The 166395-nt window shown below is 30.0% G+C and carries 158 protein-coding genes and 2 tRNA genes; 80 read left to right on the top strand and 80 right to left on the bottom strand.

The features are described 5' to 3' along the window. Positions 1-196 precede the first annotated feature (196 nt). The 3 genes from Q0762_RS09725 to Q0762_RS09715 all read right to left on the bottom strand — a co-directional run bounded on the left by Q0762_RS09725 (position 197) and on the right by Q0762_RS09715 (position 3069). Positions 197-1405 carry a glycosyltransferase gene (locus Q0762_RS09725; RefSeq protein ID WP_298766419.1) on the bottom strand — a complete coding sequence of 403 codons (1209 nt, stop codon included), beginning with the start codon at positions 1403-1405 and terminating at the stop codon, positions 197-199. 103 nt (positions 1406-1508) lie between these two features. Continuing rightward, on the bottom strand, positions 1509-2768 hold the full coding sequence (locus Q0762_RS09720; RefSeq protein ID WP_298766417.1) for a sugar isomerase: 1260 nt from the start codon (positions 2766-2768) through the stop codon (positions 1509-1511). Between the two features lie 22 nt (positions 2769-2790). Next, complete coding sequence (locus tag Q0762_RS09715) at positions 2791-3069, bottom strand: STAS domain-containing protein (RefSeq protein WP_298766416.1); 279 nt, start codon at positions 3067-3069, stop codon at positions 2791-2793. A 187-nt stretch (positions 3070-3256) separates the two neighbouring features. Between Q0762_RS09715 and Q0762_RS09710 the strand changes: the two genes are divergently transcribed. After that, the gene (locus Q0762_RS09710; RefSeq protein WP_298766415.1) at positions 3257-5320 is read left to right on the top strand and encodes a tetratricopeptide repeat protein; all 2064 of its coding nucleotides are present in this window, start codon (positions 3257-3259) and stop codon (positions 5318-5320) included. A gap of 57 nt (positions 5321-5377) precedes the next feature. On the opposite strand, the gene Q0762_RS09705 is transcribed toward Q0762_RS09710, so the two are convergent. The 9 genes from Q0762_RS09705 to Q0762_RS09665 form a co-directional block, all read right to left on the bottom strand. Further along, positions 5378-6871 carry a T9SS type A sorting domain-containing protein gene (locus Q0762_RS09705; RefSeq protein WP_298766413.1) on the bottom strand — a complete coding sequence of 498 codons (1494 nt, stop codon included), beginning with the start codon at positions 6869-6871 and terminating at the stop codon, positions 5378-5380. 50 nt (positions 6872-6921) lie between these two features. Then, on the bottom strand, positions 6922-7332 hold the full coding sequence (locus Q0762_RS09700; protein WP_298766411.1) for a hypothetical protein: 411 nt from the start codon (positions 7330-7332) through the stop codon (positions 6922-6924). 107 nt (positions 7333-7439) lie between these two features. Next, the gene (locus Q0762_RS09695) at positions 7440-8156 is read right to left on the bottom strand and encodes a LytTR family DNA-binding domain-containing protein (protein ID WP_298766409.1); all 717 of its coding nucleotides are present in this window, start codon (positions 8154-8156) and stop codon (positions 7440-7442) included. A gap of 4 nt (positions 8157-8160) precedes the next feature. Further along, positions 8161-8478, bottom strand: a complete 318-nt coding sequence (locus Q0762_RS09690) for an Hpt domain-containing protein (RefSeq protein WP_298766407.1) — start codon at positions 8476-8478, stop codon at positions 8161-8163. A gap of 2 nt (positions 8479-8480) precedes the next feature. Next, the gene (locus Q0762_RS09685) at positions 8481-9632 is read right to left on the bottom strand and encodes an ATP-binding protein (RefSeq protein ID WP_298766405.1); all 1152 of its coding nucleotides are present in this window, start codon (positions 9630-9632) and stop codon (positions 8481-8483) included. Next, on the bottom strand, positions 9629-10729 hold the full coding sequence (locus tag Q0762_RS09680) for an FIST N-terminal domain-containing protein (protein ID WP_298766404.1): 1101 nt from the start codon (positions 10727-10729) through the stop codon (positions 9629-9631). Before Q0762_RS09680 ends, Q0762_RS09685 begins: the two co-directional genes overlap by 4 nt. A gap of 1 nt (position 10730) precedes the next feature. Further along, positions 10731-12710, bottom strand: coding sequence for a PAS domain S-box protein (locus Q0762_RS09675; RefSeq protein ID WP_298766402.1), 1980 nt, complete (start codon positions 12708-12710; stop codon positions 10731-10733). Next, the gene (locus tag Q0762_RS09670) at positions 12710-13249 is read right to left on the bottom strand and encodes a heme NO-binding domain-containing protein (protein WP_298766400.1); all 540 of its coding nucleotides are present in this window, start codon (positions 13247-13249) and stop codon (positions 12710-12712) included. Before Q0762_RS09670 ends, Q0762_RS09675 begins: the two co-directional genes overlap by 1 nt. A gap of 1 nt (position 13250) precedes the next feature. After that, positions 13251-13664 (bottom strand): response regulator, encoded by a 414-nt coding sequence (locus Q0762_RS09665; protein ID WP_298766398.1) that lies wholly within the window; start codon positions 13662-13664, stop codon positions 13251-13253. Positions 13665-13925: 261 nt separating this feature from the next. On the opposite strand from Q0762_RS09665, the gene Q0762_RS09660 reads away from it, so the two are divergent. Further along, entirely contained in the window at positions 13926-14516 is a 591-nt protein-coding gene (locus Q0762_RS09660; protein WP_298766396.1) for an alkylphosphonate utilization protein, read from the top strand. 138 nt (positions 14517-14654) lie between these two features. On the opposite strand, the gene Q0762_RS09655 is transcribed toward Q0762_RS09660, so the two are convergent. After that, positions 14655-15755: a DUF4407 domain-containing protein gene (locus Q0762_RS09655; RefSeq protein ID WP_298766394.1), complete on the bottom strand. Its 1101-nt coding sequence runs from the start codon at positions 15753-15755 to the stop codon at positions 14655-14657. Between the two features lie 283 nt (positions 15756-16038). Further along, positions 16039-16431 carry a BlaI/MecI/CopY family transcriptional regulator gene (locus Q0762_RS09650; RefSeq protein WP_298766392.1) on the bottom strand — a complete coding sequence of 131 codons (393 nt, stop codon included), beginning with the start codon at positions 16429-16431 and terminating at the stop codon, positions 16039-16041. Positions 16432-16551: 120 nt separating this feature from the next. Between Q0762_RS09650 and Q0762_RS09645 the strand changes: the two genes are divergently transcribed. From Q0762_RS09645 to Q0762_RS09635, 3 genes are all read left to right on the top strand, one after another. Continuing rightward, the gene (locus Q0762_RS09645) at positions 16552-17178 is read left to right on the top strand and encodes a peptidylprolyl isomerase (RefSeq protein ID WP_298766390.1); all 627 of its coding nucleotides are present in this window, start codon (positions 16552-16554) and stop codon (positions 17176-17178) included. A 125-nt stretch (positions 17179-17303) separates the two neighbouring features. Next, positions 17304-17879: a hypothetical protein gene (locus tag Q0762_RS09640; protein ID WP_298766388.1), complete on the top strand. Its 576-nt coding sequence runs from the start codon at positions 17304-17306 to the stop codon at positions 17877-17879. Then, positions 17880-18539, top strand: a complete 660-nt coding sequence (locus Q0762_RS09635; RefSeq protein WP_298766386.1) for a DUF2490 domain-containing protein — start codon at positions 17880-17882, stop codon at positions 18537-18539. It abuts the gene before it with no gap. A 21-nt stretch (positions 18540-18560) separates the two neighbouring features. Here the strand turns inward: Q0762_RS09635 and Q0762_RS09630 are convergent, their stop codons facing one another. Then, positions 18561-19949 carry a dipeptidase gene (locus Q0762_RS09630; protein WP_298766385.1) on the bottom strand — a complete coding sequence of 463 codons (1389 nt, stop codon included), beginning with the start codon at positions 19947-19949 and terminating at the stop codon, positions 18561-18563. Positions 19950-20052: 103 nt separating this feature from the next. On the opposite strand from Q0762_RS09630, the gene Q0762_RS09625 reads away from it, so the two are divergent. After that, positions 20053-20134 (top strand) — tRNA-Leu (locus tag Q0762_RS09625). A 62-nt stretch (positions 20135-20196) separates the two neighbouring features. Next, positions 20197-21174, top strand: coding sequence for a type I phosphomannose isomerase catalytic subunit (locus Q0762_RS09620; protein ID WP_298766383.1), 978 nt, complete (start codon positions 20197-20199; stop codon positions 21172-21174). Positions 21175-21275: 101 nt separating this feature from the next. Here the strand turns inward: Q0762_RS09620 and Q0762_RS09615 are convergent, their stop codons facing one another. Together Q0762_RS09615 and Q0762_RS09610 are read right to left on the bottom strand one after the other, a co-directional pair. Then, positions 21276-21719 (bottom strand): thioesterase family protein, encoded by a 444-nt coding sequence (locus tag Q0762_RS09615; RefSeq protein WP_298766381.1) that lies wholly within the window; start codon positions 21717-21719, stop codon positions 21276-21278. 67 nt (positions 21720-21786) lie between these two features. Next, the gene (locus tag Q0762_RS09610) at positions 21787-23919 is read right to left on the bottom strand and encodes a carboxy terminal-processing peptidase (protein WP_298766379.1); all 2133 of its coding nucleotides are present in this window, start codon (positions 23917-23919) and stop codon (positions 21787-21789) included. A gap of 221 nt (positions 23920-24140) precedes the next feature. Between Q0762_RS09610 and surE the strand changes: the two genes are divergently transcribed. The 5 genes from surE to Q0762_RS09585 are packed head-to-tail and all read left to right on the top strand — an operon-like array spanning position 24141 to position 28830. Continuing rightward, positions 24141-24911, top strand: coding sequence for a 5'/3'-nucleotidase SurE (surE, locus tag Q0762_RS09605; RefSeq protein ID WP_298766377.1), 771 nt, complete (start codon positions 24141-24143; stop codon positions 24909-24911). Further along, on the top strand, positions 24899-25186 hold the full coding sequence (locus tag Q0762_RS09600) for a hypothetical protein (protein WP_298766375.1): 288 nt from the start codon (positions 24899-24901) through the stop codon (positions 25184-25186). Before surE ends, Q0762_RS09600 begins: the two co-directional genes overlap by 13 nt. A gap of 3 nt (positions 25187-25189) precedes the next feature. Continuing rightward, positions 25190-26299: a lipid-A-disaccharide synthase gene (gene lpxB / locus Q0762_RS09595; protein ID WP_298766374.1), complete on the top strand. Its 1110-nt coding sequence runs from the start codon at positions 25190-25192 to the stop codon at positions 26297-26299. Positions 26300-26307: 8 nt separating this feature from the next. Further along, positions 26308-26787, top strand: a complete 480-nt coding sequence (locus Q0762_RS09590; protein ID WP_298766373.1) for a C40 family peptidase — start codon at positions 26308-26310, stop codon at positions 26785-26787. A 27-nt stretch (positions 26788-26814) separates the two neighbouring features. Continuing rightward, on the top strand, positions 26815-28830 hold the full coding sequence (locus Q0762_RS09585; protein ID WP_298766371.1) for a ComEC/Rec2 family competence protein: 2016 nt from the start codon (positions 26815-26817) through the stop codon (positions 28828-28830). On the opposite strand, the gene Q0762_RS09580 is transcribed toward Q0762_RS09585, so the two are convergent. From Q0762_RS09580 to Q0762_RS09565, 4 genes are all read right to left on the bottom strand, one after another. Continuing rightward, positions 28827-29351: a DUF255 domain-containing protein gene (locus Q0762_RS09580; protein WP_298766369.1), complete on the bottom strand. Its 525-nt coding sequence runs from the start codon at positions 29349-29351 to the stop codon at positions 28827-28829. The two genes, Q0762_RS09585 and Q0762_RS09580, sit on opposite strands and share 4 nt — an antisense overlap. 94 nt (positions 29352-29445) lie before the next feature. Beyond that, positions 29446-30990, bottom strand: coding sequence for an oligopeptide:H+ symporter (locus Q0762_RS09575; RefSeq protein WP_298766367.1), 1545 nt, complete (start codon positions 30988-30990; stop codon positions 29446-29448). A 2-nt stretch (positions 30991-30992) separates the two neighbouring features. Further along, entirely contained in the window at positions 30993-33212 is a 2220-nt protein-coding gene (locus Q0762_RS09570) for a S9 family peptidase (protein ID WP_298766365.1), read from the bottom strand. Between the two features lie 169 nt (positions 33213-33381). After that, complete coding sequence (locus Q0762_RS09565) at positions 33382-34167, bottom strand: prohibitin family protein (RefSeq protein ID WP_298766363.1); 786 nt, start codon at positions 34165-34167, stop codon at positions 33382-33384. Positions 34168-34397: 230 nt separating this feature from the next. Between Q0762_RS09565 and Q0762_RS09560 the strand changes: the two genes are divergently transcribed. The 4 genes from Q0762_RS09560 (at position 34398) to Q0762_RS09540 (ending at position 38948) form a co-directional block, all read left to right on the top strand. Next, complete coding sequence (locus tag Q0762_RS09560) at positions 34398-36149, top strand: hydroxymethylglutaryl-CoA reductase, degradative (RefSeq protein ID WP_366941001.1); 1752 nt, start codon at positions 34398-34400, stop codon at positions 36147-36149. Beyond that, on the top strand, positions 36149-37078 hold the full coding sequence (locus Q0762_RS09550; RefSeq protein WP_298766361.1) for a GYDIA family GHMP kinase: 930 nt from the start codon (positions 36149-36151) through the stop codon (positions 37076-37078). Before Q0762_RS09560 ends, Q0762_RS09550 begins: the two co-directional genes overlap by 1 nt. Then, positions 37075-38313: an NAD(P)/FAD-dependent oxidoreductase gene (locus tag Q0762_RS09545; RefSeq protein ID WP_298766359.1), complete on the top strand. Its 1239-nt coding sequence runs from the start codon at positions 37075-37077 to the stop codon at positions 38311-38313. Before Q0762_RS09550 ends, Q0762_RS09545 begins: the two co-directional genes overlap by 4 nt. A gap of 80 nt (positions 38314-38393) precedes the next feature. After that, positions 38394-38948: a thioredoxin family protein gene (locus Q0762_RS09540; protein ID WP_298766425.1), complete on the top strand. Its 555-nt coding sequence runs from the start codon at positions 38394-38396 to the stop codon at positions 38946-38948. A gap of 151 nt (positions 38949-39099) precedes the next feature. On the opposite strand, the gene Q0762_RS09535 is transcribed toward Q0762_RS09540, so the two are convergent. The 3 genes from Q0762_RS09535 to Q0762_RS09525 are packed head-to-tail and all read right to left on the bottom strand — an operon-like array spanning position 39100 to position 42001. Then, on the bottom strand, positions 39100-40851 hold the full coding sequence (locus Q0762_RS09535) for a DUF2326 domain-containing protein (RefSeq protein ID WP_298766357.1): 1752 nt from the start codon (positions 40849-40851) through the stop codon (positions 39100-39102). Further along, positions 40841-41092, bottom strand: coding sequence for an ABC-three component system middle component 8 (locus tag Q0762_RS09530; protein ID WP_298766355.1), 252 nt, complete (start codon positions 41090-41092; stop codon positions 40841-40843). Before Q0762_RS09530 ends, Q0762_RS09535 begins: the two co-directional genes overlap by 11 nt. A gap of 3 nt (positions 41093-41095) precedes the next feature. Beyond that, positions 41096-42001 carry an ABC-three component system protein gene (locus Q0762_RS09525; RefSeq protein ID WP_298766353.1) on the bottom strand — a complete coding sequence of 302 codons (906 nt, stop codon included), beginning with the start codon at positions 41999-42001 and terminating at the stop codon, positions 41096-41098. Between the two features lie 211 nt (positions 42002-42212). Here Q0762_RS09525 and Q0762_RS09520 point away from each other — a divergent pair, with 211 nt between their 5' ends. Both Q0762_RS09520 and Q0762_RS09515 read left to right on the top strand, forming a co-directional pair. Beyond that, positions 42213-42539: a nucleotide pyrophosphohydrolase gene (locus tag Q0762_RS09520; RefSeq protein WP_298766352.1), complete on the top strand. Its 327-nt coding sequence runs from the start codon at positions 42213-42215 to the stop codon at positions 42537-42539. Positions 42540-42541: 2 nt separating this feature from the next. Further along, entirely contained in the window at positions 42542-42790 is a 249-nt protein-coding gene (locus Q0762_RS09515) for a hypothetical protein (RefSeq protein ID WP_298766350.1), read from the top strand. Between the two features lie 243 nt (positions 42791-43033). Here the strand turns inward: Q0762_RS09515 and Q0762_RS14020 are convergent, their stop codons facing one another. Beyond that, the gene (locus tag Q0762_RS14020) at positions 43034-43276 is read right to left on the bottom strand and encodes a hypothetical protein (RefSeq protein ID WP_366941000.1); all 243 of its coding nucleotides are present in this window, start codon (positions 43274-43276) and stop codon (positions 43034-43036) included. 111 nt (positions 43277-43387) lie between these two features. Next, positions 43388-43585: a hypothetical protein gene (locus tag Q0762_RS14015; RefSeq protein ID WP_366940999.1), complete on the bottom strand. Its 198-nt coding sequence runs from the start codon at positions 43583-43585 to the stop codon at positions 43388-43390. A 71-nt stretch (positions 43586-43656) separates the two neighbouring features. Between Q0762_RS14015 and Q0762_RS09505 the strand changes: the two genes are divergently transcribed. The 3 genes from Q0762_RS09505 (at position 43657) to rlmN (ending at position 47365) form a co-directional block, all read left to right on the top strand. After that, positions 43657-44886 (top strand): 3-phosphoshikimate 1-carboxyvinyltransferase, encoded by a 1230-nt coding sequence (locus Q0762_RS09505; protein ID WP_298766349.1) that lies wholly within the window; start codon positions 43657-43659, stop codon positions 44884-44886. 74 nt (positions 44887-44960) lie between these two features. Next, positions 44961-46010, top strand: a complete 1050-nt coding sequence (gene queA / locus Q0762_RS09500) for a tRNA preQ1(34) S-adenosylmethionine ribosyltransferase-isomerase QueA (RefSeq protein WP_298766348.1) — start codon at positions 44961-44963, stop codon at positions 46008-46010. 317 nt (positions 46011-46327) lie between these two features. Then, positions 46328-47365 carry a 23S rRNA (adenine(2503)-C(2))-methyltransferase RlmN gene (gene rlmN / locus Q0762_RS09495; protein ID WP_298766346.1) on the top strand — a complete coding sequence of 346 codons (1038 nt, stop codon included), beginning with the start codon at positions 46328-46330 and terminating at the stop codon, positions 47363-47365. 1 nt (position 47366) lies between these two features. Here rlmN and Q0762_RS09490 read toward each other — a convergent pair whose 3' ends face one another. Beyond that, positions 47367-47882, bottom strand: a complete 516-nt coding sequence (locus Q0762_RS09490; RefSeq protein WP_298766344.1) for a hypothetical protein — start codon at positions 47880-47882, stop codon at positions 47367-47369. A gap of 59 nt (positions 47883-47941) precedes the next feature. On the opposite strand from Q0762_RS09490, the gene Q0762_RS09485 reads away from it, so the two are divergent. Beyond that, positions 47942-48919: a polyprenyl synthetase family protein gene (locus Q0762_RS09485; protein ID WP_298766343.1), complete on the top strand. Its 978-nt coding sequence runs from the start codon at positions 47942-47944 to the stop codon at positions 48917-48919. A 15-nt stretch (positions 48920-48934) separates the two neighbouring features. Here Q0762_RS09485 and Q0762_RS09480 read toward each other — a convergent pair whose 3' ends face one another. The 5 genes from Q0762_RS09480 to Q0762_RS09460 all read right to left on the bottom strand — a co-directional run bounded on the left by Q0762_RS09480 (position 48935) and on the right by Q0762_RS09460 (position 52628). Continuing rightward, positions 48935-49270, bottom strand: a complete 336-nt coding sequence (locus Q0762_RS09480) for a DUF3024 domain-containing protein (RefSeq protein ID WP_298766342.1) — start codon at positions 49268-49270, stop codon at positions 48935-48937. Positions 49271-49340: 70 nt separating this feature from the next. Continuing rightward, the gene (locus tag Q0762_RS09475; RefSeq protein ID WP_298766340.1) at positions 49341-49919 is read right to left on the bottom strand and encodes an NAD(P)H-dependent oxidoreductase; all 579 of its coding nucleotides are present in this window, start codon (positions 49917-49919) and stop codon (positions 49341-49343) included. Next, positions 49916-50449, bottom strand: coding sequence for a hypothetical protein (locus tag Q0762_RS09470; protein WP_298766339.1), 534 nt, complete (start codon positions 50447-50449; stop codon positions 49916-49918). Before Q0762_RS09470 ends, Q0762_RS09475 begins: the two co-directional genes overlap by 4 nt. Positions 50450-50516: 67 nt before the next feature. Beyond that, entirely contained in the window at positions 50517-51074 is a 558-nt protein-coding gene (locus tag Q0762_RS09465) for a Crp/Fnr family transcriptional regulator (protein ID WP_298766337.1), read from the bottom strand. Positions 51075-51110: 36 nt separating this feature from the next. Further along, complete coding sequence (locus Q0762_RS09460) at positions 51111-52628, bottom strand: GH3 auxin-responsive promoter family protein (RefSeq protein WP_298766336.1); 1518 nt, start codon at positions 52626-52628, stop codon at positions 51111-51113. Between the two features lie 134 nt (positions 52629-52762). Here Q0762_RS09460 and Q0762_RS09455 point away from each other — a divergent pair, with 134 nt between their 5' ends. From Q0762_RS09455 to Q0762_RS09445, 3 genes are all read left to right on the top strand, one after another. Beyond that, the gene (locus Q0762_RS09455) at positions 52763-53554 is read left to right on the top strand and encodes a DUF2797 domain-containing protein (protein ID WP_298766334.1); all 792 of its coding nucleotides are present in this window, start codon (positions 52763-52765) and stop codon (positions 53552-53554) included. Positions 53555-53641: 87 nt separating this feature from the next. Beyond that, positions 53642-54598, top strand: coding sequence for a carbon-nitrogen hydrolase family protein (locus Q0762_RS09450; protein ID WP_298766332.1), 957 nt, complete (start codon positions 53642-53644; stop codon positions 54596-54598). A 78-nt stretch (positions 54599-54676) separates the two neighbouring features. Next, a complete protein-coding gene (locus tag Q0762_RS09445) occupies positions 54677-55099 on the top strand; it encodes a secondary thiamine-phosphate synthase enzyme YjbQ (protein ID WP_298766330.1) in 423 nt (140 codons plus the stop codon). Positions 55100-55202: 103 nt separating this feature from the next. Here the strand turns inward: Q0762_RS09445 and Q0762_RS09440 are convergent, their stop codons facing one another. The 8 genes from Q0762_RS09440 to Q0762_RS09405 form a co-directional block, all read right to left on the bottom strand. After that, positions 55203-56000: an HAD family hydrolase gene (locus tag Q0762_RS09440; RefSeq protein ID WP_298766328.1), complete on the bottom strand. Its 798-nt coding sequence runs from the start codon at positions 55998-56000 to the stop codon at positions 55203-55205. Beyond that, positions 56001-57032: a LacI family DNA-binding transcriptional regulator gene (locus Q0762_RS09435; RefSeq protein WP_298766326.1), complete on the bottom strand. Its 1032-nt coding sequence runs from the start codon at positions 57030-57032 to the stop codon at positions 56001-56003. 57 nt (positions 57033-57089) lie between these two features. Further along, a complete protein-coding gene (locus tag Q0762_RS09430; RefSeq protein WP_298766324.1) occupies positions 57090-58469 on the bottom strand; it encodes a mannosyltransferase in 1380 nt (459 codons plus the stop codon). Beyond that, positions 58469-59959, bottom strand: a complete 1491-nt coding sequence (locus tag Q0762_RS09425) for a cellulose synthase family protein (protein ID WP_298766323.1) — start codon at positions 59957-59959, stop codon at positions 58469-58471. Before Q0762_RS09425 ends, Q0762_RS09430 begins: the two co-directional genes overlap by 1 nt. Next, positions 59959-60651, bottom strand: a complete 693-nt coding sequence (locus Q0762_RS09420; protein WP_298766321.1) for a glycosyltransferase family 2 protein — start codon at positions 60649-60651, stop codon at positions 59959-59961. The genes Q0762_RS09425 and Q0762_RS09420 overlap by 1 nt, the downstream gene beginning before the upstream one ends. Further along, on the bottom strand, positions 60652-61140 hold the full coding sequence (locus Q0762_RS09415; RefSeq protein WP_298766319.1) for a hypothetical protein: 489 nt from the start codon (positions 61138-61140) through the stop codon (positions 60652-60654). It lies immediately after the preceding gene. Positions 61141-61228: 88 nt separating this feature from the next. Beyond that, on the bottom strand, positions 61229-62851 hold the full coding sequence (locus Q0762_RS09410) for a 4Fe-4S dicluster domain-containing protein (protein WP_298766317.1): 1623 nt from the start codon (positions 62849-62851) through the stop codon (positions 61229-61231). 38 nt (positions 62852-62889) lie between these two features. Further along, positions 62890-64239 (bottom strand): FAD/NAD(P)-binding oxidoreductase, encoded by a 1350-nt coding sequence (locus Q0762_RS09405; RefSeq protein WP_298766315.1) that lies wholly within the window; start codon positions 64237-64239, stop codon positions 62890-62892. Between the two features lie 172 nt (positions 64240-64411). Between Q0762_RS09405 and Q0762_RS09400 the strand changes: the two genes are divergently transcribed. The 6 genes from Q0762_RS09400 (at position 64412) to Q0762_RS09375 (ending at position 70848) form a co-directional block, all read left to right on the top strand. Continuing rightward, on the top strand, positions 64412-65314 hold the full coding sequence (locus tag Q0762_RS09400) for a hypothetical protein (RefSeq protein WP_298766313.1): 903 nt from the start codon (positions 64412-64414) through the stop codon (positions 65312-65314). A 24-nt stretch (positions 65315-65338) separates the two neighbouring features. Next, the gene (locus Q0762_RS09395) at positions 65339-66340 is read left to right on the top strand and encodes a glycoside hydrolase (RefSeq protein ID WP_298766311.1); all 1002 of its coding nucleotides are present in this window, start codon (positions 65339-65341) and stop codon (positions 66338-66340) included. 76 nt (positions 66341-66416) lie between these two features. Next, positions 66417-67250, top strand: coding sequence for a universal stress protein (locus Q0762_RS09390; RefSeq protein ID WP_298766309.1), 834 nt, complete (start codon positions 66417-66419; stop codon positions 67248-67250). Between the two features lie 8 nt (positions 67251-67258). Next, a complete protein-coding gene (locus Q0762_RS09385) occupies positions 67259-68659 on the top strand; it encodes a hypothetical protein (RefSeq protein ID WP_298766307.1) in 1401 nt (466 codons plus the stop codon). Positions 68660-68668: 9 nt separating this feature from the next. Next, positions 68669-69937, top strand: coding sequence for an outer membrane protein assembly factor (locus tag Q0762_RS09380; RefSeq protein ID WP_298766306.1), 1269 nt, complete (start codon positions 68669-68671; stop codon positions 69935-69937). 182 nt (positions 69938-70119) lie between these two features. Further along, positions 70120-70848, top strand: a complete 729-nt coding sequence (locus Q0762_RS09375; RefSeq protein ID WP_298766304.1) for a metallophosphoesterase family protein — start codon at positions 70120-70122, stop codon at positions 70846-70848. Positions 70849-70957: 109 nt separating this feature from the next. Here the strand turns inward: Q0762_RS09375 and Q0762_RS09370 are convergent, their stop codons facing one another. From Q0762_RS09370 to Q0762_RS09310, 13 genes are all read right to left on the bottom strand, one after another. Next, positions 70958-71845 carry a sterol desaturase family protein gene (locus tag Q0762_RS09370; protein WP_298766302.1) on the bottom strand — a complete coding sequence of 296 codons (888 nt, stop codon included), beginning with the start codon at positions 71843-71845 and terminating at the stop codon, positions 70958-70960. Between the two features lie 4 nt (positions 71846-71849). Continuing rightward, a complete protein-coding gene (locus Q0762_RS09365; protein WP_298766300.1) occupies positions 71850-72665 on the bottom strand; it encodes a purine-nucleoside phosphorylase in 816 nt (271 codons plus the stop codon). Positions 72666-72740: 75 nt separating this feature from the next. Further along, positions 72741-73442, bottom strand: a complete 702-nt coding sequence (locus Q0762_RS09360) for a DM13 domain-containing protein (RefSeq protein ID WP_298766299.1) — start codon at positions 73440-73442, stop codon at positions 72741-72743. Between the two features lie 6 nt (positions 73443-73448). Beyond that, entirely contained in the window at positions 73449-74075 is a 627-nt protein-coding gene (locus Q0762_RS09355) for a TIGR04282 family arsenosugar biosynthesis glycosyltransferase (RefSeq protein ID WP_298766423.1), read from the bottom strand. Positions 74076-74102: 27 nt separating this feature from the next. After that, a complete protein-coding gene (locus Q0762_RS09350) occupies positions 74103-74594 on the bottom strand; it encodes a rhodanese-like domain-containing protein (RefSeq protein ID WP_298766297.1) in 492 nt (163 codons plus the stop codon). Positions 74595-74615: 21 nt separating this feature from the next. Next, positions 74616-75443 (bottom strand): metallophosphoesterase family protein, encoded by an 828-nt coding sequence (locus Q0762_RS09345; protein WP_298766295.1) that lies wholly within the window; start codon positions 75441-75443, stop codon positions 74616-74618. After that, positions 75428-76810 (bottom strand): sodium:solute symporter, encoded by a 1383-nt coding sequence (locus tag Q0762_RS09340; RefSeq protein WP_298766293.1) that lies wholly within the window; start codon positions 76808-76810, stop codon positions 75428-75430. Before Q0762_RS09340 ends, Q0762_RS09345 begins: the two co-directional genes overlap by 16 nt. 359 nt (positions 76811-77169) lie before the next feature. Then, positions 77170-78609 (bottom strand): SusD/RagB family nutrient-binding outer membrane lipoprotein, encoded by a 1440-nt coding sequence (locus Q0762_RS09335; RefSeq protein ID WP_298766291.1) that lies wholly within the window; start codon positions 78607-78609, stop codon positions 77170-77172. A 93-nt stretch (positions 78610-78702) separates the two neighbouring features. After that, positions 78703-81897: a SusC/RagA family TonB-linked outer membrane protein gene (locus tag Q0762_RS09330; RefSeq protein WP_298766289.1), complete on the bottom strand. Its 3195-nt coding sequence runs from the start codon at positions 81895-81897 to the stop codon at positions 78703-78705. A gap of 103 nt (positions 81898-82000) precedes the next feature. Continuing rightward, positions 82001-82678 (bottom strand): DUF2064 domain-containing protein, encoded by a 678-nt coding sequence (locus Q0762_RS09325; RefSeq protein ID WP_298766287.1) that lies wholly within the window; start codon positions 82676-82678, stop codon positions 82001-82003. Positions 82679-82779: 101 nt separating this feature from the next. Then, on the bottom strand, positions 82780-83835 hold the full coding sequence (gene arsS / locus Q0762_RS09320) for an arsenosugar biosynthesis radical SAM (seleno)protein ArsS (protein ID WP_298766285.1): 1056 nt from the start codon (positions 83833-83835) through the stop codon (positions 82780-82782). A 232-nt stretch (positions 83836-84067) separates the two neighbouring features. Further along, positions 84068-84403: an arsenosugar biosynthesis-associated peroxidase-like protein gene (locus Q0762_RS09315; protein WP_298766283.1), complete on the bottom strand. Its 336-nt coding sequence runs from the start codon at positions 84401-84403 to the stop codon at positions 84068-84070. Positions 84404-84440: 37 nt separating this feature from the next. Beyond that, positions 84441-85151 carry a DUF547 domain-containing protein gene (locus tag Q0762_RS09310; RefSeq protein ID WP_298766281.1) on the bottom strand — a complete coding sequence of 237 codons (711 nt, stop codon included), beginning with the start codon at positions 85149-85151 and terminating at the stop codon, positions 84441-84443. A 270-nt stretch (positions 85152-85421) separates the two neighbouring features. Here Q0762_RS09310 and fabD point away from each other — a divergent pair, with 270 nt between their 5' ends. Both fabD and Q0762_RS09300 read left to right on the top strand, forming a co-directional pair. Then, a complete protein-coding gene (gene fabD / locus Q0762_RS09305) occupies positions 85422-86306 on the top strand; it encodes an ACP S-malonyltransferase (RefSeq protein ID WP_298766280.1) in 885 nt (294 codons plus the stop codon). 259 nt (positions 86307-86565) lie between these two features. After that, complete coding sequence (locus tag Q0762_RS09300; RefSeq protein WP_298766278.1) at positions 86566-90045, top strand: leucine-rich repeat domain-containing protein; 3480 nt, start codon at positions 86566-86568, stop codon at positions 90043-90045. Between the two features lie 215 nt (positions 90046-90260). Here the strand turns inward: Q0762_RS09300 and Q0762_RS09295 are convergent, their stop codons facing one another. The 3 genes from Q0762_RS09295 to Q0762_RS09285 all read right to left on the bottom strand — a co-directional run bounded on the left by Q0762_RS09295 (position 90261) and on the right by Q0762_RS09285 (position 95395). Beyond that, positions 90261-93095, bottom strand: a complete 2835-nt coding sequence (locus tag Q0762_RS09295; RefSeq protein ID WP_298766274.1) for a pitrilysin family protein — start codon at positions 93093-93095, stop codon at positions 90261-90263. 127 nt (positions 93096-93222) lie between these two features. Beyond that, the gene (galE, locus tag Q0762_RS09290; protein WP_298766253.1) at positions 93223-94230 is read right to left on the bottom strand and encodes a UDP-glucose 4-epimerase GalE; all 1008 of its coding nucleotides are present in this window, start codon (positions 94228-94230) and stop codon (positions 93223-93225) included. Position 94231: 1 nt separating this feature from the next. Continuing rightward, entirely contained in the window at positions 94232-95395 is a 1164-nt protein-coding gene (locus tag Q0762_RS09285) for a DegT/DnrJ/EryC1/StrS aminotransferase family protein (RefSeq protein ID WP_298766251.1), read from the bottom strand. Positions 95396-95580: 185 nt separating this feature from the next. On the opposite strand from Q0762_RS09285, the gene Q0762_RS09280 reads away from it, so the two are divergent. Then, positions 95581-96003, top strand: a complete 423-nt coding sequence (locus Q0762_RS09280; protein ID WP_298766249.1) for a penicillin acylase family protein — start codon at positions 95581-95583, stop codon at positions 96001-96003. Positions 96004-96013: 10 nt separating this feature from the next. Here Q0762_RS09280 and Q0762_RS09275 read toward each other — a convergent pair whose 3' ends face one another. From Q0762_RS09275 to Q0762_RS09265, 3 genes are read right to left on the bottom strand one after another with little or no spacing between them, the layout of a single operon-like run. Beyond that, positions 96014-96700 carry an RluA family pseudouridine synthase gene (locus Q0762_RS09275; RefSeq protein WP_298766247.1) on the bottom strand — a complete coding sequence of 229 codons (687 nt, stop codon included), beginning with the start codon at positions 96698-96700 and terminating at the stop codon, positions 96014-96016. Positions 96701-96744: 44 nt separating this feature from the next. After that, a complete protein-coding gene (gene yihA, locus Q0762_RS09270) occupies positions 96745-97356 on the bottom strand; it encodes a ribosome biogenesis GTP-binding protein YihA/YsxC (RefSeq protein WP_298766246.1) in 612 nt (203 codons plus the stop codon). Positions 97357-97359: 3 nt separating this feature from the next. After that, on the bottom strand, positions 97360-98124 hold the full coding sequence (locus tag Q0762_RS09265; protein WP_298766244.1) for an alpha/beta hydrolase: 765 nt from the start codon (positions 98122-98124) through the stop codon (positions 97360-97362). Positions 98125-98331: 207 nt separating this feature from the next. Here Q0762_RS09265 and mraZ point away from each other — a divergent pair, with 207 nt between their 5' ends. The 13 genes from mraZ to ftsZ all read left to right on the top strand — a co-directional run bounded on the left by mraZ (position 98332) and on the right by ftsZ (position 114222). Then, on the top strand, positions 98332-98799 hold the full coding sequence (gene mraZ, locus Q0762_RS09260; RefSeq protein WP_298766242.1) for a division/cell wall cluster transcriptional repressor MraZ: 468 nt from the start codon (positions 98332-98334) through the stop codon (positions 98797-98799). Further along, positions 98786-99703, top strand: a complete 918-nt coding sequence (gene rsmH / locus Q0762_RS09255) for a 16S rRNA (cytosine(1402)-N(4))-methyltransferase RsmH (protein ID WP_298766240.1) — start codon at positions 98786-98788, stop codon at positions 99701-99703. Before mraZ ends, rsmH begins: the two co-directional genes overlap by 14 nt. Positions 99704-99729: 26 nt before the next feature. Further along, positions 99730-100059, top strand: coding sequence for an FtsL-like putative cell division protein (locus Q0762_RS09250; protein WP_298766238.1), 330 nt, complete (start codon positions 99730-99732; stop codon positions 100057-100059). A 56-nt stretch (positions 100060-100115) separates the two neighbouring features. Beyond that, positions 100116-102083, top strand: coding sequence for a penicillin-binding protein (locus Q0762_RS09245; RefSeq protein ID WP_298766421.1), 1968 nt, complete (start codon positions 100116-100118; stop codon positions 102081-102083). A gap of 3 nt (positions 102084-102086) precedes the next feature. Then, entirely contained in the window at positions 102087-103550 is a 1464-nt protein-coding gene (locus Q0762_RS09240; RefSeq protein WP_298766236.1) for a UDP-N-acetylmuramoyl-L-alanyl-D-glutamate--2,6-diaminopimelate ligase, read from the top strand. Positions 103551-103557: 7 nt separating this feature from the next. Continuing rightward, positions 103558-104784, top strand: coding sequence for a phospho-N-acetylmuramoyl-pentapeptide-transferase (gene mraY, locus Q0762_RS09235; protein WP_298766234.1), 1227 nt, complete (start codon positions 103558-103560; stop codon positions 104782-104784). 1 nt (position 104785) lies between these two features. Further along, positions 104786-106120 (top strand): UDP-N-acetylmuramoyl-L-alanine--D-glutamate ligase, encoded by a 1335-nt coding sequence (gene murD / locus Q0762_RS09230; protein ID WP_298766232.1) that lies wholly within the window; start codon positions 104786-104788, stop codon positions 106118-106120. Positions 106121-106250: 130 nt separating this feature from the next. Then, positions 106251-107435, top strand: coding sequence for an FtsW/RodA/SpoVE family cell cycle protein (locus Q0762_RS09225; RefSeq protein ID WP_298766230.1), 1185 nt, complete (start codon positions 106251-106253; stop codon positions 107433-107435). 71 nt (positions 107436-107506) lie between these two features. Next, positions 107507-108601 (top strand): undecaprenyldiphospho-muramoylpentapeptide beta-N-acetylglucosaminyltransferase, encoded by a 1095-nt coding sequence (gene murG, locus Q0762_RS09220; RefSeq protein ID WP_298766228.1) that lies wholly within the window; start codon positions 107507-107509, stop codon positions 108599-108601. A 205-nt stretch (positions 108602-108806) separates the two neighbouring features. After that, entirely contained in the window at positions 108807-110150 is a 1344-nt protein-coding gene (gene murC, locus Q0762_RS09215; protein ID WP_298766226.1) for a UDP-N-acetylmuramate--L-alanine ligase, read from the top strand. Further along, the gene (locus tag Q0762_RS09210) at positions 110140-110865 is read left to right on the top strand and encodes a cell division protein FtsQ (RefSeq protein WP_298766224.1); all 726 of its coding nucleotides are present in this window, start codon (positions 110140-110142) and stop codon (positions 110863-110865) included. The genes murC and Q0762_RS09210 overlap by 11 nt, the downstream gene beginning before the upstream one ends. 6 nt (positions 110866-110871) lie before the next feature. Next, positions 110872-112218 carry a cell division protein FtsA gene (gene ftsA / locus Q0762_RS09205; RefSeq protein ID WP_298766222.1) on the top strand — a complete coding sequence of 449 codons (1347 nt, stop codon included), beginning with the start codon at positions 110872-110874 and terminating at the stop codon, positions 112216-112218. A gap of 90 nt (positions 112219-112308) precedes the next feature. After that, positions 112309-114222, top strand: coding sequence for a cell division protein FtsZ (gene ftsZ / locus Q0762_RS09200; protein WP_298766221.1), 1914 nt, complete (start codon positions 112309-112311; stop codon positions 114220-114222). A 125-nt stretch (positions 114223-114347) separates the two neighbouring features. Here ftsZ and mscL read toward each other — a convergent pair whose 3' ends face one another. From mscL to Q0762_RS09185, 3 genes are read right to left on the bottom strand one after another with little or no spacing between them, the layout of a single operon-like run. Continuing rightward, positions 114348-114758, bottom strand: coding sequence for a large conductance mechanosensitive channel protein MscL (mscL, locus tag Q0762_RS09195; protein WP_298766219.1), 411 nt, complete (start codon positions 114756-114758; stop codon positions 114348-114350). A gap of 52 nt (positions 114759-114810) precedes the next feature. Further along, positions 114811-115908 carry an alanine racemase gene (alr, locus tag Q0762_RS09190; protein ID WP_298766217.1) on the bottom strand — a complete coding sequence of 366 codons (1098 nt, stop codon included), beginning with the start codon at positions 115906-115908 and terminating at the stop codon, positions 114811-114813. A gap of 10 nt (positions 115909-115918) precedes the next feature. After that, positions 115919-116548 (bottom strand): thymidine kinase, encoded by a 630-nt coding sequence (locus tag Q0762_RS09185; protein WP_298766215.1) that lies wholly within the window; start codon positions 116546-116548, stop codon positions 115919-115921. A 101-nt stretch (positions 116549-116649) separates the two neighbouring features. On the opposite strand from Q0762_RS09185, the gene Q0762_RS09180 reads away from it, so the two are divergent. Both Q0762_RS09180 and Q0762_RS09175 read left to right on the top strand, forming a co-directional pair. Next, positions 116650-117417 (top strand): hypothetical protein, encoded by a 768-nt coding sequence (locus Q0762_RS09180; RefSeq protein WP_298766213.1) that lies wholly within the window; start codon positions 116650-116652, stop codon positions 117415-117417. Positions 117418-117530: 113 nt separating this feature from the next. Next, entirely contained in the window at positions 117531-118523 is a 993-nt protein-coding gene (locus Q0762_RS09175; RefSeq protein WP_298766212.1) for a glycosyltransferase family 4 protein, read from the top strand. 5 nt (positions 118524-118528) lie between these two features. Here the strand turns inward: Q0762_RS09175 and Q0762_RS09170 are convergent, their stop codons facing one another. Continuing rightward, complete coding sequence (locus Q0762_RS09170; RefSeq protein ID WP_298766210.1) at positions 118529-118876, bottom strand: ArsC/Spx/MgsR family protein; 348 nt, start codon at positions 118874-118876, stop codon at positions 118529-118531. 43 nt (positions 118877-118919) lie between these two features. Between Q0762_RS09170 and Q0762_RS09165 the strand changes: the two genes are divergently transcribed. Continuing rightward, positions 118920-119375: a DinB family protein gene (locus Q0762_RS09165; protein WP_298766208.1), complete on the top strand. Its 456-nt coding sequence runs from the start codon at positions 118920-118922 to the stop codon at positions 119373-119375. 139 nt (positions 119376-119514) lie between these two features. Further along, complete coding sequence (locus Q0762_RS09160) at positions 119515-120663, top strand: cystathionine gamma-synthase (RefSeq protein WP_298766206.1); 1149 nt, start codon at positions 119515-119517, stop codon at positions 120661-120663. Between the two features lie 421 nt (positions 120664-121084). Here Q0762_RS09160 and Q0762_RS09155 read toward each other — a convergent pair whose 3' ends face one another. From Q0762_RS09155 to Q0762_RS09145, 3 genes are all read right to left on the bottom strand, one after another. After that, positions 121085-121699, bottom strand: a complete 615-nt coding sequence (locus tag Q0762_RS09155; protein WP_298766205.1) for a deoxynucleoside kinase — start codon at positions 121697-121699, stop codon at positions 121085-121087. Positions 121700-121763: 64 nt separating this feature from the next. Next, positions 121764-122441 (bottom strand): response regulator transcription factor, encoded by a 678-nt coding sequence (locus Q0762_RS09150; protein ID WP_298766204.1) that lies wholly within the window; start codon positions 122439-122441, stop codon positions 121764-121766. Then, on the bottom strand, positions 122434-124032 hold the full coding sequence (locus tag Q0762_RS09145) for a HAMP domain-containing sensor histidine kinase (RefSeq protein WP_298766203.1): 1599 nt from the start codon (positions 124030-124032) through the stop codon (positions 122434-122436). The genes Q0762_RS09150 and Q0762_RS09145 overlap by 8 nt, the downstream gene beginning before the upstream one ends. Before the next feature lie 122 nt (positions 124033-124154). Between Q0762_RS09145 and Q0762_RS09140 the strand changes: the two genes are divergently transcribed. The 6 genes from Q0762_RS09140 (at position 124155) to gldA (ending at position 130957) form a co-directional block, all read left to right on the top strand. Beyond that, positions 124155-124511, top strand: coding sequence for a hypothetical protein (locus tag Q0762_RS09140; RefSeq protein WP_298766201.1), 357 nt, complete (start codon positions 124155-124157; stop codon positions 124509-124511). Positions 124512-124523: 12 nt separating this feature from the next. Continuing rightward, positions 124524-125369, top strand: coding sequence for a GLPGLI family protein (locus tag Q0762_RS09135; protein ID WP_298766199.1), 846 nt, complete (start codon positions 124524-124526; stop codon positions 125367-125369). Between the two features lie 122 nt (positions 125370-125491). Next, positions 125492-126358: a GLPGLI family protein gene (locus Q0762_RS09130; protein ID WP_298766198.1), complete on the top strand. Its 867-nt coding sequence runs from the start codon at positions 125492-125494 to the stop codon at positions 126356-126358. A 34-nt stretch (positions 126359-126392) separates the two neighbouring features. Beyond that, positions 126393-129143, top strand: coding sequence for a TonB-dependent receptor (locus tag Q0762_RS09125; protein WP_298766197.1), 2751 nt, complete (start codon positions 126393-126395; stop codon positions 129141-129143). Positions 129144-129220: 77 nt separating this feature from the next. Beyond that, entirely contained in the window at positions 129221-129973 is a 753-nt protein-coding gene (locus Q0762_RS09120; RefSeq protein ID WP_298766195.1) for a hypothetical protein, read from the top strand. 87 nt (positions 129974-130060) lie between these two features. Continuing rightward, positions 130061-130957: a gliding motility-associated ABC transporter ATP-binding subunit GldA gene (gene gldA / locus Q0762_RS09115; RefSeq protein ID WP_298766193.1), complete on the top strand. Its 897-nt coding sequence runs from the start codon at positions 130061-130063 to the stop codon at positions 130955-130957. Positions 130958-131155: 198 nt separating this feature from the next. Here the strand turns inward: gldA and Q0762_RS09110 are convergent, their stop codons facing one another. The 4 genes from Q0762_RS09110 to dnaE all read right to left on the bottom strand — a co-directional run bounded on the left by Q0762_RS09110 (position 131156) and on the right by dnaE (position 138464). Beyond that, a complete protein-coding gene (locus Q0762_RS09110) occupies positions 131156-131818 on the bottom strand; it encodes an HAD family phosphatase (RefSeq protein WP_298766192.1) in 663 nt (220 codons plus the stop codon). Then, positions 131796-133130: a D-arabinono-1,4-lactone oxidase gene (locus Q0762_RS09105; RefSeq protein ID WP_298766190.1), complete on the bottom strand. Its 1335-nt coding sequence runs from the start codon at positions 133128-133130 to the stop codon at positions 131796-131798. The genes Q0762_RS09110 and Q0762_RS09105 overlap by 23 nt, the downstream gene beginning before the upstream one ends. Before the next feature lie 362 nt (positions 133131-133492). Continuing rightward, positions 133493-134116 (bottom strand): hypothetical protein, encoded by a 624-nt coding sequence (locus Q0762_RS09100; protein ID WP_298766189.1) that lies wholly within the window; start codon positions 134114-134116, stop codon positions 133493-133495. 7 nt (positions 134117-134123) lie between these two features. Next, on the bottom strand, positions 134124-138464 hold the full coding sequence (dnaE, locus tag Q0762_RS09095; protein ID WP_298766187.1) for a DNA polymerase III subunit alpha: 4341 nt from the start codon (positions 138462-138464) through the stop codon (positions 134124-134126). A gap of 412 nt (positions 138465-138876) precedes the next feature. On the opposite strand from dnaE, the gene Q0762_RS09090 reads away from it, so the two are divergent. The 13 genes from Q0762_RS09090 to Q0762_RS09030 all read left to right on the top strand — a co-directional run bounded on the left by Q0762_RS09090 (position 138877) and on the right by Q0762_RS09030 (position 147693). Beyond that, a complete protein-coding gene (locus Q0762_RS09090) occupies positions 138877-139422 on the top strand; it encodes a 30S ribosomal protein S16 (protein ID WP_298766186.1) in 546 nt (181 codons plus the stop codon). 18 nt (positions 139423-139440) lie between these two features. Further along, complete coding sequence (gene rimM / locus Q0762_RS09085) at positions 139441-139965, top strand: ribosome maturation factor RimM (protein ID WP_298766185.1); 525 nt, start codon at positions 139441-139443, stop codon at positions 139963-139965. Further along, positions 139964-140050: transfer RNA gene (locus Q0762_RS09080), tRNA-Ser, on the top strand. The genes rimM and Q0762_RS09080 overlap by 2 nt, the downstream gene beginning before the upstream one ends. Before the next feature lie 85 nt (positions 140051-140135). After that, complete coding sequence (locus Q0762_RS09075) at positions 140136-140858, top strand: methyltransferase (protein ID WP_298766184.1); 723 nt, start codon at positions 140136-140138, stop codon at positions 140856-140858. Between the two features lie 44 nt (positions 140859-140902). Next, positions 140903-141283 carry a DUF423 domain-containing protein gene (locus tag Q0762_RS09070; protein WP_298766183.1) on the top strand — a complete coding sequence of 127 codons (381 nt, stop codon included), beginning with the start codon at positions 140903-140905 and terminating at the stop codon, positions 141281-141283. Between the two features lie 92 nt (positions 141284-141375). After that, positions 141376-142986: a phosphoenolpyruvate carboxykinase (ATP) gene (pckA, locus tag Q0762_RS09065; protein ID WP_298766182.1), complete on the top strand. Its 1611-nt coding sequence runs from the start codon at positions 141376-141378 to the stop codon at positions 142984-142986. Positions 142987-143121: 135 nt separating this feature from the next. Beyond that, complete coding sequence (locus Q0762_RS09060; RefSeq protein WP_298766181.1) at positions 143122-144348, top strand: Nramp family divalent metal transporter; 1227 nt, start codon at positions 143122-143124, stop codon at positions 144346-144348. Beyond that, positions 144349-145083, top strand: coding sequence for a 5-oxoprolinase subunit PxpA (gene pxpA / locus Q0762_RS09055; protein ID WP_298766179.1), 735 nt, complete (start codon positions 144349-144351; stop codon positions 145081-145083). Then, positions 145073-145804 carry a 5-oxoprolinase subunit PxpB gene (pxpB, locus tag Q0762_RS09050; protein ID WP_298766177.1) on the top strand — a complete coding sequence of 244 codons (732 nt, stop codon included), beginning with the start codon at positions 145073-145075 and terminating at the stop codon, positions 145802-145804. The genes pxpA and pxpB overlap by 11 nt, the downstream gene beginning before the upstream one ends. Then, complete coding sequence (locus tag Q0762_RS09045; RefSeq protein ID WP_298766175.1) at positions 145761-146642, top strand: biotin-dependent carboxyltransferase family protein; 882 nt, start codon at positions 145761-145763, stop codon at positions 146640-146642. Before pxpB ends, Q0762_RS09045 begins: the two co-directional genes overlap by 44 nt. A gap of 93 nt (positions 146643-146735) precedes the next feature. Further along, positions 146736-147092, top strand: a complete 357-nt coding sequence (locus Q0762_RS09040) for a YtxH domain-containing protein (RefSeq protein WP_298766174.1) — start codon at positions 146736-146738, stop codon at positions 147090-147092. 42 nt (positions 147093-147134) lie between these two features. Beyond that, positions 147135-147488 carry a hypothetical protein gene (locus tag Q0762_RS09035; protein WP_298766172.1) on the top strand — a complete coding sequence of 118 codons (354 nt, stop codon included), beginning with the start codon at positions 147135-147137 and terminating at the stop codon, positions 147486-147488. A gap of 4 nt (positions 147489-147492) precedes the next feature. Further along, entirely contained in the window at positions 147493-147693 is a 201-nt protein-coding gene (locus Q0762_RS09030; protein WP_298766171.1) for a hypothetical protein, read from the top strand. Between the two features lie 111 nt (positions 147694-147804). Here the strand turns inward: Q0762_RS09030 and Q0762_RS09025 are convergent, their stop codons facing one another. From Q0762_RS09025 to Q0762_RS09015, 3 genes are all read right to left on the bottom strand, one after another. Continuing rightward, positions 147805-150114 (bottom strand): sodium-translocating pyrophosphatase, encoded by a 2310-nt coding sequence (locus Q0762_RS09025; RefSeq protein ID WP_298766170.1) that lies wholly within the window; start codon positions 150112-150114, stop codon positions 147805-147807. A 117-nt stretch (positions 150115-150231) separates the two neighbouring features. Next, the gene (locus Q0762_RS09020) at positions 150232-150765 is read right to left on the bottom strand and encodes an inorganic diphosphatase (protein WP_298766168.1); all 534 of its coding nucleotides are present in this window, start codon (positions 150763-150765) and stop codon (positions 150232-150234) included. Positions 150766-150948: 183 nt separating this feature from the next. Then, complete coding sequence (locus Q0762_RS09015; RefSeq protein WP_298766166.1) at positions 150949-151929, bottom strand: pyruvate dehydrogenase complex E1 component subunit beta; 981 nt, start codon at positions 151927-151929, stop codon at positions 150949-150951. A 210-nt stretch (positions 151930-152139) separates the two neighbouring features. On the opposite strand from Q0762_RS09015, the gene Q0762_RS09010 reads away from it, so the two are divergent. The 6 genes from Q0762_RS09010 (at position 152140) to Q0762_RS08985 (ending at position 158882) form a co-directional block, all read left to right on the top strand. Further along, complete coding sequence (locus tag Q0762_RS09010) at positions 152140-153249, top strand: hypothetical protein (RefSeq protein WP_298766164.1); 1110 nt, start codon at positions 152140-152142, stop codon at positions 153247-153249. A gap of 98 nt (positions 153250-153347) precedes the next feature. Continuing rightward, complete coding sequence (locus Q0762_RS09005; protein ID WP_298766162.1) at positions 153348-154094, top strand: electron transfer flavoprotein subunit beta/FixA family protein; 747 nt, start codon at positions 153348-153350, stop codon at positions 154092-154094. Between the two features lie 103 nt (positions 154095-154197). Further along, a complete protein-coding gene (locus tag Q0762_RS09000; RefSeq protein WP_298766160.1) occupies positions 154198-155154 on the top strand; it encodes an electron transfer flavoprotein subunit alpha/FixB family protein in 957 nt (318 codons plus the stop codon). Positions 155155-155465: 311 nt separating this feature from the next. Continuing rightward, positions 155466-156083, top strand: coding sequence for a bifunctional nuclease family protein (locus Q0762_RS08995; protein ID WP_298766159.1), 618 nt, complete (start codon positions 155466-155468; stop codon positions 156081-156083). 9 nt (positions 156084-156092) lie between these two features. Further along, positions 156093-157865: a nucleoside transporter C-terminal domain-containing protein gene (locus Q0762_RS08990; RefSeq protein ID WP_298766157.1), complete on the top strand. Its 1773-nt coding sequence runs from the start codon at positions 156093-156095 to the stop codon at positions 157863-157865. A 192-nt stretch (positions 157866-158057) separates the two neighbouring features. After that, entirely contained in the window at positions 158058-158882 is an 825-nt protein-coding gene (locus Q0762_RS08985; protein WP_298766155.1) for a thymidylate synthase, read from the top strand. A gap of 75 nt (positions 158883-158957) precedes the next feature. Here the strand turns inward: Q0762_RS08985 and Q0762_RS08980 are convergent, their stop codons facing one another. Beyond that, positions 158958-159254, bottom strand: a complete 297-nt coding sequence (locus Q0762_RS08980; protein ID WP_298766153.1) for an isoamylase early set domain-containing protein — start codon at positions 159252-159254, stop codon at positions 158958-158960. Between the two features lie 310 nt (positions 159255-159564). Here Q0762_RS08980 and Q0762_RS08975 point away from each other — a divergent pair, with 310 nt between their 5' ends. After that, positions 159565-160053, top strand: coding sequence for a dihydrofolate reductase (locus tag Q0762_RS08975; protein ID WP_298766150.1), 489 nt, complete (start codon positions 159565-159567; stop codon positions 160051-160053). On the opposite strand, the gene Q0762_RS08970 is transcribed toward Q0762_RS08975, so the two are convergent. Then, positions 160050-160484 (bottom strand): DUF6146 family protein, encoded by a 435-nt coding sequence (locus tag Q0762_RS08970; RefSeq protein WP_298766148.1) that lies wholly within the window; start codon positions 160482-160484, stop codon positions 160050-160052. The genes Q0762_RS08975 and Q0762_RS08970 overlap by 4 nt on opposite strands. A 226-nt stretch (positions 160485-160710) precedes the next feature. Between Q0762_RS08970 and Q0762_RS08965 the strand changes: the two genes are divergently transcribed. Together Q0762_RS08965 and Q0762_RS08960 are read left to right on the top strand one after the other, a co-directional pair. After that, positions 160711-161280, top strand: coding sequence for a DNA-3-methyladenine glycosylase I (locus tag Q0762_RS08965; RefSeq protein WP_298766147.1), 570 nt, complete (start codon positions 160711-160713; stop codon positions 161278-161280). Next, positions 161267-162028, top strand: coding sequence for a hypothetical protein (locus Q0762_RS08960; protein ID WP_298766146.1), 762 nt, complete (start codon positions 161267-161269; stop codon positions 162026-162028). The genes Q0762_RS08965 and Q0762_RS08960 overlap by 14 nt, the downstream gene beginning before the upstream one ends. A 34-nt stretch (positions 162029-162062) precedes the next feature. Here Q0762_RS08960 and Q0762_RS08955 read toward each other — a convergent pair whose 3' ends face one another. After that, a complete protein-coding gene (locus tag Q0762_RS08955; RefSeq protein ID WP_298766144.1) occupies positions 162063-162266 on the bottom strand; it encodes a hypothetical protein in 204 nt (67 codons plus the stop codon). Between the two features lie 145 nt (positions 162267-162411). On the opposite strand from Q0762_RS08955, the gene Q0762_RS08950 reads away from it, so the two are divergent. Continuing rightward, complete coding sequence (locus Q0762_RS08950) at positions 162412-162798, top strand: nucleoside triphosphate pyrophosphohydrolase family protein (RefSeq protein ID WP_298766142.1); 387 nt, start codon at positions 162412-162414, stop codon at positions 162796-162798. Positions 162799-162871: 73 nt separating this feature from the next. Here the strand turns inward: Q0762_RS08950 and Q0762_RS08945 are convergent, their stop codons facing one another. Genes Q0762_RS08945 through Q0762_RS08930 form a run of 4 tightly spaced genes read right to left on the bottom strand, consistent with a single transcriptional unit; the run spans position 162872 to position 165869 of the window. Continuing rightward, a complete protein-coding gene (locus tag Q0762_RS08945; RefSeq protein ID WP_298766139.1) occupies positions 162872-163333 on the bottom strand; it encodes a DMP19 family protein in 462 nt (153 codons plus the stop codon). After that, complete coding sequence (locus Q0762_RS08940; protein ID WP_298766137.1) at positions 163330-163740, bottom strand: DUF4174 domain-containing protein; 411 nt, start codon at positions 163738-163740, stop codon at positions 163330-163332. The genes Q0762_RS08945 and Q0762_RS08940 overlap by 4 nt, the downstream gene beginning before the upstream one ends. After that, complete coding sequence (locus Q0762_RS08935; protein ID WP_298766136.1) at positions 163741-163938, bottom strand: DUF4177 domain-containing protein; 198 nt, start codon at positions 163936-163938, stop codon at positions 163741-163743. A 20-nt stretch (positions 163939-163958) separates the two neighbouring features. After that, positions 163959-165869 (bottom strand): CocE/NonD family hydrolase, encoded by a 1911-nt coding sequence (locus tag Q0762_RS08930; protein WP_298766135.1) that lies wholly within the window; start codon positions 165867-165869, stop codon positions 163959-163961. Positions 165870-166395: the final 526 nt, after the last annotated feature.

Below are 166395 nucleotides of genomic sequence, written 5' to 3'. Positions count from 1 at the left end.
TTTTTGAGTGTACGGCTCGTTTTCGGGGTTTATTTTTATCTAAAATACAACTTATTTAGCTGATAAACAAGTTTTTATCTACTTCTGAAAGCGCCTATTAAGAAACATTTCTTTCTTTTCTAAAAACCCAAAAGTCCCATCAAATTAGATAGAACTTTTGTTAACTAAAAAAACAAAAAAATAGTTTTGAAAAACTTTATGCTTGTGCCACTTTAATGGTATTCATACTTTTAGAATCTATTATTTTAGAAAACTCTTCTAAATAAATAGCTGTAATTCTTTCCATAGGAAAAGCAGTTGCAGCTTTGTAGTTGGTTTCTCCCAATTCAATTCTATAAGTTTCATTGGTTACAATGGTTTTAATTGCATTTGCCAAACTGCTTACATTTTCAGGTTCAAAAAACTCACCTCTATAACCTTCATCTTCAATTAAGGTTGCTAAATCTCCTAAATTTGGCATTACTACTGCTTTTCCATAACTACCTGCTTGGTGTAAAACTCCAGAGCTTCCTGTTGTAGAAGTATAAGGAAAAACAACAACAGCGCTTTCATTAAACAGTTTTTCTACTTGGTTTTCTTCTACATAGCCCGTAAAAGTTATTTGTGGTATGTGTTTGTAGGTTTCTTTTACATTTTCTAAATATCCTGGTACATTTGGGTTATCTGTGCCTGCAATTACAATTTCTAAATCTAGTTTGGTTTCTTGTCTAACAAGTTGCACAGCTTCTATCATAGATTCTACTTTTTTGTAGGTACCAAATTTGCCAAAAGTCATAATTTTTAAAGGTCCTTTTGGTAATTCTTGAGAAGGGTTTTCTGGAATTTCAAATGTTCCGTGTGGTATCATTTTTACATTAGCTACTTTGTATTTGTTTTGTAAAGTGTCTACATATTTATTCATAGTAACAGCAACTAAATCTGCTTTTAAAATGATTTTTGTTAAGCTTGTTCCAATAAAATTATATACTTTTTGTGCAATTTTGTTTGTTGTAAATCCTGCACTTTCCAAATCTACTTGTTCTAAAATATTATGCAATAAAACAATGGTTGGTATTCTCTTGATTTTACAAATTAAAGGCAATACTAAACCTAGTGCTGCTGCAATTTTGTTATCGCCAAACTTCATAAACTGTAAGTTGAATAATACAGCATTGGGTTGGGTTTTGTTAATTGCTTTGGTAACTGTAATAATGTTTTTAAAACTATTAAATTTCCAACATTCTTTTACTGTAATTTTGCATCCATTTTCTGTAAAATTAATGTCTTTACCTTCTGGTGTTTGGTCTGTTAGTAAAACCAATTCAGTTACTTTTTTGTTTTGTCTAAAACTTTTTACAAGGTGGTATGCGTATTCATTTAAAGTTACTTTACTTGGCGGATATGCGGTTACAATTGCTAATTTCATTTTATTTATTTTTTAGTTACACTGCAAATTTCGTTCTAAATAAAGGGTTAAAATGAGCAATGTGGTTCAAATGCATTTATCTATAGATTAACAGAAAATAGGTTTAGATAAATTTGTTTTTTACTTCTTTTAGATTCGATAAAAAGAAGAAAAGTAATTGTACAAATAATAATACAAACATGGCAATAATTTGTACATGAACTACTTGTGTTAAGGAGTTGTGAAAAAGCACAACCAATACAATTTGTAACATGCCAAATATTCCGGAAAAAATTACGGGTATATATTTGTCTAAAGACAGGTAGTAATAGGCAAAAATATTAGAGATTGCAAAAATGCCAGTTGCCAATGCATATTTCCATAGTAAAGATGCAATTTCTAAATAACCATCACCAAAAAGAATTTGAATAATTTGATTAGGAAAAAGAGCACATCCTACAACAATAGTAATTGCAATAGCACCAATGTAACCCACATATTTTAATAAAATGGGTAAGGTAGCTTTTCCATCTTTTTTAAGTTGTACAACTTCTGGTAGCAGCAGCATTACAAACATCCAAGCAACAAAATACACCACTCTGCCAATTAGTGCTAAGGATGCGTATAAGCCTGCATCATAAGCATTAAAGTAATGTTTTACTAAAAGGATATCGCTATTGTTTATAATGATTTGGGTAAGTTCGTAAAAGGCAGTGATTATAAAAAAATTACGTACCAATTTAGCGTGTACATTTTCTAGTTTTATAAATTTAGAGAAAGAGATTTTAGGTTTTTTAAAAGGAATTAACCCGAATAAAAAAGAGCCTAAAATTCCTATTGCAATTAATATTGAAGATTCTATTTGAAAAAAATAAAGCAAACTAAAAGTAATTAAAAGTCTGCTAATCATTTCTAATTGATAGGTAATAGATAAAGAAATTAATTCTTTTTTACCTTGAAAAAGACCTCTATTAACACTCACGATAAAGTAAAAAGGAACCCCAATACCAAATACAACAAATAGATATGAAGAACTGGTTTTAAAGAAAATTTGCAATTCAATAGAAAATAAAATTACTAATGCACCTAATAGTATGCCAACAATAGCTGCTGTTTTATAGGTATTTGCTATAAAAGTTTTAAATATTGCTTTTTCAAATAATACAGAAAATTTTGCAGTAACCAATTGAAAGGTCATCGCTACAAAAGATAAAACTAACAAGAGAGTAATAAGAATTGCAGCGTCCGCAAACTTTTCTGGTCCTAAAAATCTACCTAAAACTAAATTATATAAATAGTTGCCTCCGTTTACAAGTAAACTACTAATCATAAATACTTTTTCTGGAGCTATTTTTTTTGTGAAGGACAAAGTAAGTGCAGACATCTTTTTTATATTTTTAAATGAATTATGCTACGTTAACAGTATTAAAATGATCGTAAATTTCTTTGCAGCCATAACCTGTAATAGAAAAGTGTTTTTGAGAATTATTTGCAATTTTCATAAAATGGTGTAGCATAGCCAAACCGCTTTTGTTAATTTCTGCTACTTGCTCTATATTTATAATTATTTTTTCTGTTTGCGCTAAATTGTGTTTAAAATAGGTTTTAAAAAACGCTATTGTAGCATTGTTAATTCTTCCGTTTAAATGAAAAACTCCATTTTTTTCTGTAATTTGTAAAGACATAATTATTGGTTTTAGTGGTTATTTATACTACAAATATCCAATCATAACTTTAAAAAAAGAGGTAACTATCGTTCAAAAACAATTTACTTTAGACCAATGTTTGGTATCTTTTGATAAGGTTAAAACATTGGTGTTTTTTATAAAGATTAAAAGCTATTGCTTAACTTGCAAGTGTTTAAAAAATGTTATGAAATTAAAAATTAAGCTATTATTTATCTTCAGTTGTATTGGTTTTTTTGCGTTTTCCCAAGATATGCAAGAAGGTTTTACTTATTTAGAAACCGGTAAATACAAACAAGCAGAAACTTTTTTTAGTACGGTGCTAAAAAAATATCCTGCTAATAAAACAGCAAGACTTTGTTATGGTAGAGCAGTTGGTTTGCATGGAAATGCAACAAAAGCAGTGTCTTTATTTACCAATCTATTGCAAGACTATCCAAAAGATTTTGAGGTTAAATTAAATTATGCAGAAGCACTTTTGTGGAGCAAACAGTATACAAAGGCTAAAACTTATTATGCTGCACTTTTACAAGAAAACGATAAAAGTTTTCCTGCGTTATTAGGGTATGCAAATACACTTTCTAATTTAAAAGAATACCAAAATGCATTGGTTTTTGTAGATAAAGCGCTTGCTGTGTTACCAGGTAATGCAAATGCATTGGTTTCTAAAAAGTATATGAGATTAGGTTTGGCCAATTTAAAAATACAAACTAGAGCATATGAATCTTCAGAAGAATTGTTAAAAGAGAACTTACAAACTTTTGAAAACGATAAAGAAACCTTACAAAATTTGGCCAATTTGTATTTAATTTCTGAACAATTTGATAAAGCGAAAATGGTTTTTGAACAACTTGGAGAAAACCCAGTGCATAAATTACTTTCTTTAAATGGTATTGCTTTGGTTTATCACCTAAAAGGTGATGAAAAAACGGCTATATTAACAAGTAAAAAAGCGCTAAATACTATTACTACAAATACTCTAAAAAGTTTGCAAAACCAAACAAAAGAACGTTACATACAAGCTTTAATTTGGAACAAAAAATTTAGCTTAGCACAAACGGAAATTGAAACGCTTTTAAAAGAAAATGCTAATCCAGAAAGTTGGATGCTTTCTCTCAGAGCAACTCTTAACATTTACAAAAGCGATTTTAAAAAGAGTTTAGAAGATTACAACCTAATTTTACAAAAAGACAGCGCTTCTTTTGATGGTAATTTAGGAAAAGCAAATGCTTTAAAAGCAGCTGGTTTTATAAATAAAGCTTACCAAAGTGCTGGGAACACGTTAAAGTTTTACAAGAATCAAAAAGATGCTACAAATTTTATTAAGCAATTAGATCTTAGTTTTACCCCATTTGTAGAGGTTAAAGCTGCTTATTCTTTTGATAATGGAGATAATGTTGCCTACGCTTATACAGCTAATTCTGAATTGGCCTTGTCAACTAAGTTTAAATTATTAGCAAATTATAATTACAGAATAACATCTAATAGTACAACAGATTTAGAGGCTACTGCTAATAATTTATTATTCGGCGCATCTTATCAACTTAAAAACAACATTACCTTAAGAGGAAGTCTTGGAGTTACCAATTCTAATTCTAAAATCAATAATTTTAATCAGTTTATTACAGATATTGCTTTGCAAATAAAGCCATTTAAATTACAAAATTTAGAGTTGGGCTATAAAAGAGATATTCAAAATTTTAATGCAGAGTTGTTGAATAGAGAAATTATACAGAATAATTTAATTGTAAATTATAGTTTAAATACCAATTTTAATTTGGGTTGGTTTACGCAATATTATTATACTTTTCAGAGTGATGATAATGCGCGTAATTTGTTGTTTACCTCTTTGTATTATAACATTTTACCAAAACCATCTTTAAAAGCAGGTATCAATTATCAATATATATCTTTTAAAAATCAAGTACCAACAATTTACTTTAGTCCTAATAGATTTAATGCTGTAGAAGTTTTTATAAATATTATAAAAGATGAAGCAATTGCAAAACCTAAAGAATGGTTTTATGGCTTAACAGTTGCCACAGGATATCAATTTATAGAAGAAGATAAAAGACAAGCAGCCTATAGAGTACAAGGCCAGTTTGGGTATAAGTTTTCTAACAGCGCTTTACTAAATGTTTATGGTACAAGAAGTAATATTGCGTCTGCAACTGCAGCCGGTTTTACATTTAATGAAATAGGTTTGCGTTTTAAATGGCTCTATTTAACAAAACCTATTTTTAAAAAATAGGGCAAAAGAGAAGTCTTTTGCCCATTTACATAATCAGTTATTAAATTTTGGGAGGTTTTATTGAACTATAAAAGTTCCAGAATGTATTTTGTTAAGATCATCCTTTACTTGGTATTTATAAATACCTGTTTTTAAATGAGGTGCTTTGTATATTACTTTTTCTCTAGAATTATCTGTTTTTATATTTTGTAGATCCACAACTCTTCCCATTAAATCAAATACTTTTATTTGTATAGATTTAGTTTTAGATACCAGTTTTATAGTAGTATTATGTGCAAATGAATTTGGATAGTTTACCAATTTTTTAGTTGAAATTTCAGTAAAATTATTCAAAGATAACCTGCTATTAGATGTAAATGCTACATCATTTATCTGCATAGAAAAAGGAGCGGAATTGGTGTAATCTCCAATAATAGAAAAAACTAATGTTTTAATATTTGTAATTGTTGCAGAGTTGCCACTGGCATCTTTAAAATCATTAAAATTAATAAATAATTCCCTGCTATTTTTATTGGCCGTAATTGTATAACGTAGCCTGTTTTCCCAAGTTCTATTATCATCTTGCATAATTACCAATTCTATTGGTTTTGTATTTGTTGCCGTAAATTTTAGGACATTAAAATTAGGCGTTTCTAAAGTTTGGTCTCCAGGTAAAAGATGTCTAAAAAGATTAATATTCCCTTTTACTTCACCAGAAACAATAACATTTCTATCTACATCATAAGCAAAATCTGTGTATTCTTTTTCTGCCGTGTACACTTCAAAATTTGAAACGGTTGCATATTCTTTAAGATAATCTAAACCCCAAGGTCCGTCTGCTAAGTACAATACATCTTTTTGGGTTGATGTTTGGGTTTCTAATGAAAAACCAATGTCAAATAACACCCCAGTTTCTATAGATAAAACTTCGTTATATGCACCAGTTAAGGCATAACTGTTTTTTACTTCTATGTGTTTAGAAACTTCTGTGGTAGCAATATTTCCAACAAAGTTTATTGAAGTTTCTTTGGTTTTGTTCACTAAATTTAAGTGGATGATTCCATTGGCATATTTTCCAGATTTTACAAAAACGTTTGGTAAAACATTTTGAACCAATTTACTAGATAAGCCATTTAAATTTGTATGTTGGTCTATGATATAATTTGCAATGGCAAATACTTGAGAAAATGAACTACCCCAAATTTGATAATTTTGATAATTGCCAGTTGGATATTGTGCAATATTCCAAAAGCTAAATAGTTTATCTTCAGCATCCATTTTTACGGAGAAACTTAGTGTATATTCAATTTCACCAGATGCTCTTTTAATTTTAGAACTTATTATTTGGTGGCCTCTTGTTTGCACTGTTCTAACATTTTCTAAACTAGAATTATTTAATCTATCACAGATTACTTTAGAATGGTCGTAAATAGTGCCTTCTGTTTTTGTAGCCAAAACAGCTACAACTCTTTTGTCTTGTTGATAATAATCAACAGAAAAAATTTCTTTAGCATTGGTAATGCCTAATAAATCTTTAGGACTAGAAACTTTAGCTATTTCTGTTTTATACATGCCTGTTTCTGGCAAAAAGTCTATTAAATTAGAAGTTTTAGCTGTAGTTTTTAAGCTTCTCTTGCGAAATGTGTTTTGATACTCTTTTTTAAATTTTTGACTGTTTTTTTTTCTCTTTTAAAATTTCTTTTGGCTATTAAGTTGGCCAAATCTCCATTGCTTTCTAAACCACCATCATAGGCAGAGGTTATATTGTTAGCCTCTGTTACATCTGCATCTTTTATAATTTTTATATCAGTATCATCACCCGCTTTAATGTATTGTGGGTTGTAATCTGGCACAGGATAAGATTCTGGCAAAGAATTGCTAATCATTTCTCTAGTTTCTAAAGAAATGTTTTCTCCGGGAGTTTCAAGATACTTTGGTGTGCCGTCTGTGTTAAAATCTCCTAAGTACGTATAGTTTTGTGCCTGTAAAGAGGTTATGGCTGTGGTAAGTAAAATAAGTAGTGTTTTTTTCATGATATTTTTTATATCACAAAAATAGCAGTTACTTTAGGGGTAATAATTCAGGTTCGTTATTTACAATTTAACTATAGACCAAATGTCTTATAAGTGTAGATGAAGTATTACAACAGATCTAATCTTTTCATTAATTCTGGTCTTTTAGACCTACTTACAGGAATAACGTCTCTTTTAATTAAAACGCTATTGTCTTCAATATCAATAATTTTTTTAATGTTTATGATGTATGAACGGTGCACTTTTAAAAATAAAGAAGCGGGTAATTTTTCTTCAATTTTTTTTAAGGTAGAATGTACTGTATATTCTTTTTCTTCCGTTTTTATTTTGATATAATCTCCTTTGGCTTCAACCAAATAAATGCTAGGCAAATCTATTTTAATTAGTCTTCTATCTATATTTACATAAAAGTCATTTTCTATGTCTTTAGTTGTCGTTTTTTCTGACGGAAGACTCGTAACATTTTTAGAGACTGTCATTTTCTCTGCTTTTGCTATTGCTTTTTCAAAGCGCGATGAGGTAATTGGTTTTAGAAGATAATCTACAATAAAATCGTATTCAAAAGCTTTTATTGCAAATTTAGGGTCTGATGTAGTTAAAATAATTTTAGGAGGGTTTTTTAAGCTTCTAATAAAATCTAAACCATTAAAATCTGGCATATGAATGTCTAAAAATATAAGGTCTACCTTAGTATTATTTAAAAATTTCATTGCTTGTATAGCACTAGAAAATTCTTCTATAAGTTGTAACGATTTTACTTCATTACAGAGTGTTTTTAAAATGGTTCTCGCCATTTTTTCATCATCAATAATAATACAATTCATGAATTTATATAGTTTCTATATAATTTGTAATTGCTATTAAAATTTTCTCAAAATCTTGTTGTCCTTTTAAACTGTTTTCGCGAAGATTGTGTTCAAATTCATTAGCTTTTTTATAACTTTTTTCAAGTCCTAAAATACTAATTTTATGTTTAAGTCTATGAACATTTTCTTCAATTTTTTTAAAATCCTTAACAGCCAAACTATGGTAATAGTCCTTTTGCTCTTCTGGAAATTCTGTTTTTATAACGCTAATTAATTCCTTTTCAATAGCTTTATCTCCTCTAGCTAATTGATTTATATAGGTTAAATTTGGTTTTTCCATACTTATTTTTTTAGTTTAAAATGAAAAGTAGTACCTTTAGCAACTATAGATTCTACCCAAATTTCTCCACTATAAATTTCTATAATTTTTTTCACAATAGATAAGCCTATTCCTGTGGCTTTGTAATTGTCTTCTAGTTTTTGAAATGCCACAAAAATCTTATCAAAAAAGCGTTCTTCAATTCCATTACCATTATCTTTTACATAAAATTGCCAAAAGGTATCATTTTCTGTAAATCCAATTGCTATTTTAATTGTTTCTTTGGTGTTAAATTGAATTGCATTTTGTAGTAAATGAAAAAATAATAGCTTAAGTCTAGATTGGTTTCCTCTTAAATTAGGCAAATTTTTAGGTACACTAAGATTTATTTTTTTAGGTGTATCTATTTTTTCAATAATATCTTCAATTAACACATTTAGGTTTACGTTTTGGTTCTTTTCCTCTGTTTTGTCTATTGTAGAATACGCCAAAATACCTTTAACCAAAGTGTCTATTTTCTCAACATTTTCTTTTATTAATTTTAAATTTTCTTTACCATCTGTGTTTAAAACTTCTTTATGATCTTCTAAAACCCATGTGGTTAAGGCTTCTATACTTTGTATTGGCGATTTTAAATCATGAGAAATTAATTGTGCATAATCATTTAATTCTTGATTTTGTCTTTGAAGGTCTTTGAGTAATTTTTCTTGTTTTTCAAAAGTTCTACAGGCTTCTAAATTTACCGAAAATTTATCGATAATTGGTTTAAGCTTAGATAAATCTTTGGCAGATAAATTATTCTTATTGGTATATAATACTAAAAACGAATTGTTTTGGAGATTAAAAATGGCAACGCTACCTTTCTTCATAGGTATTGTTATTATTTCAGAAAATACAGCAGTGTTATTTAATAACACACTACTTTTAATTTCGTTTAATCTATGCTTAATTTTAGCGGTTAAAGGTATATTTATGTCTTTGCCTAGTGGTATGGAATATGTTGATTTTATAAACGCATTGTTATGCTCTAAAACATAAGCAGCATTTAAATTTTTACGTTTAAGAAGTAGTTTTAAGAACGAATCGCAAGATTTCTTGTAGTCTAAAGTTCTACCAATATTCATCCCAAACTCATAGAGTTGTAAAATATCCTGAATATGATTTTCTATTTTCATGATTCAAATAAGCTAACTACGGTGGTTTTATTATACAGTTCTAAAAAACCTTCGCCATAAGATGAAATTTCTCCTAAAGTTAATGCACCACTAATATGTATATTTGGATACGCGTTTTTTAATGTTTTTGTAATTTCTTTTAATTCCGTTTCAAACTCTTCTTCTAAAAACAAAACTCTAGAAATACAATCTATAAGTATTGCTTTATTTGGGTTTACAGCTTGTTTTATACTTTCTAAAGCAGCATTTTTAGCAGCATCTATTAGTGTTTTTGTATTTCCATTTAAAATATCTACTAGAGAGTTTTCTTCAATTTCGCCAACACAAACCAATTCTCCATTATCATTTACAGCTATGGGATCTCTTACAATACACTCAGCATCATCTTTTAAAATACCAAAAGGATAGCCTTTAGCTAAATCAAAAAAATTATGATCTGTAAATTGTTTTTTAGCGTGTTTTTCTACAACGTTTTTGTAAATTTCAAAAGGAGTTTCCCAATTTATTTCTTGTATAATGTTACCTTCAGATTTGGTAATTATAAATGGGCCATCAACTTTTTTCCAGCCATGTTTTACACCAATTCTAGAAGTTACTTTACTAATACTTAATACAGCCGCGTCTTCAAAAAAACCATCTTTATTAAATACACATGGTTTTTGTTGTAACGTTAAACTACCAGCTCCTCCGCCAAAATAATTGGTTTTCATACCATAATTTTCATACAGTTTTTCTAGATAATGAGATATGTTAGCAGTAAGACCATCTACATAAGTAATTAAACTATAATTTTCTGATTCATTAAAAACAACAGGCGGAATTTTATGGTTTTTTTTACTTATGTTTTCTATGAGAAATAAGTTTTCTAAATTATTTAGCGTATTCAAAACAATACCTTTTTCTAAGATAGTGTTGTTATGCACTACTTTAGGAAAAACGGCTCCCATAAAGGTAATATTTGCTTTGTTTAAAGCAAGTATTAAATCGTTAATTTCTATTGCAGTATTTTCTGCTATAGCTATAGAAACGGCATTGTTTTTTGCATGATTTTTTATATCCATTACTATTGTAGCAATGTTTGTGATGTCTATTTTCATATTATTTTTTTAGGGTAAAGTAAAATGTAGTGCCTTGGTTAACTTCACTTTCTAACCAAATATCTCCTTCATATAAGTTTATTATTTTTTTTACAATAGACAAACCTATTCCTGTGGAATCTGCTCTTTTGTTTAAAGAGTGAAATACTTGAAAAATTTTATCATGGTATTTCTTTTCAATTCCCATACCATTGTCTTTTACAGAAAATTGATAATAGGTTGGGTGCTCTATACAATCTATGGTAATAATACCCTGTGCTTTGTCGCAAAATTTAATGGAATTACTAATAAAGTTTTGAAAAAGCTGTTGAAACTTTGTGCTATCTCCTTGAATTATAGGGAGCTTGTTAGTTATGTTTAAAGTTATATGTTTTGGAATGTATAAAACTTCTTTAAGATTTTTTAAGAGTGCTTGTAAATCTACATTCTCAGATTTGTCAGATTTTGACCCAGCACTAGAATATTCCAAAACATTAGAAATTAAATTTTCCATGGTTTCTAGCGTAGTTTCAATTAAATTAAAGTTTTGCAAAGTTACGTCATCTAATTTGCCCTGATTATCTGCTTTTACCCAAGAAACTAAAGCATCTATACTTCTTAATGGGCTTTTTAAATCGTGCGATACAATGTGCGCATATTCTTGTAAATCTTTATTACTACTCTCTAATTCTTTTAAAATTTTGGCTTTTTGGGCTTCTAATTCTTTTAGATGTGTAATGTCTAAATGCACACCTATAGAGCCAATTAATTCTCCATTATCATTATAATTAGGAGCGCCACTTATAAGCCAATTTCTTTTTTTACCAAGTTTATTTATAATGGTTATTTCGTAAGATGTAGAGACGCCTTTTGCTCTTTTATTGTTTTCGGTTTGTATTGTTTTTTTATCTTTATCGGCAAGAAATAATTCACTACCAACTTTACCTAGCAACTCTTTTTCTGTGTAGCCAGACATTTTACAAAAGCTGTTGTTTGCCATGGTAATTTGGTCTTGTTTATTTACTTCTAAAAGCCCAAGATTCATATTGGTTATAATGTTGCTATACTTTTCTTTTTGAGCTTTTATAATTTTATGATATTGGCTTTGTAAGGTAACATCTTTGTAGGTCCATAAATGTCCTTTGTATTCGTTTTCTATAGTAATTGGTATAAAATCTCTTTCTAAGATTGTACCGTTTTCCATTAAAAGCTCTTCACCTAAAACTTGTTTTTTATTTGCTAAGATTACCTTTATGCGTTTAACAAATGTATCTGGGTTTTTAAATAAACTTTTACTTTGTTCTGCAGCATTTGTACAATCTTCTCCTTTTAACAAATCTGGTGCAACCGGAATTTTAAAGAGTTCACAAAATTTATTATTGGTAAGTACAATTTTTCTATTTTCATCTTCTAATAAAACAGCACTTTTTAAGTTTAGCAGCAAAGAGGATAGTCTGTTTTCAGATTCTTTAATTAAATTTTGAGATTTAATATCTTCTGTAATGTCTCTAATAATACCTTGCGCTGCAATTGGTTTATTTTCTTTATTAAAAACAAGCGTACCATTTACTTGCACCCATTTAACTTCTTTATTTTTTGTAAAAATTCTAATTGTAAAATTATTAAAAAAACCTTTTTCTTTAAGTTCTTCAAAGGCGCTTAAGGCATATGCTACATCATCTTTATAGATTATTTTACTTAAATTGAAATTGCCATCTTCTATGTTGTAACCAAAAACTTTTTGTGCAACATCATTCATTTCTATAACATTAGCAGATAAATCAATTATTAAATAAGCATCATTAATGTTTTCAAAAACTCTTTTTAACTTAGAAGACTTTTCATCTAAAATATCATTTAATTTGGTGTTGGTTTTTTTTAATTTTTCAGATATAGAAAATAATTCTTTAGATTTATCTTCTAAAATTTTTTCAGCAGCTTTTCTGGCAGCTTTTTCTCTTTTTAAGGCTCTTTCTAATATTTCAATTTTTTTTTCACTCATTAATTCTTGTTAATCAAAAATTTAACTTCAGTGCCATCTTCTTTAATTTTTTCTAAAACTATTGAGGCAGTTGCATTAAAATGCTCAAAGGTTTTGTTCATTAAACCTAAACCAAAATGATGCATTGCTCTGCTAGATTTGTAAATTAAAGTTAAACTATTGGTTGTTTTTTCTTCTACAATAAAAGTAGGTAATTCTGCATCTGGATAAATTTTTCTAACCTCTACATGTATGTGATCTTCTATAGAAGAAATCATTTCTATAGGATCTTTATAGTTAGCCAAAAGACCAGGATAACTATTTTCTATAACACTAAAAAAATGCTCTGCATAAACTAGCAGTAAATTGTCTATAGAAATGGCTGTTTTTTTGCTTAAGTTTTGCAATAATTGCAACATTTCAGAAAAACTATACGTACCAATAGAAGTATAAACACCTTCAGATGGTAAATTAGAATTTTCAATAATTTCATCTACTGTTTCTAAGCCAAATTTATCTTCAACTAAATCTAAAAACTCTGTAAAAATAATTCCTTTCATATTAATATTTTATCAATTCGTTTATACTCCAATATGCCAAAACCGCTTCAATTTTTTTTACGTAATCGTCATATTTTAAAGGCTTTAAAATATAACCAGAAACGCCAATTTTAAAACACTCTTCTAAATCTTTTTGATGGTCTGATGTGGTTAAAATTACAGTAGGAATATGTTTTATAGCATCGCTATTTTTTAAAATTGTTAGAAATTCTATACCACTAACCTTTGGCATGTTTAAATCTAATAAAATTAAATCAGGTAAATTGGTTTTTTCCTCTAAAATGTTTAGAGCAATTTCACCATTTTTGGCTTCCACCAAATTGTGAGGCAAATCTAAAAACGAAAGGGTTCTTTTCATTTTCATGATTTCTATTAAATTATCTTCAATTAATAATATATTTAGGCTATTTTTCAAAATGTTTCGTATAAATTATAATTATAAAATTACACTAAATCCAATAGTTTATGCCACTAGTGTTGTTTAAAGTTTGTTTATCTATAGACCAAATGCAATAAAGTGTAGACAAACGTTTAAAAAACCATAAAACTATAATTCAAAAAAAACACGATTTTCTAGAAAAGTAAAATATAAAATTTAGACGAATTTACACAACAGCAAAGGCTATTAAAGGTAAAATTAAAAATGTACTTTTGCCACAATCAACCAAAAATAATTATGAGTTTACAGCAAGATTTAGAAAACAGAAGTAGCAATGCGTGCGAGTTATGCACAGCCACAAATAATTTAGTAATTTACGAAGTAAAACCAACCTCTACAGGTGGTGTAGATGGTAGTTTGTTGGCTTGCGAAACTTGTGTAGACCAAATTGAAAACCCAGAAAACACAGAACCAAATCATTGGCGTTGTTTAAATGACGCAATGTGGAGCGAATTTAGAGCTGTAAAAGTAGTTTCTTGGAGAATGTTAAATCGTTTAAGAAATGAAGGTTGGCCAAAAGATTTGTTAGACATGCTATATCTAGAAGATGACGATTTACGCTTTGCAAAAGAAACGGGAGATCATTTAGACGAAAGCGAAAAAATAATTCACAGAGACGCAAATGGCGCAATTTTACAAGCTGGAGATACTGTAGTTTTAATTAAAGACTTAAAGGTAAAAGGCTCTAGTATGGTTGCCAAACAAGGCACTGCAGTTCGTAGAATTTCTTTAGACCACGAAAATGCCAAGTATATAGAAGGTAAAGTTGGCCCCACACAAATTGTAATCATTACAGATTATGTTAAAAAAATGGCAGATAAAGAATAAATTGTTTTGAGCAGTAAAGTTTAAAAGTTGGGCGTTCCCTTTCAGGTCGCGCTTTTCGCACTCGCTTCACGCCCAAAAGCGTGAGAGCTCAAACAAATGCTACAATCGCTAACGCACTTGTTTGCCAGCAAATTGCTTTTACAGCATACTTTGTTGTTTTTTATAAAAAGAATCGGCTTGAGATTTCATTAAATCGCGAGCCAATTTTTGTTTATAATCATACAACTCTTTTTCTTTTGTCATCTCCTCATAAACCTTTTTACTAATTTCAATATCTGTTTTTAGCATTTTTTCGCTTTGTTGCACTTGTTGTTTTACCCAAGTTTTTACAGCACTTTCATTTGCTTCTAATTTATAATCATATTCGCTTTTTTGTGCAATTAGTTTTGCAAAAATGGGCGAAGTTTCTATAGCCAAAAACAATAAAAAAATAAAGAAAGAAGGCAACCAAGGCAATTTGTTTAACGCATTTATTCTTGCCATTAAACCATCAAAATTTGCAATAATAGGTTGTGTTTTTGTTTCTGTTAGTTTTTGATTTTCTAACAAACTCGCAATTGCCAATTCTTTAGTTTTAATTTTTTCAACGTTGTCTTTTTTTAGTTTGTTTAATTCCGCCAAAGCAACATCGTGTTTTGCTCTTTTTTCTTTATAAACTGGTCCTTTTCCTAATAATTTGGTTCCTTTTCTACCTTCTGCTTCTGCAATAAAGGTTTCATACAAAGCATTTGTAGTAGTTTCTTTTGTGTTAATTTCTTGCTTTAAAACCTCAATTTCAGCATTAATTTTTGCAATTTCTGGTGTAAATTGTTGTGCAATTTGGGTTTTGTTATCCAAAGTCATCTGATTTTTCTCAGTTAACAAAACCTGATTAATTTCTTTCTCGAACAACTTTAATTCTAACGGTTTAGAAATTACAATGGCAATAATTACAGCCAATACAATTCTTGGAGAAGCTTGTAAAAACTCTTTCCATTTAACATCTTGTTTTTTTAAGGTAGCAACTATAAATCTGTCTAAATTAAAAATGAGCAATCCCCAAATAGTTCCGAAAAAAATGGCAGCATATAAATTATCAAAAACCGTAAATAAAGCATAACTGCCAGCAATAGTTGCCATAACTGCTGTAAAAAATACAGTGGCACCAATACCAACATATTTGTTTTGCTCGCCATTAGAGCAGTTTTCTAAAATGTTTTTATCTACACCAGCACAAGTAATAAAGAATTTTTTAAGCATGATTGTTGTTTTATGCTGTCAGTTTTAAAGTCGATATTTAAAAAGACTTCTCGATACAATTTCTCCCAAAAGAGAAATCACCCAAAGTGACATTGTGAATACTTAAAACGTATTAAAAGAAAAATTGTTACATAAAAAAACCTCGAATTTTCGAGGTTTTTTAGTTTTCAAAATACAATTACAGCTTTTAGGTTACATAAAAATTAATTTCGTTTTTATTTACATCACTGGTAGAAATTAATTCAATATTATTTTTATCGAGTTTTTCTTTGGTTAATTTTTTTTAACTCCTTAGACTTAATTTTGTTTCTTTTTGCTTTTTAATTTGTGTATCAATCACTTTTTTCAAAGCTTCTAATTCTTCAGTAGAAAGGTTGGTTTCTTTGGTAAAAAAAGAAGCAAATTGGCTTGCAGAATCATTAAAAAAGTTTTTAATCAAACCATTTACATGTTTAGAAAAATAATCTGTCTTTTTAATAATCGGGTAATATTCTCTAGATTTTCCAAACAATTTGTAAGTAATAAAACCTTTATCTGTAATTCTTTTAAGCAAAGTAGCCACAGTAGTTGTAGCCGGTTTTGGTTCTGGAAAATCTTCTAATAAATCTTTTAAAAACGCTTTTTTACGTTTCCATAAATACTGCATTAGTTGCTCTTCTGTTTTAGATAATTGCATGGGTTTTTATTTTTACTCTACAAACATAGAAAAAAAAATGAATTCTACAAACGTAGAGTTAAATTCTAAAGCTACTTTTAGGTATCTTTGTGTAAAATCGATCGTAAAATCAACATAAAAATGAAAAGAAAACTATTTTTTTTAGCAACTATAGTATTGCTAACCTCTTGTGCAAGTAAAAAATTTAATTCAAAATGGTTAGAAAAGCAAGCGCCAGAAACTTTTAAGGCTCGTTTTGAAACCACACAAGGTAATTTTGATGTAGAAGCCGTTAGAGAATGGTCGCCCAAAGGCGTAGATCGTTTTTACCAACTCATTAAATATGGCTATTACCAAGATGTAGCAATTTACAGAGTTGTACCCAATTTTGTGGCGCAATTTGGCATTCATAACGATTCTTTAATTAATAAAAGTTGGCAAAAAGGTATAGAAGATGAGCCCGTAATTCAAAAAAACGATGCCATGACTTTGGCATTTGCAAGAGGAGGCGTAAAAACAAGATCCAATCAAATTTTCATCAATTTAAAAGACAATTATCGTTTAGACAAGTTGGCGTATTCTGGTGTAACTGGTTTTCCTGTAATTGCAAAAGTAACTACTGGTAAAGAAAATGTGTTAAAATTTTACAGCGGTTATGGCGATAATTTGGGCAGAAAACAAGGTCAAATTAACAAAGGCGGAAATACATTTTTAAAGGAAAATTACCCAAAAGTAGATTATATTATAAAAGCATATTTAATTAAGTAATTTTTTTTGGGCGTTCAAGCGGGCTTTCACTACTCGCTTTTTTTCAGAAAAAGAAAAAAGAGCTCAAACAAACCGTTCAATCCCTAACGCGGCTTTTAGCATTTTAAAAGCAATATTCAAAATTCATGAAACTAAAATTATTTTTAATACTTCTTTTTTTAGGTTTCCAAACACTTTTTTCACAAGAAAAGTTCGAGAAAGAATATCGAATTAAAGAAAACCATGCACCAAAAAAGGCCACACAAATTATAAAAATGTGGAACTTCCCTAAAAAAATAAAATGGTATGCAGAAGAAAGTAATTTAGGCAAAACGTTTGAGGCAAAAACCTGTTTCAGAAAAAATAAATACAGCATAGAGTTTTCAAAAAACGGAACTATTTTAGACGTAGAAAAAACGGTTAAATTAAAAGAACTTCCTTTAGAAACGCAACAAAAAATTACAAGAGCATTAAAAAATCGTTTTAGAAAATACCGTCTCAAAAAAATTCAAATACAATATTTAGGTTCAGAAAGTGCTATTTATAAAGAAATATTTCAACTAAAACCACAAAAACAAAAACCAATTAGAAACTATGAAATTGTGGTAAAAGGCAAAACAGATAAAACATACCAAAGTTTCGAAATTTTACTAAATACAAAAGGAGCAATAGAAAAAGAGCTGAAAATAAAATCGGGTTTATCTTTAAATTTAGAGTTTTAAATGAAAAAACAGCTGTTCGTATTTTTCGTTTTTATGGTTGCCTTAAATGTGTTTTCTCAAGCAGATACAGATCTTGGTTTTTTGCCAAAAGTAGTACTGTCTAAAAAAATAAATGAGGTTTCTAAATGGGTAAATAGTATAGAGCAAAGAACCATTTTTTATGATGAAGAAATACAGTTTTCTCACAATTTATTAGACATTTCTTCTATTTATTCTTTAAAAATCAGTCAAAATAAATCTTTAAACTTTGGATATATTTTACGTTTTCGAGAATCAGAAACTATCCACAGAACTTTTCAGCATTATAATTTTTTAGAAACCTATAATGCTTTAAAAGTAGGGCATAGATTTGTATTGGAGCAATTTTATCAAAAAGAAAAACAAACCAAATTTAGAACACGTTACAGAGTAAGTTTAGAAAAACCCTTAAATGGCGAAAAAATAGATGTTAAAGAATTTTATTTAAAATTAGGCAACGAATATTTATATGCCTTTGCTGAAAAAGATTTAGAAATTAGACTAACGCCTTATTTGGGCTATCAAGTTTCAGCAAAAGACAAAGTAGAATTTGGAATAGACTATAGAGTGGGTAATTTTTTAAACAACGCCACAGAAAATAATTTATGGTTTCGTGCCACTTGGTACATTTCTTTGCAATAGGTAATGGTTTTTTGTTGGTTTTTATTTAGATAATGCTGTAAAATATTTATAAAAATACGGTATGGTTTCAATACCTTTTAAATAATTCCAAATTCCAAAATGTTCATTAGGAGAGTGTATTGCATCAGAATTTAAACCAAAGCCCATTAAAATAGTTTTACTTTTTAATTCTTTTTCAAACAAAGCTACAATAGGAATACTACCACCACTTCTTTGCGGAATTGGCGTTTTCTTAAAAGTAGTTTCATATGCTTTACTTGCTGCTTGGTATGCAATAGTATCTATTGGCGTAACATAACCTTGCCCACCATGATGTGGTTTTACAACCACTTTAACAGCTTTTGGGGCAATACTTTCAAAATGTTTTTTAAATAAATCTGTAATTTCTCTCCAATCTTGTTTTGGTACCAAACGCATAGAAATTTTAGCATAAGCTTTACTGGCAATTACTGTTTTTGCGCCTTCGCCCGTATAACCGCCCCAAATACCGTTTACATCTAAAGTAGGTCTTATAGAATTTCTTTCGTTTGTGGTGTATTCTTTTTCGCCATAAACAGCATTAATGTCTAAAGCTTTTTTGTAATTCTCTAAAGAAAAAGGTGCTTTTGCCATTTCTGCTCGTTCTTCTGCTGATAAATCTTCAACTTTATCATAAAAACCAGGAATGGTAATATGATTATTTTCATCGTGCAAAGAAGCAATCATTTTGGTTAAAATGTTTATAGGATTTGCAACAGCACCACCATATAAACCAGAATGTAAATCTCTATTGGGTCCAGTAATTTCCACTTCTACATAACTTAAACCACGCAAACCTGTTGTAATAGAAGGAATATCGTTGGCAATCATGCCAGTATCTGAAATTAAAATAACATCGTTTGCTAATTTCTCTTTATTTCTAGGTACAAACCAAGACAAACTCTCAGAACCAACTTCTTCTTCACCTTCAATCATAAATTTTACATTACAAGGTAAATTACCAGTAGAAGTCATGTATTCTAATGCTTTTACATGCATGTACATTTGTCCTTTATCATCACAACTTCCACGAGCAAAAATAGCGCCTTCTGGGTGGATTTCTGTCTTTTTAATAACAGGTTCATATGGTGGAGAATCCCATAATTCTAAAGGATCTGCGGGTTGCACATCATAATGCCCATAAACTAAAACTGTTGGTAAATTTTTGTCTATAATTTTTTCACCATAAATAATAGGATACCCTGGTGTTTCACATAATTCAACTTTATCACAACCTGCTTTTTTTAAACTGTCTAAAATAAAATCTGCCGTTTGTAAAACCTCTTTTTTGTATTTAGAATCAGCACTTACAGATGGTATTTTTAGCAAATCTATCAATTCTGCTAAAAAACGTTGTTTGTTTTCTGAAATGTATTGTTTTATGGTCTCCATTTTTAGTTTTTATTTTCTCTATCAAAAATAGAAAAATTATTAGTAACAAGTTTGTAGTTTGTAAGTATTGTTTATATTTGCAACCCGAAATCTTCGGAAAAATGCAGGCGTGGTGGAATTGGTAGACACGCTAGACTTAGGATCTAGTGCCGCGAGGTGTGAGAGTTCGAGTCTCTCCGCCTGTACAAAGTAGAGCTGAAGTTTTAAAACTTCAGCTTTTTTTTACTTCAAAAAATAGCTTGGCTTTATGAAATTACATCCTTTAAAATTTACACCTTTATATAAATATCGTCTTTGGGGCGGAGAAAAATTAAAAACAGTTTTAAATAAAAATTATTCAGAGACTAATATTGGAGAGTCTTGGGAGATTTCTGATGTAAAAAATGATGAAACTGTAGTTGATAACGGTTTTTTTAAAGGGAAAACTTTAGCGAATCTAATAAAGCAATTTAAAGGAGATTTTTTAGGGAATAAAGTTTATGAGCAATTTGGAAATGAATTTCCTTTACTAATTAAATTTATAGACGCAAAAACACCACTTTCTATACAAGTACATCCAAGTAATGAGATTGCTAAAGAACGCCACAATTCTTTTGGGAAAAATGAAATGTGGTACGTAATGGAGGCAGACGAGAACGCAGAACTTATTGTTGGTTTTGATGAAAAATTAAGTAAGGAAGCGTATACTAATTTAGTTACAAATGGTGATATTTTAGAAAAAATGCACCATGAAAATGTTACAGAAGGCGATACGTTTTACATTCCAACGGGAAGAGTACATGCTATTGGTGCTGGCGTTTTGCTAGCAGAAATACAGCAAACTTCTGATATTACTTACAGAATTTACGATTACAATAGGGTAGATGCTAAAACAGGTAAATTAAGAGATTTACATAATGATTTAGCTACAGATGTTATAGATTTTGAGCCAAAAGAAAACTATAAGACAATTTATAAGAAGGATAAAAACGTTTCTAATGAATTGGTACATTCTCCATACTTTATCTCTAATTTTTTAGTTGTTGATGGTACTTTAGAAAAGGATTATACAAACTTAGATTCTTTTGTAATTTATATGTGTGTAAATGGTAATTTAGAGTTGTATTTTAATGATGAAGTTTATCCTCTTAAAAAAGGAGAAACCATTTTATTACCAGCGAGTATTGATAAAGTAAAATTACAATCTCAAGCAAAAGAAGCTAAGCTTTTAGAAGTATACTTATAAAGTTGAGGTTAATAATTCTGCTTTAAATTGGCCAGTTGAATTGTTGTTAATTTCAGAATTTCTACAAACCAAAACTTAAATATTTTAACGAAGAAAGAAAGTTATTGCTTTAAAGGAATCACTTCAAAATCTTCTGATTTTTCAGCAAAATTAAACATTGCTCTAGTTTCTTCTGGTGGTACTCTTAATTTTCTTTTGGTTAAATCTATCCAAGCACCATAAACTTTTATAATTGCAGATAGTTTACCTGCTTCATTAAAAACTTCGTGTACAATTTTCCAGCGTTCATTATTTTTAGACAAGCCTTGTAGTTTTAAATTTACGGTAATTGTTTCGCCAAGGTGAATTTCTTTTCTAAAAGAAGTTGCTTCCGTAAATAGGATAGGGCCTAAGTTGTGCTTTGTAAATTCATCTATAGAAAAATTATATTTTGCAAAATAACGCACTCTAACTTCTGCAGCATAATCGTTATAAGCGGTATGACGCATATGTCTGTTTGGATCAAAATCAGACCATTTTGTATTGAAAGCTACTTTAAAACTCATATTTTATGAATATAAAAAAGTCTGATAGTTTTTTAAATTATCAGACTTGTTATTAGTTTTGAACAGTTTAGTTTTTTACAATTTTTGCTCCATTTTTAAGCTTTAAATCACTTAACACGTTTAACGCTTCATCCACATAAATATCTTTAGATAGATTTTTGTGCCACGCGTCTCTTTTACCTTTTAAAACGGTATCTTTTTTAAATAGCGGTAACTCATGTTTAGGAGAGCTAAATGTTAAATTAGATTTGTATTCAAAAACAGATTTGTATTTTTTGGCATATGCTTCTTGCTCCTTATTTTCTCTAAAAAAGTCTTTAGAATTTAACGAAAAAGAATTGTCGTCTTGATTTTTTCTTAGCCATTGAGCATATTCATTAATTAATTTAAAGTTTTTATTGGTTGCAATTCTATTTTTACTTTCGTAAACCACATCATTAAAATTGTCATAAGAATTTGTTCTAACGTATTTTGCTTGTGGTACTTTGTCCCAAGCTAAAGCACCTTCTAAATCGCGTTCGCCAAATTGCATATAACTATACCTATCTGGCATGGCAATATCAGAATATACACCTTCAATTTGTGTAGAGCCACCATTAACTCTATAAAATTTTTGAATGGTCATTTTTATAGCACCTAAATCTTCATCATAATTTGGGTAAAAATTATTAATAGGTATTACACTTTGTACAGTTCCTTTTCCGTAGGTTTGGTTACCGCCAACAACAATTGCTCTTCCATAATCTTGCATTGCTGCTGCAAAAATTTCTGATGCAGAGGCAGACAATTCATTCACCAAAACTACAACTGGGCCATCCCATTGCATTTTTGGGTCAACATCACTTTTTACTACGGGTTCTTGACCTCTGTATTTTACTTGCACTACAGGCCCTTTTTCTATAAATAAACCTGCAATTTCTATGGCAGTTTTTAAAGATCCACCACCATTATTTCTTAAGTCAATTAATAAACCTGAAACATTTTCGTTTTTTAAGCGTTCAATTTCTTTTTCCATATCTTTTGCAGAGTCTCTTCCATTTCTATCAGAAAAATCAATATAAAACCTTGGTAAATCTATTAAGCCATAGTTTTTGCCGTTTTTTCTTACCACAGTAGATTTTACGAAAGTTTCTTCTAACTCTACAACGTCTCTAATAATAGAAATTATTTTAGTAGAACCATCTAACTTTTTCTTTACAGTTAGCCTTACTTCTGTACCTTTAGGACCTTTTATAAATTTAATAGCGTCATCTAAACGCATTCCTACAATATCTTTTGCTTTTTCATCTCCTTGTGCCACTTCTAAAATAACATCACCAGGCTCTAAACTACCTTCTTTCCATGCAGGTCCACCAGAGACCAATTCAAAAATTTCTGTGTAAATTCCTTTTCGAGACAATCTTGCACCAATACCTTCTAATTTACCAGACATATCTTGATCAAAACGCTCTTTAATTCTTGGCGCCATATAAGTTGTATGAGGGTCAAAAGCACCAACAACACTATTTAAAAATGCAGAAAACCAATCTTCATGTTCCAATTCTTCAATTCTTAAGTATAAATCGTTCATGTTTTTTAAAACTTCTGCTCTGGCTTCTTTTTCTAAAGTTTTAAAAGATTTCATTTTGTATGATTTATCTTTTTTTACTTTTAATTTTTCCTTATCCAATTGATCTTGAATTCTACTTAAAGTACTTAATTTTAACTGCTTTCTCCAATAGTCTATTAGTTCTTTCTCATTTTTAGCAAATGGTACTTTTTCATAATTAATGTCAATAGTTTCTTTTTTATTAAAATTAAAAGGTGCTTTTAAAATTTCGCTATAATGCGCTTTGGCATTTTTAATTTTGTTTAAAAAACGGTCATAAACCAAATTGTAAAAGTCTACATTGTCTGCTAACAATTGGTTGTCTATTTGAAATTTGTAAGCAGAAAATTCTTTAATATCTTTCTGGGTGAAATAACGTTTACTAGGATCTAAAGCATCAATAAAATTAGTATAAACCATTTCAGAGAAATCATCATTCATATCTTTTACTACAAAATGGCCTCTTGTTAAAATGTTTTTTAGAACATAAACTAAAATTTTATCTTTTTCTGGATCTGCGTTTTTTGAAATTGAATTTGCATGCATATTTACGTTTGTAAATAGCAATGTTAAAGCTGCAAAAACAATACTGATTTTTTGTTTGATTTTCATAAATAATTTTAGAAATTTATTTTTTGTAGTACTTCTTTTATCTTCTAGTTTACTAAAATAGTGCCAAAAAATTTAAATAAAGAATATTTTTAAATTTTCTGTACAATAATACAGAAAATAACAACAATGTATTCTTTACATATTGTTAAAAAGAAAGTGAATAAAATCAGTTACATTTGTAGTAATAGATTGTTAATTTTGTATTTAAAAAGCCAATACATATGCCAGATAAACCTTTAATTTTAGTTACAAATGATGATGGAATTACTGCACCAGGAATTAGAGCATTAATAAAAATAATGAACAAAATAGGAGATGTGGTTGTTGTAGCTCCAGATAGTCCGCAAAGTGGTATGGGGCATGCAATTACTGTAGATAATGTTTTAACATGCAATCCTATAACTATAGATGAAGGTCCGCAGTTAGAATATACTTGCTCTGGTACACCTGCAGATTGCGTAAAAATGGCGATAAGCGAAATTTTAAATAGAAAACCAGATTTGTGCGTTTCTGGTATAAATCATGGTGCAAATTCTTCTATAAACGTAATTTATTCTGGTACAATGAGTGCTGCAATAGAAGCAGGTATTGAAGGAATTCCTGCAATTGGTTTTTCGTTATTAGATTTTAAATGGCATGCAGATTTTAGACCAAGTGAAACATTTGTAAAAAATATTACCTTAAACGCATTGTTAAATGGTATACCAGAAGGTGTGGTTTTAAATGTAAATATTCCTGATTTAAAGGCGGAAGAAATTAAAGGTGTAAAAATTTGCAGACAAGCAAATGGCTATTGGAAGGAAGATTTTGATAAAAGGAAAAGTCCGTTTGGAAAAGAATATTATTGGCTTTCTGGAGAATTTATTAGTAAAGATAAAGGGCAAGATACAGATGTTTATGCTTTAGAAAACGGGTATGTATCTGTTGTGCCTGTTCAATTTGATATGACTGCACATCATATGATTCAAAAACTAAACTCTTGGGAACTGTAAAAAAAAAGATACTTGTTGGTTTTTTAACTGCAATTTTTGCAACTTCTGGTGGCATATTTTTATACCTAGAATATTTCTCTCAATATAATTTTTCAGATACTTTACAAATGATAAAAGAAGGAAATTTGTATGGTAAAGTATTGGCTATGGCAGCAATACCTAATTTGTTTGTTTTTTTTGTTTTTATTAAAAAGAAGCAAGATTATAAAGCAAAAGGAGTTTTATTGGCTACAATTTTAATAGCACTAACCACATTTATATTAAAATTTTTTTAAATAATGAAGTACTACATTGTGGCAGGTGAAGCCTCTGGAGATTTGCACGGTTCTAATTTAATGAAAGAACTTTTTTTGCAAGATGCAACTGCAGAAATACGTTTTTGGGGTGGAGATTTAATGCAGGCTGTTGGAGGTACTTTAGTCAGTCATTACAAAGAAAGAGCCTTTATGGGTTTTTTTGAAGTAATTAAAAACTTATTTAAAGTATTAAGTTTTATAAAATTTTGTAAAAAAGATATTGCTAATTTTAATCCAGATGTTATTATTTTTATAGACAATTCTGGTTTTAATTTACGTGTTGCAAAATGGGCTAGACATGAAGGTTATCGTACTAATTATTATATTTCGCCACAAGTTTGGGCAAGCAGAGCAAGTAGAGTACAAGATATTAAAAGAGATGTAGATCAGCTTTTTGTGATACTTCCTTTTGAACAAGATTTTTACAAAAAATACAATTATAACGTAACTTTTGTAGGGCATCCTTTAATAGATGCTATTGCCGACAGGAAACAGGTTTCTGAATCTAAATTTAGGAAAGAACACCGTTTAGGAGCTCAAAAAATTATAGCAATTTTACCAGGAAGTAGAAAACAAGAAATTAAAAAAATGCTAGCTGTTATGTTATCTTTGGTTGATGATTTTTCTGAATATAAATTTGTAATTGCAGGCGCTCCAAGTCAAGATTTTTCTTTTTATAAAGCTATTATTGGGAGTAGAGAAGTGGCTTTTATCAACAATAAAACCTACGATTTATTAAGTGTTTCTTATGCGGCTTTGGTTGCTTCTGGCACTGCAACTTTAGAAACAGCCTTGTTTAAAGTGCCACAAGTAGTTTGTTATAAAGGTGGTTACATTTCTTACCAAATTGCCAAAAGAATTATTACGTTACAGTTTATTTCTTTGGTAAACTTAATTATGAATAAGGAAGTTGTAAAAGAATTAATTCAAGATGATTTTAATAAAAATAATTTAAAAACGGAGCTGACTAAAATTTTGGATACAACACAAAGAGAAAAATTATTTTTAAATTATTTTGATTTAGAGCAAAAATTAGGAGGTAAAGGAGCATCTAAAAAAGTTGCGCAACAAATTGTAAGTAAACTTAAGTAGCCCTAAATATGAAGCAGTTTTTTGTATCATTTATTTTACTAATTACACTATTTTGCTCTTGTTCTTCTGTTAGAAATGTAAAAACTGCAAAAAATACAAATTTCACAAAAGCAGATAAAGTAGTGCATAATGCATTGCAATTTAAAGGCGTAAAATATAAATACGGAGGAGTTACACGCAGTGGTATGGACTGCTCAGGTATTGTATTTGTAGCATACAAAAAAGAAAATATAGCCTTGCCTAGAATTTCTAAAGAAATGGCAAAAATAGGTAAAAACATAGCGCTTAAAAATGCCCAAAAAGGGGATTTAATTTTCTTTAAAACGGCTAAAAAACGTTCAGGAATTAACCATGTTGGTTTAGTGGTTTCTGTTCAAAACGGAATTGTAGAGTTTATACATTCCACTACTTCAAAAGGTGTTATTGTGTCTTCTTTAACCAATCCTTATTGGAAAAAAGCTTTTGTAAAAGTAAATCGAATACTTTAACAAAAAAAACAGTATATTTAACTTGCTATGAACAAGTTAATTAAATACGTGCCTTTGCACTTTTTGGTATGCCTAATTTTTGGTATTGTAATTCAGTATTATTTTAAAATTTGGCAATTTAATTTTACTGTACTTTTCTTAGTTTTAGGTTTTCTTGTTTTTTTACTTTTTTTAGTAAGTAAAAAAATATTTGCAACGCTTTTAAGTTATATTACTTTCTTTTTTATTGGTTTAACCACGGTTTTTTGTTCCAATTCTAAGAATTACACTACTAATTATAACAATTTTTCTAAAGAAAACAAAACTACTATTTTAACCATTACTAAAGGTTTAAAACCAGGGTTTTATTATGAAAAATATTTAGCCAATGTATCTCAAATAGAAACTCATAAAACGCTTGGAAGTATACTGCTTAATGTACAAAAAGATAGTACTGTTAAAAGATTACATGTAGATGACGTGATTTTAACCAAGCAAAATTTCAAAAAATTAATTCCACCTTTAAACCCAAACCAATTTAATTACAAAAGCTATTTGGCAAAACAAGGTATTTATAATCAGTTGTTTTTAAATCAAGAGCAGTTTATAAATTTACCAAAGCAACATACAACTTTGGTAGGTTTATCTGCAAAAGTTAGAAATAAAATACAACAAGCCTTAGTAAAATATAATTTTAAAGATGATGAGTTTGCTGTAATTAGTGCCTTGTTGTTAGGGCAAAGACAAGACATTTCTAAAGGTTTGTTAACAGATTATGCAAATGCAGGTGCCATACATATTTTAGCGGTTTCTGGTTTACATGTTGGTATTGTTCTATTGATTTTATCTTTTGTTTTAAAACCTATAGAAAAATTAAAATATGGCAAATTTATCAAAGCATTTTCTATTATTCTTTTACTATGGATGTTCGCCTTTATTGCAGGTTTGTCTGCGTCTGTAGTAAGAGCAGTTACTATGTTTACGTTTGTTGCTTTTGGCCAGGTATTTCATCAAAAAAACAATGTTTATTTTTCACTAATAACCTCTATGTTATTTTTATTAATATGTAAACCCATGTTTTTGTTTGATGTTGGTTTTCAGTTAAGTTATTTGGCGGTTTTTGGTATTGTTTGGGTACAACCTAAATTATATGCATTGTATGCACCAAGATTTTATTTAGATAAAAAAGTGTGGCAACTTTTTACGGTTTCTATTGGTGCGCAAGTAGGTATTTTACCATTAAGTATTTATTATTTTCAACAATTTCCAGGGCTATTTGTACTATCTAATTTAATAATAATTCCTTTTTTAGGTTTCATTTTAATAAGCGGAATTCTAATTATTATAGGAGCATTACTAAATTGTTTGCCACAATTTTTAGCAAGTTTTTACGGAGATATAATTGCTACAATGAATGCTTTTGTAAGTTGGATTTCCCAACAGGAAGATTTTCTGTTGAAAGAAATATCAATATCATTTTTAATGATGTTAGGATGCTATTTTTTAATGTTTTCTTTAGTTTTAGTATTGATGAAAAGAAAAACGAGTATACTTATATATTTCTTATCGGCAATTTTAGTGGTGCAAAGTATTTATTTTATAGAAACAAAAATTAGATTGAAAGAAGATGCTTTTATTGTTTTTCATAAAAGTAGATCTGCAATTTTAGGATTAAGAACAGGAGAACGTTTATTGCTTCAGCAAAATGTAAATGACCAAGATTTGTCAAAAATAAAAGCCATTAAACCGTATACAATAAAAAATAACTTAGTTCTTAAAAATAAAGATTTTAAAAATCTCTTGCATTTTAAAAAGAATACAATTTTATTGTTAGATAGTTTAGGTGTATATCAAATAGAAAATTTGCCAAAGCCTATTGTAGTATTGCAGTATTCTCCTAAAATTAATTTAAAAAGGTTAATTACAAAAGTAAAACCAACTCAAATTATTGCAGATGGTTCTAATTATAAAAACAATATAAATTTTTGGAAACAAACGTGTTTAGAGAGCAACATTCCATTTCATTATACAGGACAAAAAGGTGCTTTTATATTAACAGATTAATCTTGTAGTTTACTCTCAAAATCTTTTTCAAAGGCTTTCCATTTTTTAGATTCGTAATTTTTATCAGAGAAAAATACAATGATTTTTTCAAATGTTTTTTTATCTAAATATCCTGGAATAGCCTGTATTAATTCTTCATTTTCATCTAAAAAAATAGTGGTTGGGTAAGACAGTTTTCCATTCATTAAAGAAGCCGATAATTGATGGTAGCCTCTTCTTCCGTTTTTTTGATATTTAAACGTATGTCCTTTATAGGTAATATCTTCTTTAGCTTCTCCATCAAATTTAACAGCATAAAATTTCTCATTGATGGTTTTTATTATGGTAGTATTGCTATAGGTATTTATATCCATTTTTTTACAATAACCACACCAATCTGTGTAGACGTCAATTAAAATAGGTTTAGGGTTTTCTTTATTTAATTCAATAGCTTTTTCAAAAGAAACCCAATTTATTTTTTCTTGAGCTTGTATGTATATTGTTGAAGAAACCATCAACAAAATTAAAAGTATTTTTTTCATAATTATAAAGTCGTAAATTGTTTATAGAATTTACAAAAAAAGAAGAGAGCTAATTTAAACGCTCTCTTCTTGTGTGAATTTATTTTTTTTCTTACTAATGAACTTTACCCATTAGTTTTTTCATTAATGGAGAAAACAAAATTACAATTAATCCTGCTCCTAAGGCATACTTTGCAATCAACATAAATCCATCTGTATAAATTCCTAAAGTGTCTAAACCACCAACATTTGCATTTGTACTTTCTATAGATAATTGTTTTCCTATAAAACCTACTATTTGAAAAGCATAAGCAGAAGATAAGAACCAAATCCCCATCATAAAAGCAACAATTTTTTTAGGTGATAAATCTGTAATTTTAGATAAACCAACTGGAGACATAAATAATTCTCCAATAGATAAAACCAAATACATTACTAATAAATAAGCAAAAGGAACCATACCATTTGCATCTGCATTTCCTTTACTTAGTGCTAAAATATAAAAACTTGCACCTGCTAAAATTAAGCCTAAACCAAATTTATAAGGTGTTCTAGGATTTAAATTTTTCTTAGATAAATAACCCCATAATAACGAAATTGGAATTGCCAATATAATTATAAACATAGAGTTTAGAGAGTTTGTTTGAGCAGCAGTCATAATTCCGTCTAGAGCAACATTTCTTGATGCAAATAAGGTAATCACACTTCCAGAAAGCTCATGAAAACCCCAGAATAAAGTCATAAAAAAGGTTATTAAAATAGCCATTATTAACTTTTTTCTTTCTTCTAAAGTAACACCAATTAAAATTTTAATCATGTAAACTGCAATTACTAGTCCAATAATCAAAAAGATAATTCCAACTAAATTTTTTTCTCCAATAATTGGAGTTTCGTTGGTAGTAATTGATTGATAAGAAGATAAAATAAATGCAATTAAAGGAACACAAAGTGTTGCTACCATAGGAATAAAAGTCTTTTGTGGAATTCCAATGATTGTTTTGTTATAGACTTCTTTGTTTGGAGGCATTCCTTTATCACCAAAAATATTTTTCTTAATACCACTCCAAAAGAAAATTAAACCAGCCATCATTCCAATTCCTGCTAAACCAAACCCATAATGATAACCGTATTTTACAGCTAACCATCCACATAAAAGAGGTGCAATCCAACCTCCAATATTAATTCCCATATAGAAAATTGTAAAACCAGAATCTTTTCTAACATCACCATCTTTATACAATGCTCCAACAAATGTTGAAATATTTGGTTTAAAAAAACCATTTCCAACAATAATAAAAGCTAAGGCTAAAAAGAAAGCAATGTCATTCTCTACGGCTAAAACAAAATGTCCAATTGCCATTAAAATTCCTCCTAGGAAAATTGAAGAACGCATTCCTAAAATTTTATCAGAAATTTGACCTCCAATTACGGTAGATGCATATACTAAAGAACCATAAGAAGCGTAAACTGCTGCTGTGGCAAAATCTCTATTGGATAAGGATTTAAATATTTCTTCTACCATATAAAGCGTTAATAACGCTCTCATTCCGTAGAAACTAAAACGTTCCCATAATTCCGCAAAAAATAAGTAAAATAAACCTTTTGGATGACCAAACATTTGTGGGTCTTCTATAGTTGTTGAAACTCCTTTGTCTAACATAATTATCCTTTTATTTCGTTTGATTTGTTCGATTTATTAATTAAATGCGTTTCTACAAAATTTGTCATTTTTGTATATAAATTTAAACGCGTATTTTTTCCTTTGTAAATTGCATGAGTTCTATCTGGCACAATAAACATATCAAATTGTTTGTTGGCTTCAACTAAAGAATTTATCATTCTGTATGTGTTTTGTACATGTACATTATCATCTCCAGTACCATGCACTAACAAATAATTTCCCTTTAATTTATCTGCATAATTTACAGGAGAATTGTCATCATAACCAGCAGGATTTTCTTGCGGAGTTCTTAAAAAACGTTCTGTGTAAACCGTATCGTAAAATCGCCATGAAGTAACGGGTGCAACAGCAATTGCAGTTGTAAAAATATCGCTTCCTTTTAAAAGTGAATTTGTGCTCATATGTCCTCCAAAGGACCAACCCCAAATACCTATATTATCTTCATCTATATAAGATAAATTGGCTAATTTTTTTGCGGATGCAATTTGGTCTTCAGTTTCATGTTTCACTAAATTTAAATACGTAGATTTTTTAAAATCTGCACCTTTAAAACCAGTTCCACGTCCATCTACACAGGCAATAATCATTCCTTTTTGAGCTAACATATTGTGCCAATAATCGTTACTTGCGTTCCATTTATTACCTACTTGTTGAGATCCTGGGCCAGAGTATTGAAACATTAATAATGGGTATTTTTTGTTTTCATCAAAATCTGCGGGTTTTATCATCCACATATTTAACTCGTTTCCATTAATTTCTATAGTAGAAAATTCTTTAGGAGACATTTTGTAGTTGGCCAGTTCTTCTTTTAATTGAAGATTATCTTTAATTACTTTTAACATATCTCCTTCCGCAGAATATAAAGCGTAAATTGGTGGTATTTCTGATGATGAAAAGGTGTTGATAAAGTAGTTTAAGTTATGACTAAAAGAGGCCGAATTTGTGCCATCGTTATTACTTAATAATTTTTTGTTTTTACCATCTAAACCAATAGAATAAACACCTCTATTGATAGAGCCGTTTTCTACAGATTGGTAATAAATAGTTTTTTTAGTTTCGTTAAAGCCATAATAATTGGTTACTTCCCAGTTTCCTTTTGTAATTTGATTGATGAGTTTTCCGTTAAAATCATAATGATAAATATGATTAAATCCATCTTTTTCACTAGTCCAAATAAAAGAATTGTCTTCTAAAAAGGTAAGGTTGTCTGTAACGTCTACATAAGCTTTATCTGTGTCTTCTAGTAAAAGGCTCACGCTGTTATTTTTTGTATTTATTTTGTGTAGTTTTAAATGATTTTGATGACGATTTAATGTGGTTGCAATTAATATATTAGCGTCATTAGACCATTTTATTCTTGGTAAATATTCGTAATCTCCTAAGTTAATTTTAGTGGTTTTTTTATTAGAAAGTGTAAAGGTGTGCAATGTTACAGATGCATTTTTTTCCCCTGCTTTTGGGTATTTAAAAACTTGCCTGCTTGGGTAGTTTTCTTTTCCAACCATGTCCATAGAAAAAGTAGGTACTTCAGATTCATTAAAACGTAAAAAAGCAATTTTTTTACTGTCTTTACTCCATTCAAAAGCTTTTACAAAAGCAAACTCTTCTTCATAAACCCAATCTGTAATTCCGTTTTTAATAGCATTAAATTTACCATCATTTGTAACTTTAGTTTGCTTGTTTCCGTTTTCAAAATCTATAATGTAAAGATTATTACTTTTTGCAAAAGCAACTTTTTTACTATCAGGAGAAAATGTAGGTTCTTGAATATCTTTACCAATTAAAATAATTTTTTGTGTTTCTAGATTGTAATAATAAAAGGTACCTGTAAAAGAATGTCTGTATATTTTATTAAAATTAGTACCTAAAATTACAGAAGTTTCGTCTTTATTAAAGCTGTAAGAAAAAAAACTATCAATTGCATCTAAAGATTTACTGTTTACTAAAGTAGCAACTTTTTCTAAAGTTTTATAACTGTATTTGTCTACAGTGGTATTTCCATCACTATCTGTATTTAATAACGAATAAAAATCACCATTCATAGCGTTTAAAGCGTTCATTTTCTCAGGAGAAAATGTACCATCCCAAATTTCTTCTAAAGTAATTGCTTTGCTGCCGGTTGTGTTGTTAGTGGAGTTTACATTGTTTTTTTTACAACTAGTCATAGAAATTATTCCTATTAAAAATATTATTTTTTTCATGAAATATTTGGTTTAATAAATCTTTTTCAAGTTTACGGAAAATTGCCAAAAAAACACTTGAAATTGACTTGAAAACTATAAAATGATTAAAATTTTAACAGTTTTTACAAAAAAAGCTCTTGATATAGAAATTGTATCAAGAGCTTTCACAGTAATTAAAATTTACTTTTTATTTTTTTTCTTCCTCGCCTATAATTAAAGGTGTTTTACCATCTGTTATAATTGTTTTTGAATTATTAGATTTTGCCAATTCTCTAAAAGCTTCAATTGCTTTAAGCCTTATAATTCCGCTTGTTAAACCTTCTGCGATAATTAGTTGCGCGTCTCTTTCACCTTTCGCGTTTATAATTTTTCTTTCTGCCTCTAATTTTTCTTGGTCTAATACAAACTTCATACGCATAGCATCTTGTTCTGCCTGTAGTTTTCTTTCTATAGAACTCGCTAAACCTCTAGGCAAACGAATTCTTTTCATTAAAACGGCAATTAAATCAATTCCGTCTGCTTGTTTTTCAAGATTTACTTTCATTTTCTTTAGTATTTCTGCTTCAATAGAAGCTCTCATACCAGAGTGCATATCTTTAGCAAAAAATTGAGCACAAACATCAGATGCTGCAGAGCGAAATACACTTGTAATCACAGATTCATAGTCTTGACCTAAATTTTCTAATACAGAAGCTACTTTGTTGGCTTGCAATCTATATAAAATAGAAATTTCACTGTCTACACTTAAACCTTCTTTACTGGGTAAACTTAAAATAAGTTTAATGTTACTTGTTTTTGTAGATTCCTTAATTACTCTACTTAATAGAGGATTATAAACTACAGTACCTTGGGTTTTAACTTCTTTAGAGAATTTACCTAAAGTTTGTTTAATGCCAACTTCTCCTGGTCTTACTACTGCACAACTAGAGAACAAAAAAGTCCCTACAATTGCTAATGCGCTTAAATTTCTCATATGTTTATATTTAATTTTTGTCCATTTCAAAGATAATTTAGAAATAGCTTAAAAAAAATGGGTTTTAATTGAATTATTCTATGATAAAATTTGTTTTAATTATCTGATATTTAAAACATTAACTTTATTTTACGAATTATTTAATAGATATTTAATAGATTTTTATTTTTTATAATTATGCTATTTATTCAAGGCATTAAATATGGGCTGTAATACAGATTAAATTATCTTTGTATTCAAAGCAAATAAGAATATCCATGTCTAAAATTATTTCCGGTTTTTCAAAATTTACTAAAGAAGAAAAAATTAAGTGGTTGGCAAAAAACTACTTTCAAAATAATACAAATGCTACAGCCATACTAAAACAGTATTTTAATGCTGATGAAAAATTGCAGCAATTACATGATGATTTTATAGAAAATACCATTTCTAATTTTTACTTACCACTGGGCGTTGCGCCAAATTTTGTGATTAATAACAAAACCTATGCAGTGCCAATGGTTATTGAAGAAAGCTCTGTGGTGGCAGCAGCAGCTTTAGTCGCAAAGTTTTGGAGTACAAGAGGTGGATTTAAAACTACTGTTTTAGGAACTACTAAAATTGGGCAAGTTCATTTTCTATTTGCTGGTAAAAAGGCAGATTTAGAGTCGTATTTTAATAAAAATAAAACAGAATTATTTGCAGCTACGGCTTCTATTACCAAAAATATGGAAAAACGTGGTGGTGGAATTTTAGATATACAATTGGTTGATAAAACCCATAAATTAGAAAATTATTACCAATTGCACGTTACTTTTGAAACTAAGGATTCTATGGGTGCAAATTTCATAAATTCTTGTTTAGAAGCCATTGCAAATCAATTTAGAAATGATACCATAGAAATTGTAATGAGTATTCTTTCTAATTACGTGCCAGAATGCGTAGTAAGGGCAGAGGTTTCTTGTAAAGTTGAAGAATTGGGCGGAGAAAATCCGCAGAAATTTGCTCAGAAATTTGAGCAAGCTGTAAAAATAGCAGCCATAGAACCTTACAGAGCAGTTACTCATAATAAAGGGATTATGAACGGAATTGACGCTGTTGTTTTGGCTACAGGAAACGATTTTAGAGCCATTGAAGCTGGCGCACATGCATACGCATCAAGAAATGGAGAATACACAAGTTTATCTTATTGCACTATAAAAAATGATGTTTTTAGATTTTGGATAGATATTCCCTTAGCTCTAGGAACTGTAGGTGGTTTAACTGCTTTGCATCCTTTGGCAAAATTATCTCTAGAGCTTTTACAAAAGCCTTCTGCTAAAGAGTTAATGCAAATTATTGCAGCCGCTGGTTTAGCTCAAAATTTTGCGGCTTTAAGAGCTTTAACAACAAAAGGAATTCAGCATGGGCATATGAAAATGCATTTGCAAAATATTTTAAATCAATTAGGTGCTAATAATGTTGAAAAAAATAAAATTGAAACTTATTTTGAAGACAAAACGGTATCACACGCTGCAGTAGTTTCTAAGTTTGAAGAAATTAGGAAAGCTATAAATTGGGTAAACTTTACAAATAAAACCGAAGTAAGAAATTTACTTTCTACTTTAAAAATGGATACAAAACCTCTTTTTGGGAAGATGAATAGTCAACAAATGGTAGAACATTTGAGTTTTTTAATGAGAATTTCTAATGGTAGTGTAAAAGCAGATTATTTTGTTGAAGAAGAAAAATCTAATAGAAGAAAAGCTTTTTTAGATACAGAAAACGAATTGCAAATTGGTTTTAAAGCGTCTTTGTTATCTGAAGAACCAACACCAGTTAAATTTGATTCTTTGCAGGAATCTATAGACGATTTATTCATTCAAATTGATGAATTTCAAAAACATTTTACGTCTTCAAAAACAGAAAATCATCCTTTTTTTGGAGAGTTGAATGCTGATTATTGGGAGAAATTTCATGTAAAACATTTTACTCATCATTTTAAACAATTTAATTTAATCTAATGCATTTTTATTCTAACGGAAAATTATTGTTAACAGGAGAATACCTAGTTTTAGATGGTGCAAAATCTTTAGCATTACCCACAAAATTTGGGCAAGATTTAGTTGTTGAAAAAATAAAGGAATCAGAAATTATTTGGGGTAGCTTTACAAGCAAAGGAGATTGTTGGTTTGAAGCCGTTTTCGATCTAAAAAAACTACGTTTAATAAATTGTAGTTTTAATTCTAATAAAGAAGGTAGCGCAGAATTTATAGCAGAAACCTTGTTAGATATTTTAAAGGAAGCCAAAAGAATGAATCCAGACTTTTTAGACACAGAAAACGGTTTTGTTGTAAAAACAAATTTAACATTCCCAAGAAATTGGGGTTTAGGTAGCTCATCAACCCTAATAAATTCTATTGCAAGTTGGGCAAAAGTAGATGCTTTTCAATTATTATGGAATTCTTTTAAAGGAAGTGGTTACGATATTGCTTGCGCACAGAATGATTCGCCAATTTTTTATCAAATAGAAAATAAAAAGCCAGTTGTAAAACAAGTAGCATTTAACCCAAGTTTTAAAGAAAATTTATTTTTTGTACACTTAAATCAAAAACAAGATTCTAAAGATGGTATTGCAAAATTTAGAGAAAGTGGAGACGATTTTAGTAAAGAAATTAAAAGAATTTCGGAGATTTCTAATGATTTTTCAAAAACAAAAACAGTTGCAGAATTAAATAAATTAATTGTTGAGCACGAACAGATTATTAGCAATATCATCAAACTAAAACCTGTAAAAGAAAAATTATTTTCTGACTATAATTTAGGAGAAATTAAAAGTTTGGGAGCTTGGGGAGGAGATTTTGTTTTAGTAACAGGAAACGAAAAAACACCAAGTTATTTTAAAAATAAAGGATTTGAAACAATACTTACTTATGCAGAAATGATTTTATGAAAAAAATAATTATTATTGGTGGTGGAGCAGCAGGTTATTTTACGGCAATTAATGCAAAAGAACAGCAACCAGATTTAGACATTACAATTTTAGAAAAAGGAAAAGATGTTTTACAGAAAGTAAAAATTTCTGGTGGTGGTAGATGTAATGTTACGCATGCTTGTTTTGAACCAAAAGAATTGGTGAAATTTTATCCAAGAGGAGAAAAAGAATTATTGGGTCCTTTCCATAAATTTATGACAGGCGATACTTTTGAATGGTTTGATGATAGAGGCGTGCCTTTAAAAATAGAAGCAGATAATCGTGTTTTTCCAGAAGCAAATACAAGTCAGGCAATAATAGATTGTTTTCAAAAAGCAGTTGATATATTAGGTGTAAAAGTCTTAACAAATCATGGCGTAAATGCTATAATTCAACAAGAAAAGAAGTGGATTGTTCAAACAAAAAATAAAAATTTTGAAGCAGATAAAGTGGTAATTGCAGCAGGAAGTTCTAAAAAAGTGTGGGAATTGTGTACAACATTAAATCATACTGTTATAGCACCTGTACCTTCTTTATTTACGTTTAACATCAATGATAAAAGAATTGTAGATTTATTAGGCATTGCTGTTCCAAATGCTACTGTAAATATTGTTGGCACAAAGTTAGAAGCCTCTGGTCCTTTGTTAATAACACATTGGGGCATGAGTGGACCTGCAGTTTTAAAATTATCCGCCTTTGGCGCAAGAATTTTAGCAGATAAAAAGTATCAATACAATGTAGAGGTAAACTGGTTGTCTAGACCGACAGACAAGGTTTTAAACGTTTTATTGAATTTAAAAAAGAAAGAACCTAGAAAAACAGTAATTTTAAAATCTCCTTTTGCAGAAATTTCTAAAAGACTTTGGGAACGTTTTGTATTGTTTTCTGATATTTCTAAAACGCAGAATTGGGCAGATTTAAATAATAATCAACTAGAAAAATTAGCAAAACAATTAACTAAAGGTGTTTACAATGCAAATGGTAGAACTACTTTTAAAGACGAATTTGTAACCGCTGGTGGCGTAGATTTAAAAGAAATAAATTTCAAGAATTTTGAAAGTAAATTGCATAAAAACCTCTTTTTTGTAGGTGAAGTTTTAAATATTGATGCTGTAACTGGCGGATTTAACTTTCAGAATGCATGGACAGGTGGTTATCTTTGTGCGCAAGCTTTAGCAGAAGAATTAAAGTCATTGCGAAAGAGGTACGATTGAAGCAATCTGTAGATTTAATTATCAGATTTCTCCACAAAGTCGAAATGACAACCAAACAACCAACAACTAAAAACCAAGATATGGCAAGAACAGAATCTAACGAATTTAGAATTGGCACAAAAGCGCCAGAATTTACTTTAATCAATACAGTTGATGATAAAAACTATTCTTTAAACGATTTAAAAGGAACAAAAGGAACTGTAATTATGTTTATTTGCAACCATTGTCCGTTTGTAATTCACGTTAATAAAGCGTTGGTAAAAATGGCAAATGAATACCAACAAAAAGGAATTAATTTTATTGCAATAAGTGCAAATGATGTTGAAAATTATCCGCAAGATGCACCACATTTAATGAAACAACTGGCAAAAGAAGAAAACTTTCCTTTTCCTTATTTATATGACGAAACACAAGAAGTAGCAAAAAGTTACGATGCAGCTTGTACACCAGATTTCTATATTTTTGATGCAGAATTAAAAACAGTATATCATGGCCAATTAGACAATTCTAGACCAGGAAATGGAAAACCTGTTACAGGAGAAGATATGCGTTTAGCTTTAGAAAATTTACTGCAAAATAAACCAGTTATAGAACACCAAAAACCTAGCGTGGGTTGTGGAATTAAGTGGAAGTGATTTTGAGATTTGTTTGTGTTCTCGACTATTACTAGTTGAGTTAGTTAGAAGTTAACTTTGTAAAGACGCACCAAGTTGGAAATTTCAAAGGAATTTTCAAAGTAGGCGAGAACGGGCAATTACTTATAGTCATTGTTGTGATGCCGTTTTTTTAGAAACTGTTTAAAAATAACTTTCCAGAATTGTCTTTATCGTTTAGTCTTAGACAAATATCTTTATCTTCAATTAAATCAGGCTTATCTTTCGGGAAATCAGAGTCAATTAAAGTTACTATATATTGTAAGTCATATTCTTCACAAAACTCTTTTATTAGATTTATATATCTAATTTTAATTCTGTCATCCAAACCTTCTAAAACTCCATCGTGATAAACAAATTTGTAGAATGAATTATCCGAATAATTAACTAATAGTGATAAGTCAAATGCAACGCAAAGTAATTTTTTATATGTTGTTCCTTGTGATTCAGAAGTTTTTAATAAATCAGTTTTGTTTTGGTAGTCAGCATTAAACTCGACATTCCCTTGATTATTTAACTTTAATGAAATTAGAGCATTTGTATCTAATATTTCTTTTATTATTGAGTTAAAAACTTTATTAATGTTTGAGTGTTTTCTTTCAGTTAAAGATTTCTTTAATTCTGTAATTTTATCATTTATTATTTCTCGCTTGTCTTTTATATCGTTTTCTAAAATTAAAGTGCTGTCTATGGCTTTTAATTTATCTTTAATACGCTCAATTTCGACCTCAATACCAATTGTTTTTTTCTGATACTCTTTAAATTTAAAATAACTGTCCTTTTCTGTTAATAAAGACAATAAGTCACTTTTTTGAGATTCAATTTCTTTAATACTTTTGTTTAAATTTGTATAATCAGCTTTTAACAGACTTAAAGTTTCAGAAAGATACTCTTTGCGTTCTGTTGTTAAGGATTTTTGAAAATTAATTAAATCGTCATATTCCTTTTTTAATTGCTCAGGGTAATACAAGTTTACATCTTCAAATAGACTATTAATTTCTTTATCGTCAACATAATCATTTATTTCATACAGTGAAGATTCTATTTTATTTATTTCATATGAAATTCTATACCTATCTGTATTGAATGCCTGAAGTTTTATGTCTATTTCCTCAACAAGTTGTTTGTTTGTATGAATATCTTCTTTAAAAAAATTGAATTTATCTATTTGGTTTTTAATCTCTGAAAGTTCAATTTTCTTTATCTCTAAAAGCCCGTCTAATCTGTCTTTCTCAGAAGGATCTATTTGTGCTTCTAGCCTTAAAGTTTGTATTCTTTTCTTTAAGTCGTCTATTTCTTCTTCAATCTCTAATTTTTCTAAAATTAGAGATCCGTTAAATCCAAGTAAATCAAAAACAAATGGTTTCCAATCTTTATGTTTGCCTTTAAATTTATTCAATTTAAAAACATCTAAAAAATCTTGTTGACTTCTTAAAAAATAGGTTATGGATTTTCTATAATCCCAATTGGGTAATACATTAAAATCTAGGTATTCATTAAATTTTGCTCTTGCTTTTTTGAATGTTAATTCTTTATCCCAATCAATATCCAATTTAAAACCATTTAGCTTAGAGTCATTTAATTTGAAAAATACTTTAGTAGCTGTATTTATTGCACGTTTAATAACCAAAAATTTTCCATTATTTAGTTTGAATTCTCCATAAAACTCTTGACCAATAAAAAGATTATTACCTAATAATTTATCTGTATTCTTATTATAACTTGATATGAGTAAAAAATCAATAACTCTAATTAGTGTTGATTTACCTAAGCCGTGTGTATCTTTCTTTTCATTCGATTGTTTTGACGCAACAATAGCATTGAATTTTTCATTAAATTCAATATTCTTGAAATTTTTATTAGAATATATTCTACTAATCCTCATTATTGTCGTTGATTAAAGTAACTGCGTCAATGTTTTTCAAGTATTCTATTTTGCCAATAGAAAATAAAAAGGTTAAAGAATAATCGATATTGTTTTTTGCATTTACACCAATTTCACTTACTAACATTTCTTTTAAATCTTCATACTTTATTAAGGTTTCCTTTTTTAGAAAGCCCAAAACTTTGCCTGCAATATAAATTACAGAGTATTTAATGTTTGTATGTTTTGATGGTGTTAGCATAATTTATTCATTAATTCCAATGTCACAGTTATAATACATATAATGCAAGAATAGACGAACTAAACTTCTATTAGATTTTAATTCTGGATTATTTTCTACGATAAATTTGTATAAATAATTAAAGATTAAATCGAACTTGTCAAATTCATCTCTATGTACAACAATTTCCTCATTTATATCATCAATTGTATTTTCATATTTTCCTAAATACTCTGTATTAATTGGATTTGTTAAAAATTCTCTGATTTGCTCTATATATAAAAGGTTTCTTTTAATTACATTATTAAAATAATCTTTACTTAAATTATTTAGCTCATTTTTCTTTTCAATATCTCTTTTAGGTATTTTAGGTAAATTACCTTTTTTCTTATCTACTTTACTAAAGGAATTTATTATTTCTTTTAAATCATTTTCATCAAAACTTAAAGGAAGTAAAAGTTTATTTAAGGTTCTAGCAATTTTTGGATATTGATTTATCCAAAAATCTATAGTTTCTAATCCAATCAGTCTATTTTCAATTCCAACTTCATTTTCAAAAACATCTTCAATTTTTGCATCTTTTCCTCCGCTTAATTTTCTATTTGTAAAAAGTAAGTAATAATCTATTTTATCAGCTTCTTTTAAAATATTTATGGCTGGTATTATCTCATTCTTTATTATTGTTTGAAAAGAACTGTCAGAACAACTAGCATTTATTTTTACTGTATGTTTCGCTTGAATAACAACTTTACCTTCCCAAGGCTTTGATTCGCTTGGATACCTATTTGCTTTCCCATAAAATTTAGCATCTTTTCCGAAATCCGTACCTTTAGAAAATACCACGGTACCTATTCCTAAAATCTCGCTACATATTAATGCTACTAGATTTTCAAATTCAGTATCATCTAAGTTTTCTAATGGGTATTTCATAGTGATTGTAAAGGTATTAAATTATACCTTTGGATTTGTTTGAAATTCGATTTTTAAATGTACCATAACTTAATTTAAATATATAGTCATTTTAAGCACGTAAATTCGGCGTTAAAGAAGTTATAAGAAAATAAATTTACAGACAAACTAAATTATTCTAACCAAACTCTCTCTTATACTTTGTAACTTTGTTTTTCTTAAATTTTTAAAAATGAACATAGAAAACGCACAAAAACAAGTAGACGATTGGATTAAAAATCATGGTGTACGTTATTTTAATGAGCTTACAAATATGGCGCAATTAACAGAAGAAGTTGGTGAAGTTGCACGTATTATTGCAAGACGTTATGGAGAACAAAGCGAAAAAGAATCTGATAAAAATAAAGATTTAGGAGAAGAGTTGGCAGATGTGATGTTTGTAGTTTTATGCTTAGCAAACCAAACAGGAATAAATTTGCAAGATGCTTTTGATAAAAAGTTAGCTATTAAAACAAAACGAGACCACAATCGCCATCATAACAACGAAAAATTAAAATAAAAATGACTTTTTTAGAAAAAATTAAACAACCTGTTTTCTGGAGAAATTTAGCCAAAGTTGCCATTCCATTCTTTATAATGGTTACCTTAATTTCTTTATTTATGAACAGTTGGCGCGATATTTTTGCTGGTGATTTTGCTAAAGTAAATCAAGTAAATTTTGCAGATGGAAAATGGAAATCTTTCTGGGGAATTAAAATATTTATCTGTTTTTTCTACGGATTGTGGATTACTAACAAGAAAATGAAATAATGAAATTGAAAGAGGTAAATGATAAGTTAAATAAAAATGTAAAAAAGTAAATTGAATTAATCAATTCGTTATCTTTAGCTAAATACTTACAAATTTATAGATATATATTTTATTTGCAATGTTTGCTTTTAGACAGTTTATGGCAGGTTTATTTTTTAATGTTGATTTTGACTTTAAAATGAAGCTATTTCAAACTACTAGTTTTGCTGCATTTTTTTATATTCAATTAAAGCATACACAATATCAGAATTTATAAGATAAAATGTAACACCAAAAATTCCATAAACTCCAGTTGGTAAACCTTTGTTTGTATAAATCTCCCATAACTCCAGCAAAAACAATATTTGGGTTTTTTGGGTGAATTTTAACTCTGGTAATATGTCTAGAATTTTTTAGTCCAATATGTTTCCAAGTTTTTCTGGCGTTTTCAGATTTCCAAATACCATCTCCAGAAGAAACATTTCCACGAACGGTTTTTTCTCCCATTCCAACATAAATTACATTATTGTCAGATTCAGAAACAGCAACAGCACCTACAGAACCTCCAAAAAATCCGTCAGAAATATGCTGCCAAGTGTTACCAGTATCTGTAGTTTTTCAAACACCACCGCCAGTTGCACCCATATAAAAAAGATTTGCTTTATTGGTTACGCCAGTAACAGCAGCACTTCTGCCACTTCTAAATGGGCCAATATTTCTGTAGGTTATTGCATTAAAATTTTCGTTAGAAACTTTGGTAGATTTCTTTTGTGCATTAACTTTGGGGTTTGCAGTTAAAAAGAAGCAAAAAGCCAAAAAAAATATTTTTTCACACGGTTTTTTGGTAATTTAAAATTTAAAAATAAGAATTAAAATCATTTTTTAGAATGGACATATTGTTAAATGTTTTAGCAGATAAAAAAATAAAGGAAGAAATAACAATTTCAGGTTCTAAAAGCGAATCTAACAGATTATTGATTTTACAAAACTTGTTTCCAGAATTAACCATAGCTAACCTGTCAGATTCAGACGATTCTGTGCACATGCAACACGCGTTAGCTACAGCTAAAGAAACGGTAGATATTGGTCATGCAGGTACTGCAATGCGTTTTTTAACTTCTTATTTTGCCGTAAAAGAAGGTAGAGAAGTAGTACTTACAGGTTCTGAACGTATGCAAAACAGGCCTATAGAAATTTTGGTAAATGCATTAAAAGATTTAGGAGCAGTAATTACCTATGAAGCTAAAGTTGGTTACCCACCAATTAGAGTTAAAGGACAAAAAATTACCAAGGCTAAAGTTGCTATAAATGGTAATGTTAGTAGCCAATATATTTCTTCATTATTATTAATAGCTTCTAAATTAGAAAATGGTTTAACAATTGAGTTGGTTGGTAAAATAACTTCAATTCCTTATATTAATATGACTTTGAGTTTGTTAAATCAATTAGGAATTGAAACAAGTTTTAAAGAAAATATTATAACAGGTTTTCCTAAAAAATCTATCGAGAAACAAACCGTTGTTGTAGAGTCAGATTGGTCTTCTGCAAGTTATTTTTATTCTATAATTGCATCAGCAGCAATAGGTTCAGAAATAAAATTATCTGCTTACAAAAAAGAAAGTTTACAAGGCGATTGTTGTTTGGCAGAAATTTACCAACATTTTGGCGTTTCAACTATTTTTGGAGATAATTTCATCACCCTAAAAAAAGAAAAAGAAAGTAAAACGGATGCCTTAGAAATTAATTTAAAAAACGCACCAGATATTGCACAAACCATTGCAGTAACTTGTTTTTCTGAAAGTGTTGCCTGTAATTTAACAGGTTTACATACGCTAAAAATTAAAGAAACAGACCGTTTAGAAGCTTTAAAAGAAGAGTTAACCAATTTAGGTGCATCAATTTCTGTAACAAACGAAAGTTTGCATTTAGAAAAATCAATAACTATAAACAAAAATATTGCCATAAAAACTTATAATGACCATAGAATGGCAATGGCTTTTGCACCTTTAGCATTAAAAGTGCCTATTAAAATTTTAAATGCAGAAGTGGTTACAAAATCGTTCCAAAGTTTTTGGGACAATATGCAACAAATTGGTATTAAAATAGATAATTTGTAAAGATATATTGGCAAATGCTTGACAACGCCTATTCCCATATCGTATATTTGCCACTTTTCTAAGAAAATATACGTATGAAATTATCGAATTTTGAATTTGAATTACCAGAAGAATTACTAGCAAAATATCCTGCAGATCATAGAGATGAGTCTCGTTTAATGGTTTTAAACAGAAAAGAAGGCACTATAGAACATAAAGTTTTTAAAGATGTTATTAACTATTTTGATGAAGGTGATGTTTTAATGTTAAACAACACCAAGGTTTTTCCTGCCAGAATGTTTGGTAATAAAGAAAAAACAGGCGCAAGAATAGAAGTTTTCTTATTAAGAGAACTAAATGCAGAAAATAGATTATGGGACGTTTTAGTAGATCCTGCAAGAAAAATTAGAATTGGTAATAAATTATTTTTCGGAGAAGATGATAGTTTAGTAGCAGAAGTTATAGACAACACAACCTCTAGAGGAAGAACTTTGCGTTTTTTGTTTGACGGTTCTTATGAAGAATTTAGAGCAAAATTGTTAGAATTAGGGCAAACACCATTACCAAAAGAAATTAATAGAGAAGTAGAAGAAATAGACGAAGAGCGTTACCAAACTATTTTTGCAAAAAACGAAGGAGCTGTTGCAGCACCAACTGCAGGTTTGCACTTTTCTAAACACCTTTTAAAGCGTTTCGAAATTAAAGGAATAGACTTTGCAGAAATGACTTTGCATGTTGGTTTAGGTACTTTTAGTGATGTTGAGGTAGAAGATTTATCAAAACATAAAATGGATTCTGAGCAAATAGATATTCCTGTTGCTTCTGCAGATATGATTAATAAAGCAAAAGCAGAAAAAAGAAGAATTTGCGCTGTAGGTACAACAGTTATGCGTACTGTAGAATCTTCTGTTTCTTCTAATCAGCAATTAAATCCATATAATGGTTGGACAAATAAATTTATTTTTCCACCGCATGATTTTAGCATTGCCAATGCGATGATTACCAACTTTCATCCACCAAAATCTACACTTTTAATGCAAGCCGCTGCATTTGGTGGTTATGATTTTGTAATGGAAGCTTACAAAGAAGCAATAAAAGAAGGCTATAAATTCTCGACTTACGGAGACGCAATGTTAATTATTTAACCCACTTTTCTTAAAAAATATACACTTAAAACTGATGATTATTTATCTAATCATCAGTTTTTTTATTTCTATTTGGGCGTTCCTATATCCTGCTTACCATCAGGATATAGTCGTGCTTTCCATTATATCTTTTTATTTGCGCTGTATTTAATTCAGAAAATTCTCAAACGTAAAAAGTGCATTTTTAAAAATGTTCCTAAAAGCCGAAACAAATAAAAAGGATGCCATTGCAATCACTAACGCAACAGTTTGCCAACAACAGTAATAACTTCAAATTATATTGTATTTTTGCCAAAGCATTTTAAAAACTAGAAAACTTGATTCAAAAGAAAGACATCAGAGCCTTAACTAAAGAACAATTAAGAGATTTTTTTGTACAAAATGGCGATAAAGCATTTCGTGGAAACCAAGTTTATGAATGGCTTTGGAGCAAATCACTACACACTTTTGAAGCCATGACAAACATTTCTAAACAAACCAGAGAAATGTTAGAAGCCAACTTTGTTATTAACCATATAAAAGTAGATTCCATGCAAAAAAGTAACGATGGAACTATTAAAAACGGTATAAAACTGCACGATGGTTTGGTGGTAGAATCCGTTTTAATACCAACACCAAAAAGAACAACAGCCTGTGTTTCTAGTCAAGTTGGTTGTAGTTTAGATTGTTTGTTTTGTGCAACTTCTCGTTTAAAAAGAATGCGTAATTTAAACCCAGATGAAATTTACGATCAAGTTGTAGTTATAGATAAGCAAAGCAGATTATATCACAATAAAAAATTAACCAATATTGTGTTTATGGGAATGGGAGAACCTCTTATGAACTACAAAAACGTATTAAAATCGATAGAAATGATAACTTCTCCAGAAGGCTTAGGTATGTCTTCTAAAAGAATTACAGTTTCTACTTCTGGTGTGCCAAAAATGATAAAAAAAATGGCAGATGAAGAAGTAAAATTTAATTTAGCAGTTTCTTTACATTCTGCAATAGATGAAGTTAGAACTTCTATAATGCCTTTTAATACTACATTTCCTTTAAAAGATTTAAGAGAATCTTTAGAATATTGGTATGAGAAAACCCAAAGAACTATTACCTATGAATATGTAGTTTGGGACGGCATTAACGATAGAAAAGAAGACATAAAAGCATTAGTAGACTTTTGTAAATATGTGCCTTGCAAAGTAAATTTAATAGAATACAACCCAATAGACGATGGGGAATTTCAGCAAGCCAGTTCTTCTGCAATAAACAATTATATTTCTAACTTAGAAATGCATGATATTACTGTAAATGTAAGAAGAAGTAGAGGTAAGGATATTGATGCTGCTTGTGGTCAATTGGCAAATAAAGCTTAAATTATTGTTTTATTAAAACTGCTTTTTGAACAGTAGTAATTGGGTAGCCAAATACTTTTGGTATTGCTGTAGAAGTACCACCTGTTGTAATTTTATTTTTGATTGCAGTAAAAAGAATTTCAAAATCTAAGCTATTGTTTTTAAATAATAATCTAGAGCTTAAAAAATTACCATTCACTTCAAAAAAGCTATACAGCACATTGTTAGCATATTTTGCAGGAAGTACAATTCCATTATTTTCATCGATATTAAAAATGCCGTTTTTTAAATCTTTTGTAATCAAGGTATAGTTTCTAGGTTTATTTTTATACACAATTACATATTTGAACGTGTTGGTTTTTTCCGTTTTCAATAAATGGAACTCCATAGGTACAATTTGCACTCCTTTATTGCTAGAAATGGTTAAATCACCCTTATAAATACCCAATGCATTTAAAGGAAATTGTTCTTTTTTATTTTGGCTATAAAATAAGCTGCTAAATAATAAAACCGCTATAAATAATACTGATTTTTGCATAATACAAAAGTTGATTTTAAAGATTTAAAAACCAAATTTATTCTTTATTTTTGATATAGATGAAACCAGTAGAACTTATAAAATTACCTATTAAGAATGAAATGGAACTCTTTGAAGAAAAATTCAAAGAATCCATGCTTTCTAAAGTACCACTTTTAAATAGAATTACCTATTATATTGTGCGCAGAAAAGGAAAACAAATGCGCCCAATGTTTGTTTTTTTGGTGGCAAAAATGGTTTCTGATGGTGGTTTTGATGAAAGAACTTACAGAGGAGCAGCTGTGGTAGAATTAATTCACACAGCAACTTTAGTGCATGATGATGTTGTAGATGATAGCAATAGACGTAGAGGTTTTTTCTCTATAAATGCATTATGGAAAAATAAAATTGCAGTTCTAGTGGGAGATTTTATGCTTTCTAAAGGGTTATTACTTTCTATAGATAATGAAGATTTTGATTTGCTAAAATTAATTTCTATCGCCGTTAGAGAAATGAGTGAAGGTGAACTTTTACAAATAGAAAAAGCAAGAAAATTAGACATTACAGAAGCCATTTATTTTGATATTATCAGAAAAAAAACAGCAACCTTAATTGCTGCTTGTTGTGGTATTGGTGCAGCATCTGTTGGTGCAAATCAAGATTGTGTGCAGCAAATGCGCAAATTTGGCGAGTATATTGGTATTGCATTTCAAATAAAAGATGATTTGTTTGATTATTCAGACGCTAAAATAGGCAAACCAACAGGTATAGATATTAAAGAGCAAAAAATGACTTTACCTTTAATTTATACGTTAAACAGCTGTTCTAAAAAGGATAAAACCTGGTTAATTAACTCAATAAAAAAGCACAATAAAAATAAGGTTCGTGTAAAAGAAGTTATCGCGTTTGTAAAAGAAAATGGAGGTATAGAATATACTACCAATCAAATGAATGCTTATAAAGCAAAAGCATTAGCTATACTAAACGATTTTTCAGAATCTGAATATAAAAAATCTTTACAAATGATGATTGATTACGTTGTAGAACGTAAAATATAAATTTGAACCTGTTGTTTATTCCCAAAAACAGTTGTTTGTATCTTTTTCTAAAAGAGTAATAAAGTCAGAAAACCTATTTACTTCTGGGCTGGGTTTATATGGTAGCCATTTGTCAGAAGAGTTTAACCAATAGATTCTCCATATTTTTCTGCTTTTAATATATTTAGCCCTTGCTACAGGTATGTTTATTTTTGTTTTTTCATCAATCCAATCTGGTCTAATTTCAAAAATTTCTATGGTGTTTTTTATGATAGAATATGAGATGTCTACTTGTTCTCGAATTTCTTTAGGAGGTCTAATTTTTTCTATATAATTTTTAATTTGAATTTCAGTGAAGTTTATTACTTTCATTGGCTAATCTATATTTTTGAGTAAAAGTAATAATTATTAGTCAAAAATATAGAGAAGTATAAGTCTTAAATTACCTATTTAAAGCACCTAATTTTTCTACTTTTTGTAACCAATTTGTTCTATAAGAGTCTTTAGATAATCTTAAAGAGCCTATGGTTGTAAAGTTTACTTTTTTAATACCAATAAAATTTAAAGTCAGTTTTTTAATAGCACAATTGCTTGGTTGTTTATTTATCAGTTTATAATACCATGTTGGTTGGTCTAAAGTAGAAATTATTCTTGATGTTTTACCAGTCAAAAATTTATCCCACCATTGAGAATTGTCTCTTTTTTTAAAAGCAAAACCGGGTAAAAAAACACGATCAATAAAACCTTTTAAAATTGCAGGATAAGAGCCCCACCAAACAGGGTAAATCCATACAATATGGTCTGCCCATTTTATTTTTTCTTGAGCCTCCAATAAATCGGGCTCTAATGTTGTCCGTTTTCTGTAACCAAACTCTAAATTGGGGTTAAACTCTAAATCTGTTACATAAATTTCTTTAAGTTCTGTAGTGGTTTTTAGAGCTCCTTTTTTGTATGCTTTATGAAGTGCGTAACAAAAACTTTTTTTATCTGGGTGTCCGTTAATTATGAGTGTTTTTTTCATAATAGAATGATGCAAGTAATAATTAGTAATAATGGAAATAGAAAAACAATTAGACTGGTGAAACACCAAAACAGAAACACCAACCAATTCATAGGTGTGGCATGCTCTTTTTGTAAGGCCGTTTTTAAATCGGAAATAGGGAGTTGTAAAAGAGTGTCTTTTTTTAATTGTAGGTCTAAGATGTTTTTAGTGTTAATACCAGTTTTGTATCCTTTTAAAAGCTGTTTTGGGTGATTAAGTAAAGAAAATCCCATTGCCCATAAACTGATAAAACCTATAGGAATGTGTTTCCACATTTTTGTGCCTATTTCCCAGCCAGCAATAAATGCTTCACCTTTCCAAGTAGTGTCGCAATTGTTTAAAATATGCTGAATGTCGTGAATATAAATAACCTCTTTCCTGAATTTAAAATTGGGAAGTTTTAGTGTAAAAAACTGAAATTTTAAATTAAAATAAGCATCGCTTTCACCTCCGTCTATAGGGAAGTTGTTTTCTTTGTAAAACTTTTGTAGTGCTTGATAAGTTGTCATCAAATAGTAATTTTAAGCAAATTTATGTTGCCTATAATAATTACTACTTGACAATTATCAATAAAAATTATTTTTTTATTCTACTAAGTGTTTCAGGAGTTACCCCTAAGTAAGAAGCAATATGTTTAGAGGTAATTCTTTGAATTAAGTAAGGCTTTTTTTCTAACAGAATCTCGTAACGTTCTTGTGCCGTTTTTAATTGCAAATTGTCTAACCTTTCTACCAAATCAATATATAATTGTTGTAAAAAAAGACGGCCAAAACGTTCGTATTTTGGAGTAGAAGTAAACAAGTTTTCTAAATCTGAATGTGCTATTTTAAAAACCTCTAAATCTTCTAAAGCTTCTACAAAATATTTGCTTTTTTTACGTTGGATAAAACTATCTATTGCCGTAAAAGTTTCTTGCTCTGCAGCAAAGTGACAGCTAACATCTTTATCTTCTATAAAATAAAAAACACGAGCAATACCAGAAATTATAAGATACATATAATCACAAACCTTACCAGCTTCGTGTAAAATGGTGTTTTTTGGGTGTTGTTCATAATGCATTATTCCTTGAAAATCTTCTATAAATTTAGGATTGTCTGCTATAAAAGTTGCATGTTGTTCAAAAAAAGAATTCATTTTTTTAATGTTTATAAATGAGAGGTTTAACCAGTTTTAAGAATTTTGCAAAACAAGTAATTCCTCTAAAAAATCTCTGGTATTAGACAATCTAGGTACTTTATGTTGGCCACCTAATTTGTTGTTTTTCTTTAGCCAACTGTAAAATAAACCTTCTTTGGCTTGGTGTATTTTAGGAGGCATTAAAGTTATATTTAAATAACGTTTAGCTTCATAATCAGAATTTAAAGATTTTAAAGCGTTGTCTAAAACCTCTGTAAAATAACCTAAAGATTTTGGTTTATCTTTAAATTCTATCATCCATTCATGTCCACCTTTTTCTTTACCTTCCATAAAAACAGGACCTACTGTGTAATCTAAAATAATAGCATTTGTTTTTTCACAAGCCAATCTTAAAGCTTCTTCTACATTTTCTATATTTAATTCTTCACCAAAAACATTTAAAAAATGTTTGGTACGTCCTGTAATTTTAATTCGGTAAGGTTCTAAAGAAGTAAAACGAACAGTATCCCCAATTAAATAACGCCATAAACCAGCATTGGTAGTAATAATTATGGCATAATCCGTATCTTTTTTAACTTCAGATATGGGAATTGTAATAGAATTTTCTCCTTTATATTCGTGCATTGGAATAAATTCATAGAAAATTCCATAATCTAGCATTAATAATAATTCTTTAGAATTATTTCTGTCCTGAATTGCAAAAAAACCTTCAGAAGCATTATAGATTTCGTAATATTTAAAATCTTTATTCGGTATAATTTTTTTGTATTGTTCTCTGTATGGGTTAAAATTTACACCGCCATGAAAATAAACTTCTAAATTAGGCCAAACTTCTAAAATGTTAGCTTTTCCAGTACGTTCTAAAACCCGATTTAATAAAACCAACATCCAACTTGGTACACCTGCTAAACTAGTAATGTTTTCTTCTATTGTTTCATCTATTATGGCATCCATTTTGGTTTCCCAATCGCTCATTAAAGCCACTTCTTGGCTAGGAGCAGAACTAAAATCTGCCCAAAAAGGCATATTTTCTATAATAATTGCAGACAAATCACCAAAATAAGAACCATTATCTTTATATACTTCAGAACTACCGCCCAAACGCAAACCTTTACCTGTAAAAAGTTGGGTTTTTGGGTTGTTATTAATGTATAAACACAACATATCTTTACCCGCTTTCATGTGACAATATTCTAGTGCATCATCAGAAACAGGTATAAATTTACTTTTAGCATTTGTGGTTCCACTAGATTTTGCAAACCATTTAATGTCTGATGGCCAAAAAATATTTTGTTCGCCTTTTCTGCATTTTTCTATGAAAGGAGCAAAGGTTTCATATTTTTGAATGGGCACCTTTTTAATAAAATCTGCATGATTTTTTATAGATGAAAAATTTCGTTCTTTTCCAAATTGTGTGTTTTTAGCTTTATTTAATAGCTTTAATAATAATTCTTGTTGTACATCTTTTGGGTATTTTAAAAACAACTCAATTTGATGTTTTCGTTTCTTTAGAAACCAAGAAATTATAGAATTGATAATTTGAAAAGCCATAGAAATTCGTAAGTTTGTTTTGCGTCTTTGCGAATCGTTTTTTTGCGATAAAGCAATCTCAATTTAAATAATAGATATCTTCGTTTGTAATTCAATAGCGAAAATATTTTTATAAAAATACTAAAATTTATAAGATGATTTACCAAGGAGTTTTAAAAAAAATGATGACAGAAAATGGAGCAGAAATCAACTATTATTTAGATATGAAAACTGATTTTTTAAATGTAAATCAGTTATTAAATAAAGAAATTTCTTTGAATTTTGTTACTTATGAGTGTTTAAACTGCCATTTAGAAAAGAAAATTTACAGACAAGGCTTTTGTAAATCTTGTTTTTTTGATACACCAAATGCTGGAGATTGGATTATGAAACCAGAATTAAGTAGAGCGCATTTAGGTGAAGAAGATAGAGATTTAGCATACGAAAAATCTGTGCAATTAAAACCACATATTGTGTATTTGGCAAATTCTAGTAATGTAAAAGTTGGGGTTACTAGAAAAACACAAGTGCCTACAAGGTGGATAGATCAAGGAGCACATGAAGCTATAGAAATTGTAGAGGTTCCCAATAGGTATTTAGCAGGAATTACAGAAGTTGCTCTAAAAGAATTTGTTGCAGACAAAACCAATTGGCGTAAAATGCTAAAAAATGATATTGAAGACGCTAATTTATTAGAATGGAGAGATAAATTGAAAGAATTTATTCCTGAAGAAGCAAAAGCTTATTTTATTGAAAATAATACGGAAACTAATTTGAATTTTCCGGTTTCTAAATATCCACAGAAGCCAAAAAGTTTAAATTTAGAGAAAACTCCCACTTTTAAGGGAAACTTGGTAGGTATTAAAGGCCAATATTTAATTTTTGAAGACGAAACTGTTTTTAATGTAAGGAGTAATGAAGGTTTGGTGGTTAGTATTGAAGTTTAATTGTTTTCCTTTAAAATAGAAAATAAGAAGTACTCTTTTGAGTTTTTGAAATGTTTTTAAGAACTCTATTTTTAATAGATTAAAATTATGAATAGCAATATCCTAAAAGTAGCATTAGCACAAATTTCTCCTGTTTGGTTAAACAAAGAAAAAACACTGCAAAAAATTGAAAAATCTATAAAAGACGCTGCAAAAGAAAACTGCGAATTGATTGTTTTTGGTGAAGCGTTATTACCAGGATATCCGTTTTGGATTGCCTTAACTAATGGCGCAAAGTGGAATTCTACCACCCAAAAAGAAATACATGCACATTATGTACGTAATTCTATAACTATTGAAAAAGGTGAATTAGATGCTGTTTGTAAATTAGCAAAAGAACATAAAATTGCCATTTATTTAGGCATTATGGAGCGTGCTCAAAATAGAGGAGGACACAGTATTTATGCAAGTTTGGTGTATATAAATGAAAACGGAGCAATAAAATCTGTACATAGAAAATTACAACCAACTTTTGACGAACGCTTAACTTGGGCACCTGGAGATGGCAATGGTTTGCAAGTGCATCCTTTAAAAGAATTTACAGTTGGTGGTTTAAACTGCTGGGAAAATTGGATGCCTCTGCCAAGAACTGCTTTGTATGGTTTAGGAGAAAATTTGCACATTGCTGTGTGGCCTGGGAGCGATTATAATACTAAAGATATCACACGTTTTATTGCAAGAGAATCGCGTTCTTTTGTAATTTCTGTTTCTAGTTTAATGGCAAAATCAGATTTTCCTGAAGATACACCACATTTAGATAAAATTTTAAAAGAAGCACCAGATGTTTTGGCAAATGGAGGCTCTTGTATTGCAGGACCAGATGGAGAATGGTTAATAAAACCTGTCTTACATAAAGAAGGTTTAATTATAGAAACGTTAGATTTTAATCGTGTTTTAGAAGAAAGGCAAAATTTTGATTGTGTTGGGCATTATTCTAGACCAGATGTTACCAAATTACATGTAAATAGAGAGAGACAAAGCACGGTTTCTTTTGATGATGAATAATAGCAATAATGTGCTCTTGAAATGCAGTCTACAGATTTTAATGCTATTAAATTTCGAAAAATATAAATTGAATTAAACATGATTTTCGAACAAAAAGAAATACAATTGCAGCCTTATAAAAGAGGTTATCATTCCATTACAAATTTTGTTTTAGATAAGTTTCCTGAAATAAAAAAAATAGAAAAAGGATTTTTTAAGGTTTTTATAAAACATACTTCTGCAAGTTTAACCATAAATGAAGATGCAGACCCAAGTGTTCGTGTAGATTTTGAAAGTCATTTTAACAAAATGATTCCAGAAAATGCACCTTATTATATACATACTTATGAAGGTAGTGATGATATGCCAGCGCATTTAAAAGCATCTGTTCTTGGTTGTTCAATTGAAATACCAATTACCAACGGAAGGTTAAATTTAGGTACTTGGCAAGGAATTTATTTATGCGAACATAGAAATTATGGTGGCGCTAGAAAATTAGTGCTTTCTGCCTTTGGCGTTTAGTTCTTCTTTAATAAAGATTTAAGTAGCTTTTATTTTTGTTGTTGAAAAATTGTGGTAAGATTAGTGAATTTAATATGCTATAAGATTTCACAAAACCTGCAACTTAAACTAGTTTCTCTAAGATACTTTCTACACCAAATTCATTATTACTTTTGGTAGTATATTTTGCAATTTTTTTAATGTCTTTATGTGCATTTTCCATGGCAAAACTAAAGTCAGCTTCTTGCATCATTTCTATGTCATTATGGTAGTCTCCAAAAACCATGGTTTCTGTTTTGCCAATATTTAGTATTTTTTGTATTTCTTTTAAGGCATTACCTTTATTTGCCTTTTCTGTAGATATATCTAACCAATTGGTACCTGATATTTTTATTAAAATTTCTTTAGAAAACTTTGCTACAACAGGATAAATATATTCTTCCGAAGATTTAAAATGATAAATAGCAATCTTAAAAACAGGTGTTTTTTCAGCAATTTCTAAAAGATTTTCTACTTGCTTAAAGCTGGTGTAATATTCTTGAAAAAGTGTTGTAAACTCAGGATCTTTACTTTCAATATAAGCGTTATTGTTGCAGCATAATACTATGTTAGCACCTTTTATTTTTCTTAAAACAGGAATTAATTCCAATACTTTTTTGGGGTTTAAAAAGTTGGCGAGTAAAGTTTCGTCTCCTTTTTTTGCAATACCACCATTTTCTGCAATTACAAAAATATCATTTTTAATAGGTGCTAATTTGTCTATAATGCTGTTGTGTTGTCTTCCGCTTGCGGCACAAAAAGTAATGTTTTTGTCTTGTAGTTTTTTAAAGAGTGTAAAAAAGCGATCGCTAATTTGGTTTTTAGAGTTTAGTAATGTTCCATCCATATCAGAAACAACCAACTTTATTTTTTCTAAATTCATTTATAAAGATTTTTTTGTAGAATTACGTTCCACTAAATCTGTTTTAATAATAATGGTTTGGTTTTCTATGGTTTCTTTACTTTTATGCTCTAACCTGTCAATTAAAAGTTTGGCTGCTGTTGCACCCATTTTTTCTCCGTGTTGACTTACTGAAGTCATTTTTGGGCTAGAGTGCCTTGCTAAAATTCCGTTTGAAAAGGAAACTACAGCGAAATTTTCTGGTATTTTATGACCTTGTTTTTGTGCAACTTTCATAGCAGCTATTGCAGAAGATTCATCTGTTGCAATAACGGCATCAATTTTATTAGCCTTAAAAATGGGTGTTAAAATACTTTCGTAATTTTTGTAATCGTTATCTAAAATATTTACAATTAAGTTGTTGTTAATTGGTAGGTTTGCTTTCTCTAAACCTTTTAAATAACCTTGATGCCTTTTTTTACCTACTTTTAAGTTGCTAATTGTAGAAATAAAAGCAATATTTTTACTACCAGATTTTACTAAATATTTTACGGTTTTAGCCGCGCCTTTAAAATCATCGGTTACAACTTTGTCACATTGTATAGCTTCTGCTACCCTATCAAACATTACAATTGGTGTACCGTTTGCCATAACGTCTTCAAAATGACTAAAATCGTTTTTAAGCACACTTTCTTCAGCTAAAGACAATAAAAAACCATCAATACTTCCATTAGAAAGCATTTCTATAGTTTCTACCTCCTTCTTATAAGATTCGTTAGAAATACAAGAAATTATTTTGTAACCTCTTTTGTTTGCTACCTTTTCTACACCGTTAAAAACTTGGGCGAAAAAATAATTTAACATGCTAGGAATAATAATTCCAATAGTTTTTGTTTTTCTGTTTTTTAAACTTAGGGCATTAAAATTGGGCTTGTAATTGTTTTCTTTAGCGTATTTCTGTATTTTTTCTTTTGTACTTACACTAATTTCATAACTGTCGTTAAGAGCTTTGGAAACCGTAGAAATAGAAACACCAAACTCTTTTGCGATGTCTTTTATGGTAAGTCTTTTCATGAGGTCAGTTGGCTTTTAGTTTACTAAAATACAAAAATCTCAATATATAAATTCTTATTAAAGCTTTTTTTGAATTTTATTTAAAGAATAGTTAGCGTAGATTTCATAGCCTAAAAAAGAGAAGAGTAATATGTATTCTAAAAACACAAATGCTAAGTTTTCTTTCCAAGGATTATTGGCGTAAGCTTGGTAAGATAAAATAATAACCAAAGACCAAACTAAGGGAAATTTATATTTTGTAAATACACTTAATATTAAAGGAGTTGCCAAATACCAAGGGTGCACAGTTGTGGCTGTAAAATAATAAAAGCATAAGCCAAATAACATTGCAGTTATTACAGAAATTGTTGTGATGTTTTTTCTGAAAAAAGTAAGGAAAATTAAGAATAGTATGGTTAAAATTGGTGAAATTTTGCCAATGATTGCAATTTCATTATAACCTCTAAACCAATACCCAATTTCTCTAAAAATATAGTAAAAACTAGCGTTAAATTCAAAATTTCTAAACCATAAACCAACAGAGTTAGCATAATTTGCAATTAGTTCTTGCGAGTAAAATGGTAAAAAGAGTAGAAGTGTAGTTCCTATAATTATAACATAAAATAAACTTAAATTTTTAATTCCTTTAAAAGTAGGTAACCATTTTTTTGAACTTTTATGTTGATTAAAATATTGATAAAATAAAGGTAAAAACAAAAGTGGAATTAGTTTAACTGAAACCGAAAAAGCGATTAAGATGCCTGCAAAAATCCATTTTTGTAGATGCAATTGGTAAAGACCCCAAACTAAGAAAAATAGCATTACAGGTTCAAAATGTAAATTCCCCGTCATTTCTATAATAATAAAGGGGTTTAAAATGTACCAAAATATATTTTTTATTGGTAGATTTAGTTTTTCTAAAAGTTTTTTCCCAAAGTATAAAATACCAAGATCTGCTAATATTATTAATATTCTTAAAACAATTACAGCGCCTAAAATATTTTTTTGGGCAAACAACGCTGCAATAAAAAAGCAAAGTTGATTTAATGGTGGATAGTTGGTATAATGGCTTCCGTTTAATTTTCCCATTCCATCATACAAAACGCTAGCTTCTGCAACAGGTTTTAAGTTTTGCTGAATAAAGGTTTCTGGTAAAGATAAATAAGGATTTAATCCATTTAAAAGCATTCTTCCATCCCAAATAAAACGGTAAAAATCTTGTGATAAATTAGGTATGGAAAATAGAAAAAGCAGTCTAAATAATACAGCAATTGCTACTAAGGTTTTAAATGATGTTTTTTTGTTTTTTATCAACACATAAAAACACCCAAATAAAGAAAACCACAAGAAGCATAAGGTGTAAAAATGAGTTCTATCTAAAAAGTGCGCAAAGAAAAAATACAGAATTACACTAAAAGTTACTGCTAATACTGAACTATATTTTTTTAAAAAAACCATTAAGCTTTAGAAAAAACCGACTTTACAAACACATAGCTAAATCCTATAAAAAGCATAAAGTGAAACGGGAATAAACCAAAATCTCCACCTTGGTCACCTACTATAAAAGCACTGTACATTCCAAAAATAAAATAGATGGCTAACAGGCCTTCTAAAACTACGTGTATAGAAGGTTTTTTCTTTATGTATTTGTTGTTTTTCCAACCATCTTTAATAGATTTTATATTAAATTTTGGCGTTCTTACAAATTCACTTTTCTTACCAAAATGCCCCTCTAAAACAGCAATGGTATTGTGTAAAGAAAACCCCATAGCAATAGAGAAAAATGTAAAAAATGCACCAATATACTTCATAAAGTTTTTAAAGCCTCCTCCATAAATATTTTTATACATATGCCAATAGCAAATAAAGAATATTAAAGAGCTAATAACGAAAAAACTCATTACAAAAAAATACATTTTTAAGTGTGCATATTCATTTTTTATGTATAACATAGGTATGCTTAAAACAGCTACTAAAAAGATACAAGTAAACATAGAACTATTTAATAGATGCAGTAAACTGTGTATTTTTGTTTTTACAGAAACATTCTCATTTTTGATAACGCGTTTCATCATTTTTTGAAAATTTTCTGCACCACCTTTATTCCAACGAAATTGTTGTGATCTTGCAGCACTAATAATTACAGGCAATTCAGCAGGTGTTTCTACATTTTCTAAATACTTAAATTGCCATTTTTTTAGTTGTGCGCGGTAACTTAAATCTAAATCTTCTGTAAGTGTATCTCCTTCCCAGTTGCCAGCATCATAAATACATTCTTTACGCCAAATGCCTGCAGTACCATTAAAATTAATAAAATGTCCTTGACTATTTCTACCAACTTGCTCTAACGTAAAATGTGCGTCTAAAGCAAAAGCCTGTATTTTTGTAAGTGTAGAATAATTTCTGTTGATATGGCCCCACCTAGTTTGTACTACACCAATTTTATCATTTTTAAAATAAGGTACCGTTTTTTGTAGCCAGTCTTTCTGCGGTAAAAAGTCAGCATCAAAAATGGCAATAAATTCGCCTTTAGCAATTTTTAGACCTTCTTTTAAAGCACCTGCTTTAAAACCTTGTCTATTTGTTCTTCTAATATGGCTAATATCTATGCCTTTTTCTTGTATTTTTTTAATTTCTATAGCCGTAGTTTCAACAGATTCATCTGTAGAATCATCTAAAACTTGAATTTCTAATTTATCTTTAGGATATTCTAATTTCCCAATATTTTTAAGCAAGCGTTCCATTACATACAACTCGTTATAAACAGGTAATTGTATGGTTATAAATGGTATTTCCTTTGGATTAGAAAAATCAAATTTTTCTGAAGTATCTGTCTTGTTTTTTGATTTTATGTAATTGATGAGTAAGTTTAACTGCGCTATTGCATATAAAAAAATTAGCAAAAGCGAAACCGAATAAATTACAATGATGATGTATGATAAAATCATTATTTAAAGCTATATTTAAAAATCCAACTTAAGATTTTTATTCCGGCAAATATACTACCTTTTACTGTTCCTGAAACTTTTGAGACACCAATTCTATTTCTGTATTTCATAGGTATTTCTGTGTAAGTAAATTTATGTTTTAAAGCTTTTAATTGCATTTCTACCGTCCAACCGTAAGTTTTGTCTTCCATTTGTAGTGCTAAAAGTTTGTTGTATTTTATGGCTCTAAAAGGGCCTAAGTCTGTAAATTTAGCGTTAAAAAAAAGTTTCATTAAAAAGGTAGCCAACCAATTTCCAAAAATTTGTTGTGGTGTCATGGCACCAATTTCTCTTAATTCTTTAACACGTGCACCAATTACAAAATCTATATTTTTGTTAATAATTGGTGCTACTAATTCTTCGAGTTGTTCTGGGTAATCTGAATAATCGCCATCTAAAAAAACAACAATATCTGTTTTTGTTTCTTTTTGTGCAAGGTAATCCATCCCTTTTAAACAAGCATAGCCGTAGCCTTTTCTGTTTTCTGATAAAACAATAGCACCAGCATTTTTTGCATTTTGTTCTGTAAAATCTGTAGAGTTATTACTAACTACAATAATTTCTTCAACAAAATTAGGAATGTCATGTATAACATTGGCAATAGAATCTTGCTCGTTATAAGCAGGAATTATTACATTTATAATAGGTTTCATTTATCTTAATTCGTTTAGATTGTTATCTTCTTTAAATGAAGAAAAATCTTTCCACTCGTTTATTTTTACTCCTTTCTTGTATTTGGATGCTTTAACAAGTTTTCTTTTTTCATAGATTAAACAATAACCGTTTTTTTGATTTTTTTCTAATTGGCATTTATGGTTTATTTCACCATTGTTATCATAAAAAAGCCACCAATTTGTTTTGTAACCTTTTTTAAAGTGCCCTTCTTTTTCTATGGTTTTGTTTGGGCGGTAAAAGTACCAATATTTTGTGGGTAAATTGTTTTTAAACCATCCTTCTTTTTTAACGTTTCCGTTCTTGTGAAAAAATTCCCAATAATCAGTTTTTTCATTATTTAAAAGCCAACCTTGTTCTTTTATTTGACCACTATCGTAGTACGTTTTTTTGAATGTTTTTTGGGCAGATAAATTTGATGTTAGATAAAAAATAAGAATTATAAAATATAATTGTTTGAAATTTATCACTTTAAATTTTTGAGTTATAGAACTAATGGGATTCAATTTTAAAATTAGTTTTAAACCCTTCCTTTTTAGGAAGGGTATAGTGATAAGTTTATTTATTATTTACTAAGTCCATTAAGTTTACATCATTACCTAATAAAACATCTGTAGGATTAATTCTTCCTGCTTCTGGTCCATTTTCTAACTTTAAAACTCCTCTAGGGCAAACTGCAGAACAAACACCACAACCTACACAACTAGAACGTACAATGTTTTCTCCTTTTTGCGCATATGATCTAACATCTATACCTTGCTCACAATATGTAGAACAGTTTCCACAAGAAATACATTGGCCACCATTAGTGGTAATTCTGAAACGAGATTTAAAACGTTGAACTAAACCTAAATATGCAGCTAAAGGACAGCCAAATCTACACCAAACTCTGTTACCAAAAATTGGATAAAAGCCTGTACCAATTACACCAGCAAACCAAGCACCAATTAAAAAGCTGTAAGTATCTTTAATCCATTGCGATTTTATACCTAATAAAGATTCTGTTCCCGAGAAATAACAATATAATGTAACCAAAGTCATCACTAAAGAAAATACCAAAACAGAATGTATTAACCAACGTTCTAACTTCCATGCGTTTAAACTTTTATTAGAATGTTGTCTGTAAGGGTCTCCTAAAGTTTCTGCTAAACCACCACAACCACAAACCCAAGAACAATACCATCTTTTTCCGAAGAAATAAACCATTACTGGCACTATTATTAAGGTTAAAACAATACCCCAAACTAAAATAAATATTCCTATACCACCACTGCTTTTAAGGCTTTCTATATTCCAATCAAAAAAGAAGTCATAATCTAAAGGAAATGCATTTTTAAAATCGTAACCAGGCATATTTAAGCTAGTCATAATTTCTGGTATTAAAAAAGCAAAAACTATTTGAAAGAACAAAACCGAAATTGTTCTAACAATTTGGTATTTGTTATGTCTGTATTTAATAAACATTCTAACACCCATAGTTAGCATAATTGTACAATATAAAAAACCGTATACGAACCATTGAGATGCTGGCCCGCCATTTAAAGCTTTACTAATTGGATCTAAAATAAACGTCCAGTTTACAGCATAATCTGCCATAAAATAAAGTACTAGATAAAAAGTAACTAAGTAAACTAAAACCAACCAAGCAATCCAACCTCTATTGGTTGCAGATTCTAAGTAAATTCCATCGTTTTTTATACCTGGTTTTCCTAGTAAAACCAAGTTAGGAATTATAAATAATAAGGCACCAATAATACCCAGGCCAAATGTTAAAAACCAAAGTAAACCTGCATTTTCTCTAACAAAACCACTTCCTGCTTTTTTTGCAATTTCGTAACTTAATGTATGTGGTTTTCCATTTATTTTGTACTGGTATTGTTCACCTTTTTTATCCCAATTTTTTTCAGCATCGTATTTTGCAATTAGTTTATCGTAATGGTTATTTGCGTTGGCAAATGCATTTCTAGCTTTTTTAGAAAACTGAAAAATGTTTAGTGATTCTGTTGTAACTATGGCTTTAGAAAGTTCTTCTTTTATAACTTCATTTTTATAGCCTTTTTCTGTAATATAATTATCTAATTCTTGCTGTGTAAAAGAAAAATTACCTGTAAATATGGTTCCTGTAAATAGGGTTAATCCTAGTAAAAAGATAACTAATCCTGTATGTTTTATAATTTTCAAAATATGTGTATTTTATTTAATTTGACTGCGTTGTGGTATTAAGCTTTAGAAAAAATACGTTTCCAACTTTTCTTTTTTGATTGAATATTGGTATTGTTTTCCTTATTGAATTTTGCAACAATTTCACCTTCATGTAGTTTGTAGAATTCTGGATCAAAATTTGCATCTGCCAAGTGTTCTAAAACATGTTCTATAGATTGGTTTTCAGTTAACCACTTGTCAAATATTTCATGGCGCATTCGAATGCCAAAAGTATTTATACCAATAAATTTACGGCTATTTTTATCAAAAGAAATTGTAATACATTTGTAGTCTTTTGGGTGTTGCCATTGAAAATAAATTTCATTTTCTGCTTTGCCTTTTTCACTAAATACCCAACCATAAGTTTGGTATTCTATATCTAAAAACTTGGCAGAATTAAACCAGTGTCCTGGTTTATATGCTGTTTTATTACCACAAATAGTTTGGGCTAATGTTTCTCCCATCATTCTACCTGTATACCAAACGGCTTCTATATTTCTTCTTCTTCCAATAGCTTCATGTTGTTCTGCACAATCACCTATGGCAAAAATATCTGGGATGTTAGTTTCTAAAAATCGATTTACTTTTACACCTCGACCAAGCTCAATATTAGATGATTTTAGAAAATCTATATTTGGAGAAACTCCAGCAGTTAAACCAACTACATTACAAGGAATCTCTTCTCCAGTTTCCTCAATTACTATTGATTTTACGCGTCCTTTATCATCTGCTTTAATCTCTTTTAAATTTGTGCCTAAACGTAAATCTATATGATGATCTTTAATATGTTTGTTAATCATTTCAGATTCTTGAGCAGGTAAAACACCATTCCAAAAACTGCTTTCTCTAACTAAAAAAGTAACGGGTATATTTCTACTTCTTAGCATTTCTGCTAATTCAATACCAATTAAACCTCCACCAACAATTACAGCTCTATTACATGCTTTATTATTTGGTGCAAATTTCTCTAAATTTTGCAAATCTTGTTTATGATACATACCCATAACACCATCTAAATCTTGCCCTGGCCAACCAAATTTATTGGGCTTAGAACCTGTTGCTATAATTAATTTGTCAAATGAAAGGGTTTCTTTGTTAGAAAACTGTAATACTTTATTTTTTGTATCTACTTCACTTACAAAACCTTGTTTTAGTTCTATTTTGTTTTTTTTCCAAAACCAATTTTCATAAGGTTGTGTATGTTCAAATTTCATATGCCCCATATAAATATACATGAGTGCTGTTCTGGAGAAAAAGTATGCTGTTTCTGTAGATACTATAGTTATTCTTTTATCTGAGTTTTTTCTAATATGTCTTGCTGCGGTAACGCCAGAAATTCCATTACCAATAATTACGATATGTTCCATAGGTGATTGATTATTGACCAATAAGTCGAAGGTAAAGTTAATAACTTAATAATTAATTTTTAATTCAATGTCATTTAGAATCGTTATAAATAAAATTTATTCAAATTTTTTGTAAGTTCGTTTATCTTGGGAAGACTTAGATGAAAAATTAATAATAACAAATCAATTAATCATGAGAAATATAATTTCAAAAGTAATTTATGTATCAATTCTTGTTTTAAGTTTTACAGCTGTAGCTCAAGACAATAATCAAGAAGATGATAATTCTGGAGCCAGTAATATTCAAATTTTTACACCTTCTAAATTAATGGCTAAAGGTCAATGGGATGTTAAATTCTTTAATAATTTATACACAGAAACTAAAGATTTATTTGGTCCAAATGGAACAAAGCAAGACATACCAAGAGGTAACTTTTTTACATCTACACTAGATATTTTTACAGGAGTTTCTGATAGTGATCGTTTAAATATAGGTCTTTTATTAGAGTATAGATCTAATACGGTTGGTGGGCAAAGTGCAACATCTGTATTCAGTTTTGCAGACAACAATCAAGCAAGAAATGGTTTATCTTCTTTTGCACCAGCTTTAAAATGGCAACCACTAAAAGGTGTTGGTAATTTTTCTGTACAATCTGCCTTTCATATACCAATTATTAGTGAAGAAACAGATGTAAACGGTGTATTTTTAGATCAAACAGCATATACCTTTCAAAATAGATTCTTTTATGATTACACATTGCCAAGTGGCGATTGGCAGTTGTTTACAGAGTTAAATACAGAATATAATTTTGGTGAAGAAGAAAGTTTTGCAAATGATACGTTTGTTTTAGCACCAGGAATTTTTATGAGTTATTTTCCTAGTAGCAAATCTACAATATTAGGTTTTGTACAACATTTTCAGCGTATAGGTTTAAATGATGAAGCCTTTGAGCAAGATTTTACAAGTTTAGGACTTGGTGCAAAATATCAATTAACAGATGTATACAATTTAGAGGTTTTATATAGTAAATTTATTAGAGGAACAGCAACTGGTTTAGGACAAAGTTTTAACATTGGTTTAAGAGCCTTGTTTTAGGAAAGGAATTAATTTAGAGGTCTTATGAAAATAAATAAAGGCCTCTTATTTTTTTTAGTAACTCTTTGCATTTCTTGTAAAAGCCAAACTAAAAAAATTAATGGTATTAGTTTTGTTGCGTCTAGAGATTCTATAAATACAAAACATATTACACCAGTTTTAAAGGCACAAAGCAATTATGTTGCTTTGATGCCTTATAGTTATATTAGAGATATAGCAACACCCAAAATAGAATTTAATACGCATAGAGAATGGTTTGGCGAAACCGAAAACGGGTTGTTACAATATGCCAAAGAGTTTCAAAAAGCAGGTGTAAAAATTATGGTAAAACCTCACTTGTGGTTAAGAAGAGGTGGTTTTACTGGAAATTTAAAGCCAACCACAGAAGAAAATTGGCAGCTTTTAGAAAAATCTTACAAGAAATATATTTTAACGTATGCCAAAGTTGCCTCAGATTTAGATGCAGCAATTTTGTGTATTGGCACAGAATTAGAACAATTTGTAAAAGAAAGACCATTGTATTGGCAAAATTTAATCAAAGAAATTCGTGCCATTTATAAAGGCAAACTTACCTATGCTGCTAATTGGGACGAGTATAAAAGAGTAACTTTTTGGAACCAATTAGATTTTATTGGAATTGATGCTTATTTTCCTTTAAGCGATAAAAAATCGCCAACAATAAAAGATTATGAAATAGGTTGGCAAACGCACAAAAAAGAAATTAAACGCATTCAGCAAAAATTTAAGAAACCCATTTTATTTACAGAATTTGGGTATAGAAGTATCAATTTTAATGGAAAAGAACCTTGGCAAGCACATAGAAAGCAAGGCGAAATAAATTTACAAGCCCAAAGTGATGCTTTACAAGCAATACACAACCAATTTTGGCAAGAAGATTGGTTTGCAGGCGGTTTTATATGGAAATGGTTTCATAGGCACGATAAAGTTGGTGGCGAAAATAATAATAGGTTTACACCACAAAATAAACCTGCAGAAAAATTACTACAACAATTATACAGCCAATAAATAAAACATGACAAATGTCCTGTTTTTAGATTAAAATTAAAGGTAGTTTTGAAAAGAACTAAAAACATAAATTATCATGAAAAAAATTATTGTACCTATAGATTTTTCTAAACATTCAGAAAATGCCTTAAAAACAGCTGCACTTTTAGCAAAAAAATCAAACGCAACACTAATTGTATTGCATATGTTAAATTTGCAGGAAATAAGCCTTTCAGAAAGCCCAAGTTATCAGCAAGAAAAATCAGTTTTTTATTTAAAACTGGCAGAACAAAAAATTGAAAAATTTTTAGACAAACCTTATTTAGAAAATATAAAAGTTACGCCTTTAATTAAACACTATAAAGTCTTTAATGAAATTAACACTATAGCTACAGAAATTAAGGCAGATCTTATTGTTATGGGCTCTCATGGAGCAACAGGACTTAAAGAGTTTTTTATAGGTTCTAACACAGAAAAAGTAATTCGTTCTTCAGAAATACCAATTTTAGTAATTAAAAATCAATTGGTAGATGTTAATTTTAAAAATATTGTTTTTGCAACAGATTTTTCAGAAAAATCAATACCAGCTTTTAAACAATTACTTGCTTTATTAACGTTTTTTAATGCTAAAAAACACCTATTATATGTAAATTTGCCAAACGAAAGCTTTAAAACAACTGCAGAGATGGATGCCTTGGCTCATAATTTTTTAACAAAAGCAGAGGGCAATACAGACCGCTTAATTAACGTTAACTTTGTCTGTGCAAGATCTATAGAAAGTGGTATTTTAGATTTTTCAAATGTTGTGGGTGCAGATTTAATTATTACCACAACACATGGTAGAAAAGGTTTGTCTCATATTTTTTCTGGAAGTATCTCAGAAGATTTATCCAACCATTCCTCTTTACCTTTTATGACTGTTAAACGTTAAAATTATAAATGAAAATAAAACAATTGTTTCTTTTTTTGGTTTCTATAGTTATACTATCAGCTTGCTCGCAAGATGACGATGTTACTGTAGCAAGAAATTTGCAAGAATTTATAGATCAAAACGCAAATGTAAAAGAAGCAGGAGTTATTGCTTGCGCAGCTAATGCAAATGCAAATACCAATTTGGTGCATATTTTTTATTATCCAGAAGATGGGGCTACAAATGTGAGGTATTACGAGTTAACATCACCAGAATTAGATAAAAACAATTTTTCTAATTATAGAAGGCAAAGTTTAAATAGCGAATCTGTTTTTGGCGGTAAATTAGCAAGATTTGTACGTCCTAGTGCTGTGGAATCTTGGTGTTTAGTAACCTATTTTGTTGCCGGACAATTAAGAATTTCTGAGCCAATAAAATTACAAAGTCAAAGTAAAACAACAGAATATACCAGCGCAGTTGATATTGCTTATAAAAGTATTACAGAACCTAATTTTACTTGGCAAGATGGCAGCATAGATGAAAATATTATTTATTTTCAAGTAATATCAGATGAAGAAAATAATTTTATTTCTGGTACATATACAGAAGATAAGTTTTTTCAATATTACGATACTTCTAATGTTGTCTTAAACATTAATACAGAAACACCCCAAGCGCTAGAAGAAGATGATATATATAACTTTACCATGATGGGTGTTAGTAAAGATAATTGGGTGAATTTAATTATAGAAGAAGAATTTATACCAAGAAATTTACAAGAATTTGTAAATACAAATACAGACAAAGAGCTGGCAGACGTTCTTGCGTTTGGTGCCTCAGCAAACGGTAATCCTGCTGTTACGCAAATATATTATCAACCTGTAGAAAATGCATTTGATTTTAGGTATTATGAAACAGAAAATACCTTGGCAGATCCAACAGATTTCTCTAATTACAGAAGAAAAAACTTAAATAGTACAGTTGTTTTAGGTAATGAGTTTAGACGATTTACCAATAATTCTTCAGATGAAGTTTGGTGTTTAGTAACTTATTCAACAGAAGATAAATTATACATTTCTAAACCTATTAAAACCAAGAATTTAAGTAAACCAACAGACTGGACCACCGAAATTGATATAAATACAACAGAAAGGTTACAACCAAAATTTACTTGGGCAGATGGTACGTTTGCAGAAAACCAAAAGTACCTTCAAATTTTTACAACAGATCCCAATATTTTATTGTCAGGCACATTTACAGAAGAAAAAATGTTTCAATATTATAATGAGAATAATATTATTGGAAATAAAATTCATACAGAAACGCCGCCTAATTTAATTCTAGATCAAGAATACCAAATTTCCTTATTTGGTTTAAGTACAGATAATTGGGTAAATTTAATTATTCAACATACCTTTATCGCAGAGTAATATTTTTCAATGAAAACAAAATTATTTTTCTTTTACAGTTTATTTTCAATAAGTATTTTTTTTGCTCAGCATAAAAAAATTGGGAAACTTACCATAAGTGGCGCAGAAAAAATAAAGATAGATTACCTAAAAAAAATACTAACCTGTAAAGAAGGCACAATTTTAGATTCTATACTTTTAAAAGAAGATGTTACCTTTTTAAAACGATTACCTGCCATTAGAAATGCTACATTTAAAGTTTTTGATAATGTCAAAAATTACAATGTAGAAATTCTGTTAGAAGAAAACTTTACAATTATACCAGAATTTAATTTCTGGACAACCACTAATCAACAATTTGCATATAAAGTTGGTTTATATGACTATAATTTTCTTGGAAGAAACATCACTTTTGGTGGTTTTTATCAAAAAAATGCCTTCAATTCGTACGGATTAAATTTTAACGCACCCAGTTTTTTTTCTAAGAAATGGGGTTTAGCTTTAAACTTTTTAGACTGGAAAAGTAAAGAGCCATTGTATATAGAAAACGGTACAGCTAATTATTTATATAACAATGTATCTTATGAGGTTTTAGGATTGTATCAAATCAATTTAAAACAAAATTTAGATTTTGGAATTAATTTTTTCTCAGAAAAGTACCGTTATTTAACAGGAGCTACCAGCCCTAATATACCACAAAATTTAAATTTAGATAAAACACTTTTAAAGTTGGTCTATTCTTACAACAACTTAAATTATTTCTATCAATACGTTAGCGGATTTAAAAGTACACTTTACGCGCAATATGTATTTACAGAAAATAATTTTCAAGATGAATTTCTAATTGCTTGGAACGATTTTTTCTATTACAAAAGAGTCGGCAAAAAAGGAAACTGGGCCAACAGAGTCCGTTTAGGTTTGGCCTCTAATGATGATACACCTTTTGCGCCATTTGCCTTAGATAATAACGTAAACCTACGTGGTGTTGGTATTTTAATAGACAGGGGCACAGGCACTTTTGTCTTAAATACAGAATACAGACACACCGTTTACGATAAAAAATGGCTTGCCATACAAACCAATATTTTTACAGATTTTGGCTCTTGGAGAAATCCAGGAGGCCAATTAAATGATATACTAAAATCAGAAAATCTCAGAATTTTTTCTGGCTTTGGACTTCGTTTCATTAGTAAAAAAATCTACAATGCCACCTTTAGAATAGATTATGGTTTTAAGGTATTAGATAAAAATAACAATGCAAACGGAGGTATTGTTTTTGGAGTAGGCCAATACTTTTAATTAAAATTTTATTTGGGCGTTTTAACGGGCTATCACTACTCGCTTTTTTTCTGAAAAAGAAAAAAGAGCTCAAACAAACCGTTCTATCCCTAACGCAAACGCTTATTTATTCACAAATAGTGCTACAAATTATTTTTTGTCTCTTTAAAAACATATAGCTTTGTTCTCTTAAAAATACTATAATGAGAACATTTGCAATTGGCGACATTCATGGAGGTTTAAAAGCACTCTTACAAGTTTTAAACCAAATAGAAGTTACAGAAAAAGATACGCTAATTTTTATGGGAGACTATGTAGATGGTTGGAGTGAGTCTGCACAAGTTATTCAATTTTTAATAGATTTATCAGAAAAAATAAACTGTGTTTTTATTAAAGGAAATCATGATGTTTGGTGCGAAAATTGGTTAAAAGATGCCAATGATGTAAACCCAACTTGGTTTATGCATGGTGGTAAAGAAACCATAGAGAGTTATGGTAGTTTTTCTACAGCAGAGAAACAGAAACACCTTACTTTTTTTCAAAACACAAAAATGTATTTTTTAGATGCTAAAAACAGACTGTTTTTACATGCAGGTTTTACCTCTATGCATGGTGTAGAAAAAGAAACCTACACACATAAATTTTGTACAGATAGAACGTTGTGGGAAATGGCTTTAGTAATGGATAAAAACATAGATTCAACTTACCAAACTTATCCTAAAAGACTAAGACATTATAAAGAAATTTATATAGGTCATACACCAACTACAAACTTTGGCGAAACAGAACCTATGAATGCAGCAAATATTTGGAATGTAGATACAGGCGCCGCTTTTAAAGGAAAAATTACAGCTATGAATATAGATACAAAAGCATATTTTCAAAGTGCCAACTTACCAGATTTATATCCCAATGAAAAAGGGAGAAATTAATGCCTATTTTGCTATTTGAATAACAATAAAGTAGTAAAGGCAACAAATAGTTACACTTCTTTAAAACGGCTAAGAATTATCAGAAATTTAGCGATTACCGTATATTAAGTTACTTTTTTTTACTAAAAGGATACAATTCTTGTTGTATAAAATCTTTAGGAAATTCAGCATCATCGCTAAAACCCAATTCTATATCTCTACCAGAATAAGGTATATAATTGGTTTTAAATAAATAATCCCAAACACTTAAAGTAATTCCAAAATTTACGCCTTTTTTACGGTCTTTTGGTAGCTCTTTGGCATGATGCCAAATGTGCATTTTAGGATTGTTAAAAATATATTTTAACCAACCATAATCCCAATTAATATTCGCATGATTTAAGTGGCCAATAGTAATATTAAAAAAATGTACAAAGGCTACATCTTTTGCAGAAAAACCTCCAATTATAGCTAACGGTATGTATTTTAAAGAATTATAAACTACAGGTTCCATCCAATGATAACGCAAGTGTGCAGCAAACCCCATTTCTTTTACAGAGTGGTGTACTTTGTGAAAATTCCATAAAAAAGTATAATTATGCAGTAATCTGTGAGTCCACCATTGTGTAAAATCTAACACAATAAAAAAGATAAATATTCTTAAAGGAAAAGAAAGTTCGTTTAACGCAATTAGCTGAAAACTACTAATAGATAAGCCAACCAAACCTAATACATCATTAAAAATAGCAGCTGCAGAATTAGATAGAGCAATGAGCACAATTAAATTCAACAAAAAGAAATTAAAAAACATATAAAATGTGTCTAGCCAAAAATCTTTTCGAAACCAAGATTGGTTTTTGCGCCAAGGAAAAACAATTTCTAAACCCCAAACCACAAAAGAAATTATAATTAAACCATAAAAATAATTCTCCCAATTCAGTTCTAATAAAACCGAGTTTTTGAGATAATTCCAGTAATCGGTATAGGAATTTCTTATAATTTCTAAATATTTATTCATCTTTTTATAAAACTTTTATCACTTCTTTAAAAAGGGCAATCATCTTAGGTTCTGCAGCACCAGCAATCGCTATAATTTCTGCAATATCTACAGGTTGTAAATTTTTAGGATCACATTCATCTGTTAAAACAGAAATAGCAGCACAAGGCAAGTTTAATTGTTTGGCTACAATAACTTCTGGCACAGTGCTCATACCAACAGCATCTGTTTCTAATATTTGTAACATTCTATATTCTGCCCTAGTTTCTAATTGTGGACCTAAAACACTTGCATAAACACCATTGTGTAATTTTATGTTTTGCGCTTTAGCTATGGTGTTTAATTTTGCGTTTATTGTTTTGGAGTAAGGCTCTAACATATCTGCAAAAATATTACCAAAAGTATTGGCTCCATTAAAAGCAAGCGGAGAAGTACCTTGTAAATTGATATGATCTTCAATTAACATTAAATCTCCTTTTGTATAATTTAAATTAATGGCACCTGCAGCATTAGAAATTAATAAATTTTTAATGCCTAAACCATGCATTGTTCTTATGCCATAGGTAACTTGCCAAGCATTGTAACCTTCGTACAAATGAAAACGACCAGACATTACAACAACCGTTTTACCAGACAATTCTCCATAAATTAATTTACCAGAATGAAACTCTACAGTTGCTGTTGGGAAATTTGGAATCTCCTTGTACGGAATTTCTTTTTTAATAGCTATTTCATCTACTAGTTTTCCTAAGCCTGTTCCTAAAACAATACCAATTTCAGGGTTTAAAATTCCTTTTAATTTTAAAAAGTCTATTGTTTCTTGTAATTGTTTTTGTTTCATTTTGTAGTAAAGAAAGGTTGCAAACTAAATTTTATACATTCATCTTTATTTTAGTGAAAACAAGTAGAAATCAATTTATTGTACAACTAGTTTTTGAGTTTTTGATTTTCCTTCCGCAGAAATATTAAGCAAATAAACACCGCTTTCTAAATTTGAAATGTCTACAGAATTTGCGCTTATATTTTTTTGCTGTAATACTTGTTTTCCTAAAACATTAAAAATACGAATTTCTGCAGAAATATTATCAATATTTAAAATTTGTATTTGGTTTTTTGCTGGGTTTGGATATATCGCAACTTTATCAACTGAAAAAGAATTTACATCTAAAACCGTGCAATTGCTAGTTGTAAATGGGCTGTATTTTCCAAAATCCCAAAACTGATTAAATTGTAGACAGAAAAAGAAAACAGTGTCGTATTTTGTAATGTCAATGTTATCTGGAACATTTGCAGTGTAGCTTAATGGTCCTGAAAAACCTACCAAACCAAAAGAAATATTTTCTACACTTCTTGGGTTTAAGTTTTTTAATTGAGCAACAGATCTTCCTTCAGATTTTATTAAATACAATCTTACATCTGGTCCAAAAGCAGTTTGGTAATTGCTAGCAAAATCTATAGTTATTGTTTTATTTGTGTTTAAAGTTACAGAGATGTCACCAGAAACATTGTAAGATGCTATAGAAGTGTTGTTCCCAAAATTACCTGCATTTTCTGTGCATTGGGCAGTTATAAAAGTACTTAGAAATACTAAGAATAAAGAGAGTAATGTTGTTTTCATGATTAATTATTTAGAGTTTATAAATGTTTGCATAATTTCTGGGATTTGTATAATATCCTCATATACATCTATGTCGTTTTTTATTTCTAATAATTTCACTTTTTTATCAATTAAATCATTTAAAGTGTCTTTTCTAACAGTTTCTGTGCCCCAATCTTTGTTTTTAAAAACGTTTTCTTGTAAGGTATTCATCCCTAAAAGATAATAACCACCATCTTCTGCAGGTCCAATAACTACATCATTTGTATCTAATTCTTCAAAAGCTTTTTCTATGTTTTTTGATGATAAATCGTATAAATCACTTCCAATAATCATTACTTTTTGGTAACCAGCATCAAAACCGTTTTTAAAAGCATTTTTCATTCTAATTCCTAAATCTTCTCCAATTTGTTGATGTTTTTGAAATATGCTTGCATCCCAAATATCATGCTCTCTAATTTTAACAGAATAGTAAACCGCTTTATCAGCAATTTTTACTTCCGAAGAAATAGTTTTGGTTCTTTCTAATAAAAATTTATAGATTTCTAAAGCGGTATAATCTCCAACCGTTTTCGCCAAACGTGTTTTTGCTTTTCCTAATTCTGGATTTCTAGTAAATATTAATAGTAAATTTTTAGATTTTTTTTTTGGAATCAAAATAATGGTTTGTTTTTATAAGAACTAATATACTTTTTTACCTTTATCAAGATATTTACCCCATTTTTTATCAAAAGCATGTACTTTTTCTGTGGTATTTCCTAAAGTATCTACAACTTTAAAGTTATTGTTTTTCCATTTAAAAATACCACCATATAAATTATAAACATTTGTATAACCTGCCTCAATTAATTTATGCGCCACAGTTTCTGATCTTACGCCTAAAGAACAATAGACCACAATTTTTGCATTTTTATCTTTTGGTAATTTCGCAACAGTTTCTTTAAGTTTAAACTTATTATAGCCTACATAAATTGCATCTTTTAAATGGCTTACTTCGTACTCTTTTGGTTCTCTTGCATCTAGTAAAATAGCTTCTGTTTTTGGCAATGCTAAAGTTTGTACAGAAATGTAAGGCACATTCCTAGTGTTCCATGTATTTAATAACTTGTCTAATTTTTTTTGAGCGCTAACTGTTGAAGTTATAAGTAAAAAAAGGATAAATATTTTTTTCATTTTTTTGTTTTTTATTGAGTATTATAATTGAATTCCAAACCCTTGTAAACCAGATTCTATAGCTGGTAAAATTTCTGTATTGTCCCAAATACCAGTTACAATGGTTCTAGAATATTCTTTTGGCAACAAACCATTTTGCATTAATTTGCTGGTTAATTTGTAGTTGTAAGTTAAGGTTTTATGTGTAAAATTAAAAACATCTTTTTCATCATCTAAAATTACATACCAAACATCAGGGTTTCCATCATTTGCTGGCATGCCAATAACACCAGGATTTAACCAAATTTTATTTTCATGCAGATTATTAAAAGGCAACCCACAATGGCCAGCTACAATTACATCGCTTTTTGTAGCGCTAAAATTTGGTTTTTTAATGTGCCAATCTGTAGATTTAAAAATAAATTCTGAAACATTAAAATAAGAACCGTGAACTACACTTACATTTTTATTTGCGTAAGTAAAGTTGATGTAATTGGGTAATGTTTTTAAAAAATCTAAAGAGTTTTCAGATAATTTACTTTGAGCGTAAGGATACCATTGTTGCGAAAAATCATCACACCTAGAACCTTCTCTAAAATCGCAACCACAATCTGCTGCATTTGCTCTTAATTGAATTTCTACATTACCAACAATACTTTTGGCACCCCAAAGTTTAAAAAGCTGCACTGTTTCTTCTGGTTGAGCACAATAGCCTACAATATCGCCAGTGCAAATGCAATTTTCTGGAGTAATTTGTTCTTTTTCTGCAATTTGTTTTAAAGCTTCTAAAGCTTGTAAATTGCTGTAAACTCCACCAAAAAGTAACATTTTACCAGATATTTTACTCAAATTTTCTATTTTTTGATCCATTTAGGTATAAAATATAAAATGATACAACTTAAAATTCCCCAGATATTTACCCAAAGTAAACTGGCATATTTTCCGTCTGTAAAAATAAATTGCTTTGGGAAACAATCTAATATTAAGAATAGTCCAAAGACCAAGCCGCAAATTACACTAAGATAAAAACTAATTTTTGGCACTTTACTATTCCAAAATATAAAAATAGGTGTTAAACCAATAACCATAGTACCAGAAATAGTAGTTGCAGCTAAAATTTCTGCATTTAAAAAAACGGGAATTGTACCTAAAACAGCAACAGTTATCATGGTTAACCTTCCAAAGGAAACTGTTTTTTTAATATTTAAATCTACAGCAATTAATTTAGAAAAGGACGAAAATGTGGAATCTAAAGTAGAAGCAGCAGAGGTAATCATAATAAAATTAATTACTAATAAAACAACCACACCAAAGGCTTTACCAACTTCTACAGCAGCTTGTCCTTGCATACCTTTGGTTTGTGCGTAAACTCCTATTAAACTAAATAATACGATACAAATTGCGCCTAAAATACTTGCCCACAAAAAACTTTTACGAGTTATTTTTGGTGAGGAAATAAAACCTCTGTCTGTTAAAACAGGATCGTGAAAAGGGTAGCTAAACGATTGCAGTAAAGCTGCAAAAAACAGATTTAAACCCAGTTCAAAACTCCAAGTACCAGAAGTAATTATTTCTGTTGATGAAAAATCTTCTGTTGTAAAAATGGTTCCTAAAATAATGATTAATAAAACAGAGAATAAAACCATCTGAATTACATCTGTAAATATAGAACTGCTTAAACCACCTTTAACGGCATAAGAAAGCGTTAATAAAGTAAAAATTATAATTGCCCAATAATAATTAGTGCTTCCCATTTCGCCAAAATAACTGCCAATAACCATGGTATTGCTCCACACTTCATTAAAAAGTCTAAAAGCAATTAAAATTGAAAAAACAGCCATTGCCTTTTTACCAAACTTTGCAATTAAAAATTGATGGATACTTTTATAGTTCCCTTTGGTTCTTAATTGATAAATGATAATGCCTGCCACTGCAAAAGATAAATAATAACCAGCATAGGCAACGCCACCAACCACACCAAAAGCTAACCCAAGATTTGCTGCGTTTGTAATGCTTTTTGCAAAAATCCAGGAAATAATTAAACTACCAGTTAATACCAAAGTATTTGGTGCTTTTTTTTGGTTTACAGCCTTAAAAAACTGATCTGTTGTTTTTGCTAATGGAGATAAAAAGAATAAGATTAAACTAGAAGTTATGATTAATAACCACTGCCAAGTTTCAACATCAAAATTCCATCCTAAACTTCCTAACAGCAAGTAGTTTTCACTCAATTTCATAAAAAAGGATGTTACCATTTTTTTATTTAATAATTATTTTTATCAAAGATTCCACCACATTTCCCTTTCCTTTGGAAAAAATCCCATCCCAACCTTCCCAAAGGGAAGGAGGTTTTACTCAATTGAATAAGAAAGGATGTTCCCATTATCATATTTTTTTAACAATTATTTTCCTTAAAGATTCCACCACAGTTCCCTTTCCTTGGGAAAAAATCCCATCCCAACCTTCCCAAAGGGAAGGAGCTTTTACTCAATTGAATAAGAAAGGATGTTCTCATTATCATATTTTTTTAACAATTATTTTCCTTAAAGATTTTACCACAGTTTCTTTTCCTTTGGAAAGAGTTAGGGATGGGATTCTACTCATTCCACCAAACCTTCACATCCAAACTATTTCCGTTTGTAGCACTTTCTGCAACTTTATAGTTTTCTTGATTTAAAGTTGCTGCTTCTGCAGGATAAGGCATTCTTACAGGAATTAAACCATTATTTAAACTTGCTGAAATATTTTTAAGTTCAGGAAAACCAGTTCTTCTAAATTCTACCCAACCTTCGTAACTATTTATAATAGAAGCAATCCATTTTTGAGTAATTATTTGCTCTAAAGGGGTTTTGCCTATTGCATTAAAATTGGCCTTTCCTAATAAATAACCTGCGGGTAAAGTTGTGTTCCAATACGCGAAAGCTTGGGTTACACCTAAGTTGTATAAAGTTTCACCATTACCTGTAATAAACCCTTTTTCTGCGGCTTCTGCTAACAAAAAACTAGTTTCCCAGGCAGTCATAAAATTAGCATCTAAGCTAGAAGTATCTTCTCTAAAAGCTGTTCCTGCTAAAGAGAAATCTGCTAAAGCAACAGTTGTAGAAGACGCATCAATACCATTTAATAAACCATTAAATTCTCTAGAATTTGCGTTTGCAAAAGGTCTAAAAAAGGTAGAAATTCTAGTGTCATTTAAATCAATTAAAATTTCTTCCATTGTTTCAGATAGTACAAAATTGTTGAAATCTCCAATTCTTAATTGCGCTAATCTAAAGCTGTTGGGTTCAGAATTTGTAAAATCAAAAACTGCATTTTCATTATTTGTGGTGATGTAATTTCCTTCATCAAAAATAGTTTGCAATTGGGCAGCAACATCAACTTTACCAGAAATTCTAATTAAATATTTAATTTTTAAAGAATTTGCAAACTGCACCCAATTATTTAAATTACCATTATATAAAATGTCTCCTTCTAAAGGAATAGAACCTGTATAAGCATTAATTGCAGCAATTCCTTTATCTAAATTATCTAAAATTCCGTTTTCATTTTGATAAATGTCTTCTTGTAAATTGTATTTTGGAGTAACTGTACCTTCTACACCATTAAATGCTTCAAAATAAGGAACATCTCCAAATAAATCTGTTAAACCAGCAGCCATAAAAGCTTTTAAAATTAAAGCTGGTCCTTCATATACTGCAAAAGCAGGTGTTTGTTGAGATTGTTTTAAAATAATTTCGTTATCACGTAAATTGGTATAAAAAATTGGCCAAGGATTTCCACCCAATTGTGGACTTTTTAAATCGTGTCTGTCAAATAAATTAAAATCTAAGGCCGTTCTATGTTGTGCTAGTAAATCTCCAGCTACAAAACCTTCGTAACTCATTTGTTCTCCAAAATCGTAAATAACCTGTCTTAATAACAAACTTGGTTGTACTGCAACCGGTGCATTAGGATTGGTGTTTATTTCTTCAAAATCTTTGGTGCAACTTGCCAATGTAATTGCAAAAATTGCGATTGTATATATAATTTTTTTCATTTGTTGTGTTTTCTTTCATTCTAATCGATGTTTAAAAATCTCAAGGAACTATTTCATGAGATTTCTCTACAAGGTTTAAATGATAAATTTATTTTAAAAATCAAATCCTACTTTAAAACCGATACTTCTAGTGGTTGCATAACTCATATCTTCTACACCACTTACAAAGCCATTACCTTGTACAGCTAATTGTTCTGGATCAAAATGTGGATTTTCTGTGATTACAAATAAATTGTTTCCAATAAAAGAAAAATTCATTGTAGAAGCATCTTTTAAACCTAAGAAACCTTCGTTTAAATTTAAAGTATAACCAATAGAAAACTGGCGCAGTTTTAAAAATGAAGCATCATATACGTTGTTTTCTTCGTGATTTCTATCATAAAACTGTCTGTAAAAACTTTCTGCAGAAACTGCAACTGTGTTGGGTTGCCCTGTATTTACATTTACACCTTCTGCAACAATACCAGCTTCTGGTCTAAAAGCAGTTTCTGCTAATTGACCACCAACATTACCTAACGCTCTTGTTCTAGAAACAATTTCACCTCCTTGTCTCCAATCAAATAAAAAGCTTGCATTCCAATCTTTATATCTAAAAGTATTGTTCCAACCTAATGTAAAATCTGGGTTGTAATTTCCAATTTTAATCAAATCGTTATTGGCAATATACCTCCCATTATCATCTAAAAGAAACTGACCTTCGTCGTTTTTAGAATATCCTGTTCCGTACAAATCTCCAATTTCTCCGCCTTCTTCTACTTGAAACCAAACAGTTTGGTTGGCACTGTCGTAAATTCTACTATAAGCCAAGGTTAAACGACCTTCTTCTTGTGGTAAATCTTTAATTACAGATTTGTACGTTGCAAAATTGAAAGTTGTGTTCCAACTAAAGTTTTTATTTCTAATTGGTGTTGCTCCTAAAATAATTTCTACACCCGTTGTATTTACTTTACCACCATTAATAACTTGCTGATTAAAACCAGAAGAAATAGGAATTGGTAAAGAAATAATTTGATCTTTTGTGGTGTTATTATAATACGTAAAATCTACATTTAAACGATCTTTAAAGAAACGTAAATCTGCACCAAACTCATAAGAAGTTGTAATTTCTGGTCTTAAGTTTGCATTTGGTATAAAATCTTGATTGCTAAAAGTGGGTTGCCCATTAAATGGTGTTTGAGATACAAAAGCACCAGAAGTTTGAAAAGCATTGGTATCATTACCAACCTGTGCAACACTTGCTCTTAATTTGGCAAACGATATATTTTCTGGTAATTCTGTAAAGTTAGATAGTACAAAACTAGAAGAAATAGAAGGATAGAAAAATGAAGTTCCGTCTACAGAAAATGGTGTTGCTAAAGCACTAGACCAGTCATTTCTACCAGTAATATCTACAAATAAATAATCTTTGTAACCAAATTTTGCAATTCCGTATAACGAATTAATTCTCTTTTTAGATTCAAATTGAAAAACTTCTAAAGGAGAAGCTGCATTGTTTAAACTAAAAATACCAGGCTGTGCTAAATTAGTAGTTTGGGTTTGTTTTGTAGACGCAGTTTGGTCTAATCTGTTTCCTCCAAAAGAGGCATTAAAAGAAAAATCTCCAAAATTATCTTTATAATTTACTAAGAAATCTGTGTTAATTTCTCTGTAAAAAACATCGTGTTCTGCATAAGCACCATTTTTAAAACGATTGCTACTAAAGTTACGTTTAAATTCTCTAATTTCAGAAGAATAATCCATACCAGAACGTAAAGAAAAGCTTAGTTTATCTGTAAATTTATGGTTTACTGCAATGTTTCCAAAAACACGATCTCTGTTAAAAGAATTGGTGTTTTCTTGTAAAATAAAAAACGGATTATCGAAAAAAGTGTAATTAAAAGAATACTGTTGCACACCTTCTAAACCAGGTTGCCAATAATCTCTTAAATTATCTATGTTTAGAGATCTTGGTCCCCAGGCAACTAAAGAGTAATTTACATTTTCGCTACCATAACCACTAGACGGTCTATTATCACTACTAGAATTTACATAATTTACAGAACTTGTAATTCTTGTTTTTTCTGTTGGATTAAAATTTAGCTTTAATGCCGCTGTTTTTCTATCTAAATTTACTCCAGGAATTATAGATTCACTATCTAAATCTGTAAGCGATAATCTGTAAGAACCGCGATCAAAACTATCATTAATAGAAATGTTATTTATGGTTGTAACGCCTGTTTGATAAAAATCTTTTAAATTGTCTGGGTTAGATTGAAATAAAGTAGGTGTAATTGCATTGCCAGAATACAAAGAAGTATCTCCACCTCTTACCACTGTGCCGTCTGCCAAAGTTACAGGAGAATCAAATTGAGGTATAAAATTACCAGCATCTAAACGTGGTCCCCAGGAATAAGTAATATTATCGCTAATTCCGCCGCCTAAACCATCAACATATTCAAAAACACCACCTTGTCCTTGTCCATATTCATTTTGAAAATCTGGCAAACGAAAAGCACTATCAAAAGTTACGGAAGAATTGATGCTAATTCCCAATCCTTTTTTCTTGCTACCATCTTTGGTTTTAATTACAATTACTCCGTTAGAAGCTCTTGTTCCATATAAAGCAGCAGCACTTGGCCCTTTTAAAACAGTAACAGATGCAATATCATCTGCATTTACTTCCATGGCGCCATTACCAAAATCTACTTCTTGAAAACCAGCTGCAGCTTCATTAGTAAAATTAAAAACAGAATTGTTGTTTATTGGTGTGCCGTCTACCACAAAAAGCGGATTGTTGTTAGAAAAAGAAGCTTCACCACGAATGGTAATTTTAGAAGAAGATCCTACACCTGTAGCTCCTTGAGAAACAGTAACACCCGCTAATTTTCCTGCTAAATTGTCTAAAAAATTAACCGTTTTTACTTCTGTAACATCTTTTGCTTTAATTTCTTGTACTACATAACCTAGCTCTTTTGTTTTTCTATTTAAACCTAGTGCAGTTACTACAACTTCTTCTAAGTTGGTTTCTAATTCTTCTAGTTTTATATTGATTATTGTTTGATTGCCAATTTTAACGCGCTGTGTTTTATATCCTAAATAAGAGAATGTTAAAAATTGGTTTTTATTTGAGATTTCTAATGCATAACTTCCGTTTATATCTGAAGTTGTTCCGTTTGTTGTTGAAGATGAAATTGCTACTGCAGGAATACCATTACCTGTAATTTTATCGGTAATTGTACCTGTAATTTTAATTTGTGAAAAACTGAAGCTTGTTGCCAACAGTATAACCCACATAAAAATATGTTTCATTAATTATGATTTTTTGTAAATAAATTGATGCCTTTAAGCGAATGGTTGCGAAAAAGCAATAAATGATCATTTCTTTAAAAAAAAGAAGTGTTTTTTGAAATAATTACGCAAAAATTAAAGGAGAACCTTTATTAAAATATAAGGAAGTAAATGTATTGTTAAAGCTGTTTTTTTGATAAACATTGGTTTTTTTATCAATAAAAAATAGTGCTTTTAAAAGTTTTAAAATTGATGCAGAAAGCGTTTTAAAACTATATATAATTTTTTTGATATCTTCTTCTGAATCTAAATCATTTAAAATTTCCAAAAATTTAATTTTTAAATTTTTGGAAGAAGATATTTTAGCGATGCAGCTATTTAAAAAACGAGTTTGCCAAGGTAAATTTAAGAATGTTTTTTTATTAAAAGATTCTTTTTGAATTCCCATTAAATAAAAACCACCGTCTTTAGAAGGTCCTAAGACCAATTGGTTTTTTTCTAATTGCTGTAAGGTGTTTATTAAATGATGTGTTTTTAAATGTGGCGTATCATTACCAATAGCAATAATATTAGAAAAACCCTTGGTAAAAAGGGTTTCAATTGCATTAGAAAAACGTTCGGCAAAAGTACCGCCAACTTGGTTTTTTTCTGTAAATAAAAAATAAGGAAGTCCAGATTTTTTTGCCGTTTTTAAAGTATGCGCATTCAATTTAGAGAAAACCTCTTTTGATAAAAAAGATTTTTTCTCCGCTTCTTTTTCAGCAGAATTTGCAAATATTAATATGGCAGTATTGTTTCTCATTTTATTTAGCAAGGTGTTTAAACTCCTTGCTAGGTATTCAATTTTTATTTTCAAACGAGCTCAATTTCTCCTTTAGGGAAAAGTTTAAAGAACAATGAGGTTTATGCAACTACGCCTTGGCAACTGCTTCCTGCGCCAGCAGTACAACCAAAACAATGTTGGTTTATAATAATGTTTCTATCTTGTAGCAAATCTTCATTATAATCTGAAACGTGTTTTACTTTGCTTGCCACTTTTAAATTTAGCATTTGATTAAAATCACAATCATACAACCAACCATCCCAACTTATAGAAATAGTGTTGGTACACATTACGTTTTCTACAGCTGCAGGGTTGTAAGCATCTAATAAAGAATGCATATAATCTTCGTAATTTTCTGAGGCGATTAAATAATCTAAAAAACGGCTAATAGGTAAATTTGTAATGGCAAATAGGCTATGAAAATCGATATCAAAATCTGCTTTTAGTGCTTTCTTAAAATCTGCTTCTAAAGCCATTTGATCTCCAGGCAAAAATGCACCAGAAGGGTTGTAAACCAAATCTAATTTTAAATCAGAATTTGGCATTCCATAACCAACAGCGTTTAATTCTTGTAAGGCTTTAATCGATTTATCAAAAACACCATCTCCTCTTTGTTTGTCAGTTTTTCCGCGCGTCCAATGTGGCATAGAAGAAACTACGTGCACATTGTGTTTTTTAAAAAATTCTGGTAAATCGTAGTATTTTTTATTGGCTCTAATAATTGTTAAATTAGAGCGTACTATAAAATCTTTAATTCCTGCTTTTGATGCTTCTTCTACAAACCATCTAAAGTTAGGGTTCATTTCTGGAGCTCCACCAGTTAAATCTAAAGTATGTGCTTCTGTTTTTTTGATGACATCTAAACACTGTTGCATGGTTTCTACAGTCATAATTTCTTTTCTGTCTGGACCAGCATCTACATGGCAATGTTCGCAAACTTGGTTACACATGTAGCCTAAATTAATCTGTAGAATTTCTAATTTTTTAGGACGAAGAGGAAAATGCCCTGATTCTTTTATTTTAGCTGCAAATGTTGGTAATTCTCCGTTTGCGAAAATTCCATTAGAAAGAATTTCCATTTGACGAGATGTGTTTGCAATATCGTTATTTCTTGCTTTTAATGATTTTGTAGCCATCAATTTGAATTTATGCTATTTAAGAAAAAAATAAATTTGGTTTTTTTAACGATTTCTTTTTAATAATAAACTGACTTTAAAAATTTAATTTAGAAATTTCTGTTTTAAAGAAATAAACAAACTCTTAAATTTTATAAAGAAAGCAATTTTTAGATTTTAATTTAGAGATCCCGCTAAAAAGCGGGATAAACGATTCACGCATTTTTTGCTTTTGCAAAAAATGGTTCTCTGCTTACATTTCTAATTTATTCACCTTATTCATCATTTGAACACCATGTACTAAAGTGGCACCGCTTTTTATTGCTGCTCCTACATGAATGGCTTCCATCATTTCTGGTTTTGTAATTCCTCGTTGCAAACCATCTTTGGTATATGCATCTATGCAATAAGGGCATTGCTCTGTATGTGCAACAGCCAATGCAATTAAAGATTTTTCTCTTGCAGTTAAAGCACCTTCTTCAAAAACTTTACCATAATAGTCAAAGAACTTGTTTCCAAGTTCTTCGCTCCATTCTGTTATTTTTCCGAATTTTCTTAAATCGGATGCATCGTAATATGGCTTTGACATTTGTATTTTATTTAATTAATAAAACGAAATTACTAAATTATTTACCGTTTAAAGTCCAATCGTACTTTAAATAACTAGTTCTTGCTTTTTTACTAATTTCTACATCTGCATATTTGTTTAAGTAGTCTATTAAAGAACCTTTTTTGGTAAAATCACCCTTATACCAGTCAAAAATTGATGAAAGTTGTAATTTTTTGTTTGATAATTTATTTCTAGTAGTATCATTAACAAATTCTTTCATTAATTTTTCTAGAGATGCATCTACATTTTTTTCAGTAAATGCCATATTGCCTAATTTAGGACAAGAGCCAGAGGCACAATTTACACCCACATGTATTCTTGCATCAAATAAAGTTTTACGCAAAATATCATGTTCTATATTGTTTAAAGTATAGGTTTTACCACCAACTTTTGCAAACGGAATATTCCATGCGTCTTTTCCCTTTTTCTTTACATTCATTATGCTTTTTAAAGGATAGTTACTTAAAATTGTTTTTATGGTGTAGGCGTTATACGCATTCATCCAAAAGGCTTTCTTTTTGTTTTCTGACCAAGATTTTGCAGGCGAAGTTTTTTCAAGATACGCAATGTAGGTATCCAGCTTTGATTCGTCAGCCTTAAAAGATTTGTAATCCACAATTCCGTCTGAAGTTACATGTTTTTGTAAAAGACCGTTAAAAATTTCTGTTTGGGCGTTAATTTGTGCTATTGTAAAAATGGTTAATAGTGATAAAAGTATTTTTTTCATGATATATGTATTGTTTCTATATGTATAGACGAATTATTTTTGAATTCTTTACAAGTTTAAAAAGATTTTTTAAATGTAAGAATGTTTTCTTTATTATATCAGAAATTTAGCAAAAAAGATTAACTATAATTAAGTCTTTATGTAGCTAACTTAAATATTAAATAATGTGATTTTTTCTATTTTTATTTAAAACGAAGAATAAAATTAGGAAATAGCATCTAATAAAAATGACTATTTTTGCGCCAACAAACAACAATTAAAATTTATAAAATGAAAGCATATATTTTTCCTGGGCAAGGAGCGCAATTCTCTGGAATGGGATTAGATTTATACGAAAGATCTGCTTTGGCTAAAGAATATTTTGAGAGAGCAAATGAAATTTTAGGTTTTTCTATAACAGATATTATGTTCAAAGGAACGGCAGAACAGTTAAAAGAAACCAAAGTTACACAACCTGCTATTTTTTTACATTCTGTAATATTAGCTAAGGTTTTAGGTGATTCTTTTCAGCCAGAAATGGTTGCTGGCCATTCTTTAGGAGAATTGTCTGCATTGGTTGCAAACGGAGTTTTATCTTTTGAAGATGGGTTAACTTTAGTTTCTAAACGTGCTTTGGCTATGCAAAAAGCTTGTGAAATGCAAAAATCTACAATGGCAGCTGTTTTAGGCTTAGAAGATGCAGTTGTAGAAGAAACTTGTGCAGCAATTGATGGAGTAGTAGTGGCTGCAAATTACAATTGTCCTGGGCAATTGGTAATTTCTGGAGAAATTGAAGCGGTAGAAAAAGCCTGTGAAATTTTAACAGAAAAAGGAGCAAGAAGAGCTTTATTGTTGCCTGTTGGGGGCGCATTTCATTCACCTTTAATGGAACCTGCAAGAGAAGAATTGGCTGCAGCAATTAAAGCAACTACTTTTAGTGAGCCAACTTGTGCTGTATATCAAAATGTGGTGGCAAAAGCGGTTAGAAATCCTGCAGAAATTAAAGAAAATTTAATTGCACAATTAACTGCGCCAGTAAAATGGACACAATGTGTACAAGCAATGATTGCCGATGGTGGAACTGAGTTTATAGAAGTTGGTCCTGGTAAAGTGTTACAAGGTTTAATGCGAAAAATAGATAGAAGTGTTGCTGCAAGTGGCGCTTCTTTTGAATAAATAATACTTTAATTATTTTATTAAAACCCAAGCAATTTGCTTGGGTTTTTTGTTTTGAGTGATTATACTTTAAAAATAAGGGTGTTTTTCCTTGATGTTATCATAGTATTTAAGGTCAACTTTGCGACACAGGTTTACTTGCAAAATATATTTTAGTTTGTAATCTAAATTGGTATAATTTATAGAATAAACACTATTGTTTATTTAAGGAGAATTACAAATACAATAGAAACTTTAGATATTTGATAAAACAAAAATTATGAAAACAAAATTACTTTTACTAGGACTTTTATTTGCTTTACAATCTTTGTACTCTAGTACTATAGATGATTTTACTACAACAGCCATACCAGATGCTAATTTTGAGCAAGCATTATTAGATCTAGGGATAGATTCTGATGGTGTTGTTAACGGGCAAGTTTTAACATCAGATATAAATACTATAACTAGTTTAGATTTAACTGACCCTTTAAATAATACTAATTTACCTAATGTAATTGCTAGAATTTCTGATCTTACTGGAATAGAAGATTTTTTAGCATTGGAAACTTTATCAATTGATGATAATTTAGTTTCTTCAATAGATTTAAGTTTTAATACTTCTTTACACACTCTTACGTGTGTAAATAATGCACTTACTGCTTTAGATGTTAGTGCCAATTTACTTTTAAAAACTATAATTTTAGATAATAATCAAGTTTCAGTCTTAAATGTAAACGGCAATACGCTTTTAGAAAATCTGTCTTTTACTTTAAATAATGTGAGCATTTTAAATGTAAATAATAACACTGCTTTAAAATATTTAGCATTTGGGAGAAACCAAATAAATACTATAGATGTTAGTTTAAACCCTAATTTAGAAACTCTTTTTTGTGATAATAATGGAATAACCTCTATAGATGTATCGTCTAACACAAAATTAAGTAGTTTAGGTATTCAGAATAATCAAATTTCTGCATTAGACGTTTCTGCAAATACTTTGTTAGTTCAGTTGTTTTGTAGTTTTAATCAATTAACAAGTTTAAATATTGCTAATGGTAACAATAATAGTTTGGCTATTTTTAATTCTACAGGTAACGCTACTTTAAATTGTATTAAAGCAGATGCAACAACACCTATTAATGGTTTAACAGGTTGGTCTAAAGATATGCAACACATTTTCTCATCTAGTTGTGCGCAAACCTATGTACCAGATGATAACTTAGAAACCTACTTGGAAACGCATGATGCAAATGGAAATCCCGTTGCTATTGGAGACCCTACAAGTATGGGGAATGGAAGGCCTTTAGATGATTATGTTTTTACCAATAGAATTAATACAGTAAGAAAACTAGAAGTGCTAAGTTTGTCTATCGTTTTAATGACTGGAATACAAGATTTTGCAGCATTAGAGCATTTAAATTGTTTTGATAATAATATTGGAACCTTAGATTTAAGTTCTAATACCAATTTAAATTACGTAAAGTGTGATAGCAACCAAATTACAAGTTTAGATGTTACAAACAGTCCTAATTTAAACTTTTTAGCTTGTAACGTAAATCAGTTACCATCTTTAAATGTAACACAAAACCCTAACTTAACAATTTTAGATTGTGATACAAATCAAATAACTAATTTAGATGTTACTAATAATCCTGTATTGCATACATTAGATGCACAGGGAAATTTGCTTACTAGTTTAAATACAAGTCAAAACCCTTTACTTTTTACATTAGTTTGTAGTAGTAACCAAATACCAACTATAGACGTTACAAGCAATACAAAGTTAAATGCCTTAAATTGTAGCGATAATTTATTAACGAGTTTAAATCTTAATTTAAACTTAGATTTACAAATATTAGGCCTTTCTAAAAATAGTATCTCTACATTAGATTTAACCAATAATTTAAAATTAGAAATTTTAGCAATGGCAGAAAATCTGTTTTCGCAAATAGATATACAACTTAATTCTCAAATTTATAATTTTACAGCTAATAACAACCCTAATTTAAGCAGTTTAAATATAGCAAATGGTAACAACGCCAGTTTTACATTTCTTCAAATTGTAAACAACCCATTATTAACTTGTATAACTGCAGATGCTGCAACTCCAGCAACTGGTTTAACAGGTTGGAATAAAGATTATCAACATACTTTTAGTGTTGCTTGTGCTTCACAGCAATTAACTTATGTTCCAGATGATAATTTTGAACAATATTTAATTGGTAGAGGTTATGATTCAGGACCTTTAGATGACCATGTGCCAACTGCTAATATTAATACGCTTACTTCTTTAGTTATGAATTATAGATCTATTTCTGATCTAACAGGTATTGAGGATTTTAAAGACCTAAAAATATTAAAATTAGAGGGTAATTTATTAGCAGATCCAGATTTATCAAAAAATTTAATGTTAGAAGAATTAATCTTGAATTCTAACCCATTAACAAATTTAGATATAACAAAAAATATTCATTTAAAAGTTTTACAAACTTTCGATTGTTCGCTAGGTACAATAGATGTTTCTAGAAATATTGATTTAGAAGTTTTATGGTTAAGAAAAAGCAATATTACTGCTATTAGTATTGATACAAATATAAATCTTAAAGATTTAGATATTGCTAGAAATCCAATACAAAATATAAATCTTATCAATAATATTAACCTTAACTCTCTTTCTTGTTCAGGTACCAATATTTCTAACATCGATGTAAGTTTTATGCCGCTTTTAACTTTGATAGATGCTAATGGAATGCCAAATTTAAAAAGTTTAAATGTGAGAAATGGAAATAATACTTCTTTTATTGTAGGAGGGTTTTCAGCAAAAAACAACCCTTTGCTAATGTGTATCCAAGTAGATGATGTTAGTTTTTCGGACACAAATTGGTCATCCAATAAAGATGCTCAGGCATCCTTCAACACAGACTGCTCAACAGTTTGGTCTGTGATGACTTCTTCTGCAACAACAACAGCATTATTAGCAGTTACAGGTTTAGACGCAAATAATGATGGTACAATTACACAAGCAGAAGCAGCAGCATTTACAGGTACATTAGATTTAAGTGGTACAGGTATTAAAGATGTAGAAGGTTTAGCTGCTTTTACAGGAATTACCACCTTAGACGTTTCAGGAAACGGAATTACAGATTTAAGTCCGTTAACCGGTTCAAGTTTTACTACCATTGCTAAAACTACAGGCAAAACTAAAATTGTTCAAAAAACAACAACAATGGCATTACAAACCTTAATTGCAAGTAATAATAATTTTGATGTTTTAGATGTAAGTAGTTTGTCTAATTTAACAACTGTAGATGTTAGCAACAACCAAGCATTAATAACTTTAAACATGCAAAATGGTAATAATACAAGTATTACTTCTTTTAACTCCATAAATACACCAAACTTAACCTGTATTTTTGTTGATGATGTAAATGCAAGCTACTTATCTACGTGGGTAAAAGACACAAAAAGTGAATTTGTTGCAAATGAGCTAGATTGTAGAGCTCGAGTTTTAAATGTAGAGAATTTAGACGTTTCTAAAAACGTGTTTACATTTCCAAACCCTATTCAAAGTAAATTAAACATACACTTAAACAATAGTTTTAGCTTAAAGAAAGTAGAGATTTATGCAATTACTGGTAAAAAAGTGCGCGTTTCAGTAGAAAATATAATAGATTTTTCCAATCTATCTAAAGGAATTTACTTAATAAAGATTTTTACAAACAAAGGCGTTGCCTTTAAAAAAATACTTAAAAAGTAAATATTTGAATTATATGCATGGAAAACCCCAATTTTAAAATATTAAATTGGGGTTTTTATTTTTATAATTCTTTTAAAAGGAAGTTTGATTTACAACCATGTGATCAGTAATTAAGAAATTTATTTTAAAGCAAAATTGTAGATTTACTATAAGTTATGTGTTTGAAATTTTATAGTTTTTTAACCAACAACCAACAACCAACAACCAACAACCAATTAATTCTTAATTTTCTCACTAGTTTTATTTAGTAAAATAGGTTCTCCATAACCCAATTCTTTCATTCTTGCCAACTGTGTTTCTGCATCACCCACAACTAACCAAATCATTTTACTAGGATTTACGTATTTGTTTGCAAGTTCTTTAATTTTAGCTGTAGTCATATTTTGAACTACTTTCTCTCTATTAGATACATAATTTGCGTCCATTCCATAATTACTAATATTAGATAACATTCTTAGTTTTGCACCTGCAGTTTCAAAAGCTCTAGCATTACTTTTTATTAAAAAACTTTTGGTGGTTTCTAAATCTTTATTAGAAAAAGTATTTGGATAATCTTCTAGTATTTTTTTAACAGCTTGGGCAGATTCTAAAGTAACATTAGAACGTACACCACTAGAAACTGTAAATGCACCTTTGGCTTTTGTTCCAGAAAAATTAGAACGAATTCCATACGTATATCCTTTTCCTTCTCGTAATTCTTGTGTTAAACGAGATGCAAAGCCACCACCACCTAAAATATAATTCATAACAGAAGCTGGGTAAAAATCTTTATCGGTTGCAGCTAAAGCTGGCGCACCAAATTGTAAAACGGATTGTTTTGCGTTTGGAATATCGTAAAAATAAACTACAGGTTTTGTTGGTGTATCAGGTGTTTTATATTCAGGAATTGTGATTTCTTTAGCTAACCAATTATCATTTAAATTATCTAAAGAAGCTATTATATTTTCTTCAGAAATAGAACCAACCACCAATAATTTTGCAACACTTGGAGAAATATAATTATCGTAAAAGTTTTTTACATCTTTAATCGTTATCGATTCAACAGACGCAATAGTACCTAAAGTGTTTTTTGATCTTATATTTTCTTTTCCATAAATTAACTCGTTATAAGTGTTTCTAGCCACAGCATTTGGGTTTGCTTCCTGTTGTCTTAGATTAGCAATGGTTGCTTTTTTTAGTAAGTTAAACTCGTTTTCATCAAACCTTGGTTTTAGTAGCATTTCTTCTGTTAAAGCAAGAGTTTTTGCATAGTTTTTGGCTAAAGTTGTACCGCTAATTGTAATGCTTTCTTTATCAGAATATACAAAAATTGACGCTCCTAATTCTTGTATAGATTCTTCTAATTCTTTTACTGTTTTGTTTTTTGTTCCTTTGTTTAATAATTCTGCAGTTAGGTTGGCAACACCTAATTTGTCCATGCTTTCTAACAATTGGCCACCATCAATAGTTAAAATAAAACGGACTAAAGGAACTTCATTATTTTCTATACCATAAATTTTTAAGCCATTTTTTAGTGTGCTTTCATAAACTTTTGGAACAACTAAAGAAGGCGTTTCGCCATAAGGTGGCTCTTTACTTCTGTCAAAAGATGATGGTGTTTTGGTGTAGCTAGCTGCAATTTTAGGATCAAAACTTTCTTCTGCACCAACAACAATTTTTTCTTCAACAACATTTGCTAAAGCAGAGCCATTAAGTGCAAGTTCTTTCGAGTTTTTTGGTACAAAGCTCGTAGCAATATAGTTTTGGTTTTTAATGTATTTATGATAAACACGCATTACATCTTCTTTTGTAACACTTAAAGTGTTTTTTATATCTTCTGTAACAAAACCAGGATTACCTGTGTAAGTATTGTAAGATGCTAAATTTGTTCCTTTGCCCAAAACGCTAGATAAACTTCTGTAGAAATCTGTTTCTTGGCCGGCTTTAATACGGTTTAAATCTTTTTCTGAAATTCCCTCTGCTTCAAATTTTGCAAAAGCTTTTTCTACTCCTGCTAAAACTTCGTCTAATTTTTTATTATTAAAAGCTCTTATAGATAATTGAATTTCTCCTGCCAATTCAGAATTTCGGCTAAACATTCCTGTAAAAGAAGTTAGTTTTAAATTGTCTATTAAAACCTGATTCATAGGTGCCGATTTACCATCTGTTAAATATTCACTTAAAACGTCTAATGCATAAGCATCTTTGTGATAACTTTCTACAGTAGGCCAAACCATAGTAAGTTGTGGCACTCTTGCAAAATTATCTTCGTAGTATAGTTTTTTGGTTTCTTTTACAAAACCGGGTCTTTTTTCTAAAGGAGCTATTTCTTCCCCTTTAAGGATTTCATCAAAATATTTATGCACCCATTTTGTGGCTTGTTCAATATCTAAATCTCCAGATAAAACTAAAGTGACGTTATTAGGTACATACCATTTGTTAAAAAAATCTTTAACATCTTGTAATGTTGCATTTTGTAAATCTTCTAAAGAACCAATTACTTGCCAATTATAAGGATGGTCTTTTGGGTACAAATTTTTACCAATTACATATTGATTATGGCCATAAGGTCTGTTGTCTACACCTTGTCTTTTTTCGTTTTTAACTACTTGTTTTTCTTTTGCTAAAACAGGTGCTGTAACTGTGTTTATAAACCAACCTAATTTATCGGCTTCTGCCCAAATCATTTTTTCTAAAGCGTCTTTTGGTACGGTTTGTAAATAGTTGGTTCTGTCTCTAGAAGTAGAGCCATTTGCGCCAGAACCTCCAATTCTTGCACTCATTTTGTCTAAACCGCCTTTTCCTAAATTTTCAGATTCTAAAAAAAGTAAGTGTTCAAATAAATGTGCAAAACCTGTTCTACCTTCAATTTCTCTAGCAGAGCCAACATGTACCATTAATTCTACAGCAACAACTGGGTCTGATTTGTCTACATGAAAAATAACATCTAAACCATTTTCTAGTTCTATTTTTTTATAATTGATGCTAAGTTCTGGTGTTTTTTCTTCGGATGTGTTTTTGCAAGCAAGCAAAAAAGTAATGGCAAAAAAAGCAATGCATATTTTTTTCATCTATAGTTGATTTTGTTTCGGCTAAAATTACTAAAATACTTAGAGGAAAAAATATAGATTCTGTTAAATCTAAACAAAAAAAATCTCAAAAATTATAATTTTTGAGATTTTATAAGAAGTGGTTAATTTATTGTTTTTGTTGCCATTTCCAAGCAGACGCTAAAGCTTCTTCAAGCTTTTTTTCTGTTTTCCAATTTAATTCTCTATTTGCAATAGCGGTATCTGCGTAAGCAGCTGTAATATCTCCTTCTCGTCTGCCAACAATTTTATAATTTAATTTTTTTTGAGTAGCTTTTTCAAAAGCTTTAATAACTTCTAAAACAGAGCTTCCTACACCTGTGCCCACATTAAAAAACTCAAAATTTTCTTTATTTCTTTTTTCTAGTAAACGTTTTAACGCAGCAATATGTGCTTTTGCTAAATCTACAACATGTATATAATCTCTAATTGCAGTTCCGTCTTTAGTATCATAATCATCACCAAAAACAGATAATTGATCTCTTAAACCAGCCGCAGTTTGTGTAACAAACGGAATTAAATTTTGAGGAACGCCCAAAGGTAATTCGCCAATTTTAATAGATTCATGTGCACCAATAGGATTAAAATAGCGTAATGCAATACTATTTAAGTTGTGCGCGTTGCAGGCGTCTTGTATAATTTCTTCGCCAATTTGTTTTGTATTTCCATAAACAGATGCTGCTTTTTTAACAGGTGCGTTTTCTGTTACAGGCAATTCATCTGCCTGCCCATAAACCGTGCAAGAAGAAGAAAAAATAAAGTTATCTAATTTTCTATCTCGCATTTCTTGCAACAAATAAACTAGTGTTCCTAAATTGTTTTCATAATAGTCTAGTGGTTTGTGCATGCTTTCACCTACCGCTTTAAAAGCTGCAAAATGTATAATGCCGTCTATTGTATTCGTTTCAAAAAAAGATTGAACATCAGTTTTTACGCGTAAATCGATATTGTAAAAATCAGGTTTTTTTCCTGTAATTTCAGTAATGCTATCTAAAACATTTAATGTAGTGTTAGATAAATTGTCTATAATTACAACTTCAAAACCTTCGTTTTGTAATTCTACTACCGTGTGCGATCCAATAAAACCTAAACCACCAGTTACTAAAATACGTTTCATACTAATTTATAAAATTGTTTATTGTTTTGGTGATAAACTGCAATTGTTCATTATCTAATTCTGTATGCATAGGTAAAGAAATTACATTTTTTATCAATGCATTGGTAACAGGAAAGTCACTTTCTAAATACCTACTGTCTTTATATGCTTTTTGTGCATGTAACGCAACTGGGTAGTAAATTGCATTTGGTATGCCTAAATCTAATAAATGCTTGTGTAATTCATCTCTTTTGCCATTTGTAATTTGTAATGTGTATTGATGAAAAACATGGCAATCACAAACTTCGCAAATCTCACCACAGTTTTTAGTTGCATTAGATTTTGCAGTTGGTGTTATAATATTAGGATTATTTTTAAAAGCAGCATTGTAAAAACGAGCTGCATTTCTACGAGAATTGCAATAGCTATCTAAATTAGGTAATTTGGCTTTTAATACACCTGCTTGTAAAGCATCTAACCTAGAGTTTACACCAACAACATCATGGTAATATCTGGTGTACATTCCGTGATTTACAATGCCACGAATGGTGTGTGCTAAATCGTCATCATTAGTAAAAATTGCGCCACCATCGCCATAACAACCTAAGTTTTTAGAAGGGAAAAAAGATGTAGTTCCTACATTTCCTATAGTTCCTGCTTTCTTTTTTGTGCCATCTTTAAATGTGTAATTTGCGCCAATGGCTTGTGCATTGTCTTCAATTACAAAAAGATTGTATTCTTTGGCAATTTCCATAACAGCATCCATGTTAGCTACTTGTCCAAATAAATGAACAGGTACAATTGCTTTGGTTTTGGGTGTAATTGCTTTTTTTAATGCTTCAATATTTATATTAAAAGTGTCTTTTTCAACATCTACTAAAACAGGAGTTAATTTTAAAAGCGCAATAACTTCTACAGTTGCAGCAAATGTAAAATCTGCAGTAATTACTTCATCTCCTTGTTCTAGACCTAAACCCATCATTGCAATTTGCAAAGCATCTGTACCATTTGCACAAGGAATTACGTGTTTTACATTTAGATATTTTTCTAAATCTGACTGAAATTCGTGAACTAAAGGGCCATTGATATATGCAGATGTGTTTAAAACCTGTTGAATAGAATCGTTAACAGTATCTTTAATTTTTGCATATTGACCTTGTAGGTCTACCATCTGAATTTTTTTCATGAAGCTGTATTTTTTAAACATTTCAAAAATACAATATAATTCCTTTATCTTTGAGATTATCAAACACATTTACATGAAAATTCTTAAAAAAAATAGCGCTTTATTTATGTATAGTAACTGTTTTAATTGCTGCTTTTATTTGGTGTTATGTAAAGTTGTCGCCAGAATATAGTGGTGTATTTGAATTGGAAAATATATATGAACAGGTAACGGTTAAATTTGATGAAATTGGTATGCCTCATATTACCGATCAAAACCAAAAAGATGCTTATACAGCTGTTGAAGCAGGCGGTCTTTTAAGAACGTTTTTTAGTGTTGGCCCTTTTGAAACTATTGGTGGAAATGAAGTAATTAACAACCAAATATTTGATTTAGAAAGCACTGGCATATGCAAAGTAAAAGCAGGCCCTTCTACAAAAAGAGTTGTAGATTTTGCTGATGTAGAAAATAGTTTGTCTATTTTACCAACAGGACAATCTGGTAATGTTTTTAGTAAATCTTACAAAGATCAAACAAAAAAGTATCTAGATGGTAAGTTTGTACAAATGCATTTAAATTTAGAAGGTGTTAAAAATGACAATCAAGAACTAATTTTAAAACCAAAATAATAACAAAAATTTAGTGGCAAGCATCCCAAATTGGGTCTTTTGGTGTTGGTGCAATTATGTTAATTTCTGCTTTAGAAACAGGGTGCATAAATTGTATTTTTCTAGCATGTAAACTTATGCTTCCATCTTTATTACTTCTTTTAGCGCCATACTTTAAATCGCCTTTAATTACACAACCAATATTTGCCAATTGCGTTCTTATTTGGTGATGTCTGCCCGTTTCTAAGTTAATTTCTAATAAGGTATAATTGTCTAGTTTTTTTGCTACTTTATAGTGTAGTATTGCTTTTTTACTACTTTCAATTTCTTTTTTGTATACAAAAGATTTATTTTTTTTAGTATCTTTTTTTAAGAAATTAGTAAGTGTATCTGTTGCTTTTAAAGGTTTGTTTTGCACCAAAGCCCAATACGTTTTAGCAATTGTTTTATCGCGTAGCATTTTGTTTAAGCGTTCTAAAGCTTTAGAGGTTCTTGCAAAAATTACAATTCCAGACGTAGGTCTGTCTAACCTGTGCACTGTGCCAATAAAAACATTACCAGGTTTGTTGTATTTTTCTTTTACATATTCTTTAACAACATCACTTAATGGCTTGTCTCCAGTTTTGTCTCCTTGCACAAGATCACCCGCTTTTTTGTTAACCACTATAATATGGTTGTCTTCAAATAAAACCGATAAATTGTTTTTAGTAGATTGCATTGTAATGCTATAAAATAAAGATTTAGTACTTTTAAATAAGTAGTTTATTTAAAAACTTTTGCTACATCTTCATTTATTTGATCAATAAATGATAAAAATTCTTTTCTACCTAAACCTGTAGAAGAAGAGGTTAAAAAAGTTTCTGGTAAAGATTCCCAATGTTGTAATAATTTCTTTTTGTAAGAAGTAATCTGCTTATTTAATTTAGAGCTTCCTAATTTATCTGCTTTTGTAAAAACAATGCAAAACGGAATTTGGTTTTCGCCTAAAAACTGCATAAAATCTAAGTCTATTTTTTGAGGATCGTGTCTAGAGTCTATCAAAACAAAAGTACAAACCAGTTGTTCTCTTTCTTTAAAATAGTTTTCTATAAAGTACTGAAAAATTACACGTTTCTTTTTAGAAACTTGGGCATAACCATAACCTGGTAAATCTACTAAAAACCATTCTTCGTTAATTTTAAAGTGATTTATTAGTTGTGTTTTTCCTGGTTTACCAGAAATTTTAGCCAAGTCTTTGCGCTCCATTAACATGTTTATTAATGAAGATTTACCAACATTAGATCTACCAATAAAGGCATATTCTGGCAATCTATCTTTTGGTGCTTTCATAACATTGCTGTTACTCATCACAAATTCAGCAGACTTTATTTTCATTTTTTAAAAATTTCGGTCCGTAAGCCATTGGTGAAGTATTCCATTGAATTCTTCTGGCTTTTCCATCATTGCTGCATGTCCACACTCATCAATCCAAAATAAATTAGAATCTGGTAAAAGTTTATCAAAATCAACAGCAACATTTGGCGGTGTAACACCATCTTGTTTACCCCAAATAATACAAGTAGGTTGTTTCATATCTGGCAAGTCATTTGCCATATTGTGTCTAATTGCGCTTTTTGCAATAGCTAATGTTCTTATTACTGCATTTCTATCATTTACAATTTTAAAAACGTCGTCTACCAATTCTTTAGTTGCAATTTTTGGGTCATAAAAAACATTTCTAGTTTTTTCTTCAATATACTCATAGTTTCCTCGTTTAGGAAAACTATCTCCCATTGCATTTTCATACAAACCAGAGCTACCAGTTAAAACCAAAGCTCTTACTTTTTCTGGATAATGTTTGGTAAAATAAAGCCCAATATGGCCTCCTAAAGAATTACCTACAATTATTGCGTTTTCTAGTTTTTTAAATTCCATAAACTCTTTTAAAAACTTTGCCATGTTTTTAACATTCGTTTTTATAAGAGATAAAGAGTATAAAGGTAATTCTGGGATAAGTACTTGATAACCATTATTAGAGAAATGATTAAAAGTAGCTTCAAAGTTACTTAAAGCACCCATAAGCCCATGTAAAACAACAATTGCTGGTCCTTCGCCAGATTGTGCATATGTAAATTTCCCTTCAGTTTTTAACTTATCAGTCATTTTTCAAATCGTTTTACTTAGGCGCAAATGTAACCCTTTTTTATAACATATTTCATTTTTCTGTAAACGACTCTGATTCATTTTTTTAGCCGATAAATATTCCTCTGAGTGCACAAAAGGGAAATATTTATTAACAATGTGGTAAAAAGTGGTAAAAAGTGGTAAAATTTATATATTTTTGAAGTTGTTAACCGTTTCATAAATAAAGTGATAAACCTAATTGGTACATATGAATGTAAAGCAGATGCTAAAGGTAGAGTGATGTTCTCATCAGCTTTAAAAAAGCAATTGCAACCAATTTTAAATGAGGGTTTTGTAGTTAAAAGAGCTGTTTTTCAACCTTGTTTAGAATTGTACTCTATGGAAGAATGGAATTTGTTGATGGCTAAATTAAACAAGCTAAATAAATTCAAAAAAAAGAACAACGATTTTATTAGAAGGTTTACAGCAGGTGTTAAAATTGTAGAATTTGATGCTGTAGGAAGAATTTTAATTCCAAAAGATTTGTGTGAAATGGCAGGTATTAAAAAACAGGTAGTATTGTCTTCTGCTGTTAATATTATAGAAATTTGGGATAAAGAACGCTATGAAAAAGCAATTAATGATGCAACGGAAGATTTTGCAGATTTGGCTGAAGAAGTAATGGGAAATACAGATTTCGATGAGTTATCATAATCCGGTTTTGTTAAATGAAAGTGTAGATGCATTGGCTATAAAAGCCGATGGTGTTTATGTAGATGTTACGTTTGGTGGAGGAGGGCATTCTAAAGAAATTCTAAAAAGATTAGGGGTTAATGGAAGGTTGTTTGGTTTTGATCAAGATCCAGATGCTTTGGAAAATGTAATTGATGATGAACGTTTTACTTTAATTCCAGAGAATTTTAGGTACATCACAAGGTTTTTAAGGTTTCATGGAGTTAGAAAGGTAGATGGTGTTCTGGCAGATTTAGGTGTTTCGTCTCATCAGTTTGATGAGGCTGAAAGAGGTTTTTCTATTCGTTTTGATGGTGATTTAGATATGCGAATGAATCAAAAATCTAAGGTTTCTGCTCAGGAAATTATTAATAATTATTCTGAAGAAAAATTAGCAGATATTCTGTTTTTGTACGGAGAATTAAGAAACTCTAGAAATATAGCCAAAACAATAGTAGAAAAAAGACAAGAGGCTAAAATAACAACTAGTTTTCAGTTAAAAGAAGTGTTAAAAAGGTATTTGCCAAAGGCGAAAGAACATAAAATATTAGCTCAAATTTTTCAAGCTATACGTATAGAAGTGAACGAAGAGCTAGAAGTTTTAAAGGAATTTCTTGAGCAGATGCCAAATTTATTAAAAGAAGAAGGGCGTTTAAGTGTAATCTCTTACCACTCTTTAGAAGATAGGTTGGTAAAACGATTTATTAGAACAGGAATGTTTAGTGGTGAGCCTGAAAAAGATTTTTTTGGAAACACAAAAGAGCCATTACAAAAAGTTGGAAAGTTAATAATACCTACCCCGCAGGAAATTAACACAAACAATAGAGCTCGTAGTGCTAAATTAAGAATAGCAACGCTTAAAAAAGATAAGGCTAGAGTAAAATAGCACTATTTTATTTAATTTTTTTTGGTATGTCTAAAGTTAAACAAGGTATTTACAGTTTTTTAAGAGGTAGTTTTCTTACAGATGAGTTTGCGCTTAAAAACTGGAAAATTATCTTTTTTGTAGTGTTTCTTCTTTTGGTTATGATAACAAGTTCGCATAATGCAGATAAAAAAGTTATTAAAATAGCCGAATTAAATAAATTAAAAAGAGAGTTAAGGGCACAATATGTAGATACAGGTACCACTTTAATGCAAATAAAAATGGAGTCTAGTATTAGAAAAAAAGCAAAGGAAGTAGGTTTGGCACCTTCAAAAACTCCACCAAAAAAAATAAAAGTAACCTTAAATAGAAAATAAAATTGGCAATTCAGAAAAAAAACATAGTAACTAAATTCTACCTCGTGGCAGTTTTTATGGCGTTGTTTTTAGCTGCCATTATTTTTAAGGTATTGCACTTGCAGTATGTTCAAGGAGATAAATATAGAGAGTTGGCGGTAGATTTAACAATAAGGCAAGATACGATTTACGCAAATAAAGGAAATGTATATGCTGCAGATGGTAATTTGCTAGCAACTTCTATGTCTAAGTTTACTATTTATATGGATTTGGTTACAGTAGATGGGCAGGTTTTTGAAGATAATATAGTGGCGCTTTCTAATGAGCTTTCGCAATTATTGGGTAAGTCTTCAAGTTATCATCAAAAAAGATTAAGAAACGCAAAAAATAAAAAAAGACGCTATTATTTAATTGCTAGAAATATTGGATATACAGATTATTTAAAAATGAAAAAATTCCCAATCTTTAATTTGGGTGTTTATAAAGGTGGTTTTATTGCAAAACATAGAACAGAAAGAGCACATCCTATTGGTAGAATTGCAGAAAGAACAATAGGTTATGACGATTTTAGAGGTGAAGCCGGTATAGAAGGTGCTTTTTCAGATTATATGAAAGGTCAAAACGGATTGCGTTGGGAACAAAAAATTGCAAAAAACCAATGGAAACCAATTAGTGATTTTAATGAAAAAGAACCTGTTGATGGCCATGATATAATTACTACAATAGATGTTAATATTCAAGATGTTACACATCATGCTTTAATAAATCAACTAGAAAAATTTGAAGCAGATCACGGTTGTGCAGTTGTAATGGAAACAGCTACAGGAGAAATTAAAGCAATTTCTAATTTGGGTAGAAATAGCAAGAAAACGGGCTATTACGAAAAGAGAAATTATGCGGTTTGGGAAAGTCATGAGCCAGGTTCTACAATTAAACTAGCTAGTTTAATGGCGGTTTTAGATGATGGAAAAATAGATACTGCTACAGTTGTAGATACAGAAAAAGGTAGAATTTTTATACACGGCAGAAAGGTAGAAGATTCTCATAGAGGTGGTTATGGTAAAATTTCTGCTGCAAGAGTTTTTGAAGTATCATCTAACGTGGGTATTGTAAAGTTAGTTAGAAAGTATTATGATCATCAACCAAAAAAATTTATAGAAAAACTAGCAGATTATGGTTTTACAAAACCTATTGGTTTTCAAATTAAAGGAGAAGGAAAACCTTTTGTTCCAAATCCGGCAGATAAAAAAGGTTGGAATAAGATTTCTTTAGAATGGATGTCTTGGGGTTATGGTATTTCTGTTACACCAATGCAAACTTTAATGTTTTATAACGCGGTTGCTAATAACGGTGTTATGGTAAAGCCACGTTTTATTAAAGAACTAAGAAGGCAAGATAAAACAGAAAAAGTTTTTGAAACAGAAATTGTAAATCCAAAAATAGCTTCTGATGAAACTTTAAAAAAGATAAGAAAAGTAATGGAAAATGTGGTAGTTAAAGGTACTGCAGATAATATTTATTCGCCCAACTTTTCTATGGCTGGTAAAACAGGAACTGCTAAAAAGTTTTTACCTAGGCATAAGGATGAAAATGGAAATACAGTTGCTGCAGGGTATTCAAACAAACATTATGTAGCTTCTTTTGCAGGTTTTTTTCCTGCGGATAAACCCCAATACTCTTGTATTGTTGTAATTCATGATCCTAAAAAAGAAAAAGGATATTATGGTGCAACAGTTGCTGGACCTGTTTTTAAGGAAATTGCACAGAAAATTTACACCACTACGCCAATAGATAATCAGTCGGTTAAAGATAAAATCAATTTTGAAGAAATAGATAAAGCATATGTAAAATACGATGCTTTTTTAAGAAAAAACTACACTAAAATTCCAAGTGTAAAAGGAATGTCTGGTATGGATGCTTTATCATTATTGGAAAATTTAGGATTAAAAGTTAAAATTTCTGGTGTGGGAAAAGTAATGCATCAATCTTTAAAAAAAGGAGAAAGGTTAGTAAAAGGAAAAACGATTACACTAAAATTATCATAGTTTTTGAAGAGTTTACAAGACATATTATATAAGGTTGCAATTAACAAGGTATTTGGTAATACAAGTATTAAGGTAAAGTGTATTGTTTTCGATTCTAGAAAAGTTGAAAGCAATAGTGTATTTGTGGCGCAAAAAGGAGTTACTGTAAATGGGCATCATTACATAGAAAAAGCAATTAATTTAGGTGCAACTGCTATTATTTGCGAAGATTTTCCTGAAGAAAAAAAAGAAGGTATTACGTATGTGCAAGTAAGTAATGCTAATGTTGCTTTGGCAATTATGGCTTCTAATTTTTATAATAATCCTTCAGCTAAATTGCCTTTGGTTGGTGTAACTGGTACAAACGGTAAAACTACGATAGCTTCTTTATTGTATCAATTATTTAAAAAAGCAGGTTATAAAGTTGGTTTGTTGTCTACAGTAAAAGTAATGGTAGACAAAACAGCGTTTAAAGCAACCCATACTACGCCAGATTCTATTGCAATTAATAGTTATTTAGATAAAATGATTGATGCAGGTGTAGATTTTTGTTTTATGGAAGTGAGCTCTCATGGAATTCACCAAAAGAGAACAGAAGGCTTAACTTTTTCTGGCGGAATTTTTACCAACCTTTCTCATGATCATTTAGATTATCACGAAACTTTTGTGGAATACAGAAATGTAAAAAAAGAGTTTTTTGATAGTTTACCAAAAAATGCTTTTGCATTAACCAATATAGATGATAAAAATGGCAACTATATGTTGCAAAATACCAAAGCTAAAAAATACAGCTATGCTTTAAAAACATTAGCAGATTTTAAGGCCAAAATATTAGAAAAGCAATTGTCTGGCACCTTAATATCTGTTGATGGAACTGAGGTTTGGACTAAGTTAATTGGTGTTTTTAACATCTACAACTTAACAGCAATAATAGCAACTGCAGAATTGTTAGGTTTAGAAAGATTAGAAGTTTTAACCATTATTAGTCAGTTAGAAAGTGTTAGTGGGCGTTTTGAATATGTGGTTTCAGAAGCTGGTGTTACTGCAATTGTAGATTATGCACACACACCAGACGCTTTAAAAAATGTTTTAGAAACCGTAAATGATATTAGAACCAATAATGAAAAACTAATTACAGTTGTAGGTTGTGGTGGAGATCGTGATAAGATGAAAAGACCAAAAATGGCTCATATTGCATCGCAATTAAGTACACAAGCTATTTTTACTTCAGATAACCCAAGAACGGAAAATCCGCAAACTATTTTGGATGAAATGGAAGTAGGAGTTGCTGCAGAAAACTACAAAAAAACAATTACGGTTTTAGATAGAAAACAAGCTATAAAAACGGCTTGTAAATTTTCTGAAACTGGAGATATTATATTAATCGCAGGTAAAGGGCACGAGAATTATCAAGAAATAAATGGTGTAAGAACACATTTTGATGATTTAGAAGAGGTTAAAAACTGTTTCAATCAATTAAAAAAATAAATCGAACATGCTGTATTATTTATTTCAATATTTAGAGAGTCAGTTTAGTTTTCCTGGGGCAAGTGTGTTTCAATTTATCACATTTAGAGCTGCAGCTGCTTTTATTTTATCCTTATTAATTTCTGCAATTTTCGGGAAAAGAATCATCAACTTTTTAAGAAATCAGCAAGTAGGTGAAACCGTTAGAGATTTAGGTTTAGATGGGCAAATACAAAAGGCAGGTACACCTACAATGGGTGGTATTATAATCATATTGGCAACTTTAATTCCGGCTGTTTTATTAGCAAAATTAGATAATATTTATATAATTATTCTCTTAATTACCACGGTGTGGATGGGTTTAATTGGTTTTTTAGACGATTATATTAAAGTATTTAAAAAAGATAAAGACGGTTTAAGCGGCAAATTTAAAGTTTTAGGTCAAGTTGGTTTGGGTATTTTTGTAGGAACAATGCTTTATTTTAATGAAGATGTAACTATAAAAGAACAGTTGCCAAAAGATCAACAAGTTTTACAGACAAATGGTAAAATTAAGGTATTTGGAGAGGCTCATAAATCTACAAAAACAACAGTTCCTTTTTTTAAGGATAATGAATTAGATTATTCTAAAGCGCTAAGTTTTCTAGGATATGGTTATGAAAAATATGGATGGATTGTTTTCATTTTTATTGTTGTTTTTATTGTAACAGGTATTTCTAATGGTGCCAATTTAACAGATGGTATAGATGGTTTAGCAGCAGGTTCTTCTGCTATTATGGTGGTAACATTAGGTGTTTTTGCCTGGGTTTCTGGGAACATTATTTTTGCAGATTATTTAGATGTAATGTACATACCTAATTCTGGTGAAATGACTGTTTTTATCTTGGCTTTTGCAGGAGCTTTAATTGGGTTTTTATGGTACAATACCTATCCAGCACAAGTTTTTATGGGAGATACTGGAAGTTTAACCATTGGAGGAATTATAGCAGTTATAGCCATTGCCATTAGAAAAGAGTTGTTGTTGCCAATCTTAGCAGGAATTTTTGTGGTAGAAAACTTATCTGTAATCCTACAAGTGTCTTGGTTTAAATATACCAAAAAGAAATTTGGCGCGGGAAGAAGAATTTTTAAAATGTCTCCTTTGCATCATCATTATCAAAAGTTAAGTTACCACGAAAGTAAAATTGTTACCCGTTTTTGGATTGTTGGTATTTTATTGGCAGTGTTAACTATAGTAACCTTAAAATTAAGATAAGGTGAAAAGATTAGTAATACTTGGTGGAGGAGAAAGTGGAGTAGGAACTGCACTTCTTGGAAAGCAAAAAGGATACAATGTTTTTGTTTCTGATAAAAATGGAATTGCAGAAAAGTATAAAGAAGTTCTTTTACATCATAAGATTGAATTTGAGGAAAAAAGTCATACAGAAAGTAAGATTTTTAATGCAGATTTGGTAATGAAAAGCCCAGGAATACCAGATAACGTTCCTTTGGTTTTACAATTGAAAGAGAAGGGTATACCTGTAATTTCTGAAATAGAATTTGCAGCAAAATATACCAATGCAACTTTGGTAGGTATAACAGGTTCAAATGGTAAAACTACAACAACATTACTAACGCATCACATTTTAAAAAATGCCGATTTAAATGTTGGTGTAGCAGGAAATATTGGCGATAGTTTTGCAGCTAAAATCGCAACAGAAACATTTGAGAACTATGTTTTAGAATTAAGTAGTTTTCAGTTAGATGGTGTGGTAGATTTTAATCCGCGCATTGCTATTTTAACAAATATAACGCCAGATCATTTAGATAGGTATGATTACGATTTTGAAAAATACATAGCATCAAAATTTAGAATTACAAAAAATCAAACAGCATCAGATTATTTAATTTATGATGCAGATAACGAAGCAATAAATACTTGGTTGTCAAAGAATACAGTAAAGGCAAAATTGGTTCCTTTTTCAATAGAAAAAAAATTAGAATACGGAGCATTTTTAGAAAACAATACAATAACAATCAACATAAATAAAGAAATATTTTATATGCCATTATCTACACTAACAGTAAAAGGAAAGCACAATGTAAAAAATGCCATGGCAGCAACAATGGCAGCACAATTATTAAAAGTAAGAAAAGAATCTATAAAAGAAAGTTTAGCAAATTTTGAAGGTGTAGAACATCGTTTAGAAAATGTTGCAAAAATCAGAGAGGTTTCTTATATAAACGATTCTAAAGCTACCAATGTAAATGCTACTTTTTATGCTTTAGAATGCATGGATAAACAAACCGTTTGGATTGTTGGTGGTGTTGATAAAGGTAATGATTATAATGATTTGTTGCCTTTGGTAAGAGAAAAAGTAAAAGCCATAGTTTGTTTAGGTTTAGATAATGATAAAATTAAAAACACTTTTGGTAATGTTGTAGATGTTATTGTAGAAACTGCGGGTGCAGAAGAAGCGGTTAAGGTTTCGCATAAAATTGCAGAAAAAGGAGATGCAGTTCTATTATCACCAGCTTGTGCAAGTTTCGATTTGTTTGAAAATTATGAAGATAGAGGGCGTCAGTTTAAAAAGGCAGTAAGAGGTTTGTAATCTTGAACTTAACCAAGCATTGCCAAGGTGAAGGTTGAGTAATTTAAAAGGAAGTTAATAGTAAAAACAGTAACAGAAACGTAAAAAAAACAATAATGTTTCTCTTCTTCAGAGAACATAATAGTAATAAATGAGTAAAATATTTCAACATATAAAAGGAGATAGAGCTATTTGGGCAATAGTTGCAGCATTGGCTATATTTTCTTTTATGCCTGTATATAGTGCAAGTACAAACTTGGTGTATGTAGTAGGTAATGGATCTACTTTTGGGCATTTAATAAAACACGCAACTTTATTGCTTTTTGGTTTTTTAATTATTTATGGTGTGCATAGAATTCCTTATCGCTATTTTTCTGGAGGTTCTGCTATAATGTTACCTGTTGTTTTTATTTTATTAATAGTTACACTAGCTCAAGGTACAACAATTGGTGGGGCAAATGCTAGTAGATGGATTAGAATTGGTGGTGTTGGTTTTCAAACATCAACATTAGCAGGTTTGGTACTAATGGTTTATGTAGCCAGATATTTGGCTAAAAATAAAGAAAAACCAATTCTATTTAAAGAAAGTTTATTGCAACTTTGGTTGCCTGTAGGGTTAATATTAATCGTAATTTTACCGGCAAATTTTTCTACGACAGCCATTATTTTTATGATGGTTTTAGTATTGTGTTTTATTGGAGGTTATCCATTAAAATACATCAGTTTTATTTTGGGTGCAGGTATTGTTGCATTGTTGTTTTTTGTTTTAATAGCAAAAGCTTTTCCAGATGCAATGCCAAATCGTGTGCAAACATGGCAAAGTAGAATAGAAAGTTTTTCTAAAGAAGGAAGTAAAGAAGCATACCAAGTAGAAAAAGCTAAAATAGCCATTGCCACGGGTGGTACTTTTGGTGTTGGTCCTGGTAAAAGTGTACAAAAGAATTTTTTACCACAATCTTCATCAGATTTTATATATGCCATTATTGTAGAAGAATTTGGCTTATTTGGTGGTGTAGTTTTAATTTTGGTATATTTTTTATTGCTTTTTAGAGTATTTGTGGTACTTAAAAAAACCACAACTATTTTTGGAACTTTATTAGTAATAGGCGCTGGTTTGCCAATTGTATTTCAGGCAACCATAAATATGGCTGTAGCTACAAACTTGTTTCCAGTTACCGGCCAAACATTGCCATTGGTAAGCAGTGGTGGTACTTCTATTTGGATGACTTGTATTGCATTAGGAATGATTTTAAGTGTTAGTGCTTCTAAAGAAGAAACCGAAGAAGATATTTTAGATGATAACCCTTTAGATATTTTGCATGAAACAATTGATTAACAATTTAGATTGGAAAAGCGAAATTGTTTTGATTGTCGCATACATCCATAACAACAAATAGAAAAGTCTGTATGAAACAATCGATCAACATACTTATTTCAGGCGGAGGAACAGGAGGGCATATTTATCCTGCAATTGCAATTGCAAACGAAATAAAAGTACGTTTTCCAAATGCGAATTTTTTATTTGTAGGTGCAAAAGATAAAATGGAAATGGAAAAAGTACCACAAGCTGGTTATAAAATTAAAGGTTTGTGGATTTCTGGAATTCAAAGAAAATTATCAGTAGATAACCTTTCTTTTCCGTTTAAATTGATGAGTAGTTTGTGGAATGCATCTAAAATTATAAAAAAATTTAAACCACATGTAGCTATTGGTACAGGTGGTTTTGCAAGCGGGCCAACGCTAATAATGGCAAATAGAAAGGGAATACCAACGTTAATACAAGAGCAAAACTCGTACCCAGGAATTACCAATAAATTGTTGAGTAAAAAGGCAGGTAAAATTTGTGTAGCTTATGATAATTTAGAGCGTTTTTTTCCAAAAGAGAAAATACGAAAAACAGGTAATCCTGTGCGTCAAGATTTGTTAACTATTTATAGTAAAACAAGTGAAGCTAAAAGCTTTTTTAATTTAAATGCTGATAAAAAAACGGTATTGGTTATTGGTGGAAGTTTAGGTGCAAGAAAAGTAAATCAATTAATTGAAAATAATTTAGATTTTTTTAAAAATCAAGAAGTAGAGGTGCTTTGGCAATGTGGTAAATTTTATATTGATGATTATAAAAAGTATAACAGTTTAGAAAACGTGCAAGTACATCAGTTTTTAAACAGAATGGATTTGGCTTATGCATGTGCAGATATTATAATTTCTAGAGCTGGGGCAAGTTCTGTGTCAGAATTGTGCATTGTGGGTAAACCCGTAATTTTTATTCCATCGCCAAACGTGGCAGAAGATCATCAAACTAAAAATGCGAAATCTATAGCAGATAAACATGCAGCATTGTTGTTAAAAGAAAACGAGTTGAATACATTCCCAATTGTTTTTGAAACCTTATTAAAAGATGAAGGAAAACAACAAAGTTTATCAGAAAATATAAAGGAATTGGCATTGCCAAGTGCAACTAAAGATATTGTAGATGAAGTAGAAAAAATCATGCTTCAATAATTATTTCAAAGGAAAGAAAAACCTTAAGAAATTGAATTGTGGCAAAGTGAAGTGTAAAGAAAGATAATAATTAAAATAGTATATCATAGTCGTAACAATAAGTAAATCTTTCTAGTAAAAATTTAGGATAAAAATAAAAGTGAATAAAAATAACCAACATATACATAAGAGTAATCAAATCCTTTCTTCAAGCAAGAATTTAGGCTTGGTATGGAATTCAATTTACTTTATTGGTATTGGAGGAATTGGGATGAGTGCTATTGCACGTTATTTTATTTCAATTGGAAAAACAGTTGCTGGCTATGATAAAACACCTTCTAAAATTACAGAAGAATTACAAAAGTTAGGCGTTTCAATTCATTTTGAAGATTTTATTAAAAATATTCCTATTTCATGCCTAAATAAAGAGAAAACACTTGTGGTATATACGCCTGCAATACCAGAGAACAATGTTGAATACAATTACTTTTTAGATCATAATTTTACGGTTTTAAAAAGGGCAGATGTTTTAGGGGCAATCACAAAAAATACATTTTGTTTGGCTGTTGCAGGTACACACGGAAAAACAACAACATCAGCTATTTTAGGCCATATTATGTTGGTAGAAAACGCAACTTCATTTTTAGGTGGAATTGCAGAAAATTATAATTCAAACTTAATTTTAGGAGCAGATCAGGTTAGTGTTGTAGAGGCAGATGAGTTTGATCGTTCTTTTTTAAAGCTAAGTCCAGACATTGCATGTGTAACCTCTATGGATGCAGATCATTTAGATATCTATAAAAATTCAGCCGCATTAAATTCTTCTTTTACAGAATTTGCAAACAAAGTAACACATACTTTGGTTGTTGCCAAAGGAGTTCCATTAAATGGGTTAACCTACGCTATGGAAGAAACGGCAGATTATGTAGCACAAAATCTTAGAATAGAAAACGGAACTTATATTTTTGATGTAAAAACACCAACAAATTCAATTAAAGATATTGTTTTTAATTTGCCAGGAAAACACAATGTAATGAATGCTTTAGCGGCCTTAGCTATGGCAGATGTTTATGGGGTAGATTTAAAAATAATTAAAGAGCGTTTGCAAAGTTTTAAAGGCGTAAAACGAAGGTTTTCGTATAAAATAAAAACAAATAATTTTGTTTTAATTGATGATTATGCGCATCATCCTACAGAAATAAATGCTGTAGAGAATTCGGTAAGAGAAATGTATCCAAATAAAAAAGTTTTGGTGGTTTTTCAACCGCATTTGTTTAGTAGAACAAAAGATTTTATGGAAGATTTTGCACAAGCTTTAACTAAGTTTGATTCGGTTTTATTGTTAGATATTTATCCGGCTAGAGAGTTACCAATTCCAGGAATAAACGCTACTTTATTGTTAGATAAAATTGAGAATAAGCAGAAGAAATTAACAAAAAAAGAAAATTTAATAAAAGATATTAAAAATTCGGGTTTAAGTGTAGTAGTAATGTTGGGTGCAGGAGATATTGGAGTGCTTGTAAATAAAGTATCAGAATCATTTTTAAATACAAATATAAATGCAGTTTAAGAGGTGGATTAAATATTTGTTTTTACTAGTTTTAATGGGTGTTTTAGGCTTTTTGTATAGCTTTACAACTGTTAGAAATAGCAATAGAAAAGTAACAGATATTCAGGTTAAATTTATAGAAGGAAACAATAATTTTTTAACACATGATATGGTTGATAAATTGTTAATACAAAATGAAGAAACTGTTAGAAATCAAGCAAAATCTAAGTTAGATTTATACAAATTAGAGAAGAAGGTAATTGAAAACCCTTATGTAGAAGAATCTGCTGTTTTTTTAACCATAGATGGGGCATTAAAAACAACGGTAAAGCAACGTACACCAATTGCTAGAATTTTAGCAGAAAACGATACCTATTATATTGATAAATATGGCGTAAAGATTCCCTTATCAAATAATTTTTCAGCAAGAGTTTTACTAGTAACAGCGCTTAAAAATAATAAAGAGATAAAACTTGTATTGCCATTAATATCTAAAATAATAAATGACGAGTTTTTAAAAAAAGAAATTGTAGGTATAGAGAAATCTTCTGAAGGTAATTATAGGTTTGCTGTAAGAAGTGGAAATTATAAAATTGAATTTGGAAAACTTGAAGAATTAGAAGTGAAATTTAAAAAATTAAAAGCATTTTATAATACCACTTTTAAAGATAAAAAAATACAAGAGTATAAATTGATTAATGTAAAATATCACAACCAAGTTGTGTGCACAAAATAAATCAAAATGGAAAACAATAAAATAGCTGTTGGTTTAGATATTGGTACAACTAAAATTGTAGCCATGATTGGTCGTAAAAATGAATACGATAAAATTGAGGTTGTAGGTATTGGTAAAGCAAAAAGCTTAGGTGTAAAACGTGGCGTGGTAAGTAATATTACACAAACCATTCAATCTATTCAGCAAGCTGTGGAAGAGGCAGAAAGTGTTTCTGGCCATAAAATAGAAGACGTTGTTGTGGGTATTGCTGGCCAGCATATTCGTAGTTTACATCATTCAGATTATATAACTAGAGATAATGCAGACGAGGTTATAGATGATTCTGATATAGAAGATTTAGTAAATCAAGTGCACAAATTGGTAATGTTACCAGGTGAAGAAATTATACATGTTTTACCACAAGAATTTAAAGTAGATTCTCAAGCAGATATTAAAGAGCCAATTGGTATGTATGGTGGCCGTTTAGAAGCCAATTTCCATGTAGTAGTTGGGCAAGTTTCTTCAATTAGAAATATTGGTCGTTGTGTTAAAAGTGCAGGCCTAGATTTAAGTGATATTACTTTAGAACCGTTAGCTTCTGCATCTGCAGTATTAAGTCAAGAAGAAAAAGAAGCGGGTGTTGCTTTAATAGATATAGGAGGCGGAACAACAGATTTAGCAATTTTTAAAGATGGTATTATAAGACATACAGCTGTAATTCCTTTTGGCGGAAACGTAATCACAGACGATATTAAAGAAGGTTGTTCGATTATAGAAAAGCAAGCAGAGTTGTTAAAAGTAAAATTTGGTTCTGCATGGCCTGGTGAAAATAAAGAAACAGAAATAGTTTCTATACCAGGTTTAAGAGGTAGAGAGCCAAAAGAAATTACCCTTAAAAATTTATCTAAAATTATACATGCTAGAGTTCAAGAAATTATAGAGCATGTGTATTTAGAAATAAAAAATTATGGCCACGAAACCCAAAAACGTAAATTAATAGCGGGTATTGTGTTAACAGGAGGTGGTTCTCAATTAAAGCATTTACGTCAATTAGTAGAATACATTACAGGTATGGATGCTAGAATAGGTTTTCCTAATGAACATTTAGCCGGAGATTCAGATGATATTTTATCTAGCCCTTCTTATGCTACCGCAGTTGGTTTATTAATGCAAGGTTTACATAAAGATCAAAAAGAAGTAGAGGTTCAAGAAGAAGTCATAGAAGATGTGGTGCCAGAAAATCAAGTAGTTGAAAATATCCCAGAACCAGAAGAAATTGCAGAGCCCGTAAAGGAAGAAAAACCTAAGAAGAAAAAGTCTTTTTTTGAAAAATTTACAGAAGGTCTTAAAGATTTTTTAGATAATGCAGAGTAATATAGTTAGTCATTTTTTAGTAACTCGTTTACTTTAAAAATTTAAGTTAAAGAAAATATAATTCAATCAATAAAAAAATAAAACGTTATTATGAGTCCAGAATTTGATAACATTTCATTTAATATGCCAAAAACACAATCCAACACAATAAAGGTAATTGGTGTTGGTGGTGGTGGTAGTAATGCCGTAAACCACATGTATGCTCAACAAATTAAGGGTGTAGATTTTGTAATTTGTAATACAGATGCACAAGCATTAGAAAGTAGCTCTATTCCTAATAAAATACAATTAGGCGCAAGCTTAACTTCCGGTTTAGGCGCAGGTGCTAATCCAGAAATTGGAGAGCAAGCTGCCAAAGAAAGTATGCAAGAAATACAGCAAATGCTAAATACACATACCAAAATGGTGTTTATTACTGCAGGTATGGGTGGTGGTACAGGTACTGGAGCTGCACCAATAATTGCAAAAATTGCAAAAGATATGGATATTCTTACGGTTGGTATTGTTACCATGCCGTTTGCTTTTGAAGGCAGAAGACGTGCAAAACAAGCGCAATTAGGTATTGATCAGTTACGCCAAAATGTAGACTCTTTAATTGTTATCAATAATAATAAATTAAGAGAAGTTTATGGTAATTTGGGTTTTAAAGCAGGTTTCTCTAAAGCAGATGAAGTTTTATCTACAGCTTCTCGTGGTATTGCAGAGGTAATAACACATCACTACAAACAAAATATAGATTTACACGATGCAAAAACAGTACTTTCTAATAGTGGTACTGCAATTATGGGTTCTGCTAAAGAGGAAGGACAAGATCGTGCAAAAACAGCCATAGTAAAAGCACTAGATTCACCTTTACTTAATGATAATAAAATTACAGGTGCTAAAAACGTGTTGTTATTAATTGTTTCTGGTACCAATGAAGTTACACTTGATGAAATTGGAGAAATTAACGATTTTATTCAAGATGAAGCCGGTTATGATGCCAATATTATTATGGGTATTGGTGATGATGAAAAGCTAGGAGATGCCATTGCAGTAACTATTGTAGCTACAGGTTTTGCTGCAGATCAACAAAGTAGTATAACCAATACAGAAGTTAAAAAGGTAGTACATACTTTAGAAGATGAACAAAAGGCTACTTATAGTTTTAAAGAGAACCAAACATTTAAAACAGCAAGTCCTCTAGACGAGCCAATTTCTGAAGTAAAAGAAGAAAAAATAGTACATACTTTAGAAGAAGAAGTTAAAGTAAACAAAACAGTAGCGCCACAAAGGCAAACTTTAGCAGATATACCAGTTTCTTATGAAGAAGTTTCTATAGAAGATGTTTCTGAGGATGATTTTATAATTACTGATGTTACATCTGTTCAAGAAGAAGTAATAGAACAAGAAGTACCAGCAAACACCCAAACAGATTTGTCTTTTGAGTTTCCTATTAATGAAAAAAACACAAAAGAAATTAAAGAAGAGCCAGTAAATGATAAAATAGAACTTACCAGCCCTACAGAAAAAGCAATACATCATATAAAAGCAGCAGCTCCAGAAGAGCAGGTTTTAGAAGAGAAAGTAGAAGAAACAAAACGTTATATTTTAGAAGATTTTACAGCCAAACCAACTATTGGTAAAAGTTCTCAAATTACAGAGAAAAAAATAGTTGCAGAAGAGGAAGAAGGCTTAAATTTTCAATTAAAAACAACTAGTTCAAAAGCACCTAAGAATACTTTAGAAACTTTAAGTGAAGAAGTTTCTCCTTTAGATGTAACTATAACAGAATTGAAACAAAGAGCAGCAGAAAGACGCGAAAAAATGAAGGGCTTCAACTATAAGTTTAACGAACAGTTAAATAAAAATATAGATGAAATAGAAAAGCAACCCGCATACAAAAGGCAAGGTTTAGATTTAAGTGTAAATGCACCAATTAGCAAATCTAAAACAGCAATTAAAAAAGACGATGATGTAGATTTTAAATCAAACAACTCTTTTTTACATGATAATGTAGATTAGTCTTTATTGATAATCTTTTAAAAATAAAAGCGCATTTAATTTATTTTAAATGCGCCTTTTTTTATGATAAAAAAAAATCCTGAGTAATAAACTCAGGATTTTTAATATTTAATACGTAGTTAAAATTATTTTTTAGCTAACAAATCTCTTATTTCTGCTAATAAATCTTCTTGACTTGGTCCTTTTGGCGCTTCTGGAGCTGGCTCCTCTTTTTTCTTAGTTTTATTGTAAGCTTTAACAATCATAAACATTACAAAACCAACAATAATTAAGTTTATAATAGTATCTATCCATGCACCATAAGTAATTGCATTTTCTGGAGTTGCTACTTTACCAGCTGCATCTATAACGGCTTCAGATAATACGTATTTTTGGTCTGCTAAACTTACGCCACCTGTAAATAAACCTACAATTGGCATAACAATATTACTTACAAAACCTTTTACAACTGCACCAATAGCACCTGCCATAATTACGGCTACTGCAAACTCAATTACATTACCACCAGTAATAAACTCTTTAAATTCTTTTAACATTTTGTGTGTTTTAATTAATTAATAGTAAAACAAATATAGTAAAAATTACCAATTATTTTAACACCTTTTTAACGCGTTGTGAAATTGCTGTTAAAGTCTCATAAACAATCGTTTCAGAAACTTCTGCAATGTGTTGTATGGTGCTTTGATTTTTAAATATAATTACTTCATCGCCTTCTTTACAGTCTATTTTAGTAACATTAACCATAATCATATCCATACAAACATTACCAATTATTGGTGCTTTTTGGTTGTTAATTAAAACATAACCATTTTTGTTTCCTAATTTTCTTGACAATCCGTCTGCATGTCCAATAGGAATCGTAGCAGATTTTGTTGGTCTTTTTGCAGTAAATGCTCTGTTGTAACCAACAGTTTCTCCGGGTTGAATTATATTTATTTGAGAAATAATAGATTTTAAGTTATGGGTATTTTGTAACGCTTCAGTCTCTTTGGCATCATTACCAAAACCGTATAAACCAATGCCTATTCTTACCATATCAAACTGAGCTTTTGCAAAATTTACGACACCAGAAGTATTTAAAATATGCAACATGGGTTCATATCCCAAATGTGTGTAAAATTGTTTGGCAATGTATGCAAAGTTGTTAATTTGCCCCACAGTAAAATCTTTTTCTTCTAAATCTTCACTAGCCGCTAAATGAGAAAAAAGAGACTGCACCTTTACATGAGTTGTTTGTTTTAATTCTGTAAGTATTTTAGGAATATCTGTGTGCCAAAAACCAACTCTATTTAAACCCGTATTAAATTTAATATGTACAGGATAGTTCATTAACGGCGTTTCATCTGCAAGTTTTAAAAAAGCATCAAAAATTTTAAAATTGTACAAATTAGGTTCTAATCTAAAGGCTACAATTTGTTGTAGGTTTTGCACTTGAGGATGTAAAACTAAAATAGGTGTTTTAATACCTGCTTCTCTTAAAGCCACACCTTCATGGCTGTAAGCTACCGAAAAATAATCTACTTTATCTTCTAAAAATTTGGCAACCAAAACACCATCACTTCCATAACCAAAAGCTTTTACAACGGCTAAAATTTTAGTTTCAGGATTTAGCTTTTTTTTAAAATAATTTAAATTATGGTTTAATGCTTTTCCATCAATTTCTAAAACAGTTACGTGGTTGTTCATAAATTTAATATCAAATTTGTTTTGTGTTATTTTCTTGGTCGTTTGTCTCAGCATCTTCTATTTGCAGTTGCATTGCTTTATAGTAAGCTGCTCTACTTAAAGGTTCATACTCTTCAGTTTCACCTAACATAACAAGAGCGTCGTTCTGGGCTTTTCTATAGCTATAATGTGCCAAATTACCAGTATGTGTGCACACGGCGTGCACTTTGGTAACATACTCTGCAGTTGCCATTAATGCAGGCATTGGGCCAAAGGGTTTTCCTTTAAAATCCATATCTAAACCTGCTACAATTACACGTATGCCTCTGTTTGCTAAATCGTTGCAAACTGCCACAATTTCATCGTCAAAAAACTGAGCTTCATCTATACCTACAACATCTACATTGTTTGCCAAAAGCCTAATATTAGCAGCTGCTGGCACAGGTGTAGAACGTATTTTATTATCATTATGAGAAACTACAGCATCTACATCATAGCGCACATCAACCGTAGGTTTAAAAATTTCCACGCGTTGTTTTGCAAATTGTGCACGTTTTAAACGTCTAATTAATTCTTCTGTTTTACCAGAAAACATAGAGCCGCAAATTACTTCTATCCAACCAAATTGTTCAGTATGATTTACGGTATTTTCTAGAAACATTTTGTAATTTTAAACGGTTTATTTTTGTAATTTTACGTTACTTTGATGAGTAACAAATTTAGGAATATTTACGGGTAAAAAATAACTTCAACTTACAACTTATGCACAAAAAACTAGAAAACGATTTAATGAGTTTGGCACACAGTCTGTTAAAAATGAAAAACAAAGATGATGTTTTTGCCTTAAAAGAAAAAGCACAAGAAATTTATGAAAAATTGGCTTTACTTGCTTTTGTTGAAGAATATGTAAATACAACACCTAATTTGTTAGCAACAAAACCAGAAGTTTTACAAAAAGTAGAAGAGGCAGTACAAATAAAGGAAGGCACAAAAAGCATTGAAACTGTTGCAGCACCAACAATTGATAAACTAGAGAAAGAAATAGAGCCGTCTAAAGAAAATGCTGAGGTAATTGATAAAATTGAAGTGCAACAAGAGCATTTAGAACAAGAAATAGAACAACCTTTTGATGCTCTTGAAAATATAATTTTTGGCGACACAAAACCTACAAACTTTAAAGACGATGCTAAAGATGTTGGAAATATTCCAACTTTAGAAGAGGAATTAAAAGATACCATACCAGTAGATGTAATGGCAAATTTATTTGAACCTGTAAAACCAAAATCTTTAAATGATAAATTGCAACAAAATATTAATATTGGTTTAAATGATAGAATTGCGTTTGTAAAGCATTTGTTTGATGGCAGTCAAGAAGATTTTAACAGAGTAGTTTCTCAATTAAATACTTTTAAAACAGGAAATGAAGCTAAAAACTTTATACATAAAATGGTAAAGCCAGATTATGATTGGAAAAATCAAGAAGATTTAGAAAACCGTTTTATGAATATTATAGAACGAAAATTCGCATAGAATTTTGGTTTTGTAGAACTGTTAAAAAGTATAATCTTAAGTTGGTTTGAACTAAAAAAAACTAGTATAACAAGTTTTTAAACAACAAAACCGATAAACAATTTTATAAAAAATTGAAACCCATTTTAATACATACGCATTTTCATAAACGTAGAACAGGTGTTACTCGAAGCATAGAAAATGTGTTGCCTTTTTTTAAAGAAAGATTCGAAACCTATTTATTTGGTTATGGTGCCAATGGAAATCATCTATCAAAAAAAGAATTTAGAAAAACAATTTTTTCTAACAAAGAAATTGTTGTGCATTGCCACAGAAATAATGAGATTATTAGAATGTTAATCTACAGAGCTTTTGGAGCAAAATTCAAGTTAATTGCAACAAGACATGCAGAAACAAAACCGTCTAATTTAACGCTAAAACTTTTAAAAAGTGCAGATAAGGTAATTACGCTTATACAAAGCATGAGTGCTAATTTAGGTGTTAAAAATACTGTGGTTGGTCATGGTGTAAATATTAATGATTTTAAACCAAAATCAAACGTAAAAATTGATGATATTGCACAACAAAACATAATACTTTGTGCGGGCAGAGTTAGAAAAACCAAAGGACAAGCAGTATTATTAGAAGCCGCTAAAATCTTAAAAAATCACCAAAATTGGGCGCTAGCTATTGTAGGTAAAGTAGATAAGCCAGAGTTTTTAAAGGAATTAAAAGCAATTGCCAAAAAACACAAAATAGAAAATCAGGTTTATTTTATAGCGGAAACACCAAATATTATAGCTTACTATCAAGCCTCAAAAATAGCAGTTGTACCCAGTTTTTCAGAAGGTTTTTCTTTAGTAACTGCAGAGGCTATGGCTTGTGGTTGTGCTGTAATTGCCACTAAAAATGTGGGTGTACATAATTTCTTAATAAACCCAGCAAAAAATGGTTATTTAACCAAAGTAGGGAATATTAATGAATTGCAAGTAACCTTAGAAAAAGCAATTTTAGGAGAATTGCCCAATTTAGGACAAGCAGCAAGAGCAGAAATTATACAAAATTGGAGCGCAAAACAAGAAGCAGAAAAATTAATGGAAGTTTATACTTTACCGCAGAAAAAGTAAAAAAATTATCCAAGTTTCGTTTTTAATTCTGCTACAACCTTTTTACTATTTCCAATAAAAATTTCATTTTCCACAATAAAAACAGGTCGTTTTAAAAACGTATATTCTTCTAAAATGTACTTTTTATAATCACTTTCAGTTAGATTTTTATCTTTTAAACCCAAAGATTTGTATAAACGAGACCTTTTGTTAAAAAGCCCTTCATAACTATTAGAAAGTGCATACATTTCTGCCAATTGCGCCTCAGTAACAGGTGTAGCTTTTATTTCTTGCAACTCAAAACCATCTGTATTAATTTCTTTTAAGATGCGTTTACAAGTATCACAAGTTTTTAAATAGTAGCCTTTCTTCATTTTAATAAATTATATTTGTTACATCAAAAATAAACATAAAATAATGAAAGCACAATTTGATATTTTAAGAACTTCTAGAGCTTTAGTTTTAAAGGAATTAGACGGTTTAACATTAGAGCAACTAAATAACACACCTGTAGGATTTAAAAATAATATCGCATGGAATGTTGCGCATTTGGTGGTTACACAACAATTGTTGCATTACAAATTATCGGGTTTAAATTGTCTTTGTCCAGACCAATTAATAGAAGATCATAAAAAAGGAACAGCGCCAACAACTACTTTTACAGAAGAAGAATTTGAAGAGGTAAAAGAGCTTTTAATGGGTTTTCCAGATACTTTAGAAGAAGATTTTAACGCAGAAATTTTTCAAAACTTTACAGAATATCCAACAAGTACTGGCTTTGTATTAACCTCTATAGAAAGTGCAATTGCGTTTAATAATTTTCACGAAGGCATACATTATGGCATTATAAGAGCAATTAAAAAACACGTTTAATTGGTAAAATTTACTGTTTTTTAGAAGCTATTTCCAGCTTTCAGCACTCGCTTTTTTTGTTTGAAAAAAACAAAAAAGAGCTCAAACAAATGCTTCAATCTGGGCTACACTTTTTTGCCAACTTTTAGCAAAATAAAAAATGAAATTCAATACCAAAACAATTCATGGAGGTCAGCAACCAGAACCAACAACAGGTGCTGTAATGACACCTATTTTTCAAACATCTACTTTTGCACATGCAGTTCCAGGAGAATCACAAGAATATGAGTATGCAAGAGGTAAAAACCCAACAAGAACTGCTTTAGAAAATAGTTTAGCATCTTTAGAAAACGGCACACATGGTTTTGCGTTTGCAAGTGGTTTAGCAGCAGTAGATTGTGTTTTAAGATTATTAGAGCCAGGAGATCAGGTAATTGCAGGAGACGATATTTATGGAGGAACTTATAGAATGTTTACCAAATTATTTGCAAAATATGGTTTAGAATTTACTTATGTAAATACAAATGTTGTAGAAAATGTAACCAAAGCAATTACTCAAAAAACAAAACTAATTTGGTTGGAAACGCCGACAAATCCATTAATGAAAATTGCAGATATTGCAAATATATCAGCTGCAGTAAAACGTATAGATAAAAATATTTTAATTGCCGTAGACAATACTTTTGCAACACCGTATTTGCAACAACCTTTAAATTTAGGAGCAGATATTGTAATGCATTCTGCCACTAAATATTTGGGAGGTCATTCAGATTTAATCATGGGTGCTTTAGTGGTAAAAGAAGAAAAACTAGCTAAAGATATTCATTTTATACAATTTGCAGCAGGCGCAATTTCTGGTCCAATGGATTCTTTTTTAGCATTAAGAGGTATTAAAACCTTGCATGTTAGAATGCAAAGACATTGCGAAAACGCTACAAAAGTAGCTCAGTTTTTAGACAAACATCCAAAAGTAGGTAAAGTATATTATCCAGGTTTAAAAACGCATTCCAATTATGCAATTGCTAAAAAACAAATGAAAGATTTTGGTGGTATGGTTTCTTTCAGTTTAAAAGAAAATACAAAAGAAGCTACGTTTCAATTTTTAAAAAGTACCCAATTATTTACGTTGGCAGAATCTTTAGGTGGTGTAGAAAGTTTGGTAAATCATCCTGTAACCATGTCTCACGCTTCCATACCAGAAAAAGAACGTTTAAAAATAGGAATTACAGATGCTTTAATACGCTTAAGTGTTGGTATAGAAGCTATAGAAGATTTGTTAGCAGATTTAGAACAAGCTTTAAATATTTAAAATAAAATTAATCATGATCAAAAAGATAAAATCACAAAAAAATGCGGCTATATTTTTAATAATTGGTTCCGTAATTTTATTGATTTCTTATGTAAACAAGCTAATTAATTACGGTTATAATTTAAATAATTGTATAATTACTGTAGGATTATTGGTACTAACAATTTGTGGTTTTGTTGGGCTTAAAAATAGTTTACGTAAAGAAAAAAAGCAAAATTTAGGGTAAAACAAAAATCTGCTTGCTAAAGTTTGTAAACACAAACTTGTTAATTTATACGCAAGTGAAATTGCTTATAAACAAACAACATCAACAGTAAACAAAGCAAACTAGCGCATTGTTATGAGATTTGTTTTACTGTTAAAAAGATAAAATTGTGTGTAAAATGCAAGGTTTACTAAAACAGTTCAGCACTTATCAATCTTAAAATAAACCGTTAATTTGAGAATCTATTCTATCAATTATATATCCTAAATCTTCTTGATTGTCTACAAAATCTAGTTTATCTACATTAATAACCAATAATTTTCCTTTGGTATAGGTAGCAATAAAAGCTTCATAACGCTCGTTTAATCGGCTTAAGTAATCTATAGAAATAGAGTTTTCATATTCTCTACCACGTTTGTGAATTTGCCCAACCAAAGTAGAAATATCTGCACGTAAATAAATTAATAAATCTGGTGGTTTTACTAGGTTTTCCATCAATTCAAAAAGAGAAGAGTAGTTGCTAAAATCTCTATTTGTCATTAAACCCATAGCATGCAAATTGGGTGCAAAAATATGCGCATCTTCGTAAATAGTTCTATCTTGAATAATGTTTTTACCAGTTTCTCTAAGTTCTAAAATTTGTCTAAACCTACTATTTAGAAAATAAACTTGCAAATTAAAAGACCAACGCTCCATTTCACCATAAAAATCATCTAAATATGGGTTTTCATCTACAGATTCGTAATGAGGTTTCCATTTGTAATGTTTGGCTAAAAGTTTGGTAAGCGTAGTTTTACCTGCGCCAATGTTTCCGGCAATTGCAACGTGCATATTAAAAAGGTATATAAAATTAAAGGGCGGTTAAAGGTACATAAATTTTACAATTGTAAAAGAATTAACAAAGTAATTTATAACCAATACCTCTCACATTTATGATTTGTATGTTTTCGTCTTTTTTTAGCTTTTTTCTTAACTTGGTTATAAAAACATCCATACTTCTTGCATTAAAAAAATCGTCGTTTCCCCACAATTTATTCAAAATAAAACTACGATCTAAAATTTCATTTTTTTTGTTGGCTAAATAAAATAACAGTTGGGCTTCTCTATGCGTTAGTTGTTGTTCTTCTTCTAGTAAAGTTAAGGTTTGCTTGGGTAGGTTAAACGTATAATTACCAATTTTAATGTGTTCTTTTTCAGATTTTAGTTCAATTCTATTTAATAAAGCATTAATTCTAACAATTAATTCTTCCATAGAAAACGGCTTTTTTATATAGTCATTTCCACCATGATTAAAGCCTTCTAAAACATCTGCAGTTTGTGATTTTGCTGTTAAAAATATAATTGGAATTATCTTATCTTCTAGTCTAATTTCTTTGGCCAGTGTAAAACCGTCTTTTTTTGGCATCATAACGTCTAAAACTAAAATGTCTGGTTTTTCTGTTTTGCAAATTTGCAAAGCTTCTTCACCATTTTCTGCATGAAAAACTGTAAATTTTCTAGATTCTAAGCTTTCTTTTACAATCATGCCTAAACTGGCTTCATCTTCTGCTAGTAATACTTTTATATTATTCATTTGGCAAGCTGATTTTAAAAATAGTATTGTTTTTTGTGGATGTTAAAGTTAAGGTACCCATGTGTTTTTCAATAATTTTTTTACAGTAATACAAGCCAATTCCAAAACCTTTTACATTGTGTGTGTTCCCTTTGGGTACTCTGTAAAATTTATCAAAAATCTTTTCTTGTTGTAATTTATCGATGCCTTTTCCATTATCTGCCACTGCAATTTCTGTGGTATTTAAAATGGAATTTATATTAATTTCTATTTTATTTCCACCGTATTTTACAGCATTATCAATTAAGTTAGAAACCGCGTTTTCAAAATGAAAAACATCTACTTGTATATAAATAGGTTTTATGTTGGTAGAAAATGTAATTGTTTTTTCTACAGAAAGTAGTTGATGTTTGTGTACTTGTTTTTCAATAATTTCTACAACATTTGCATTTTCTTTCTTTAAAATAAGTTGTTCGCTATCTAAAGTGGCAGTTTCTAATAATTTTTCTACCATTTGATGTAATTTTTTCAATTGTACAGCAGACATAGAAAGGTATTTTTTGGTTTTTTCTTTGTCGTCTAAAACATTAAAATTTTCTATGGCTTCAATAGCTGTGGAAACTGTGGCTATGGGCGTTTTAAATTCGTGGGTAATATTACTAATTAAATCGTTTTTTATGGTTGCCAATTCTTTTTGTTCGCGAATAACCATTAACAAATAAAATAAACTACAAATAACTGCTACAGCTAATAAGAAAGACAAAGAAATACCGAAAAAGCTGCGTTTTAAGATTTCAAAATTAGGATTGTTATATACAAGTTTAAACGCTTCGTTATCTTTTAAATAAGTAGATTTAGAATTGACAGCAAACACATTTTTCTCTAATAAAGAATCTTTTGTTTGGTAAAAAAGAGTGTCATTTTTAAAATGATGAAAACTGGTTTTAAGGTTAATTTTTTTCTGTTCTAATTGTTTTTCTATTAAAGAATCAATTACGTTGTATTCTATAGATTCATCTAAAAAAGAAATAAAAATAGGCTTTAAATTGGTTACTAATTTTAAACTATCTGCAGCTTTTTTACCTTTAAAATATTTTACGGGTGTTTTTGTGCCGTCAGATTTTAGGTTATAACCGGTTTTATCATCCAAAAAATTAGAGGTTATTGGTATTCGCTTTGCTTTTTCATCAGCTAAAGAATCTCTTTTTATATTAAATTCTGTAACAAATTTTTTGGTTTCATTCATCATAGAATCTATCCGTTCTTTAGATAGCTTATCACTAGAAGTAATTTTAATATTGTTAATAGTTACTTTAGGTTTTTCTTGTTCAGAATTATTTTCTTTTAGCTTTTTTAAGATTTTACTAAAAGAATCTTTCTTAAAATATTTACGTTTATCAGTTTTATTTTCTACAATGGTTATAAAGTTACTTTTTGCCAAAGTAGCATAATATTCTTCTACAGCATTGTCTAAACTTAACTGAATTTCGTTGGTTACTTGCCTTTTATTTTCTTCGTAATTTTTATAATTCCAATAAAATTGTATGGCAATAGTTGCTACAATAGTACTTGCAATTAAATAAAAAATCCATTGATGTTTTTTAGTAATCATGTTACAAATATAGTTTCTAAAAATTATAAAATCAGTTGGTTAACACTAGTTAACACTCGTTAACTTTAAAAATCAATTAACAATTACATCTTTGCAGTGTTCAATTAATAAACCTTAAAATTATGAAAAAAATATACATTTTATTTTTGTTGTTAAGCGGTCTTGTTTTAAAAGCACAAGAACAAAAAAGTTCTGCAACGTATTCTAAAAATGAAGTTTCTCAAATAACTTCCCTACAATTTATAGCAAGTTCTACTAAAGAACTAGAAGAAATTAAATGGAAAGACATTAAAAGTATTTTTGAAAGCAATAAACCAGAAGATAAAATAGAGTTAAGTTTCGAGCTAGATTTAAAAGCATCTAAAAATAAATTTAAAGGCACTATGACAACTGGAGGAAAAACAAAAGACATAGACAGTTTAATAAAAACCTCAAAAAAAATAATAAAAGCATTAATTAAAATATCTAAAAATTACTAAACCTTTTATATTATGAAAACAATTATTACCGCATTTGCATTGTTGATGGTAGTATCTATAAATGCACAAAATTTTCAAGGAAAAGCAATTTACAAAACAAGCCAGAAAAGTACTTTTAAAATTAAAGACGATAAAAGCACAGGAATGGACGCTGCTATGCAAGAAGAAATTAGACAACGTTTTCAAAAGATGAATCAGAAAACCTATATTTTAAATTTCGATAAAAATACATCTACCTACAAGCAAGAAGTAAAATTAAAAAGTCCAACTGCTGCAATTACAGGAAAGGGTTTAAGAGTTTTTTCTTTGGGAAGTGGAGGCGATACTGATATTTATTTTAAAAATATTCAAAAAAACACCTTTGCAAACAAAACAGAAATACAAGGAAAGATATTTTTAATAAAAGATGAATTACCAAAACACAATTGGGAATTATCTTCAGAAACTAAAAACATTGGGCAATATACTTGTTATAAAGCCACCTATTCTAAAGAGGTAGAAAAAAAGAAAATTAGTATGGTAAAAGGAGAACAAAAAGAGGCTATTACCAAAGAAACTATTGTAACAACAGCTTGGTACACTCCAGAAATCCCTTTAACCAACGGGCCAGCAAATTACCAAGGTTTGCCAGGTTTAATTTTAGAAGTAAATGATGGTAAAAAAATAATTGTTTGCACAGAAATTATTTTAAACCCAAAAGAAAAAATCACCATTCAAGAACCAAAAAAAGGAAAAGTAATTTCTCAAAAAAAGTTTGATAAAATTAGAAAACAAAAATCTGAAGAGATGCTAGAGAAGATGAAAGGTAGAAATGGTTTAGATTTAGGAAATGGTGTTAATATAAAGTTTACAGGTTAATTTTTATTTATGATAAATAAGAATTAAAGTTTTAAAAATTTCTAATTAAACTTTTAAGGTTTTTTTAAGTCTAATGAAAGATCAATAACATTAGTTTTGACTTAAAATTAGAAAAAAAACATATGAAATCATTCGTAACATTAGCCTTAACACTAATTACCATAACAACTTTTGCTCAAAAAGATTTTCAAGGAAAAGCAACCTATATGTCTAAATCAACTGTAGATATGAGTCGTTTTTCTAGAAACGGACAAATGTCTGAAGCCAGAAAAAAGGAAATTGCGGCAAGAATGAAATCTTTTTTAGAGAAAACTTATATTTTAACTTTCAATAAAACAGCATCTGTTTACAAAGAAGACGAAAAATTGGCGGCTCCTGGTGCTGAAAGTAGAAGAGGCTGGGGAGGAATGACTGGTGGTGGAACAAAATATAAAAACACAAAAGATATGGTAGCTTTAGAATCTACTGAGTTTTTTGGTAAAAAGTTTTTAATTTCTGATAACATGGAAATGCCACAATGGGAATTGGGTAGCGAAACTAAAAAAATAGGAAATTACATTTGTTATAAAGCAACATTAACCAAAGATGTAGATCCTTTAGATTGGACAAATATGAGACGTAGAAATAGAGACGATGATAAAAAGAAAGACGAAGCAAAAAAAGATTCTACAAACACAGTAAAAGTTACAGAAGACATAGAAATGCCTGCAAAAATTGAAGTTACAGCTTGGTACACACCACAAATACCAGTTAGTAACGGACCAGGAGAATATTGGGGTTTACCAGGTTTAATTTTAGAAGTAAACCAAGGTAGAACAACAATTTTATGTACAGAAATAGTGCTGAACCCAGCAGATAAAATAAAAATTGAACAGCCAACTAAAGGAGAAGCTATTACAAGAAAAGATTATACAGAAACCATTACCAAAAAAATGGAAGAAATGAGAGCACGTTTTAGAGGCAGAAACAGAGGAGGAAGAAGAAACTAAACTAAAAAACAAATCAAACTTTATACCTAAATAAATGAAAAAAATATTACTACTAACCCTTTTTATGATTACGCTATTTGCTAATGCTCAAGTAAAACTAACAGGTGTTGTAAAAGATAGTATTGGTGCACCTTTAGAAATGGCAAATGTTTTGGCCATAGATAAAATTACAAAAAAAATGGCGTCTTACGGCTTTACAGATGCACAAGGTAGATACAAATTAGATTTGGCAAAAAATGGTACTTACAATATTAAAATTAGTTATATAGGTTTTAAGCCTGCAGATTTTGAGCTGCTTACCAAAGAAGCAGCTATTGTAAAAAACATAACCTTAAAAGAAGACAATTCTTTAGACGAAATTACTATAGTCTCTAAAATGCCAGTAACTATAAAAGGAGATACTATTGTATACAATGCAGATTCTTTTAAAAATGGTTCTGAACGAAAACTAGAAGATGTTTTAGAAAAACTACCTGGAGTAGAAATAAACGACCAAGGACAAATAGAAGTAGAAGGCAAGCGTGTAGAAAAAATAATGGTAGATGGTAAAGAGTTTTTTAGTGGAGATACTAGATTGGCTTCTAAAAACATACCTTCTAACGCCGTAGATAAAATACAAGTATTAAGAAATTACTCCAGCGTTAGTCAATTAAGTGGTGTACAAAATAACCAAGATAGAGTTGCTATTAATATTAAACTAAAAGAAGGAAAAAAGAATTTTTGGTTTGGAGATATTTCTGTTGGAGGTGGAAACTCTCAAGACACAGGTTTGTATTTGTTGCAACCTAAATTATTTTATTATTCGCCTAAATATACCATTAATGTTATTGGAGATTTAAATAATTTAGGAGATGTTGTATTAAGCAGGAGAGATGTGAGAAGTTTTGGCGGTGGTTTTAGAAGCGAAAGTCCTTCTAATGGTACAAATATTAGTTTGCCAGATGTGGGTATTGGGTTTTTAAATGCAGGTGCAAGAAATGCAAACAGAATAGAAACTAAACTATCTGCCGTAAACTTTAGTTATTCTCCCAACACAAAATTAGATCTAACAGGTTTTTTAATTTGGTCTGGAAATAGCAACGGACAAAGAAATATTATAGATATTGATTATATAGATCCTGCAATTCCAGATGAGTTTAGAGACAATACTACAGACCAAAATAGTAATACAGGTTTGTTTCGTTTTGGTGCCATTTATAAAAAAGATGTAAATAATCAGTTGAATTATAACATTTCTGGGCGTTTTTCTAATGAATCTAGAGTAGAAAATATTTCTTCAAGGGTTTTAAGTGATATTACAGAAACGCAAAATGCAACACCTTACACTATAAATCAAGATTTGAGTTATTTTTATACAGCAAATGAAAAAAACATTTTTGCTTTAGAAGTTACGCATGTTTTGCAAGATGAAGACCCTTTTTATATTGCGTCTTTAGAAAATGATCCTAATAATAATGATTTTGCAGATAATGATGGTTTTGATGATGCTGCAGAAGATTTAGGATTGGATAGAACCAATTTATTTTACACTTTAGAACAAGATAGAAAGGTAAAAACAAATCAATTAGATGCGAGATTAGATTACTATTATATTTTAAACGGTAAGAGTAATTTAAATTTTGTAGCAGGTACTATTGCAAGCAGTCAAAATTTTAATTCGCGCTTTTTTCAGATTTTAGATAACGGAACACAGTTTAATCCAGATCCAGAAATAGACGGAATAGAAGATGAGCAAATTACCAACGATACGCAATATAATTTTACAGATTTATACGTTGGTGCAAGATATCGATTAAAAGCAGGAATTTTTACTTTTACTCCAGGCGTTACAGCACATGCGTACAATGTTAATAACACGCAATATGGTACAGAATTTTTTAAAGATACTTTTACTGAATTATTGCCAGAATTTGAAATGGTTGCTCAGTTTAAAAAAAGTGAGAGCTTAACCTTTAATTATAGAAAACAAGTTAATTTTACAGACGTAAACCAAATTGCAAGAGGTGTTGTGGCTGGTAATTATGATTCTTTTCAAGCAGGTAACGCCTCTTTGTTAAATTCTAATACACACAATTTTAGCTTGTTTTACAGAAGTTTTAATTTGTTTAATAATACCAATGTTGTAGGAAGGTTGGCTTACAGTAAAACAGCAGATCAAGTAAATAGAAATACAATTTTTACACCAGGTAGTGTTGTTTCTAGTGCTACTTTTTTAAATTCACCTTTAGATAATGAAAGTGCAACTGCTTTTTTAAACGCAGGTAAAAGGTTTGGTAAAATTCAAACTTCTTTAACAGGTAGGTTTAATTATTCTAAAACTTTTCAATTTTTAAATAGCGTAGCCAATACAAATGAGAATATAAGTAGGGTTTTAGGAGCAAGAGTTGGTACCAATTTTACCAAAGCACCAAATGTAACTTTAAGATATACTGTTTCTTTCTTAGATCAAAATAACAGTGCTAGAAATGCTGTTGTAAAAACAGTAAATCACACGCCTTCTATAAATTTTGATGCTTACATCTGGAATTCTGTAACCTTAACTTCTAATTTTTCTTTTACAGACCAATTAGTAGACGGAGAAAGTGCCAATACCTTTAGTATTTGGAATGCAAAATTAGCGTATAGAAAAGATAGAGATGCCAAGTTTGAATACGAAATTGTTGCTAATAACCTTTTAGCAACAGGTTCAGAAGCAAGCATTAATCAAGGTATTATTTCTACATCGATTAATGAGCGTTTTATTTTGCCAAGATTTGTAAGTTTTAGAATTCGTTATCAATTATAAAATTTAGAATTGCATAACTTTTAAAAATGGCTCCAAAATTATGGAGCCATTTTTATTTTGTTTATTATTTTCGCAACATGAGTTTATTAGCAACAAAATCGCCTGTATACGCATTTCTAAAAAGCTTAGGGTTAATTTTCTTTTTTTTGGTAACGGGTTTGTTTTTAGATAGCTATTATTTTGTAGCCATCACAGAAAATGCGCAACATTATGCAAATGCAGTAATGCTTGTAGTGTTTGTTATTGTTTTTTTTCAAGTGAATAAAAGAAACAAAGAACAAATGATTATCGCAGTAATTATAGCTATTATTGGCGAATATTTATTCTCTATTGTTATGGGAATGTATACCTATAGATTAGGAAATGTACCACATTATGTGCCACCAGGTCACGCCTTAGTATACATGGCAGTTTTGTATTTTTCTAAAGCAGCTAGTATTCTGAAACATAAAGTTAAAATAGAAGGTTTTTTTACGGTTTTTATTATAATTTATGCAACCGTATTTCTTGTTTTAAAAAATGATGTCTTTGGTTTTGTAATGACAGCTGCAACATTGCTAATTTTAAGAAAAAAACCAAGAGAGCGTTTGTTTTATTTAACCATGTACATTACCGTTGCTTATTTAGAAATTGTAGGTACGTATTATTTATGTTGGAAATGGCCTGCAACAGCTTGGGGAATTTTCGATTTTTTGCCAAGTCATAATCCACCAAGTGGTATAAGTTTTTTTTATTTTTTATTAGATTTAGGTACACTTTGGTTTTACAAACAACGCCATAGATTGGCTTGGGCAAGAATGAAAAATATTAGAAAAATTAGAGAAATTTAGTGTTGTTTAAAAACTAAATTCAGTTTAATTTCGTTGTTTAATTTAGCAATTCTTATTGCAATCTTATTAACCTAGCATACAAAATACATGTCTATAAACGTAACTTCAGTATCTAAATTTTATAAAACACAGAAAGCATTAAATGAAGTTTCTTTTGTAGCAGATAAAGGACAGATTATTGGTTTTTTAGGGCCAAATGGTGCTGGAAAATCTACAATGATGAAGATTTTAACAGGTTTTATAAAACCCAATTCTGGAGAAGTTTTGGTTGATGATATTAATGTTTTACAAAATCCTTTAGCCGCACAAAAAAATATTGGATATTTACCAGAGCATAATCCTTTATATAAAGATATGTATGTGCGCGAATATTTACAATTTCAAGCAAGTATTTTTAAAGTTGATAAAAAGGAAATAGAAAATTGCATAGAAAAAGTAGGTTTAACTTTAGAAGCGCACAAAAAAATACATCAGCTTTCTAAAGGATACCAGCAAAGAGTTGGTTTGGCTGCTGCAATTTTACATAATCCTAAAGTTTTAATTTTAGATGAACCTACTACAGGTTTAGATCCTAATCAGTTGGTAGAAATTAGAACTTTAATTAAAGCATTGGGTAAAGATAAAACTGTACTTTTTTCTACACACATTATGCAAGAAGTAGAAGCTGTTTGCGATCGTGTCATTATTATAAAAAAAGGCGAATTAATTATTGATAAACCTTTGGCTGAATTACAAAATAATACGCAACAAATTATTAAGGTTATTTTTAATATTGAAGTTGATGCGTCTCAGGTTGAAAAATTAGACCATTTAGTCATATCAAAAAAAATAAATACAAATACTTGGCAACTTACTTTTAATTCTGAAGAAGATATGCGTGCTAAAATTTTTGATTTTGCTCAAGAAAATGGTTTTAAGGTGCTAGAATTAAGTTCTGAAAACAAAACTTTAGAAAGTTTGTTTACAGAGTTGACATCAAATTAAGTTGTTGGATTTTAAAAATTAAAAACCTCACAGATTTTGGAAACTGTGAGGTTTTTTATATCAAAAAAGTGGATTTAAATAACTTCCTTTTGAAGTACTCTATACGCGTTAAGGATTGAGCGGCTTGTTTGAACTCTTTTTTGCTTTTTCAGCAAAAAAAGTGAGTAGCGAAAGCCTGACCTGAAAGGGAACGCCCATTTAATTATTTTGTAAATATTGATAAGCTTCTAATAAAGTTGGAAAAACCAATGCACTTCCGCCATCTTTTAATTCGGCTTCTGTGTATTGAGTTGTAATTCCAATAGGCACCATTCCTGCTAATTTAGCTGCTTTTGTGCCTGTTAAACTGTCTTCAAAAACCCAAATGTCTTTAAAATCGGTTTTAGTAAAGCCTAAATGTTTTGCTAGTTTTATGTAGGCTTCTGGTGCTGGTTTTGGCTTGTCATAATCTTGAACTCCAAAATAATTTTTGAAGTTCAAGTATAAGTGTTTAATGCTATTTTTTAGAAAACCTCTTGTGGCGTTGCTTGCAATGCCATAAGGTATATTTTTGGCCGTTAAAAAATCTGTAAATTCTCTAACACCAGGTAACAAATCTGGTATTGTAAAATGCGTATCTAGATGAATGTCTTTTAATAAAAACAATTCTTCTGCACGTTTTTCTTCGCCAATAACACTGCAATAATATTCTGCAATTAGCATGGGTGATTTACCTGCATGACTTTTAGGAAAAGGTGCAATTTCTTGATGAAATAATTCTTTAAAAGCACTGCTCCAAGCATTACCATGGCTTTTAAAGCTATGGACTACAACGCCGTCAAAATCAAATAAAAAACCTTTAGGCAGTAACTTTTTCTGCATTTACAGCTTTTTTAGCATTTACCAATTTGGCTAAATACGGATTCAAAAATTTATTTGTAGGATCTAATTTTGCTCTTAATTCTTTAAAATCTTCCCATTTTGGATAAATTTTAGTTAATTGTGCGTCTTTTGCTGCAAAACGTTTTCCCCAATGTGGTCTTCCACCATATTTTAAAAAGATGTTTTCTACTGTTTTAAAAGCTTCGTAAGTATCTGCAGTTGCTGCATTTCTAGATACACAACCCATGGTTACAATATCTTCATTATAGGCATAACTTAACCAAGCTTCATCTTTTTGCACAAAACGAACATCCATAGGAATATGAATAAAAGAATTGTTAGACCATTTGTTAATTTCTTCTTTTAGCTCTGCAAATACTTGTGGAAATTTGCTTAAACCAACGGTCCATTCTGCCAATTCTAAAGTAGAACCTCTAGACTTTGTAACGGTTGCTTGGTATAAAGAGCCTTTATGTTCTTTTTTAGAACTAAAAAAGCCACGATATAATAATTTGTTTGCTACAGCAGTTATCCATGGGAAAACATGCGAATATTTGTATAATATTTTAGATGCTGTTCTTCTATGCTTTAAAAATTTAGGACCTAAATTTTCTTTAACTTCTGTATCAGGATTTATTTTATCGCCAGTAATTACATAACCATTATTGGTGTGTGGCAACCAAAGTATTCTTAAAAAAGCATGTTTTTTTAAACGTTCTTGTACTTTTGGTAACCATTGGTTATCATTTTCTGGTCTTTCTTTTATATGTAAGGTATATTCTGGTTCGCATTGAAAAGTTACGGTAGATAAAACGCCTAACATTCCTAAAGAAACTTTTACAGCATTTAGTAAATTGTCTTCTTTGTTAATTTCTTTTACAGAACCATCTGCTAAAACCAACCTGCAAGAAGCAATATATTCTGATAATAGTTTACCACTTGTACCATGTGTTCCTGTGGCTAATGCGCCACCAATTGTAATAGTATTAATGTCTGGCAAACAAGGAATACACCAACCTACTTTTTCTATAGCTTCTAATAAATCTCCTAAAATAACACCAGATTCTACAGTTATCGTTTTTGCATTATAGTCATAAGAAACTATTTTGTTGTAGCTTTTCATGTCTAATAAAGCAGCAGTTCCTGCTGCAATATCTGCAGAAGATTGTTTGTTTCCAAAAAAACGAATCTTATCGTTGTTCGCAATTACTTCTCGCAACTCTTCTTCTGTAGTTACTTTGTAAAGCGATTTATAGTCGTGTTTTAAGTTCTCATTCCAACTTACCCAAGTACCGTTCTTTTTTTGTTCCATTTTTTTTAATATTTGTTGAACAAAGTTAGGTTTAATTAACTCTGTAAAAGTGAAGGTTTCGTTAATTTATTGTAAAAGTGTTGGTTTTGCTAGAATTTTTAAGGATTTCATAAAATAAATAGCGTTCAACAAAAATATTACTATTTTGATGAAAATAATTTATTAATTTGAAATTAGACCTATTTTCTTTTTTGATTTATACTAGGAAAAGGCCATTATAATTTACAATGACTTAAACGCTGAGCGTTGTTTAAGAAAATATTACTGGGTAAAAGTTAATAATTTGTAAATAAAAAAATATTGAGTTTTAGAAAGAGATACTTAATTTTATTGAAATTATAGTTGTCTAATTTTTTTAAATATTAATTATGAAATTTAGAATAAAACTCCTCATTATTTGTTAGGTTAAGTATGCCTTTAGAAAAGAAACTAATTATTTTTTTTGTTAATGCTGAATCTTTATCAGCAAGACAATCGTTTCCTTTTTCATCTACTACAAATACAGAAGAATAAATTCTATCAGCGTCGCTTATAGAAGTTGTAGATTCAAAACCACCAGCAATAATTGTATATTTTTTGTTACTATTTTTAAATAAATTAATGTTTTCCCATATTAAATAAGGTTTCCTTATTCCTTTAATAAAAATAGATTTGTCCCAATTGTTATATTTTTCATACATGCTTTTTCTTGTGTAGAATGATGAATAAGTGTAGTAAAATTTAAGTTCATTTAAATTTTTAAATTTCCCGATATTTAAAATTTTAGAAGTTGATATTTCATAATGTTTAAAACCGTTAATATGCTTATACGGATATTTAAAACCCTTATAGGCCGTTGGTACTCTTTCTGATTTTACAATATATATTGAATCTGGTTTTTTTATATTTTCGATTTTTTTTGAAGGTTTGTATGCTTTAATTTTTATGGCAGGACCACAAGATGAAACTAAAAGAATCAAACAAAAATATAGTGTAGTTTTTTTCATAAAAGTTTTAATTCAGCTTAAACTGTATCTGCTGTTGTTCTAAAGTTGCCAACAATTCATTAGAAATATGAATTTTTGTGTTTCTACTTGGTAAGCTCACTTCTAGTTTCTCTTTTTCGTCCCAAACGGTAAAGTTTAAGCTTTGTTTACCAGGTTTGTTTTTTAAGATAGATTCTAGATTTAAAATAGTTTGTGCATTAATTTCTTCTAAAGGTAATTGAATGGTTACTTTTTTACAGAGTTCGTCCATAATATCATGCAATAATTTCATTTCTGTAAACTTTAAACGAGGTTCTCCCATAACACCTGTATTTTTGTTCATCCAACCTGGTTGTATGGTACATCTTGTAAATAAGAAAGAATTGGGTACTAAAAAATGTTTCATTTTTAAGTAATCTTCGCCAAAAATTCTAAATTCGTGGCTATCACCATAATCTTCCATAGTAAACATAGCCCAACCTTTTCCTGCTTTAGAAACTCTATGTTGTACATCTGTAATTATAGAGGCAAAGGCTAAATTATTTCCAACTAACTTTTCTAATTCACCTTTAAAATATTTTAAAGAAGCGTTGCAAAATTTCATCTCATTTTTAAAATCATCTAAAGGATGTGCAGATATGTAAATACCAATCACTTCTTTTTCTTGAGATAATAATTCCATTGTTCCCCAAGTTTCACATTCAGGAATATCAGGTTCAGGAAATTGTACTGTAGAAGCTTCACCAAACATGGAAACTTGAGCAGAGTTTTTATTTTCTTGAAATTTATTACCAAACTTCATGGCGCGTTCTAAAAACGTTTGTCCTTTTTCATCTGTAGCAAAATACTGAGCTCTATGTGTATCTGTAAAAGAGTCAAAAGCACCGGCTTTTATTAAACTATCAAAAGATTTTTTGTTTGCTGCGCGTAAATCTATACGTTTTGCTAAATCAAAAATTGATGAGTAATTGCCATTTTCTTCGCGTTCTTTAATAATGGCTTTTACAGCTGCTTCACCCACACCTTTTACTGCAGCCATACCAAAACGAACAGCACCTTCTTTATTTACAGAGAATTTTAAGAAAGATTCGTTTACATCTGGTCCTAAAACTTCTAGTCCCATACGTTTGCATTCTTCCATAAAAAACGAAACCGCTTTAATATCTTTCATGTTGTTAGAAAGTACAGATGCCATATACTCTGCAGGATAATGTGCTTTTAAATACGCAGTTTGGTAAGCAATCCACGCATAACAAGTAGAGTGACTTTTGTTAAAGGCGTAACTTGCAAAGGCTTCCCAATCTTTCCATATTTTTTCTAGTTTTTCTTCATCATGCCCATTTTTGCTGGCTTGCTCAATAAATTTTGGTTTCATTTTATCTAAAACCGCAATTTGCTTTTTACCCATGGCTTTACGCAAAACATCGGCTTCACCTTTGGTAAAATCTGCCAATTTTTGGGAAAGCAACATTACTTGCTCTTGGTAAACTGTAATTCCGTAGGTTTCTGCCAAATATTCCTCCATAGCAGGTAAATCGTACTCAATGTCTGCTGTACCGTGTTTTCTGTTGATAAAACTCGGAATATATTCCATTGGTCCAGGTCTGTACAAGGCATTCATGGCAATTAAATCTGCAAAAACGGTTGGTTTTAAAGAGCGCATGTGTTTTTGCATTCCAGGAGATTCATATTGAAAAATACCCACAGTTTCTCCTCTTTGAAACAGTTTGTATGTTTTTTCATCATCTAAAGGAAAACTTTCTGGATCTAACGCCACACCATGTTTTGCTTTTACAATTTTAACGGTGTCTTTAATTAAAGTAAGTGTTTTTAAACCTAAAAAGTCCATTTTTAACAAGCCTGCAGATTCTACTACAGAATTGTCAAATTGAGTAACGTACATGTCAGAATCTTTAGCCAAAGCTACAGGAACATAATTGGTAATATCTCCTGGGGTAATAATTACACCACAAGCATGAATACCTGTATTTCTAACAGAACCTTCTAAAATAGTAGCTTTATTTACAGTTTCAGAAGCCAAATCATTACCATAAGAAATGGTTTTTAGTTCTTCTACTAATTCTTTTTCTTCTGCACGTAAACCGTCTACTTTTCCTTTACTTTTGGCATCATCTCCAAAAATGTTTTTTAGTTTAATTCCTGGAATTAATTTGGCAATTCTATCGGCTTCAAAAAGTGGTAAATCTAAAACTCTGGCGGTATCTCTAATAGAAGATTTTGCTGCCATTGTACCATAAGTAATAATTTGTGCAACTTGGTTGGCACCATACTTATCAATTACATAATCCATAACCCTACTTCTTCCTTCATCATCAAAATCAATATCGATATCTGGCATAGAAACACGTTCTGGATTTAAGAAGCGCTCAAAAAGTAAATCGTATTTAATAGGATCTATATTGGTAATCCATAAACAATAGGCAACTACAGAACCTGCTGCAGAACCACGTCCAGGACCAACGGCAACATCCATATTTCTGGCTTCTCTAATAAAATCTTCAACAATTAAAAAATAACCAGGATAACCTGTTTTTTCAATTACTTCTAACTCAAAATCTAAACGTTCTTTAATAGATGTTGTAATTTCTCCATAACGTTTTTTTGCGCCTTCAAAAGTTAAGTGTTTTAGGAAATTATTTTCCCCACGTTTACCTCCGTCTTTTTCGTCTTCTGCATCTTTAAATTCATCAGGAATATCAAAAGCGGGCAATAAAACGTCTCTAGCTAATGTAAAAATTTCTATTTTATCTACAATTTCTTGAATGTTTATAATTGCTTCTGGCAAATCTGCAAAAAGCGTTTTCATTTCTGTTGTAGATTTAAAATAATATTCTTCATTAGGCAAACCATACCTGTAACCACGACCTTTACCTTTTGGTGTAGCTTGTTTTTCGCCATCTTTTACACACAATAAAATATCGTGTGCGTTGGCATCCTTTTTCTCTAAATAAAATGTGTTGTTTGTGGCAACAATTTTAACATCGTGTTTTTTAGAGAATTTTAATAAAGTTTCGTTTACAATATCTTCATCTTGTTGATTGTGGCGCATTAACTCGATATAAAAATCGTCTTGAAATTGGGCTTTCCACCAAAGTAAGGCTTCTTCTGCTTGCTTTTCTCCAAGATTTAAAATTTTACTAGGAACTTCGCCGTATAAATTACCTGTTAGAACAATAATATCTTCTTTGTATTGTTTGATAATTTCTCTATCGATTCTTGGTACGTAGTAAAAACCGTCTACAAAGGCAATGGAAGACATTTTTGCTAAATTGTGATAGCCTTTTTTGTTTTTTGCCAACAAAACAACTTGATACCCGTTGTCTTTTTGTGATTTATTTTTATGGTCTTCGCAAACATTAAATTCGCAACCAACAATTGGTTTTATTGGGTTTTCTGCATTTTTATTATGATTTAAAATAGCACTAACAAAATGGAAAGAAGCCATCATATTTGCAGTATCTGTCATAGCAATTGCAGGCATATTGTCTGCAGCTGCTGCTTTTACAATATTGCCAATTTGCATGGTAGATTGTAAAACAGAAAATTGCGTGTGATTGTGTAAATGCGCAAATTGTACATTTTCTAATTCTGCTAAACCTTCTGAAGTTGATTTAGTTTCTGCAACGTCTTTTAGTTTTTCTAAGCGTTTGCGAATTTTATCGCTTTCTTTTTTTAGGTTGATGTGTTTTAGACCAATTACTTGTATTGGTTTTGGATTTGCTTCTGAAAAGCTTTTAAAATAGTCTGCATCTACATCTAACTGCTCTTTGGTAAATTCTCTAAGACGAATTAATTCTAAAAAACAACGTGTAGTTGCCTCAACATCTGCTGTTGCGTTGTGCGCTTCACCAAAACCTACACCAAAAAGATGCTTGTGTAATTCTGTTAAAGTGGGTAGTTTAAATTTTCCTCCTCTTCCTCCAGGAATTTGACACATCGTAGCAGTTTTTTCTGTACAGGTGTCTAAAAGTGGGAGCGTAGTTAAATTATTTTCTACACCTAATCTATGGAATTCACATCCCATAATATTAATATCAAAACCTACATTTTGTCCAACAATAAATTTGGTTTTTTTTAAGGCTTCGTTAAAAAGTTGTAGGCCTTTATCTAAAGCAATTCCTTGTTCATCTGCCAATTCTGTAGAAATACCATGAATTCTTTCTGCATCAAAAGGAATGTTAAAACCTGCTGGTTTTATTAGAAAATTGTTGTGTTCTAAAACATTTCCCATATCATCATGCAATTGCCATGCAATTTGTATACACCTTGGCCAGTTGTCTGTATCCGTTATTGGAGCGTTCCAACTTTTTGGTAAACCTGTAGTTTCTGTATCGAAAATTAAGTACATAATTGGTGTTTTGTAGATGAAATTGGTTGTTTAAAACAACGGTAAAAATTGAAAGTTAAAAGTACAAAAACATCAAATAAAATAACCTTAAAAAGTTTCAAAATTTTAAGTATTCAGAGTTTTAGAGTGGTAAGTGTAAAAAGTTTTTCATTTTTGCTAATTGCTAATTGCTAATTGCTAATTGCTAATTGCTAATTGCTAATTGCTAATTGCGTTAAGGATTGAACGGCCTGTTTGAGCTCTTTTTTCTTTTTCAGAAAAAAAGCGAGTAGTGAAAGCCTGTTAAAACGCCCAAAAAATATTGATAAATAGGCTTTTAGTTTCAAAAGGTTTTGTATTTTTGCACTCGCTTATCACGAGATGGTAAGAATTTTAATAACCGAGGTCGAGAACCTCAAAAAATTAACAAATTATGTCTGTAAAAATCAGATTACAAAGACACGGTAAAAAAGGGAAACCATTCTATTGGATAGTTGCCGCTGATGCTCGTGCAAAAAGAGATGGTAAGTACTTAGAAAAAATTGGTACTTACAATCCTAACGTTAACCCTGCAGTTATTGATTTAAATATTGATAAAGCTGTTGAATGGTTGCAAAATGGTGCACAACCAACAGATACTGCTAAAAACATTTTATCTTATAAAGGTGCAATGTTAAAGAATCATTTAGCTGGTGGTGTAAGAAAAGGTGCTTTAACACAAGAGCAAGCAGATGCTAAATTTGCAGCTTGGTTAGAGGAAAAAACAGCAAAAATTTCTGCAAAATCAGAAGGTTTATCTAAAGCAGAGGCTGAAGCGAAAGCAAAAGCTTTAGCAGCAGAAAAAGCAGTAAATGAAGCAAGAATTGAAGCAGCAAAACCAGTTGTGGAAGAGGTTGCAGAAGTAGAAGCAGCGGCTGAAGAGGCTACTGAGGAAGCTCCTGAAACTATTGATGATGCACAAGCAAAAGCAACAGAATAAATTGTAATTTCTACGACAATGCGTAAAGAAGATTGTTTTTATTTAGGCAAAATCGTAACAAAGTATAGTTTTAAGGGTGAAGTAGTTATCAAATTAGATACTGATGAACCTGAGTTGTACACGAAAATGGAATCAGTTTACGTCGAATTTGGCGCAAACTTGGTTCCATTTTTTATTGAAAAAAGTTCGTTACACAAAGGCAATCAGTTACGGGTTCAGTTTGAAGATGTTTATAATGAAGAAGAAGCTGATGCTATTTTAAAATCTGCGGTTTATTTACCAAATACCATGTTGCCAGAATTAACTGGTGATAAATTTTATTATCATGAAGTAATTGGTTTTACAGTTGTTGATGATAATTTTGGTGAAGTGGGGCAAATTGTGCATATAAACGATAAAGCTGCACAACCACTTTTTGAAATTGATAGGGATGGAACAGAAATTTTTATTCCTATGGTAGATGATTTTATTAAAAAAGTAGATAGAGAAAACAAAATAATACAGGTAAATGCGCCAGATGGTTTAATTGCCTTGTATATTTAGAGAGGTGTCTGAGTGGTCGAAAGAGCTACCCTGGAAAGGTAGTATATGGGCAACTGTATCGAGGGTTCGAATCCCTTCCTCTCTGCAAAAAAAAGTTTAAAAATTTCTAGTTTATAATATGTAAAAGTTCTGTGTTTTTCACAGAACTTTTTGGTTAAAAAAGTTTTATAATGTTAAAACCATTTCAATTTAAAGAGTTTACAATTCATCAAGATAAAACGGCTATGAAAGTAGGTACAGATGGTGTTTTGCTCGGTGCTTGGTGTGCTGTTGATTATTTACCAGATTCCATTTTAGATGTTGGTGCTGGCACTGGTTTAATTGCTTTAATGTTGGCACAACGTTGTGATGCTATGACTATTGATGCTGTAGAAATTGATGAGAATGCTTATGAACAAACGGTAGAAAATTTTGAACAATCTGATTGGGGAGATCGTTTGTATTGTTATAATGCTAGTTTTGCTGAATTTGCAGATGAAATTGCTCAAGAAGAAGAAACTTATGATGCAATTGTTTCAAATCCGCCATTTTATACTGATGAATTTGAAACTGATAATGAAAGTAGAAACAAAGCACGCTTTACTTCTGCTTTATCTTTTGAAACATTACTAAGCGGTGTTGCTAAAATTTTATCTAAAAACGGAGTTTTCTCTGTGATTGTACCTTATAAAGAAGAAGAACGTTTTATTAATTTAGCAAAAGAACATCATTTGTTTTTAAATAGGGTTTGTAACGTTCAAGGAAATGTAAATTCTGTAATAAAAAGAAGTTTGTTAGCTTTTTCTTTTGATAAAAAAGAAGTTGAAAAAAACAATTTAATTATAGAAATAGAACGACATAAATATACCCAAGCCTATATAGATTTAACAAAAGATTTTTACTTAAAAATGTAGTTTTGTATTCCTTTCTGTTAATTTAGTAGATAAAATAATTTATTATGATTAAAAATTTAATAATTACTTGTTTGTTAGGTGCGTTAGCTATTATTTTGGGTGCTTTTGGGGCGCATGCTTTAAAAGAAACACTTACAGCTGCGCAGTTATTAAGTTTTGAAACTGCGGTACGTTACCAAATGTATCATGTAATTGTGTTGTTGTTTGTAAATACTTTCAGTGGCTTTTCTTTAAAGCAGAAAAATTATATTAGTTACTTATTCTTTTTGGGAGTTTTTTGCTTTTCTGGCTCTATATATTTAATTCAACTGACAAGTATTACTGCAAAATCTATTTGGTTTATAACACCTCTTGGTGGTTTGTTTTTTATAATCGGGTGGATTTTAATGATTGTATATTTTTCAAGTAAAAAAAGCTTTAATTAGTAATTGTATAAAAAAGTAGATTAATTACTTTATTTTTTAAAATTTATGTAATTTAGTTGTGGTAAGATAAGTAAAAACCTAAAATTAGTTTTATGACTAAATTAAGTATAAATTCACTTTTGTTAAGCGAATTGGGAATCGAAAATGCAAATGTTCATTATCAATTAACTTCAGATGAATTAGAGCAACAAATTTTAGATAAAAAACAAGGTATTGTATCTTCTTCAGGAGCAATTGCTATTAATACAGGAGAATTTACAGGGCGTTCACCTAAAGATCGTTTTATTGTAAAAGATGCTATTACCAAAGATGAAGTTTGGTGGAGTGAGATTAATTTGCCTTTCGAAGAAGAAAAGTTTGATCAATTATATAATAAAGTTGCAGATTATTTATCTGAAAAAGAAATTTATGTAAGAGACAGTTATGCTTGTGCAGATGAAAATTGCCAATTAAATATTAGAGTTGTAAACGAGTATCCATGGAGCAATATGTTTGCTTACAATATGTTTTTACGTCCAACAGATAAAGAGTTAGAAAATTTTTCTCCTGAATGGACTGTAATCAATGCACCAGGTTTTATGGCAGATGCTGCTGTTGATGGTACTCGTCAACATAACTTTGCAATTTTAAATTTTAGTAAAAAAATCGCTTTAATTGGTGGTACAGGCTATACAGGTGAAATTAAGAAAGGAATTTTTTCTGCATTGAATTTTATTTTACCTATGTATAAAAATACTTTACCAATGCACTGTTCAGCCAATGTAGGTACAGCTGGAGATACTGCTATTTTCTTTGGATTATCAGGTACAGGAAAAACAACGCTTTCTACAGATCCAAACAGAAGTTTAATTGGTGATGATGAACATGGTTGGACTGCAGAAAACACCGTTTTTAATTTTGAAGGAGGTTGTTATGCAAAAGTGATTAATTTATCTGCAGCACAAGAACCAGAAATTTTTGCAGCAATTAAAAAAGGTGCAATTTTAGAAAACGTTGTTTTAGATTCAAATAATAATGTAGACTTCGCAGACACTTCTATTACACAAAATACAAGAGTTAGTTACCCAATTTATCATATTGATAATATACAAGAACCTTCAATAGGTAAAAACCCGAAAAATATTTTCTTTTTAACAGCTGATGCATTTGGAGTATTGCCACCAATATCAAAATTAACCCCAGCTCAAGCAGCCTATCATTTTATTTCTGGTTATACAGCAAAAGTGGCAGGAACAGAGGCAGGAGTTACAGAACCCGTGCCAAGCTTTTCAGCGTGTTTTGGTGCGCCTTTTATGCCTCTACATCCTACAAGATATGCTGAAATGTTAAGTAAAAAAATGAAAGATGCAGGCGTAAATGTTTGGTTGATAAACACAGGTTGGTCTGGAGGAAAATATGGTGTTGGACGAAGAATGCCATTAAAATATACAAGAGCCATGATTAATGCAGTTTTAGATGGCAGTTTAGGTGATTATACTTACGAAAAGTACCATATTCATTCTGTATTTGGAGTTGCCCAACCAAGGACATGTCCTGGAGTACCAACAGAATTATTAAGTCCAAGATCTACTTGGAATGATGATGAAGCCTATTATAAAGAAGCGTTTAAACTATCTAATGCGTTTAGATTTAATTTTAAACAATTTGAAGAATTTGCTAATGAAGATATTAGAAGAGGTGGACCACAACGTTATTCTCATTAAAATCAATAAACTAAATTAGTTATTTATGTTGCTTTAACATTAGAAATATTTATTTTGATTACTGCTACAATAAAACACCTCATTTTGAGGTGTTTTTTATTTTTAGAAGTATATTTATTGAATAATTTATAATGAATGTTAAAAAAATACTTCAAAAATATTGGCCCAGGTACTTTAGTAGCAGCAGCTTTTATTGGTCCAGGAACGGTAACGCTTTGCACTTTGGCTGGTGTAAATTTCGGATTCAACTTGTTGTGGGCAATGTTATTGTCTATTGTAGCAACCATTGTTTTACAAGAAATGGCGGCAAGATTGGGTATTATTTCTCAAAAAGGATTATCTACAGTGATTAGAGAAGAAATAAAAACTCCATTTTTAAAGCAGTTGATAACCTTTTTAATTTTAGCTGCTGTTGTTATAGGAAACGCTTCTTACGAAGCAGGAAATATAAGTGGAGGTATTTTAGGTTTGGAAAGTATTTTTGGAAATTATAGTTTTTCTTTTGGAGAAAAGTCATTGAATTTAACGAGTTTTTTAATTGGTTTTATTGCCTTTATACTATTATATATTGGTAGTTATAAGTTTTTAGAAAGAGCTTTAATTATTTTAGTTTTGTTGATGAGCTTGTCGTTTTTTGCAACTGCAATTATTACAAAACCAAATGTTTTAGCTGTTTTAAATGGCATGTTAATCCCTAAATTTCCAGAGAAAAGTATTTTAACTATTATTGGTTTGGTGGGCACAACTGTAGTGCCTTATAATTTATTTTTACATGCTTCTTTGGTAAAAGAACGTTGGCATAAAAAAGAAGATTTAAAATTTGCTAGAAAAGATACCATGGTTTCTATTATTTTAGGAGGTTTGGTTTCTATGGCAATTATAATTTCTGCAACGGCTATACAAACAACAGAAGTTACAAATGCAGCAGAGTTGGCAAAAGGTTTGGCGCCTTTGTATGGCGAATTTGCAAAATATTTTATGGGTTTAGGTTTGTTTGCTGCAGGAATAACATCTGCAATTACAGCACCTTTGGCGGCAGCTTATGTTGCAAAAGGTTGTTTGGGTTGGCATGGAGATTTAAAATCTAAAAAATTTAGATTTGTTTGGATTTCTATTCTCTTTCTAGGCGTTTTATTTTCTTCTATTGGTATAAAACCCATAGAAATTATAAAATTTGCACAAGTTGCAAATGGTATGTTATTACCAATTATTGCAGGAATTTTATTGTGGATTGTAAATAAAAAGTCAGTTTTAGGTAATTTTGTAAACTCTAGAGCTCAAAATATTTTAGGATTTGTAATTTTACTAATTGCTATTTTTTTAGGTGTAAAAGGTGTTTTAAAAGTATTAAATTTTCTATAAATGAATATAGATATCAATTGTGATGTGGGTGAAGGAATTGTAAATGAACATTTCTTATTTCCTTTTATTTCTTCTTGCAACATTGCTTGTGGTGGGCATTTTGGGAGTTCTAGTTCAATTGATAAAACAATTAAATTAGCAATAGAAAATAATGTAAAACTAGGTGCACACCCTAGCTTTCCAGATTTTAAAAACTTTGGTAGACAAGTGTTGCGAATTTCTAATGAAGCATTAGAGGAGAGTTTAATGTTTCAGATAGAATTGTTTTTGGAAAGAATGGCAACCTTTAATCAAAAGATGCATCACATAAAACCACATGGAGCTTTGTATAACTTAATTGCAAAAGATAGCGGTGAGGCTGAAAAATTTATCAGAATTACAAAAAAATATCTAAAAAATTGTTTTTTATATGTTCCTTATAATTCTGAAATTGAGAAGGTTGCTTTAAAAAATAAAATCAAAATTAAATACGAAGCTTTTGCAGATAGAAATTATAATACAGATTTAACTTTGGTGCCAAGAAGTAAAGAAAATGCTTTAATTGAAAATCCCGAAGAAGTTTTTAATCATGTTTTCTGTATGCTTAAACATCAAAAAGTAAAAACAATAAGCGGTAAAAAACAATTGATAAAAGCAGACACTTTTTGTATACATGGAGATCATGAAAATTCATTAGAAGTTTTACAGTATTTGCATGCAAAATTTACTAGAAATAAGATAACACTTGCAAAATAAACCAACATATAAACGCTTTGGCGAAAGAGCAATCTTAATAGCGTGGGACACAGAGATAAGTGTTGCTGTTTCTGAAGATATTTTACGATTTCAAAATAAAATATTAAAAGATAAAAAAGAGCATATTTTAGATATTATTGCAGCTTATACTTCGCTAACAATTGTTTTTAAGGAAGAAATTAAAGATTTTGAAAAGATAGTTTTAGAACTACAAACAATCTATGAAGCTGTTTTTTTATCTGTAAAAATTCAAAAGTATATTTGGGAAATTCCTGTTTGCTATCACAATGAATTTGGTATAGATTTGCAAGAAATGGCGCAGTATTCTGGATTAGAAACTTCAGAAATTATAAAAATTCACTCAGAAAAAATATATAACATTCATTTTATTGGTTTTTTACCAGGCTTTCTATATTTAGGAGGTTTAGACAAAAGAATTTATTTCAATAGAAAAGAAAATCCCAGGCTAAAAGTACCTAAAGGATCCGTTGCAATTGGCGGCAAACAAACGGGAATTTACCCAACAGAAACTTCTGGTGGTTGGCAAATTATAGGAAAAAGTCCTGTGAATTTCTTCAATATAAATAACAAGCAACCTTGTTTTGCAAAAGCAGGAGATTTTGTAAAGTTTACGAGCATTTCAAAGGCGGCATATCATCTTCTAAAAAAAGAAGTGGATGAGAATTTATATAAACTATCCAAAACTTTATATGATGATTAAGGTTTTAAAAGCGGGTTTTTATAGTGCTATACAAGATAAAGGTAGGTTTGGTTTTGCTAATATTGGCATGCCAATTGCTGGCGTAATGGATAGTTATGCAGCAAACATAGCAAACCATGTATTACACAATAATTTGGCTAATGCTGTTTTAGAAATTGCATTTAATAACGCCGTTTTTCAGTTTATAAATGCAACACAAATTTGTATTTCTGGGGCAGATTTTTCAGCCAAAATAAATGGAAAACTTGTAAAATTAAATGCAATAATTAATGTTAAAAAAGATGATGTTTTAAGTTTTGGAACTATCAAATTTGGAGCAAGAACATATGTTGCAGTGGCTGGTGGTTTTCAATCTGAGACAATACTTGGGTCTAGAAGTATGTTTAAAGAAATTACTAAAACTAGTCAATTGAAAAATGGAGATGTTTTACTGTTTCAGGAACAAATACATTTAAGAAACCCGTTAAATGCATCAATAAAAGTAAATAAAAACTACTTTGAAGATGATAAATTGATTTGTTTCAAAGGGCCAGAATTCGATTTGTTGTCAGAAAAACAACAACACAAATTATGCAATGCAAATTTTTCTATTTCTAATGATATCAATAGGATGGGCTTTCGATTAAATGAGCGGTTAGAGAATACTTTAAGCGGAATTGTTACATCTGCCGTTTTACCAGGAACAGTGCAATTAACGCCTTCTGGAAAATTAATTGTGTTAATGAAAGATTGTCAGGTTACTGGCGGTTACCCAAGGATTTTGCAACTTAAAGAAAATAGCTTGGGTAAATTAGCACAAAAAAAACCTACAGATAAAATCTGTTTTGTACTGCATTAAAGGCTTTTACGTAATATTGGCACACTTCTTGTTTTTTATATTTTGAGATACGCAAAAAGTGTGTTTTGTAATTTGTAAATTAAAAAATAGTTCATGAAAAATTTATCAGGAATAGTATTGGGAGCAATAGTTGGTGCAGGTTTAGGCGTTTTATTTGCACCCGATAAAGGAGAAGTTACTAGAAAAAAAATTAAAGAAGAGGCTTTATCTGCTAAAGAAGGTATAGATATTGCTGTTTCTGAATTATCTAATGATATTAATGAAGCCGTAAAAGATTTAAAAGAAGATACCTCAAAATCTTACAGTTCTAAAAAAGAAAACTTTGATAAAGAATTCGAAAACATTATTTCTAAAGTTAGTTATAAAACAGAAGATATTATTGATTCTTTAGAGATGAAATTAAAGCGTCTGAAAGAACAAAATAAGAAGTTTCAAAAAAATGTTTCTTAATTCGTAAGAAAAATTACTTTAAAAATTGCTGAAATAAAAGCTATGGGGTTATTTAAATCTTTAAAAAATGCGAATACCGATGATAATTTACATAAAGGAAAAGATTATGTAGATGCCTCTTATAAATATTGGAAATTAAAAATATTTCAGAGTGTAACACGCTCTTTAAGTACACTTGTAAAGTTATTGGCTATAGGTGCTTTTTTAGGAATTGGTCTGCTGTTTGTAGCTATTGCTTTTGCAATTTTTTTGGGTGATGTTTTTAATAGCGTAATACTTGGCTATTTGGCAGTTGGAGGTTTATTTCTTATAATTAGCTTTGGTGTTTTTCTATTCAGAAGAAAAATTGACACCATAATTATAACTAAAATGGCTCCTAAATTCTTTAAAAAGTAAACCTATGAAAAAGTATAAAAGTTTTAAAGAAATAGCGTTAGATTTACAAAAACACAAACAAGATAGGGAAGCTGCTTTAAAAGAATTAAAAATAGTAAAAAGCGATTTTGAAGCGCAGTTAAAACCAATTGCTTTACTGGGTAATTTTGCAAAATATATTAGCAAATATGGTTTTCTAATGCTTTTGAAGAAAATATTTAAATAGTTTATAATTAGATTTTTTTTGATCTTCTATAATAAAGAAAGCCAAACCAATTAAGTTTTGACTTTCTTTGTAAGTTTAGAAAAGACTATTTAAATTATTTAGCTATGTTTTTTAATCGCTTTTAGTACTTGCTTTACTAAGCTGATTTATTTTTTCCTTTTCTAGAATTTTAGCAAGTTTTATCTCTAGCTGTTTTGTTTCTTTTATTTGTATTTCTTTTTTAATGTCTTCTCCATGTTTTTTGTTATCTGCATGGCCACCTAAAATAGGTGCAATTACCAAACCAATTAAACAGGTTAGTTTAATTAATATGTTCATAGATGGTCCAGAAGTGTCTTTAAAAGGGTCACCAACAGTATCTCCAGTTACAGCAGCTTTATGTGCATCTGAACCTTTGTAAGTCATTTCTCCATTAATTTCTACACCGGCTTCAAAAGATTTTTTAGCATTGTCCCAAGCTCCACCAGCATTGTTTTGGAATATTGCCCAAAGTACTCCAGAAACAGTTACGCCAGCCATATAGCCACCTAACATTTCTGCAATTGCTAGTTTGTCCATACCAAAAGCTAAAGGTAAAAATGCAATAATTAATGGAAAACCGATAGTTAACAAGCCTGGTAGCATCATTTCTTTTAAGGATGCTTGTGTGGAAATTGCTACACATTTGTCATACTCAGGTTTACCTGTACCTTCCATAATACCAGGAATTGCCTTAAATTGCCTACGTACTTCTTGTACCATTTCCATCGCAGCTTTACCAACTGCGTTCATTGCTAAAGCAGAAAAAACTACAGGTACCATTCCACCAACAAATAACATGGCTAAAACTGGTGCTTTAAAAATATTAATTCCATCTATTCCTGTAAAAGTTACATAAGCAGCAAAAAGAGCTAAAGAAGTTAATGCAGCAGAAGCAATGGCAAAACCTTTACCAGTTGCAGCAGTTGTGTTACCTACAGAATCTAAAATATCTGTACGTTCTCTTACAATTGGTTCTTGTTCGCTCATTTCTGCAATACCACCAGCATTGTCAGAAATTGGTCCAAAAGCATCAATTGCCAATTGCATAGCAGTGGTTGCCATCATTGCAGAAGCCGCTAAAGCAACTCCGTAAAAACCAGCGAAAGCGTAAGAGGCCCAAATTGCACCTGCAAACAAAAGTACAGATGGAAATGTAGAAATCATGCCTGTAGCCAAACCTGCAATAATATTTGTGCCTGCGCCTGTAGAAGATTGTTGTACTATTTTTAAAATAGGCGATTTTCCTAAACCTGTATAATATTCTGTAACTGATGAAATAACTGCGCCTACAACCAAGCCAACTAGAGTGGCATAAAAAACACGCATAGAAGAAATTTCTTGCAAACCTTCACCAAAAAATTCCATTTTCATTGTTTCAGGCAACATCCAAGTTACCAAACCAAAACAAGAAAGACCAACTAATATAATAGACGTCCAGTTTCCTTTGTTTAGAGCGCCCATTACTTGAGACTCTTTTGCATCATTATTGTTTATTTTTACCAACATTGTTCCAATGATAGAAATTATAATTCCTGCTCCTGCAATTGCCATTGGTAATAAAATAGGTCCAATTCCTCCAAAAGCGTCAGAAATACTTCCTCCCATATCTTTTATAACATAGTTTCCTAAAACCATTGCTGCCAAAACTGTTGCTACGTAAGAGCCAAATAAATCTGCTCCCATACCAGCAACGTCACCAACATTATCACCAACATTGTCTGCAATTGTTGCAGGATTTCTTGGGTCATCTTCGGGAATACCAGCTTCTACTTTACCTACTAAATCTGCACCAACATCTGCAGCTTTTGTGTAAATACCACCACCAACTCTAGCAAATAAAGCAATAGACTCTGCACCTAAAGAAAAACCTGCTAGTGTTTCTAAAACAATAGTCATATCCATTGTATTTGTCCAAACACCTCCCATAAAAAAGTGGAAAAAAGCGATAAAAAATGCAGTTAGACCTAAAACAGCTAATCCAGCAACTCCTAAACCCATAACTGTACCACCACCAAAAGATATTTTTAAGGCGTTTGGTAAGCTTGTTTTGGCAGCCTGTGTTGTTCTTACGTTAGTTTTTGTGGCTATTTTCATACCAATATTTCCTGCGTAAGCAGAAAAAATAGCACCAAAAATAAAGGCTACTACAATTAGAATATGGGTAGTTGGTATTATAAAAGAGACAATGGCTAAAGCAATACTAACCAATAATACAAAAACTGCTAGTAATTTGTATTCTGCGCTTAAAAAAGCAAGGGCACCTTTGTAAATGTAATCTGAAATCTCTTTCATTTTACCGTCTCCTGGATCTTGTTTCATTACCCAAGATTGTTTAATCCACATATAAATTAAACCTAAAATTGCCATTGCAATAGGCATCCAAATCATTAATGATCCCATATAATTTCTTTTTATTTTGATTAGTATGGGTAAATGTAATAAAATCAAAGTAATAAAAAAAGCTACCTTTAATTAAAGATAGCTTATTTTTTTATCGTTTTATTGGTGATATGATAATTAAATGGTAAATGTTCTTTTCTTCTTGTGCTCGCTATTATCATAACGTTCTACACATTCGTGGTATATTTTAACGGCTTCAGTTGCATTACCCCAACCACCAGTATCAACTTTTTTCTTTTCTAAATCTTTATATACTTGAAAAAAGTGTTCAATTTCTTTTAATCTATGTGGGTTTAAGTCGGCAATATCTTTTTTGTTACTCCAAATAGGGTCAGAAACAGGTACACAAATAATTTTTTCATCTGGTCCTTTTTCATCTGTCATGTAAAAAACACCAATAGGTCTTACTTCCATTACTACCATTGGGTAGGTAGGTTTGTGTCCTAAAACCAATACATCTAATGGATCTGAATCTAATGCTAATGTTTCTGGAATAAATCCATAATCTCCAGGGTACATCATAGAAGAAAATAACATTCTATCAAAACGGATTTTGTGTAATGTAAAATCATATTCGTATTTATTTCTACTTCCTTTTGGGATTTCTATTAAAACATCAAAAGTTAAATCTTCTTTTTGTTCTTCGCTCATATTTTCTGTCCTTTCTTTTAATTAAACTATAAAAACAAAAGTAGTAAATCTATTGTGTATTTTATAATTTTAATGTTGTATTTGTATTGAGAATTTCAGAATAAGCAGAATATATAAAAACAATAAAAAATCCTTTCTTCAACTAAGAAAAAAGGATTTTTTAAAATATATTTTATGAAATAATTACTTTACATAAAGTACTTCTTTTACAGCCTTAACAACGTCATTTGCGTTTGGAATCCAAGCTTCAAATAAAACAGGAGAATATGGTGCTGGAGCATCTGCTGTGGTAATTCTTTTTATTGGTGCGTCTAAATAGTCAAATGCTTGGTCTTGCACTCTATAAGTAATTTCAGTAGAAACACTTGCAAAAGGCCATGCTTCTTCTAAGATTACCAATCTATTTGTTTTTTTAACAGAAGTTAAAATAGCATCGTGATCCATTGGGCGCACAGTTCTTAAATCTATAATTTCTACAGAAATATTTTCTTTTGCCAATTCGTCTGCAGCTTTGTAAGCTTCTTTAATAATTTTTCCAAAAGAAACAATAGTTACATCTGTACCTTCTCTTTTAATATCTGCAACACCTATTGGTATAATGTATTCTCCTTCTGGAATTTCCATTTTATCCCCATACATTTGCTCAGATTCCATAAAAATTACTGGATCATCATCTCTAATGGCAGCTTTTAATAATCCTTTTGCATCATAAGGGTTAGAAGGTACAATTACTTTTAAACCAGGTGTGTTGGCAAACCAGTTTTCAAAAGCTTGTGAGTGTGTTGCACCTAATTGCCCTGCAGAGGCTGTTGGTCCTCTAAAAACAATTGGGCAATTGAACTGCCCACCAGACATTTGTCTAATTTTGGCAGCATTGTTTATAATTTGATCAATTCCAACTAAAGAGAAATTAAAAGTCATGTACTCTACAATAGGTCTGTTACCATTCATGGCAGAACCAATTGCAATACCAGCAAAACCAAGTTCAGCAATAGGAGTGTCAATAACTCTTTTTTCGCCAAACTCATCTAACATTCCTTTACTAGCCTTATAAGCTCCATTATATTCTGCAACTTCTTCACCCATTAAATAAATGCTTTCGTCTCTTCGCATTTCTTCGCTCATTGCTTCGCAAATGGCTTCTCTAAATTGAACTGTTTTCATCTAAATCTTAGTTGTTGTTTATTTTATTTCACAAAAGTAAGCAAATATTTGTCATTATTTATAATACATTTATCAAACATTTACTTAAAATTTATAAAAAAAAAATTCTAAAAAAGAAGTTTAGTATTTTGTACTTTCGTGTTATAATTGAAATGTTAATTATTTTTTTTGAAAAAAGCGGCCTACTTCTTTAAAAACCAAAATATTTTTTTGATACTATATCTAGTTATTAATGCACTTTTTGTGCTAAAATATACAGATAGATTAGCTTTTGTAAATCATTATTTTGTGACGTTTGGGTATGTTGGTCTACTTGTTGCCATTTATTTTTTGATACAGAAATATAAAAGCACAATAAATACATTTAAAAATTTTAACCTTTTAGGGTATACGAGCTTTTTATTATTTTTTGCTGGAATATTGTTTATCAATTTTAAAATAGATGGGCTAACCTTAAATTCAGATAGATGGTCTGCTTTAGAAATTTTTATTCAAAGTATTTTAAAGGGAAATTACCCCTATGCTGTATTAGATCATTTAGACAATACAACTTCTAATTTACCTAGTTTGTTTTACATAGGTTTGCCATTTTACTTGTTAGGAGATGTTGGTTATTTACAAGCTTTTGTTTTTTTTGCCATAATTCTGAGCGTATTTTTAGCTAAAATAGACAAACAACAGAAATTATTTTTATTTTTATTGATTATACTATCGCCTGCTTATTTTTGGGAGGTTTTTGCAAAAAGTGATCTTTTAAGTAACACCTTTTTAGTTTTATTATTTATTTACATTTGGCAACAAAAATATGGTCAACATGTTTTTGAAAAAGTTATGTTTTTAGCATTTTTTGCTATGTTTTTTGCATTGACTAGAGGTACTGTGGTAATACCATTAACTTTATTTTTGTTTCATGGTTTTGTAAAATTAAAAATTAAAAATCAAATTAAATTTATTTTTTGGTTGCTGTTTTTTGGAGTGTTAATTTCTTTACCAATTTTATGGAATTTACCAAACCTAGCTTTTATTAAAGAGCATAACCCGTTTAATCATCAAACAAAATATGCACCTACACCACTAATTTTACTAACCATATTATTACCATTTTATTATGCATTTAAGGTTAAAAAAAATAGTGATGTATTTTTGTATACCACTTATATTTTAGGAGGTTTAATGCTTATAACTTTTATTCTAAACGCTTTTGAAGAGGGTTTTAATGCTAATTTATACAACAGTTTGTTTGATATTTCTTACCTGTCTATAGCAATACCAAGCATCTTTTTTTACTTTCTTTCAAAATTTAAAGAACAATTGTCATGATATGTTTGTTAAATAAATAAAAAATTTACTATGCATGCATAGTAAATTTAAAAAAAAGCTGTAATTTCGTAACCAAGAAAAAACAAAAAGAAGAACGTATGAAAATATTAGTTTGTATTAGCCACGTGCCTGATACCACTTCAAAAATAAATTTTACCAATAATAATGCCGAGTTTGATAAAAATGGTGTGCAGTTTGTAATTAATCCGTATGATGAGTTTTGCTTAACAAGAGCATTATGGTTTAAAGAAAAACAAGGAGCAACGGTTACTGTTGTAAATGTTGGTGGATCAGAAACAGAACCAACATTAAGAAAAGCGTTGGCTATTGGTGCAGATAATGCAATTAGAATTAATACAGCAGCAACAGATGGTTTTGTTGTAGCCAAAGAGCTAGCAGAAGTTGTTAAAAAAGAAGGTTTTGATTTAGTTTTAGCAGGTAAAGAATCTGCAGATTATAACGGGCAAATGGTTCCTGGAATGTTAGCAGCTTTACTAGATTTTAATTTTGTAAATGGCTGTGTAGATATTAATGTAGATGGTACAAACGTAACTGCCAAAAGAGAAATAGACGGTGGTAATGAAACCTTAGCAACTAATTTACCGTTAGTTGTTGGTGGTCAAAAGGGAATTGTGGAAGAAAAAGATTTACGCATTCCTAATATGAGAGGAATTATGATGGCGCGTAAAAAACCATTAAATGTAGTAGAATCATCAGGTACAGAAACAACAACTACAATTTCGTCTTACGAAAAACCAGCACCAAAAGGAGCTGTAAAGTTGGTAGATGCAGATAATTTAGACGAGTTAATTAGCCTTTTACACAACGAGGCTAAAGTAATTTAAATGGGTATAATTGTTTAAGCATTTAATTCTTTAAATGTTTAAGTTATCACAATTACACATTTACACAATTTAACAATTACACATTTTTAAAAAAATATAAAATATGTCAGTTTTAGTATATGCCAGCGCTACAGACGGTACCTTTAAAAAAGCTGCTTTTGAAGTAGTATCTTATGGTAAAAAAGTAGCAACACAATTAAGTACCAATTTAGTTGTGGCAACCATTAACGCCACAGACGCATCAGAATTATACAAGTATGGTGCAGAAAAAGTAGTAAATGTTGCTAATGCTACTTTAGCAACGTTTAATGCAAAAGGATATGCAGCTGTTTTAACACAAATTGCAACTAAAGAAAATGCAAATGTTATTGTAGTAGATACAAGTATAGATGGTTTGTATTTAGCACCTTTAGTAGCTGTAAACTTAGAAGCAGGTTATGCTTCAAACACGGTAGAAGCGCCGTCTAACATAGCACCTTTTACGGTAAAAAGAAAAGCTTTTTCTAACAAAGCCTTTTCTAATACTGTAATTTCTACAGAAATTAAAGTTATTGGTTTAGCCAAAAATTCTTTCGGAATTTATGAAAATCCAGTTGCAGGAACCACAGAAAATTTTGATGCAGAAATTCCTAATTCAGGTGTAAAATCAGAAAATATAGAAAGAATTACAGGTAAAGTAACCATTGCAGATGCAGATGTTGTAGTTTCTGCAGGTAGAGGTTTAAAAGGGCCAGAAAACTGGGGAATGGTAGAAGAGTTGGCAGCAGTTTTAAATGCAGCAACCGCTTGTTCTAAACCGGTTTCAGATTTAGGTTGGCGTCCACATGGAGAGCATGTTGGCCAAACAGGTAAGCCAGTAGCCTCAAATTTATATATTGCCATTGGTATTTCTGGCGCAATTCAGCATTTAGCAGGCATTAACGCCTCTAAAGTAAAAGTAGTTGTAAATACAGATCCAGAAGCGCCATTTTTTAAAGCTGCAGATTACGGCGTTGTAGGAGACGCTTTTGAGGTAATACCACAATTAATTGAAAAATTAAAAGCGTTTAAAGCCGCTTAAATAAAAATAATTTCTTGGGCGTGCCCAAATTATTTTAAATAGTACATTTAAAAAAGCCTGTTATAATGTGAATTTTAATAGGCTTTTTTATGCAATTTAGTTTTTAATACACATAATTTGGTCAGGCTTTCGCCACTCGCTTTACCCTAAAAAGGGTAAGAGCTCAAACAGAGGCTCAATCCTTCACGCGGGTGCAGAACATTTTAAAAAATTATTTCAATAGAAATACCACAAATCACTATTATATTTTTAGTAAATTGTGCCCTTAATATTTAGCTTACATAGCTATTGTATTTTTCGTAAAAAGATATATGAGTTTTATACAACTAACCATTAAAGGAATCTCTTACAGTCAAACACAAAGTGGTGCATACGCTTTAGTTTTAAGTGAAATAGAAGGTTCTAGAACATTGCCAATAATTATTGGCGCATTTGAGGCACAATCTATAGCCATTGCTTTAGAAAAAGAAATAAGACCACCAAGACCACTAACACATGATTTATTTAAAACCTTTTCAGATCGGTTTGCAATACAAGTAAAAGAAGTAATTATTCATAAACTTGTAGACGGTGTTTTCTTTTCTAGCCTAGTTTGCGAAAAAGATGGCGCAGAAGAAATAATAGATACCAGAACTTCAGATGCAATTGCAATTGCAGTTCGTTTTAATGCACCCATATATACGTACGAAAATATTTTAGATAAAGCAGGTGTTTATTTAAAGGTAGAAGAGGAGTTAGACTTAAATAACCCAGCAGAAGAAGAGGATGAGGTAAGTACAGAAATAGAAGCCATCTTAGATACTGATAATCCAGCTCCGTTTTCTAAATTTTCCATACAAGATTTAAATGAAAAATTAGACAAAGCTGTAGCAGATGAAAACTACGAGTTAGCGGCAAGAATAAGAGATGAAATTAGCAAACGTTCTTAAAAATCAGGTATGAAAAATCTATTTTTACTAGTATTTTGTTTTGTAACGTTACAACTGTTTTCTCAAGATTTAGAACAAGATTGGTCAATTAACGCTATGAGTAAAGCAGGTAAAACTGCTGTTTTAGATACTATTAATCCGCTAAAAATATCATTTGCAAAGGGTAATTTCCAATTTCCAATTTTTGGAGAAAATAAAACAGCTTCAGGAACTTATTTACGACAAGAAAATTTAATTATTCTAAATTTTTTAAAACCCAAGCAGCAATTAAAATATTTGAATATTGTTTCATTTGATAATTCAAGTTTAGTTTTATCAGAGTCAGATGTTGTGTATACATTAACTTCTAAAACCTATGAGCAAAATATAATTCCAGCGGATAATAGCGTTAAAACTATAGAAAATAAGCTACAAAAAGATGAAAAAACGCTAACAAATAATACTTCAAAAAATAGTGCATCAGTAATAAAACCAAGTGCAGGTTTTAGTGTAAATACGTTATGGCGTGGTGTTTTGGGCATGTTTAGTTTGCTAGTTATTGCATTTCTTTTTAGTGCCAATAGAAAAGCCATCGATTGGAAAAAAGTTGGTATTGGCTTAGCATTACAGTTAATTATTGCGATTGGTGTTTTAAAAATATCTTTTGTCCAGCGTGCTTTTGAGCTAGTAGGAAAGTTGTTTATAGAAATTTTAGAATACACAAAAGCAGGTAGTAAATTTTTGTTTGATGGTTTAATTGCAGATATGGATACCTTTGGTTATATTTTTGCTTTTCAGGTTTTACCAACAATTATATTTTTCTCTGCATTAACCTCTTTATTATTTTATTTAGGTATAATTCAATGGGTTGTAAAAATATTAGCCATTGGTTTATCTAAGTTTTTAGGTATTTCTGGTATGGAAAGTTTATCTGTAGCAGGTAATATATTTTTAGGACAAACAGAAGCACCACTTTTAATTAAAGCTTATTTAGAAAAAATGAATAAGTCGGAAATGCTTTTGGTAATGATTGGTGGTATGGCAACTGTTGCAGGTGCAGTTTTAGCAGCGTACATTGGCTTTTTAGGCGGCGGAGATAAAGCATTAGAATTGGTTTTTGCAAAACATTTATTAGCAGCATCTGTTATGGCAGCTCCTGGCGCTATTGTAATTTCTAAAATTTTGTACCCTCAAACTGAAAAAGTAAATACAGACGTTAGCGTTTCTCAAGAAAAAATAGGATCTAATATTTTAGATGCAATTGCAAATGGTACCACAGAAGGTTTGCGTTTGGCAGTAAATGTTGGTGCAATGCTACTGGTTTTTGTTGCTGTTATTGCAATGATAAATGGCGGTTTAGGTTTAATTGGAGATGTAACTTCTTTAAATGAAATAATTGCTGCTAATACCAGATATCAACAACTTTCTTTAGAATTTTTATTGGGTTATGCCTTTGCGCCATTAATGTGGTTAATTGGTGTGCCAACTGCAGATATGACTTTAATGGGGCAGTTATTGGGTATAAAATTAGCAGCAAGTGAATTTGTTGGTTATATTCAATTGGCCGAGTTAAAAAATGTAGCTAGTGCTACGCATTTAACGTTTAATAAATCTGTAATTATGGCAACTTACATGTTATGTGGTTTTGCAAATTTTGCATCAATAGGAATACAAATTGGCGGAATTGGTTCTCTTGCTCCTGGTCAACGTAAAACATTATCAGAATTTGGTATAAAAGCTTTAATTGGTGGTACAATTGCCTCTTTAATGTCTGCAACTATTGCAGGTATGATTATTGGTTAAAAATCCCCTTTGTCTTTCAGACGTTTCCCCAAAGGGGAAAATTTAGCTAGTTTTTAAACTACTTAAAATAGTTAATAAAACATTAATAAAATTTTTATTTCATTAGAAATAACAGTTTTTACATTTGTTATTTTTACTTCTAATAACTAACACAAGAGTTTCTTCTCTTTGGGAAGATTAAGATAGGCTTCTATGAAACAATACCACGATTTAGTAAAATACGTTTTAGCAAACGGTAACGAAAAAGGAGATAGAACAGGAACAGGAACAAAAAGTGTGTTTGGTTATCAAATGCGTTTTGATTTAAGTGAAGGTTTTCCAATGGTAACCTCTAAGAAATTGCACTTAAAATCTATTGTATACGAATTGTTGTGGTTTATAAAAGGTGATACCAATATTAAATATTTACAAGAAAACGGTGTAAGAATTTGGAATGAATGGGCAGATGAAAATGGCGATTTAGGGCCTGTTTATGGGCATCAATGGCGTAATTGGAATAGTGACGAGGTAGATCAATTAAAAGAAGTTATTGCAACTTTAAAAAATAATCCAAATTCTAGGAGAATGTTAGTTTCTGCTTGGAATCCTTCAGTTTTACCAGATACTTCTGTTTCTTTTTCAGAAAATGTAGCCAATGGTAAAGCAGCATTACCGCCTTGTCATGCATTTTTTCAGTTTTATGTTTCAGATGGCAAATTATCTTGCCAATTATATCAAAGAAGTGCAGATATATTTTTAGGTGTACCTTTTAATATTGCCTCTTATGCATTGTTTACAATGATGATTGCTCAAGTTTGTGGTTATGAAGTAGGAGAATTTATACACACTTTTGGTGATGCACATATTTATAACAACCATAAAACGCAATTAGAATTGCAATTGTCTAGAGATATTAGACCTTTGCCAAAAATGAAGTTAAATCCGGCAATAAAAGATATTGAAGATTTTACTTTTAGTGATTTTGAATTAATAGATTACAATCCTCATCCACATATAAAAGGAAAAGTGGCTATTTAAGCTACTTTAATTTCATGTAAAAAACGCTTTAAATTATACATTTAAAGCGTTTTTTTATAATTTATAATAGCGCTTTTACAAAGTTATAACACTGTTTTCTGCTCCTGCATACTCATTCCAAGCAAATGCATCTGCTTCAGTTTCGTTTACATAAGCGCCATCTACTAAATATCTAAATTCATAAGAAGCGTTTGCTTCTAAATCTACAGTTCCCTTAAAAGAACCATTTTTTAATTTTTTTAATGGCGTTGCTTGTGCATTCCATTCATTAAAACTACCTACAACTGCAACAGTTTTAGCCTCTTCTGCTGGTACAGTAAAAGTAACTTTACAAACAGGTTTACTTTTTAAAAATTGTTTTTTAATAGCCATAATTTTTATTTTTTGGTTTCAATAATCATTTATGTAAAAATATGCAAGACTTATAATATAACAAACATAATTTAAGGCTTTTACAAAAGAATTATCACTTTAATAATTTGTAGCTTAGTAAAGTTGCTAATTAAGAATTAATTATTACGAATATTGTATTGTTCTTAAAATTAGAACGGTTGTTTTTGGCTGATTTTCAATAGCTTCGTAAAAAAAGTAAGTTTGTACAAGGTTTATTTTTCTTAAAAAGAGTTAAAATGAGCGAATCTCAACACAATTCTACTATTTTTGTTGCAAATAAAAAAAGATTATGATTACAGTAATTGCTGCCATTGCAGAAAACAATGCTTTAGGTAAAAATAACGATTTAATTTGGCACTTACCTGCAGATTTAAAAAGGTTTAAAACAGTAACTACTGGCAATTATATTTTAATGGGTAGAAATACTTTTGAATCTATTGGTAAACCTTTACCAAATAGAACTACCATTATAATTACTAGAAATAAAAATTACTTGAAAGACGGGTGTTTAATTGCACATAGTTTAGAAGAGGCGCTTGAAATGGCTAAAGAACAAGAGCAAATTTTTATAATTGGTGGCGCACAAATTTATAAAGAAACGTTGGCTAAAGATTTGGCAGACCAGTTAGATATAACATTGGTTCATAAAGAATTTGATGCAGATGTATACTTTCCAATAATAGATAAAAAACTTTGGAAAGAAACCAAAAGAGAAGATTTTAAGGCAGATGATAAAAATAAATATGATTATAGTTTTATCTCTTATCAAAAAAGCTAATTCAATCTGTTTGCTCTAAAACCGCCGCCCAAACTCATTTTGTATTTTCTTTGGGCAAATAAAAAATAATTGAATAATTTGTAATTAACATCATAACCATAATCTATATTAGGTTGGTAATCAATATTGTTCTCATAAATATTTTGATTGTATGCTATTGGGTTTTGGGCTCTAATATTCCAAGAAGTTACCCAAGCTCTATTTCTAACCTCTAAATAATTTTGGTTATAAAATCCTTTTGGCTGTGCAATAGCATTTAAAAAATAATTAAAGCCAATATCTATAATTATAATTTCGTAAGCTAAACTATCATTTGCTATTACAACTGGTTTTTCTTTAGAAACTTGCTTTTCATTTTTTTGTAATGTTCCGCAAGAAACAAATAGAAATGTAGCGCATAAAATAAATAAGATTTGTTTTATAAATTTCATAATAGTTAAAGATATCAATTTTTAATTAGACTTTATGGTTGTTTGTATTTCATTTTAATGCTATGTAAGCTGCAAAACGAAATTAAAACTACAAAGCCTGTTTTAAAAGTTATATTTAGTGAAGGTTTAGTTTGTTTGAGTAAACGCTGTTTTTTTTAAGAAAAATGTTATTTATTAAATGCTGTTTTTGCAAATTAATGCTAATTTGCAACCAAAATTTAGATTTTTGAAAAAGAGATGTTTTTGGGTAACCGATAGTAAATTGTATCAAGATTATCATGATAATGAATGGGGTAAGCCCGTTTTTAATGATGAAATTCTATTTGAGTTTTTGCTCTTAGAAAGCTTTCAGGCAGGTTTAAGTTGGATAACTATTTTAAATAAAAGACAAAATTTTAAACAAGCATTTGATAATTTTGATTATCAAAAAATAGCAAAATACTCAGAAAGCAAATACAATGCTCTTCTAAAAGATAAAGGGATTATAAGAAATAAATTAAAAATTAGAAGCGCGATAACGAATGCACAGCTTTTTATAGAAGTTCAGCAAGAATATGGTTCGTTTTCTAGTTTTATTTGGTCTTATGTAAACGGAAAACCAATTATAAATCAATTTCATAATAAAGAAGAAGTACCAGCTACTACTATTTTATCAGATAAAATTTCTAAAGATTTAAAGAAAAAAGGTTTTAAATTTGTGGGCTCAACAATAGTTTATGCTTTTATGCAAGCAATCGGTATGGTAAATGACCATACAACAGATTGTTTTAAATATCCAGTTCATGTTAATAGCTAAAATACTTAAAACAGATTTAAAAAAAATCATTGCCATTTTTAATAGAGAAATTGGTCGTTTTGTATTTTTTGTTTTTGTGCTTTTTTTTGATAGTTTGTGGTTTGCAGATACGTTAACAAACTCTCAATTATTTATAAATATTTTAATGTTTGCAGGTTTTTTTAAAATGTATTTTAGATCTACACCAAGAGTAAAAACTTTAATGATTTATGCTGTAATACTTGGTTTTGGTGGCGAATATTTATTTTCTAGAGGCTTAGATATGTATACGTATCGTTTAGAAAATGTGCCTTTGTATGTGCCAATTGGGCATGCTGCACTTTATGGTAGAATTTTTATGTTTAGTAAAGCATCTGTTGTAAGAAAACACCACAAAGCTGTAGAACAAATTTTTGCAATTGCCATAGCAATTTTTGCAACAATATATTTAATTTTCTTTAATGATGTTTTTGGTTTTGTGATGACAGTAGGGGTTTTTCTACTACTTTTTAAACGACCTAAAGATCGTTTGTTTTTCTATTCCATGTATATTTTAGTGGCTATTTTAGAAATTGGAGGCACCGCTTTTGGGGCATGGAAATGGCCAGAAATAGCATTTAATACTTTTACTTTTTTGCCTAGCAACAATCCGCCAAGTGGTATAAGTTTATTTTATTTTTTATTAGATGTTGGCTGCTTCTTTATTTACACGCAAAGGCATCGTGTGGCTTGGAAGCGATTAAAAACCATAAGAATTTTAAACGCTTAAATCTCAAAAAATGAAGTGTAGTAGAAAAATTAAATTAATGCCCAGTAAAAAAACGAATTGCCATAAAAACCAATACAATTAATCCGCCATAAATTAATACCTTTTTACCTGAATTTTGATAATAGCGTTTATGGTTTTTGATATCTTTTTTATAGCTAAATATCATTAAAGAGATAAAAGCGATGATAAAAAATATCATAAAAACAATTCTTCCTGTGGTAAAAAATGCTAAAAACATATCTTTTTTTTCTTAATAAGTTCTTTATTAAATCCGTGTAAAAAATATTCAAAATAAAAAATTGAAGTTATCTTGTACTTCCAATTTAACGCATTTTTTACAATGCTAAATTACGAATTAAATAACTTTTAATTATTAAAATATTATGAAAAATAAAATAGAGGCAGTTCAAAAATTTCACAAAGCTTTTGGTGCAGGAATTCAACACAAACCAACGGCACATATTGGTGAAGATAGAAATTTATTGCGTTTTAATTTAATGAAAGAAGAAAATGAAGAATATTTAGAAGCTGCAAATAATAACGATTTGGTAGAGGTGGCTGATGCTTTAGGTGATATGTTGTACATTCTTTGTGGTACAATTATAGAGCATGGTATGCAAGAGAAAATAGAAGAGGTTTTTAATGAAATACAACGCAGTAATATGAGTAAACTAGGTGAAGACGGTAAACCAATTTACAGAGAAGATGGTAAAATTTTAAAAGGACCAAATTATTTTAAACCGAATATTAAAGATATTTTAGAGCAGTAGTTTTTTAAAAGTCTACACCAAAGGTTTAAAATGATTTAATTATATGACGCGTAAATAATTACATTGTTTTTAACTAATCAAAATGAACAATGTTTTCTCTTACGTAAGCTATCGTTAATGCTATAATATCATCTTCATATTTTTCAAATTCTGCATCCATAGCATCCCATAAATCAATATTTTCCTCTTTTTGCATTAAAATACTTCTTCTAGTATTTAAATCTTTAGGAACAGGAATTTCTGGAAATAAAAAAATAGCTTTTGTTAAAATAGCTACTGTTTTTTCTGCTTTTATGGCCAAATAAGCTTGAAAAATTTCATGGGTAAACTGGCCAGAAGAATCAAAAAAGAATTGTATAAAACCACCTTCTGTAACATTTTGTTCTAAAATATCGATGTAAATAAAGGTTTTTTCAAAATCGTTTAAATGGCTAAAATCGTCTTTTTTAGCAATTTTTTTAGTGATGATTTCTCCAATTCTGGTAATTTTTTCTGGATCACTATTTAATAACAAAGCAATTTCTGTAGACGTCATTTTTTATTTTTTTGTAGTTCTCTTTTTCGCATTGGCATTCCGTCTATAATTGTAAATAGTTTTTCTGTTGATAAAACGGAGTCTTGTTGCAACTTAACTCCGCCATCTAAACCAACTAAAAGTACTTTAAATGCACCTTTTTCATTTTTAAATTTTGTTGATGGTTTCCAGTCTCCTTTAAAGTTATATTGATATTTATTCTTAAGAAAACAATACACTACTAATTTTCTTTCTATAAGTTCTTTTGGATGCTCTTCTAATAACAGGAATTGTTTTTTAAGCTGACCATTGTTTTGATCATTAGAAATAACAAGTAATACTCTATTTTTCCATTGATGTTTTTTAATGTTTTGCCCAAGTGTAATAATCGAAAAAAATGATAGTATAAAAAAGAATAAATAACGCATTTATTCTTTTTCGAAATATAAATAAATGTATAAGGCAGCACCAAAATTAGACATATCTGTAGAAGCTAATTTGTAACCATTAGCAGCATATTTATCTAATTGTTCTTGAATTTCTTTTTTAGAACTTTTAACAATATGATTTTTATCTGTAGTTAATTTTGAATAATATATTAATGTTTCAACTTTATAATCTTTCATAATTTTATTTTAATTATTGGTTATTTCAGTACAGAAAATTCTATTGATGAATCTGTAAAAACGGTATGTGTTTGCGTTTTAAAATCTTTTTTGGCTGCTTTGTAAATATTATCTACATACGTTTGAGGATTTAAATCAATTAAAGGAAACCACGTACTTTGTACTTGAATTTGTAACTTGTGTCCTTTTTTAAAGGTATGAAAAACATCTTGTAATTTTATATTTACATCCGTTTTTTTGTTTGGTGTAAAAGGTTCTGGAAACTCAAAACTATTTCTAAAACGTCCTCTCATTACTTCACTTCTTACCATTAAATGGTAATTACTCATCTTTAAATGGTCTTGTAATTTATCATTTTCTTTATCGGTTGCTAAATCAGACGGATGTACGTCTATTACTTTAACAATCCAATCTGCGGCAGAACCAGTTGTTGCCACTTTTAATTTTGCTAAAATGTCTCCAGCTAAGGTGTAATCTTCTGTTAAAACATCGGTTTCAAAAACCAAAACGTCTGGTCTTCTGGCAGCAAAACGTTGGTCGTCTGTCATGTATTTACGTGGTGTAAAAACAGTTTTAATGTCCTCGGAATACGGCACAGGACGTTTTATATCACTTATAAAATTAATTTTTTCGGTTGATTTTTTAGCTGAAGTTAATTCTTGATTTTCAGATAAAAACCAATCTTCTTTTACTACATTTTTAGGTGGCCAAGAATTGTAAGATTTCCATTCTTTTTTACCAGAATCAAAAACATAAGCTTCTGGCAAACCAGAATTTTTATCTCCTTTTCCTTTTAAGAAATGATTAAAGAATTTTGTTTCTATTTCCTTCTGAAAATTTAAAGAAATAGAATCTCCAAAATAATAATTACCCACATAATTTTTGGTTACAGAACTTGCCCATCTTCCATGATCCCACGGGCCAAAAACTAAAGTATTGTAGTTGTCTTTTCCGTGTTTTTCTATGCCTTTATAAGTTTCTAAAGGTCCATACAAATCTTCAGCATCAAACCAACCACCAACAACCATAGTAGCTACAGAACTTGGTACTTTATTCATATGTTGTATAATGCCTTTACTTTGCCAAACAGAATCGTAATTTGGGTGTTCTGTGATTTCTTTCCAGAAAAAGTCGTCTATTTTATCTTTAGAAGCCTCTCCATTTACATCTAACTTGTCGTATTGAAAAAATTCGTTTAAGTTTTTTAAAGGACCTTTGTCTAAGAAAAATTGATATTGATCTTGTGTGTTCATTTCAGGAAAAGAATACCAAGCAGCATCTGTTGGTGTGTCTTTATATGTGCCAAATAAAGAAATTGCTCTAAAATAGCTTAATAAAAATGCACCATTATGATGAAAATCATCAAAAAAGAAATCGCCAATACAAGCTTGTGGAGAAGCTGCTTTTAAAGCAGGATGTGCATCTATGGCAGAAATGGTTGCATAATGCCCAGGATAAGAAATACCCCAAGTACCAACATTTCCATTATTATTTTCTACATTTTTTACGAGCCAATCTATGGTGTCATACGTATCAGAAACTTCATCAGATTCGTTTTCTTTTTTATTAGGAATGTACGCACGCATATTATCGTAAACGCCTTCGCTCATCCAACGTCCGCGTACATCTTGATACACAATAATATTGCCCTCTTTCATTAAATGTACATTAGGACCAATTTTAGTTTTTAGTTTTCCCTTGCCATAAGGCGCAGAACTATAAGGCGTTCTTTGCATTAAAATAGGATATTCTTTAGAAGTGTCTTTTGGAGAATAAATGGTAGTATGCAGTTTTACACCATCTCTCATTGTAATATTTACTTCTTGTTTTGTGTAATTTTCTACCACATAAGCGTCTTTTTTATTTTTTTTTGATGAGCAGCTGTGTAAAAGAAAAACCCCTAAAAGAGCGGCAAGAAATATTTTTTTCATAAAAGATTGAATTAGTTTCGCATAAAACTACAAAACAAAAAAGGGTTCTGTAAAAAACTTTTGTTAAAATGATTTTTAACTACTTTTAAAGTCTCTAATATTTTAGAAATGAAAACAATTTTACAAACAGAAATAGGCAATTTTATTATTATTTGGGATAAAAAGAGTAGTGTTTATAATGAAATTAGACTCTTAGATTATTAGATTATTAGATTCTTAGATTATTAGATTATTAGATTTTTAGAGTTGCAGAGTTGCAAAGTGGTAAAGTTTTATAGCTGTAGAGTAGCTGATTATAAAAGTTTTAAAGGCTTAAGTTTATTCATACAGTTTGTCACGCTGGAAGCATCTCACGCAAAATTACAATCTCTAAAAAACTATTATAGGGTTACAAATTGTTAGTAAATAGAAATCTTTAAGAATAATTAATGAAAAAAGTTAGCAAACAGGGCTAGGTACTATCTTTAATTCCTAATTTTATTGTCTTAATTTTTATTATTTTTGATTTAACAGAGAGGAAGCTCAC

The sequence above is a fragment of the uncultured Polaribacter sp. genome (genome assembly GCF_947495205.1).
In the GTDB taxonomy this organism is placed as follows: Bacteria; Bacteroidota; Bacteroidia; order Flavobacteriales; family Flavobacteriaceae; genus Polaribacter.
Note: the sequence above shows the minus strand (reverse complement) of the source record. Positions and strands in the feature narration are given on the sequence as shown.

Coding starts and splice junctions, on each gene's coding strand:
- Q0762_RS09725 (WP_298766419.1), bottom strand. CDS start 1,405: ATGAAATTAGCAATTGTAACCGCATATCCGCCAAGTAAAGTAACTTTA.
- Q0762_RS09720 (WP_298766417.1), bottom strand. CDS start 2,768: ATGTCTGCACTTACTTTGTCCTTCACAAAAAAAATAGCTCCAGAAAAA.
- Q0762_RS09715 (WP_298766416.1), bottom strand. CDS start 3,069: ATGTCTTTACAAATTACAGAAAAAAATGGAGTTTTTCATTTAAACGGA.
- Q0762_RS09710 (WP_298766415.1), top strand. CDS start 3,257: ATGAAATTAAAAATTAAGCTATTATTTATCTTCAGTTGTATTGGTTTT.
- Q0762_RS09705 (WP_298766413.1), bottom strand. CDS start 6,871: ATGTATAAAACAGAAATAGCTAAAGTTTCTAGTCCTAAAGATTTATTA.
- Q0762_RS09700 (WP_298766411.1), bottom strand. CDS start 7,332: ATGAAAAAAACACTACTTATTTTACTTACCACAGCCATAACCTCTTTA.
- Q0762_RS09695 (WP_298766409.1), bottom strand. CDS start 8,156: ATGAATTGTATTATTATTGATGATGAAAAAATGGCGAGAACCATTTTA.
- Q0762_RS09690 (WP_298766407.1), bottom strand. CDS start 8,478: ATGGAAAAACCAAATTTAACCTATATAAATCAATTAGCTAGAGGAGAT.
- Q0762_RS09685 (WP_298766405.1), bottom strand. CDS start 9,632: ATGAAAATAGAAAATCATATTCAGGATATTTTACAACTCTATGAGTTT.
- Q0762_RS09680 (WP_298766404.1), bottom strand. CDS start 10,729: ATGAAAATAGACATCACAAACATTGCTACAATAGTAATGGATATAAAA.
- Q0762_RS09675 (WP_298766402.1), bottom strand. CDS start 12,710: ATGAGTGAAAAAAAAATTGAAATATTAGAAAGAGCCTTAAAAAGAGAA.
- Q0762_RS09670 (WP_298766400.1), bottom strand. CDS start 13,249: ATGAAAGGAATTATTTTTACAGAGTTTTTAGATTTAGTTGAAGATAAA.
- Q0762_RS09660 (WP_298766396.1), top strand. CDS start 13,926: ATGAGTTTACAGCAAGATTTAGAAAACAGAAGTAGCAATGCGTGCGAG.
- Q0762_RS09655 (WP_298766394.1), bottom strand. CDS start 15,755: ATGCTTAAAAAATTCTTTATTACTTGTGCTGGTGTAGATAAAAACATT.
- Q0762_RS09650 (WP_298766392.1), bottom strand. CDS start 16,431: ATGCAATTATCTAAAACAGAAGAGCAACTAATGCAGTATTTATGGAAA.
- Q0762_RS09645 (WP_298766390.1), top strand. CDS start 16,552: ATGAAAAGAAAACTATTTTTTTTAGCAACTATAGTATTGCTAACCTCT.
- Q0762_RS09640 (WP_298766388.1), top strand. CDS start 17,304: ATGAAACTAAAATTATTTTTAATACTTCTTTTTTTAGGTTTCCAAACA.
- Q0762_RS09635 (WP_298766386.1), top strand. CDS start 17,880: ATGAAAAAACAGCTGTTCGTATTTTTCGTTTTTATGGTTGCCTTAAAT.
- Q0762_RS09630 (WP_298766385.1), bottom strand. CDS start 19,949: ATGGAGACCATAAAACAATACATTTCAGAAAACAAACAACGTTTTTTA.
- Q0762_RS09620 (WP_298766383.1), top strand. CDS start 20,197: ATGAAATTACATCCTTTAAAATTTACACCTTTATATAAATATCGTCTT.
- Q0762_RS09615 (WP_298766381.1), bottom strand. CDS start 21,719: ATGAGTTTTAAAGTAGCTTTCAATACAAAATGGTCTGATTTTGATCCA.
- Q0762_RS09610 (WP_298766379.1), bottom strand. CDS start 23,919: ATGAAAATCAAACAAAAAATCAGTATTGTTTTTGCAGCTTTAACATTG.
- surE (WP_298766377.1), top strand. CDS start 24,141: ATGCCAGATAAACCTTTAATTTTAGTTACAAATGATGATGGAATTACT.
- lpxB (WP_298766374.1), top strand. CDS start 25,190: ATGAAGTACTACATTGTGGCAGGTGAAGCCTCTGGAGATTTGCACGGT.
- Q0762_RS09590 (WP_298766373.1), top strand. CDS start 26,308: ATGAAGCAGTTTTTTGTATCATTTATTTTACTAATTACACTATTTTGC.
- Q0762_RS09585 (WP_298766371.1), top strand. CDS start 26,815: ATGAACAAGTTAATTAAATACGTGCCTTTGCACTTTTTGGTATGCCTA.
- Q0762_RS09580 (WP_298766369.1), bottom strand. CDS start 29,351: ATGAAAAAAATACTTTTAATTTTGTTGATGGTTTCTTCAACAATATAC.
- Q0762_RS09575 (WP_298766367.1), bottom strand. CDS start 30,990: ATGTTAGACAAAGGAGTTTCAACAACTATAGAAGACCCACAAATGTTT.
- Q0762_RS09570 (WP_298766365.1), bottom strand. CDS start 33,212: ATGAAAAAAATAATATTTTTAATAGGAATAATTTCTATGACTAGTTGT.
- Q0762_RS09565 (WP_298766363.1), bottom strand. CDS start 34,167: ATGAGAAATTTAAGCGCATTAGCAATTGTAGGGACTTTTTTGTTCTCT.
- Q0762_RS09550 (WP_298766361.1), top strand. CDS start 36,149: ATGCATTTTTATTCTAACGGAAAATTATTGTTAACAGGAGAATACCTA.
- Q0762_RS09545 (WP_298766359.1), top strand. CDS start 37,075: ATGAAAAAAATAATTATTATTGGTGGTGGAGCAGCAGGTTATTTTACG.
- Q0762_RS09540 (WP_298766425.1), top strand. CDS start 38,394: ATGGCAAGAACAGAATCTAACGAATTTAGAATTGGCACAAAAGCGCCA.
- Q0762_RS09535 (WP_298766357.1), bottom strand. CDS start 40,851: ATGAGGATTAGTAGAATATATTCTAATAAAAATTTCAAGAATATTGAA.
- Q0762_RS09530 (WP_298766355.1), bottom strand. CDS start 41,092: ATGCTAACACCATCAAAACATACAAACATTAAATACTCTGTAATTTAT.
- Q0762_RS09525 (WP_298766353.1), bottom strand. CDS start 42,001: ATGAAATACCCATTAGAAAACTTAGATGATACTGAATTTGAAAATCTA.
- Q0762_RS09520 (WP_298766352.1), top strand. CDS start 42,213: ATGAACATAGAAAACGCACAAAAACAAGTAGACGATTGGATTAAAAAT.
- Q0762_RS09515 (WP_298766350.1), top strand. CDS start 42,542: ATGACTTTTTTAGAAAAAATTAAACAACCTGTTTTCTGGAGAAATTTA.
- Q0762_RS14020 (WP_366941000.1), bottom strand. CDS start 43,276: ATGGGAGAAAAAACCGTTCGTGGAAATGTTTCTTCTGGAGATGGTATT.
- Q0762_RS09505 (WP_298766349.1), top strand. CDS start 43,657: ATGGACATATTGTTAAATGTTTTAGCAGATAAAAAAATAAAGGAAGAA.
- queA (WP_298766348.1), top strand. CDS start 44,961: ATGAAATTATCGAATTTTGAATTTGAATTACCAGAAGAATTACTAGCA.
- Q0762_RS09490 (WP_298766344.1), bottom strand. CDS start 47,882: ATGCAAAAATCAGTATTATTTATAGCGGTTTTATTATTTAGCAGCTTA.
- Q0762_RS09485 (WP_298766343.1), top strand. CDS start 47,942: ATGAAACCAGTAGAACTTATAAAATTACCTATTAAGAATGAAATGGAA.
- Q0762_RS09480 (WP_298766342.1), bottom strand. CDS start 49,270: ATGAAAGTAATAAACTTCACTGAAATTCAAATTAAAAATTATATAGAA.
- Q0762_RS09475 (WP_298766340.1), bottom strand. CDS start 49,919: ATGAAAAAAACACTCATAATTAACGGACACCCAGATAAAAAAAGTTTT.
- Q0762_RS09470 (WP_298766339.1), bottom strand. CDS start 50,449: ATGACAACTTATCAAGCACTACAAAAGTTTTACAAAGAAAACAACTTC.
- Q0762_RS09465 (WP_298766337.1), bottom strand. CDS start 51,074: ATGAATTCTTTTTTTGAACAACATGCAACTTTTATAGCAGACAATCCT.
- Q0762_RS09460 (WP_298766336.1), bottom strand. CDS start 52,628: ATGGCTTTTCAAATTATCAATTCTATAATTTCTTGGTTTCTAAAGAAA.
- Q0762_RS09455 (WP_298766334.1), top strand. CDS start 52,763: ATGATTTACCAAGGAGTTTTAAAAAAAATGATGACAGAAAATGGAGCA.
- Q0762_RS09450 (WP_298766332.1), top strand. CDS start 53,642: ATGAATAGCAATATCCTAAAAGTAGCATTAGCACAAATTTCTCCTGTT.
- Q0762_RS09445 (WP_298766330.1), top strand. CDS start 54,677: ATGATTTTCGAACAAAAAGAAATACAATTGCAGCCTTATAAAAGAGGT.
- Q0762_RS09440 (WP_298766328.1), bottom strand. CDS start 56,000: ATGAATTTAGAAAAAATAAAGTTGGTTGTTTCTGATATGGATGGAACA.
- Q0762_RS09435 (WP_298766326.1), bottom strand. CDS start 57,032: ATGAAAAGACTTACCATAAAAGACATCGCAAAAGAGTTTGGTGTTTCT.
- Q0762_RS09430 (WP_298766324.1), bottom strand. CDS start 58,469: ATGGTTTTTTTAAAAAAATATAGTTCAGTATTAGCAGTAACTTTTAGT.
- Q0762_RS09425 (WP_298766323.1), bottom strand. CDS start 59,959: ATGATTTTATCATACATCATCATTGTAATTTATTCGGTTTCGCTTTTG.
- Q0762_RS09420 (WP_298766321.1), bottom strand. CDS start 60,651: ATGAAACCTATTATAAATGTAATAATTCCTGCTTATAACGAGCAAGAT.
- Q0762_RS09405 (WP_298766315.1), bottom strand. CDS start 64,239: ATGGAACATATCGTAATTATTGGTAATGGAATTTCTGGCGTTACCGCA.
- Q0762_RS09400 (WP_298766313.1), top strand. CDS start 64,412: ATGAGAAATATAATTTCAAAAGTAATTTATGTATCAATTCTTGTTTTA.
- Q0762_RS09395 (WP_298766311.1), top strand. CDS start 65,339: ATGAAAATAAATAAAGGCCTCTTATTTTTTTTAGTAACTCTTTGCATT.
- Q0762_RS09390 (WP_298766309.1), top strand. CDS start 66,417: ATGAAAAAAATTATTGTACCTATAGATTTTTCTAAACATTCAGAAAAT.
- Q0762_RS09385 (WP_298766307.1), top strand. CDS start 67,259: ATGAAAATAAAACAATTGTTTCTTTTTTTGGTTTCTATAGTTATACTA.
- Q0762_RS09380 (WP_298766306.1), top strand. CDS start 68,669: ATGAAAACAAAATTATTTTTCTTTTACAGTTTATTTTCAATAAGTATT.
- Q0762_RS09375 (WP_298766304.1), top strand. CDS start 70,120: ATGAGAACATTTGCAATTGGCGACATTCATGGAGGTTTAAAAGCACTC.
- Q0762_RS09370 (WP_298766302.1), bottom strand. CDS start 71,845: ATGAATAAATATTTAGAAATTATAAGAAATTCCTATACCGATTACTGG.
- Q0762_RS09365 (WP_298766300.1), bottom strand. CDS start 72,665: ATGAAACAAAAACAATTACAAGAAACAATAGACTTTTTAAAATTAAAA.
- Q0762_RS09360 (WP_298766299.1), bottom strand. CDS start 73,442: ATGAAAACAACATTACTCTCTTTATTCTTAGTATTTCTAAGTACTTTT.
- Q0762_RS09350 (WP_298766297.1), bottom strand. CDS start 74,594: ATGAAAAAAATATTTATCCTTTTTTTACTTATAACTTCAACAGTTAGC.
- Q0762_RS09345 (WP_298766295.1), bottom strand. CDS start 75,443: ATGGATCAAAAAATAGAAAATTTGAGTAAAATATCTGGTAAAATGTTA.
- Q0762_RS09340 (WP_298766293.1), bottom strand. CDS start 76,810: ATGAAATTGAGTGAAAACTACTTGCTGTTAGGAAGTTTAGGATGGAAT.
- Q0762_RS09335 (WP_298766291.1), bottom strand. CDS start 78,609: ATGAAAAAAATTATATATACAATCGCAATTTTTGCAATTACATTGGCA.
- Q0762_RS09330 (WP_298766289.1), bottom strand. CDS start 81,897: ATGAAACATATTTTTATGTGGGTTATACTGTTGGCAACAAGCTTCAGT.
- Q0762_RS09325 (WP_298766287.1), bottom strand. CDS start 82,678: ATGAGAAACAATACTGCCATATTAATATTTGCAAATTCTGCTGAAAAA.
- arsS (WP_298766285.1), bottom strand. CDS start 83,835: ATGGCTACAAAATCATTAAAAGCAAGAAATAACGATATTGCAAACACA.
- Q0762_RS09315 (WP_298766283.1), bottom strand. CDS start 84,403: ATGTCAAAGCCATATTACGATGCATCCGATTTAAGAAAATTCGGAAAA.
- Q0762_RS09310 (WP_298766281.1), bottom strand. CDS start 85,151: ATGAAAAAAATACTTTTATCACTATTAACCATTTTTACAATAGCACAA.
- fabD (WP_298766280.1), top strand. CDS start 85,422: ATGAAAGCATATATTTTTCCTGGGCAAGGAGCGCAATTCTCTGGAATG.
- Q0762_RS09300 (WP_298766278.1), top strand. CDS start 86,566: ATGAAAACAAAATTACTTTTACTAGGACTTTTATTTGCTTTACAATCT.
- Q0762_RS09295 (WP_298766274.1), bottom strand. CDS start 93,095: ATGAAAAAAATATGCATTGCTTTTTTTGCCATTACTTTTTTGCTTGCT.
- galE (WP_298766253.1), bottom strand. CDS start 94,230: ATGAAACGTATTTTAGTAACTGGTGGTTTAGGTTTTATTGGATCGCAC.
- Q0762_RS09285 (WP_298766251.1), bottom strand. CDS start 95,395: ATGAAAAAAATTCAGATGGTAGACCTACAAGGTCAATATGCAAAAATT.
- Q0762_RS09275 (WP_298766247.1), bottom strand. CDS start 96,700: ATGCAATCTACTAAAAACAATTTATCGGTTTTATTTGAAGACAACCAT.
- yihA (WP_298766246.1), bottom strand. CDS start 97,356: ATGAAAATAAAGTCTGCTGAATTTGTGATGAGTAACAGCAATGTTATG.
- Q0762_RS09265 (WP_298766244.1), bottom strand. CDS start 98,124: ATGACTGATAAGTTAAAAACTGAAGGGAAATTTACATATGCACAATCT.
- rsmH (WP_298766240.1), top strand. CDS start 98,786: ATGAGTTATCATAATCCGGTTTTGTTAAATGAAAGTGTAGATGCATTG.
- Q0762_RS09250 (WP_298766238.1), top strand. CDS start 99,730: ATGTCTAAAGTTAAACAAGGTATTTACAGTTTTTTAAGAGGTAGTTTT.
- Q0762_RS09245 (WP_298766421.1), top strand. CDS start 100,116: ATGGCGTTGTTTTTAGCTGCCATTATTTTTAAGGTATTGCACTTGCAG.
- mraY (WP_298766234.1), top strand. CDS start 103,558: ATGCTGTATTATTTATTTCAATATTTAGAGAGTCAGTTTAGTTTTCCT.
- Q0762_RS09225 (WP_298766230.1), top strand. CDS start 106,251: ATGAGTAAAATATTTCAACATATAAAAGGAGATAGAGCTATTTGGGCA.
- murG (WP_298766228.1), top strand. CDS start 107,507: ATGAAACAATCGATCAACATACTTATTTCAGGCGGAGGAACAGGAGGG.
- Q0762_RS09210 (WP_298766224.1), top strand. CDS start 110,140: ATGCAGTTTAAGAGGTGGATTAAATATTTGTTTTTACTAGTTTTAATG.
- ftsA (WP_298766222.1), top strand. CDS start 110,872: ATGGAAAACAATAAAATAGCTGTTGGTTTAGATATTGGTACAACTAAA.
- ftsZ (WP_298766221.1), top strand. CDS start 112,309: ATGAGTCCAGAATTTGATAACATTTCATTTAATATGCCAAAAACACAA.
- mscL (WP_298766219.1), bottom strand. CDS start 114,758: ATGTTAAAAGAATTTAAAGAGTTTATTACTGGTGGTAATGTAATTGAG.
- alr (WP_298766217.1), bottom strand. CDS start 115,908: ATGAACAACCACGTAACTGTTTTAGAAATTGATGGAAAAGCATTAAAC.
- Q0762_RS09185 (WP_298766215.1), bottom strand. CDS start 116,548: ATGTTTCTAGAAAATACCGTAAATCATACTGAACAATTTGGTTGGATA.
- Q0762_RS09180 (WP_298766213.1), top strand. CDS start 116,650: ATGCACAAAAAACTAGAAAACGATTTAATGAGTTTGGCACACAGTCTG.
- Q0762_RS09170 (WP_298766210.1), bottom strand. CDS start 118,876: ATGAAGAAAGGCTACTATTTAAAAACTTGTGATACTTGTAAACGCATC.
- Q0762_RS09165 (WP_298766208.1), top strand. CDS start 118,920: ATGAAAGCACAATTTGATATTTTAAGAACTTCTAGAGCTTTAGTTTTA.
- Q0762_RS09160 (WP_298766206.1), top strand. CDS start 119,515: ATGAAATTCAATACCAAAACAATTCATGGAGGTCAGCAACCAGAACCA.
- Q0762_RS09155 (WP_298766205.1), bottom strand. CDS start 121,699: ATGCACGTTGCAATTGCCGGAAACATTGGCGCAGGTAAAACTACGCTT.
- Q0762_RS09150 (WP_298766204.1), bottom strand. CDS start 122,441: ATGAATAATATAAAAGTATTACTAGCAGAAGATGAAGCCAGTTTAGGC.
- Q0762_RS09145 (WP_298766203.1), bottom strand. CDS start 124,032: ATGATTACTAAAAAACATCAATGGATTTTTTATTTAATTGCAAGTACT.
- Q0762_RS09140 (WP_298766201.1), top strand. CDS start 124,155: ATGAAAAAAATATACATTTTATTTTTGTTGTTAAGCGGTCTTGTTTTA.
- Q0762_RS09135 (WP_298766199.1), top strand. CDS start 124,524: ATGAAAACAATTATTACCGCATTTGCATTGTTGATGGTAGTATCTATA.
- Q0762_RS09130 (WP_298766198.1), top strand. CDS start 125,492: ATGAAATCATTCGTAACATTAGCCTTAACACTAATTACCATAACAACT.
- Q0762_RS09125 (WP_298766197.1), top strand. CDS start 126,393: ATGAAAAAAATATTACTACTAACCCTTTTTATGATTACGCTATTTGCT.
- Q0762_RS09120 (WP_298766195.1), top strand. CDS start 129,221: ATGAGTTTATTAGCAACAAAATCGCCTGTATACGCATTTCTAAAAAGC.
- gldA (WP_298766193.1), top strand. CDS start 130,061: ATGTCTATAAACGTAACTTCAGTATCTAAATTTTATAAAACACAGAAA.
- Q0762_RS09110 (WP_298766192.1), bottom strand. CDS start 131,818: ATGCAGAAAAAGTTACTGCCTAAAGGTTTTTTATTTGATTTTGACGGC.
- Q0762_RS09105 (WP_298766190.1), bottom strand. CDS start 133,130: ATGGAACAAAAAAAGAACGGTACTTGGGTAAGTTGGAATGAGAACTTA.
- Q0762_RS09100 (WP_298766189.1), bottom strand. CDS start 134,116: ATGAAAAAAACTACACTATATTTTTGTTTGATTCTTTTAGTTTCATCT.
- dnaE (WP_298766187.1), bottom strand. CDS start 138,464: ATGTACTTAATTTTCGATACAGAAACTACAGGTTTACCAAAAAGTTGG.
- Q0762_RS09090 (WP_298766186.1), top strand. CDS start 138,877: ATGTCTGTAAAAATCAGATTACAAAGACACGGTAAAAAAGGGAAACCA.
- rimM (WP_298766185.1), top strand. CDS start 139,441: ATGCGTAAAGAAGATTGTTTTTATTTAGGCAAAATCGTAACAAAGTAT.
- Q0762_RS09075 (WP_298766184.1), top strand. CDS start 140,136: ATGTTAAAACCATTTCAATTTAAAGAGTTTACAATTCATCAAGATAAA.
- Q0762_RS09070 (WP_298766183.1), top strand. CDS start 140,903: ATGATTAAAAATTTAATAATTACTTGTTTGTTAGGTGCGTTAGCTATT.
- pckA (WP_298766182.1), top strand. CDS start 141,376: ATGACTAAATTAAGTATAAATTCACTTTTGTTAAGCGAATTGGGAATC.
- Q0762_RS09060 (WP_298766181.1), top strand. CDS start 143,122: ATGTTAAAAAAATACTTCAAAAATATTGGCCCAGGTACTTTAGTAGCA.
- pxpA (WP_298766179.1), top strand. CDS start 144,349: ATGAATATAGATATCAATTGTGATGTGGGTGAAGGAATTGTAAATGAA.
- Q0762_RS09045 (WP_298766175.1), top strand. CDS start 145,761: ATGAGAATTTATATAAACTATCCAAAACTTTATATGATGATTAAGGTT.
- Q0762_RS09040 (WP_298766174.1), top strand. CDS start 146,736: ATGAAAAATTTATCAGGAATAGTATTGGGAGCAATAGTTGGTGCAGGT.
- Q0762_RS09035 (WP_298766172.1), top strand. CDS start 147,135: ATGGGGTTATTTAAATCTTTAAAAAATGCGAATACCGATGATAATTTA.
- Q0762_RS09030 (WP_298766171.1), top strand. CDS start 147,493: ATGAAAAAGTATAAAAGTTTTAAAGAAATAGCGTTAGATTTACAAAAA.
- Q0762_RS09025 (WP_298766170.1), bottom strand. CDS start 150,114: ATGGGATCATTAATGATTTGGATGCCTATTGCAATGGCAATTTTAGGT.
- Q0762_RS09020 (WP_298766168.1), bottom strand. CDS start 150,765: ATGAGCGAAGAACAAAAAGAAGATTTAACTTTTGATGTTTTAATAGAA.
- Q0762_RS09015 (WP_298766166.1), bottom strand. CDS start 151,929: ATGAAAACAGTTCAATTTAGAGAAGCCATTTGCGAAGCAATGAGCGAA.
- Q0762_RS09005 (WP_298766162.1), top strand. CDS start 153,348: ATGAAAATATTAGTTTGTATTAGCCACGTGCCTGATACCACTTCAAAA.
- Q0762_RS09000 (WP_298766160.1), top strand. CDS start 154,198: ATGTCAGTTTTAGTATATGCCAGCGCTACAGACGGTACCTTTAAAAAA.
- Q0762_RS08995 (WP_298766159.1), top strand. CDS start 155,466: ATGAGTTTTATACAACTAACCATTAAAGGAATCTCTTACAGTCAAACA.
- Q0762_RS08990 (WP_298766157.1), top strand. CDS start 156,093: ATGAAAAATCTATTTTTACTAGTATTTTGTTTTGTAACGTTACAACTG.
- Q0762_RS08985 (WP_298766155.1), top strand. CDS start 158,058: ATGAAACAATACCACGATTTAGTAAAATACGTTTTAGCAAACGGTAAC.
- Q0762_RS08980 (WP_298766153.1), bottom strand. CDS start 159,254: ATGGCTATTAAAAAACAATTTTTAAAAAGTAAACCTGTTTGTAAAGTT.
- Q0762_RS08975 (WP_298766150.1), top strand. CDS start 159,565: ATGATTACAGTAATTGCTGCCATTGCAGAAAACAATGCTTTAGGTAAA.
- Q0762_RS08970 (WP_298766148.1), bottom strand. CDS start 160,484: ATGAAATTTATAAAACAAATCTTATTTATTTTATGCGCTACATTTCTA.
- Q0762_RS08960 (WP_298766146.1), top strand. CDS start 161,267: ATGTTAATAGCTAAAATACTTAAAACAGATTTAAAAAAAATCATTGCC.
- Q0762_RS08955 (WP_298766144.1), bottom strand. CDS start 162,266: ATGTTTTTAGCATTTTTTACCACAGGAAGAATTGTTTTTATGATATTT.
- Q0762_RS08950 (WP_298766142.1), top strand. CDS start 162,412: ATGAAAAATAAAATAGAGGCAGTTCAAAAATTTCACAAAGCTTTTGGT.
- Q0762_RS08945 (WP_298766139.1), bottom strand. CDS start 163,333: ATGACGTCTACAGAAATTGCTTTGTTATTAAATAGTGATCCAGAAAAA.
- Q0762_RS08940 (WP_298766137.1), bottom strand. CDS start 163,740: ATGCGTTATTTATTCTTTTTTATACTATCATTTTTTTCGATTATTACA.
- Q0762_RS08935 (WP_298766136.1), bottom strand. CDS start 163,938: ATGAAAGATTATAAAGTTGAAACATTAATATATTATTCAAAATTAACT.
- Q0762_RS08930 (WP_298766135.1), bottom strand. CDS start 165,869: ATGAAAAAAATATTTCTTGCCGCTCTTTTAGGGGTTTTTCTTTTACAC.